The following is a 230,686-nucleotide window of genomic DNA, read 5'->3' as shown; positions in this document are numbered from 1 at the left end:
ACGCGGCAATGCCGCCGCCCACGACAAGCAGGATCTTGGGACTGGTCGTTGCTTCCTCCCGATCGGATTCGATGCGCTGGTGCAGCACGCGTGCCCGCCCTTCAATAGCCCAGGCAAGCGCCATCGCAAATGATGGTTAAATTAGGCTTTAGTGCCGCCCCTTAATGCGGTGGCCAGATCGGCGAGTGCGCGGGGGACGAAGGCAAACCCGGCAAACAGCGCGGGCAGGGTGAGCTGGACCCAGTAGAAGTTCTCCGGCCGGGCAAACAGCGCCACCATGGTCAGGAACCCGGCAAACCAGAGCGTGGCGAACAGGCCCAGTCGTCCGCCAAGGCCGAGCCAGCCGAGCAGCGGCAGGATCGCCAGCGGGGCGGCGAGCCAGGTCGGCAGGAACAGCAGCGCGGTGAGGCTGGCGATGGCGTAGAGCGGCAGGCTGTAACCCGCGAAGGCGGCCCAACCCTGCGATGCGGCATCTTCGGGCAGCCGCTGCGCCTCGACGCCGAGGTAATGCAGGTACATGCCCACGGCGAACACCAGCAGCAGCGCGGCAATCCCCGCCGCTTCCTTCCAGCGCTGATCGACCAGCGCAAAGGCCAACCATAGCAGAACGAACGGCAGCGCCAGTTCGCGCACGGCCAGCGCCAGCCCCGCGACCAGCAGCGCGGGCCACCAGCGCGCCGGATCGTACAGCGCCAGCGCCAGAGTCAGCAGCAGGCCCGCTAGCAGTTCGTGGATCAGCCCAGCCTCGGGCGTAATCGCCGCCGCACCGCCAAGCAGCAGCAACACGCCTGCGGCGATGCGTTCTGCGGGTTGGGCCAGGGCTCTCAGGCGGTGGATAAACAACAGGATGGCGGAGAGCAGCAGGCCCATCGCCAGCCAGTTTGCGCCTTGCAGTCCGATAATGGCGTGCAGTGTCGCCAGTGTCGGCAAGCGCACGGTGACGAAGGGGCGGGTGGGGTAATTGCCAGCGCGTTGCTCGGCCATCGCTGCGGGGTAATAGCCCTCGCCTGCAGTGACCCGTTCGGAAATGCGCCGGTAGAGCGCGAGGTCGCCTCCGTCCTCGTCGTCGAGCTCAGTCGCATCGGCAGTCTCAGCCGGTGCCGCTTCCTGCGCCACGGGGCCAACCGATACCGCCGCCCACGCCATTGCTCCCGCCAGCAGCGCCAGCAGCACCAGCGCCCCCCAGCGCGGCAGGCGGGCAAGCGGGCGGTCGGGAAAGGCTATCCCGCTCAATAGTCGCGCACCGATCGCCACAGCCCTGCCAGCGCGCGTGGGACGAAGGCATAGCCGACGAACCACACCGGCATCACCAGCAGCGCCCAGTAGAAATTGTTGTCGCGCCCGGCGATCATGAACAGCACCCCGTAGCCAAGGCAAAGCAGGAACCCGGTCACACCGAACCAGCTGCGCCAGCCTGCCCAGCCGAGTAGCGGCAGCAAGGCCAGCGGCGCCGCGAGCCAGCCGGGGAGCAGGTACAGCGGGCTGGAAAGGACAATGTTCGAAGTCCAGCCACCCAGCCCGCGCAGCGCCAGCCAGCTGGGTGAGGGTGGATCGCTCGGCAGCACATGCTGCGCCACGGCAGACAGGTGGAAAGCCAGTGCCAGCCCGAACAGCAGCACCGCCCCCAGCCAGGCCGCCGCCTCGCCGCGATTGCCGCGCGTCCAAGCCATCGCCGCCATCAGCAGCACGAAGGGCAGCGCCAGTTCGCGCACAAACAGCGCCAGCGCGCCCGCGATCACGGCAAAAATCCAGCGTTCCGGGCGATAGAGGCCGAGCGAAAGCGCGATCAGCATTCCCGTCCAGACTTCGTGCAGCACCAGGTATTGCGGCTTGAACCCGGTCGCCGCGCCGATCACCAGCAGCAGCAGGATGAACCGCAGCCGCCCCTGCGTGCCCGGCACGTCGCGCAGCCGGTAATGCCAGCTCACCAGCGTGGCCACGGCCAGCAGTGCTGCCAGCGCTATCATTCCCCAGTGGCCGAGCGCGGCAGTAACCCAGGCCAGCGTCGGCAAGCGCACAGCCAGGCCCGGACGGACGGGGAAATTGCGCGCCCGCTGTTCCTCCACCGCCGCCGCATGGTAATTCTCGCCCGCCGCCACCCGCTCGGCGATGGCATCGTAGAGTTGCAGGTCGGTATCGCGCGCGGGTTCTTCGCTCGCCGCAGGCTGGGCTTCAGCCGGGGCAGCGTCAGCAGCCGGTGCAGTCTCGGCAAAGGGATCGCCCGAAGTCCGCTCGGTCAGCGCGGCACCTACCAGCAGCGCGGCGACCAGCGCCAGCACCAGCATCGCCGCACCGGGAGCCCAGTGCGCGAAACGGTCCCAGGTTCTGGGTCGCGATCTTAGCCGAGCCACCCCAGTACACTCCCCCCATAGACCAGCGCTCCCCCCAGCAGCGCCGCCACGACATAACCGAACCAGCCATTACCCTGCCGCGCGCGCCGTTCCCAGACAAGCTCGACATGCGGCAGCGGTGCCGGTTCTGGTGCACCGCCGCGCGGCGGATACTGTGCCTCGATGCGGCGGACCAGTTCGGGGATCCGGAGCAGCGTTGCCCCATCCTCGCGGATGCGATCGGCCAGCGCAGCTTCCGGCCCCAGTTCGTCGCGGATCCAGCTGCGCACGTAGGGCGCGGACACTTCCCACATGTTGATTGCCGGATCGAGCTGGGTGGCGATCCCTTCGACCATCACCATCGTCTTTTGCAACAGCAGCAGGTGCGGCTGGGTCTGCATGTCGAAATCGCGAGTAATGGCGAACAGCCCGTCGAGCATCTGGCCGACGCTCAATTCGCTCACCGGCTTGCCGCGCATCGGTTCCCCCACGGCGCGCAGGGCGGTGGCGAATTCGTCCACCGAGTGGAAGCTGGGCACATACTGCGCTTCGAAATGGATTTCCGCCACCCGCCGGTAATTGCCGGTGATGAGGCCGTAGAGGATTTCCGCCAGCCATTGCCGCGCGCGCCGGTCGATCCGGCCCATGATGCCGAAATCGATGGCGACGATGGTGCCGTCTGCTTTCACGAACAGGTTGCCCTGATGCATATCGGCATGGAAGAAGCCGCCGCTGATCGCCTGGGTGAGGAAAGCCAGCACCAGTCGCCGCGCCAGTTCGGGCAGGTCGTGCCCGGCTTCCACCAGCGCCTGCCGGTCGGATATCTTGACGCCTTCGATCCACTCGATCGTCAGCACCCTGCCGTTTGTGCGGTCCCAGTCGATTTCCGGAATGCGATAGCCTTCGATCCCGCGCATCGCTTCGGCCAGTTCGGATGCAGAGGCCGCTTCGCGCCGCAGGTCGAGCTCGCTGTTGGTCCAGCGCTTGAAGTTGGCGATGGTCAGGCGTGGGCGCAGCCGGGTCGCTTCGCCACCCAGCGCCTCCAGATGCGCAGCGGCCCATTCGTAGGTGGCGATATCGCGGGCGAATTTCTCGCGGATGCCGGGGCGCAGCACCTTGATCGCGACTTCGCGTCCTTCGATTGTGCGTGCCTTGTGTACCTGCGCTATGCTGGCGGCACCGACGGGCACCGGGTCGACTTCGGCAAACAGTTCTTCCAGCGGCCGTTCGAAGCTGCGCTCGATCTGCTCGCGGATTGAGGTGAAGGAAACCGGCGGGAGGCTGTCCTGCAGGCTGAGCAGGTTGTGCGCGGCATCCTCGCCCACCAGATCAGGGCGGGTGGCGAGCGTCTGCCCCAGCTTGATGGCCGCGGGGCCGATGGCGCGGAAGGCCCCAGCATAGTCGGGCTCCTTCGGCTGAATGGTGCCGAAGCGGGCAATCCGCACCAGCCGCCGTACTGGTGGCGGGGTGTTGGGATCGCGTTCGATCCCGCGCAGCGCGCCGTGACGTGCCAAGGTGCGGCCCCAGCTGAGCAGCCGGAAAATATGCGTTGAAGGGCGAGTCACCCTAGACCTTCCACCCCGAATGGATGTTCACCGCGCCGCCGAGGATCTTCTCCACCCTGGTCCGCACGAACCCGGCCTGCCGGATCATCGCTTCGAACTCGGCGGGCTTGGGAAAGCGGCGGATGCTTTCGGCGAGGTAGCGATAGCTGTCCTCGTCATTGGCAATCGCCTTGCCGATCTTCGGCATCAACCGGTGCGAATAGAGATCGTAGACTTCCTTGAATCCGCCCCATTCGGTGGTGCTGAATTCCATGCAGTAAAACCGCCCGCCATATTTCAGCACCCGGTGCGCTTCGCGCAGGGCCTTGTCGATATAGGTCACGTTGCGGATGCCGAAGACGATTGTGTAGGCGTCGAACTGGCGATCGGGATAGGACAGCGTTTCGGCGTTCTGGCACGACCACGAGAGGCCATCTATCCCGCGCTGCATCGCCCGCTCGATCCCGACATCGAGCATATCCTGGTTGATATCGGCCACCACCACTTCGGCGCCGCGCGCGGCCATCCGGAAGGCGATGTCGCCGGTGCCGCCCGCCATGTCGAGAATCGCCTCGCCCGGCTGCGGTTTCACCCGCCGGACGAACTGATCCTTCCACAACCGGTGCATCCCGCCCGACATGGCGTCGTTCATGATGTCGTATTTGCTCGCCACGCTGGAGAAGACCCCGCCGACGCGGGCGGTCTTTTCTTCCGGGGCAACCTGTTCGTATCCGAAGGAAACCTGTTCGCTCATGGGCTGGGCCTTAGCTGGACATCACGGGGGGTTCCAGCGAAAGCCGCAGCGGTTGGGCGGTTTCACGCAGCGGCAGGCGGCGCGAACATGTTGGGTGCGAGATGGGCGAGGAAGTCCTGCTTGCCGAGGCTCACGCCCGCGCCGCGCAGGATCGCATAGACCATGCTGGCGTGGAAATAGAGATTGGGCAGGACGAACCCGCTGACATAAGTCGGCCCGTCGAACCGCATTCCGCCGCCACTGGGGAAAGTGACGACGATCTCGCCGCCATAGCCCGCTTCTACCGCTGCCGGATCGACCCCTTGCAGGAAGGTGATGGTCCGGTCGCAGCGGTCCTTCAATTCGGCAAAGCTCGTCTCTGTATCGGGCATGGCAGGAGCATCGCTGCCCGACAGCCGCGCCGCCGCGCCCTTGGCGATGTCCGAGGCGATCTGCACCTGCCGCGCCAGCGCATACATATCGGGCGCCAACCGCGCTTCGAGCAGCTCGGCTTCCGGCTTCTGCTCTGCTGCCTTGTCGAGCCACAGCTTGATATTGCCGAGCATGGTGATGCAGGGCGGAATGCAGGCTTCATGGGGCGTGATCGACAAGGCAGGTCTCCTGATGCGGGCGGATCGAGTAGCGCAGGTAGGACCGTTGGCGAGCGTGGACAAGCCGCATCGCGCGGACTAACCGGCACCCATGCCGGAACTTCCCGAAGTCGAAACAACCGTGCGCGGCCTCGCGCGTCTGCTCGATGGCGAGCGGATCGAGCGGGTTGTGCTCAACCGGGCGGATATGCGGTTTCCCTTTCCCCTGGGGCTGGTGCAGTCGCTGACCGGCGCGCGCGTGACCTCGCTGGGACGGCGGGCCAAGTACGGGCTGATCCATACCGATCGCGCCAGCACGATGATCTTCCATCTGGGTATGAGCGGGCGCTGGCGGATCGATCCGGGTGCGGACGAGAAGCACGATCATCTGGTGCTGGAGACGGCGCAGCACCGCTTCGCGCTCAACGATCCGCGCCGCTTCGGCTATGTCGATCTGGTCGACACGGGGTCGCTAGATCGCTGGCCCGCCTTTGCCGCGATGGGGCCCGAACCGCTGGGCGATGATCTGACGGTCGACCACCTGCGGGAAGCCACCAAGGGCCGCAAGCAGGCGATCAAGCAATTGCTGCTCGATCAGAACGTGGTTGCGGGCTTGGGCAATATCTATGTCTGCGAAGCGCTGTTTCGCGCCGGCATCGATCCGCGCAAGGCGGGCGGCAAGGTGACGCGGCCTGCGCTCACCCGGCTGCTCCCGGCGATCCGCGAAGTGCTGGAGGAATCGATCCGCGATGGCGGCTCCTCTTTGCGCGATTATGCGCGGCCCGATGGCGAACTGGGCTATTTCGCCACCCGGTTTCGCGTATACGGGCGCGAGGGAGAGGCCTGTCTGCACGGGGATGGTGGGCTAATCCGCCGGATCGTGCAGGGAGGGCGTAGCACCTGGTTCTGTCCCGCTTGCCAGAGGTAGCAACGGGGCCAGAAAGACTTGGGGCGAAAATGTTGACCTGCGCGCCCTTGCCCCCTATGTGGCGCGCTTTCCGGTGCCCTGGCGCCGACCTTACCGATTCTCAAGAGACGCAAGACCGGCCGTTAACGGGCGGCTGAAAGACAGGAACGAATATGGCCAATACGCCGCAAGCTAAGAAGCGCATCCGCCGCAACGACAAGCGCTCCGAAATCAACGGGGCCCGCAAGAGCCGCATCCGTGGTTTCGTCAAGAAGGTCGAGCTGGCCGTCGTCGATGGCGATCGCGCCGCCGCCGAAGCCGCGCTGAAGGTTGCGCAGCCAGAACTGGCGAAGGGCGTTGCCAAGGGCGTGTTCCACAAGAACACCGCCGCCCGCAAGATGAGCCGCCTTTCGAAGCGAATCGCGGCGCTCTGATTCGGCGTTGCGGTGCCTGCGATACGCAGGCTGCCGAGGCAATTTTGAGAACGAAATCGGAACGGGGCCGGTGGTGAAACCACCGGCCCCTTTCGCTTGGGCGATACATGGCATTGTGCAGGTGCAGCAAATGGAGGGAATCCCGCGATTCGCAGGACTGTCACAAAACTATCATTTAAATTCAAATATTTGAACGCAAGCCTGCGGCCTAGGGCCGAGTCAAGCGGCTAAATTTTAATAAATTCGTCACCCCGCTATTGCCCCCCCGGCCAAAGCCTTCATAAACGTATTTCGGGTCGGCGATGATCTCCATTTCCGGCGTTGCAACTTAGCTATCGAAACGAAAGTTCCGGCACCCCTGCCTGCGGGTTCCGGGCGGGGAAGATTTTGCTTTGATAGCCAGCATGACGGGGCGCAGGCGGTGAGGATGGGGTTCAAGGTATGATCCGGATGGGACCGCAAGGCGGCCGCAATCCTGCGGGCGCGGCCAATATGGCAGAGGACAGTATGGAAGATCGCGAAGCAGTAGACCTGGCCGCCGATTGGGCAGATATCAGCCAGGGCCTGCGCAAGGATCTCGGGCACCAGTTGTTCACCCAATGGATCAAGCCGATCCAGCTGGGCAAACTGGACAAGGAATCGGGCACGCTCGATCTGTTCATGCCTACCGAATTTTCCGCCAACTGGGTGAAGGAACGCTATCACGACCGGCTATCGCTGGCGTGGAAGATTGCCTCGTCCGAAGTGCGCCACGTGTCGATCAAGGTGCACCCCGGCCGCCGCAAGATCGCTGAATTCGACCTGCGCGGGCAGGACGGCTTCGGCCACCGCGCCGCCAACGATGCTACGCTGGCGATGGAGTCGATCGGTGACGATGGCTTCACCAGTTCGGTCGGGCTCGATCCGACGCAGACCTTCGCCTCCTTCGTCACCGGCAGCACCAATGTGCTAGCGAAGAACGCGGCGGAACGGATGTCCAAGGCCGAAAAGCCGCAGTTCAGCCCGCTCTACCTCAAGGCCGCGACCGGGCAGGGCAAGACCCACCTGATGCACGCCATCGGCCATTCCTATCTGCAGGCCTTCCCCCGCGCGCGGATTTTCTACTGCTCGGCAGAACGCTTCATGGTCGAATTCGTCCAGGCGCTGAAATCGAACGAGATGATCGAGTTCAAGGGCCGCCTGCGTGCATTCGACCTGCTGCTGGTGGACGATATCCAGTTCATCATCGGCAAGGCGGCGGCGCAGGAGGAACTGCTCTACACCATCGATGCACTGCTCGCCGAAGGCAAGCGGCTGGTCTTCGCTGCCGACCGCGCGCCGCAGGCATTGGACGGAGTCGAACCGCGGCTGCTCAGCCGCCTGTCGATGGGGCTGGTGGCCGACATCCAGCCCGCCGATATCGAGCTGCGCCGAGCGATTCTCGAAAGCAAGCTGACCCGCTTCGCCCCGCTGGACGTACCGAGCGACGTGATCGATTTCCTCGCCCGTACCGTCAGCCGCAATGTCCGCGAACTGGTCGGCGGATTGAACAAGCTGATCGCCTATGCGCAGCTGACCGGGCAGGAAGTTTCGCTCCAGCTTGCCGAGGAGCAGTTGACCGATATCCTTTCGGCCAATCGCCGCCGCATCACCATCGACGAAATCCAGCGCACGGTGTGCCAGTTCTACCGCATCGACCGCTCTGAAATGAGCAGCAAGCGCCGCGCCCGCGCTGTGGTGCGGCCGCGACAGGTGGCGATGTACCTCGCCAAGGTGCTGACTCCGCGCTCCTACCCTGAAATCGGGCGCAAGTTCGGTGGCCGCGATCACTCGACGGTGATCCACGCGGTGCGGCTGATCGAGGACTTGCGCACGCGCGATGCCGACATGGATGGCGATGTACGGAGTTTGCTGCGGCAGCTGGAGAGCTAGTTCTCTTTTGAGGCCGCCTCCGCGGCCTCGTCCTCGCTAGACGCGCGGCCGAGCCGCGCCCGCTGCGGGCGGCCGTTCGGCCTTGCGGTCCTTCGGACCGATCATGCCCTGTCTAACCTATCGACAGCCAATCCCGAGCCTGCCAACAGGCTTGCCATGAGCTTATCCCCTGACAGACTGGACCGTTTCGCGCGCCACATCGTGCTGCCCGAAGTCGGTGGAGCGGGGCAGGCGACACTGGTGGCAAGCCACGTCGCGATTATCGGGCTGGGCGGGATCGGCGCGCCGGTGCTGCAATATCTCGCGGGTGCCGGGGTCGGGCGGCTGACGCTGGTTGATGACGGGCAGGTCGAGGCGAGCAATCTCCAGCGGCAGACGATCTACACCACCCGCGATCTGGGCCACGGCAAGGCGACTTCTGCGCGCCGCTGGCTGGCCAATTTCGACGACGCGCTGGAGGTTTCGATTTCCGACCGGCGGATCGGGCCTGGCAACGCCGCCCAAATGATCGCGGGCGCGGGCTTGGTGATCGACGGGACGGACAATTTCGCCACCCGGCTGGTGGTTTCGGATGCCTGCGTGGCGAGCGGCATTCCCTTGCTCAGCGCCGCCGTGGGTCGTTTCCAGGGGCAGGTCGCGGCCTTTGCGGGCCATCTCTCCGATCAGCCGTGCTACCGCTGCTTCGTCGGAGATGCCTTCGATGCCGAGGACTGCGATACCTGCGCCGAGGACGGGATCTTGGGCGCGATGGTCGGCTGGGTCGGCACCTTCGCGGCGATGCAGGCGGTGCGCTTGCTCATCGCCCAGAGCGGCTTTGGCCAAATGGGCGATCCGCAATGGGGCAAGCTGCACCTGCTCGACGGACTGAAGCCGGCTATGCGGACCATTCGCATCGCCAAAGACTCGGGCTGTTCGGCCTGCGCTCCATCAGAAGGTTGAAACCATGGCCCGCAAGCATTCCAAGCACGGTCCCTACGATTACGAGGCGGAGGACGACGCTCCTCCCGCCGAAGTTCCGCCGTGCTGGCTCTGCGGGCGGCCGACCGGCAAGACGGTGGTCTGGCACCATCCGATCCCCAAGAGCCGGGGCGGGCGCGATACGGTGCCGATGCATCCGATTTGCCAGAACATGCTGATCACCAATTTCACCAATTCCGAACTGCAACGCCACGGGATGGATGCCGAAGGCCTGCTGGCCGATCCGACAGTGCGCAAATTCGTCGACTGGGTGGCCAAGAAAGACCCCGATTTCAACGCGCCGCTGGCGAAGAAGGGGCGGTGAGGGCGACTAGCCCAGCATCTCCTCGACCCACTCCGGCACCAGCGCGCTCGCCGGGCCGAGCCGTGTCTCATCGAACATCGCGCTGCCCAGGCTCCGCTCCAGATTGAGCTCCAGCGCCCGCGCCCCAACCCGCCGCGCCTCCTGCACGAAACCAGCAGCGGGATAGACCGCGCCCGAGGTGCCCACGGAAACGAACAGGTCCGCCGTCGCGATGGCGCGATAGATCTCCCCCATCCGGTAGGGCATCTCGCCGAACCAGACGATGTCGGGCCGCAGCGCCGATTGGCCGCAGGCCGGGCATGGTGGTCCGTCACGGAGGGTGCCGGTCCAGCGGTGGCGGGCGTTGCACAATCCGCACCATGCGGACAGCGCCTCGCCGTGCATGTGCAGCACCCTGTTCGCCCCGCCCCGCTCGTGCAGGTCGTCAATGTTCTGGGTGACGATCAGCAGTTCGCCGGAAAACTCGCTGTCCAGCCGCCCTAGGGCAAAATGCGCCGCGTTGGGCTGTGCCGCCTGCACATCGGCGCGCCGCGCGTCGTAGAACCGCTGCACCAGATCGGGATCGCGGGCGAAACCCTCCGGTGTGGCGACTTCGGTGACGGGGTGATCTTCCCACAGTCCATCGTCGGCGCGAAAGGTGCGCAGGCCTGATTCGGCGCTGATCCCCGCCCCGGTCAGGATCACGATGTTGCGTGGGGAAGTCATGGCGGGCATGAAGCACAGGGCACGGAGGAAGCGCAATGGCGAGAATAGGGATTATCGGCAGCGCAGGGCGCATGGGCGCGGCGCTGCAAGCGGCCATTGTGGCGGCGGGGCACGAGTGCTCGGGCGGCGCGGACAAGGGCGATTCGGTGGCCAACCTCGCCGATGCCAGCGATGCGCTGGTCGATTTTTCGGCCCCGCCTGCACTGAAGGACAATCTCCACGCCGCCATCGGCGCAGGCATTCCCATCCTGATCGGCACCACGGGGCTGGAGGCGCTGCACCATACCGCGATCGACGATGCCGCACGCGCGATTCCGGTGTTGCAAACAGGCAATACCTCGCTCGGCGTTACGCTGCTGGCGCATCTGGTGCAGGAAGCGGCGGCGCGGCTGGGGCCGGACTGGGATGTGGAGGTGGTGGAAATGCACCACCGGATGAAAGTCGATGCCCCCTCCGGCACCGCGCTGCTGCTGGGCGAGGCAGCCGCGGTCGGGCGCGGGATCGATCTGGCCGAACATTCGGAGCGTGGACGCGACGGGCACACCGGGCGGCGGGCCGAAGGCGCCATCGGCTTTGCCTCCCTGCGCGGCGGAACCGTGGCAGGCGAGCACTCGGTGATCCTTGCCGGAGACGAGGAACGGATCACCCTCTCCCACAGCGCCGAGAACCGCATGATCTTCGCACGCGGGGCGGTGAAGGGCGCGGTCTGGCTGGTCGGACGCCCGCCGGGGCGGTACACGATGCGCGATGTGCTGGGGATCGACTGAGGGGAAGATCGTGGTCGCAGGCAGGGCGGAAGCCGAAACGCAGCAATGGATCGCCACGCTCAGCGCCGACGAGCTGGCGCTGGCGCGCGACTATACCATGGGCAACCACTGGCTGATCCTTGCCGGACTACTGGTCTCCGCGCTGGTCACCTGGCTGATCGTCCGCAGCGGCTTGCTGGACCGGCTGGCGGGCAAGCTCGCCAAGCGCGGGTTCTTCCTGCGCACGCTGGCGGTGGCGGCGGTGTTCCTGCTGCTGCTGTCCCTGCTCAGCCTGCCATTCGCGCTTTACGAGGAATGGTGGCGCGAGACGCAATATGGCCGGACCAGCCAGCCGCTCGGTGATTTCCTGCTGCAGGATGCCATGAGCACGGTGATCTTTCTGCTGTTCGGCGGCCTGTTCCTGACCGGAGTCTACGCGCTGATCCGCAAGACAGGTCGCTGGTGGTGGGCCTGGGGCGGAGCGCTGGTGGCGGGCGCGGTGGCCTTCCTGCTGCTGCTCTCACCGGTGCTGATCGAGCCGCTGTTCAACGATTACCGGCCGATCCCCGAAGGTGAGGTGCGTACCGCTGTGCTCGAACTGGCTGCCGATGCCGGGGTGCCCGAGGACCGGGTGTTCCTCTATGACGGCTCCAGGCAATCGAACAATTTCACTGCCAATGTCTCGGGCGTGGGTGGGAATGCCCGGATCGCCATATCCGACGTGGCGATGGACGAGGCCTCGCTCGACGAGGTGAAGACCGTGACCGGGCACGAAATCGGCCACTATGTGCTCGGCCATGTCTGGCGCACGGTGGCGGTGCTGAGCCTGCTGGCGGTGGCCCTGTTCTGGCTGACCGCGCGGCTCTATCCGTGGTTCGCTGGCCGCTTCGGCACCGACGCGCCACTGGAAGACCCGCGCGGGCTGCCGGTATTCGCGTTCGTCCTGGGCCTGCTGTTCACGCTGGCGCAGCCGATCACCAAGATGATGACGCGGATGGGCGAGAGCGAGGCGGATGCCTATTCGCTGGCGCATGTCGGCCTGCCCGATGCGCTGGCGGGCGCACTGATCGAGACCGCCGAATACCGCTATCCGCTGGCTGGGCCGGTGGAAGAGGCGCTGTTCTACACCCACCCGACAGTCGAGCGCCGGATTCGCACGGCGATGGAATGGAAAGCGGCGAGCGGGGGCGGCGCGGTCGAGTGACGAAAGACCAGATTTTCGAATTCTTCCGCCGCCTCGCCGAAGACAATCCCGCGCCCGAGACCGAGCTGGAATACGGCAATGCCTTCCAGCTTGTGGTGGCGGTCGCGCTATCGGCGCAGGCGACCGATGTCGGGGTGAACAAGGCGACGAGAGCCCTGTTTCAACAGGTCCAGACGCCTGCACAAATGGTGCAACTGGGCCTCGACGGGTTGATCGCGCACATCAAGACCATCGGCCTGTTCAATTCCAAGGCGAAGAACGTGATCGCGCTCTCGCAATTATTGATCGACGAATTTGGCGGCGAGGTTCCGGCCACGCGCGAGGAACTGGTGCGGCTGCCCGGGGTGGGGCGCAAGACCGCCAATGTGGTGCTCAATTGCTGGTTCGGGCAGGAGACCTTCGCGGTCGATACGCATATCTTCCGGGTCGGCAATCGGACCGGCCTGGCGAGCGGCAAGACTCCCGAAGCTGTGGAGGCCAAGCTGGAGAAGCGGGTGCCTGCGCCCTTCCGGCTCGGCGCGCATCACTGGCTGATCCTGCATGGCCGTTATGTCTGCAAGGCGCGGACGCCGGAGTGCTGGCGGTGCCGGGTGGTGGACCTGTGCTCTTACCGCAAGAAAGTGCTCAAGCCGCCGAAGGGCCGTCAGTCGGCGAACCAGTAGCAGGTGGCGCGCATTTCCAGGCTCACCCTCGGCGGCGCATCGGCGGGGGCGAGCGGATTGTCGAAGGCGCCGTGCGGCATCAGTTGTGCGCGGGCGGGATCGCTTTCGGAGGTCTTGAACACCAGTACTTCGCCGGGGTGCATATGGCTGAACCAGAACCAGCGGTGTGCCGGATTGTGCGCCAGCAGGTAATTGGCAAAGCCCCACTCGGGCGAGCCGTCGAGCGGATCGAAGATCGCCCGGCAGGGCAGCAGGTCACCCTCGGCAAGCGAGGTCCAGTCGCACAGGCCCAGCGGCACGTCCTGCGGCGGATCGCTGAGTACGCGCCAGACATTGTACTGCGCGCTGCGGGCAATGGTCCCTTCCGGCGCGGAGCGGGCGCGGGCCTCGGCAGCATCCTCGCGCGCCATATCGACGTGGACGAAGCGGGCGGGATGCGAGTTGTCGTGGCGGGCGTTGGCTCCCGCTTTCTCGGAAAAGCGCAGGATCGCGCCGGGAGTCATCACCACCCGATCGCAGCCGGTGACGGCGGTGAGCAGTTCGACGATCTCAGCCGGATGATCCCGCCGCACCGCATCAAGATCGGTCAGGTCAGCCAGTGCGCTGCGATGTTCGACCAGCTGGAACCCCTCGACATCGAGCGAGCAGTGCCGCCCGCGCGCATCGGCAATTTCCACCTCCACTCGCGCGAGCGGGACGAAGTCTTTCTCGTGCGCGTTGGCGTAGAAGTAGGGTTCGCGCGCGGTCCGCTCGGAATAGCCGACCCGGGCGCGAACCGTCGCCATCAGGCGGGTGCGAAGTCCTCGGTGTCGATCGTCGGCAGGATCGCCGCGTGATAGCGGTGCCCGGCCACGGTCTGCTGGTTCACGATCCGCCCGGCTTCGGCGAGCACCTCGTCGCTCACCTCCAGCGACAGCGAGGCCATGTTGTCCTCCAGATGCGCCATGGAGGTGGTGCCGGGAATGACGTGGCAGACCTCGCTCTGCGCCAGCACCCAGCGCAAGGAAAGCTGCGCAGGAGTCAGGCCATTGGCGCGCGCCAGTTCCGCCAACTGGTCGATCAGCGCCAAATTATGCGGCCAGTTCTCCGCATTGAAGCGCGGCATCTTGGTGCGCAGGTCGCTGTCCTCCAGCGTGGCCGGTTCGCGCAGTTCCCCGCACAGCGCCCCGCGCCCGACCGGGCTGAACGCCACCAGCGGAATTCCCAGTTCGTCGCAAGTCGCCAGCACGCCCAGTTCGACATTGCGCGTCCATAGCGAAAATTCGGTCTGCACCGCGCCCATGGGATGCACCTGGTGCGCCTCGCGGATATGCGCCGAAGACCATTCGGATACGCCATAGGCCCCGATCTTGCCCGCTTCCACCGCGCAGGCCAGCGCGCCCACGCATTCGGCGACGGGCACCTTGGGATCGAAGCGGTGCATGTAGTAAAGATCGATATGGTCGGTCTGGAGCAGTTCGAGGCTGGTCTCGATTGCGGAGGCAATCGCCTCCGGGCTGCAATCGACCCCGCGCTTTGGCCCGTCGACAGTAATGCCGCACTTGCTCGCGAGGAAAAATTCGCTGCGCCGCCCCTTCAGCGTCTCACCGATCAGCTTCTCGTTTTCGCCCGCGCCATAAATCCGCGCGGTATCGAGGTGATCGCATCCCAGGTCGAGCGCGCGGTGCAGCAGCCTGGCGGCCTCATCTGGTGGTGGCGGGGCGCCATAGGCCCAGCTGACATTCATGCAGCCCAGCCCGACGGGATTGAGCGCCCTGCCGTTGATGCTGCGCGGTCCCACCGCCATCAGGACCAGCCGTCCTGTGCTTCGAGACTCTGCGCCAGTTCGCCGATCACGCGGTAGCAATCGAGCACTTGCGCAACGCTCGAATTCGGCTCGCGCCCCTCGCGGATCGCGGCGATGAATTCGCGGTCCTGCAATTCGATGCCGTTGTTGCTCACCGCCACCCCGGTCAGGTCGATCTGCTCCTCCTTGCCGGTGAACAGGTCGTCATAGCGTGCCAGATAAGTCGCCGTATCGCCGATGTAGCGGAAGAAGGTGCCCAGCGGGCCATCGTTGTTGAACGACAGCGAGAGGGTGCAGATCGCCCCGCTTTCACTCTTCAACTGGATCGACATATCCATCGCGATGCCAAGGCCCGGATGCTTCGGCCCCTGGATCGCGTTGGCGGCAACGATCTTGCCCGCCTGGTAGGCGAACAGGTCGATGGTGTGCGCGGCGTGGTGCCAGAGCAGGTGATCGGTCCAGCTGCGCGGCTCGCCCTTGGCGTTCATGTTCGAACGGCGGAAAAAATAGGTCTGCACATCCATCTGCTGGACGTTGAATTCGCCGCCGGTGATCTTGTTGTGCACGAACTGGTGGCTCGGATTGAAGCGGCGGGTGTGGCCGACCATGCAGACGAGGCCGGTTTCCGCCTGCTTGTCCATGACGGCCTGCGCATCGGGCCAGCTATCCGACAGCGGGATTTCCACTTCGACGTGCTTGCCCGCATCCATCGCCTTGATCGCCTGCTCGGCGTGCATTTGCGTGGGAGTGCAGAGGATCACCGCGTCCACGTCATCGCGCGCGAGCGCGGCGTCGTAATCGGTGGTGGCAAAGCCGACGCCGTATTTGTCGGCCATCGCCTGCGTCTTGTCGAGCGTGCGGCCGACCAGCGCGGTGACTTCCACGCCGTCGATATTCTTGAGGCCATCGAGGTGCTTTTCACCGAATGCGCCGCCACCGGCGAGTGCGATTTTCATGTTTAACTCCTCAAATCCCCCTCCCGCTGGCGAGAGGGGTTAGGGGTGGGAATGAAACGGGGTGCGGCCTGTTGGACAGGCCCACCCCCGGCCCCTCCCGCAAGCGGGAGGGGAGTTTGAGTTACGCCGCCGCCATCGAGTGGCCGCTCAGCACCCGACGCGGGTCCAGCGGTTCGCCTGCCGTCTCTTCCGGCTGGAGGATGAGCGCACCCAGCGCGGTGTTCGAGGCCGGGATGTGGTAGAAATTGTACAGGTCACGCACCTTCTCCGGCAGCGCGCCGCGCATGATCAGCCACATCACCAGCTCGATGCCTTCGGAACCAGCCTCGCGCAGGTAGTCGATGTGCGGCTTTTTGCTCAGCGCTTCAGGATCGTTGATCAACTGGTCGATGAAATCGAGATCGAATTCCTTGTTGATGAGGCCGGCACGTGGCCCCTGCAACTGATGGCTCATCCCGCCGGTGCCCCAGACGTGGACGTTGAGATCTTCGGGGAAGCTCTCCACCGCCGCGCGGATGCTGTCACCGAGCGCAAAGCAGCGCGCGCCCGAGGGCGGCGGGTAGGTGACGACATTGACCGGGAAGGGAATGACCTTGCACGGCCAGGCATCCGGCTCGCCAAACATCATGCTGAGAGGGATGGTGCAGCCGTGATCGACATCCATCTGGTTGAAGATGCACATATCGAAATCGTCGAGGATCAGGCTCTGGGCGATGTGCCAAGCGAGATCGGGATGGCCGATAACATCGGGCACCGGGCGCGGGCCCCAGCCTTCATCGGCAGGCTTGAACACTTCGCCGCAGCCGATCGCGAAAGTCGGGATGATGTTCATGTCGAAGGCGGAGGCGTGATCGTTGTACACCAGCACCACCACGTCGGGCATATTCTCCGGCCTGGCGATCCATTCCTTGATCGCCTTGTAGCCGTTGAACACCGGGCCCCAGTAATCGTCCCCGGTCTTGCCGGTCTGTATCGCTGCGCCGAGCGCGGGGATGTGGCTGGAGGTGATACCTGTGGTTACGCGGGCCATGTCAATAGGCTCCCTTCTTCGATCTTACACCTTCGGGCGAACGGCCGCCCGCGAGCATCATCTGGGCATATTCTTCCTGGGTCATCCCGGTCATCGAACCGGCGGCCTGCTGGAAGCTCTGCCCATCGGTGGAAAACAGCTTGGCGAGATAGTAGACGTTGCCGCCCTCGTCGATCATCGCGTTGTAATCGCGCGCCAGCACTGCGGCCTTGGCCGCATCGGTGAGGTTCCATTCGTCGAGATAGGCGGCGTTGTCGGCCTTGAACCGTTCGCGGTTTTCTTCCTTCATCAGGCTCATCGCGAACTGGTTCAGCCAGTATCCCTTGCGCGCCCGCTGCGCGGTGAAGACGCGGGTGCCGGGGATATCCTCGAACTCGGCGAGATATTCGTGGATGTTGATCCGTTCTTTTTTCGGCTGGGTCATTTCAGGTTTCCTTGGCGTCTTGCCATTCGTAAGTCAGCGGCGCCTCGCGGAAAGCGAAGCGGTCGATATGTTCCTCGATTACCGCGCGCATGCGTTGATTTTCATCAAGGTCGGCGGTGGTGAGGGTGATGCCGATGCCGCCTGCATGAGCGGTCATTACGCAATTGGTGTGCTCGCTGAAGGGGAAAATGCCCATGCCGTCGCCCTCGTCGTAACTGGTGGCCAGCTTGTGGCCCCAGTGGCTGACGAGCTGCTGGATATAGCGTTCGGGCTTTTCGCAGGGCGCGAATCCGGTGGCGGTGGCGCTCATAATCCGCGGGCCTTCAGGATCGTATCGAGCCGCGGATAGACGATCCGGGCATTGCCTTCGAATATCATGTGCTTCTCCTGCTCGGAGATGTCGAGCGCGTCGATATAGCGTTTGGTATCGTCGAAATAATGGCCTGTCTGCGGATCGATCCCGCGCACCGCGCCGACCATCTCGCTGCCGAACAGGATGTTCTTGTTGGCGATCACGTCTGCCAGCAGGTCGATCCCCGGCTGGTGATAGACGCAGGTATCGAAGAACACGTTGTTCATCAGGTGCTGCTCGATATCGGGCTGCTTGAGCATGTCCGCGAGGCCACGATAGCGTCCCCAGTGATAGGGCACCGCGCCGCCGCCGTGGGGAATGATGAGCTTCAGGTCGGGATAACGGCTGAACAGGTCGCCTTCGAGCAATTGCATGAAGGCGACGGTATCGGCGGCGAGATAATAGCCGCCGGTGGCGTGCATTGCCGGGTTGCAGCTGCCCGAAACGTGGATCATCGCGGGCACCTGCAACTCGCACATCGCCTCATAGATGGGGAACCAGTACGGATCGGTCAGCGGCGGGTGAGTGAAGTGGCCGCCGCCGGGATCGGGATTGAGATTGCAGACGACGAAGCCCAGTTCCTCGACGCAGCGGCGCAGTTCGCGCACGCTTTCGGTGAGGTCCGACTTGGGGCTCTGCGGCAGCATGCAGCCGCCGATGAAGGTATCGGGGAACAGCTGGGTGACGCGGTAGATCAGATCGTTGCAGCGCCGCGCCCATTCGCTCGCCACCGCCTGGTCGCCGACATGCGGGGCCATCGCGCTGGCGCGGGGGGAGAAAATCGTAAAATCGGCGCCGCGTTCCTGCACCAGCTTCAACTGGTTGTCCTCGATCGTGCGGACGATCTCCTCGTCGGAGATTTCCGGATAGGGAGGGCAGAGGGTGCCGTTCTTGAACGCCGCCTTCTGCTCCTCGCGCCACATGTCGTGGCCCTTGGGCAGGACAGTGTAGTGGCCGTGGCAGTCGATGATGAGGCTCATCGGTCGGGTCTCTCCTTGAAGTCCGGATTCGCCCGGATCGCCGCCAGCTTAGCAGAAAGCGTGGCGGGCGGGGGCGCAAGTTGCAATTGGCCGAGCGCTTGCTGGCGCTGTGTAGTCTGCTCGCTCATCAGCGGGGCAATGCGGAGGTCGCGGAGCATGGCGCTGGCTTCGGCCATTTCGGCGGCACGGCGCTGGCCGTGGACCAGCATCCGGTCGAGATTGTACTCGCCGCGCTCGGCCCAGCTTTGCGGCTTCTCGCTGGCATCGAGGCTGGCGAGCACTTCGTCGAGCACGCCCGCTGCGCTGGCCGCGAGCACCATTTCGGCGGTGAGCGCTTCGAGCCCCTTGACCATGACCGAACGGCACAGCTTGATTGCGCTGGCGCGGCCGACTTCCTCGCCGACCACGCGGACATTGGTGAAACCTAACGCAGTGAGCATCTGCTGCGCCGCTTCAGCCTGCGCGCCAGCCAGCAACAGCGGCACTGCCAGTCCTTTGTCGACCGGAGCCATTACCGCGACATCGACGTAAGCGCCGCCCACCGCCTCCACTGCCTCGGCAGCAGCACGCTTGGTGCGGGGAGCGACCGAATTCATATCGAGGAACAGCGCGCCCTCGGGCGGCAGCGCGGCATAGTCCCGCGCTGCCGCCAGCGCCGCATCGGCGGTGACCAGGCTGAGCACGCAATCCGAACCAGCGAGAGCGGCAGCAGCATCCCCGCCAGCTTCCACACCGCACTCCGCCATCGCGAGCCGCCGCGCTTCCAGCACATCCCAGCCTCGCGCGTGTCCGTGCCACGCTCCAGCGCGGGCAAAGCTCTCCCCCGCCTCGCCGAAGCCGATCAGTGCCACACGGGGGGCAGAAATTTGCGATTCTGTCTTGGTCATCACTCTCGACGCAATGCCCTATCAATTGTAAGTGGTGCTTACAAGTTTGGAGCCAAGTGTGCCTGGCCAGCTTGACGCAGTGCGGAGCCGCGTTCAGGCGGGGCGGCAAGGGACAAGAGGAGAGAATCGCGCATGGGTGTCGTCGTCCAGAATATCGAACGGGCCGATCCCGAAGTGGTGGAGGCTCTGGGTAAGTGCGGGGTCGCCACGGTGCACGAATCGCAGGGCCGCACCGGGCTGCTGGCCAGCTATATGCGGCCCATTTACGCGGGCGCGCGCATCGGTGCTTCGGCGATCACCATCTCGGTGCCGCCCGGCGACAACTACATGGTCCACGCCGCGATCGAGCAGTGCCGCGAGGGCGACATTCTGGTGATCGCGCCGACCAGTCCTTGCGAAGACGGCTATTTCGGCGACCTGCTCGCCACCAGCGCACAGGCGCGCGGAGTGCGCGGGCTGATCATCGACGCAGGGATTCGCGACGTGCGCGACTTGACCGAAATGCAGTTCCCGGTCTGGGCCAAGCGGGTCTTCGCGCAGGGGACGATCAAGGCCAGCCTCGGCAGCGTGAACATCGACGTGGTCTGCGCCAGTGCCTTCATCCGCCCTGGCGACGTGATCGTCGCCGATGACGACGGGGTCTGCGTGGTCCGCCGTGAAGATGCCGAGACGGTGCTCCAGACGGCGCAGGCTCGCGAGGCGAACGAGGAAAGCAAGCGCCAGCGGCTGGCAGCCGGCGAATTGGGGCTGGATATGTACGGCTTCCGCCAGAAGCTCACGGACATGGGGCTGAAATGGGTTTGAGCGCGACAGTCCCCCTCCCGCTTGCGGGAGGGGTTAGGGGTGGGCGCGAGCGCAGCGATCGACGCGATTACAGGCCCACCCCCGGCCCCTCCCGCAAGCGGGAGGGGAGAAGGAAGATCGTATGAACCAATCCCAGGTCATGTGGATGCGCGGGGGGACGTCGAAGGGCGGGTACTTCCTCGCAGCCGATCTTCCCACCGATCCCGACGAACGCGCCACATTCCTGCTCGGGGTGATGGGCAGCCCCGATCCGCGCCAGATCGACGGGATGGGCGGCGCCGATCCGCTCACCAGCAAGGTGGCGGTGGTGCAGAAGTCGGCGCGGCCCGGCATCGATGTCGATTACCTGTTCCTGCAGGTGTTCGTCGATCAGGCGATCGTGTCCGACGCGCAGAACTGCGGCAATATCCTTGCCGGTGTCGGCCCCTTTGCCATCGAACGCCACCTGGTCGAGCCGACCGGCGATGTGACGCAGGTCACCATCTACATGGAAAACACCGGCCAGATCGCCGTGGCCAGCGTCGAAACCCCGCTCGACGAAATCGGGCGGCGGCATGTCAATTATTTCGGCACGGCGCGGATCGACGGGGTGCCGGGCAGCCATGCGCCGATCCCGATCGATTTCCGCGATACCGCAGGATCGAGCTGCGGCGCGCTGCTGCCCACCGGCAATGCCTTCGACGTGATCGAATGGGTGCGCTGCACCCTGATCGACAACGGCATGCCGTGCGTGGTGTTCAAGGCCGAGGATGTCGGCGCGAGCGGGTACGAGACCCGCGAGGAACTGGAGAGCGAGGCCTTCGCGCCGATCCGTGCGAAGATCGAAGCAATCCGTCTGGCGGCAGGCCCGCTGATGAACCTTGGCGATGTCAGCGCGAAATCGGTGCCGAAGATGACGCTGGTCGCTCCGCCGCAGCATGGGGGTGCGCTGACCACGCGGGTGTTTATTCCGCATCGTGCGCACGCCAGCATTGGTGTGCTGGGCGCGGTAACGGCGGCGACGGCCTGCCTTGTCGAAGGCTCGCCCGCTGCCGAAGTGGCCTCGGTGCCGGAAGGCGATGTGAAGACGCTCAGCATCGAGCATCCCAGCGGTGAAATGACCTGCGTGATGACTCTCGATGCATCGGGGCAGGTCGAAAGCGCCGCGCTGCTGCGCACCGCGCGTAAGCTGATGGATGGCACTGTATATGTTTGATCGAACCTCGGCGCGTGGCCTTCGACAAGCTCAGGCTGAGCGGGATTTTTCCAAGGCCCTAGTCCCATCTCCGCTCATGCTGAGCCTGTCGAAGCACGCAGTGCAACCGGAGTCCAAATGACCAACCGCATCACGTCCTGGCACCCCGCCCCCAGCAAACCGCGCTTCACTCCGCCCCCCGGCGCGGTCGATGCGCATTGCCATGTGTTCGGGCCGATGGCGCAGTTCCCCTTCAGCGCGAAAGCCAAGTACCTTCCCGAAGACGCCGGGCCGGACATTCTGTTCGCCCTGCGCGACCATCTCGGCTTCGAAAAGAACGTGATCGTGCAGGCAAGTTGCCACGGGACGGACAATGGTGCCACGCTCTATGCCATTGCCAAGTCGTGCGGGAAAGCGCGCGGGGTGGCGGTGGTCGATCCGGCGATTTCGGAGGAGGAACTGGCCGCGCTGCACGAAGGCGGGATCCGCAGCATCCGCTTCAATTTCCTCAAGCGGCTGGTGGACAATGCGCCCAAGGACAAGTTCCTCGAAGTCGCTGCGCGGCTGCCCGCCGGTTGGCACGTGGTGATCTATTTCGAAGCCGATATCCTCGAGGAAATGCGCCCCTTCATCGATGCCATTCCGGTGCCGGTACTGGTCGATCACATGGGCCGCCCGGATGTGACGCAGGGGCCGGACGGGCCGGACATGCGCGCGTTCCGCCGCTTGCTCGAAAGCCGCGACGACATCTGGTTCAAGCCCACCTGCCCGGACCGGCTCGACGCGATCAAGGAAGGCGGCAGAGGCGACCCGTGGGACAATTTCGCGGCGGCCGTCGCCCCGCTGGTGGCCGACTATCCGGATCGCTGCGTCTGGGGCACCGACTGGCCGCATCCCAATATGCAGGACGAAGTGCCCGATGACGGGCATCTGGTCGACATGATCCCGCGCATCGCGCCGACAGAAGAATTGCAATCGAAGCTCTTGGTCGAAAATCCGAATCGCCTATACTGGTCGGATTAGGGCTGGCGTATGATCGGCCGTGGACGGAGAGAGAGATGGCCGAGCGGCGCCTCGACAAGGCATTGTGTGACTGGTTTGCGGATGAGCAAGTGTTCGACACAACCATCGGCGACCTGCTCCGCCAGCAGGCGGTCGAAAGCTCCTCTGCCGACGCGCTGATCGAAGGTCTGCCCGACGGTACGAGCGGACGGCGCTGGACCTATGCAGCATTGCTTGCGGATACCGAACGGCTGGCCTTGGGGCTGGCGGCGCGGTTCCAGCCCGGAGAGAAAATCGCGGTCTGGGGGCCGAACCTGCCCGAATGGGTGCTGCTCGAATATGCCTGTGCGCTCGCCGGGCTGACGCTGGTAACGGTCAATCCCGCATACCAGAGGCGTGAGCTTGCCTATGTGCTGCAACAGTCGCGCGCAGCGGGCCTGTTTTTGGTGCGGGAATTCCGCGGCAATCAAATGGCGGCCATTGCCGCCGAAGTCGCGCCGAACTGCCCCGCGCTGCGCGAAATTGTGGACATGCAGGAGCACGCCGCGCTGTTCACCGATCCATCCGGGACGCTGCCGCAGGTCGATACGAACGATCCGGCGCAGATCCAGTACACCAGTGGCACCACAGGCTTCCCGAAGGGTGTCGTCCTGTCGCATCGCAACCTCACCAACAATGCCCGGCTGTTCGTGCAGGCAGGCGGGTTGGGGGACAACCAGTCCACGCTGGGGCTGACACCGTTATTCCATACGATGGGCTGCTCGATGGGCGTGCTCGGCGCGCTGCAATCGGGCTCGTCCTACTGCCCGCTGTTTGCATTCGATCCCAATGCGGCGCTGGACCTGATCGAGCGGGAAAAGGTGACCTGGACGATTTGCGTGCCGACCATGGCGGTGGCGATGGTGGCCGCGCAAAAAGCGCGCCCGCGCGATCTCACTTCACTGAAGCTCATCGGCATGGGTGGGGCAATGGTCGCGCCGGAACTCGCGCGGGCGGTGCAAGGCGTGCTCGGCGCGAAGGCCTTGGTAGCTTACGGCCAGACCGAAAGCAGTCCGTTGATCACCAGCGCCCGCCCGTCCGACACGATCGAGGACGTATCGACCACCATCGGTCAGCCCGCCTTGGGCTGCGAAGTGGGCATTTTCGATCCGCTGACGGGTGACGTGCTGCCCTGCGACACGGTGGGCGAAATCCGAGCTCGCAGTTACGCCACGATGCTCGGTTACAACGACAATCCCGAAGCCACGGCCGAGGCGGTGGACGCACAAGGCTGGCTGCATACCGGCGACCTCGGGACGATGGACGATCGCGGCTATGTGAAGATTACCGGCCGGGTGAAGGACATGATCATTCGCGGCGGGGAGAACCTTTTCCCGGCGGAAATCGAGAACGTGCTGCTCGAAGTGCCCGGCGTGGCCGAGTGCGCGGTGGTGGGCGTACCCGACGATGTGCTGGGCGAAGCCGTGGCGGCATTCGTGCGGATGGAGGACGGCGCTGCGTTCGATCCCGATGCGCTGCGCGCGCATTGCCGGTCACAGATCGCGCCGCAGAAATGCCCTGCCTACTGGCAGCAGGTGGAAAGCTGGCCTTTGACCGGTTCGGGCAAGATCCAGAAGTTCAAGCTAAGGGACGAATGGGTGGCGGCGCGGGTGGCGGAGAAGGCGGCCTCCTAGCAGGAGCTAATCGTCCTTGTCTGGCTTCCGGCCCCGCCTTCGCCAGCGCCGCCAGAACCAGCCTCCGCCCAGTGCGCCGCCGCCCATGAACAACCCGGCGGTGCCGAAGGTCGCCAGCGCACTCCCGATCGCGCCGAACAGCGCCATCAGGATCTGCACGAAGAATTGCAGGATCGTCTGGATGCTCTCTCCCCTTTCAATTCGGAGAATGAATGGGGAAGGCGGGCGTTCCAGCCGTCGCCTTTATCCCTCCATCACCATCCGCACGAAATCCACCGTCTGCCGCGTGGCAGCAGCAAATTCGGTGGCGGTGGCCTGGAAGGCGCCGAACTGGGCGAATTCGTTCGGCTTCATGCCTTCGAATTCATAGGCCTGGCGGAAGCTGGGGAGCTTCATAAGTTTTTCCACGCTGGCCGGGTTCGGCTCGCGTTCGATGGCCTTGGGATCGAAGGGAGCCAGTTCGTCCTCCACTTCCATCAATTGCAGGATGTAGCTCGGCGGGCAGGTGTAGACCATGTCCGAGCCGGCGAAATCCTGCACGTGGCGGCTGACGGTTTTCCCGTCCTTGTCCTTTTCCACCCGCATCGAACATTGCAGCATCTTGGACGGGTGGCCGGTGTTCTTGCCCTGCCAGTAGGCGCGCTTGAGCACGGCTTCCTCGCCATCGCGGATCTCGTCGAGAGACAGTTCGATGCCGCGCGCCTTGGCCTGCACTTTCCAGTCGCCCTTTTCGCCGAGGCGGCTGGACATGTGGGTGATGACCGAGCGCCACTTCGAGAGGTCCACGCCTGCCGCTTGCGCGCGTTGCAGACCTGCGGTCACTGCCGCGCGGCAGCGGGTGTATTGCGCCACGGCAAAGCTGGTGGTGTTGTTGGTGGAAATGCCGCGCGCGGTCAGTTCCTCCAGCACTTCGTAGCCTTCCTTGGAGCCGGGCAGCTTGACCATCACGTTGTCGCCCATCGCGGCGATCGTCAGGCCCTGCGCCAGCATCGCCTCGCCGTCGGTGACGAAGCGCGGATCGACCTGGCCCGAGAGCATGCCGTACTTGTAGCCCGACTTCTCGAACACCGGGCGGATCGCATCGGCGCCGCGCTTCACCAGTTCGAGGTACATCTTCCAGTACACGCCTTCGACATCGAGCGCGCGGTCCGACGCGGCGATGTCCTTGACCAGCTGGGTCCAGCCCGCCGGATCGAGCTGCACCGCCTGCAAGGACAGCGGCGGATTGGTGGTGACACCGCGAAAGCCCATCTCGCCCGACTGCTTGATGGTCGCGTTGTCATAGAGGCGGGTGAGCTGTTCTTCCCACTCGGCGCGCTTGGCTTCGGGCGCCTTGGCCAGCGATTCGGCCTTCCAGCTCGGATAGACCAGCGGCGAACTGTCCCACCAGATCTCGGCTTCGGGATTGGTGGCGGCGAGTTTTTCGAGGATGTGCTGGGTCATGGGGGCGTGCTCCTTTGCGCTGGCGCTCTAGGCGCGGAGCGTGGACATAGTCAATTGACGGCGGGATGGCCTTGCAGCTTCTCCGTTGAAACTTCGCCCGCGCTTGCGCAAGAGGTAGCGCTAACGGGAACGGGAAGGATTTTTCATGAGCGGCAAGCCCCGCATTGTCTGCGTCGGCGAAGGCATGGCCGAACTGTTCCGCGCGCCGGGCGGCGGGGCGGACGACTGGCAGATGGCGCATGGCGGGGACATGCTTGATGTCGGCGTGCACTTGGCGCGACTCGGCTGCGATGTGGCGTTCCTGAGCAGCCTTGGCGCGGATCGCTTCAGCCTGGCGGCGCGCGCTGCGTGGGAAGGCGAGGGGCTCGATTGCAGTCTGGTGTCAGAACACCCTGCGCGCAACATCGGGCTCTATGCGATCCATACCGATGCTGCGGGGGAACGCAGCTTCACCTATTGGCGCGAGACGGCTGCGGCGCGGCATATGTTTGCGCCCGAACTCTTCGCGCCGATCCGGGCGGCGGCGGAGCGGGCGGACCTGCTGGTGTTCTCGTTGATCAGTCTGGCCATCCTTGACGAGGCGGGGCGCGGCGAATTGCTGGCGCTGGCCCAGCATGTGCGCGGCAAGGGCGGGCGAGTGATGTTCGATGGCAATTACCGCCCGCGCCTCTGGGCCTCGCGCGAGGAAGCGCTGGACTGGCGCAATGCCGGAGCCGCGAGCGCGACGATGGGCCTGCCGACGCTGGAGGACGAGGCCTCGCTCGCCGGACTGGGCGATGCGCAGGCGGTTTACGAAAGCTGGATGGAAGCGAGCGAAGGCAAGGCGGAAGTCGTCGTCAAGCTGGGCGCGGACGGGTGCCGCCTGCCCGATGGCACCATTGTCCCGCCCCCGGCGCGGCTCGATCCGGTCGATACCAGCGGCGCGGGTGATGCCTTCGATGCGGGCTATCTGTCGGCGCGGCTGGCTGGCGACGAACCGGCGCAGGCAGCGCTGGCGGGCCATGCGCTCGGCGGCTGGATTGTGATGCGGCGGGGGGCGATCCCGCCAGTCGATGATGCCGCGCCCTATGCAGGGCTGCGCCGATAAAGCGCATTGCAATTCTCTATTACTCTGACAAATAGGTGTCGGGTCATGAGAGGAAGAGCGATGCGGGCGATTGGGGTTTCAGCGGCGATAGCATTCGCCTTGGGCGCAGTTCCGGTGGCGGCAGCGGAGGCTGAGCGCGGCGACGCGGGGCAACTGGCGGATGGCACCCGGATCGAGGCCGTCACCCTGTCGAATGACGCCGGGGTCAGCGCCCGGATCATAACCTACGGCGCTACCTTGCAGGCCTTCGAAGCGCCGGACCGCGAGGGCAACGTGGCCGACATCACCCTCGGCTACGACGACACCGCCGATTACGAGCGCTTCCCCAATTACTTCGGCGTCACCGTGGGCCGCTTTGCCAACCGTATTGCCGGCGCGACCTTCACGCTGGACGGCGAGACTTATACTCTTCCCGCCAACGATGATCCCAATTCGCTCCACGGCGGTGCAATCGGGTTCGACAAGCGGGTCTGGCGGATCGTCTCCGTGGAAAGCGGCCCGGTCGCCTCGGTGACGATGGCGCTGACCAGCGCGGACGGCGATCAGGGCTATCCCGGCAACATGGAGGTGCGCGTCACCTACACGCTCGACGATGTGGGCGATTTGGGCATCGTGTTCGAAGCGACCAGCGACGCGCCCACGGTGGTCAACATGACCAACCACGCGCTGTTCAATCTCGCCGGGGACGAGGCTGAGCGTGGCGCGATGAGGCATTACCTGATGATCCCCGCACGCCGTTACACTCCGGTCGATGAAGCGCTGATCCCCACCGGGGAACTGCGCGCCGTGGCAGGCAGCCAGTTCGATTTCACCGGCTGGCGGCTGATCGAGGAAGGACTGCGCGATGGCAGCGACGAGCAGATCGTGCGCGGACGCGGCTACGATCACAATTTCGCGCTCGACAAGGGCGTGACGCAAGTGCCCGAGCTGGCAGCGCGGCTGGTCGATACCGTGAGCGGGCGGATGCTCGAAGTGCTCAGCACCGAACCGGGTATCCAGTTTTACACCGGCAATTTCCTTGATGGCACCGTGCTGGGCCGGAGCGGGCGGATTTACCGGATGGGCGACGGGATCGCGCTCGAACCGCAGCGCTTCCCCGACGCGCCCAATCAGCCGCAATTCGTCTCGGCGCGGCTCGATCCGGGCCAGACCTACCGTCATGAAATGATCTATCGGGTGAGCCTGGCCCCGACATCGGAGAACGGCCAATGATCGCGCGCTCCCTTGCCGCCGCTCTGGCGCTCGCCGCCGCTCCCGCTGCTCTGGCGCAGGATGTGGTCGTCACCATCGGTACCGAAGCCGAGGGTCCCCACCTCAGCCGCCACCTGTTCGGCCAGTTCGCCGAGCATCTGGGCGAAGGCATTTACGAAGGCGTGTGGGTGGGGGAGGACAGCGCAATCCCCAACGTGCGCGGGATCCGCACCGACGTAGTCGAGGCGCTGCGCGAAATCCGGGTACCTAATGTCCGCTATCCCGGCGGCTGCTTTGCCGACGAATACCACTGGCGCGATGGCATAGGGCCGAACCGGCGGGTCACGGTCAACGCCAACTGGGGCGGGGCGCTGGAGCCGAACACCTTCGGCACCGACGAATTCTACGATTTCATCGAGCAGATCGGTTCCGAAGCCTTCATTTCGGTCAATGTCGGATCGGGGACGATTCAGGAATCCGCCGACTGGATGGCCTATCTCACTGCCGACCAGCAGAGCACCGCCGGGCAGGAACGCGCGGCCAACGGGCACCCCGATCAATACGAAGTGCGCTTCCTCGGCCTCGGCAACGAAAGCTGGGGGTGCGGCGGCAACATGCGGCCCGAACACTATGTCGATCTGATGAAACGCCACGCGCGCTTCAACCGCAACTATAACGCGAACCAGACTGGCGAACGGGCGATGGAGCGCGTCGCGGTGGGGCCGAGCGACGGCGATACCCGCTATACCGAAGCGGTGATGGAAGCCTGGGCGGGGCGCGACTGGAGCTGGTCGATCGAAGGCCTCTCGATGCACAATTACACCGTCCCGCAATGGCCACCCTCGCTGCCCAGCACCGATTTCGGCGAGGACGATTACGCACTCATCCTGCAGACCACGCTGCTGATCGACGAGCGCATTGCCGCGCATTCGGCGATCATGGATCGCTACGATCCGGAACGCGAAGTGGCGCTGGTGGTGGACGAATGGGGCGTGTGGCTGGCCGAGGATCCCGGCACGCGGGAGGGCTTTTTGCAGCAGCAGAACTCGCTGCGAGACGGCATTCTGGCGGCACTCAACTTCAACATTTTCGCCCGCCACGGGCAGCGCGTTCGCGCGGCCAATATCGCGCAGATGGTCAATGTCTTGCAGGCGATGATCCTGACCGACGGCCCGCAGATGGTGCGCACGCCGACCTACTGGGTGCACAAGCTCTACCTGCCGATGCAGGACGCGACTTTGGTGCCGGTGGAGTTTGCGGCGGGCGAGTACCGGCATGGCGAGATCACTCTGCCGGGGGTCGATGCGGTTGCCTTCCGGGATACTGACGGCAGGCTGCACGTTGCGCTGGTGAATCTCGATCCGCATGTCGCGCGGGAAGTGGCGCTCGATCTGGGATCGGTGCAGGTGCAGAGCGCGCGCGGCGAAGTGCTGACCGGGCCGAATGTCAATTCGCTCAACACCTTTGCCGCGCCCGATGTGGTGGTGCCGGTGGCGATTGCGGGCAGGGTAGATGGTTCGCGGGTGACGGTGGACCTGCCGCCGAAGTCGGTGGCGGTGCTGGCGCTGGAGTAGTCTGCCTGCCTATTCGTGGAAGGGCGCGACTTCGCGGCGCTCGCCCTGGAGTAGAGCAGACTCGACCAGTTCGAGTGGGGCGAGATCGACTTCGCTTTCCACGCTGCCGATCAGCTCGGCAAAGCGTGCGTAAAGTGAGGGGTATTCGCCATCGGAAGCGGTCCGGATGCCCTCGGGCGTCACCAGCACGCTGCCGCCCTTTTGCAGCAGCAGCGTTCCGGCATCGGTCTCGATGCGGATGTCCCAGGTTTGCGGGCCGGTTTGCAGGAAATCCATTTCCAGCGCGATGGGGGTGGCGGCGGTATCGGTCATCGCCAGCCTTCCCGCGATAGGCGCGGCGCAATTGGCGGGCACTTCCAGCAGGGCTGACTCTACCCGCAACGGTCCGGGGACAAGCGCGGTCAGGATCGACAGCGCATTGATCGCCGGATCGAACACCCCGAAGCCGCATTCCTCGAAAATCCACTTCTGCCCCGGATGCCACACCCGCACATCCTCGCGCCAGTCGATGGCGACCGAACGGATGGTCCGCCCCGCCAGCCATTTGCGCGCCGGGGCGACGCCAGCGGCGTGCTGCGAATGCCAGGCGGTGTAGAGCGTGACGCCTCCACGCGCGGCCAGGTCGCGCAACTCTTCCGCTTCCTCCACCGTGGCGCAGGGCGGCTTCTCGAGCATCACGTGCAGCCCTGCCTTCAGCGCCTCGCGTGCCAGCTTCTGGCGCACGCGCGGCGGGGTGCAGACAACTACCGCATCAACCTTGCAGCCACTGGCGAGCAGGTCTGCAAGATTGGTAAAGTGGGGCGGGCTTCCCGTTTCCTCTGCCGCAGGATCGACCGTTGCGGCCAGCACGAACCGGTCGCTGGCGGCGATAGCGGGCAGGTGCTGGTCGTGCGCAATCTTGCCCAGCCCGATAACGGCGACCGCAATCGGCATTTGGCTCACAGAACCGCAACGCTGGTCGGGGCGAGCGAGGGCGCGATCACCCTCAGCGCATTGCGCAAAGGCAGCGCGAACGGCGGCGCGGCAATTTCAAACACGTCACCATCCTGTGTCACGAACCCATCGGCAAAGCTGGCGGTGGAGGTGCCGAAGAAATGCACATGCACATCACCCGGCCTCCGGAACTGCGCGTACTTGAAGTGATGGTGCTCAAGATTGGCGATCGAATGGGCCATGTTGTCCTCGCCGGTGAGGAACGGCTTTTCCCACACGGTCGCACCAGCCCGCTCGATCCGCACATGGCCGCGTACATCGCGCGGCAGGCCGCCGGTGAGCAATTCCGGGCCAAGCGCCGCTTGCCGCAGCTTGGAATGGGCGAGCCAGAGATAGTTGTGCCGCTCGGTCACATGGTCGGAGAACTCGTTGGCAAGGCAGAAGCCCAGCCTGTGCGGGGTGCCGTGCGCGCCGATGATGTAGAGCCCGGCAATCTCCGGCTCCTCCCCGCCATCGACGGCATACCCTGGCTGATCGAGCGGCGCACCTGTGGCGACCAGATGCGCCCCGTCGCCCTTGTAGAACCACTCGGGCTGCTGGCCGATCGCGCCCTCGGCAGGCTTGCCGCCTTCGAGACCTTCGAGAAACATCCTCATCGAATCGGTCGCCTGCCCGCTCGCCGCCAACTGGTGCATCTGGTCGCGCCCCTCGGCGCTCCCGAGGTGGGTCAGTCCGGTGCCGCAGAGGAACAGGTGCGCCGGATCGGGATGATCGACCGGCGGGAGGACACGCCCCTCGGCCAGCGCCTGCGCCACATCCACCACATCCCCCAGCCCCGCCGAATGCGCCTGCGCTTCCAGCGATTGCCCTGCGGCGATGGCTGCGAGCGCTAGTTCGCGGGTGGACTCGATGCCGTTCACTGTCCGGTGACCGTCTTCCGTTGCGGCCAGCACCTGACGCTCGCCCGCAGGCGAGCGGATTTGAATGAAGATCATTGGGCACTTCCTTGTGCAACAGCAGCGACCAGATCGCGGGCGCGGCGCGTAAGTTCTTCGATGGGCCGTCCCGGCGCGAACAGGCTGCCGCCCACGCCCACACCCTCGGCTCCGGCGGCGATCCACTGGGCGGCGTTGTCCGCATCGACTCCGCCAACTGCCCAGATACCCGTTCCCTGCGGCAGCACGCTGGCCAGTGCGCCGATGTGTGACAGAGCAACACTACCTGCCGGGAACAGCTTCAGCCGCCGGGCGCCGGCGTTTACCGCCGCAAAGGCCTCGCTCGGCGAAAACACGCCCGGCAGAACCTCTATACCGTGCGCCAGTCCGCGCGCAATCACTGCGGGATCGCAATTTGGTGCGACCAGCAGGGTGCCGCCCGCCGCGTGCAACATATCGGCCAGTTCAAGCGAAGTAATCGTGCCCCCACCAATCGCGCAGTCCTGCCCGAATTCGCGCGCGAGCACGGCAACGCTGTCCTGCCAGTCGGGCGAATTGCTCGGAACTTCCAGCATTCGCACCCCGGCATCGACCAGTGCCCGGCCCACACCCAACGCCTCGGCGGGAACCAGCCCGCGCAGGATCGCGATAATCGGCGGCGCGCCTGCTACCAGCAGCGAATCCAGATCAGCCATCCGCGCAATCTCCACAATTTGACTCTGCCCAAGGCTTTGCGAATAAGCCGGGGGGAAAGCCAGCACCGGCAATCAGGGGAGCCCGATGAGCAACGCCACGCCCAGTCCCGCAAGATTGCCGCGCGAGGTCGTGCGCCAGAAGCGCGATTCGGGCAGGCGGCTGCACGGCGCGGTGGCGAACCTGCTTGGCACCGCCATCGTTTCGGGGCGCATCGCGGTGGGCGAGAAGCTGACCGGTGAAGTCGCCAATGCCGAAGCGCTCGACGTATCGCGCAGCGCCTATCGCGAAGCGGTGCAGGTGCTGGCGGCCAAGGGGCTGGTGGCGAGCAGGCCGAAGGACGGCACAAGGGTGCTGCCGCGCCACCAGTGGAACCTGCTCGATCCGATGGTGCTCGCCTGGGCCTTTGCCGAGGAGCCGGATGTGTCCTTCGTGCGCGACCTGTTTGAATTGCGCGCGGTGGTGGAACCGGCCGTGGCGCGGATGGCGGCGGAGCGGCGCACGGCGGAACATGTCGCCACGATGCGCGCCTGCCTCGAGACCATGGAGCGGGAGACGCTGGAGAACGAGCGCGGGCAGGCCGCGGACAAGGCCTTCCACGCCACGCTGATTGCCGCCACGGGCAACGAAGCGATGATGTCGCTGGCGGCTTCGATTGGCGCGGCAGTCGCCTTCACCACCATCTACAAGAGCCGCACTGCAGGCCTTTCGCGCGATCCGGTGCCCGATCACCAGCGGGTGCTCGATGCCGTGGCAGCCGGAGACGCGGACGGCGCAGCCGGGGCGATGACCGATCTGATCGAACTTGCGCACCGCGACACGCGGACCGCGATCGAGGATCATGCTAGGGGCTGACATCGGCACCGCCGTGCAGCAGCGCCGCATTGCCCCAGGTGACCGGCAGCGGTAGCGCGCCTTCGCTTTCGGGACGCACCACCAGCTCGACCACTTCCGCACCGCCAAGGTCTGCCGCCAATGGCCGGGCCACCATGCCCTGCGCGAGCCATTCGGACTGCGCCAGCAATTCGCCATCGCCATAAATCTCGAATCTTGCCCGCTGCCCGTCCACCGGCGCGGACTCGTCGATCCCGACCTCGGCCGTCAGCCGCGAAAACCCGTTGGCGCGCAGTTCCAGTCGCGATCCTGCCAGCACGCCAATGCCGCTGGTGAATTCGCGCCCCGCAATCCGCTGCGCCTCGCCAAAGGGGGTGCTGTCCGCCCGCGCGCCGCCCCAGCCGGTGTAACGCGGGCGCTCGCCCGAACCGTTGGTGTTCTGCCACGGCACGATTGCGCGGTGGATCAGCGGATCGGGTTGCGGGTGGAGCACGCCGTCCTCGGCGACATGGATCCGACCGGGAAGTTCGGAAAGGTAGAAACCGTCCGCCAGCTGCCGCTCCCCGCTCGCGTCGAACACCCGCGTTTCATGCGGCGCGAGGGTGAGGCGGTGCTGGCCGGTGAAGGCGAGCGTGTCGCCGCTCCACAGATCGCCGAGCGTGATTTCGCTGTCCCCCGCCAGCTTGAGGTGCTGCGCGGTCAGCGTCACCTCCAGCGGCATGGCAGTGCGGTTGAACAGGGCCACGGCCTTGCTCCCGTCACTCAATGTCTTGACGAAAATCTGCACGTCCTGGCTGTCGAAAGCCAGCACCGCTTGGTTGCCCGCCGGGTCCTGGTTGATCGCCACCAGCCGGGGATGGCCGAGCAGGGCAATTTGCTCGTCGGTCGCGCGGCGCAGGTCGTAACCGATGATCAGCGGCGCCGAGAGCATCGCCCAGAGCGCGAAGTGCGAACGCGCTTCCACCATGTGCGCGGAATCGAAATCGCCCGAGCCGATGAACAGCATGTCCGGATCGTTCCAGTTGCCCGGCTGCGCGTAGAGTTCGCGGCGGGCGGCGCTATCGAGATTGTGCAGCATCCGCCCCCAGGTCGGCGCAATATCCTCGCTGGTGCGTGACAGGTTGCCGTAGCGGCCGAACCAGCTGCGCACGTCCGCCGCACCCCAGATGCACAGCGAATAGGTGAAATCGCCATCGGGATTGTGCCGCTCCAGCGCCGCGCCCACTTCGCCAAACAGCGCCTGCACGGCGGCGATGTCGGTGCGGCTGTGGGCATCGAAATCGATCAGCGGGTCGAACATGCGGTAGGTGCCCGCCTGCACATTGGGATTGCCCGCGCCCATGCCGCGAATGCCGCAGCCGTCCACCTTGATGTAATCGAAGCCCCATTCGCCGAAATAGAGCGCGATGTCCTGATCGATGTGATCGTAGAGTCCGACTTCGCGCTCTTCCATGGAGCCTTGCGGATTGTTCGCCGCGCCGTGGCCGAAGGTCTGGCCGCACGAATTGCGCCCGATATCCGAATAGATCCCCGCGCGCAGGCCCATCGCGTGGAGGCGGTCGGTCAGCGGGCGGAAGCTGGTGCTGCCGTCCGGCATCGCGGCAGAGGGGAAAGTGGCGGTGCGAATGATCATCCGGCCCGTCGCTGCATCGCGCCGCAGCCACCAGCCGTCATCGATATTGATCGAGCGATAGCCCGCCGCCGCCAGTCCGCGATCAAGGATGATCTGCGCCGATGCGAGCACCTTTTCCTCGTCCACATCGTGATAGAAGGCGTTCCAGCTGTTCCACCCCATCGGCGGCGTGGGGGCATTGCCGCCTTCGTAGGCAGTCCATTCGCCGGTCGGTTCGAGCGCCAGTTCGCGTGGCGCGCTATCAGTCTGGGCGATGGCGGGCTGCGCGGCGAGGGCCAGCAGCGCCAGCGAAAGTGAGAGCGCGCGCATCATTGCTCTGCGCCAAATTCGAGATGCTGGCCGAAGAACGGCAGCACATGGTCCTGCATCCGGAAGCCGAGGCGGTTGGTGTGATCGCCTGCGTAGATTTCGAATTGGTGCACTATGCCGTAGCGGTCGAGCGCCGTGTGGAGCGCCTGCGCGTCGGCAATCAGGAAATCCGCGTCGCCCACATCCAGCGCGATGGCGGCATAGCTTTGCAGATCGTCGATGTGCTGGTCGATGAAGGCCAGTGGGGCGTTTGCGGTCAGCTTCGCCACGATGTCGGGCCGTGCCACGCCCGCTTCGTCGAACGGGAAATCGAGGAACAGCGGCGGGTTGTCTGGATTGGGCGCGAGCGCCGCCGAGGAGGCCAGCAACCCGCGCACTTCGTTCGGCAGGTCGGCGAGGTCTTCCACCGCGTCGATGGCATAGAGCCGCTCGACCAGTTCGGGCGCGGGAATGCTCGCCCCGCGCGGGGTGAGACCGCCGGGGCTCATCACGTAGAGCGCGCCGAAAGCGTCGGCATGGCGCAGCCCGATTCGGGTCGCGCCGTAGCCGCCCATCGAATGGCCGACCAGCCCGCGGCTTTCGCGCCGGGCGATGGTGCGGTAGTTGGCGTCTATGTGCGCGACCAGCTCGCTGGCGATAAATTCCTCGAAATTGCCGACTGTCTGGCCAGAAGCGTAGAACGATCCGAGATGGCGGGTCTTGCTGCTCGGCAGCACCACGATCATTTCCGGCACGCCGCTGGCGAAAGCGCCCTCGGCGGTCTGCGGCATATGGATTTCGCCCATCCACTGGCGCGCATCGATCCAGAAGCCGTGCAGCGCATAGACGACGGGATAGCGCCGCTCCGGCTCGCGGTCGTAGCTCGGCGGGAGCAGGACGAAGACTTCGCGCTCCGCCGAATTGCCTTCGAGGTTGCCGGCGATGAAGTCCGAATGGACCGAGATTGTCTCGACCCGAACCGGCTCGGCACCTGCTATCACGGCGGGCCGGTCGGTCGCCACCTGCGCGGCGGCGGGCGCGGCCAGCGCCGCCAGCGCTACAATGGCCAACGTGAATATCTGACGCATCCGCTCTGCTCCCCTCAATGATTGTCGCGCGGCAATCCCCGCGTCTGGGCAATCCGCTGATAGGCCTCGCTGCCTTCGAGAATTGCCCCGGCATCGAGCTGGCCCACCAGCCGCCGCTGGATTTCCTGCCACGGGGTCTGCGAAGGCGGATAGGCAAAGCCGCCCGCTGCATCGAGCGCACTTCGCCGCCGCTCCAGCTCGTCCGCACCCACCAGCAAGTTCACTTCACCGCGCGCCAGGTCGATCCGCAGCCGGTCCCCCGTCTGCACCAGCGCCAGCGGGCCGCCCACCGCCGCTTCGGGCGAAGCGTTGAGGATCGAAGGGCTTGCCGAGGTGCCCGATTGCCGCCCGTCACCGATGCACGGCAGCGCGTGGACGCCTTCGCTGAGCAGGTAGGCAGGCGCTCGCATGTTCACCACTTCCGCCGCGCCGGGATAGCCGACCGGCCCCGCGCCGCGCATGATCAGCATGTGCCGGTCGGTAATTCCCATTGCGGGATCGTCGATCCGGCGGTGGTAATCCTCCGGCCCATCGAACACCACCACCGGGCCTTCGAAAGCTTCGGGATCATCGGGATCGGAGAGATAGCGGTTGCGGAATTCCTCTCCGATAACGCTGGTCTTCATGATCGCCGCGTCGAACAGGTTGCCCGAGAGGACGATGAAGCCCGCATCCTGCACCAGCGGTTCGGCCATCGTGCGGATCACGCGCGGGTCTTCGATCTGGGCACTGCGGCAGTTCTCGCCGATGGTGCGCCCGTTCACCGTGCTCGCGTCTTCGTGGATCAGCCCGGCGCGCATCAGTTCGGCCACTACCGCCGGAACTCCGCCCGCGCGGTAGTAGTCCTCGCCCAGATATTCGCCCGCGGGCTGGAGATTGACGAGCAGCGGCACGCGGTGGCCGTGTTCCTGCCAGTCTGTCAGGTCCAGCTCGACTCCCAGATGCCGCGCCAGAGCCGCGAGGTGGATCGGCGCATTGGTCGATCCGCCGATGGCCGAGTTGACGACGATGGCGTTAAGGAAGCTTTCGCGGGTCATCACGTCGGAGGGCTTCAGGTCCTCTGCCACCATTTCGACAATCCGCTTGCCGGTAAGGTAGGCCACTTCCTGCCGGTCCCGGTAGGGCGCCGGGATCGCGGCGCTGCCGGGCAGCATCATGCCCAACGCTTCGGCCAGCGAATTCATCGTTGTGGCCGTGCCCATCGTGTTGCAATAACCGGTGGACGGCGCGCTGCTCGCGACCAGCCTGATGAACCCTTCGTCGTCGATCTCGCCCGCGGCGAGCAGTTCGCGCGCTTTCCAGACGATGGTGCCCGATCCGGTCCGCTCGCCCTTGTGCCATCCGTTAAGCATCGGCCCGACTGACAGGGCGATGGCGGGAATGTTCACCGTTGCCGCTGCCATCAGGCAGGCGGGCGTGGTCTTGTCGCAACCGGTGGTGAGCACCACGCCGTCGAGCGGATAGCCGTAGAGCAGTTCGACCAGCGCCAGATAGGCGAGATTGCGATCGAGCCCCGCCGTGGGCCGCTTGCCGGTTTCCTGGATCGGATGGACGGGAAATTCTAGCGCGATCCCGCCTGCTTCGCGAATCCCTTCGCGCACTCGCTCGGCCAGCACCAGATGGTGGCGGTTGCAGGGGGATAGGTCGCTGCCGGTCTGGGCAATGCCGATGATCGGCTTGTCGCCGCGCAATTCGGCCAGACTGAGGCCGAAGTTGAGGTACCGCTCGAGATAGAGCGCGGTCATGTCCACGTTCTCGGAATTGTCGAACCAGGCGCGGCTGCGCAATTTGCCAGTCATGATTTGCCATTCATGAAATGTCTTCCCTCCGCAGCGTGGCTTGACGCTGACCTTCGGCTCCAATACTCCGACAAATAGCGAGAACGCAAGCCGCGTCGGGGAGGGATTTGAGGATGGCCGTGATGCCGCAATCGGGTGCAACTGCTGCGGGAAGCGCGGCAGGTTTCAACTACAAGCCCGCGCTGGCGCTGCTGGCCACGCTGTTCTTCATGTGGGGGTTCATCACCGTCATCAACGGCACGCTGCTGCCGCACCTGCGCAGCGTGTTCGAACTGAGCTACACCCAGACCACCCTGATCGAGAGCGTGTGGTTCATCGCCTACGGGGTGATGGGGATGCCGAGCGCCTTCCTGATCGAGCGGATCGGATACAAGAAGGCAATCATCGTCGGGCTGGTGGTCATGGCGCTCGGCGCACTGTGCATGGTGCCCGCGGCGCAGCTTCCGTCCTATGGCGTCACCCTGTTCGCCCTGTTCGTGATCGCCAGCGGGATCACGCTGCTGCAGGTCGCAGCCAACCCCTATGTCGCGGTGATCGGCCCTGCCGAAAGCAGCGAGAGCCGCCTGACGCTGGTGCAGGCGTTCAATTCGCTCGGCACATTCCTGGCGCCCTATTTCGGCGGCTACCTGATCCTCAGCCGCACGATCGGCGGGACTTCGCTCGAAGGAACCGAGCTGACCCAGGCGCAGCGGCTGGCGGATGCGCAGGCCACCGAACTGCCCTATATCATGGTGGCGGTGGTGCTGGTGATCATCGCGGTGGTCATCTGGCGCTCGAAGCTGCCTGCACTGGGCTCCGCCACCAACCGGGTGGCGCGCGAAGAGCGCAAGAAGCTTTCGCTGTGGAACCACCGCAACCTCGTGTTCGGTGTTCCGGCGATCTTCATTTACCTGATTGCCGAAATCGGGGTTGCAAACCTGTTCATCAACTTCGCCGTGCTGCCCGAAATCGCTGCCATCACACCCGCCGAGGCAGCACAATACCTGGCCCTGATGTGGGGCGGGATGATGGTCGGACGGTTTGCAGGCAGCTACATCTTGGGCCGCTTCCCGGCGGACAAGACGCTGGCGGCCTTCGCGCTGTTCGCGCTGATCGTGATGGTGGGCGCGTCCACATTGCAGGGGCCGATCGCGATGTGGTGCCTCATTCTGGTCGGTCTCGGCCACTCGATCATGTTTCCGGCGATCTTCGCGATGGGCATCAAGGGGCTGGGACCGCTGACCGAAGAAGGCTCTGGCCTCCTCATCACCGCGATTGCCGGCGGCGCGCTGGTGTTCGTCCAGGGAATGCTGGCAGACGCCTACGGCTTACAGAACAGCTTCTGGCTGACGGTCGCCTGCGAAGTCTATATCATCTGGTATGCTCTGTCGGGTTCGAAACCGAAGGTGCTTCAGAACGACAGTTCGACAGCCTCGCCCGAATAGGAGATAGCGCGGACAGCGGGGCGCTCGAACACCGGCCCGCCGCTTTCGCCATTATGCAACACCACCGACACGGCGCGCTCTAGCGCCATGCCGGGGAAGCTGCCTTCGCGCGTGCCGATGGTCAGGGTGCGGGTGGCCTCGTCCCAGCTGAGCGGTATCCGCACGAACTCCCCGCGCGTGTAGCCCATGTCGGTGCCCTGATCCTCGTAGAGGGTGAACTCGCCGTCCACTCCGGCAAAGACATGGATCGTCAGTGGCCCCTGCGGGTTCTCCCCGGTCCATTGCACATCGGGTCCAGTGGGCACGATGGCTCCGGCGCGAACGAACAGCGGCATCCGCTCGCGCGGTGCGGTGACGGCGATCTCCTGGCCACCCTGCACGCGCGCGCCGGTGGCAGCATCGAACCAGTCGGCCACGGCGGGGAGGTAAACCTGCCGCTCGCGCGCCTCGAACTCGGTAACGGGCGTGACCAGAAGGGAGGGGCCGAACAGGTACTGGTCGTCGATATCCCAAACGCGCCGGTCGGCTTCGAAATCCATCACCAGCGGGCGCATTATCGTGCCATGGTCGTAGTAAGTGCCCGCCGCCACGGTGTAGATATAGGGCATCAGCTGGTAGCGCAGGCGGTGATAGTGGGTGAGGCTTTCGAGCATCGCCGGATCGTCGGCGGCGATGATCGGGGTTTCGCGCTGCGGGAATTCCCCGTGGCTGCGGAACAGCGGGCTGAAGGTGCCGAACTGGAACCAGCGGGTGTAAAGCTCCCGCCATTCAGGCAGGTGCGCCGGGTCCTGCTGGCTGTAGCGGTTTTCGAGCGCGAAGCCGCCGATGTCGTGCGTCCAGTGCGGCACGCCCGCGACCGAGAGGTTCAACCCGGCGCTGATCTGGTCCCGCAGGTCGTCCCACCGCGCGGCAACATCGCCGGACCAGAGCGCGGCTGAAGCGCGCTGCACCCCGCCGAAACCGCTACGGGTGAGGATGAAGGGCCGGGTATCGGGCTGCGCCGCGCGCAGGCCTTCGGCCACGCCTTCGGCATGGGGGAGCGGGTACGAATTGAAGATCGCCACGCCGGGCACGCCGGTGGCGGGGCTGGTCATCTGGAACTGCCGTTCTTCCACCGAGAGATTGGAATGCCAGTCCGGCTCGGTCGCATCCATCCACCAGGCATCCACCCCCAATGGCAGCAGCGTCTCACGCATCTGCCGCCAGTAGATGTCCCGCGCCTCCTGCGTGTAGGGATCGTAGAAGGTGTTGGCATAGCCCGGCCCCACCCAGTCGCGCTGCTGGGCGTCGAGCGGGCGCTGGTAGAGGTAGCCCTCCGCCGCCAGTTCCTGCGCATGCGCGGTATCGGGATAGAACTTGGGCCAGACCGAAATCATGAACCGCGCGTCCATATCGTGGACCGCCTCCACCATCGCGGCGGGATCGGGGAAGCGCGCGGGATCGAAGCAGTGGCAGCCCCACTGGTTTTCGGGCCAGTAGAACCAGTCCTGCACGATGTTGTCGATCGGGATCTGCGCCTCGCGATACTGGCGCAGCACACCGAGCAACTGGTCCTGCGTTTCGTAGCGCTGGCGCGATTGCCAGAAGCCGAAGGCCCAGCGTGGCATCATCGGCGCCGCCCCCGTCAGGCGGCGGTATCCGGCGATGGCTGCGTCCATCGTCGGCGCGGGGACGACATAGTAATCGATCGCGCGCCCCGCCTCGCTGGCGAAGCTGACCGAGTGGCGGTCTTCTTCCGGCAGCGGGTCGGCGTGTTCGAGCGCGATATAGCCCTGGTTCGGCTCCCAGTCGATTTGCAGGCTTACTGGCTCGCCCGCGGTCAGTTCGAGTTCGAAATTGTGATACCAGGGGTTCCAGTTCTGCCGCCAGCGGCTGAGCACTTCCGCGCCATCGGCAGTGACAGTAACATAGCTGGAGGAATAGAGCCGGAACTTGTGCGTGCCGCTGAGCTCGGGGGTGAAGCTGCCGGTCCAGACGACGCGCTGCGACTGCACGGCGTTACCCTGCGTGTTCTGACCCGTTGTGGCGGCTTCTACTGCCGCCGTTGCCTCGGCAGGCCAGCGCGCCTGATCGCGGATGTACTGATAGTTAATCGTCGGCTCGGCCTGCGTGACGACCAATTCCTCGCCGAGATAGTACTGCGCTTGCCAGTCGAGAGCGAGTTGTGCGTACGGCTCCGGATCGCCGACGCGGGTGATCGAATTGTTGTCCCAAAGCAGCCCGAAGCCGCGCGTCGAAACCAGATAGGGCACCGCAATCGCCATATTGTGCTGCGCGAGTTCGACATCCTCGCCGTTGTAATTCATCTGGCCATTCTGGTGCTGGCCGAGGCCGTAAAGCCCCTCGTCGGTGCTGCGATTGAACTGGGCGCGGGTGGCGAACCATTGCTGGCCTTCGATTTCCACCGGGTCGATCTGGCGGGCGGCGGCGTGTTCGTCGAGCAGCAGGGTGCCGCTGGCGTCAAAGACCATCAGCCGCCCGTCGGAGAGCTGGACCCTTGCCGTGCCGCCGCTGGACGTGAGGCTGGCCCATTCGGCATCTGCGGCAAAAGTGGGTGCGCCGTCCGGGGCGGCGATCACCATCAGGCTTTGCGCCGCGTCGTCGACGTCGCCCGCCACCGTCACCCGGAAGGTGCCGTCGGCATAGGCGAGCACGCGCACTTCCTCGCCCGCATCGGTGGTGACCAGCATTCCGTGCGGGACTTGCTCGACTTCTCCGGCAAGGGCGGGAGCGGCCAGCGCCAGCAGGCTGGTGCCAAGGATGAGACGCAGTTTCATTGGTAAGTCCCCATTTCCACGCGGAGCCAGACGGGCTGATCTCCGAAATTGAAGCCGTAATCGACCTGGTCGCCGTTCCAGCGGCGGCGCATCACCCATTCGCCGTCGACGAACGTGCCTTCCTGTGCCTCGATCACTTGCGTCGCTTCGCCCGGCTCTGGCGCGGCGAGCGCGAAGCGGACGCGGACGTTGTTGCCGGTGACAAGGAAAGTGTCGTCATCCAACTGCGCAACCAGCGCGCCCCCGGTCGGCACATCCGCCAAGGGGTGCGGATCGGAGTCGAGGAAGGTCCAGTCGTCCTCCCCGAACTGCCAGCGGGCATATTGCGCGCTCACTTTCCAGCGGCCCATGACCTGCTGCTGGTCCGCGCCGTCACTGCCGCGCGCGGTGCCCCAGGTCGGGTGATCGATGGCAATCCGCGCCCAGTCGCGCGCCGAACCGGAAAGCAGCCGATAGGGTGCGGCAAAGGCTTCTAAAGTCGGCTCGTCGAGCACCTTCGCACCGAGCGGGTAATTGGAATAGCCCGACATATCCATGCCGAACGGGCTGAACAGCACTCCGCCGCGCCCCAGCGTCGGCCAGACGAACCGCGCATATTCTGCGGCATTGCCGATTTCGGGCACCAGCAGCGGCCATCCGTCTGCCGCATAGTGATCGAGGAAGGCGGCGACGGCAGCGGGATCGCGGTTGTAGATGTCGGGGCCATAGGCATCTACGCTGGGCGCGGCGACGCGCCAGATCGGCAACGCGTTCCAGTTCGGCCCGCCCGATGGGCCGACATCGCCGTGTTCGTCGGTAAAGGCATTGCCCAGCGCGGCGTTGACGAGGATCGGCAGCTCCCACTCGGCCAATCCCGCCTGCGCCACTGTCTCGATGTAGCTTGCCATGTGCCAGCTCATGAAGAACTGCTCGGCGCGCGAGCCGAAGGCGGCGCTCCACGGCTGGCGAGGGATGTTGAGTGCTAAGGCCAGCTCCTCCGGTATCGGCGCATCGAACAGCGCGGCGGCTTCGGGCGCATGATCGCGCGCCAGCCGGTAGCTGCCGCTTTCGTTCTCGACCTGCACCATGATGACGGTGTGCTGCGGATCGTTACGCGCCAGATGCCGCATCACCTGCGCAAAGGCGCGGGCATCGGCCTCGCGCGTTTCGGCCGAATGCGGAGACAGTGCATAGTGAGCAGCGCCATCGGGGTGGCGCATCCGGGGGAATCGCACGCCATCGCGCTTCACCCATGCGGGCACATAGGCGGGCGAGGTATTCTTGAACGCACCGTACCACAGCAGCACCAGCCGCGTGTCGTGGTCGCGCGCCTGCTCCAGCAGCGAATCGAGGAAAGTCAGGTCGAACTGGCCCTCCACAGGCTCGACCTGTTCCCACGCCACCGGGATCAGCAGCGTGTTCGCATGTAGCCGTTCGATCACCGGCCAGACGGTCTCGAGCATGGCGGGATAGTTCGAACTGTTGTTCGCCTGCACCCCCAGCGCGAGGAAGGGTTCGCCATCGACGATCAGCGCCGGATGCGCGAGGCCTTCCACGAAATGCGGAGCCTGCGCCACCGCCTGCGCAGGGGCCAGCAGTGCCCAGACAGCGGCAGCAAAAGCGATGAAAAGCCGCAATTTCCTCTCCTATGTTTGCGCTACCATGACAAAGCTGCGATGCATTGCAAGTCGCTTTTGGAATCGGGAGAGATCATGCGGCGAAGGGAGATGATGGCCGGAGCTGCGGCACTGCTTGCCGGTGCGCCTGCGGCCCTGCGCGCGCAGATGGCGCTGGCCAGCGGTCCGGTGCAGCCGACTGCCGAGAGCCTGCGTGAAGCCTTCACCGTTCCCGACTGGTACCGCGATGCCAAGCTCGGCCTCTGGGCACACTGGGGCCCCCAATGCGCGCCCGAAGCGGGCGACTGGTACGGCCGGCATCTCTATCTGGAGGATCACGAGCAGGCCGCACACCACCGCCAGCTCTACGGCCACCCGGCGGATCGCGGCTTTATCGATGTGATCGCCAACTGGCGGGCGGAGAACTGGGACCCGGACGCGGTGTTCGGTGCCTACCGCGACGCAGGCGCTAGGTTTCTGGTGGCAATGGCCTGCCACCACGACAATTTCGACCTGTTTCCGAGCACTCATCAATGGAACGCCACCCGCATCGGGCCGATGCGCGATCTGGTCGGTGGCTGGGCACAGGCGGCACGGCGGCTTGGCCTGCCGTTCGGGGTCAGCAACCACGCCAGCCATGCGTGGCACTGGTGGCAGACCGCCTATGGCTATGACACGAGTGGCCCGCGCGCGGGCGAGCGTTACGATGCCTTCCGCCTGACTGCTGCAGACGGGCGCGGCACGGCATGGGAGGGGCTCGATCCGCAGGCGCTCTACACCGGGCCACGGATGGTGCCGCCTGCCGGTCTCGACAGTCCCGCCGCGATGCGGAGTTGGCACGATGCGAACAGCGGGCAATGGCTGGAGAGCGAACCGCCCGGCGATCCCGGCTATGCGCTGCACTGGCTGGCGCGGCAGATGCAGCTGGTCGAACGCTACCAGCCCGATTTCCTCTATCAGGACAGCCATTACCTGCCCTTCGGTGCAATCGGGCACATGGCGGCGGCGCATTTCTACAACCAGGCAATTGCCCGCACCGGCTATTTCAGCGGGGTGATGAGCGCGGGCTTCCGCCCCGGCGAAGGCACGCTGCACAATCACGAACGCTCTGCCGCGACGCAAATCCTTCCTGAACCGTGGCAGACCGCTACTTGCATCGGTGACTGGCACTACAACCGCGGTCGCTACCGGGACCGCTCTTATGTCGATGCGCGCGGGGTGATCCGGCAACTGGCCGACGTGGTGGCGAAAAACGGTACGCTGCTGCTTTCGGTGCCGGTGCGCGGGGATGGCACGCTGGACGGCGTCGAGCAGGCAATTCTCGGCGATCTTGGCCGCTGGATGGCGCGGGAGGGCGAAGCGGCGATCTACGGCTCGCGTCCGTGGCGAAGCTTTGGGCAGGATGAAGGCGGCGGGGTGCGCTTTACCGTGAAGAATGGCGCGCTGTTTGCGTTGCTGCTCGATCCTGTGGCGGGACCGCTGGCGCTGCGAGATATCGGCACAGCGGCGGGTACGCGGGTGGAGCGGGTGCAACTCGTCGCGGGTGGCGATTGCCCATACGATCAGGCCACTGATAGCCTAGCCATCACCCTGCCCGCCGACATTCATAGGTATACTGTCCCCGTAATTCGGATCGATCTCAGTCAGCTTCCCGTTTGACCACCGGAGTATTGCCCATGCACCGCCTGTTTGCCTTGTTCGCCGCCTGCCTGCTCGCGGCCTGCGCTACGGTTCCGCCCGCGCAAATGGAAGCCCCGACCAACTCACCCGTCGCCCGACACGGGGCGCTGTCGGTGGCGGGCAACCGGATTGCCGACCAACACGGCGAACCGGTAACGCTGCGCGGGATGAGCCTGTTCTGGTCGCAGTGGGAGCCGGAATACTATTCGCGCGAGACGGTCGACTGGCTGGTGCAGGACTGGGGCGTCACCGTGATCCGCGCCGCCATCGCCGTGCACGAGCGGGACAGCGCGCTAACCCATTACGACCGGGAAATGGCCAAGGCGCGCACGGTGATCGACGCGGCAGTGGCGAACGGCATTTATGTTATCATCGACTGGCACGCGCACACCGCGCATCCCGATGAAGCCGAACGGTTCCTGACCGAAATCGCCCGCGACTACGGGCACCTGCCCAATGTCATCTACGAGCCGTTCAACGAACCGCTGCGCGACAATGTCGAATGGTCGCGCGATGTGCGGCCCTATCACATGCAGGTGGTCGGTGCGATCCGCGCGGTCGATCCGGACAATCTGGTGATCGCCGGAACGCCGAGCTGGAGCCAGAACGTCGACGAAGCCGCGCGCAATCCGCTGCCTTTCTCCAACGTCGCCTATACCCTGCATTACTACGCCGCCACTCACGGGGCGGAACTGCGCGCACGCGGCGATGCGGCGCTGGCTTCGGGTGCGGCATTGTTCATTACCGAATTCGGCACGGTGGAAGCGACGGGCAACGGGCCGATCGATTACGCCGAAAGCGAAGCCTGGTGGGACTGGGCCGAGGCCAATGGCGTGGGCTGGATCAACTGGTCGATCGCCGACAAGGACGAAACCAGCGCCGCACTGGTGCCGGGTACCGGGCCATCGGGCTGGCAGGATGATGATCTGACCGAAAGCGGTCGCCTGCTGCGCGAACGGCTGCGGGCGGCGGCAGCGGCGGAGGGCTATCGGTGAGGGCGCTGGCGGGTGCCGTGGCGCTGCTGCTGACGGGTTGCGAAACGGCCCCCACGCCGCCGCCATTGCTCGATCTGGCGGATCATTTCACCCCCGCGCCGCCTGCCGTGCCGCGCGTGGGGCCAAGGCTCGATCTGGGCAAATGCGTCAACCTTTCCAATATGCTCGACGCGCCGCGCGAAGGCGATTGGGGCCGCGCGTTCGAGGATGCCGATGTGGAGCGGATCGCCGATGCGGGCTTCACCGCTATCCGCCTGCCCGCGCGTTTTTCCGCACATGCGCTGGAGGGGCCGCCCTACACCATCGATCCCGTGTTCATGGAGCGGGTGGCGCATATTGTGGACCTCGCCACCGCGCGCGGGCTTTCGGTGATTATCGACCTCCACCATTACGAGGAGATCGTAGAAGACCCGGCGGGCCACACCGCGCGGCTCGCGGGGCTGTGGCGGCAGATCGGCGAACGCTTTGCCGATGCTCCCGCGAGTGTCAGTTTCGAACTGGTCAACGAGCCGCACAATCGGTTCAACGCGGAAAACCTGCTGCAAACCATCGAGCCTGCGCTGGCAGAAGTCCGGCGGACCAATCCCACCCGTATCGTGGTCATCGACGGGCCGGAATGGGCAGGGCTGGATGCCATGCTCACCAGTCCCTTCCCGGACGATCCCTATGCCGTGCCGACCTTCCACTACTATTCGCCGGTCAACTTCGGTTTTCCCGAAGCCGACTGGCTCGATCCGCCCAGCCGCGACTGGTTCGGCAGTGCAGAGGATCTGGCGCTGATCGAAGCCGACCTGCAGAAAGTGCGCGATTACATGGCCCGCACCGGGCGGGTGCCGTTTGTCGGCGAATATGGTGCCTGGGTGACGCGCCCGCTGGCTGCACGGGAGGACTATTACGAAGTGCTGAGCGAAGCCTTCGCCTCGATCGGCGTCGATAGCTGCGCCTGGGGCTACACCAACACCTTCGAGCTGTGGGACAGCGCCAGCGGCCAGTGGCACGGCGAGATCGTGCGCCGGATATCCGCGCCGGTGAGGGAGTAGCTACCCGGTAGCAAACGCCTCCGCGTGGGCTTCCACCAGCGCCAGCATCTCCGCGTCGCTGTCGAAATTGCCGTACCAGCCCTGTGGCTCGTGCATCGGATCGCCCATGTAGGCGTTGTCGCCGTTCTGGTAGCGGAAGTCCGCGTGCCGTGCCCGTGCCTCGCCGTTCCACGCCCAGAAATTGGTCCCCGCCACCGGGCCGCCATTGCCCGATGCATGGGCTTCGGCGGCGGCATAAATCGTGCGGTAGTAGCGTTCGCGGAAGGTTGTCGGCACGTTTGGCGCATAGAGTTCGCCATCGCGCGGGAACCCGAATTCCTCGATTGTGAGCGGCTTGCCCGCCGCATTGGCCAGCGCGATGTGGCTGGTGAGATAGTCCTCCACCAGCACCCGCCCGGCTGGCCAGGTGCCTTCGAGATCCTTGCCGTCGACCCAGCCCCAGTTGAGCGGCCAGATATGTGCGGTGAGATAGTCGATGTTCTGGTGCGCCCGCTCCACCACGTCGGCGCGGCCATTGGCCCCTTGCGTCCCTTCGTGGCCCAGCGAAACGAGGTGGTTCGGATCGACCTCGCGGATGATAGCGGCGGTGGTGTCGATCCAGTCGTAGTAATGCGGCAGCGCGGCTTCGATCCCTTCCTCGGTCCCGCCGGGGCGCGGTTCGTTGGCGTGTTGCCAGGCCATTATCGCGGGATCTTCGGCATAGGGAATGCCGGTGACGGAATTCACCCGCCCGACCATCATCCGCACGTAATCATAATAGCCATCCTTCGCCTGCGCGTTGGAATAGAATGCGCTGACGGCATCGGGGAAAGCGGGCCAGGGATGGGCGGGATCGTTCATGTCCGTCCACTGCCCTGTGGCCCAGGCCAGCCGGTTCATCATTCCGCCGGACCATTCCCAGAAGTTCGTCAGGCACAGCACCGCCACCATCCCGCGCCTGCCGATCTCGGCCATCGCGAAATCGAGCCCTTCGAGCAGTTCGCGGTTCACACTGCCATCGGCGCGCACGAAACCCGGCTGGATCGAATTGCGCACCGGCCCTTCCTCGCCGCTCGCCATGATCCGCAGGTTGGTGATGCCGTGCGCGCGCATCCGGTCGAGTTCGCGCATCAACCGCGCGCGATCGCCATAGGCGGCGTCGGCCCCCAACCACGCGAGGTACCAGGCATTCGCTCCGACAAAGCGATAGGGTCGGCCATTGCGCACCAGCGATCGCCCATCGGTGGAGATGAAACCTGTTACCTGCTGTACGCCCGCCCCGGTGGCGCATCCCGCCAGTGCCATTCCGGCCAGCGCGCCGCCCCCTGCCTGCAACACCTGCCTGCGGCTTGCCTTCGATCCGGTCATGGCCTGCTCCCTCTCGCTTTTGCCCAAGTCTAGGCAGCCTTGGCGGAGTTTGGGAAGGGCCATTCTGTCAACCTTGTCAGAAAACCCCCCGTCGCTCGCCTTCACCTCCCCTTGCAGCCTTGCGGGCAATGCCGCATGGGGCGGGTGGGGAAAAATGAACAAGCGCGCCACCATCATGGACATCGCCGAACAGGCAGGCGTCTCGGCCAAGACGGTGTCGCGCGTGCTCAACAACGAGCCCTATGTCCGCCCCGACCTGCGCGAGCGGGTGAAGGCCGTTGCGGCCAGGCTCGATTACCAGCCCAACATGAACGCGCAGGCGCTGATTTCGCGGCGGAGTTTCCTGATCGGGCTCACCTATGAGCGGCCCAGCCCCAGCTACGTGGTGGACCTTCAACGCGGCGCTCTCGATCGTCTCGAAAGCGAGCGGTACCGGCTGGTGGTTCTGCCCTTTGCCGAAGCCCGCAGCGATGCCGCCGGGCTGATCGCGCTGCTGCGCAGTTCGATGGTGGATGGCGTGCTGCTCGCCCCGCCCAGTTGCGACATTCCCGAAGTGCTCGACAGCCTCGACGCGGCGGGGATCCGCTATGCCCGGATCACGCCCTCGACCATGCCGGGACGCGGCGCCTGCGCCATGCTGGACGAGCGCGAGGCCGCGCGCGCGGTGGCGCAGTACCTGATCGATCTGGGGCATCGCCGCTTCGGGATCGTGCTCGGCCACCAGAGCCACGGCGCGACGCAGGCGCGACTGGCAGGCTATCGCGATGCGCTCGATGCCGCCGGGATCGATGCCGGATCGGTGGCATTGGAGCAGGGTGATTTCACTTACGCCAGTGGCCAGCGCGCAGCGCGCGCGCTACTGGAGAGGACGGACAGGCCAAGCGCAATCCTGGCCCAGAACGACGATATGGCAGCAGCCGTGCTGACCACCGCGCGCGAACTGGACATCGTGGTGCCGGACGAGCTTTCGGTTGCCGGGTTCGACGATGCCGAAATTGCGCGGCTATGCTGGCCGCAGCTGACCACCGTCGAACAGCCCGTAGCGTCTATCGCTGCAGATGCTACCGACCAGTTGTTGCACTTGCTTGGAGGGAAAAGCGAAACGGTCCCGCTTGTCCATCCCTACCGTTTGCACCTGCGCGGCTCCACCGCTGCTCCACACAACTAGCAGCTAGTCGCGCAAACCGCGCGCTCCAGCCCGATTCTCACGCCGTTTGGCGGTGCATCGTAGGCACGCCTCGATGCACTATCTTGACAGCCTTGTCAGAGTAATGGTAGCTATACCACCAAGCCGCACAAAAGCGGTCATAGAGGAGGCGCGACTCGCAGGGGTTGGCGCGGCAAGGGAGGATTTGTCTTGAGGAACATCCGTAAACCGTCCGTAATCCGTCATTCGATCTCGATCCTCGCTCTGGCAGCTGGAATTGGGAGCGCTACCACGGTCTTCGCGCAGGATGCTGATCCCGCTGCTGAGGAGCCCGACAATTCGATCGTGGTCACCGGCGTGCGGGCCTCGCTCGACCGCGCGATTGACCTGAAGCGCAACAGTTCCGGCGTGGTGGACGGCATCTCTGCCGAGGATATCGGCCGCTTCCCCGATACAAACCTCGCCGAGTCGCTGCAGCGCATCACCGGTGTGTCGATCGACCGTGTGAACGGCGAAGGTTCGCGCGTCACCGTGCGCGGCTTCGGCCCCGGCTTCAACCTCGTCACGCTCAACGGGCGCACGCTGCCGACGGCCAGCATTGCCTCGGTCGGGCAGGACCAGAACGGCGACTTCGTTTCCGGCACCACCCGCAGCTTCGATTTCGCCAATCTCGCGTCCGAAGGCGTCTCCCGACTGGAAGTGTACAAGACCGCGCGCGCCGGCATCCCCGGTGGCGGCATCGGCGCGGCGATCAACATCGTTACCCGTCGTCCGCTTGATGCAGCCGCAGGCCTGTCCGGCTCGATCGGCGTCAAGGCCGCCTATGACGAAGCCGATACCTATGATCTCGATCGCATCACGCCGGAAGTGTCCGGCCTGCTCAACTGGAGCAATGAAGCGGGCACCTTCGGCATTGGTCTGTTCGGCAGTTTCCAACGCCGCAACAACTCGGCCGTGTCGGAATCGGCGAACGACTGGAACATCCTGACTTACGGCGATTTCGCATCGTCCACCACCTTCCGCCGCGCGGACGGCAATACCGTAGTCCAGAATGCGCCGAGCGATCCGGACACGCTGATCGCGATCCCCAATGATACCCGCTATCACTATTCGGAATTCTCGCGCGAGCGGATCAACGGCCAACTGACGCTGCAATTTGCCCCGTCGGACCGGCTGGAGATCACGGCTGACGCGACCTATTATCGCAACCAGGCCGAAGAGCAGCGGGTCGACCAGACAACCTGGTACAACCGTCCCTTCGATGCGATCACTTTCGACGGCAATCCCGATGTCGCCACCGCGATCTTCATCGACGATGTGATCACCGCGCCCAAGGACGGCGGCTTCGAGCAGCAATATCGCGCCACCGAGGACGAGCTCTATTCGCTTGGCCTCAATGTCGCGTACGAGCTGACCGACAATTTCACGCTCGAGTTCGACGGTCACCATTCGGAAGCCAATGCGCGGCCGAACAATCCCAACGGCCACACCTCCACCTTGTTCGCTTTTGCGCAGAAGTCGATCGTCGATCAGGGGCTGAACATCGTTGACGGGTTCCCGCAGCAGTTCATCGAATTCGATGACGGCAACGGCAACAACAACGGCATTCTCGACATTCCCGATCTCGGCACGCAGGTCGCGCGCAGCCAGACTGCCTACCAGTCGCAGACAGTCGATGAAGCGCGGCTCGATGCCCATTGGGATGTGGGTGACGACGATCGTGTGTCGTTCGGTGCCAGCTACCGCGGAGCTTCGATGAGCAGCCGCACCATCAGCACCTACAACGCGCTGGGTGACTGGGGCGTGGGCAATATCGGAGATATCGCTGCGCAGGCCGGCGATCTGGTCGAGCCGTTCTGCCTCGTCTGCCAGTGGCAGGATTTCGACACCGGCATCGCCGCCGGCGATCCGCTCTCCACCGCTTTCCGCGGCGATGCGACGGCGCTGTTCAACGCCTTCGTCAATAACCCGACGATCAACGGCACGTCCGATAACCAGGTCGAGGAAGACATCCTGGCGGTCTATGCCGAAGTCGATCTCAATACCGAACTGATGGGCCGCCCGGTGAACATCCTTGCCGGTGTCCGCTATGAACACACCAATTCGGAATCGGTGACGCTGCAGGGGATTCCGCAGGAAATCGTCTGGACGCAGAACAACGACTTCGTTGCCAATCTTTCGCCCACGCCCGAAGCGGTGAGCGGGGACAACAGCTACGAACACATCCTCCCGGCGCTCGATTTCTCGATCGAACTGACCGACGATGTGGTTGGCCGCGTCTCCTTCGGTCGCACGATTGCCCGGCCAGATTTCGGATCGCTGTTCGCCTCGACCAATCCCGGCAACCCGAACCGGCCGACTGCGCTTGGCGGGGTGCCCGGCGGCAACCGCGGCAACCCGCAACTGGTGCCGCTGGTGTCGGACAACTTCGATGTCAGCGCCGAGTGGTACTTTGCCCCGTCGAGCTATGTCTCGGTCGGCTTCTTCGACAAGCGGGTGCAGAATTTCGTCGGCACCGGACAGACGACGCAGCCGCTGTTCGGCCTCCGCAACCCGAGTTCCGGCGAACCCGGCACGGTTTCGGGTCAGGCGCTCGAATATCTACAGAACAACGCCTTCGACGTTTCGGATGACAACCTGTTCGTGCTGTCCGCCTTGATCGACAACTTCGGCTTTGCCGATGGTGTGGCACAGTTCCTCGCCGCGCCAAGGCAGGCTGGATCCAATGCGCTCAGCCAGACCTATATCGACAACATCAACATCCTCTATGACCTCGAAGCCGGGCCGAACGATCCGCTGTTCCAGTTCCAGACCCAGCAGCCGGTCAATTCCGAAGACGCGCATATCTACGGCTTCGAAATCGCCGGGCAGTACTTCCTCGGCGATACCGGGATCGGCGTGGCCGCGGCCTATACGCTGGTGCGCGGCGATGTCGGGTTCGATATCACCGCCCCGACGAATGCCGACCAGTTCGCGCTGCTTGGCCTGTCGGATACCGCCAATGCCTCGCTGATCTACGAGAACTACGGGATCTCGGCGCGGCTAACGTACAATTGGCGCGACACTTTCCTCACCAACAACAGCCGGGGATCGTCGCGCAATCCGGTGTTCGTCGACACCTATGACCAGGTCGATCTGAACGTGTCTTACGACATTACCGATAACATCGTCGTGTCGTTCGAAGCGATCAACCTGACCGGTTCCAACGTGAAGACATATGCCCGCACCGAGAACCAGCCGTGGTTCATCGTCGAAGGTCGGCCGCGCTACTATGTCGGAGCGCGGATGCGGTTCTGACCGTTTTCACAAGCTTCTCCCGGGAGCCGCGATCTCGTCTGGAGGTCGCGGCTTTCGTGGCGAGGGGCGTCTCTTCTTTTGCCCCTCACAGTAATGTAGCGTGACCACCATGACCCGCTTTGCACCGCTCGATAACGTTGCCCATGCCGATCTGCGCCTGAAGCCCGGACACGGGCAGCGCTTCGGCGACTGCGTGAACCAGGTGCCGGTGTTTCCGTCAGAGTTCGCCGCTGTCCAGCGCGATTGCCCGATCCTGTTCCATGCGGGCGAGGGCGGACTTGCGGCGGTTGCGATCCTTGGATTGGAGCGGGACAGCAATCTGTTCGTCTCCGATGGGCGCTGGGACGCGCGCTATGTTCCAGCGCTAACGCGGACCGGGCCGTTCCGGCTGGGCGGCGGGGTGGACGGCGACCTGGCGGTGCTGGTCGATCTGGACCATCCGCGTATAGCCGACGCCGAGGATGCGGAGGCGCTACCGCTGTTTCGCGAACACGGCGGCCATGCGCCTGCGCTCGAAAGCGCGATTGCCGCGCTGCGCACCGTTCACGCGGGGCTGGCGCAGATGGCACAGATGGCCGAACAGTTCGCCGAATCGGGCGTGATCGAACCCGCCAATCTCACCGTCACGCGCGCGAATGGCCAGCAGGTGCGGTTCGATGGCTATCTCGCCGTGGCGGAAGACCGGCTGGCGGCCTTGTCCGGCGAACAATTGGAGCGATTGAACGCTGCCGGATTACTCGGCCCTGCTTTTCAAGCAGCCGCATCCATAGCGAATTTCAATACCCTGCTGGCGCGCGACGCGCTGCGCGCGGCCTGATGGTCATCGCGGTAGAACAGCAGGACGGTCGGTTGCCTAGCGGCGCGGGGTGGGAAGCCACTGTAGCCGAAGCCAAGCCCCTGCTGTTCAAAGGCGCGGCTAGCAACTGGGAACTGGTCGAAGCAGGGCGCAAATCGGCCAAGTCTGCCGCCGACCTCCTGCGCCGCTACAGCAACGGCGGTCCCGTCACCGTCTATCGCGGCGATGCCGCGATGCGGGGGCGGTTTCACTACAACGATGCGCTCGACGGCTTCAACTTCACCGGCACCCGCGAACCGCTGGCGCAGGTGCTGGATGACCTGCTGGCAGGTAGCGATCCGGTCTATGTCGGGTCGACCGATATCGGCCTTTATTTCCCCGGCTTCACCGCTGCCAACGGCTTCGATCTGGCGGCAATCCACCCGATGTTGGTGGAACAACCCGGCCTCGCCAGCCTGTGGATCGGCAATCGCACCACGGCTTCGGCGCATTACGACTACTCGCACAACATCGCCGTCTGTGCCGTCGGGCAGCGGCGGTTCACGCTGTTTCCGCCCGATCAGGTGGCCAATCTCTATCCCGGCCCGCTGGAGCCGACGCCCGCCGGGCAGGTCGTCTCGATGGTCGATCTCGCCGCGCCCGATCTCGACCGCTTCCCGCGCTTTGCCGAAGCGCTGGAAAATGCGCAGGTGGCGGAGATGGAACCGGGCGACGTGCTGATCTATCCGGCGATGTGGTGGCACTGCGTCGAGGCGCTGGCACCGTTCAACGTGCTGGTAAACTACTGGTGGAACAGCGTTCCGGCGCACATCGACAGCCCGCAGACCACCCTTCTGCATGGCCTCCTCTCCCTGCGCGAAAGGCCCGAGCAGGAGCGGCAGGCGTGGCGGGCGCTGTTCGATTATTACCTGTTCGGCGATCCCGACCTGCCGCGCGCGCACCTGCCGGAGCATGCGCAAGGGCCGCTCGCCCCGCTCGATCCCGGCGCAGCGCGGCGATTGCGGGCGCAGGTCCTGCGGAAGCTCCAGCGGTGAGCGTGGACCAGCCGGTCAGGGTGGTAATCGCAGGCGGCGGCACCGCCGGCTGGATCGCCGCCGCCGCGATCCAGCGCCAACTCGGCTCGCTGGTGCAGGTGACGCTGGTGGAAAGCGATGCCATCGGCACCGTCGGTGTGGGCGAAGCGACCATCCCAACCGCGCGCTCGTTCCACCAGCTGTTGCGGATCGACGAAGCCGCCTTCATGCGCGCCACCGGGGCGACCTTCAAACTGGGTATCCGTTTCGACGACTGGGGCCAGCTGGGCGACAGCTACATCCATTCGTTTGGCTCCGTGCCGATGAAGACCTGGGTGGCCGAATTCCAGCATTTCTGGCTCGAAGCGCGCGCGCGCGGCTTTGCCGAGCCGGTGGGCGCATACTGCCTGGAACACGAGGCGGCGCTGGCGGGCAAGCTGGCACTCGAGGGCGAGGCGGCGACCAACTACGCCTATCATCTCGATGCCGGGCGCTATGCCGCGTTCCTGCGCCAGATTGCCGAGGCCGAAGGTGCGGTGCGCATTGAGGGAAAGATCGCCTCGGTAGAACGTCACGGCGAAAGCGGCGATGTCTCGGCGCTGCTGCTCGACAGCGGTGAGCGGTTGGAAGGCGATCTGTTCATCGACTGCACCGGCTTTCGCGCGCTGCTGATCGAAGGCGAGTTGCAGGAGGGTTTCGAGGACTGGAGCCACTGGCTGCCGATGGACGGCGCTTTCGCCGTGCAGACCCGGCAGGCGGGCGATCCGGTGCCCTATACCCGCGCGATTGCGCACGGCGCAGGGTGGCAGTGGCGCATCCCCTTGCAACACCGCATGGGCAACGGCTGCGTCTTCACCAGCCGGCATATGGAACCCGACGCGGCGCGCGAACTGTTGCTCGGAAGCGTCGAGGGCGAACTGCTGACCGAGCCGCGGCTGGTCCGCTTCACCACCGGCAAGCGGCGGCGGGTTTGGGAGCGCAACGTGGTCGCACTTGGGCTGTCCTCCGGCTTTGTCGAGCCGCTCGAATCGACCAGCATCCACCTGTTCATGGCGGGGGTAACGCGGCTGATCCAGCAATTCCCCTTCGGCCCCGCGAGCCACGCGCAACGCGCCCGCTACAACCGCATGGCCGATGCCGAGATCGACAGGGTGCGCGATTTCGTCATCCTGCATTACAAGCTGACCCAGCGGACCGACACGCCGTTCTGGCGCGACATGGCGGCGATGGCGGTGCCCGATACCTTGCAGGAGCGGATCGACCTTTTCGCCGAAAGCGCGGAAGCGTGGCAGGCGGCGGACGACCTGTTCCGGGTGGATAGCTGGGCGCAGGTGATGCTCGGCCAGAACCTGCAACCCGCTGGCTGGCACCGCCTCGCAAGGCTGGTGAGCGATGAAAAACTGCGCGCGTCGCTCGACGGCCTGCGCCAGCGGATCGCCGCACAACTGGCCACGATGGCGAGCCACCGGGAAGTGATCGACAGCTATTGCCGGACCGAGAGGGATTGACCTCTTCGACCACTTATGACAGCGATGTCAGTCAAGGAATTCCGCCATTGTGATCGTTCACTCAAGGCGGACGGAAAATGGAGAGGGTTATGAGGTTCAAACCGGCTTTTGCTTGCCTGCCCGCGCTGGCGCTGGCCGCTTGCGCAACGGTTCCGCCAGGCGATACCGCCAGCACTGCCGCGCTGCCCGCCAGTGGAGCCGGAGTCGCCAATCCGGAGATCTGGCCTGCCTACGAATATCCTGTCACGGTCAATCCGGAACACGAAGCGCGGATCGCGCAGCTGCTCGCCAGCATGACACTGGAAGAGAAGATCGGCCAGCTGGTGCAGGCGGACCTGTGCTGCGTCACGCCGGAGGATATGCGCGAGTATCACCTCGGTTCGATCCTCGTCGGCGGCAATTCCGGCCCCAACGGCAACGACTTCTCCCCCGCGCCCGACTGGCTGGCGGCGGCGGATGCGTTTTACAATGCCTCTGTCGATACGAGCGACGGCGGCGTGGGCATTCCGATGCTTTGGGGCACCGATGCGGTGCACGGCCATTCGAACATCATCGGCGCGACTATTTTCCCGCACAATATCGGGCTGGGAGCCGCGCACAATCCGGCCCTGATCGAACAGATCGGCCGCGTCACTGCCACCGAAATCCGCGTGACCGGGCAGGAATGGACCTTCGCGCCTACCGTGGCCGTGCCGCAGGATTTCCGGTGGGGCCGCGCCTATGAAGGCTATTCGTCGGACCCCGAACTCGTCGCCAGCTATGTCGGCGCGCTGTTGCAGGGCTTGCAGGGTAATCCGGACAATACCGACCTGCTTTCCGGCCCCTATGTGCTCGCTTCGACCAAGCATTTCCTTGCCGATGGCGGCACCGACAACGGCGTCGACCAGGGCGATTCGTCGATCAGCGAGGAAGACCTGCGCGACATTCACGGCGCGCCCTACGGTCCGGCGATCGAAGGCGGCGTGGCGACGGTGATGGCCAGCTTCTCCAGCTGGCAGGGCGTGAAGATGACCGGCAACGAGTCGCTGCTTACTGGCGTGCTGAAGGACCGGATGGATTTCGGCGGCTTCGTCGTTTCCGACTGGAACGCCCACGGGCAAGTCGCGGGTTGCACCAACGAAAGCTGCCCGCAGGCGCTGCTGGCGGGGATCGACATGTACATGGCGCCCGATACCTGGCGCGATGTTTATGCAGACCTGCTCGCGCGCACCCGAAGCGGCGAAGTGCCGATGGCGCGGGTGGACGATGCGGTGGCGCGGATCCTGCGGGTCAAGCTACGGCTCGGCCTGTTCGATCATGGCGCACCGAGCACGCGGCCATTGGCGGGGCAATACGAATTGCTCGGCGCGCCAGAGCACCGCGAAGTGGCGCGCGAGGCCGTGCGCCAGTCGCTGGTGCTGCTGAAGAACCAGTCCACCCTGCCGATCGCGGCGGGCAGCCGCCTGCTGGTGGCGGGCGAGGGCGCGGACGATATCGGCCGCCAGTCAGGCGGCTGGACGATCACTTGGCAGGGTACCGGGCTGACCGACGAGCATTTCCCCGGCGCGACCTCGATCTGGGACGGTTTGTCTGCAGCGATGACCGAAGGCGGCGGGTCGGCGGAGCTGTCGCCCGACGGCAGCTTCACCCGGCGGCCAGACGTGGCGGTGGTGGTGTTCGGCGAAACGCCCTACGCCGAATTCCAGGGAGACCGGGCCACGCTGCAGCTCGATGAGGCGCTCACCGGCCCGTGGCAAACGATGCAGCGGCTGCGCGAGCAGGGCATTCCGGTGGTGGCGGTGATGATTACCGGGCGGCCGCTCTATGTGAACCCGGCTTTTAACGATGCCGATGCTTTCGTGGTGGCATGGCTCCCCGGCAGCGAAGGCGGCGGGATTGCCGATGTGCTGGTGGGCGATGCGGCGGGCAATCCGCGACACGAGTTCACCGGGCGCCTGCCGACCGACTGGCCCATGACAGCGCGGATGGAGGACGGCGCGCTGTTCCGCTTCGGCGACGGGCTCAGCTATGCCTCGCCGCAAGTGGCGTGGACGCCGCTGCCGGAGAACACCAATGTTGCGGCAGGTGGCGACGAGCGGACCTGGTTTGCTGCTGGCGTTCCGGCGGCGAGCTGGTCGCTGAACGTCGGCGATCCGGCACAGCCGAGCAGCCAGACGCGGATCACTACCGTGCCGGTCGAAGTGCTCGGCGGGCGGGTGGATATCTCGGCGGTCAACCACGTGGTGCAGGAAGGCGCGCGGCGGTTCGAACTGAGCGGCCCCGGCGCTACCACGATCACGCTGGGCACCTTCGAACCGGTCGATCTCAGCCGCGAGACCAATGCCGATATCCTGCTGCTGTTCACAATGAACGCGACGGACCTGCCGGATAACGCCGCGATCGGGATGCGCGATGCTGCGGGCAATCTGGGCACGCGCGCGCTGGGCATTGCCGAAGGGCAGGGTTTCGTGCGCTACGGCATTCCGCTCAAATGCTTCCGCGATCAAGGCGTGGACGTGACGCAGATGCAGACGCCTTTCGTGCTTTCCGGCACCGGGGCGGGTGATGTGAGCCTGGCCGAAGTGCGTCTGGGCATGGACGCCGAGCAGGTGCTGGCTTGCGAATGATGCGGCTGTTTGCCGTGCTGGCGGCCAGTGCCTTCGGACTGGGGTCGCTGGCGGCCTGCGCGCAGGAAACGGTGCAAGTCGAAGTGCCGGGGGGCACGGTGCGCGGCACAGTCGAGCCGGACAGCCTGGTGTTTCGCGGCATTCCCTTCGCCGCCGCGCCCACGGGCGATCTGCGCTGGCAGCCGCCGCAGCCGGTCACCGACTGGCAGGGCGTGCGCGACGGCATGGAAAATGCGCCTGCCTGCCCGCAATACTCCGAAGGCTGGAACGCGGCGCAGGCGGCGGACTGGGACGAGGATTGCCTGACGCTCGATGTCCGCACGCCCTCGCTCGAAGGCGTGCGCCCGGTGATGGTGTGGATCCATGGCGGTTCGAACCGCTCCGGCGCATCGGGCGGCCCGGCGGATTCGGACCTGACGCGGCAGGGCGTGGTGGTGGTCGGCATCCAGTACCGGCTCGGCGTGCTCGGCTTCCTCGCCCATCCGGAACTGAGCGAGGAGCAGGGAGGGTTCAGCGGCAATTACGGACTGATGGACCAGATCGCCGCCTTGCGCTGGGTGCGCGACAACATCCATCGCTTCGGCGGCGATCCTTCGCAGGTGACCTTGTTCGGCGAAAGCGCAGGTTCGCAGGACGTTTCGCTGATGCTCGCCGCGCCCGCCGCGCAAGGCCTGTTCGGCGCGGCAATCCTGCAAAGCGGGACGCCGGGGTTCGGTCAGTCCTTCCGCACACTGGCGGAGGCGGAGGAAGTCGGCGCGCAATTCGGCAGCGTGGCGACCTTGCGCGGCATGTCGGCGCAGGCAATTCTCGACGCGACACCCGCCTACGAAGAGACTAGCGGCGGCGCGATCACGCCGTTCCTGCGCACCGTGATCGACGGGAGGGTGCTGCCCGCCGCGCCCGACGTGTTGCTGGCGGGGCGCGAACCGCTGCCGGTCATCATCGGCACCGACCGGGTGGAATTCTCCGCCCCCGATGACGAGGCGACGGTAAGCGGCATGGCGCGCCAGTATTTCGGCGATGAAGCAGAGGAAATGCTCGCGCTCTACCGCGCCGAGCAGGTCGAGCCGCGCCGCGGCGGGATCGGCACGCGGATCATTTCGGACGTGCTGTTCCATTGCCCCGCGGACCAGCTTGCGGACCTGCTCACGCGGAGCGGCTGGCCCGTCTGGCGCTACGAATTCGATATCGGCGAAGACGGCGGGCTGACACGGCACGCCTATGAAATCGGCTGGGTGTTCGAACGCCTGCCGATCGGGTCGCAAGCCTTCATGCAGGACTACTGGGCGGCGCTAGCCGTATCAGGCGACCCCAATGGCGTGGCCGGTATTGCCGAAGCGCGCCCCGGCTGGGAGCCGTGGCAGATCGAGAATTCCCGGCAACTGCTCATCACCCAAACTAAAACCGCGATGGAAAGCGCACGCCCGCGTGCCGCGATCTGCGCCCGATTGGAGGCTTACTGATGTCGCTGAGAACCCTGCTTGCCACCTGCTGCAGTGCAAGCCTGCTGCTCGCCCCGCTGCCCGCCGCCGCGCAGGCTTCTCCGGCGGAGCCGCTGCCGGTCGGCACCTGCATCAATCTCGGCAATCACCTCGAATCGCCGCAGGAGAACGACTGGGGCGCGCATCGGCTTGGCCCGGCGGATTTCACCCGCATCCGTGCTGCCGGGTTCACCACCGTGCGGCTGCCGGTGCGCTGGGCGAACAAGACCGGGGACGGGCCGGACTACACCATCGATCCGGCGTGGCTGGCGCGGGTGAGCGAGCTGGTCGACGCCGCGCTCGCCGCCGATCTCAACGTCATGCTCAACAGCCACAATTTCGAGGAGCTGCACGCCGATCCGGCTGGCAATGCGGCGAAGCTGGCAGCGATCTGGCGGCAGGTGGGCGCGCATTTCGCCGATCGTTCGGACCGGCTTTGGTTTGAACCCGAGAACGAGCCGCACGGGGCGTTCACTAACGAAAACCTCGTCGCCACGCTGGCCCCCGCACTGGCGGAAATCCGCGCCACCAATCCCACCCGCGCAGTGATTATCGGCGGCGGCAACTGGAGCGGCATCGATTCGCTGGCAACGCTCGAACTGCCCGACGATCCCAACGTCCACCCGACTTTTCATTACTACGAGCCGTTCGATTACACCCACCAGGGCGCGACCTGGGCGGGGCAGGTTCCCGAAGCGGGCACCCGTCCCTACGGCACTCCCGCCGATGCCGAACGGCTGGCAAGCGATGTCGCCAAGCTTGAAGCCTATGTCGCCCGCACCGGGCTGACCCCGTTCATGGGCGAGACGGGCGCATTCGACGGCGGTTCCGCGCTCGACCAGCGGATCGCCTACCACACTGCCGTTCGCGAGGCCTTCGCCCCAACCGGCATCGGCATGTGCGCCTGGGCCTATGCCAACACCTTCCCGTTCTGGGATGCGGAGACCGGGCAATGGCTGCCCGGCCTGCGCGCGGCTTTCGGGCTGCCCGAAGACTAGTCGCCGCTTACTGCGTAGGGCCCGGCCACCACTCCGGTGAACAGGTTGCTGCGCACCGAGGCCATGTGGGAAACGTCCACATCCTCGGCCAGCACGCGCCATGTGCCGCTGCCGGGGGCACGGTAGCTGAAGTCGGCATTGCCATTGTCGAAAGCGATCCGCAGTTCGACCTCGCCCGCAGCATAGGGCACCGATTGCACCACTTCGCCGCCGGTAGCCATCCCCGCACCATCGCGGCGCAATACGGCCAGCACCGGGCCTTGCTCCGTGCCCATCAGCCCTACGCTGACGAACGCGACTTCGCTCGCTACCGCCGCCAGCCCGGCAAAGTCGCCCTCTGCTTGCGGTGCGAAGGAAAAGCGGGTGGTGAAGCTCGCCGCGTGATGGCGCAGCCGCTGCCCGGCAAAGCTCGGCATCGCGCCTTCGCCCAGATCGGTGCCGGACGGGGCCAGCATCAGCGCGCCGCCTTCCAGTGCCATGTTCTGTACATCGGGCACGTTGCGGATCCGCAGCCATTCCGGCCCAAGCCTTGCAGCGGTGAAATCATCGCGCCAGCTATCGAAATCGGCCCCCGGTGACGGGGCCAATGCCGGGCGCGGGGCGGTCAACGGCACGGGTTCTCCACTGTCGAGCATGATCGGCCAGCCATCGCGCCATTCCACCGGCAGCAGGAATGTCTCGCGCCCCAGCAGCGTATCCTGCCCGGCATAGGGCCGGGTAGCGAGGAATACCCCCCACCAGCTGCCATCGTCCAGCTCGACAAAATCGGCATGGCCGGTGGCTTCCACCCGGTCGGGGCGATTCGCCGGCATATCGCGCTGGGTCAGGATCGGATTGACCGGGCCGGACTCGTAAGGACCGTCGATGTCGCGGCTGCGATAGATCGTCTGGGAATGCTGGTCTGCCGTGCCGCCTTCTGCCGCCAGCAGGTAGTGCCAGTCCCCTACCTTGTAGATGTGCGGCCCTTCGGCCCAGATCGGGTTGTCCGCCGGGTTCACCCCGCCGTCCACCAGCAGCGTGGGCTCGCCGACCAGTTGCTGGGTCGCCAGATCGAATTCGCGCAGCCAGATCGCGCGGTGGCCCTCGTAACGCGGCTCCCCCACCGGGGCATCGTTGTAGGTAATCCAGCCGCGCCCTTCGGCGTCGACATAGAGCGAGGGATCGATACCCTCAAACGCCAGCCAGACCGGATCGGACCACGGCCCGGCGGGATCGCTGGCGGTGACCATGAAGTTGCCCTCGCATCGCACGCAGGTGTTGAAAATGTAGAAGATGCCGTCGTGATGCGTGATCGCCGGGGCATAGAGCGCGTCGCCGGTGAGCGACATTCCGGTGAAATCGACCATGCCGGGGCGGTCGATCGCATTGCCGATCTGCCGCCAGTTCACCAGATCGCGGCTGTGCATGATCGGCAGGCCGGGGAACCAGGCAAAGGTGGAAGTGACGAGATAGAAATCGTCCCCCACTTTCACGATCGAGGGATCGGGGTGGAAACCCGGCAGGACGGGATTCGCGAACTGGCCTGCGGGGACTGCCTGGGCCTCGCCTTCGTAAGCGACATATTCGAACCGTGCGGTCGGCCCGGCCCAGGCAGGAACTGCCAGCGCCAGCGCGGCCAATCCGGCGGCTGCAAAACCTATTCCTTCACGCATACGAAATTTCCTCTCCGTGGATTCGGCCACTTGCCCTGTGGCGTTCTGCCTCATATGGTAGCGCTATCAGGCCTTAAGACAAGAGGCGGGGCAAGAGGAAAACAATGTCCGTAGAATTGCAGGGCCTGCTGCCCGCCGATTACCGGGATGGCAGCTTTATCGGGCGTGCTCTGGCGCCCGAAGGGCCGTGCGTGATTGCCGTGCGCGAGGGCGAATTGTTCGACCTGACGCAGGACGTGGCGACCGTTTCGGGCGCGATTGCGCGTCGCAGCTTTGCGGGCGGACGGTCGCTCGGCCCGGTGGAGAACGGCCTCCCGGAAGGCTGGAGCCTGCTCACTCCCATCGACTTGCAGGCCGTGAAAGCCAGCGGCGTGACCTTTGCGATTTCCGCCATCGAGCGGGTGATCGAAGAGCGCGCGCGCGGCGATTCGGCGCGGGCTGCCGAAATTCGCGCCTCGCTCGAAGAGAAAGTCGGCACGATCCGCGAAGTCGTGCCCGGCAGTGCCGAGGCCATGCGGCTGAAAGACCTGCTGATCGAACAAGGCATGTGGTCGCAATACCTCGAAGTCGCCATCGGCCCCGATGCGGAGATTTTCTCCAAGTCGCCGGTGCTCTCCACCGTGGGTGCGGGGGCAATGGTCGGGGTGCGTTCGGATTCGAGCTGGAACAACCCGGAGCCCGAAGTGGTGCTGGTCTGCGATGCGCACGGCGAGGTTGTTGGCGCAACGCTGGGCAACGATGTGAACCTGCGCGATTTCGAAGGCCGCAGCGCGCTGCTGCTGTCGAAAGCGAAGGACAACAACGCCAGTTGCGCGATCGGCCCGTTCATCCGCCTGTTCGACGATGGCTTTACCATCGACGATGTGCGGCAGGCCAATGTCGATCTGCATATCCTCGGGCCGGAGGGCTACGTGCTCGAAGGGAGCAACGACATGCGCCAGATTTCCCGCGATCCGCTCGATCTGGTGGAACAATGCCTGTCCGAACATCATTACCCCGACGGGTTCGTGCTGTTCTGCGGCACGCTGTTTGCCCCGGTGCAGGATCGCGATGCGCCGGGTGCGGGCTTTACCCACAAGGTGGGCGACGTGGTGACGATTTCCTCGCGGCGGCTGGGCAAGCTCACCAATACCGTCACCACCAGCCGCGACGCGCCGCCCTGGACGATGGGCATCGGCGCTTTCATTCGCAACCTCGCTTCGCGCGGGCTTATCGACAGGATCTGATTACCGTGACTTCCACTCTTTCCCACTACATCGGCGGTGCCTTCACCGGCGCGGCCGACACGCTCGAAAGCATCAACCCTTCGGACACCGCCGAGATCGTCGCCCGCTTCCCGCAGGGCGATGCGGCCCATGTCGAAGCTGCCGTTTCTGCGGCGCAGGACGCGCAGAAGGGCTGGGCCGATGCCAGCCCCGAAGTGCGCGCCGACCTGCTGGAGAAGATTGCCCAGGCCCTGTTCGCCCGCTCCGCCGAGATCGGCGAATTGCTGGCGCGCGAGGAAGGCAAGCTGCGCGGCGAAGGCGTGGGCGAAACGCTGCGCGCCGCACGCATCTTCCGCTATTTCGCGGGCGAGGCGCTGCGCCGTCATGGGCTGACGCTCGAATCGACACGCCCCGGCCTCGATGTTGCCACCTATCGCGAGGCGGTCGGGCCGGTCGGCCTGATTACCCCGTGGAACTTCCCCATCGCCATTCCCGCGTGGAAGGCCGCCCCCGCGCTTGCCTTCGGCAACACCGTGGTGATCGCGCCGTCGAACGAGACGCCCGCGGTGGCGCATATGCTTGCCGAGATTATCCACGAAGCCGGAGTGCCCGCTGGCGTGTTCAACATGGTGCTGGGCGGCGGCGATGCAGGGGCCGCGCTGGTGGAGCATGACGGAATTGTCGCGATCAGCTTTACCGGCAGCCAGGCGACCGGCGCCAAGGTGCTCGCCGGTGCTGCGGCCAAGCAGAAGCGCGTGCAGCTGGAAATGGGTGGCAAGAACCCGCTGGTGGTCTGCGCCGATGCCGATCTCGACAAGGCGGTCTCGATCGCCGCCGATGGCGGGTTCTTCCAGACCGGCCAGCGCTGCACCGCATCGAGCCGGGTGATCGTCGAGGATGCCATTCACGATGCTTTCGTCGAAAAGCTGGCCGCCAAGGCGCAATCGCTCAAGGTTGGCGGCGCGCTGGCCGAAGGCACGCAGGTCGGCCCCGCCAATTCGGCGCGGCAGCTCGAACAGAACTTCCGTTATGTCGGCATCGCCTGCGACGAAGGCGGGCGGCTGGTAGCGGGCGGCGAGCAGGCGCTTGCCGAGACCCAGGGCCATTTCATGCAGCCGACCGTGATCGCCGATACCGCGCCGGAGATGCGGATCAACAACGAGGAAGTGTTCGGCCCGGTCGTCTCGACCGTGCGGGTCAAGGATTATGACGAAGCGCTGGCAGTAGCCAATCGCGGCACCTTCGGGCTGTCGGCAGGGATCGTCACCACCAGCCTGTCGAAGGCGCGCGACTTCCGCAAGAACATCAAGGCGGGCATGGTGATGGTCAACCTGCCCACCGCGGGGGTCGATTACCACGTGCCCTTCGGCGGTACGCGCGGTTCCAGCTATGGCGGGCGCGAGCAGGGCTTTGCCGCTGTCGAATTCTACACACAGATAAAAACGGTTTATACGGGAGACTGAGTTCACATGAGCGGAGGGGAGCTGCGACCGGAGGGGTCGCGCGCAATCTACCCGTCGCTGGCCGGCCGCAAGGTCATCGTCAGCGGCGGCGGATCGGGTATCGGCGAAGGGATTGTCGAGGCATTCGCGCGGCAGGGCAGCGCGGTGGCCTTTGTCGACGTGCAGGAAGACATGAGCGAGGCGTTGATCGCGCGCTTGCAGGACGCGGCGATCCCGCCGCATTTCGTCCATTGCGACATCACCGATTGCGAGGATTACGGCCACAAGATCGGCAAGATGATCGAACGGCTGGGTGGCTGCGACGTGCTGATCAACAACGCCGCCAACGATGATCGGCATAAGGTGCTGGATGTCACGCCTGCCTATTGGGACGAGCGGATGGCGGTGAACCTGAAGCACCAGTTCTTCGCCGCGAAGGCCGCCGTGCCCGCGATGCGCGCGGCGGGCGGTGGCGCGATCATCAACATGGGTTCGATCAGCTGGCACCTGGGGCTGGAGGACCTGACGATCTACCAGACCGCCAAGGCCGCCATCGAGGGGCTGACCCGCAGCCTGGCGCGCGAACTGGGGCGGGACAATATCCGCGTCAACACCATCATTCCCGGCAATGTACAGACACCCCGGCAAATGAAATGGTACACGCCCGAAGGCGAGGCGGAAATTGTTGCCGCGCAATGCCTGGACGGGCGGATCATGCCGGTCGATATTGCTGCAATGGCGCTTTTCCTGGCGTCGGACGATGCGCGCTATTGCACCGCGCACAATTACTGGGTGGATGCCGGATGGAGATAAGGCCAGAAGTTCGTTCGCTGCTGCAGGCGCAGAGCCGCCTTGGCGAAGGCGTGTTCTGGGACGCGGAGCGCGACGTGGTCTGGTTCGTCGATATCAAGGGCCATCACCTGTGGCACTACGATCCGGTGACCGGCAGCAATGCCCGCGCCGAGGCGCCCGGCCAGATCGGCTGGGGCTTGCCTGCCGAAGGTGGCCTGCTGCTGTGCGGCTTGCAGGACGGGCTCTATACCTTCGATCCCGCAACGCAGCTTTTCGAACGGCTGATGGAGGTGCCGGGCGAACCCGCGCACAACCGCTTGAACGATGCCTGCACCGATCCGTGGGGGCGGGTATGGTTCGGATCGATGGACGATAGCGAGAACGCGGCTTCGGGCCGGTTCTACGTGTTCGATCGCGGCGAGATTCGCGCGGCCGGGCCATCGGGCATCACCATCACAAATGGCCCTGCGATCAGTCCGCAGGGGGACCGGATCTATTTCACCGACACCAGTTCGCAGAAGATCATGGTGGCGGACCTGACCCGTGACGGGGTGGGCGAAGCGCGGCCCTTCGTCGATACCGCGACGCATTTCCCCAATGCCTATCCCGATGGGCCGATCGTCGATGCCGAGGATCACGTGTGGACCGGGCTCTATCTCGGCGCGCGGGTGGCGCGGTTCAGCCCCGACGGCGAACTGGTGGGCACATGGGTCATGCCCGCGCGCGACATCACCAAGATGGCGCTGGGCGGCGCTGACCTGCGCACGGCTTTTGTCACTACGGCGACCAAGAACATGGAGCCGGGCGATTACGCTGAATTCCCGGCATCGGGCGATCTGCTGGCTTTCGAAGCGCCGGTGGCGGGAGTGCCGCAGGCGCGGGTGAAACTGGGATGAGCCTGCGGGCGGGCCTGTGGGCCATAGGTGTGTTGCTATTTGCCAGCACCCCCGCCGTTGCCGAGCCCGAACTCGCCCCGGTGTGGAGCGACGGCGCGGTGATCCAGCGCGACCGGGACGTGACCGTGCAGGGCTACGCTTCGCCGGGTGCGCAGATCATCGGCACGCTGGGCGAGGATCGCGCGGATGCTCGCGCAGATGCCGAGGGCGTGTTCGTCCTGCGATTCCCGGCCCGCCCCGCCAGTGCCGAACCCGTGGCGCTCAGCGTCACCGACGCCAGCGGCACTGTGGATGTGTCGGATCTACTCGTCGGCGATGTCTATCTGTGCTCCGGCCAGTCGAACATGGCCTTCACCGTCGCCGCTGGTCTCAACGGCTACAACAATATCCAGGCCAGCAACGATCCGCTGTTGCGGATGCTGACCGTGCCGCTCACCACCTCCGCCGTGCCCACGCGCGACTTCGGCGGCGAAGTGGCGTGGCAATCGGCTTCGCCTGAAACTACCGGAGGGTTCTCCGCCGCCTGCTATTACATGCTGCGTGATCTGCGCGCCGAACTCGGCATTCCGATGGGCGCGATCCATTCGAGCTGGGGCGGCTCGCAGATCCGCGCCTGGCTGACCCCTGCGGGCGGCGCGGCGCTCTATGGCGAGGAGGCGATGGGGCTGCTTTCGAGCTACGCCGACGATCCTTTGACTGCGGTCGCCGCTTTCGCGCCCGAGTGGCAGGACTGGTATCGCGAAGCCAGCAGCGGCAGCACGCCGTGGAGCGAGCCCGACAGCCTCGACTGGCAGTCTGTCCCGCAAATCGGCCCTTGGACCGCATGGGGCGAGGGCGCACCGCCGCCGGTCGGCAATGTCTGGTTCCGCCGCACGATTGAACTCACCGCCGCGCAGGCGGCAGCGGGCGCTGTGCTCAATATAGGCATTATCGACGATCTCGATGGGACGTTCGTCAACGGCCATCCGGTCGGCATCAGCCATGGCTGGAGCACCGAGCGGGAGTACACTGTGCCAGCCCGCTTCCTGCGCGCAGGGGCGAACGAGATCGTCTTCGCCGCTAGCAACAGCTGGGGCGCGGGCGGGATGCAGAGCGGCGCGGATCGGCTTTCGCTAACCGTGGCAGGCGAGCGCATCGCACTCGGCGAAGGGTGGCGTCACGCCGCCAGCCCGGTCACGCAGATGCCGCCGCGCGCGCCGTGGGATGCCAATGCCGGGATCGGGGTGATGCACAACCGCATGGTTGCGCCCATCGGCCAGCTCAGCCTTGCAGGCGCGGCATGGTATCAGGGCGAAAGCGACGTCGGCATTCCCGGCTACGGAGATCGACTGCGCGAGCTGTTCGCCGGATGGCGCGCGCAGTTCGGGCCCGACATACGGATGCTGGTGGTGCAACTGGCGAACTATGGCGAACCGAGCAGCGTGCCCGTCGCCAGCGGTTGGGCGGAGCTGCGCGAAGTGGAGCGGCAGGCGGTGCTCGCCGATCCGAATGCGGCGATCGTCACCGCGATCGATCTGGGCGAATGGAGCGACATCCACCCGACCAACAAGGTGCTGCTCGGCCAGCGGCTGGCACTGGCGGCGCTGGGCGAAGCACTGCCGCAACCGGTGTCTGCCGAGCGGATTGACGGCTACGTGCGGGTTGATTTCTCCGGCGTCGAAGGCGCGCTCGAAAGCTGGAGTGGCCCTCCGCTGGCTTTCGAACTGTGCGGCGAAACACAGGAAAGCTGCCGCTTTGCCGCCGGCTTTGTTCGTGGCAACGCAGTGCTGCTCCCGCTCGACGATCTGCCCGTCACCCGCGTTCGCCATGGCTGGGCCGATGCCCCGGTGGTCAACACCTTCGACGCCCGCAACATCGCCCTACCGGGATTCGAGCTGGCGGTTAGCGAATGACGGTGCAGCTTTTTGCGGGGGAGTGGCACGCCGAAGTGCGGCCGGAAATCGGCGGGGTCCTCTCGGCGCTGCGGTTCAATGGTGTGGATGTGCTGCGCCCGATGCCTGCAGACGCGACTGACCCGCTCCAAAGCGCCTCTTTCGCGTTGGTGCCTTATTGCAACCGCATCGCCGATGGCACGTTTCGCTGGTGCGAGCAGATGATCGAAATGCCTCGCAATTTCCCGCCAGAACAGCACAGCCTTCACGGTCTCGGCTGGCAGGTGCCGTGGGAAGTGGCGCGCGCGGACAGCTTCCGCTGTACGCTGGTGCATCGCCATTCCGGTTCTGACGCCAGTTGGCCGTGGGCCTATCGCGCGGAGCAACGTATCCGGCTGGGCGCGCAGGGGTGCAAGGTCACGCTCGACGTGACCAATTTTGCTGACACGCCCATGCCCACAGGTCTCGGCTTCCACCCCTATTTCCGCCGCAACCCTGAGACCCGGCTGCGCTTCGCCAGCGAGGGCATGATGGTGGTGGATGCCGGGCTGATCCCCACCGGAGAGCGGGTGCCGTCCAAAACGCTGGCGGACTGGGGCGCGGGGACTGCGCTGCCCGAGGTGCTGGTCGATCACTGCTTCGTTCACTGGGCGGGCAAGGTGCGGATCGAGGATGCGCTGGGCACGATTACCCTGAGTGCGCGCGGTGCGCCGAACCTGCACGTCTATTCCCCCACCGATGACTCCGCGCTGTGCTGCGAGCCGGTGACGCACACCCCAGATGCGCCGAACCAGTCGCCGGGCGAAATGATCGTGCTGCCGCCGGGATGCACCGCCAGCGTCGAAATGGAAATTTCCGCGATGGCTGCCTGATTCAAGGTCAGTGATTGTGCCGGGGCAGCTTGCGGCTGGTCCCGCGATACTTGAGCGCGAATTCCATCACTCCGCCTTCGCCAAGCTGGCCGGTCTTCTCGCGGTAGAGTTCTTCCCACGGCGTCTGGCTCGGCGGCACCGGCGGGGCAGGGTCCTCCGCCTTGCGCCGCGCGATTTCAGCCTCATCCACCAGCGCATTGCAGGTCCGGGCGTTCAGATCGACGCGGATTACGTCCCCCGTTCGCAGCCATGACAGCCCCCCGCCCACCGCGCTTTCGGGCGAGACGTTGAGGATCGAAGGGCTGTCGCTGGTGCCCGATTGCCGCCCGTCACCCAGCGTCGGCAGCCATTGCTTGCCCGCGCGGATCATCCGTTCGGGCGGCTGCATATTGACGACCTCGGCGCTCCCCGGCCAGCCGATCACGCCCGAACCGCGAATGACCAGAATGCAATCCTCGTCGATCGCGAGCTCCGGATCGTCGATGCGGTGGTGGTAGTCGTCCGAGCCGTCGAACACGATCGCGCGGGCCTCGAACACGCCCTCGTTGCCCGGCTGCGAGAGATAGCGTTGGCGGAATTCGGCCGAGATCACCGAAGTTTTCATGATCGCGAAATCGAACAGGTTGCCCGACAGCACGAGGAACCCGGCGCTGTCCATCAGCGGATCGGCGAAGGGGCGGATCATCTCTCGGTCGCCGCTTTCGCGCAGTGCGAGGTTCTCGGCCAGTGTGGTGCCGGTGCAGGTGCGCACCCCGCCGTGCAGCTTGCCCGCCTGCAACAGTTCCCACATCGCCGCCGGGACTCCGCCCGCGCGGTGGAACCGTTCGCCCAGATACTTGCCCGCCGGCTGCATGTTGACCAGCAGCGGCAGGTCGTAGCCGTGATCCTGCCAGACGCTGGCTTCCAGTTCGACCCCGGCATGGCGCGCCATCGCGGTGATGTGCGGCTGCGCATTGGAGGAGCCGCCGATCACGCTGACCGTGGCAATCGCATTGAGGAAAGCCTCGCGCGTCAGGATATCCGAAGGCTTGAGGTCCTCCAGCACCATTTCCACGATGCGCCGCCCGGTGCGGTAGGCCATCTGCCCGCGCTCGCGATAGGGCGCAGGGATCGCTGCACAGCCGGTAAGCGACAGGCCGAGCGCTTCGGCCACGGCGTTCATCGTGCTCGCCGTGCCCATCGAATTGCAGTGGCCGGCGCTGGGCGCACTGTCGGTGGCGCGTTCGAGGAACTCCGCCTCGTCGATCTCGCCTGCTGCCAGCTTGCGGCGGCTGCGCCAGATCACGGTGCCGGAGCCCACCAGTTCGCCCTCGTGCCAGCCGTCGAGCATCGGCCCGCCGGAGAGGACGATGGCGGGAATATCCACCGTGCTCGCGGCCATGATCTGGCTCGGCGTGGTCTTGTCGCAGCCGGTGGTGAGCACCACGCCGTCGATCGGGTAGCCGTTGAGCAGTTCGACCAGCCCGAGATAGAGCAGGTTGCGATCGAGCGCAGCTGTCGGTCGGCGACAGTTTTCGAAAATCGGATGGACGGGGAACTCGATGGGGATCCCGCCCGCATCGCGAATGCCATCGCGCGTGCGCTTGGCAAGATCGAGGTGGATGCGGTTGCAGGGGGAAAGATCGCTGCCCGACTGGGCAATACCGATGATCGGCTTGCCGCTCTGCAATTCTTCGGGCGTCACCCCGTAATTCATGAACCGCTCCAGATAGAGCGCGGTCATGTCCATGCGATCGGGATTGGCGAACCAGTCCCGGCTGCGCAGCTTTCGGGCCTTGGATCTCTTGGGCGAGTCGCTCACTTGCGCTTTTCCGCCACCAGGCTGGGCGCGGCGTCGGACGCGCGGCGGATCAACTGGTAGGGCATGAACTTGGTTTCCTGCACCACCTTCTCTCCCTGCTTCTTAGCGCGCAGCAGCCGCGCGGCGGTGGAGACGGCCCAGGCGGTCATTTCGCGGATCGGCTGGCGGATGGTGGTCAGTTCGGGCCAGATCGAGCTGGCTAGATCGGTGTCGTCGAAACCGCAGACGGTGATGTCGCTGGGCACGTCGAGATGGCGACGATGGGCGACGGCCACGGTGGCGGCGGCCATGTCGTCGTTCGAGGCGAAAATCGCGGTGGGGCGCGGATCGACCGCCAGCAGCCGTTCCGCCGCGTCCATGCCCGAACGATAGGTAAACCGCCCCTGCACGATCAGCCGGTCGTCCGTCTCCAGCCCGGCATTCTCCATTGCTGCGCGATAACCGTTCAGCCGCCGCGATGCCGCTACCTGTTCGGGGTTGCCGATGATGAAGCCGATCCGCTTGTGCCCCAGCCCGATGATGTGGCTCGTCATATCATAGGCGGCCTGGTAATCGTCGATCAGCACTTCGGCGCCGGTGCCGCTGGCGACACCCGGACCCACGGCCACCACGATCCCGCCGTTCTGCACGATCAGGTCGAGCACGCTCTGGTCGTCGCACAAAGGCGGGGGCAGGATGAAGCCGCGGATTCCGGCCTCCACCAGCTTGCCGATCAGCTGCTTGCCGTCGTCCCCCTCTTCCTCGTTTACGCCCTGGACGATCAGCTGGGTATCGTTGCGGTTGGCTTCCTCGAGCGATCCCATCAGGAATTCGGCGAGGTAGGAACTGGAGGGATTGTCGAACAGCAGCGCGATCCGCAGCTGCTCGCCGCCAGCCAGACTTCGCGCGGCGCGGTTGGGGCTGTAGTTAAGCTTTTCGATGGCGGCGAGCACGGCATCGCGGGTGCTGCCGCGCACGCTGGCTTCATTGTTGATGACGCGGCTGACCGTCATCGGCGAGCATTGCGCTTCGCGCGCCACATCGCTGATCGTCGGCTGGCCGGACTGCCGCCCTTTGGCTTTGCGCGTATTCACTGTCTTTTCGAGACCCCTGCTTTCAGCCGGCGTTCTGGCGCTATGCCGCGCCGGGGGCAAGGGCTTTGCTTGCGCTACCATTTCAGTTGCGGCCCATTTCAGTTTCCGGGGGCTTCGGGGAAAGCGAGCGCCTGGTAGTGTTCGAGTGAATGCGCAGGCGGGCGAGTGCCCGAGGGCAGCGGCAGGCCGTTGAGCGATTGCCAGTAGGCGATGGAGGCATCGCGCCACCAGCTCGCTTCCTGCGCCTGAATGGTCAGGTTCTCGCTCACCGCGCGGTGGCGTTGCGGATCGACGTAATCCGAAAGCTCGGCCCAGGTTGACCGCATCGCTTCGGCGGCGGCGACACCGCGGTCATAGCGGGCAATCAGTTCCTCCCACAGCGGTCTGCCCGATGGCATCGGGTGATCCCAGCCGACGCGGCGGAACCACAGCAGGTAGGCTGGATCGATCTCGCGCGGATCGCTCCACTGCGCAGCTACCGAAGGCGCATATTGCGCCAGCGCATCGCTGCCGCTCGCGGTCCGGTCGAAGCCGATCCCCTGCGCATCGGCGCGGTGGTAATAGCACGGGTTCCACTCGGGGCGGGCGAGGTCGCAAACCCACGGCGCGGGGCCATAGTGGTGGCCGGTGCCCATCAGGTGCGCAAGGCCGAGCGGGGTCATGTAATCGACCACCGCCTCGCGGCTGCCCATCATCATTGGTACCACCGCTTCGACGAATTCCGGCTCGCGGCTGAACGTCTGCGCCGACCATTCGCGCGCGATCTGCTCGCTGGTCAGGGTCGGGTCCCACGCCAGCCGCCCGAAGGCATACCAGTTGGCCTGATCGAAGTCCGATCCCGACCAGTTGCGGTCCGAACCGATATTGGCGACACCCGCCATGCCCACCGGTGCGATCACGTCTGCCACGCTCCCGCCGCGCCCGGTATCCGCGTCGAGCACTTCCTCCCACATCGGCGCGAGGTAGGCGAGGTGGCTGGCAAAGCCGAGGTATTCCTTGGTGATCTGCGCTTCGAGCATCAGCCGGGTGTTGGGCATCGCTCCGAACATCGGGTGGAACGGCTCGCGCGGCTGGAAATCGATCGGGCCGTTCTTCACCTGCACGATCACATTGCTGGCGAACTGCCCGTCGAGCGGCACGAATTCGGCGTAGGCCTGCGCGGCGCGGTCGGTCTCGTCCTCGGCCGAATAGACGAAAGCGCGCCAGATCACCGTGCCCCGGTCGCCGACTGCTGCGGCCATCATGTTCGCGCCGTCGGCATGGGTGCGGCCATAGTCCTGCGGGCCGGGCTGACCTTCGGAATTGGCCTTGACCAGGAAGCCGCCGAAATCGGGAATCGCAGCGTAGATTTCGTCCGCTTTGGCCTGCCACCATGCTGCCACCGCCGGATCGAGCGGATCGGCCGTCGCCAGCCCGCCGATATCGCGCGGGGCCGAAAAGCGCGCGGAGAGATAGACGCGGATGCCATAGGGCCGCCACGCATCGGCAAGCCGCGCCAGCCGGGCGATATAGCGCGGCTCCAGCATCATGGCGCTGGCGTTGACGTTGTTCACGACCACCCCGTTGATGCCGATCGAGGCATTGGCGCGGGCGTAGTCGATCATCCGCTGGTCCAGCCGTTCGGGCAGGTGCCACCAGTCGAAGATCGACCGCCCGGCATAGCCGCGCTCGACATGGCCATCGGGATTGTCCCAGTGGTTGAGCAGCCGCAGCGACATGGCGGGGGCGGTGAACTGATCGACGCCTTCGAGGGTCCCGGTTTCTTGCAGGTGCCGCAGCATGGCGAAAGTGCCGTAGAGTAGGCCGAGGTCGTCATTCGCCGCAATCACGAGCCTGCTATCGTCCTGCCTGCGGATCGAGAACGCACCGGGAGCTGCGCCCTCCATATCGGCGATACTGCGCTCCCACATCGGATACAGCCTGTCTGCCAGTGCCAGGGTGAGGCGCGGATGGGGAGATACTTCGCTACCGGTCATCGTTCGTGCGGCGCGTCCAAGTTCCTGCAAGGCTGCTTCGACTCGCGGTGTATGATCCGCCAGAAGATGCACGCCTCTCCCGACATAGGGTCGCGCCGCATCGGCTTGGGCTTCCTCCAGCGGCGCGTAGCGCAGCCACAGGTTATACCCGTCCTCGGCCGCCGCGGGCACTCCCGCCGCAGCCAGCACAAACGCGATCAGTGCCGCGCAGAAGCGATTGACAAGCTCTCTTCCTCTCATCATGGTAGCGCTATCACAGAGCGCCGCACAGTCAAGTATGCGGCTGCATGGGAGGATGGAATGACGGGTCGCTTTTCGACCGCGCTGCTGTTGGCAGGCGCTGCTTTTACCACTGTATTCGCTCCTCTGGCCGCTCCGGTAGCGGCGCAGGACGTGCCCGCCATCGAGAGGCCGATGGCCGATGCACCCTACTGGGATGCCGCGCTTCCTGTCGAGGCGCGCGTGGCGGACCTCCTGTCGCGGATGACGCTGGAAGAGAAGATCGCCCAGATCATCAGCGTCTGGGACACCAAGGGCGATATCCAGAACGCCGATCACACCTTCGCGCCCGAACTGGCGGCGCAGGTCTATCCGCACGGCATCGGCCAGATCGCTCGTCCCAGCGACACCAGCGGACCTTCTTCCCCGCGCGAAGTGCGTCGCCGCTCGATTGAGGAGTCTGTGCAATATGTCATCGACGCGCAGCGCTGGGCGATGGAGGAAACCCGGCTGGGCATTCCGATCCTTTTCCACGAAGAGTCGCTGCACGGCTTTGCCGCGCGCGATGCCACCGCCTTTCCGCAATCGATCGGCCTTGCCAGCACATGGAATCCGGACCTCGTGCGGGAGATCAACGATCTCATCGCCGCCGAGGTGCGGGCGCGCGGCGTCCACCTCGTACTCTCCCCCGTGGTGGACGTCGCGCGAGACCCGCGCTGGGGACGGATCGAGGAGACTTTCGGTGAGGACCCGTTCCTCGTCGGCGAACTGGGTGTCGCTTCGGTCGAGGGGCTCAGCGGCCCCGGCACCGACGGACGGATCGGCGATGGGCAGGTGCTCGCCACGCTCAAGCACATGACCGGCCACGGCCAGCCCGAAAGCGGCACCAATGTCGGCCCGGCGCAGATCTCCGAACGAACCTTACGCGAAATGTTCTTCCCCCCGTTCGAGCAGGTGGTGCGGCGCACCAACATCGGCGCGGTGATGGCGAGCTATAACGAGATCGACGGGATTCCCAGCCACTCGAACTCATGGCTGCTCAACGACGTTCTGCGCGGCGAATGGGGCTTCGATGGTGCGGTGGTGAGCGATTACTACGCCATCGAGGACATGGCGCGGCTGCACCGGATCGTGCCCGACTATGCGGCGGCGGGCGAACTGGCGCTGCGCTCCGGCGTGGACGTGGACCTGCCGCAGGGCGACGGGTTCGAGAACCTGGCGCAAAGCGTTGCCGCCGGGCGGGTGTCGATGGCGGCGATCGATCAAGCCGTATCACGCTTCCTGACGCTGAAGTTTGAAGCCGGACTGTTCGACGATCCGTGGCCTGACATGGAAGAGGCCCTGCGCTCCAATACCGAGGAAGGTGTGGCGCTGGCCCGCCGGGCGGCGGAGCAATCGCTGGTGCTGTTGCAGAACGATGGCACCCTGCCGCTCGCCATGCCCGCAGGTGGTGCGGATCGCCCGACCATCGCGGTGATCGGCCCCAACGCCGATGTTGCGCGGCTGGGCGGCTACTACGGCGAACCGCGCGCCACCGTCTCACCGCTCGAAGGGATCCGCGCGCTGGTGGGCGATCGGGCCGAGATCGTGCATTCGCAAGGCGTCGTCATTACCGAAAACGACGACTGGTGGGCGGATGAAGTCACGCTGGGCGATCCGGCAGAAAACCGCCGCCGCATCGCCGCCGCTGTCGAAGTGGCGCGCAATGCCGACACCATCGTGCTGTTCATCGGCGATACCGAACAGACCAGCCGCGAAGGCTGGGCACCCACGCACCTGGGCGATCGCACCAGTCTCGACCTCGTCGGCGAGCAGAACGAACTGCTCGATGCGCTGGCCGCACTGGGCAAGCCGATCGTCACCGTGCTGGTGAACGGCCGCCCGCCGAGCTACCCGAACGTGGCCGAACGGTCCAATGCGGTGCTCGAAACCTGGTACGCCGGCGAGCAGCAGGGCCACGCGATTGCCGATGCGCTGTTCGGGCGGGTCAATCCGGGCGGGCGCTTGCCGGTGACGGTGGCGCGCAATGTCGGGCAGGTACCCAACTTCTACAACTACAAGCCGAGCGCGCGGCGCGGCTACCTGTTTGACGAAGTGACGCCGCTCTACCCGTTCGGCCACGGGCTCAGCTACACCACTTTCGAATACGGTACGCCCACGCTGTCCGCCGCCAGCATTGCCGCAGGGCAGGGCGTGACGGTGCGGGTGCCCGTAACCAACTCCGGGGCGATGGCGGGCGATGAAGTGGTGCAGGTCTACCTGCGCGACGTGATCAGCTCGGTCACTCGCCCGGTCAAGGAACTGGTCGGGTTCGAACGGGTGACCATTGCTCCGGGCGAAACGGTGATGGTCGACATTGCGATCCGGCCCGAAGCCTTCATGCTGTGGAACCGCGACATGGAGCGGGTTGTCGAGCCGGGTGAGTTCACGATCATGGTCGGCCCCAGTTCGGTCGACCTGACCGAACTGACGCTGACGGTAGCCGAATGAACCGGCGCGGTGCCCTGAAGCTGCTGGGGGGCGGCAGTCTCTCGGCACTCGCGATTGCGCAGGCCCCGCTGGCCTTCGCGCAAGCCAGCGCGCCGCTCTACAAGGATGCCGCGGCACCCATCCCCGCGCGCGTGGCGGACCTGATGGCGCGGATGACATTGGTGGAAAAGGTCCAGCAGATCCGCACCGCCTGGCAGGGCAAGGGCGAGATGATCGACGATCTCGCCTTCAATCCCGCCAAGGCCAGCGCCGCCTTCCCCCATGGTATTGGCCATGTCACCCGACCGAGCGACAAGCGGGGGGTTCCCGGCATCACCGGCGCTTCGGGCGGTACGGCGGCGCGCTGGCGCACGCCCGCACAGACGGTCGAATTCATCAACGCGCTGCAACGCTGGGCGCTGGAGGATACCCGCCTCGGCATCCCGGTGCTGCTGCACGAGGAATCGCTGCACGGCTACATGGCCACCGAAGCGACGATGTTCCCGCAGGCGATTGCCTTGGCGGGGACGTTCGACACCGACCTGATGCGCCGGGTGCAGGCGCAGATCGCCGCCGAGGTGCGTGCGCGCGGGGTGCCGCTGGTGCTTTCCCCGGTGGTCGATATCGTCCGCGATCCACGCTGGGGCCGGATCGAGGAGACCTGGGGCGAGGATCCCTATCTGGTCGGCGAAATGGGCGTTGCCGCCGTCGAAGGCCTGCAAGGGCCGGGCAAGTTCGAACGGCTGGCGGACGGTAAGGTTTTCGCCACGCTCAAGCACATGACCGGGCACGGCCAGCCCGAAGCGGGCAACAACATCAGCCCGGCACAAATCAGCGAGCGCGAATTGCGCGAAAACTTCTTCCCGCCGTTCCGCGAGATCGTCCGCCGCACTTCGGTCGGCGCAGTGATGCCGAGCTACAACGAGATCGACGGGGTGCCGAGCCACGGCAACACCTGGCTGCTGGGCGACGTGCTGCGCGGCGAATGGGGCTTCGACGGCGCGGTGGTGAGCGATTACGGCGGCGTCCACGAACTCACCACCCTGCACCATGTCGCCGCCGATCTGGAGGAGGCCGCGCACCAGGCGCTGCTCGCCGGGGTGGACAGCGAACTGCCCGAAGGCATGGCCTTTGCCACGCTTGTCCATGCGGTGGAGGCAGGGCGGATTCCGCAGGCGCTGGTGGATACCGCCTGCGCACGGATGCTGACGCTGAAGTTTCGCGCCGGGCTGTTCGAGAATCCCTATGGCGATGCCGAGCTGGCCGCCCGCGTCACCGGCAATGCCGAGGCCCGCGCACTGGCGCTGGAAGCGGCGCGCAAGAGCATGTGCCTGCTCGTCAACCGCAACAATACCCTGCCGCTGGACGAGACCAGTATGGGCCGCGTCGCGGTGATCGGGCCGAACCATGCCATTGCGCGGCTGGGGGGCTATTCGAGCGTTCCGCAGCAGACCGTGAGCCTCATCGAAGGGCTGCGGCAAGTCGCACCTGAGGCCGATTTCGTCACCGCGCAGGGCGTATTCATCACCAACAGCGAGGACCGCTCGCAAAGCCAGATCGTGCTGGCCGACCGCGACGAGAACCTGCGCCTGATCGCTGAAGCGGTGGAAGTGGCGCGCGGTGCCGATGCCATCATCCTCGCCATCGGCGATACCGAGCAGACCAGCCGCGAAGGCTTTGCCGCGAACCACCTGGGGGACCGGACGACTATCGACCTGGTCGGCGAACAGAACGAATTGTTCGACGCCCTGCGCGCACTCGGCAAGCCGCTGGTGGTGGCTGCGATCAATGGCCGCCCGCCAAGCTGGCCCAATATCGCGCAGCACGCCGATGCAGTGCTCGAATGCTGGTATCCGGGGCAGGAGGGCGGTGTGGCGATGGCCGAGACGCTGCTCGGCCGCAACAATCCCGGTGCGAAACTGCCCGTCACCGTGGCGCGCAATTCCGGGCAGGTGCCGATCTATTACAACTACAAGCCCAGCGCCTTGCGCGGCTGGCTGTTCGAGGACCGGACTCCGCTGTTCCCCTTCGGCCACGGGCTGAGCTACACCAGCTTTGCCATTTCGGAACCGCGCCTATCCGCTACGCGGATCGCCGCTGATGCCCCGGTGGACGTGCGCTGCACCGTCACCAACACCGGCGCGCTGGAAGGCGATGACGTGGTCCAGCTCTACATCAGTCGCACGAACGTTTCGGTGACGCAGCCAGTGCTGCTGCTCAAGGAATTCGCCCGCGTCTCGCTGGCACCGGGCGAAAGCCGCGAGCTTACTTTCACGCTGACGCCGGAAAAGCTCGCCTTCTTCAACCGGGACATGGTGGAAATGAACGAGCCGGGGCCGGTGACCGTGCATCTGGGTTCCTCCTCTGCCGCCGAAGCGCTCAAAAGCGCGGAACTGACCGTCCTGTGAGTACCGCCGGGGGGGCAGACGCGAACCGCATCACGCAGACCGGCGGGCGCTATCGCTGGGCGATCTGCGCGCTGCTGTTCGCGGTCATCACGATCAATTACATCGACCGGCAGGTCATCGGCGTATTGAAGCCGGTCATCGAAGACGACATGGGCTGGTCCGAAGTCGATTACGGCAACATCGTCACCGCCTTTCAGGCGAGTTACGGACTGGGCCTGCTGTTCGTCGGCCGCTGGCTCGACAAGGTCGGCACCCGCAAGGGCATGGCGATTGCCATCGCGCTGTGGAGCATCGCCGCCTGCTTCCACGCGGGCGCGCGCACCGTGTTGCACTTCATCCTCGCCCGCGTGGCGCTGGGGATTGCCGAGAGCGCGGCCTATCCTGGCGCGGTGAAATCGGTGGCCGAATGGTTTCCCCGGCGCGAGCGCGCACTCGGAGTCGGGTTCCTCAATGCCGGGGCCAATGTCGGGGTGCTGATGACCCCGATCGTCGGGATCATGGTCGCGGGGATGTACGGCTGGCGCGCGGCGTTCCTGATAACCGGCGCGCTCGGCTTCGTGGTGCTGATCGCCTGGTTGCTGATGTACCGCCAGCCGGAGGATCACCCCAGGGTTGGCGCGCAGGAACTGGCCTATATCGAACAGGACGGCGAGGACGCGAAGGGAGCGCCACTGCGGTGGCGCGAGGCGATCCGCCAGCGGCAGGCGTGGTATTTCATCTGCGGCAAATTCTTTACCGACCCGGTCTGGTACCTGTTCCTGTTCTGGCTGCCCGATTTCCTGGCCCGCACGCGCGGGATGGAGCTGTTCCCGACCGGCGACAGCGGCATTCTGGCGACCATTGGCCCGGCGCTGATCGGGGTTTACCTGCTGGCCGATGTCGGCTCGATCTTCGGCGGTTGGCTGTCAGGCCATTTCATCAAGCGCGGCTGGACCGTCAACCGCGCGCGCAAGACCACGCTGCTGCTGGCGGCGCTCTGCGCAGTGCCGCTGATGTTTGTCACTTCGATCGACAACACCTTCGTGGTCGTGCTGTTGATCGGGCTGGGCACGGCGGGGCATCAGGCCTTCAGCTCAAACATCTTTGCGATGATCAGCGATCTCTATCCACGCCGCGCAGTGGCGACGATTGCCGGGATGGGCGGGCTGGCCGGATCGGTGGGCGGCATCCTGATCGCGCAGGCGACCGGCTGGACGCTGGAGCTGACCGGCTCTTACCTGCCGATCGTGATCTACGCAGGGCTGGGCTACCTGATCGCCTTTGCTGCCATTCAATTGCTGGTACCAAAGATGGAACCAGCCAAGCTTTCCCAACCTGTAAATGCTGGAGAATGAAGTGAGCCTTATCGACGGCCCGAAAAGCGGATGGTCGCGCCGCGAGACCCTCGCCGGGATGATTGCCCTTGGGGCTAGCGCCTGCGCGGGGGACGGAACGGCCAATCCGCCACCCACTGCAGGGCCGGTGCCTTCGCCGACTGGGGGGACAAGCGCGATTCCCGTACCCTCGCTCGATACTTTGGCGCGGCGATCGGGCCGCAAGTTTGGCAGTTCGGTGGGCTCCATCGCGCGAACCACGGACGCGGCCTCGGTGCAAAACCCGCAGTACACGCGCATCCTCAGCGGCGAGGGCAGCGTGGTGGTGGCCGAGAACGAGATGAAGTGGCAGGCGCTGCGGCCCGATCCGGCCAGCTACGATTTCGAGCGCTTCGATGCGATCGTCGCCTGGGCGCAGGCGAATAACCAGGCGGTGCGCGGCCATACCCTGCTGTGGCACCGCCCGCGCTGGTTTCCCGAATGGCTCAACAATTACGATTACGGCGCCAATCCCGTTCAGGAGGCCGAGCGGCTGCTGACAGAGCACATCCGCACTGTCACCGCGCGCTATCGCGGGGTCATCCATAGCTACGACGTCGTCAACGAAGCCATCGATCACGATACCAATGGCACCATCGAAACCAGCATGAGCCGGGCAATGGGCAGTCCGGAGGCGGTGCTCGATCTCGCCTTCCACACCGCGCGCGAAGCGGTGCCGGGCGTACAACTGGTCTACAACGACTACATGAGCTGGGAACCTGCGCACCGGGCGCATTGCCGCGATGTGCTGCGGCTGCTCGAAGGATTCCGCGCGCGCAATGTCCCGGTCGATGCGCTCGGCATCCAGTCGCATATCGAGATGTTCGCCATCGATCCGGCCACCGGGGTCGGCCCCTATGCCGAGCGTGAGTGGCGGGCGTTCCTCGATGAAGTGGTGGCTATGGGCTACGATCTGGTGATCACCGAGTTCGACGTGAAGGACAAGGCGCTCCCCGCCGATATTGCCACGCGCGATGCCGCCGTGGCCGATTACACCCGGCGCTATTTCGATGTGATGCTGGAATACCCGCAGCTCGGCGACATCATGGCCTGGGGTATGGTCGACAAGTTCAGCTGGCTGCAGGGCTTCGCTCCGCGCGATGACGGACAGGAAGTGCGCTGCTGTCCCTACGATTCCGCTTACCGCGCCAAGCCGCTACGCACGGCGCTGGCGGAAAGTTTTGCCCAGGCTGCGGCCTGAACCTCTCGCTGATCGGGAACTGAAAGAGGGGCGGTGCCGCGAGGTGCCGCCCCTTTTTCATTGCCTCATTTCTTGCCAGCAGTGCGCAAAGAAGAACCGCCGCCCCCTCTTCTGGGAGCGGCGGCCTTTTGCCGGATCCGGCGCCACGGGGGAGTTAGAACGTGGCGCGGATGCCGAAGCTGAAGCGGCGGTCGTTGATGAAGTAGGACCGCGGACCGATCAGGCCATCTGCGGTGAACTGCTGCTGCGTCTGCGTCACTTCGTTGAGCAGGTTGGTGCCCTGGATCGCCAGTTTCACGTTGTCCGTTAGCGAAAGGAAGATCGACGCATCGAGCTGCCCGGTCGCCGCATTGTAGACCGGATAGTAGGGGAAGATCACGTCCCGGCTGGTGAGCAGGAAGCGTGAGCGCCAGTTGTACGCCGCGCGGGCTGCGAACGGACCCATCTCATAGAACACCGTCGCATTGACGTTGTGGCGCGAGAGCTGTTCGAGCGGCAGGTTCCCCGGCCGGACGTTGCCCTCCTGCCCCGGCGCTTCGATCCCGCCGATCTCGGCGTTCGGAATGCCCTGGCTGTCGATGTAGGTGTAGTTGCCGGCAAAACCCAGCCCCGCCAGCGGACCCGGCAGGAAGTCGTAGGTCTGCTGGTAGGCCAGCTCGAACCCGCGAACCTCGCCCCGTTCTTCGGTGTAATTGGCCGGACCGCGAACGGCGACGTCGAACGTCTGCCCGTTGTTTGTGAGTGTCCGCGTGGTAACCGAGTCGTAGAAGAAGTTGTCGATCGACTTGTAGAAGCCGTTCAACGTGAGCGAGCCGACCGTATCGAAATACCATTCGAACGAAAGGTCAAGCTGGTCTGCCGTTGCCGGAAGCAGGAACGGGTTGCCTGCGTTCGCCTGGAAGCGGAAGCCCGAAGTGCGATCGGCACCAACGGTAACGAAGTTGCGGCCGTAGCGGAAATCGGGCCGGGCCATTGTCCGCGAGGCGGAGAAGCGGACCTGCATTTCCTCGTTGAGCTCGAGTCGCAGATTCAGGCTCGGCAACCAGTTCTGATACTCGTTGATCGCCGTGTTTTCGACAAACGCGTTGTTGGCGAATGCCTGGGCATTGGCATAGCCTTGCGGACCGAGATCGCACTCCGCAGGCAGGTTGGGGACCACCGGCGGTGTGCCCGGAGGCGCGCCATCGGGCACACTCGGCGTAGCATCGCACGCGGTGGCAAACGGATCCCCGCCGCCGATCGTCGTGGCTTCGGGGAACGCAATCGACCCGTCTGATTCGAGCGCCGTGTCGACAAACCGAACACCGATATTGCCGCTGATCGTGGGATAATCGGCGTAATCGGCATTGCCAAATGACAGCATGGCATATCCGGCAAAGGTGCGTTCAGATACAACCTGGATATCCGAAGGGAGGAACGGCGTCCCGGCGATCACGCCGTCGCGCTGGGCGAGCGGACGCCAGCCCTGCGGTTGGGAAAGCGGGACGCCGTTGCCATCGACCTCACCGCAGCTGTTGGTACAGCCCACCTGTCCGTTGCGGAAATAGTCTTCGACGCCCTGGAAGAAGGCAGCCGAATTCTCATATTGGCCGATCAGATCGCCGGCGAAGTAATTTCCGCCTACTGGACCCGGGGTGGCGCCGCGGAAGAAATTCGGGAATTCGAAAAATTCGGTGGCGTATTGGCCTTCGGGATACTCGTCGAAGAATACTGCGCTACCGCTGTTCTGCGCCCAAACCTCGGACAGACGACCCCAGTTGTAGGTTGTCGAACGCACGGTCTGGTCACGGTCGGCATAGCGCCCGCCAACCTTGAAGCGGCGCAGGAAACTGTCGTCGTTGAACGAATACTGCGCATCGCCGCGGAAAGCATATTCCGCGCCGTCGCTGGCTTCGATGTGATCCATCGCCGAGCGCCAGAAGGTGTAGCGGTTCGACGTGAAATACTCCGCATCGGTCAGCCCGTCCATTTCGTTCGGCCCAGCCCAGGTGGCGCGGGTGTTCTGCGGCTTGGTCGGGATGACGATCGGGAGATTCCCCGAAATGTCCAGTTGGGTGTCGGCAAAAGTCGAACCCATCACGGAGAAATCGAGATTGTCAGTGCTGGCTTCGGTGTACTGGGCATCGACATTGAATGCCCAGCGCTCATTCGGCGTATAGCGGAAGTTGAAGCCGAAATCCTGATTGGTGGTTTCCTGCAGAACCTGGCGACGGCTCAGCGATTGCTGCACCCCGCCGGTGGAAACCCGGCCACCGCCGTTGCCACTGTCACCGCCGGTGCGCCAGCCGGTGCCGGGCAGGACGATGTAGCCGCTTTCGAAGACGTTATCTTCGTCCACCTGATAGGTCGTGCCGTTGGCGGGGAAAGTGTTGTACTCGGCAAGGTCAGGGCCCGATTCGAACGTGTGCTCGCCCCAGGCATTGGAAGAATCGGCGCGGAACCACTGCAATGTGGCTACCATGGTCTCGTCCGGGCTCTCCCACTGCGCGGCCGCCGTGTAGCCATAGCGCTGGCGATCATAATCCTGCGTACGGAATTGCCCGCCGATCGGGGCATAGAGTTCATCGAATCCTGGAACCGGCGTTCTTACCACATTGCCCGAGCCATTCGCTCCGGCAACAGTTTCGCCGTCACGTGCCTGGAAGTTGGTGACCTGGATGCCGTCCGAACGGCTGAGAACCTGCGAATAGCTGACTGCCGCGAGCAGGCCGAAGCGCCCGGCATCGGTATCCCAGGTGTTGCTGATCAGCGCCGAACCCTGAGGGGAGAATTCCTCGATCAGGTCCGAATAGTTCACTTCCAGCGTGCCGCCCATATAGAGGCCGTTGTTGTCGAACGGAACGCGGGTATTGAGATTGACCGTCCCGGCAAGGCCGCCTTCGATCATTTCCGCTGTCACATTCTTGGCGACCACGACCGAGCCGAGCAGTTCGGCGGGCACGTCGGCAAAGCCAAGCTGGCGACCGCCGTTGGCCGAAAAGGCATCGCGGCCGTTGAATTCGCCGCGCACGAAGTTGAGGCCGCGGATAACCACACCCGCGCCTTCGACCGAGAAGTGATCCGGATCGTTCGAACCGGCAAAGCGGTTGATCGACACCCCGGGGATGCGCTGCAGCGCTTCGGTCACCGAGCGATCGGGAAGCGCGCCGATATCTTCGGACGTGATCGCATCGACAATGGTATCCGAATCGCGCTTGATGTTCTGCGAATTGGCCAGCTGGGCGCGAAAACCGCTGACGACGATCTCGTTCTCAGGATCGGTTTCCTGCACGGCAGTTTCTTCGCCCCCCGCAGTGTCCTGCGCATAGGCAGTGCCCGCAGCAAGCAGCGTACCGACAACGGCCAGCGAGGAGCCGGTGCGCAAGGTCCGGCGCAACCAGCCGGAACGCGCAGAATCGCCGATGTGATTTGTAAACGTAGTCCAGGCCACGCTGGTACCTCCCCATGTTAGCGCTACCAAATTTTTGGCTAGCGATTTCTTTTCAGAACTGCGTGTGTAGGCAGACAACGCAATCAAGGCAATGGGGTATAGATGCGGCATTGCGGAAAAGGGCCGCGAAGGGTTACATAATCGCAACAGGTGTGGCGTCTCCCTGCGTCAGCCCCATCCAAGCCGCTGCGCGGTAGCGGTAACCGGAAGAGTGAATCTATGGATCGGATCGTGATTGTCGGTGGCGGAACCGCAGGGTGGATGACCGCCGCAGCGTGTTCGCGGTTCCTTGCCGATGGCAAGCGAACGATCACGCTGGTCGAATCGGATGCCATCGGCACTGTCGGCGTGGGGGAGGCAACGATTCCGCCGATCATCAATTTCAACCGGATGCTCGACATCGACGAGAACGAGTTCCTGGGCGCGACGAACGGCACGTTCAAGCTGGGGATCGAATTCGTCAACTGGGGGCGGCAGGGGGATCGTTATTTCCATCCCTTCGGCACCTACGGCGAGGACCTGCACGGGATCCCGTTCCACCAGTTATGGCTGCGCGAGCAGCAGCGCGGCACCCCTGGAAACATTGCCGACTATTGCATCAGTGCCGCAGCCGCCCAGGCTCGCCGGTTCGGGCGGCCGGTGCGCGATCGCCAGTCGCCATTGGCCAAGCTGTTCTATGCCTTCCAGTTCGATGCCGGGCTCTATGCCCTGTTCCTGCGCAAAATCGCCGAGCGGCAAGGCGTGGTGCGCCGCGAGGGGCGGATCGTGCATGTTCACCGTGATGGCGAGAGCGGGGACATTACGGCTGTCGAGCTGGAAGGCGGGCAGCGGATCGAAGGCGACCTGTTTGTCGATTGCTCAGGGTTTGCCGGGCTGCTGATCGACAAGCAGTTGCAGGTCGGCTGGCAGGACTGGAGCCACTGGCTGCCGATGGACCGGGCGATTGCCGTGCCCACGGCTAATGTAGGCACGCCCGATCCCTTCACCCGCTCAACCGCGCATGGTGCGGGATGGCAATGGCGCATCCCGCTGCAGCACCGCACCGGTAACGGCCATGTCTTCTCCAGCCGCTTCATGGAAGAGGACGAGGCGCGTTCGATCCTGCTGGCCAATCTCGAAGGCGAGCCGCTGGCCGAACCGCGCACGCTGCGCTTCGCCACCGGACGGCGCGAACAGGCCTGGTCGCACAATGTGATCGCCATCGGGCTTTCCTCGGGCTTCCTCGAACCGCTCGAATCTACTAGCATCCACCTGATCCAGAACGGCATCCAGCGGCTGCTGGCGCTGTTCCCCGGCCAGGCGGTCAGTCCGCTGGAGCGCGACGAATACAATCGCGGCATGGGCGGGCTGTTCGATGACGTGCGCGACTTTATCATCCTGCATTACAAGGCCACGCAGCGCGATGACACCGAGTTCTGGCGCTATGTCCGCAGTATGGACGTGCCCGAAAGCCTGTCTCGCAAGCTGGAACTGTGGCGGCTGCACGCACGGATTTTCCGCGAGGATGCGGAACTGTTCAACGTGACGAGTTGGGTGGCGGTGCTGCTGGGGCAGAATGTGCCGCCCGATGCTTACGATCCGATTGTCGATTCGCTCGATGAAGCGCGGGTTTCGGCGGCGATGCGGCAAATGCGCGAAGCCAACCTGCGCGCCGCCGCCAGCCTGCCGACACAGGAGGAATTCCTCCGCCGCGCCGGAGCCTGGGCAGGTTCGGAAGCCGCGCCGATGATGGCGGCCGCGCGATGAGCGGCGAAACCCTGCGCAAGGTCGTGATCGTCGGCGGTGGCACGGCGGGCTGGATGGCGGCTACGGCGCTTTCGAAGGTGCTGGGCGCCATGCCCGGCCTGAGCTTCGAACTGGTCGAAAGCGAGAACATCGGCACCGTCGGCGTGGGCGAGGCGACGATCCCGCAGATACTGGTGTTCAACCGGATGCTCGGGCTGGACGAGGACGAATTCGTCCGCGAGACCCACGCGACCTACAAGCTGGGGATCGAATTCGTCGACTGGACCCGGCTCGGCCATGCCTATGTCCACCCGTTCGGCTTTTACGGGCTGGATATGCTGGGGGTGGAATTTCACCATTTCTGGCTGCGGGCGAAGGAACTGGGGGAAGACCTGCCGCTCGATCCCTATTCGATCTCGGCCATGGCGGCAAAATCGGCGAAGTTCGACCGGCCGAGCAATGCGATCCCCAATTCGCCGCTCGCCAAGCTCGGCTATGCCTTCCAGTTCGATGCCGCCCGCTACGCCCGCTTCCTGCGCCGCCGCGCCGAAGCGCAGGGCGTGGTGCGGACCGAGGGCAAGGTGGTCGAGGTTTTGCAGGACGGCGAGAGCGGCTTCGTCACCGGGATATTGCTGGAGGACGGCAGCACGGTGGAGGGCGACCTGTTCATCGATTGCTCGGGCTTCCGCGCCTTGCTGATCGGACAGGCGTTGGGGGTGGGCTTTACCGACTGGAGCAAGTGGCTGCCGTGTGACCGGGCTCTGGCGATCCCTTGCGAGCTGGGTGGCAAGAACGAACCGCTCACCCGCTCCACCGCGCGCCCCGCCGGCTGGCAATGGCGCATCCCGCTGCAACACCGGATCGGCAACGGCCACGTCTATTCGAGCGCGCACATGGAGGAACAGGCGGCGCTCGACCTGTTGCTCGCCAATCTCGACGGCAAGCCGCTCGCCGAACCCAACCGCCTGCGCTTTCAGGCCGGGCACCGGGTCAAGGCCTGGGAGAAGAACGTGGTGGCGCTGGGGCTGGCGGGAGGATTCCTCGAACCGCTGGAGTCGACATCGATCCATCTGGTCCAGCAGGGCATCGCCCGCTTACTGACGCTGTTCCCGACCCGCGACTGCGGCGAGGCCGAACGGGCGCGGTTCAATCAATTGTGCACGCAGGACTACGTCGATATTCGCGACTTCCTGGTGCTGCATTACACCGCGACCGAGCGGGACGATTCCGAATTCTGGAACTATTGCCGCCATCTGGAGCCGCCCGACGGGCTCGCGGAAAAGCTGGAAATGTTCCGTTCCTCCGGGAGAATTTTCCGCGAACACAACGAGTTGTTCACCGAGACGAGCTGGCTTTCGGTGATGGCGGGGCAGGGCGTGGAAGCGGGCGGCTATCACCCCGCAGCGCAGATGATGCCCGATGCCGAAGTGCTGCGGCGGCTGGCGCATATCCGCCAGGTGATCGGCAACACGGTGGCGCAGATGCCTGAACAAACGGAGTTTTTCCAGCGCCACGGCAGCGCGATCCCCGCTGCGGCGTTGGTCACCGCATGACCCAGCTTCCCTCGCCGCCGCCGATTGCGAAACGGGAAAATGTCACCTCGGAACAGTTCCACGGAGAAGTCCGCAAGGGCGGCAAGCCCCTGGTTTTTCGTGGCTTGGTGGCCGACTGGCCGCTTGTCGCGGCGGGAAAGCGGGGCGATGGTGAACTGGTCACCTACCTCAAGAGCTGCGCCGCCACCCGCCCCGTCGAAGCGCTGACCGCACCTGCCGAAGAGGGAGGGCGATTCTTCTACAATGCCCGCCTAACGGGCTTCAATTTCGAGCGGTGCGAAGTGACACTGGGCGCCTTTCTCGATGAATTGCTTGGAGTTTCCGGGCAGTCCGATCCGCCTGCCATGGCGGTCCAGTCCGAGATCATCCCCGAAGTCCTGCCCCGTCTCGCGCAGGAAAACCGCCTCGACTGGCTACCGCAGGTCGCCCCGCGAATGTGGATCGGCAACCGCATCCGCGTCGCTCCGCATTACGACCTGATGGAAAATGTCGCCTGCTGCGTCGCTGGACGGCGGCGGTTTACGCTGTTTCCGCCCGAAGAGGTGGCCAATCTCTACCCTGGCCCGTTCGAACTGACGCCCGCCGGGACGCCTGTAAGTATGGTTGACATGACCGCACCCGATCTCGCCACATATCCCCGTTTTTCAGAGGCATGGGCGCAGGCGCAGGTGGCTGAACTGGCACCCGGAGACGCGCTCTATATCCCCTATGGCTGGTGGCACGGAGTGCAGTCGCTCGAACCGGTCAGCGCGCTGGTGAACTACTGGTGGAGCGATGCCGATCCGGCGCTGGCGGGGGCTTACGATGGGCTGCTCCACGCAATCGCCGCCTTCCGCCACTTGCCGCCAGAACAGCGCGAAGTCTGGCAGCATATGGTCGATCACTATGTCTTCGAAAAGAATGGCCCCCCGGCGGAGCACCTGCCGCCGCACGCGCGCGGATTGCTGGGGGACGGCAGCCCGGCGCTGTTCGCACGGCTGCGGCAGATGCTGCGGCAAGTGGTCCGCTAGCGGACGGGTTTGACCACGCTCGCCAGCCATTGCTGGTAGGGCGGGGTGGCCTGCAATGCCGCCTGAGCCTTGGCGGCGAGAATGCGTTCGGCCTGCGGATTGGGCGGCGGGCTGACGGCAGGCGCGCCGCGCGGAATGCCCACGGCAGCGAACAGCGCTGCGCGCTCCTGCTCGGTGATCGGCCATTCCTCGAAGAAAGGCGAGCGGCCCCGACGGGTGAACTGGTCGAGGGCCAGTTCCAGTTCGGGCGAGTGTGACAGCGGGTCGAACAGGGCCGCGGCACGCGGGGCCGCATAGTGCGCGGCGACAAGATCGCGTGCGCCGTCGGCGAGCAGGTTTGCGCGGCGGTTGAATTCGGCGCGCTCTCCCTCGGCGATGTCGAGTCCGGGCAGAAGTTCGAGCAGCAGGTCGAGCTGGCGCAGCGCGCAGTCGAGATTGAGATTGCCAAGCGGCTCGAACAGCGCGGCAGCATCGCCAAGCGCTACGACATTGCCGATCCAGCTTTCCTTGGCGCGACCCGGGACAAAGCCCACCGCCCGCGCGACCGGAGCCCCACCCAGCGCGGCCATTACTTGCGTTTCGCCAGCGCCTTCGGTCAGCCCCAGAACCCGATGCAAGCCGTCCCGTCCGGTACTCTCGATCAACCAACCGGCGGGAGTCAGCGTGACCCGATCCTCCAGCGCCAGCACCGGTTGCCCCGGAGCGGCGCAAAGCACTTGCCGCACCGGCAGGAAAGCGGACCAGTCGATCCGCGCGGCCCCCGGCATTTGCGCAAGCAGCGCCGCGGCAGGCCCGGTGCAATCGACAAACAGGTCCGCCGCGATCTCGCCCTGTCCGTCGAGCGCCAGCGCCAGCGCCAGCGCATCGCCGGACTCGTCCAGCCGTAGTGCGCCCGTCCGCGCCATCCGGTGCTGCACGCCCACGGCCTGCGCTTGCGCAATCACCAGATCGCGCAAGGCCGGGGCATTCCAGCGCAGCGCATATTCGACCCCGGGCAAGGGATTTCCGGGCGGATTGGCAGGATCAAACTGCTCGGCGGCGAACCGTCCCGCCTGTGCCAGCACCTCGGCAAGCGAAGCGGGCGGGGCATCGGTACTGGCCCCGCGCCGTCCGCCACCCCAGTCACGAACGAAGGCGCTGGCGAGCGCCGGATCGGTGGCCGAGCCATAGGCGACCACCGCCTGCGCACCCTCGCCGCTCCAGTCGGCATAGCGCGTAACCAACCGGTGACTGCCGCCGCAGCGGCTGAGGATATCCGCCTCGGCCATGCCGAACTTTTCCAGCAGCCGCACCCCATGCGGCGATGCACTGCTGGCATGGTCAGCGAATGCAGCGGGTTCTGCCGGCGTAACCACCACCGTCACCTGCGTCGCAGGCAAGGCGCGGCGCAGGGCCACGGCGGCCAGCACCGCCACCAGCCCGCCGCCCGCGACGACGACGCTGCGCGGCAAGGCGCGCGCTTCGCTCATGCGGGAGTCAAATCGGGCTGTGGAGCCAGCCGGGCGGCTTCGCGGATCAAATATTCGCGGTGTCCGGGCATCGCCGCCACTTCCTCGGCCACGGCCCCTGCGAAGCGGTCCATCGCCCGCGACACCTGCGCCGGATCGGGCAATTGCACGCGCGGATCGTGCGCTTGCGGCACCACGCCTTGCCCCAGATAAACGGCGATCCAGCTGGCATCGTAGAACAGCCCGTCGGCATATTTTGCGATCCGCCCGGTGCGCCGCCACAGTTCCAGCTTGTCCGCCAGGCTATCGGGCACCTGATAGGTGCGCACATGGTTCCAGAATTCGGAATCGTTGCGGGTCGTCGCATTGTAATGCAGGATCAGGAAGTCCCGCACCCGATCGTATTCCATGTCCACCAGCCGGTTGAATTCGTCACGGTCGCGCGGATCGATCGAGCCGCCATGCGTCTCGGCTGGGAACAGTTCGACCAGATAGGTAATCGCCATCTGCGCGAGGTAGATCGAGGTGGATTCAAGCGGTTCGAGGAAACCCGAAGCCAGACCCACCGCAATCACGTTCTTCTGCCAACTGCGCTTGCGCCGCCCGGCGCGGAACCGCAGCACGCGCGGATCGGCGAGCGGTTCGCCCTCTACCGCGCCGAGGATGGCAGCGCAGGCTTCATCCTCCGAAACGAAAGCGCTGGAAAAGACATAACCGTTGCCGATCCGGTGCTGCAACGGAATGCGCCAGCGCCACCCGGCGGGCATGGCGGTGGCGATGGTATAGGGCGCGATCTCATCCGAGACATGGGTGCAGGGCAGGGCGGCGGCGCGATCGCAGGGGAGCCAGTGGGACCAGTCCTCCCACTCCTCGCCCAGCGCATCACCCAGCAACAACGAGCGGAAGCCCGAGCAATCGACGAACAGGTCGCCCGCAATCCGCCGCCCGTCTTCGAGCACCAGTTCGGTGACATTGCCGCTCAGCGGATCGCGCTCCACCTGCGTTACCCGGCCCTCGGTGCGGGTAACGCCGAGGCCCAGCCCGAATTCGCGCATGAACGGGCCGAACAGCGTCGCGTCGAACTGGTAAGCGTAGCCGTAGGTGCCCGAGAGCGCGTTGTCCGTGGTCGGCGGGCGGAAGCGATTGGCGCGCGCAGCCATGACGCCGAGCGAGTAATTGCCGATCTCGTCCGCCAGCCCGTGGCGCTGCATTTCCAGCCAGTAGTGGTGGAACGGCACACCTGCCAGTTCCTCCCCGAAGCTGCCGAAGGGGTGGATATAGCTCTCCCCGATCCGCCCGAAATCGCGGAAGTCGATCCCCAGCTTGTAGGTGGCATGGGTGGCGGCCATGAAGCGCGTCTCGTCGATCCCCAGCCGTTCGACGAAGCCACGGATATGCGGCAGCGTCGCCTCGCCTACGCCGACGATGCCGATATCCTCGCTCTCGACCAGTTCGACGCGCACCTTGGAGCCGAGCAGCTTGGCGAGTGCCGCCGCGCTCATCCACCCGGCGGTTCCTCCGCCAAGCACCACCACGCGCGTCTGCCTGTCCCTCGCTTCACCCATGCCCCGTCCTTAAAGGAACGGCCGGGGCAGACCAAGCCGCCCCGGCCGCACTGTGACCCGAAAGCTTGCTCAGCCTTCCATTTCCTCCAGTTCCTTGCCCTTCGTCTCGTTGATGAGGCTCTTGACGAGGAAGAAGCTGATGAAGGCGGCCACGGTGTAGAGCGCGTAAGTCCCTGCGAGCGACCAACTCGCCATCGCGGGGAAGCTCTGCACCACCAGATAATTCGCGCCCCACTGTGCGAGCCCCGCCACCGCCAGCGCGCTGCCGCGAATCTGGTTGGGGAACATCTCGCCCAGCATCACCCACATCACGGGGCCCCAGCTGAAGTTGAAGAAGATGACGTAGAGATTGGCTGCGACCAGTGCGATGTATCCGGCGTTCTCGGTGAGAATGAGGTTGCCCGCCGCATCGGTGTCTGCACCACTGAACACCCAGGTCATTGCGGCCAGCGTCACCCCCATGCCCAGCGAGCCGATCATCAGCAGCGGCTTGCGCCCAACCTTGTCGATGATCGCCAGCGCCAGCAGCACGGCTGCGATGGAGACCACACCCGAGATGATGTTGCGCTCCAGCGCGACCTCTTCCGATACCCCGGCCAGCCGCCACAGCGTTTCACCGTAGTAGAAAATGATGTTGATGCCGACAAACTGCTGGAAAGTCGCCAGCATGATCCCGGCCCAGACGATCGGCCGCAGCCCGGTGCCGGGGGCGGTGACATCGCGCAGGCGCGGGCGGTGATCGTCGGAGAAAGTGGCGCGGATTTCGGCGACCTTGCGCGTCGCTTCTTCCGGTCCGAACAGCCGGGTCAGCACGGTATGGGCCTCGGCATCCTTGCGTCGCGACACGAGGTAGCGCGGGCTTTCGGGGATGAACAGCAAGGCCACGAGGAACACCACCGCCGGGATCGCCTGCGCGAGATACATCCAGCGCCACGCAGCAATACCACCGATCTGGCCGAGCGAACTACCCGCGCTCTGGGCGAGGAAGTAATTGACCACGAAGGCGGCGGTGAGGCCGGAAATGATCATCACCTGCTGCACCGTCGTCAGTCGCCCGCGAATGTTCGCCGGGGCCACTTCGGAAATATAGAGGGGGGAAAGCACCGAGGCCGCGCCCACGGCCATGCCGCCGGCAAAGCGGAACACCACGAACAGCGTGTGGCTGTCGGTCATGCCCTGCACCAGCGCACCTACGACGAACAGGATTGCGGCCATGATCATCACCGCGCGCCGACCTACGGCATCGGCGAGGCGACCGGCGAAGAAGGCCCCGAAAGCGCAGCCGATCAGCAGCGAACCGACGGTGAAGCCCAGCGAGGCATCGCTAAGTCCGAACTCCGCGATCAACCCCCCCTGCGTGCCGTTCACCGCGCCGCTGTCATAGCCGAACAGCAGTCCGCCGATGGTGGCGACGGCCACGATGGCGGAAATCAGCGCCATGTTCACGCTGGTGCGTGGTACCTCAGTCATTGCGATCATCCCTCCGAACAGGGCCGCTTGTGACGCGGCTCCCAGATTATGGTAGCGCTACCTATGCCGCAGTTGCCGGGGCGGGGCAAGGCGCGAATTGCCCGACCTGCATATCGACCTTGATCCAGCTTTCCTGAGCAGTCTCATCCGGCCTTTCCCTGCTGAATTGCGCCACGATCGATGCTACAGTGTTGGGCAAGAGGCGAAAGGATAAAGGGATGCTCCGCAGGTTCGTCGTTACCGTTCTTGCAGGGTTGGCGTCGTCGCTGTTCGCCGCGCCTGCCTTGGCACAGGTCAACCAGGATGAGCCGCTGCCCCGCTTCGAGGACCGGTTGTGCCCCGGCGTGACCGGGCTGGAGCTGGAACAGGCTGAACTGATGGTCGGCCGTATCCGGTCAAATGCCACGCGCTTTGGCTTGCAACTGGCCGATGAAGCCAGCTGCGAACCCAACCTGCTGATCGGCTTCGTCGAAAGCGGACAGGATTATCTGGCGCAACTGGTGGCTGATCGCGGCCATCTCTTCGCGCGCATGAACCGCGCCGATCGCGACACGCTGTTGGCGCAGCGCGGCCCGGTGACGGTGTGGCACCAGATCCAGCAACGGACCCGCGATGGCTTGCACGTGGGCACCCGCGAGAACATGACCGACCTGCCGCGCGCGGGCATGTGGCAGGCGCATTCGCGCATCTATGTCCCGGTGCGCAACGACATCACCTATGCACTGGTGCTGTTCGACCGCGCCGAAGTGAGCGGACTGACCGTGGCGCAACTGGCCGATCTGGCGAGCCTGCGCGGCTTTGCCACCGCCTTTCCGGACGAGGCGGGAGCGGAGCAGGCGTCGCTGCTCACCTTGTTCGCCGATCCCGCCAGCCGCGCGCCGCGCCTGACGGCCTTCGACGAGGCATGGCTCGAACGGCTTTACAGTGGCATTCCCAATATGCCTGCCTCGGTGCGGTTGCGGGGTGTCCAAAGCCGATAGGAACATATGGTCGCATGGCGACCGCAAGGCCGAACGGCCGCCCGCAGATGCCCGGAGCGTAGCGGAGGATCAGCATCGAGGACGTCGGCGCGGAGGCGCCGACGCAAGACAATCAGATCACCGACCTTTTCTCGCCAAAGCGGCCATGCTTGCGATAGCGGATCATCCAGCGATCGAGGAACAGCGACAGCGGCTTGGGCGCAATGCCCATATCGGTGAGTTGCGGCGTCCCTGTGCTGGCCGTGCTTCCCATCGCCAGCATTGCCAGCTGATCGGCATTGATCGGAGTCAGCGGCATGGCGGCAAACAGCTTCGCCAGCGGATCGGGCATGGCGAAGAAGGTGCGCTTGCGGTTCTGCGCTGCCGCGATCATTTCGTGGATCTGCATCATCGACAGCGCTTCCGGCCCTGCCGCCTCATAGATTTTGGCGCCATAAGTGCCGGGGTCTTCCAGCGCAGTAGCAATCGCAGCGGCGACATCGTCCACCCACACCAGCTGAAACTTTGATCCGGCTCCGAACACTGGCATCACCGGCATCATCTGCACCATGCCTGCGAACATCGGCACCAGCCCGGATTCCTCGCCGAACACCACAGATGGGCGAATCACCGTGGCGCGCGGGAAGGCAGCAAGCACCTGCCGCTCACCGTCCGCCTTGGTCCGGTAATAGGCTGTCTGGGCTTCGGCATCGGCGCCGATGGCAGACACATAGACAAAGCTGCCCGCACCGCCCGCAGCGGCCACCTGCGCCGCATGGCCCGGTCCATCGGCCTGGAGCATCTGCTGGTTGCCGTCGAACGCACCGATCAGCCAGGCCACCGCGTCCGACCCCGCCACGCAGGCCGCAATGCTGCGCTTGTCCAACGCATTGCAGCGGGCGAACTGGAGCTGACCGAGATTGGCGAGCGGCTTCAGCCGGAACGCCTTTTCCGGCTCCCGCGCCGCAATCCGCACCCGCGCGCCGCGTTCGAGCAGGTCCTGCGCCAGATGCGAACCGATAAAGCCGCTGCCACCGATCAGGGTGACAAGCTTGCCGTCGAGGGGGGATGTGCTGGCCATATAAACCTTCTTCGCTGGTTTGCCGGCGGACCGGCGTCACAAAGCCATTGGCACAGGCGAGGGCAGGCGGGCAATGGCAAGCGTGCAAGTCTCGCTGCGGAATCCGTCACACCAAAGCGAAACCCGCGTTGACTCGCCAGCCCGCCTGTCCTATCGGCCCGCCCCTACCCGCAGTCGGCCTTCGCTGACCGAACTGCTCCGGTGCCCAGATGGCGGAATTGGTAGACGCACCAGCTTCAGGTGCTGGCGCTCGCAAGGGCGTGGAGGTTCGAGTCCTCTTCTGGGCACCATTTGTTCTCAAAGCATTGAAATCCATTGAAAATTGCCGCCCAGGGTGGGCCTGGGCCTGCCAAGCCGTTCAACCAATCTCTGTACCCTCAAGGCCATTGCTCGGTTATCGGTGGAGGTGCGCGGAGATTACGGCGCGGTCTGCCATTGATGGCTGCCACATGGAAGGGAGCAACCCGCAATTGCTGAAAAGAGCCACTGTCGGCTCGGCCTCCCGCGCTGCGGTGGCGAGCTTTTCTGCGAGTGGATCATCGACAGCGCCATTTGCGCCGCGCAAATGGCATATCCACGCAGCCAAGCCTTGCAGGATCGCCGGACATGCCTGCCCGTCCCGCTGGTTCGCCGCCAGCGTTTCGAGCCAGCGTTGCGGCAACTTCTGGCTGCCGTCCATTGCGATCTGAACCAATCGGTGGTTGATATCTGGGTTGGCGAAGCGAGCCAGCAGTGCATCGGCGTAGGCGACAAGGTCCTGCCCTGCGCTCGTCGCGATGGTGGGTGCGGCCTCATCGCGCATCAGCCTTAGGGTAAGGGCACGCAGGGAAGGATCGGCGACCGCTTCGTGGACGAAGGTGTGGCCGGCCTGGAGGCCGCAATAGGCCAGCAGCGAATGCGCGCCGTTGAGCATCCGCAGTTTGGCGCTTTCATAGGGCGCGACATCGGCGACCACCTGCGCGCCGTAATCCTCCCAATGCGGGCGAGGCCCGGCGAAATTGTCTTCGACCACCCACTGGCTGAATTCTTCCGTGAACACCGCGCCTTCATCGCGCAGTCCAAGCTGCGCTATGAGGGTGGTGAGGTCAGCAGGGGTGGTGGCGGGGACGATGCGATCGACCATCGAATTGGGCGTGCGGCATTCTGCGGCGAACCAGCCTGCAAGGTCCGGCGCGGAATATTCCAGCCATTCTCCGAATAGCCGGCTTAGAACCCTGCCATTGCCCGACAGGTTGTCGCAGCTCAGCAATGTCAGGCCTCCAAGTCCGGCGGCCCGGCGCCGGTGGAGGGCATCGGTCACTATCGGGTAAAAGCCCGCCGCGGCTGCCTCGAAGTCAAGGTCTCCGTCCGTCGTCCGACAATAGCCCTTTTCGGTCACGGTGAAGCTGATGACGTGGCAGTCCGGTGAGGCGATTCGCGCGACAATCGCGTCTTGCCCGTCGCCCGCAATCAGTACCTCGCGCACTGAACCGATGACGCGCGTTGTGCGTCCCCGAGATGATCGTTCGGTCAGCGTGAACATCCCGTCCTGGGGATTGAGCTGATCGGCAACAGAACCCGAGCGCAGCGAAACGCCGGTTATCATCCAGTCACGCTCGCCTGCGTTCATTGCCGCATCGGTGTACCACGCCTGATGCGCGCGGTGGAACGCGCCGATGCCGAAATGAACTATGCCGACTGACTGTGTGTCGCGATCATAGTCACCGGTTTGCACTTCCCGGCCAATCCAGGGCAGCGTTTTCTGTGACAGCCTCAAAGCTTGTAAGCCTGCTTGGCCAGATTGTAGGCCAGATCCTGGGCCACCTCGACGGCTTCCCATTCCTCCATCCGGTGTTCGACCACCAGCCGGGCAAGGAAGCCGCAGTCCATCCGCCGGGCCATATCGTGGCGCGCGGGTATTGAGAGGAACGCACGGGTATCGTCGTTGAAGCCGACTGTGTTGGAGAATCCCGCCGTCTCGGTGGTCATCTCGCGGAAGCGGCGCATCCCTTCGGGACTGTCGTTGAACCACCAGGCCGGGCCCAGCTTCATCGCCGGATAATGACCCGCCAGCGGCGCGAGTTCGCGGGCATAGCTGGTCTCGTCCAGCGTGAATACGATGAAGGTGAAGGCGGGAACGTTGCCATATCTGTTCAGCAGCGGGCGCAGCGCGTGGACATATTCGCAGGGCAGCGGAATGTCCGCCCCCTTGTCGCGCCCGAATCGTTCGAACAGCTTCGCGTTGTGGTTTCGACAGACGCCGGGGTGCAACTGCATCACCAGCCCGTCATCCACGCTCATCCCGGCCATTTCGGTGAGCATCTGCGCGCGGAACAGTTCGGCGTCCTGCGGCGAGACATTGGCCTGCGTCACCCGCGCAAACAGCGCCTCGGCCTCGGCAGGCGCGAGATCGGCTGTGCGGGCGGTGGGGTGGCCGTGATCGGTCGAGGTCGCGCCCATCGCGGCGAAATAGGCACGGCGCTGGCGGTGCGCGGCGAGATAGCCGCGCCAGGTGAAGCAGTCCTCTCCCGTCAGTTCGGCCAGTGCCCCGAGGTTATCGCGAAAGCCTTCAAATTCGGGATCGACCACAGGGTCGGGTCGATAAGCGGTAATCACGCGCCCGCTCCAGCCGCTTTCGCGAATTGTCCGGTGATGGCGCAGGTCGTCGAGCGGGGCCTCGGTGGTGGCGATCACTTCGATGTTGTATCTTTCGAACAGCGCGCGCGGACGGAAGGCGTCGGTCGCCAGTTTATCGCCAATGGTATCGAAATAGAGATCGGCGGTCGCCCCCTCGAGCGCCACGTCGATCCCGAACCCTTCGGCAAACACCCAGTCGAGCCACATACGCGACGGGGTGCCGCGAAACAGGCGGTAGCGTTCGGCAAACAGCCGCCAGCCCTCGCGCGGGTCGGTAGCGGGATTGCCGATGCCGAGGTCTTCCAGCATCACCCCCTGCGAATAGAGCATCCGAAACAGGTAGTGATCGGGCTTCAGCAGCAGGTCAGTTGCATTGGTGAAAGACGCGTTGCTGGCCCACCACTCGGGATCTGTATGCCCGTGCGGGCTGATGATCGGCAGATCCTTCACCGTGGCATAGATCGTTCGCGCGAGATCGCGGGTCGCCGGATCGGCGGGGAACAGGCGGTCCGGATGAAGGATCAGGGGCTTGGTCATCTGCGCACGAGTGCTTAAGGGCCATTTGCCCGTTTGCACAGGGGAAGAGATGCCATGAAAATCACCGCCGCCAGACTAATCACTACCTGTCCGGGGCGCAATTTCGTGACGCTCAAGATCGAGACCGATCAGGGCGTCTACGGTATTGGCGATGCAACGCTCAACGGGCGCGAGCTATCGGTGGTGTCCTATCTCGAAGATCACGTGATCCCCTGCCTGATCGGCATGGATGCGAGCCGGATCGAAGACGTTTGGCAGTATCTCTATCGCGGTGCCTATTGGCGGCGCGGACCTGTCACCATGCGCGCGATCGCGGCGGTCGATGTGGCGCTGTGGGACATCAAGGCCAAGTGCGCCGGGATGCCGCTCTACCAGTTACTCGGCGGCAAGAGCCGTGACCGGGTGATGGTCTATGGCCATGCCAATGGAAGCGACATTGGCCAGACGGTGGAAGCCGTGGGTGCCTATATCGACATGGGCTACAAGGCGATCCGCGCGCAGACCGGCATTCCGGGCGTCAAGGATGTGTACGGAGTGGGGCGCGGAACGCTGCATTACGAACCCGCCGATGCCGACCTGCCCAGCGTCACCGGCTGGGACACCCGCAGGGCGCTGAACACCATCCCAAAACTGTTCGAGAGGCTGCGCGAGACCTACGGTTTCGACCATCACCTGCTGCACGACGGGCACCATCGTTACACCCCGCAAGAAGCGGCGAACCTCGGCAAGATGCTGGAGCCTTATCAGTTGTTCTGGCTGGAAGACTGCACCCCGGCGGAAAATCAGGAAGCCTTTAAGCTGGTGCGCCAGCACACCACGACGCCGCTGGCAGTGGGGGAGATTTTCAACACCATCTGGGACTGCAAGGATCTGATCCAGAACCAGCTGATCGATTACATCCGCTGCACCATCGTCGGTGCGGGCGGGGTGACGCACCTGCGCCGGATCGCCGATCTTGCCAGCCTCTATCAGGTCCGCACCGGCTGCCACGGCGCCACCGACCTGTCGCCCGTCACCATGGGAACGGCACTGCATTTCGATACCTGGGTGCCCAATTTCGGCATCCAGGAGTATATGCGCCATACCGAGGCGACCGATGCGGTTTTCCCGCACGATTATCGTTTTGAAAACGGCTTCATGATCTGTGGCGAAACACCGGGGCACGGCGTTGATATCGACGAGGAGCTCGCGGCCAAATACCCCTATGACCGCGCTTTCCTTCCCGTCGCGCGGCTGGACGACGGTACGATGTGGAACTGGTGACCGGAGATCGAACGATTAAGAATACCGCCACCACGGGACCGCCCGGATCCGTCCAATACCAGCGGCGCAGGCGGTGCCTTCAACGGCGGTTGCCTCGTAGCTTGCCTGCAGGGAGCAATCCGGGGTGACGCAGCGCGGACGGGAAATGAACTGGGACTGGTGCGCAATGAGGCGCGCAGTGATTCCGCTCCTCGACGACCGGGATGATCCCTCGCAGTGGCAAGTGCTTTGACAGGGAAGAAGTGAACCCTCGGTGATCGGTTGCGATGCGATCGGGTTGCATCACGGTTGGGCCCACCATGGACTGTCGCGGTCAGACGAAGCTGTAGGGATCGATATCCACCCCCACCCGCACTCCCGGCGGGTGTTGGACCTGCGCCAGCCACTGCCGGATCACCTTCTGCAACTCCGCACTCCGCCGCGCATTCAACAGCAGCCGATAGCGATAGCGCCCGCGTAGCAGCGACAGCGGCGCGGGGGCGGGGCCGAGGATCATCACGTCGTCGAGCCGCGGCCTTGTATCGCCGATGCGGTTCGCGGCCATCCGTGCCTCGGCATCGTCCTCGCTGGACACGATGATCGCCGCCCAGCGCCCGAACGGCGGGGCGCCCGCGTGGCGGCGGGCATCGGTCTCGGCGGCGTAGAAGGCGTCGCGATCGCCCGCTTCGAGCGCGGCGATCACCGCCGCGTCGGGATGGCGGGTCTGGATCAGCACTTCGCCCGGCTTGGCCCCGCGCCCTGCGCGCCCGGCCACCTGGGCGACCTGCTGGTAGGTCCGCTCGGCGGCGCGCAGATCGCCCCCTTCGAGCCCGAGGTCGGCGTCGATCACGCCCACCAGCGTCAATTCGGGGAAGTGGAAGCCCTTGGTCACCAGTTGTGTGCCGACGATCACGTCGATGGCTCCGCCTTCGGCCATGGCCACGAATTCGGCGGCTTTCTCGGGTGTGTTGATCGTGTCCGATGTCACCAGCGCCACCCGCGCTTCGGGCAGCATTTCCGCCACCTCGTCGGCAATCCGCTCGACGCCGGGGCCGCAGGCGACGAGGCAATCTGGCTCGCCGCATTCGGGGCAATTGGCGGGCGGAGTGGTCTCATGCCCGCAGTGGTGGCAGGCGAGGCGGCGGCTGAGGCGGTGCTCGACCAGCCAGGCGCTGCAATTGGGGCACTGGAAGCGGAACCCGCAATGGCGGCACAAGGTCAGCGGCGCATAGCCGCGCCGGTTGAGGAACAGCAGCGATTGCTCGCCCCGTTCCAGCCGCTCGACCATCGCCGCGCGCAGCGGCGGGGATATCCACGCGCCGCGTTCGGGCTGGTCCTGCGTCAGGTCGACCAGCCGGATCACGGGCATCTGCGCCCCGCCGAACCGCGCGGGGAGCACCAGCTTTTCGTAAACGCCGGTGTCCGCCATGTGCAGGCTTTCGAGCGCCGGGGTAGCGCTGGCGAGCACCACCGGCAGCCGTTCGAAATGCGCGCGCATTACCGCAACGTCGCGGGCGTTGTAGCGGACCCCGTCTTCCTGCTTGAAGCTCACCTCGTGCGCTTCATCGACAACGATCAGCCCCAGCCGCACAAAGGGCAGAAACAGCGCCGAGCGCGCGCCGACCACCACCTGCGCCTCACCGCTGGCAATCGCGCGCCAGGCGCGGCGGCGTTCGGTGCTCTTGAGGCTGGAGTGCCAGATGACGGGAGCCGCGCCGAAGCGGGTCTCGAAGCGCTTGAGGAAGGCCTCGGTCAGCGCGATTTCGGGCAGCAGCACCAGCACTTGCCGCCGGGCCTTCAGCGCCGCTGCCACGGCTTCGAAATAGGTTTCGGTCTTGCCCGAACCCGTCACGCCGTCGAGCAGGATCGGGGCGAATTTCTCCACCTCCACCGCCGCCACCAGTCGCGCCGCCACAGCCCGCTGGTCAGCGCTCAGTTCTGGTTGGGAGAAATCGTGACTGGCGCGTGGATAGGGGCGGTCGACATCGACTTCGACGGGTTCGAGCACGCCCTGATTGACCAGCCCGCGCAATACCCCTTCGGAAACGCCGGCTATCCCCGCCAGTTCGCGGATCGTCGCCTGCTCTCCCTCCAGCGCGCCCAAGGCGTGTTCGCGCTGCGGGGTCATCCGTTCGGGCATCCCGCCCGACAGGCGGTATTCGGTCATGGTGGCCGGGCCACGCAGCGCGCCGCCGCTGGCGATCACCATCCGCGCCACTGCCGCCAACGGAGCGATGTAATAGTCCGCAGTCCATTCGATCAGCCGCCGTAGCGCCCCGTGGATCGGGGGTACGTCGAGCACAGAGTGCAAAGGCCGCAGCTTCGCTTCATCGACGGGTGCACCGGGCAGGCGGTCTGGCTCCCACACGATCCCGATCACTTGCCGGGGGCCAAGTGGAGCCACGACAACGGAACCAAATTCCACCGTCATGCCTTCTGGCACACGGTAGTCGAGCGGACCGAGCGCGGCGTTCATCACCAGTAGTCGGGCGCGGGTTATTGGCATCGACCTTATATGGCCGCTGGGTTATCCACGCGGCAAGGAGAGGAGTCGCATTATGACCGAAATCGCCGATTTTACGAGCAATCGCCGCCGTTTCATCGCCGGACTGGGCGCGAGCGGGGCATTGCTTGCTCTGCCTGCTTGCGAAAGCATGGGCGGTTACAGTCTGGTCGATGCGGTGCGCCGCTTGCTCTACCTCTCCAGCGAACGGGCCTTTGCGCGACTGGTCGCTCCGGGCGGGTTCTGGGACGAGCAGGTGGCCGCGATCGGCTTGCAGAACCTCCTTGGCGCGCGCGGCGGGGTGGTCTCGACCATTCTGACTTCGGCGCTGTTCCGCGACCGGTTGCAGGACGCCTTCGCCGATATCGCCATCCAGGGGGCGGAGCGGGCCGCGCCTATCGTGACCGATGCCGTGCGGGTGATCGGCATCCAGAACGCCGTGGCGCTCATCAATGGCGGGCCGACCGCTGCAACCGGCTTCCTGCGCGATTCGATGGGGACGACGCTGATCGAAGCGATGGTGCCCGAACTGGGGCAGGCGATGCGCATCGCGCAGGAGCCGCTGGTCGGCGAACTGCTCGCGGGCCTCACGGGGATCGACGTGTCTGGCGTGGCGCAAAACATCAGCCGCAGTGTCGACAATGCGATCTGGCGCGAAATGGGCGTGGAGGAAAGCGCGATCCGCGCCAACCCGCGCTCCACCAACGATCCGCTGCTGATCGGCGTTCTCGGCGCGGGAGGAGCGTTTTGAACGCCCGCATCGCCTTCGCCCTGCTGGCGGGTCTCGCCGCCAGCGGTTGCACCACCATGGTCGAAGCGGAGCGGCCACCCATCGGCGTGCAACTCTATACCGTGCGGGAAGACATGGCGCGCGATCCCATCGCCACCTTGCAGCGCATCGCTGCGATGGGGTTCGACGAGGTGGAATTTGCGCGCACCTTCGGCGACCGTTCGGCCGAGATGTGCCGCGAAACCACCCGGCTGGGGCTGGACGTGGCGGCGGTCCACGTCGGCTGGGAATTGCTGCGCGACGATCCCGCCCGCGCGCTGGCGGAAGCCAAGGCGATGTGCACCGACACGCTGATCCTCGCCTATCTGCCGGTCGAGGAGCGCACCACGCTGGAGCAGTGGCGTGGCTGGATCGCGCGGCTCAACGCAATCGCCCCCTTGGCCGAGGCGGAGGGCATCCAGCTTGCCTACCACGCGCACGACTTCGAATTCGCCACGATCGACGGCGTGCGCCCGATCGACCTGATGCTGCGCGATTTCGATCCGCGCATCGGCTTTGAACTCGATACCTACTGGGTGCAACTTGGCGGAGAGGATCCGCTGGAATTCTTCCGCCGGCACCGGGACCGGATCACCCATTTCCACATGAAGGACATGGGCCAGGGCGGGGCAATGGCCGATGTCGGCGCGGGAAGCATCGATTTCGCTGCACTGGTGGAGGAATTCGGCGAAGACCGTGCCTACTGGCTGATCGAACGCGACGACGCTCCCGATCCCTGGGCCAGCCTTGCCGCCAGTCTCGCGGCGATGCGCGCGCTCACCGCCGCCACAGACTGATTCCGGCAACCCTTCCGCGATAGGGATTGCCTCTCTATAGGCTCGGCCATGGCCGACGAATCCCCTCTCGATCGCTTCAAACTTGCGCTGACCGGCGCGGCGCGGGCGATTGCGCGCGATGCCGAAGTGGAAGTGGGCTTCACCGCCGATGCCGCTTCCGAAGCGGGCAAGGCGGCGCGGGTGCCGATGCCGTCGCGCAACGTCACTGCTGCCGAGGCGGAGGAAGCGCGCGGCTTCGCCGATGCCTTTGCGCTGCGGCTGCGTCATCACGATCCCGCCCTGCACGCCGTGGCGCGGCCCGGCGATGCCGAGGCGCGGGCCTGTTATGACGCAATCGAGCGGGTGCGTTACGAAGCCATCGGCGAGACCGAATATCTCGGGATGCGTGGCAATCTGGCAGCCATCCAGGACCGGCGGCTGGCGGGCAGTGCCATCGCCCGCGCCGAAGTGGCCGAGGATGTCCCGCTGCCCACCGCGCTCGCCCTGTTGCTGCGCGAACAACTCACCGGCCAGCCGATCCCGAACGTGGCGCGCGAGGGCGTGGAACTGGTGCGCGAATTCGTCGAAAGCCGCACCGGCGACGATTTCGAGCAGCTTGCCGATCTGCTCCACGATCAGTCCGCCTTCCAGAAGCTTTCCATCGCCATGCTGCGGCACCTCGACATGGTGCCCGCCGAACTCGACCCTGACGAAGGCTTTGATGATGCCGACGGCGACGAGTCCGAGGGCAAGGACGACAAGCCCGACGACAAGGAAGGCGACGAAGGCGCCAGCGACCAGCCCGAAGTCCGCGCCGAGGGCGCGCAGGGCGAGGAAGGCGAAGGCGAGGAGCAGGACGACGCCACCGGCGACGAGAACCTCGCCGAAGGCGAACCGGGCGACGACGGCGAGGAAATGATGCTCCCCCAGCGCCGCAATGCGCCGTGGCAGGACATCCCCGATAGCTTCGACTACCGCCCCTATACCAGCGAGTTCGACGAGATCGTCGAAGCCACCGACCTGTGCGATTTCGAGGAGCTGGACCGGCTGCGGGCCTATCTCGACAGCCAGCTGGCGGGATTGCAGAGTGTGGTAACCCGGCTCGCCAACCGGCTTCAGCGGCGGCTGATGGCGCAGCAGAACCGCAGCTGGGATTTCGACCAGGAAGAAGGCCTGCTCGATGCCGCACGGCTGGCGCGGGTGATCGTCAGCCCCGGCACTTCGCTCAGCTACAAGGTTGAGCAGGAGCAGGAGTTCAAGGATACCGTCGTCACCCTGCTGATCGACAATTCGGGTTCGATGCGCGGACGGCCAATCTCGATTGCCGCGATCAGCGCCGATATCCTTGCCCGCACGCTGGAACGCTGCGGAGTGAAGGTGGAAATCCTCGGCTTCACCACCCGGGCGTGGAAGGGCGGGCAAAGCCGCGAGCGCTGGCTTTCGGACGGTCGCCCCGCCAATCCCGGCCGCCTCAACGACCTGCGCCACATCATCTACAAGAAGGCCGATGAACCGATGCGCCGGGCGCGCCGCTCGCTCGGCCTGATGATGCGCGAAGGGCTGCTGAAGGAGAACATCGACGGCGAGGCGTTGCTCTGGGCGCACGAGCGGCTATTGGGTCGCACGGAAGACCGCCGCATCCTGATGGTGATTTCCGACGGCGCGCCGGTAGACGATTCGACCTTGAGCGTGAATTCCGCAGGCTATCTCGAGAGCCACCTGCGCAAGGTGATCGAATGGATCGAAAAGGCGTCACCCGTGCAACTGGTCGCCATCGGCATCGGCCATGACGTGACCCGCTATTACAAACGCGCAGTGACGATCATGGATGTGGAGCAACTGGGCGGGACGATTATCGAGCAGCTCGCGGGGTTATTCGAGGGGGAGTGATTTGCGTGGAAACAGTGACCCTCTGGCGGCCTACAGGCCCGAACGAACTCAAGCTGGTTGAAGAATCCGACTGGAAGGAATGGCCGCCGCGCCTTCCAGAGCAGCCGATTTTCTGTCCGGTTACGACAGAGGAGTACGCGATAAAGATCGCTCGCGACTGGAACGTGCCGAGCAGCGGCTCGGGATTTGTGACGCGCTTCGAAGTGCGGAAAGACTTTCTGGACAGGTACGAACGTCAGCTTGCTGGGGGCAGGGCGCACGAGGAGTACTGGATACCTGCCGAGGACTTGCCCGGTTTCAACGCGGCGATCGTGGGGAAAATCGAGGTCGTCAGGACGTTCCCCGAAAAATAAGAAAGATCGCCACCCTCCCGCCAACCTCCTTTCCCTCACACTTGGCTAGGTGCGGATCGTATGATAAAGTATGATCCATGAGCAAACTCGAACGCATGACTGTCACTCTCCCGGAAGAGATGGCGGCCAAACTTCGCGAAGCCGTTGCCAACGGTGAGTATGTAACCACCAGCGAAATCGTCCGCGAAGCGCTGCGCGAATGGAGCGATCTTCAGGAACGGCGGCTGGCATCGCTAACGCATTTGCGCGCTATGGTTCAGGAAGGCCTTGCCAGCGAATTGCTCGACGGGCGGAGCGCGCTCGCCGAACTGCGTGAGAAATATCGCGTCCCGCCGGAATGAGCGGACTTCCTTTTCGAATCCGCCAGGCCGCAATCGACGATCTTGATTCGATTGGTGCATTTATCCGTCAGGACAATCCACTTCGGGCTGAAACCTTTATCATCGAGATTATCGACCGGATCGAGACGATTGCGGTTCGACCACGCAGCTTTCGTTCACGCGACGATCTGTGGCCCGGCCTGCGGTCGGCTCTGTATGGCAAATACCTGGTCCTGTTCGTTATTGCGGACGGCACAGTGGAAGTGGTGCGTGTCGTCCACGGATCGCGTGATCTCGACGCGCTGTTCTGAGCCGCCCATTGCCAGTTTTCCGCGGCCCGCCTAAGCCTCCCGCCCCATGACCGACCTCAAGCTGTTCAACTCGCTCACCCGCCAGATCGAGCCGTTCGTCCCCGTTCATGCGGGCGAGGCACGCGTGTATACCTGCGGGCCGACGGTCTACAATTACCCGCACATCGGCAACATGCGCGCCTATGTCTTCGCCGACGTGCTGGGACGGACCCTGAGCTGGAAGGGTTACAAGCTCACCCACGTCATCAACATCACCGATGTCGGCCACCTGACCGACGATGCCGATGCGGGCGAGGACAAGCTGGAGAAGGCGGCGGCCGAACGCGCCCAATCGATCTGGGACATCGCCCGGCACTACACCGAGGCCTATTGGGCGGACGTCAGGGCGCTCAATATCCGCCAGCCTGCGCACTGGTCCATCGCCACCGACTACATCGCCGAAATGATCGCCTTTGCCGAAGGGATCGCGGACAAGCACTGCTACGAGCTGGAGGGCGGGCTGTACTTCGATACCTCCACCGTGCCCGATTACGGACGACTGGCCCGTGCGGTGACAGACGAGGGTGAGGGCCGGATCGAAAGCGTCCAAGGCAAGCGCCACGCCGCCGATTTCGCGATCTGGCGGCGGACGCCTCCGGGCGAGACCCGGCAGATGGAATGGGATTCACCATGGGGCCGGGGCGCTCCCGGCTGGCATCTCGAATGTTCGGTGATGGGCGAGAAGCTGCTCGGCTTCCCCTTCGATATCCATACCGGCGGGATCGACCACCGCGAGATCCACCACCCGAACGAAATCGCCCAGAACCAGGCGCGCACCTGCTCGGACCACTCCGGCGCGCGCATGTGGATGCACAACAATTTCCTGGTCGAACGCTCGGGCAAGATGAGCAAGTCGTCGGGAGAATTCCTGCGGCTGCAATTGCTGATCGACAAGGGCTATCACCCGCTGGCTTACCGGCTGATGTGCCTGCAGGCGCACTATCGCAGCGAGCTTGAGTTCTCCTGGGAGGGGCTTGGTGCTGCGCTGACACGGTTGAAGCGCATGGTGATGGCGGTCGATGCCCTGCGTGCTTCGCTCGATCAAGTTCCGCCCGCACCGGAACATGGCTGGACCTATCACGACCTGCGCGTCGAAGCCGGCGGCACGCTGATGCCGGTGATCGCCCGCTTCGATGCAGCGATTGCGGACGATCTCAATACCCCGCTGGCGTTGACCGTGCTCGAGGAACTGCTGGCGATGAAAAAGGTCGATCCGGTCCACAAGGCGGAAGCCGTGGCAGCGATGGACTCGGTGCTGGGGCTGGGGCTGTTTGCGCTGGAGCGGGCGGACCTGCGGCTGCGGCCGAAGGCGGCGACCGTGGGCGAGGCGGAGATCGAAAAGGCTCTCGCTCGCCGGAAGGAAGCAAGGGTCGCAAAGGACTTCGCCACAAGCGATGCCCTGCGCGACGAGCTTGCGGCGCAAGGCGTCGAGGTGATGGACGGCGATCCGCTCGGCTGGGAGTGGAAACTCTGATCAGGGCCCTCCTCCCCGCCGGGGCGCGGGCCGATCTCGAAGGCCGCCTGCCCGAATGGCTCGACACGACCTGGTGGGCTGACGAAGCCCAACTCCTCGAACTCGCCCCCCATGCCGAAATCGGCTGGTTCGACATGCACGTGAAGGCCCCCGCACTCGCAGCCATCGCCCGTGCCGACAAGCTGCGGTGGCTTTCCAGCGCCTACGCCGGAGTGGACTGGATGCCGCTCGCCGCACTGGCCGAGCGGGGCGTGGCGCTCTCCTGCGGCTCCGGGCTGGCGGCGGGGCAGGTGGCGGAATTCGCGGTGATGGCGATGCTCGCCCACTCGCGTGGTTATCGCGACATCGTCCGCGCGCAGGATCGCCACGAATGGCTGGCCGCACCGCCCTCCGCCGGGGCGCTGGCTGGCACGAGCGCGCTCATCATCGGCTATGGCGCGATCGGGCAGGCAATTGCGGCAATGCTCGCGCCCTTTGGCGTTGCCACCACGCCGGTGCGCAGCAGGGCGGGCGATGGCGCGCTCGGCCCGGATGAGTGGCGCGACCGGCTCGGCCTCTTCGACTGGATCGTGCTCACCCTCCCCAATACGTCCGAAAGTGCGGGAATGCTCGGCGCGGCGGAATTCGCGGCCATGAAAGCCGAAGCCGTGCTGGTAAATTTCGGCCGCGCCGAAGTGCTCGATCAGCCCGCGCTGGTCGCCGCTTTGCAATCGGAAAGACTAGGCGGCGCGATCCTCGACCTGACCGATCCCGAGCCGCTGCCGCCCGATCACCCGCTGTGGACCTGCGCCAACACGCAGATCACCATGCACCTGTCCGGCATTCCAAACCAAGCCAGCCGCCGCCGCGCCGCCGACCGGTTCCTGCGCAATTGCGCGCTGTTCCGTGCAGGCGAACCGCTGGAAGCACAGGTCGATCTCCTGCGCGGCTACTGATCACCCCTCCTCCAGCACCAGCACTTCGCACACCACCGACAGCCGGGGCGGATCGAGCACCGAGGCCACTTCCACCACCGCCGCATCCGCCACCAGCTGGCCGGGAATGGCGAATTCGTGCTCCGGCAGGAACGCGATGAAACACTCGCCCGCTTCCACCGCCTCCGCGCCGTCGAAAGCCAGTTCCACCCGGTGCCGCGCCCCGGCAAAGGTGATGCTGGCCCAGCTTTTCTCGCTGTGTGCTACGATCCGCCCGTGACCCTGCGCCAGCGCGATCAGAGCCTCGGCCAGCCTCTCGCGGGTGCCCTTGCGTTTGCGCGGGGCCCTGGCGGTGATGGACGGCGGCACGACTTTAGGATCAATTCGCATTGCTGTTCTCGCGATAAATGTTCATGAAATGTTCCACCTTCTTTTCCGTCTCAGGCCGGGGAAGGCGGCCGTTGCGCAGATCGAGCACGAAACGGGGATCGTGCGCGGCGAGTCGGCCGAACTTGGTCGCCGGCATGCGCGTATGGCGGAGGAAGACTTCGATCTTGCGGATGAGCATGGGTGAAAATCCCCTTGGCGTGCGGTTGACCTGACGAGCCAGCGACTCGATGGCCATAAAACAGCGCGGCAAATCCTACTTGTCTAGGAAAAATACATGGCGTAGGAAGAATCCGTTCACCATGAGGGGATCGGGCGATGGGCTCACGCGAAAAACTGGTGCAGACAGCGCGGGCGAGGGGCAGCAGCCTGGCGGCCCTGTCGCGGATGATTGGGCGTAATGGCACCTATCTTCAGCAATATGTTACCAAAGGTAGTCCGCGCAAGCTTGAGGAGGAGGACCGGCGCAGGCTGGCGCAATTTCTCGGGCTGGAAGAATCGGATCTCGGTGGATCGCAGGAAAAATCCTATGGTTCGGCAACGAGTCGCGACTGGATCGAGGTTCCCCGGCTCGATGTCGATGCCTCCGCGGGGCCGGGGGCGAGCGGGCCGGGCGAACTGGCGTTCGATTCCTTCGCCTTCTCACGCCGCTGGCTTGCCGAACACGGGCTCGACGGGGCGCGCCTCTCCGCCATCCGCGTGGTTGGCGATTCGATGGAGCCGCTGCTTCGCGAAGGCGACGAAGTGCTGGTGGATTGCCGCGCGCAGCCGTTCCGTGACGGTGTCCACGTCGTCCGGCTGGACGACAGCCTGCTGGTCAAGCGCGTCGCCAGCCAAGGTGCAGGCCGCTTCGCCCTGCTCTCGCAGAACCTCGCCTATCCGCCGATCCAGGTGGGCGCGGAGGAGTTCGAGGTGATCGGCCGAGTGGTCTGGAAAAGCGGGCGGGTTTAGGCCGTTCCTTCCGGCGTTTTGCCCTGTTTGCTTGCCCTGCCGCTTCTCAGCGAGCGCCGCGAGAGGAGGGCCTTTTGATCTCGTCGGAACCATCAGAGCGACCTTCCGTTGAAAATCCATAGCCGCTGAGGGGCCATCCAAGCAGGGGCAGTAAAGGAGAAACACCGTGAAGAAACTACTGACCATACTTGCTCTTGGTGGAGGAATTGTTTTCCTCCCTGCTTGCAACACCGTTGATGGAGCTGTCGAGGACGTCGAATCGGTCGGCGATTGCGTCGATGGCGAAGAAGGAAACTGCTGAACCACCAGTTTCGCAGATCGACCAGGATAAGGCGCCGCCGTCAGTGGCGCCTTTCCTGCGTTAGAGGCGTCGAGGCCAAACGGGCATGTATTGGGAACAACGCGCAGCTGTGCTACGCTGAAAGCATGAAGTGCCGCCTCTGCAAATGGTTGTGTGATCGCTATTGCCCGCCTGAGATGCGGCCCAATGCCTTTAGCGAGTATTCTACTAGCTGGGAGCGTGACAACTCAAACGACTGGGACCTCTGGCAAAGGGATGGTGAAGCCATTCATCGGCAATCTGAGATTGCTGCCAGCTATTTGGCTAACGATAGGGGTAAGGCATTCGCGATCTACACGTCGATGGCTGATGCTGGTTCAGCATGGGCGATGCGTCTCGTCGCAGACTATTTTGAACACGGGGTCGGGGTCCAGAAGGACTTGAGAATGGCCGAGAGCTACTATTCGCGAGCATTGCTTGCTGGCTCAAATTCCGCCTATGTCGATTTTGCCGCACTCCATTATCGGCAAGGCAACGACGAGAAGTGGAATGCTATTCTTGAGCAGGGTGTTGCGGCCGGATACGCGCCTGCGGCCTATTGGTTGGTCTTGTTTCGTTATCAGCGCAATCCTTCCCGAGCCATGGCGCGGTCTTTGCGTTCTACACTGGAATTGGCGGCCAAGGCTGGCCATCCAGAAGCGCGACTGATGCTGTCGCGGTGGAAGGGGCGTCGCGTGTTCGGCTTCCGAGAAATTCGCCAAGGGTTTCGGGAATACCTGACTCTCATGGATGACGCGGAAAAGAAGCAGAGGCGCATACAAACGGACGAAAAGATCACCAAAGCAGCAGCTTGAACCCCGTGTGCGTCCCCACAAATCCCAGCCGCTCATAAAATCGGTGCGCCGCATCCCGCGTCCGGTAGCTGGTAAGCTGCACCACGCCGCAGCCGCGTTCCTTGCAGCGCGCGATCGCCCAGCGCATCATTGCCTCGCCGATCCCGTGCCCGCGTGAGGCCGCCAGGACCCGGACATTCTCGATCTGGCCACGCCAAGCACCTTTGCGCGATACGCCGGGGATGAAGCTCAGCTGGAAGCTGCCGACCGGCGCTCCGGCATGCCCGACGATGTAGAGCGTGTGGTTGGGATCGGCGGCAATCGCGCGCAGGCCTTCCAGCGCCTGTTCAGCGTGATCGGGCCGCAGCGGATCGCGCGCCGCGCCGATTTCGTCTTCCGCTGCCAGCGCGTCGAGAAAAGGCAGGTCGGCCTCGGTCGCCGCGCGATAGGTGAGCTGGTCCATCGGCAAAGCTCTACGCTTGCAAGCCGCGCCCGTCACCGCCATTTGCCATTCCATGACGCAAAGCTCCCCCATTCGCGCCGCCATCGTGCCCGTCACCCCGTTCCAGCAGAACTGCTCGCTGGTCTGGTGCACCAGGACGATGCGCGGGGCGCTGGTCGATCCGGGCGGGGAACTGGACAAGCTGAAGGATGCAGTGGCGCGGGCCGGGGTGACGCTGGAGAAAATCCTCCTCACCCACGGTCACGCCGACCACTGCGGGCAGGCAGGAATGCTGGCGGCGGAGCTGAACCTGCCGATCGAAGGACCGCACGCGGACGACATCTTCTGGATCGCCAAGCTGGAGGATGACGGTCCCCGCTTCGGCATGCATTGCGAAGTGTTCGAGCCGACCCGCTGGCTGGCGGATGGCGACACGGTGACCGTTGGCGAGCTGGAGCTCGAAGTGATCCACTGCCCCGGCCACACTCCCGGCCACGTGGTGTTCTTCCACCGCGAGGCGAAATTCGCCTTTGTGGGCGACGTGCTGTTCGCAGGCTCCATCGGCCGCACCGATTTCCCGATGGGCAACCACCAGGACCTGCTCGACGCGATCACGCAGAAGCTCTGGCCGCTCGGCGACGACGTCACCTTCGTCCCCGGCCACGGCCCGACGAGCACCTTCGGTCGCGAGCGCGCGAGCAATCCGTTTGTGGGCGACGCGGCGATTTCTGGCGCGTAATCAGCCGAACTGCTGGTAAACCGCAACCAGTGCCATTCCCGATAGCACGATCAGCGTCAGCATCGTCAGCAACGTCCCGATCATGCGGCCCCAGTGTTCCCCCTCGGCATCCATGCCCAGCGGGTGAAGTACCCGGCCGATCAGGAACGAAAGCGCGGTCAGGCCGAGCAGCCAGCCGTCATGCCCAGTCAGGTCGAGCACGATAATCATCGCCAGCGCAAAGGGGGCATATTCGGTGAAATTGGACTGCGCGCGCATCCGGCGGAGCAGCAGGACATTGCCGCCATCACCGTGCATCACCTTTTCCTTCATCCGCACCCTGCCGCAGCGAATCCCCAGCCAGAGCGCGATGAGGCCCGAAACTGCAGTGCTGATCAGGCTGATATGCATGTCTTCCAAGTGACTTCCCCTCGCTTTGCCCGATGCTGCTCTAGGCAGGACTGCGAGTGCTTGCAACGCGGCAAAAACCCGCTATAGCGCCGCCCTCCGCCGCACAAGAGGGTTCCCTCTCCGCCGCGCTTGCGCGGGGGTTGGGTATCGCCTAGTGCGGCATCCGAGCAGATTTTGAACGAATTCAAGGATCAGGTGCCGCCATGGCCGTCCCTAAAAGAAAAGTTTCGCCGCATCGCCGGGGCAATCGCCGGTCGCATGATTCGCTGAAGGTGGAAGCCTTCCACGAATGCTCGAACTGCGGCGAACTGAAGCGTCCGCACATGCTGTGCAACGCCTGCGGCCATTACAACGGCCGCATGGTGATCGAGCCCAAGGCTTAAGTCTCCGGCCTGAATAAGGAATTTCGCACATGAGTCTTCCGCGTATCGCCGTTGATGCGATGGGCGGGGATGAAGGCGTGCGCGTGATGGTCGAAGGCGCGGCGCTGGCGCGGCGTCGGCATGACAAGTTCCGCTTTCTCCTTGTAGGCGACCAGCCCCGCATCGAAGCGGTATTGGCCAACCACCCGAACATGCGCTCCGCTTCCGAGATCCTCCACTGCGAAGGCGTGGTGGCGGGCGACGAGAAGCCCAGCCGCGCGATCCGCCGCGCCAAGACCACCAGCATGGGCCTCGCCATCGAAGCGGTGAAAAGCGGCGATTGCGGCGCGGCCGTGAGCGCGGGGAACACCGGCGCGTTGATGGCGATGGGCAAGCTCGCCCTGCGCACCATGCCGGGGATCGATCGCCCTGCGCTCGCCGGGCTGATGCCGACGCTGGGCGACAACGACGTGGTGATGCTCGATCTGGGGGCCAACACCGATTGCGACGCCCGCAACCTGATCCAGTTCGCGATCATGGGCGCGGCCTATGCGCGGATCGTCACCGGCAAGGCATCGCCGCGCGTGCGGTTGCTCAACATCGGCACCGAAAGCATCAAGGGCACCGACAACCTGCGCGAAGCCAGCCAGCAGCTTGCCGACGCGACCGGGCTGGCGATGCAGTTCGACGGCTTTATCGAAGCCGACAAGATCAACCGCGGCGAAGTGGACGTGGTGGTGACCGACGGCTTTTCGGGCAATATCGCGCTGAAGGCAATCGAAGGTTCGGCGCGGTTCGTCACCGACCTGCTCAAGACGGCCTTCACCAGTTCGCTGCGGTCCAAGATCGGCTTCCTCGTCAGCCGCCCGGCGACCGAGCTGCTGCGCCACCATCTCGATCCGAACAACCACAACGGCGGGGTCTTTCTCGGCCTCAACGGAGTGATCGTGAAATCGCATGGCAGTGCCAATGCCAAGGGCGTGGCCAATGCCGTCGATGTCTGCGCGCGGCTGCTGGAGGATGACATCACCCAGCGGATCACCGCCGATCTCGCGGAAATCGGCGCGGGGATGAGCAACGGGGCAGGAGCTGCCAAGTGATTCGTTCGGTCGTCATCGGTTCCGGCTCGGCCCTGCCCGCACGCTGTGTCTCCAACGCCGAACTGGCGGAGCAGGTGGACACCAGCGACGAATGGATCCGCGAACGCACCGGCATTACCCAGCGCTACATCGCGGGTGACGGCGAGACGACGGGATCGCTTGCCACCGATGCTGCGCGCGCGGCCTTGGCCGATGCGGGGTGCAAGATTGCCGATGTCGACCTGATCGTGCTCGCCACCGCGACACCGGACCGGACCTTTCCCGCCACCGCTACCACGGTGCAGGCGAACCTGGGCGGGCGCGGCTTCCCGGTCTTCGACGTTGCGGCGGTCTGTTCGGGCTTCCTCTATGCGCTGGGCACGGCGGATGCGATGATCCGCACCGGCATGGCCAAGCGCGCCATCGTGATCGGCGCGGAGACGTTCAGCCGCATTCTTGACTGGGATGATCGCGGCACCTGCGTGCTGTTCGGCGACGGCGCGGGGGCCTTCGTGATCGAGGCGCAGGAGGTCGACGAGGACGGCCCCGGCGTGATCGCCACCCGCCTCCATGCGGAAGGCGCACATTGCGACCTGCTCTATGTCGATGGCGGGCCCTCCACCACCGGCGAAGTCGGCAAGGTTAGGATGAAGGGGCGCGAGGTTTTCCGCCATGCCGTTGTCAATCTTGCCGAGGTGCTCGGCGAAGTGCTCGCCGATGCAGGCATGACGCCCGCGGATATCGACTGGGTGGTGCCGCACCAGGCAAATGCCCGCATTCTCGATGCCACCGCGCGCAAGCTCGGCCTGTCGATGGACCAGGTGGTGGTGACGGTGGACCGCCACGCCAATACGTCTGCCGCCAGCGTTCCGCTTGCCTATGACGTGGCGAAGAAAGACGGGCGCATCAAACCGGGCGATCTGGTGATGCTCGAAGCGATGGGCGGCGGCTTCACCTGGGGCGCCTGCTTGCTGCGGGCGTAGTTTGCGCAGGGGATTTTTCCCTGAATTCAGGCGTCGTCATCCTTGCCAACGCAGGCCCGCTTGTTCATAACCTTCGGGGGTCGGACAAAACAGGGAAGGGGAACGCGATGGATGCAATGCGATCCGTAGGGACTTTGACAAGGGCCGATCTGGCCGAAACCATCAATCACAAGATGGGCTTTTCGCGCGCCGAGAGCCTCGATCTGGTTGAAGCAATTTTGGCCAAGATGTGCAGCGCCATGGCCGATGGCGAGAACGTCAAGATTTCCGGCTTCGGCAGCTTCGTGCTGCGCGACAAGAAGGAACGCATCGGTCGCAATCCCAAGACCGGAGTGGAAGTGCCGATCACGCCACGCCGGGTGATGACCTTCCGTGCCAGCCACAAGCTGAAAGAAAAGATCGCCAAGGCTTCATGACCGCAAATGCCTCCTCTGCCGGGCCGCTGTTCGACGACGGCAAGGCCGATGGGGCAATGCGCACCATCGGGGAGGTTTCCGCGGCCTTCGGGATCAAGCCGCATGTTCTGCGCTACTGGGAAGCGCAGTTTCCCTCGCTGACGCCACTGAAGCGCAGCGGCGGGCGGCGGCTCTACCGAGCGGAGGATGTGGCGATGGTCGAGGCGATCGACCGGCTGGTCAACCGCGAGGGATATACCTTGAAAGGGGCGAAGAAGGCGTTGCAGGCTGGCCCTTCTGCGGCGGTCGAAGCGCCCGCGCCAATGCAGCGACCGGCCGACGATTCGCCTCCCGAAATCACCACGCAGTTGCGTGCTATCCGCGACCGGCTGGCCGCCGCACTGAACTAACTTTCCGGCCCGAGCGCCGGGTCGAGATCCCGCGGGCGAGCGAAATGCACCAGCTTGCCGCATTCCGGAGCGAGATCGGCCCAGCTTTCAATATCGAGTTCGAATACCGCATAGGCGGCGGTGGGATATTTCTGCATGATCTCGTTGAACAGCGCCGTCTCGGCATCGGCCGGGACAAGCTCCATCGCCAGTTCCTGCAGGCCCGGATTGTGCGCCGCCAGCAGGACTGCGCCGCACTCGTCATCGAGGGTCCGCAGCAGCGCCATCAGCGTGGCGGCATCGGCAAGATAGGCGTCTTCCTCGAATCGTGTCGGCAGGCTTAGCCCGCTGGCTTCCAATGTACGCTTGACCCGTTCGGCAGGGCTCGCGAGCACCATGTTCCACTTCGCCCCGCTTTCCCTGATATGCGCACCCATCAGCGCGGCGCCCTTGCGCCCGCGCGCATTCAGCCCGCGATCAAAATCGCGTAAGGACATATCGTCCCAGTCGGACTTGGCGTGGCGCAGCAGGCCGAGACGTTTCAAAGGCCGATGTCCTCTTGCGGTTGCGGGGATTGCCGTTCCACCGGCGCAGACGAAACACCGCCCGCCAGCCGTTGTAAAGCCTCATCCAGCGTCACCCGCAACACTTTCACTCCCGGCGGAAAGGCCGACAGCAAGCGGGAGGGGAATGCAGGCGAGAGGACGATGAAATGCCCGCGATCGTCGCGGCTGCGGATCAGCCGCCCGAATGCCTGTGCCAGCCTGCCGCGAATAATCCGGTCGTCATAGGCCGATCCCCCGCCAGCGGCGCGCCGCGCCCGATGGAGGATGCTCGGCTTGGGCCAGGGCACCTGCTCCATCACCACGCAGCGCAAGCTTTCGCCCGGCACATCCACCCCATCGCGCAGGGCATCGGTGCCCAGCAGGCTGGAGCGCGGATCGTCACGAAAAATATCCACCAGAGTGCCGGTGTCGATCGGATCGACATGCTGAGCGTAAAGCGCCAGCCCTGCGCGCGCCAGCCGGTCGGCAATCCGTCCGTGGACCGCGCGCAGCCGCCGGATCGCGGTGAACAGCCCCAGCACGCCGCCGCCGCTGGCCTCGATAATCCGCGCATAGGCTCCCGCCAGTCCGGCGAGGTCGCCCTTGCGCACATCGGTGACGATCAGCACTTCGGCATTGCTGGCGTAATCGAATGGGCTTTCCGCCTGCGTCACACGCGGCTGGACGTCGATGTGCCGCGCGCCCGAACGCGCAATCGCCTCGGCCCAGTCGCGCCCGCTTTCGGTGCGGTCTGTCAGGGTCGCGCTGGTGAGCATCACCCCGTGCGCGCCTTCGAGCACGGTGCGCGCGAAGGGCTTCATCGGATCGAGGAAGCGGCGGTGCAGGCCGATATCGAATTCGCGCGAATCGTTGCGCTCCACCGCCAACCAATCGACGAATTCGGGATCGGTCGGGCCGCCCAGCCGGTTGAGCAGAGATTCCCAGGCCGCCAGCGTATCGATCCGCCAGCCGAGCGAGAAGCGCGCGCCTTCGATCCGCGCGCGGCCCTGCCCGTCGAGCCAGTCGGGCGGGTCCTCCAGCATCGCTTCCAGCCGCACGCCGAGCTTGATGAGCGGCAGGCGGATCGCCGTCAGTGCCAGAGCGGCCGTCTGAGCGCGTTCGACAAAGGCACCGTCCAGCCCCGCTGCCTCGGTCTCGATCCCGTAGCCCGCATCTGCTGCGCCGCTTTCATCGCGGGCGTAGGTCACCGCCCGCACGGCTGATAGTAGCGTTTCGATTTCGCCCGAGGGGGCGTTCTCACCCAGCCGCCCCAGCCAGCCTTCGCCCGGCAATGCCGATGCCGCATCACGCGCCGCCTCGATCGCCGCACCGCCAGCGTCGTCATAGCTGGCGACGTCCGCCAGCCGCGCCGACAGCCCGCGCCGCCGGCCCTTGGAACCGCGATCGGGGCCGGTGATCCAGCGGCGCAGTTCAACTGCCTCGTTACCCGTCAGCGCGGCAGCAAAGGTGCTGTCGGCGGCATCGAACACATGGTGGCCTTCGTCGAAGATGATCCGCGTCGGCCTTTGCGCATGGTCCCGCCCGCGCGCGGCATTGACCATCACCAGCGCATGGTTGGCGATCACCAGATCGGCCTGCGCGCTCGCGCGGGCGCTGCGTTCGATGAAGCATTTGCGGTAATGCGGGCAGCCTGCGTAGATGCACTCGCCGCGCTGGTCGGTCAGGCTGCGGATCGCGCGGGCGCGGAACAGGGTGCCGAGCCAGCCGGGCAAGTCTCCCCCGATCATGTCGCCGTCGCGGCTGTAGGCGGCCCAGCGCGCCACCAGTTGCGCGAGGATCGCCGCGCGCCCGCCGAAACCGCCTTGCAGCGCGTCTTCCAGATTGAGCAGGCACAGGTAATTCTCGCGTCCCTTGCGCACCACTACGGGCTGCGAGCCATCGGGGCGTGCTTCGGGCCATGCACGGCGGCTTTCGGCGCGCAGCTGGCGCTGGAGATTCTTGGTGAAAGTGCTGACCCAGACGGTGCCCTGCGCCGCCGTCGCCCAGAGCGAGGCGGGGGCGAGATAGCCCAAGGTCTTGCCGATCCCGGTGCCCGCTTCGGCCAGCAGCACGTGCGGGCGGGCCTTCCGTTCGCGGGGGGCGAAAATGCTGCCGGTGGCGCTGGAATAGAGCCGCTGTCCCTCGCGCGCCTCCGCGCCTTCGCCGGTCAGCCGCGCCAGTTGCCCGTGGATGGCTTCTTCCTCGATCAGCACGTGGCCGGGTTGCGGGCGTTCGGGGCTCTCGGACCATTCGGGCAGGCGCGAAAACAGCCACTTCTCGGCCTTTTCCGGGCGGGCAATGTGCGGAGCGATCACCTGCGCCCAGGGCCAGCGCAGCTTGGCCAGCGATTGCAGCACGCTCCATGCGCCTTCGCGTTCCGGCCAGTCCGCTGCTTCGCACCGCGCCAGCAGCATGCCCGCAGCCATTTGCAGGAACGCGGGCACGTCCGCGCCGTCTTCCGGCTCGGCCAGTCCCAGCGCATGAGCCATGCCCTTGGGCGTCGGCACGCAGAATCGCGCGGGATGGACGAAGGCGAACAGTTCGAGCAGGTCGAGCCCCGAGAGGTCGGGATAGCCCAGCCGCGTCGCCACCAAAGGGGCATTGAGCAGCAGGTGCGGCGTGTCCGCAGCGGCCATCACCGCTTCGCCCTTCGATACGCCGCGCGTGGCGCCATCGGCCGCGCGCAACCAGCTGCCCGAATGGCTGGCATGGAGGGCGGGCAGCGGCACCGGTTGGGGGAGGGGACTGGGCATCGGGCGCACTATTGCGGTTGAGAACGAAAAGTAAACGGCGGAAACGGTCCCGCCGAAATTGCGTCAGCGGTAGCGAAGGTTATGCCCCCGGAAAGAGGGAGCGATGGAATGGCGAAATAGCGCCGGACCTTTGATAACACCGATCGCCGGGAACGCAGGCTGAGGGCTTTACGCGGCGGAGCGGGTTGAAATCGCGGCAGGAGCCGTGCCGATGAACAGGCGTTCAGGCAATCGCGCGCATCGTTGCGCTATAGCCATCCCGCCATGTCCAGTATCTACCGATGTCGCCTGCCCATACTGCTGGTCGCCCTGTCCGCAGTGCCCGCGGCTGTTTCGGCGCAGGATCAGCCGATCACCGTCCAGCAAATGCCCACGATACCCGACGATTTCTCCCTTCCGCCGGGCAGGGGGGAGGCAACCCCGACGCCCGCGCAGGCTTCGCCTGTGGTCCAGCCTATTCCAGAGGAGACGCCGCAGGAAGCTGCGGCTCCGGTGCGGGAGCGGTCTCAGCCGTCCGCACCAGCAAGTAATCCCACCTCGGCGCCGCGGACTGTTGCGCCCTCGGAAGCGCGACGTCCGTCTGCGAACGTGGTGCCGCCACCTGCAAGCCAAGCCACTCCCGACGCCACTGACGGAGAAGTGGCAGCGCCGCCTGCGGAGCCCGTGTCTGTCGAGCCGAGGCCACTTCCCGAAGCGGAATCGGTCGAAGTAGACCAATCGGGCGGTTTCAATTGGGCGCTGGTGGGGCTGCTCATTGCGGTTGCGGCGCTGCTGGCGCTCGTTCTGTTTCTCCGGCGGCAGAAGGTTCACACCGTGCCTGTGCAGGTCGAGCCGATGTCTCCGGCAGCCCTGCCGGTCGCCGAACCCGTCGCTCCCGAATCGGAGCCCGCGCCGCCGCCTGCACCACCGTCGCCCGCCAACGGCGATGGATTGGTTCACGCGCGCGTGCCCCAAAGCGGGTTCGTCACCACCAACCTTGCGGCCAAGCGCCGCGTGCAGGAGGCTGCCCCGCCGGTCCAGCCGAAGCGCGTCATCCGGCCCCCGGCAGTGACGACGCGGATCTCGTTCGACGGGTTCTAGCTGCGCGGTCGGCAGACCCAGTTCGCCGGATCATTGGCGTCACCGCTGCCCTCGTAATACGCCACCGATGGCCAGGCGCAGTGCGGGCGGGTGAGCGAGCCATCGGCCTTTCCGCCGATCAGCCGCTCGGGCGCGAGGCCGCTCTCCATCCAGTCGCTCATCGCGCCTAGGTAGTCGATCATGTCCGCGCCGGGGCCACCCGCACAGTGGCCCATGCCGGGTACGGTGAAATAGCGGAACTGCTCGCCCGATTCGGGGTTCTGCGCCGCCACTGCGCGGGCATAGTCTTCGGATAGGACTGGCGAGGGGCCGGCGTCGTTCTCGCCGTGCCACAGCATCAGCCGCCCGCCGCGTTCGAAGAAGGCGGAGAGGTCCGGCTCCTTCGCCTCGTACATGGCGGCGAAGGGTGAATTGCGCACGGTAAGGTAGTTGGCATCGGTAAAGGCAGTCCAGTCCACCGCGCTTGCGCCAAAAATCACCGGCTGCAACCCCATCAGCCCGCCGCCGCGCGTGGGGTCGGCATTCTGCCCGCTGCCGTCGGTGCGGTTGAAGAAGCCCCACGATGCCTCACCCCCAGGGCGCATCGGGTGCATCGCCCAGGAGCCGTCCGACGCGCGGATGCCGCTGTAGATGGTGGTGAGCGCGGTGACCTGCTGCGGGCTGAGGCAGCCCTCGCTCTGCCCTGGCTGGCATTGGAGCGTGCGCGGCTGGAACTGGCACTGGTCGGGCGCATTGATGATGCCGTCTTCCAACCCATCATCCGCGTCGCACTGGGCGAGCGAGGCATCCTGCACCAGTTGCAGGTCCGCTTGCGAGAAACCTGCGCCCGGCACGGCGAAGGTCTGGTTGCGCAGCACCGCGCTGGTCTGCACTTGCAGCGTATAGACCGGCGCACCGATGATCGCCGCGTCGTAATCCGCCGGATAGCGCTGCACTTCCATCAGCCCCATCCGCCCGCCGGTGGAACAGCCCGAATAGACCGCCTCCTCGTGCGGACGACCGTAGAAACTGGCGGCCACGGCCTTGCCCGTTTCGGTCATCGTATGGATCGCGCGGTGGCTGAAATCCTCGGCCTGTATTGGATTGATCGTCCATTCGTTGCCCCAGGCATTGGTGCTGGTGTGGCCGCCGTTGGTCTGCATGGTGGCAAAGCCTTGCATGAGGCCGTCGCGTGCGCCCATCAGGGTGGTGTTGCCCAGCCACGCCCCGCCGCCGATGCCGAGCACGCGACCGTTCCAGTCTGCGGGCAGGCGATAGACCACGCCGATGTTCGATCCCTCGACGGGGTGCAGCGTGGCGCTGACTTCGCAGAAGGCAGGCAGGCCATCGGTGGCAGCGATCCACTGCGCGGTGGCGGGCGATCCGTCGACCCGGGTGATTGCGGCGCAACCAGCGGCATTGGCCGTCGCCGGGCCGCTAGCCCGGTCTGGCGCTGTGGAGCAGGAGGCCAGCGCCATTATAGCGATAGCGGTCAGGCTGGCGGTAGCAGTGATGTTGCGCATTGTGCTTCTCTCCTCATTCCCGAGCGGAGAACTGCCACAGCAGGGAGCGCCTGCCAACGCTTTCGTTGACTAAGTCTGCAATCCGTTCCGGGCTGCGGGGTCGACGTCTGTCGTCTGTTCCAGCCGCAACGGCTTGGGGAACATGTTGGTCACGATGGGGAAAGGAATTTCGATTCCCGCGGCATCCAGCCCCTTCTTGATCGCCTTGATTGCTTCGCTCTTGGTTTCCCGCAGGTCGCGGGATGCGGACTGGGCATACCACTGCACGAGAAAATCGATCGAGCTGCCGCCGAAAGCCTGCGCGTAAACCACGACCGGGCGCTCCTTCACGATCGCATCGACCGTTTCCATCGCCTCGGCAATCGTCCGTTGCGCCAGCTCCAGATCGGCATCGTAGGAAACGCCGACGATCACATCGTTGCGGCGGATTTCCTGATCGGTGAGGATCTGCACCGGGTTCTTGAACAGCATCGCATTGGGCATGATCGTCAGCTCGTTGGAGAGCTGGCGAATATAGGTTTCGCGCAGGGTGATCCGTTCGACCTTGCCCAACACACCCTCGACTTCGATCAGGTCACCGATCCGCATCTTCTCGCGCAGCATGATGAGCACTCCGGCGAGGAAGTTTTCGAAGATGTCCTGAAATGCAAAGCCGATCGCCAGCGCGCCTATGCCGAGGCCCGCTATCAGTCCTGCGGGGGTGAAGCCGGGGATAGCCACGATCAGCGCCAGCATGATGCCTGCGATCCAGATCACCAGCTTGGTGAGCGTGTGGATCAGCTGGCGCAGGTCTTCGCGCAGGGTCGTCCTGCCGATCAGTGCTTCGGCGATCTTCCCGGCAAATTTTGCCACCAGCCAAGTCAATACGAGGACGATCACGGCAATCGCCAGATTGGGTAGTGCCGCGATCAGGCCCGCCCACATTGAATTGACCTGCTCGCGCAGGATGGTGACATATTGCAAGGGAACCCCCGGTTGTGACGTTTACAACTGAACGCAGGGAGGGCGGCGGTGTTCCACCAGCCGCCCCAGGTCCAGCCTTGGTGCTCCAGAGGTTTCCTTCACCAAGCCTGTCAGAAGATGAAATCGGCCGCCTGCAATTCCAGGTTTTGCATGACGCGGATTGCGTAATCACCGGCGCCATCCCCGTCATAATCGATGTGAACGAAAGTCAGTCCGCCGACATTCTCGTAACGCACTTCGGAGCCGGTGCCGCTGAACCCGGCCTCTCCAACGAAGGTGAATTCCGTTGTCGGCGTTAGTGCCGACAAGTCGATCACATCGGAATCGGCTTGTGAAAAATCGGTAATGATATCGTAGAGTGTCGAGCCGCCCCCACCGGAAAAATCGGCAACAGAGCTGAAGGTAAAGGTATCCGCGCCTGCACCCCCGGTCATGATGTCGGCACCTTCGCCGCCAACGATTTCATCATCGCCGTCCCCACCGTTGAGGACATCTCGCCCGGCTTCTCCAAACAGAACGTCGGCATCCGCGCCACCGTTCAGGGTATCGACACCATCGCCGCCGTAAAGCCGATCGAAGCCGTCGCCGCCGTCAAGGAGGTCGTTACCTGCTTCGCCGTAAAGGGCATCGTTGCCCGCGTCGCCGTTCAGCGTGTCGGAGCCTCGCCCGCCGAACAGGCTGTCGTTATCTGCCCCGCCGTGAAGTGTATCGGAACCGCCGTCGCCGTTCAGCGTATCGTCGCCGTCATCGCCAAACAGGATGTCGGCACCGTTGAAGCCTGTCAGCGTGTCATTCCCCGCGCCGCCGCGCAGAGTGTTGGCAAGACCATTGCCGACAATCCGGTTTGCCTCCGCATTCCCTGTGCCGTCGGTCGCAGCGCCCCACAGGCGCAGGTTTTCGACATTGTCGGTGAGCGTGTAATTGATTGTCGAGAAGACCTGGTCGGTACCTTCGCCCGGCAGTTCGATCACTATATCCCCGGCATCATAGACCAGGTAGGTATCGTTGCCCGTTCCCCCTGACATATTGTCGCTTCCCGGACCGCCGTTCAGCCGGTCATTGCCGGCACCGCCCGCCAGCGTGTCGTTGCCAAGGCGTCCCGACAGGACGTTGTCATTGCCATCGCCGTTGATGGTATCGTTCTGGTTGCCGCCGATGACGGTCGAGGCAAACGCATTGGCGCTCAGGGAAAGTGCGTCGATTTCACCGAGCTGGATCGAAAACGCTTCGCTGCCCAGTTCGGTGCCGATAGGGTAGGTCCCATCGTATCCCATCACCGCGCGACCGGTCATGTCTGGCAATGCGAAGGTTGTCCTGCCATCACCGCCGTAAGTCGTGCCGATCAGCGAGAAGAGGGCGCTGTTCTCGGAAATCGACAACAATTGCCCGGTCATCCGAATAGCATTGTTGAAGTCGGTATAGCCGCCCGCAAAATAGAACATTTCCGACATTGTCGGCTCTTCGCCATCGAAGTCGCGGTCAAACGATGGATAGAGGCCTTGTGTGGTGATGAAGTGGTGCAGGACCAGCGATGGCCCCATGTTGCTGACAGGGATGCCGGATCCACCCAGCTCGCCGGGGAGGTTGGCTTGGGAAAGGGTGGTGACATCTCCCCCGATCTGTTCTCCCAGCGTGAAGCCTGATCCCGAACCGATCGGAGTACGACCGCGCAGGTCCGGCAGGGCGAATGTGGTTACTCCGTCACCGCCGTATGTGGTGCCGATGACGGCGAACAAGGCACTATATTCTGAAATCTGCAAAAGCCGACCGTCTGCGAACATTGTCGAGTTCGGCGCGAAATTCCCGGCAAACTGGGACACAACCCCGATCGTCTGCGGCGAGATTCCGCTTCCCGGGAAGATGCCTTCGACATTGATGATCCAGCTTGTCGCCAGCACCTGTTCCTGATTGTCGAAACCCAGGCCCTGACCCCCGGCCGTCAGCGGCAGCACCGAAGCGTCAAGCGGAATAGTGTTACTGCCCACGCGATCGCCGACGAAATAATTGCCCAGAAAGGAAAATCCCTGACCGACGCCGAGCCTGTCACCGAAGTCCGGCAATCCGAATGTGGTGCGGCCATCCCCGCCATAGTATGTGCCGAGAATCGAAAACAGGGCTGTGTTCTGGGAAATCGCAAGCAATCGCCCGTCTGTTTCGGAGGGGATCAACTGGTTGGCCGCAGCATAGGTGCGAACGTAACCGATGCTGGCATTGGGAAAGCCCCCGTCCCGGGTGGGATAAATGCCGTACAGCTGGATCGCCTTGTGAAAAACCGTCGATGGTTGAAGGTTGGACTCAGACATTGCTTTTTTCCCCGGTCGAATGGCCTTTACATATTCGCGTTACACCTGTTTTCGCGATTGCCAAGCGGATATGCGGCGCAAGCCACAGCGCAACTTTCGGCTAAACGCGGCCTTGACTGCGTCGCCAATCTTCCTGCGCCAGTTCCTGGTCTGGTTTCGTCGGGCTGACGTCGCGACGGGCCTTCGCTCTTGCAACATGCACATCCTTGCGCAAAGGCCGCAGCCATGTTCGACCCTGCGCTGATCGCTGCCGCCCGTGTTTCCAAGTCCTGGCCGTTTCAGGAGGCGCAGCGGCTTGCCAAGCGTTACCCCCAGGGCAAAGCCGCCAAGGATGGTTCGCCCCTGCCGGTGCTGTTCGAGACCGGCTACGGCCCTAGCGGCCTGCCGCATATCGGCACTTTCCAGGAAGTGCTGCGCACCACGCTGGTGCGCAAAGCCTACGAGATCGTCGCCAGCACCGACGGCGCTCCCGCGCCGACGCGGCTGGTTGCCTTCTCGGACGACATGGACGGCCTGCGCAAGGTACCCGACAACGTCCCCAACAAGGCGCTGCTCGAAGCCAATCTTCACAAGCCGCTGAGCCGCATTCCCGATCCGTTCGAGAAGTACGAGAGCTTCGCCGCGCACAACAATGCCATGCTGCGTGAATTCCTCGATCGCTTCGGGTTCGACTACGAATTCGTCGCCGCTTCGGATCGCTACAATTCGGGCGCGTTCGATGATGCGCTGCGGCAGGTGCTGCGCTGTAACCAGGCGATTCTCGACATCATGCTGCCGACCCTGCGCGAGGAACGCCGGCAGACCTATTCGCCCGTCCTCCCGATCAGCCCGACCACCGGCCATGTATTGCAAGTACCTGTCGAAGTGGTCGATGCCGAAGCGGGCCTGATCCGCTTCACGGATACCGACGGTAGCACGGTCGAACAGAGCGCGCTGCGGGGGCAGGCCAAGCTGCAATGGAAAGTGGACTGGGCGATGCGCTGGTACGCGCTCGGCGTCGACTACGAAATGTACGGCAAGGACCTGACCGACAGCGGCGTGCAATCGGGCAAGATCGTCAGCGTGCTCGGCGGGCGGAAGCCCGAGGGGCTGATCTACGAGCTGTTCCTCGATGAGAACGGCGAGAAGATTTCCAAGTCCAAGGGCAACGGCCTGACCATCGAGCAATGGCTCGACTATGGGTCAGAGGAAAGCCTCGGCTTCTACATCTTCCCCAATCCCAAGAGCGCGAAGCAATTACACGTCGGTGTGATCCCCCGGGCGGTGGACGAATACTGGCAGTTCCGCGCCGCGATCCCGACGCAGGACGTGGACAAGCAGCTCGGCAATCCGGCGTGGAACCTGCTGCGGGTGAAGGACGCCAGCGGTTCGCAACCGCCCGTGGGGGCGGGGGAGAGCCTGCCGGTCACCTATGGCCTGCTGCTCAACCTCGTCGGAGTGCTGGGAGCCGAAGCGGACCGGGCGCAGGTGTGGTCCTACCTCGGCAACTACGTTGCCGATGCGCGGCCGGAGGCACATCCGGCGCTCGATGTGCTGGTCGGCAAGGCGCTGGCCTACAACCGCGATTTCGTCGCCCCGACGCTGGTGAAGCGCGCTCCGTTGGCGAACGAAGCGGCAGCATTGCGGGCGCTCGATGCGCGACTGGCGCAGGTCGATCCGCACATGGCGGCGGAAGACTTGCAGACCATCGTCTACGAAGTGGGCAAGGACGAGGCCTTCGGTTTCGAGTCCCTGCGCGACTGGTTCCGCGCGCAATACGAAACGCTGCTGGGTTCCGCCCAAGGGCCGCGCATGGGCAGCTTCATCGCGCTTTACGGGGTGGAGAACAGCCGCAAGCTGATCGCCGAGGCTTTGGCGAGATAAGCCTTCCTCGTCATTGCGAGGAGCCGAAGGCGACGCGGCAATCCATCTCCTGCGGTTTGCTGTAAATGCAGGGTCTGTAGATGGATTGCTTCGCTTCGCTCGCAATGACGAAGCCGGGAATCAATACCAGCGCTTGGTCCGATACCAGCGGGTGATAATGTATTTGCACCCCGCCACCACCGGGCGGCCCGCGTGCATCGTCAGCGGATTGGTAATCCCGTTCCGGTCGGCATTGTTCCATGCCAGCAGCACACCGGGCTTGGGCTCTAGCGAAAGGCCAATCTCGGTAAAATCGGTCGTGCCGCCTGCCTCGACGTGGTTGAGGAACACCATGGTGGTGTAGCTACGTTGCCCGCCGCGATGCATTTCCAGGTCCCAGTAGGTGGTGCCGGGATGGAACCAGTCGTGGTGCGGCTGGAATTCCTGCCCCGGCATGTACCGCTGGCCCTGGATCGTCTCGCCGAAGTCGGGGTCGATATCGAGCAGGTCGTCGATCCGGCGGCTGATCTTCCTGACGAAGGGATCGGCGGGATCGACATCGCCCGAATAGCTGGTGCGGTAGCCATCCGAATAGTCGAGTTCGAACACCCGGCTCGGCTTGGCGGTGGCGTCGATCAGTTCCATCATCTTCGCGCATTCGGCGGGCGACATGAAATCGCCCACCGCGAACAGCTCCACATCATCGCTCGGCACCTTGTAGGCGGCGGGATTGGCGGCGAGGCGGGCGCGCACGCGATCCCCCACTTTCCTGAGGCCCGCCTGATCGGCGTTGGGCGGATATTTGCTGGCTGCCTTGCTGGTCATCTCAAGGCCTGCTTTTCCATTGCTTTCGCCCGGAGGCAAGAGCACGTTTGCGCCGGGATCGGACATTGCGCGGACTGGGGAGCGGGAAGCATGGGTGAGACGAAGCGATATTCCGGAGTGGCGATGCTGCTCCACTGGCTGATCGCGATTGCGGTGATCGTCAACTGGCGGCTGGCCGAGGCGGCAGATCACACCGATGTCCGCGCCGACGCCGAGGCCTATATGGGCAACCACATGGCGATCGGGATCACCATCCTGGTCCTCACTCTGGTGCGGCTGGCCTGGCGCCTCGGCCACCCGGCGCCGCCGCTTCCTGCCGATTATGTCACATGGGAAAGGCTGCTTGCCCGCACGGTGCATTTCATCTTCTACGCGCTGCTGATCGGCTTGCCGCTGGGCGGCTGGCTCGCCTCGTCATTTTATGGGCAGGGCGTGGACGTGTTCGGCCTGTTCACCCTGCCTGCCCTGCCGGTGGCCGAAAGTCCCAATATCGGCGAGGAGATCTTCGATCTCCACGGCACCGGCGGGGAAGCGATGCTGATCCTGATCGGGCTGCACGTGCTCGGTGCGATCAAGCACATGGTGATCGACAAGGACGGCAACCTGTGGCGGATGCTGCCGTTCGGCACGCCCAAGGCCTAGCTGGAAATGCGAAACCCCCCGCCCTTGCGGGACGGGGGGCCATCACCGGCCACTCGCTCCGGCAATTCTAGCTCTTGGCCATGTCGCTGTCGTTACCAGAAGAAGTCGTAGATCACGTCCACCACTTCGCCGGTGTAGGTATCCACCAGCAGCACGTCGTCGTAATAGCGGACCCAGCGGTAGGGGCCGTAAACGTCGGGCAGGCGATACTGCCACGGATCGTTGATCCAGTAACGGCTGCCGAAGAACAGGCTGTCCACGTAGAAGCCGATGTTCAGGCGGCGGTAGCTGTAGTTCCGGTACGGCGAGTAATAGCTGCCAAGCCGGAAAATCGTGCGGTTGCTGGCGCGGTGCCGGTTCCAGTCATAACGGTTGTCGCGCCGCCAGTTGTTGCGATCCCAGCGGCGGTGATCCCGCCGCGCTTCCTGCCGACCTTCGCGATAGCCATCCCGATAGGAACCATTGCGATCCCGCTGGCGATAGTCCCGGCGATCCCGGTCCCGGTCACCCCAGTTGCGATCCCGGTCGCCTTGGCTCCGGTCGCGATCACGATCGCCCCAGTTGCGCTGGTCGCGGTCGCCCCGACGCTGGTCGCGGCTTTCGCCCCGGCGTTGATCGCGGTCGCCCCAGTTGCGGTTGCCGCCATTGTTATTCCAGTCGCGCTGGCCGCGATCCCGGTTTCCGGTATCTCGCTGGCCGCGATTGCCGCGATTGGTATCGCGATCGCGGTCCCCACCGCGCCGGTCCTGCCGCTGGCTGCCGCCGTAATCGCGGTTCTGCCGCGCGGTTGCACCGTAATTTGCCGGGCGTTGCGGAGTGGCAGCACGCGGAGCCGGAGCAGCACGGGCAGGCTGGACCCGCTCCGCATCTACCCGGGCACTGGCGCCCCGGCGGTCGCTTTGCGCGGCATCGCGCGAAGGCCGGTCACGGAACTGTTCGCCGCGATTGCGAGGCTGCGGAGCAGCGCGCTCCTGACCGCCACGATCATTGTTGCGAGCACGTGCCTGTCCGCCGCCGTTGCCCCGGCTCTGGCGGGCATCACGATTGCCCCCCCCGCCCCGGCGCTCACCACGCTGCTGCCGGTCCTGCCGCTGCGTTTCGGCAGCGGAATCGGCACTCGCGGCACTGGCCAGCGCGGGAAAAGCCGGCACCGCCATCGCGGCTGCCAGCGCGGCCATACCGCAGGACTTCAGGAATTTTGCGAGTTGCATTGCAACATCTCCGTATATGCTGACCAATTCCGCCCGAGTGCTGCGGCGCTGATGATTGTCGAAAAACTACCCCATTCAATGTCGCTATTTGTATCGAGTCGCGATGAGCAGTAACTGAACCGCTCTGGTTGCTCATTGTTCATATTGAAAGCAGTCTGGATGAACGCGACGGAACTGGCCGAAATCCGCGAGGACATCGCCCGGCATATCGCCGAGGGTGCGCGGAACCGCCGCTCGGCCATGCACACCCCGGTGATCGCCACCGCCGATGCCGATGCGCGGGTGATGGTGCTGCGCGGTTTCGATGCGGAAAGCTGGACGCTGCGCTTCCACACCGATGCCCGCTCGCCCAAGGCCATGCTGATCGGGGAGTGCGCGCCGGTCGGCGTGCTGTTCTACGATCCGGCGGCGAAGCTGCAAATCCGCGCGCGCGGGACGGGGCGGATCGAACTGGCAGGGCCGACTGCCGATGCCGCGTGGGAAGAGAGCACGCCCTTCGCAAGGCGCTGCTACATGGGGGAAGGGCCGGGGACATTGTCCGACGGCCCGACATCGGGCCTGCCCGACTGGATCGAAGGGCTGAAGCCGGATGAGGAGCAGCTCGCCCCGGCGCGGGCGAATTTCGCCGTGCTGCTGGTGGCGCTGGAGCAGGTCGACTGGTTCAGCCTCAGCAACGACGGCCACCGCCGCGCGGTTCTCGATCTGGTTGGCGGGGAGGCACACTGGGTGACGCCATAGGGTGTCCCCTGCCCTTGCCTGGCCGATGGCAATTGGCCCTACACTTCGTCACCCGGGGTCAGCCGCATGATGACCCGGCGAAGGGTGCGATAGAGCACCGTCACCGTGGCGGCGATCAACCCCACCATCACCACGGTTGCGGCAAACAAGCCGTCGTAAAGATAGGGATACCAGTCGGGCGGCAGCTTCTCGAACTCGCCAACGGGCAGCGTATAGGCGAGCAGCACGAACAGCCCGACCATCAGTGCGGCGGTGGCCAGCCGGGCAATCAGATCGACGCTGCGGTAGGTCTCGTCATCGAAATCCTCGTCCATCTTGCGCAGCATCCCGATCAGGGTGAGCATCAGCGCCAGCGTGGTGACCGAAGCGGTGACGATGGCCGAGCCCAGGTACAGCCCTGCGCGGCTCAGCGCCTCGATCAACTGCGTCGCCTCGGCACTCGAATAGACCGTCCCGATCGCCTCGCGCGCAGCATAGCCCAGTGCGCAGACGATCAGGAAAACGGCCATCGGCCAGATGCGGTTTCGCTTGGTGCCGGGATGTGCCATGCGGGATGAACGCGCGGGAGGGCCGGGGTTTCCGGATGGCTTCTTCGGGGGTGACCTCCGGACATCAAAGGTCAAACATCGTTCTACCTAGTCAGCTTCTTGTAGGCCACCCGCGTAGGCCGATCCGCCGCATCGCCGAGTCTGCGCCGCTTGTCTTCCTCGTACGCTTCGAAGTTGCCCTCGAACCATTCGACGTGGCTATCCCCCTCGAAGGCGAGGATATGCGTCGCCAGCCGATCGAGAAAGAAGCGGTCGTGTGAAATCACCACCGCGCAGCCCGCGAAGTTCTCGATCGCTTCTTCCAGCGCGCCCAGCGTTTCCACGTCGAGATCGTTGGTAGGTTCGTCGAGCAGCAGCACGTTGCCGCCCTGCTTGAGCATCTTGGCCATGTGCACGCGGTTGCGTTCACCGCCGGACAGCTTGCCGACGTTCTTCTGCTGGTCCGAACCCTTGAAATTGAACGCCCCGACATAGGCGCGGGTGGAGGTTTCGTGCTTGTTGACGGTCATGTAATCGAGCCCGTCGGAGATTTCCTCCCACACGTTCTTCTTCGGATCGAGGTGGTCACGGCTCTGGTCCACGAACCCCAGCCGCACCGTTTCGCCGATCTCCACCGTGCCGGAGTCCGGTTGTTCCTTGCCGGTCAGGATCTTGAACAGCGTGGACTTGCCCGCGCCGTTCGGCCCGATCACGCCGACAATGCCGCCGGGGGGCAGCATGAAGGACAGGTCTTCGAACAGCAGTTTGTCGCCATATGCCTTCGAAATCCCCTTGGCCTCGATCACCTTGCCGCCCAGCCGTTCGGGCACCTGGATCACGATCTGCGCCTTGCCCGGCTTGCGGCCGGATTGCGCGTCCTGCAATTCCTCGAACTTGCGCACGCGCGCCTTGCTCTTGGTCTGGCGCGCGGCCGGGGTCTGGCGGATCCACTCGAGTTCGCGCTGAAGCGCCTTCTGCTTGCCCGATTCCTCGCGGTTTTCCTGCTCCATCCGCTTCGCCTTCTTCTCCAGGTAAGTGGAGTAGTTGCCTTCGTAGGGATAGTAGGTCCCGCGATCGAGTTCGAGGATCCAGCCCACCACGTTATCGAGGAAGTAGCGATCGTGGGTGATCATCAGCACCGCGCCGGCATATTCCTTGAGGTGGTTTTCGAGCCACTGCACGGACTCGGCATCGAGATGGTTGGTCGGTTCGTCGAGCAGCAGGATATCGGGCTTCTGGATCAGCAGCCGGGTCAGCGCGACGCGGCGCTTTTCACCGCCGGAAAGTGACTTGACCGATGAATCCGAGGGCGGGCAGCGCAGCGCTTCCATCGCAATCTCAAGCTGGTTGTCGAGCGTCCAGCCGTCCACCGCATCGATCTTCGCCTGCAGGTCACCCATTTCGGTGCCGAGCGCGTCGAAATCGGCATCGGGTTCGCACATCAGCGCGGAAATCTCGTTGAACCGTTCGACCAGTTGCGCCGTTTCGCGCGCGCCTTCCTTGACGTTCTCGAGCACGGTCTTGGTCGGATCGAGCTCGGGCTCCTGTTCCAGATAGCCGACGGTGATGTTCTCGCCCGGCCATGCCTCGCCGGTGTAATCGGTGTCGATCCCGGCCATGATCTTGATGAGGGTGGACTTGCCGACGCCGTTCGGCCCGACAATGCCGATCTTCGCCCCGCGATAGAATTGCAGGTTGATATTGCTCAGCACCGGCTTGGGGGCGCCGGGGAAGGTCTTGGTCATGCCTTTCATGACATAGGCGTATTGGGCGGCCATCGGTCGGTCCTTCGTCGGGAATGCGTGTGGGAAGTGGTTGCGCGCGCAGATAGGGGCTGCGGGGCTTGCGGGCAAGCCGCGAGATGGAACCACTGCCGCGCACGGTCCGTTGCAGGGCCATGCTGCTCGAAGATCAATGGCCCGATGTGCTGCTGCGCGGTTTCGTGCTGGCGGCGGTGGCGCTGCTGTGGGTGGTTATGCTGGTACGGGTGGTGGGGCTGCGCTCGCTGTCCAAGATGACGAGCTTCGATTTCGTGATGACGATCGCGCAGGGTTCGCTGGTGGCGGGCGCTTCGCAGGCGAACGACTGGCAGGGATTCGCCCAGCCTATGGTGGCGATGGCAGGGCTGTTTGTCATGCAATGGGCGATGGCGAAGGTGCGCAAGATTTCCGATACTGTCGAAGCGGTGATGCAGAACGAGCCGGTGGTGTTGATGCGCGACGGGGTGATCATCCATTCCGCGCTGGAGCGCACCCGCGTGGCGGAAGGCGACCTGCGCGCGAAGTTGCGCGAGGCGAATGTCCTTCACCTGCAAAATGTGCGCGCGGTGGTGCTGGAGACCACGGGCGACATTTCGGTGCTCCACGGCGAGGGGCTGGAAGAGGCGCTGCTGGAAGGCGTGCAGAGAACCGACACCGGGCCGCCTGCAAAAGCATAACCGGAACCAAGTCCGGTATTGGGAATGTCCGCCATCGTCGCCAAATGCGCCCGATGCGGATTGCCATCATCGGGGCCGGAATGGCCGGACTTGCCTGCGGAACCCGATTGGTGAACCGCGGACACAACGTCACCCTGTTCGACAAGGGCCGCGGCCCCGGCGGGCGGATGGCGACGCGACGGGCGGAAGTGCACGGCACGACGCTGCATTTCGATCACGGGGCGCAGTATTTCACCGTCACCGATCCGCGCTTTGCCGAGCAGGTGAGCGCCTGGGAAGTGACGGGCGTGGTAGCGCGCTGGCCCGCGGCGGGCGAAGGCGCCTGGGTCGGCACTCCCGGCATGAATGCGCCGGTCCGGGCGCTGGCGCAGGCGTTGGAAGTGCGCTTCGGCGTGCGGGTGGAAGCGCTGGAGCGCGACGAGCGCGGGTGGCGGCTGGCGGGCGAGGACCTGCCTCGCGCGCGCTTCGATGCCGTGCTGGTGGCAGTGCCCGCCGAGCAGGTTGCCGCACTGGTCGCTCCTCACGCTGCTGCCTTTGCTGCTCAGGCCGAAGCTACTGTGAGCGAGCCATGCTGGACGCTCATGCTGGCCTTCGACGGCGCGGTCGATCACGCCGACACCCTGCGCAACGCCGGAGCCATCGGCTGGGCCGCGCGCAATTCCGCCAAGCCGGGGCGAGGGCGAGGTGAATGCTGGGTGGTGCAGGCCAGCCCATCGTGGAGCCGCGAATATCTGGAAGCCGAGCGCGATACCGTGATCGCCTTGCTGGTCGAACACTTCCGCCAGCAGGTAGGCGGCGCGCTGCCCGCAATTGTCCACGCCGATGCGCACCGCTGGCGCTATGCCCTGTGCGCCATCGCCGAAGGGGAAGGCGCGTTGTGGGATGCGGAACAGCGCATCGGGCTCTGCGGCGACTGGCTGGTTGGGCCGCGCGTCGAAGGCGCTTGGCTGTCCGGCATGACGCTGGCGGACATGGTGGAGGCGAATGGCTGATCTCACTGTCTGGTACGACGGCGCCTGCCCGCTGTGCCGCCGCGAGATCGCTTTCCTGCGGCGGCTGGACCGGCGCAGGGCGATCGGCTTCGTCGATGTCAGCGAGGGGCAGCCGGAGAATTGCCCGGTCTCGCAGGCGGACCTGCTCGCCCGCTTCCACGCCCGCGAGGGCACGCACGTGCTATCCGGCGCGGCGGCCTTCGCGGCGATGTACCGCAAGATCCCACTGCTGCGCCCGATTGGCGAACTGGCGCGGCTGCCGCTGTTCGACCGGCTGTTCGAAGCGGCCTACCGCACTTTTCTGGGCTTTCGTCCGCGATTGCAGCGATGGGCGGCCCGGCTTGGCTGAGCACCGCCCGCCTAATTTGCATGGCGGGATATGCGTCATTGCGGTTTGCCCCCGGCGCAGGGTAAGCCCTGCACCATGAGCTTCCCCGTCATCTTCGCTGTCGCCTGGGCCGTCATCCTCGGGCTGGGAGGCGGGCTGCTGACCAAGATCGGCCAATGGTACCGCGATCTCGCCAAGCCGAGCTGGCAACCGCCTGACTGGCTGTTTGGCCCGGCATGGACTCTGATCCTCGGCCTCGCCGCCTGGGCCTTCGTGTTGAGCTGGGATGCGGCAGAAGCGGCGGGGGAGACCAGCTTCCTGATCGCGCTCTACCTCGTCAACGGCGTGCTGCACTTTCTCTGGTCGCCGATGTTCTTCACCCTGAAACGCCCCGACTGGGCGCTGGTAGAAGTGCCGTTCCTGTGGCTCTCGATCCTTGCGCTGACGATATTCCTGCGCGAATACTCGGTGCTCGCAAGCTGGCTGATCGTGCCCTACCTCGTCTGGGTCAGCTTCGCGACGCTGCTTAATTGGAAAATCGTGCAGTTGAACAAGCCGTTCGGGCGCTGACAACGCGGGGTTCGCTGCGCTTTTGAAGGGGAATCCCCGGCGCCGGAACAAAGCCGCCAACTTTTTCGGAAACTCCCGGCCATTTATCCATTGGGAACCCATTGGACGAAAATGGAAGGAGACTCCGATGAACAGAATTATCCTGAGCAGCTTCGTTTCGGCGGCCGCTCTGAGCGTCGCAGCTTGCGAGTCCGAAGAGGAAGAACCTGTCCCCGTCGAGGATGTCGACACGATGGGCACCACCGAGCCGATGATGGAAGATGGTTATCCCGTCGCAGGCGATCTCAGCGCGGAACAGCAGGCCGCCTATGACGCGATGGACCGGCAAGCCACCAGCGATGAATACGACGCCAACCGTGAGGCCATGATGGCCGAAAGCGGCAATTCGGCCGGAACGGACACCGGCACCTCGTCGGGTTCGACAGGCAATGGCGGAAACGACAACATGGCGTCGTCCGGCAATTCGAGCACTTCGGGCATTCCACCGCGCAGCCAGATGGATTTCGCATGGCTCGATCGAAACAGCGATGGCCAGCTTTCCGTGGCCGAATATGCGATCTGGGCCATCCCGACCGATCCGACCCAGCCGGAACCCAACGACGAAACCCGGCCGTATCTGACACAGGACGAAATCAACACCGCAGGTCAGACGTTCTTCTATTTTGACGATGACGGGGACACCTACCTTTCCCAAGCCGAGTTCACGCAGGCGCGTAACTCCTCGCGTACTCCGGGTTAGGCCCCGCTGGTCAACTGCACTGCGAACGGGGCGGCTGGCGCAAGCTTGCCGCCCTTTCCTACAGTGTCTCACCCATGCCACAGGGTTTCGGCTCTTTGACATCGACGAATTAGCAATCCCGTCGGGCGGGCAAGCACTACTGGAAAGCAGCGATCTTGGTGTCACTTTAGTGTCAACTTTCGCTGCCGATGAACGCCCCGGCCGTTCCGGCTCCGGCCCGCCACCTGTAACGATCGTGCCTCCACACGAAATAAATTGACATTTACGCTGCGCTGCACCACATGGCCGCAATCGAGGCGCGCGCCAGCGTGAAGCGGTGGAACAGATAAATCCCACCCCGGCAGCCCTTCGGTCTTTTCCAAGAGACTTCCCTTTTCACGCGGGTCGTTTTGACACCCGCGCCGCGCGAGCTGTGACTCTGCGCGCCGCATATATTGCGAGTTACACAGACAACATGACTATTACTTTCGACCAGCTCGGTCTTTCGCAGCCTGTTTTGCAGGCGCTCGACATGAAGGGCTACAATACCCCTACGCCGATCCAGGCGCAGGCGATCCCCGCCGTGCTCGACGGGCGCGACCTGCTCGGCATCGCGCAGACCGGCACCGGCAAGACTGCCGCCTTCATGCTCCCCAGCATCGATAACCTGCGCAAGGCCGCCAAGCAGACACCTTTCAAGTCCTGCCGCATGCTGGTGCTCGCGCCGACGCGCGAACTGGCCGGGCAGATTGCCGACTCTGCCCGTGACTACGGTGCGCTGGCGGGGCTCAAGGTTTCGTCCATCGTTGGCGGCACTTCGGTCAACAAGGATCGCAACAAGCTGCACAAGGGCTGCGACATCCTCGTCGCCACGCCGGGCCGCCTGCTCGACCTGATCGACCAGAAGGCCTTCAACTTGTCGGGCGTCGAGATCCTCGTGCTCGACGAAGCCGACCAGATGCTAGATCTCGGCTTCATCCACGCGCTGCGCCGCATCAGCGAGCTGGTGCCTGACACCCGGCAGACGCTGTTCTTCAGCGCCACCATGCCCAAGACGATCAAGGAACTGGTGGGCAAGTACTGTCGCAATCCGGTCACCGTCTCGGTCACTCCTGCGGCCACTACGGCAGAGCGTATCGACCAGTACCTGTTCATGGTGCAGCAGGACGAAAAGCCCGCGCTGCTTGAAATGATCCTGCTCGAACAGCACAAGGTGCCGGGCAAGTTCGAACGGGTGCTGATCTTCACCCGCACCAAGCACGGCGCGGACCGGCTGGTGAAGCGTCTGGCGCAGGCGAACATCCCGTCGAACGCCATCCACGGCAACAAGAGCCAGCCGCAGCGGGTGCGTGCGCTCGATGAATTCAAGCGTGCCAAGACCCCGATCCTGATCGCCACCGACGTGGCGGCGCGCGGGATCGATATTCCCGGCGTGAGCCACGTGATCAATTACGAGCTGCCCAACGTGGCCGAACAATATGTCCACCGCATCGGCCGCACCGCGCGTGCCGGGGCGGAAGGGATCGCGATTGCCTTCTGCGCCGAGGACGAGCGTGCTTACCTGAAGGATATCTGCAAGGTGACCGATGCCGAGTTCGACCGTCTGCCGCTGCCGGAGAATTTCCGCGCCGTGGTGGAAGGCGTCGGCCCGACCAAGCCTGCGCCCAAGACCCAGCAGCAGCGGGTCCGCCCGCAGCCGCGCGGTGCTTCGGTAGAACGCCACGGCGGCGGCCAGCGCAAGCCCAACCGTGCCGGTCACGGTGGCCAGGGTCGCAGTGATGGCGGTCGCAGTGAAGGTGCGCGCGCAGAAGGCGGGCGTGGCCAAGGTTCGGGCGGACGCGGACGGCCTTCGGGCAACCGCTCGCGCGGCGGCGGCTCGGGCGGTCGCGGCTAACCTTTAGCCGACAGATCAAGAGGAAGGCGGGAGCGCTGCTTTGGCACGCTTCCGCCTTTTTCGTTTCATCCCGGTCCTAGGCAAATATTAAGTATCGCACCCCAAGTGTCGCTCCCATGATCAGGACCAAGACGACGCTGGTGGTTGGCGCAGGTGCAAGCTGCGAACTGCAATTCCCCGATGGCCGCGAATTGCTGGCGCGGATTGCTGCCGGGTTCGATTTCCAGCGGCTCGGCAGCGGGCTCGAAAGCGCCGATATTGCCGCGATGGATGCGCTTATCGGGGCGATTGCCAAGAAGGCGCGGGTGAAGAAGGAGGCGCTGCTCGAAGCCGGGCAGACGATCCGCTCCGCTGCGCGGATATCGTCCTCCATCGATGCCATTCTCGAACAGCACGGCGACAACCCGATGGTGCTGGCGGTGGGCAAGCTGGCCATCGCGCACTACACGCTGGCTTCCGAAGCTGCCTCGCCCTTAGAGGCGGAACCGCGCGATCCGGGCGACTTGCCGGTGCGAGGGCAGGAGAACTGGCTGTTCCAGATCTCGCGCGCTGTGGTCAACGGGGTCCCGCGTGCCGAAGCCGAACGCTGCTTCGACAACCTCTCGATCCTCTGCTTCAACTACGACCGCTCCATCGAGCATTACCTTCCCTGGGCGCTGCACATGGCCTTCGGGATGAGCCTGACCGACGCCCGCGCGCTGGTGGCGGAAAAGCTGCGCGTGATCCATGTCTATGGCACACCGGGTAAGCTGGAATGGCGGGCGGGCAAGCTGCCGGTGGCCGATTGGGGCGCTACCGAAGTGGATGATCTCGCCGCTGTTGTGGAGCAGATCCACACCGCTTCCGAACGCACTGGGGAGCGCGGGTTCAAACGTGCGATGGTAAGCGAATTGCTGCAGGCCAAGCGGATCGCCTTCCTCGGCTTCGGTTTCGATCCGATGAATTGCGCCATGCTGTTCGAAGTGCCGCTGGAACAGGGGCCGGACGTGCTCGTCACCATGCCGGGCGCGACCTCTACCGAACGCGCAGCCGTGCAGCGGCTGCTAAAGCGGCAGGCTGGGATCAGGGACGAGAGCCTTGTCACCATCGAAGACCTCCGCGCCTGGCAATTGCTGCGCGACTACGCGCCCTTCATCGAAAGCTAGGAAGCGTTCGGAAACCGGCGGCGGTTGCCCCGCGAACAGCGATGCACCATAGCGCGGGCAAACCCGCCAGGAGCCCTTCGCATGTCCGACACCTACGATTTCGACCTCTTTACCATCGGTGCCGGATCGGGGGGCGTGCGTGCCAGCCGGGTGTCCGCCGCGCATGGAGCAAGAGTGGCGATTGCCGAGGAATACCGGGTGGGCGGCACCTGCGTAATCCGCGGCTGCGTGCCCAAGAAGATGCTCGTTTATGGCGCGCATTTCGCCGAGGACCTGGAGGACTGCAAACGGTTCGGCTGGGAAATCGAAGGCAAGCGCTTCAACTGGCAGACCTTGCGCGACAACGTGCTGGCCGATGTCGACCGGCTCGAAAGCGCTTACACCGACACGCTGGAGAACGCCAAGGTCACGATCTTCCACGAACGCGCGCAGATCACCGGGCCGCATGAAATCACTCTTGCAAGCGGCAAGGTGGTGACGGCAAGATATATCCTGATCGCCACCGGAGCACGGCCGTTCATGCCCGAATGCAAGGGGGTGGAACACGCCATCACGTCCAACGAGGCGTTCCACCTCGACGCATTGCCCAAGCGCATGATCATCGCCGGCGGCGGCTACATCGCCAATGAATTCGCAGGGATCTTCAACGAATTCGGCACCAAGGTGACGCTGGTCAATCGCGGCGATACGCTGCTGCGCGGCTATGACGAAGCGGTGCGCGACCGGCTGCTGCAAATCTCGATCACCAAGGGTATCAAATTCAAGTTCAACACGATCTTCGAATATATCGAGAAGTGCGATGACGGGCGCTACAAGGTCAAACTTTCCGACTGCGAAGAGGAGATCGTCGACTGCGTGATGTTCGCGGTCGGCCGCCGTCCGAATATCGAAGGACTGGGGCTGGAGTCGGCAGGAGTCGAACTGGGCGAGCGCGGCGAGATAAAGGTTGACCGTTTCAGCAAAACCAGCGTCGAGCACATCTACGCCGTGGGTGACGTGACCGACCGGGTGCAACTGACCCCGGTAGCGATCCGCGAAGGGCAGGCCTTCGCCGATTCCGTGTTCGGTGGTAGCGATCCGGTGGCGGTCGATTATTCGTGCATCCCCAGCGCCGTGTTCAGTCATCCGCCGATTGCCGCTGTCGGCATGACAGAGGGCGAGGCGAAGAACAAGCTGGGCGCGGTTAAGGTCTACCTGTCCGATTTCCGCCCGATGAAGAACGTGCTGGCGGGGCGCAACGAACGATCCTTGTTCAAGATGATCTGCAATGCGGAGGATGGAAAGATCGTCGGCATCCACATGATCGCGCCCGAAGCCGCCGAAATGATGCAGGCCGCCGCGATTGCGGTGAAGGCGGGGCTGACCAAGGCCGACTTCGATGCCACGGTGGCGATCCATCCGACGATGGCGGAAGAGCTGGTGCTGATGCGCTGAACGGCTGACTAAGCCCTGGTTCAGCGGAGCTGCGTTATCGCCTTGGCATGACGCGCTTTTCCCTCCGTCTGGCAGCCTTGCCATTGCTTGCGCTGGCCGCTTGCGGGGCAGGGGATGGCGCGCCGACCGGCTCCGATCCGCCGGGCGAATATGCCACCCAACTTGAAGTGCCGAGTCCCGATTATGCTGCGCTGATTGCGAATGCACCGGCCATCGAACAGGCGGAGGCTTTCCGCGAACCGACTGCTTCGCCACCTGCCAATGCCAGGCAACTGGGGGCCTTGTGGCTTGCCCGGTTGGAGGAACGCGGGGCGCTGATGGGGCACGGGCTGGCGGGCAAGGAGCCGGACGCACCGGTACAGAGCATCGATACCTTGCTCACGGCAGAGGAGTTCGATGCCTGGGTGGCGGAGAACGGCTGGACCGTGCCGCCGCACTTGCACTGGTACTTCCAGCAGCCGCTGATCGCCCCGCGCGTGAGCGAGACTGCGCAAGGCGGAATTCGCACCTGGCCTGCGTCCGAAGCCCGAACCGGCTGGCAACTTGAAGCCGCCTTCGTCGGGCGCATTTATCTGCGCGACGGGTGCTTCTTCATGCGGTCCGACGTGGTCGATGCGCCGGATAAACTGGCCTGGTTCCACGCCGAAACCGGGCTCGATGTGGATGCCGAGGGCTACTACACCCTTGTCAACCGCGTGAACAGCCAGCCCGTTGCGCGGCTGGGTGAAGTGATGACCTGGGCAGGGCCGAACCGGCTGGATCAGGACGCGCCTCAGATCATCGCGCTACGCCAAGTCTGCGGCGATTACACTGTTGAAGGCGTCGGCAATCCCGAAGCCAACGAGCGCATGTTCGTCACCTATCCGCACCTGCGCCAGCCCCCCGACGCCATTCCGCCGCCGGGGATCGAATGAGCGGAGTGATCCACACCATCGGCTATGCGCGGGCGACTCAGGATGCGCTGGTGAGTGCACTCGTCGCGGCGCGGATCGAACTGCTTGCCGATGTCCGCGCCCTGCCGCTTTCGCGAAGGGCGGGTTTTTCCAAGACCTCGCTGAAAGCTGCGGTAGAGGCAGCAGGTATGTCCTACCGCCACTTCCGTGATCTCGGGACGCCCAAGGAGGGGCGCGATGCGGCCCGCAGGGGCGACTACGTTACGTTGCAGCAGGTCTTTGCGGGCCAGTTGGAATTGCCCGAAGCCATGGCGCAAATGGCGGAACTGACCACGCTGGCGCGCGAGCGCCGCACCTGTCTGCTCTGCTATTGCGAGGAGCCCGACCATTGCCACCGCGCGCTGCTCGTCGATGCAGCTTTCGAGGACTGGAAGCGTATCGACCTGCACCCCGGCGAACTGCCGGGTTGAACCGGCAGCGGCTTGGGCGCACAAGCGGCAAAAATCCGGAAAGGGTCGCCGATGAAATCTCCTGCACGCTATCTCCTTGCGCTTGCTGCGCTAATCTTGCCCGCAAGCGTGGCGGCGCATGATCCTGTCTCGGCCGAATGGGCCGTGGCGATCCACGGCGGCGCCGGCACGCTGGAACGATCCGCGATGACTCCCGAACGGGAAGCCGAATATACCGCGTCGCTGCAAGCCGCGCTCGATGCGGGTGCGGCGGTGTTGCGCGATGGCGGCACTTCCGAAGACGCGGTGATCGCGGTCATCACTCTGCTTGAGGACAATCCGCTGTTCAACGCCGGGCGCGGCGCGGTGCTGACATGGGACGGCGGCATTTCGCTCGACGCCTCGCTGATGCTGGGAGAAAGCCGCGCTGCAGGCGCAGTTGCAGGGCTGACCACCGTGCGCCACCCGATCCTGCTGGCGCAGGCGGTGATGGACGACGGGCGGCACGTTTTCCTGAGCGGCAACGGAGCGGAAGAATTCGCCGATGGCACTTCGCTGGAGCGGGTCGAAAGCGACTGGTTCATCACCGTACCGCGTGCCGAGGCGCTTGAACGCTACCGCTCGCGCGAACTGACTGCGCTGGATGACGAACACCGTTTCGGTACTGTTGGGGCAGTGGCACGCGATGTGCACGGCAACCTGGCCGCAGGAACTTCCACCGGCGGGATGACGGGCAAGCGCTGGGACCGGATCGGCGATGCCCCGGTGATCGGCGCGGGCACCTATGCCGACAACCGCGCCTGCGCCGTCTCCGCTACAGGAGCTGGCGAGTACTTCATCCGCGCTGCGGTCGCCAATTCGATCTGCCGCCTGATGCAGTTGGCGGGCATGGGCCCACGCGAGGCCGCAGACAACGTGATGGCCGAAGTCGCCGAACTTGGCGGCGATGGCGGAGTGATCGTGATTGCGCCTTCGGGCGAAACCGCCTTCAGCTTCAACACCAGCGGCATGTATCGCGGCCGCGCGGACAGCACCGGCCTGAACGAAGTCGGGATTTTCGCGGACTAGCCCGCTTGGAGCTGCTCACCCATAAAAACCGCAATATCCGCCATCGCCACTTCGCGATCAAGGAACGCCTCACCGATTCCGCGCAGCAATACGAAGGGCAGGGTGCCTGCATCCATCTTCTTGTCGTGCAGCATATGCGCTGCGAGCACTTCGCCGCTGCAATTGAGGCCCAGGGTGGAAATTTCCACCGGCAGGCCGGAAGCCGCGATGGCGTCGGCCATCCTCGCGGCATCGCCGACCGAAATGTACCCTCGCCGCGCCGAATAGCGCGCCGCCAGCACCATGCCGAGTGCTACCGCCTCGCCATGTAGCAGCCGCTCCGAATAGCCGGTCTGCGCTTCGAGCGCGTGGCCGAAGGTATGGCCCAGATTGAGCAGCGCCCGCGCGCCGGTGGTCTCGCGCTCGTCCTCCGCCACGATCCGCGCCTTGGACTTGACGCTTTCGCTCACCGCATGGGTCAGCGCCGCATCGTCCTGCGCGAGCACCGCGCCGCCGTTGGCCTCGCACCAGGCGAAGAATTCCGCATCGCCGAGAATCCCGTACTTGATCACTTCGGCATAGCCGCAGCGCATTTCCCGTTCCGGCAGGGTGGCGAGCACGTCCATGTCCGCCAGCACCAGCGAGGGCTGGTGGAAGGCACCGACAAGGTTCTTGCCCGCCGCCACGTTGATCGCAGTCTTGCCGCCGACGCTGGAATCGACTTGCGCCAGCAAGGTTGTCGGCACCTGCACAAAGCCGCAGCCGCGCTTCAGCATCGAGGCGGCAAAGCCGGTGAGATCGCCGATCACCCCGCCGCCGAGCGCGACAATATGATCCCCGCGCTCGACCTCTTCGGCGAGCAGGAATTCGACTGTATGCGCCAGCCCCTCCCAGCTTTTCGCCCCTTCACCCGGCGGATGGACCAGCCAGCGCGCTTCCTTGCCCGCATCGGCAAGCGCGACAGTCACTGCATCGCCCCACAGGCGGTGGACATTGGCATCGGTGACAATCGGCACCTGCGCCTTCCGCAGCAGCTGCCCACATTGCGCGGGCAGATCGCCCAGCAATCCGCGCGCCACCCGCACCTCATAACTGCGCCCGGCCAGCGCCACGTCGATCACAGCCATTGGTCGAGCGCCTCCAGTATCCGGTTCACCGCCACGGAATGCGGCCCCGTATCGCTTTGCACATGGATCGGGGCCTGGGCATAGAATTGTTTGCGCTCGGCCTTCATCGCGGTCACTTTCTCGCGGATATCGCCGTTGCGGAGCAGCGGGCGGCGTTTGTTGCGGCCCACACGGTCCACCAGCGTATCCACCGATGCGTCAAGCCACACCGCAACGCCCTTTTCAAGGATCAGCGCCCGCGTTTCCGGATGGACGAAGGCCCCGCCGCCGGTCGCGATTACGCAGCCCGATCCGCTTTCTTCCATCAGCCGCGCGATCACCCGCCGCTCGCCATCGCGAAAGTGATCCTCGCCGAACCGGTCGAACACTTCGGCGATGGTCATGTTGGCGGCTTCGACGATTTCGTCGTCGGCATCGGTGAAGTCCATCGCCAGCGTGTTCGCAAGCTTGCGGCCGATGGTGGACTTGCCCACGCCCATCATCCCCACCAGCACCACTGGCCCGCGCAACCGCGCGCGGATCGAGCGGATCGTCGCATCATCGGGAAGATTGCTGCCAATCGTCATTGCCGCACGGCCTATAGATAGGCTAACCGCGCTGGCAAGACCGTGCCCGGACTTGTCCGGGGCGGGAACAAGGAACGGGAAGCTGCCGACACGTGCCCAATCGCCGGACAATTCTCTTCGCTCTCGCGGGGATGGCGCTGCTGGTGCTGCTGGTCGCCTGGTGGGACGGGGGGCGCGAGGAGCAGCGCCTGATCGTCGAGCCGCTGGACCTGCCGGAGAGAGATTCTTGAAGCGAATAGCCTTGCTGCTGGGCGGTGCCACGCTCGCCCTTTCTTCCACCCTCGCACTGGCGACCGGGCCGGAAAACCTGCTGCCGCCCGCTTTCCGGGATCCTCCGCCGCGCGCCACGCCGACGCCTTCGCCTGCTCCGACGCCCACGCCGCGGGCGACCCAGAATACCCCCACGGCACCGTCCGGTGGATCGGTCTCGACCCCGGTTGTGCAGGACATTCCCGCGGCTGGAACGTCATCCGCCACCACCACCGGCGGGACCAACTTGCCGTCGAATTTCCCATCCCTGCGCGAACTCGAGGCGATGGAAGAGGACGAGATCAACGAAGCGCTCGGCCTGCGCCCGCGCTTCGATATCCCCGCCGCCGCCCGCCGGTCGATGGAGGGTGTCGGCGTGCTGTCGATTGCCGAGGGCGGTTTCCCGGTGCATTCGCTGGCCCGCCAGCCCGCTGCGCTGGTGCGCGCCGCGCTATCCGCCAGCGATGGCCCGCTGGTCTCGCGCTGGGGGCATATCCTGCTGCGCCGCGCTCTTGCCAGTCGATTGGATGCGCCTGCCGGAATGAACCCGGCGGAATTCGCCGCACTGCGCGCCCGCGCTCTGGGCGGGATGGGTGAAGCGGCGGTTGCTCGTGCGCTGGTTCAGGATGTCGATCCGGGCAATTACAACCGCGCGCTGACCGATGCCGCGTTCGATTCCTATCTCGCAACCGGCGACGTGCTTGGCATGTGTCCTGTCGCCCGGCTCCAGCGCGATCTGCGCGAGGATGGTGAGTGGGAAATGGTGCTGGCCATGTGTGCCGCTTTCGACGGGGAGGCGCGCAGCGCCGAACGCACGCTCGACCGGGCGCTGGGTACCGGGCTCGCGCCGGAGATCGACGTGCGGCTGGCGCAGCGATATGCAGGCGCCGCCGGTGATGGCGGGCGCGCGGTGAACATCGAATGGGACGGGGTGGACGAACTCACCCCGTGGCGCTTTGCACTCGCCCGCGCGCTGGGGGTGGACCTTCCCGAAAGCCTGCGCGAAGAAGCGGCGTCGCGTTATGATCTGGCCGAAGTGAACATTCCCGCCGCGCCGCTGCTGGACCGGGTGAATGCCGCCGATCGTGCAGGCGCGCGCGGCGTGCTGTCTTCGGCGGCGATGGTCGATCTCTATTCGCAGCTCTGGGCCAGCGATGCCTATGATGCCGAGGCGAAGGCCAGCGCCGTGGTGCTGCGCAATGCCTACACTGCGCGGGAAGTAGCCGATCGCGTGGCGGCAATGCGGCAGCTGTGGGGCGAGGATGACGGCGCCGGCTTTGGCCGTAGCGTACTCACCGCCCATGCCGCCGCGCGTGTTCCGGCAAGCGAGAATTGGCTGGATGATGCGCCCGCGCTGATCGCATCGATGCTGGCTGCCGGGCTTGATCGTAACGCCATGCTGTGGGGCAGCGTCGTCCCTGAAGGCAGCGAAGGTTGGGCATTGCTGGCACTGGCGCAACCAAACCGTACTACAGCGGTCAGTTCAGGCGCAGTGAACGAATTTCTTGGCGAGGATGCCAGCCCCGGATCGCGCAAATCGGCTTTTCTGGTGGCAGGGCTGGCGGGGCTCGGACGGCTGGAAGACGGTGCTTTCGCCAATTTTGCCGACGACCTCGATGTGAATTACACCCGTTCCAGCCCGTGGAGTGAAGCGATCAGCCGCGCTGCGCAGGTCGATAATGCCACACTGGTGGCGCTGCTGGCGGGGCTCGGGATGCAGGGCACGAGCTGGGACCAGATGACCGCGCGCCAGCTCTATTTCATCGTCGCATCGCTCAACCGCGTCGGTCTTTCTGCGGAGGCGCGGATGATCGCCGCGGAGGCGGTTGCGCGCGGATGATGGGCGGGCGTTGATGTCTGGCGCCATCGACAGCTTCCTTGCCATGCTCGCCGCAGAACGCGGCGCAGCGGTGAACACCTTACTGGCCTACCGCCGCGATCTCGAAGGTAGCGAGGAAGCGGTGGGCGAATTGCTCGCGGCGGACCGCGAAAAGCTGGAACGATTGAATCGCGCCTGGGCAAACCTTGCCCCGTCGAGCGTCGCCCGCAAGGTTTCCGCGCTACGGCAGTTCTATGGCTTTTGCGTCGATGAAGGCCTGCGCGACGACGACCCTTCCGCCGCCCTGCCTCGCCCGCAAGCGCGCCGACCCTTGCCGAAGATCCTGTCGCACGCCGAGGTGGAGCGCCTGTTCACCACCGTTGAGGACGAGGCAGCGGGGGATCACCCGCCAGCTGTGCGAATGCTGGTGCTGCTCGAACTGCTCTACGGTTCCGGACTGCGGGCGACCGAACTGGTTGCGCTTGCGCTCAGCGCAGTGCCGCGCGATGCGCCGTTCCTGACGATTACCGGAAAGGGCGGGCAGCAGCGGATGGTGCCCGTTTCGCGCCGCGCGCAGGCGGCTCTGTCGCGCTGGATGGCGGTGCGGCCCGCCGCCGCTTCCCCATTGTTGTTTCCTTCGGGCAAAGCGCATCTCAGCCGTATCCGCCTGTATCAGCTGGTGAAAGCTCTGGCAGCGCGTGCGGATATCGATCCCGCCAAGGTCAGCCCGCACGTGCTGCGTCATGCCTTCGCCACCCATCTGCTCGAAGGCGGGGCGGACCTGCGCGTGCTGCAAACGCTGCTCGGCCACGCCGACATCGCCACCACGCAGATCTACACCCACGTCGATTCAGCGCGGCTGGTGGCACTGGTGAACGAGCGGCACCCTCTTGCAGCCAAGGGCGCGCGGGGGTAGCGGCTCCGGCATGGCCACATTCCTCGAATTCGAAAAGCCGGTTGCCGAACTGGAAGCCAAGATCGCCGATCTGCGCGCGGCAGCGGGTGAAGACGGCGCGGTGGATATTTCCGCCGAGCTGGCGCGGCTGGAAGCGAAGAGCGCCAAGCTGCTCGAATCCACCTATGCCGCGCTTACCCCGTGGCAGAAGACGCAGGTCGCCCGGCATCCCGGTCGCCCGCATTTTCACGACTATGTGCGGCTTGGGTTCGATCACTTCCTGCCGCTGGGCGGGGATCGCCTGTACGGTGACGATCAGGCGATCATGGGCGGGCTGGCCACGCTGAAGGGCCGCAAGTGCGTGCTGATCGGGCATGAGAAGGGCCACGACACCGAAAGCCGGATCAAGCACAATTTCGGCATGGGCAAGCCCGAAGGCTATCGCAAGGCGATCCGGCTGATGGAGCTGGCAGACCGGTTCGGCCTGCCGGTGGTGACGCTGGTGGATACGTCTGGCGCTTTCCCCGGCATCGAGGCGGAAGAACGCGGGCAGGCCGAGGCCATCGCCCGTTCGACCGAAGCCTGCCTCGCGCTTGGCGTGCCGATGGTCGCGGCGATCGTCGGCGAAGGCGGCAGCGGCGGTGCGGTAGCGCTGGCGAGCGCCGAGCGGGTGCTGATGTTCGAACACGCGGTCTATTCAGTAATATCGCCCGAAGGCTGCGCCTCGATCTTGTGGCGCACGGCCGAAAAGGCTCCGCAGGCTGCCGAAGCGATGAAGCTGACCGCGCAGGACCTGATCGGGGTGAAAGTTATCGACCGGATCGTATCCGAACCTGTCGGTGGTGCGCATCGCAATGCCAAAGCAGCAGTTGCCAGCCTGGTGACTGCGATCGATGAGGAACTGGAAGCGCTTTCCCCGCTTTCGCGCGATGAATTGCGCCGCCAGCGAGAGGACCGGTTTCTCGCGATCGGGCGCGATCTCGCCCGCTAGATTGCGTGTCAAATGGTGTAACGGGAACATCGCCGCCTTGCGGGGGTTCTTGCATTCGACCGCTTACGGGTGCGAGACACCCGAAAAATCTTGGAGGAGATAACCCCTTGTCGCACCCAGCCCTGTTCTCGCGTCGCCTCAAATCGCTTTCGCTGGCCGGTATCGCCGGACTGGCGCTATCCGCCTGTGCCACTGTCCCGGGTGCCAATGTCGCCGCCGGTTCGCCCATTACTGCAGAAGAAGCGCAGCTCGGCGCGCAGTATCACGAGCAGTTCGTGGCCGAATTCGGTGGCGAGATGACCGGGCCACAGGCCCAATACGTGGAACAGATCGGCCAGAACATCGCGGTGCAATCGGGATTGGCGAACAGCCGGGAGGCTTTCAACGTCACGCTCCTCAATTCCAGCGTCAACAATGCCTTCGCGGTGCCCGGCGGCTACGTCTATGCGACGCGGCAGTTGGTGAACCTGATGAACAACGAGGCCGAACTGGCCGCCGTGCTAGGGCATGAAGTAGGCCACGTTGCCGCGCGGCATTCGGCGCGTCGGCAGGCAGCGGCGCAGCGCAACCAGCTCGGCGGAGTGGGCATCGCCATCCTCTCGCAGATCCTGCTGGGTAACAGCTCGCTCGGCAACACGATCGCTCAGGGCGCGCTGCAAGGTTCGCAAGCGCTGACGCTCAGCTATTCGCGCAACCAGGAACTGGAAGCCGATGCGCTGGGTGTCCAGTATCTCAATTCCGCCGGGTATGAGCCGCGCGCGATGGCCACGCTGTTGCAGAGCCTCGCCGCGCAGAACCAGCTCGATGCGCAACTGCAGGGGCGCGATAACGCTACGATTCCCGAATGGGCATCGACCCATCCCGATCCCGCCAGCCGGGTGCAGAACGCGGTGCAGCTTGCCGGAAGCGGCACGGGTGTAACCAATCGCGACACCTTCCTCAGTCGGATCGACGGGATGATTTATGGCGATGATCCCGAACAGGGCGTGATCGAAGGGCGGCAGTTCATACACCCGATCCTGCGCTTTTCCTTCACTGCGCCGCAGGGTTTCTACATGGTCAATGGAACGCGGGCAGTGTCGATCAATGGCGATGCGGGCCGGGCGCAGCTTACGACTGCGGCATACAACAACAATCTTGAAGCCTATGTCCGCTCGGTGTTCCAGACGATCGGTGGGCAACAGCAGCAGCTTGCCCCGGCCAGCGTCCAGCGCACCACGGTCAATGGACTGCCTGCGGCCTATGGAACCGCCACGGTAAACAATGGCCAGAGCCAGGTCGACGTGACCGTATTTGCCTACGACTTTGGTAACGGCCAGGCTTTTCACTTCCAGTCGATAACTCCGGCGGGGCAGGCGGGGACATTCAACACGCTCTACAATTCAATGCAGCGGATTAGTGCGGCGGAAGCCGGCAGCGTTGTGCCACGCCGGATCGACATCGTAACGGCCGCGCGCACAGATACGGTAGCCACGCTGGCGCGGCGGATGGCCTATACCGACGGGCAGGAAGCACGCTTCCGGGTCTTGAACGGCCTGTTCGGGAACGATCAGGTAGTGCCCGGGCGTCAGTACAAGATCGTCACCCGGTAACGCTTTTCCTTCGCGGGCAAAAAGAAAGGGCGGCAGGTTTCCCTGCCGCCCCGCTTTTCCACCCGAAGGTGAAATTCTTACTGGTTCGCGTCGTTCGCGGAGTCCAGCTCGGTCTTCACGTTGTTGAACGTGGTCGACAGTTCGTTGCCGAGGCTCTGCATCGCGGTGATGGCGGCAACGGCGATGAGGGCGGCGATCAGGCCATACTCGATGGCGGTGGCGCCCTGCTCGTCACGGATCATGTTCTTGAAGAAGGTCATTTGTAGTCTCCTGGTTTAGTCTTCGGTACCCGGCTCAACCGGGTGTGCCGATTGAACTTCCCCGGAAATACGGGGCATTCGTTGAGAAAATCCTAATCAGTTCGGAGAAACTGCATCATCGACTTTGGTTTCGATGTTCAGCCACATGTCCACTGTGGATGTGGCAAGCCCCTGCAAGGCGGTGATCATGGCAATTACGATCAACGCCGCGATGAGACCGTATTCCACGGCCGTCGCACCTTGTTCATCGTACAGAAGCTGCTGAAGCAATGTTTTCGCAGACACAGGATTGTCCCTTTACTATTCAAGCGCGACAACCTGCGATTTCCCACCAAATCGTTAACAGCCTCTTGCGGTGAAAGCTTAACGTGACAAATATTCCGACATGGATGCCTGTCGTGGCCCTGGCCCTGTTCGATGCGGAGGGGAGCATCCTGTTGCAACGGCGCCAGGCCGGAAAGCACCATGGCGGGCTGTGGGAATTCCCCGGCGGAAAGGTGGAAGACGGCGAAAAACCTAGGGATTCACTGGTCCGGGAGATTGCCGAAGAGCTAGCGATCCCGCTCGATCCGGACAGCCTGCGCTGTGCTTTTTTTGCCGAAGAGGCAGGCGAACGGCACGTTGTCCTGTTTCTTTACACCTCCTTCCAGCAAGGGCTGGAGCCAGAGGGGCTGGATGGGCAGGAGTGGGGCTGGTTCACTCCGGAAGAAGCAGAAGAACTGGCGCTGGCACCGATGGACCGGGTGCTGCTGTCGCAAATCGCGCAAAGCCCCCGTTAGGCCTTGCCAAGCCATTGAGCCCCCCTTATGTGGCCCCCTTCCAGCGCGCCCGTAGCTCAGCTGGATAGAGCACCAGACTACGAATCTGGGGGCCGGAGGTTCGAATCCTTCCGGGCGCGCCAAAAAAGGCCATCCCTGAAAAGGGGTGGCCTTTTTTGGTTTGTCTCATGAAGATCGAACCTTGTTCGGAGTCGGAACATGCGCAGCATGTGGAGACGGGCGAAGCCGCACAGCGGCGAAGCAACCCTTCCGGCCAACAGGATCGGACGCTGTCGCTGCGATTTTCACCCGGATACCTGCTTTCGTCCCTTTCCCTGCTGCTGCTGGAACCAGCGCTTGGATTGCGCCGTTGAGCCTGCAACTAACATATGTAGGAGCAAGTTCATGGCCGAAGACATTTTCGCCCGCCTCAAGCAAGATCACGACAAACACCGCGCGCTGTTGGACAAACTGGCGCAAACCAGCGGCGATAGCGAAGAGCGGCGCGAACTGTTCGAGGAATTCACGCGCGAAGTGAAGGGGCACGCCTCCGCCGAGGAGCAGGCGCTCTACTCCACGATGCTGCGCAAGCCCGAAACGACCGACGAGACGCGCCATTCGGTGGCCGAGCATCACGAACTGGAAGAACTGCTCAACGATCTCGCGGCGACCGAGATTTCCTCCGCCGGATGGATGGAGAAGTTCGAGACGCTCGAGCACGATTACCGGCATCATATCGAGGAAGAGGAAGACGATCACTTTCCCGATTTCGAGAAGCTCTTGACCGAGGAAGACCGGCAGCACATGCGCAGCGTGTTCGAACAGCGCAAAAAGGCCGAGAAGGCCGATGCCGAAGTGACCCCCGAAAAGATGGAAGACGCCAAAGAATAGTATGGAAGCACCGGCGGGGCAGGCCGGCGGGGAGCCCGCGCCGGATCGCATATCGCGGCTGGAGGAAGGCGTTTCCCCCGGAGTGTGGCGCTATGCCAGGGTGGATCGGGCGCGGGTACTGATCGATGCCGATGACTATTTCCGCGCGATGCAGCAGGCTATGCTCAACGCGCGGCACCGGATATTCCTGATCGGCTGGGATTTCGATACGCGGATCCATCTTCCGGAAGGGAGACGGTGGTACAAGCGAAGCGTCGATTCCTCGTTCCCGCGGCGACTTGGCGGGTTCTTCTCCTGGCTGATCCGCCACCGCCCGCAGTTGGAGATCCGCATCCTCAAGTGGAGTTTCGGGCTGTTCAAGTTCGTCGTGCGCGGATCGATGTGGCTGGATCTGCTGCGCTGGTTCCAGCTCAAGCGAATCGATTTCAAGTTCGACAACGCGCATCCGGTGGGGTGCAGCCATCACCAGAAGATTGCCGTGCTCGACAACTCGCTCGCCGTCTGCGGCGGGATCGACATGACGGTGCGGCGTTGGGACACCCGCGATCACATCGAGGACGATCCGCGCAGGAAGACTCCCAATGGTGCCGGGTATGGCCCGTGGCACGATGTCTCGATGATGATGGAAGGCCCCATCGCCAATGCGCTCGACGATCTGGGGCGCGACCGCTGGATATGCGCAGGTGGTAAGCCGCTGAAGCCGATCGAAGCGCCGGCTGAAAGCCTCTGGCCCGAGGGCGTGGAAGCCGACTTCGAGAATGTCGAAATCGGCATTGCTCGCACCCGCGCGCCGCATCGCGACTGGGACGGGGTGCGCGAGATCGAGCATCTGTTCGTCGAACATATCCGCCGGGCGAAGGAGCACATCTACGCCGAAAGCCAGTACTTCGCCTCCCGCGCGATTGCTGAGGCTATCATCGCCAAGCTGAGCGAGCCCGATCCGCCCGAAATCGTCATCATCCATCCGGCAAATGCCGATGGCTGGCTGGAACAGCAGGCGATGGACCATGCCCGGGCAGAACTGGTGCGGGCGATCCATGCGGCCGATACCCAGCGCCGCTTTTCACTGTGGATGCCGTTTACCGGCGAAACGCCGATCTACGTCCACGCCAAGGTGACGATCATCGACGATGAAGTGCTGCGCGTCGGTTCGGCCAACATGAACAATCGTTCGATGGGGCTGGACAGCGAATGCGACGTGTTTGTCGACGCTGTGCGCGAGGGCAACGGCCATGCCGCACCGGCGATCCGGCGCATCCGGCATTCGCTGCTCGCCGAACATTGCGGTATCGACGAAAGCGAAGTGGCCGAGCAGCTCGAACTGCACGGCTCGATGGCGGCGGTGATCGATCACTCGCTCCACGAAGGCGGGCGCAACCTGCACCGCTATCATCCACCTGAACTGAATGGCGTCGAGGAATCGCTCGCCAGCAGCGGCTTGCTCGATCCCGAAAGTCCGGAGGAACTGTTCGAGCCGTTTGCAAAGCGCGGGCTTTTCCGCAAGGGAAGTCGCCTGCAACGAATGCGCAAACGCTGGAAAAGGACGAACGGTAGATGAGCAGTCTGGTCGGACCGGACGAGGACGATCCGCGCGGCAAACCGCCCGTGCCGGACGAAGTGCAGGAGGCGATCCGCACCCTGATCCGCTGGGCTGGGGACGATCCCGCGCGCGAAGGGCTGCTAGACACGCCAGCACGCGTGGCGCGGGCGTGGAAGGAATATTGCCAGGGCTACGGTGAAGACCCGGCCAGCCATCTCGAACGCCAGTTCGAGGAAGTTGGTGGCTACGACGAAATCGTGCTGCTGAAGGACATTCCGTTCCAGTCGCATTGCGAACACCATATGGCGCCGATCATCGGCAAGGCCGCCATCGCCTATCTGCCGACCCATTCGGTGGTCGGCATTTCCAAGCTGGCGCGGGTGCTCCACGCCTATGCGCGGCGATTGCAGATCCAGGAACGGCTGACCACCGAAGTGGCCAATTGCATCTGGGACAATCTCCAGCCCCGCGGCGTAGCTGTAGTGATCGAAGCAAGTCACGCCTGCATGACGGCACGCGGCGTCCGCACCCCGGGTGTGAACATGGTCACCAGCAAGGTGATGGGCACTTTCCGCAGCGATCACCGCTCGCGCTTGGAAGTGCTTAATCTGATGGGCTACTGAGCGCGCGCCGCACCGGCTCCGACAGGAATTGAAAGGTTTACGATGAGTGCTTTGCATGTCCGGGGCGGGCAGAAGCTGATGGGGCGGATAGAGCCGTCGGCGAACAAGAACGCCGTTTTGCCGGTGCTCTGCGCCACGTTGCTGTCCGATGCGCCGATCATGCTGCGCAACGTGCCCGAAATCACCGACGTCACCCGCATCCACGCCTTCTTCAGCGATCTCGGCAGCACGGTGCACTGGGACAAGGCGGCGCAGACGCTGGCGATCGATCACTCGACCATTCCCGCAGCCGCGAAAGCCAAGCTGCCACAAGCGATGCGCGCCAGCATCATGATGATCCCCGGCCTGCTGATGCGGCTGGGCGAAGCGCGGCTGGAGCATGAGGTGAAGGGCTGCACGCTGGGCGCGCGCGAGATCGATCCGCACGTCCAGGTGTTCAAGGCCTTCGGCGCGGAAACCAGCTACGAAGGCAAGGACATCGTCTTCCGCAACACCCACAAGGCCGAAGGCACGCGGATGTGGCTGGAATATGCCAGCGTCACCACCACCGAGAATTTCATCATCTCCGCGCTGACGGCGAATGGCACCAGCCAGATCGTCAACGCCGCCTGCGAACCGCACGTGCAGGAAATGTGCACTTTCCTCGAACTGATGGGCGCGACGATCCGGGGCAAGGGCACCTCGATGGTCTCGGTGGACGGGTGCAAGGAGTTCCACCCGGTCGATTACACTTTCGTCGAGGATTTCCACGAAATCGCGACCTTCATGGCGCTGGCGGCGGTGACCGGCGGGGATATTTCGGTGCGCAACACCCGGCCCGAAGACTTCATGCTGATCGACCGCACATTCGAAAAGTTCGGTGCCCACGTCGAGCACAAGGACGGCTGGTCCCGGCTCAATGCGCCCGAAGAACTGGTGGTGCAGCAGAACTTCACCAGCCACCTCACCACAAAGGTGGAAGCCGCGCCGTGGCCCTATATCCCGGCAGACCTGTTGCCGATTTTCATTGCGCTGGGCGTCAAGGCGCGCGGGCAGACGATGTTCTGGAACAAGGTCTACGAAGGCGGGCTGACCTGGCATACCGAACTCAGCCTGTTCGGCGCGCACACGCTGCTGTGCGATCCGCACCGGCTGATCACCTTCGGCGGCAGCAAGCTGGTGCCGTCGACAGTCACCAGCCCCTACATCATCCGGGTCGCCATCGCGATGCTGATGGTGGCGGCGAGCATCGATGGGGAGAGCACCATTCTGGACGCTGACCCAATCCGCCGCGCGCATCCCAATTTCGTGCCAAACATCGATTCGCTCGGCGTGGACGTGCGCTGGGAGGATTGAGCGGCTGAAGCGACCGCTGCCGTATCAGGGCGCGATAAACGGCCTCAGGAAGTCTGCTATCACTGTATCCGGGAGCGAGGCGTAGCCATCGACACTGTCAGAATCGCCATCAAAGCTCATCAGCATTGGGCAGTTGGTTCCTGTCGCGTCTGCGGTCGATGTGGCGAGAACATTGCCCGATTGCGCTTCCCTGACCGATAATTCGTAAGTCGCGGTGTGCCAGCGAACCTGGTTCTGCGTAGCATTGCCGTCATCCTCGTAGCCGTCGCAGATTTTCACCGGGGTTGCTGCGGTGCGTCTGGCGCAAAGGACGAGATCGACGGCGGCCAGGGCATTGGTATCGGGAGAGAACAGCACGGTCCAGTCAGCCGGCAGCGAACTCGACTGGTCGAGGAAATCGTCGCGGTAGGTAGCGAAATATAACGCCTTGTGGGAACCCGCCGCCGGATCGTAGGCTGTTGCTGCAGAAACCGTAGCACCAGAACAAACGCCCTGAAAGTCATCGGGAAACAGCAAGCTGGCGGGGGTGGCTGTACTCTCAGTGCCATCATCAACCGTGCCGCCCGGATCTTCTCCGCAAGAACCGAGAATGGTGATCGCAACTGCCGTTATCGCAAGTGCGCAAACCCTTTGCCTGGTGTTGCCCATGCCGCCCCCCTTATGCCCCTGTCTGGAGCAACAGATGCTCCTTCGCGGCGCTTGTCAATGGCTGCTGAGGAGTGGTCTAGTGTTGCGCATATTCACCGAGACAAAAAAGGGCGCCGCAACGGGCGCCCTTTTCGGATTCATGGATTTGAGCGATTACAGTTGACCGAGCAGGTGATCCGCGCTCGAAACGCCGAATTCGCCGGGGCCTTCGACGTTCATCTCGGTCACCACGCCGTCATCGACGATCATCGAATAGCGGTTCGAACGGGTGCCCATCCCATAGCCGGAGAAATCCGTATCCAGTCCCAGCGCCTTGGCGAAATCGGCATTGCCGTCTGCCAGCATGGTGATTTCGCCAGCCTGGTTGGCATCCTTCCAGGCGTTCATCACGAAGGCATCGTTCACCGAAACGCAGGCGATTTCGTCCACGCCCTTGGCCTTCAGGTCGGCAGCCTTTTCGACAAAGCCGGGGAGGTGCTTGGCCGAGCAGGTCGGGGTGAAAGCACCCGGCACCGCGAACAGCGCCACTTTCTTGCCGGCGAAGAAATCGCCCGAGGCAATCTTTTCCGGGCCGTCCGGAGTGGCCTTTACCAGCCCGACATCGGGCAGCTTGTCGCCTTTGGAAATCGTCATTGTCGTGATTCTCCGCTTCGAATGTGTCGCCCCCAGATAGGCCACCAACGCGACTAGGCAAGGTTGGTTGCGCAATTGTGGCACTGGCAGAACCAATCCCGGCATAAGGGCGGGGGTTTACGTGCGGACGATCCCCGCCTATGGGCGCGCTCACTTGCGTTGCATGGAGCCCCGGCGACGCTTCACCCGAACTTTGCAGGAGAAGTGCCGTGGCCGATGCCGCTTTCACCGATTATATCGTCAAGGATATCGCGCTCGCCGATTATGGCCGCGCGGAAATCAACATCGCCGAAACCGAAATGCCCGGCCTGATGGCCACGCGCGAAGAATTCGGCGCGTCGCAGCCGCTCAAGGGTGCGCGCATCACCGGCTCGCTGCACATGACGATCCAGACCGCCGTGCTGATCGAGACGCTGACCGCGCTGGGTGCCGAAGTGCGCTGGGCCACATGCAACATCTTCTCGACGCAGGATCATGCTGCCGCCGCAATGGCCGCAAAGAACATCCCGGTGTTTGCCGTGAAGGGCGAAAGCCTTGCCGAATACTGGGACTATGTCGGCAGCATTTTCGATTGGGAAAAGGAGGGAGACGGCACCACCGCCAACCTGATCCTCGACGATGGTGGCGATGCAACCATGTTTGCGCTGTGGGGCGCCCGGATCGAAGCGGGTGAAGAAATGCCCGAGCCGACCAATGCCGAAGAAGTCGAAATGCAGCGCGCGCTCAAGGCGTTCCTGAAGAAGAAGCCGGGCTATCTCACCGCCACGGTGAAGAACCTGAAGGGCGTTTCGGAAGAAACCACCACCGGCGTCCACCGCCTGTATCAGCTCGCCAAGAAGGGCAAGTTGCCGTTCCCCGCGATCAACGTCAACGATAGCGTCACCAAGTCGAAGTTCGACAACCTCTATGGTTGCCGCGAATCGCTGGTCGATGCGATCCGCCGTGCGACCGACGTGATGCTTTCGGGCAAGGTCGCCTGCGTCGCCGGGTTCGGCGATGTCGGCAAGGGTTCGGCGCAGTCGCTCCGCAATGGCGGCGCGCGGGTACTGGTCACCGAAATCGATCCGATCTGCGCGCTGCAGGCAGCGATGGACGGGTTCGAAGTGACGACGATGGAAGACGCGGTGACCCGCGCCGATATCTTCGTCACCACTACCGGCAACGAAGATGTCATCACCGCCGATCACATGAAGGCGATGAAGCCGATGGCGATCGTGTGCAACATCGGCCACTTCGATAGCGAAATCCAGATTTCGGCGCTCGACAACTACCAGTGGACCGAGCTGAAGCCCGGCACCGACCTGGTGAAGTTCCCCGCCGAAGACGGCCAGCCGGCCAAGGAAATCATCGTGCTCGCCAAGGGCCGTCTGGTGAACCTGGCCTGCGCCACCGGCCACCCCAGCTTCGTGATGAGCTGCTCGTTCACCAACCAGGTGATGGCGCAGCTGGAACTGTGGAACAACGCTTCGGGCTACGAGAACGACGTCTACGTGCTGCCCAAGCACCTCGACGAAAAGGTCGCCGCGCTGCACCTCGACAAGCTGGGTGTGAAGCTGACCAAGCTGTCGCAGGAACAGGCCGATTACATCGGTGTGCCGGTGAACGGTCCGTTCAAGCCGGAACATTACCGCTATTGATGCCGAACCTCTCCCCTCCCGCTTGCGGGAGGGGAGTATCTAGCGCATCCCCATTGCATCGCGCCTCCCGTCCTCATAGCTGACGGGAAATGGAAATGACGCCCACCGCGCTGGCCCTGCTCGGCCTTTTGCTGGCTGCCTGGACGGCGGGCGCGATCTGGCAGGTGGTGACTTCGCTGCGGCGGGCGCGGGCAGCGCGCACCGCCCGTTCGGCGATGCGTCGTCTCTCGCGGATGATCGACGATTCGCCAGCCGTGCCGCTACTGGTGCGCGCCGATGGCAAGATCGAAGGGCCGGACCGGCTGGCTGCATGGCTGGGGCTGGATCGCCTGCCGGGGTTCCTCAGCGAACTCGACCGGGGCGAGGTGGGGCTGACCGCCGACGATTTCGACCAATTGAACGAAGCGGTGCGGCGAACGCAGAAAACCGCTTCCCCGTTCCGCATGGTGATTACCCCGCGCGGCTCGGAAAAGAGCCTCGCCGTGCGCGGCCAGCTCGCTAACGCGGCAATTGCCAGCGGCGGCGCGGTGCTGGTGTGGTGGTTCGACTTTTCCGAAAGTCAGGGCGAACTGGCGCGACTGCGCTCCGAAACCGCGCGCGCCCGCAACGATTTTGCCGCGCTGGTCGGGCTGATCGAAGCCGCACCGATGCCGATGTGGTTCCGCGCGAGCGATTCTACCCTGCAACTGGTCAATTCCGCCTATGTCGAAGCCGTCGGCGCGAAGAGCGCTGCCGAAGTGGTCGAAAGGCAGGTGGAGCTGATCGAAACGGTGGACGGACTCACCGCCGCACAGATCGCCAAGCAGGCGCAGGACCGCAGCCTGCCGATTGAACGAATTGTGCAGGCTACAGTGGGTAACCAGCGCCGAACCTTGCGGGTCAGCGACCTGCCGCTGGGCACCGAAGGCGTGGGCGGATACGCGGTCGATATCGAGGAACTGGAAGAGCAGACCCGCGCCCTGCGCGCCTTCCGCGCGGCGCAAAGGTCGATGCTTGATCAGCTTTCGATCGGCGTGGCGCTGTTCGACGAGGAAAAGCGCCTCACCTTCGCCAACCAGCCGTTCCAGCGGATATTCGCGGTGCCCGCCTCGGCACAGGTCGATCCGCCGCTGTTCGAGCGGTTCCTCGATATGGCGCGCGACAAGTCGTGGCTGCCCGAAGTGCGCGATTTCCCTGTCTGGCGGCGCGAGCTGGCGGGGTGGTTCCAGGCCGGTGCCGCGGTGGAGGACGCCTGGACGCTCCCCGACAGCACGCACCTGCGGATCGTCGGCCAGCCGATGCCTGATGGCGGGCTGGTGCTGGTGGCGGAGGATCGCTCCGAGCAGCTGGCGCTGTCCGCGACCCGCGACACCCTGCTGCGCACCCGTACCGCGACGTTCGACTCGCTGTTCGAATCGCTGGCTGTTTTTGCGCCGGACGGGCGGATGCAATTGTGGAACCGAAGCTTCCCGGCGATCTGGGGCCTGCCCGAAGAATGGTTCGACGCGCATCCGCATGTCGATAACCTGCTCGACCGGATTTCGAACCGCCTTGCCCGCCCGGCACAGCGCAAGGCCATCGGTGAAGTGGTGCGCGCCGCCACGCTCGACCGGCAGCAGCGCGGCGGGCGCGTGGTGCTGTCTGACGGGCGGACGCTGGAATTCGCCGGTGTTCCCTTGCCCGACGGCAACGGCCTGCTGACGGTGATGGACGTTACCGATTCGACCAAGGCGGAGCAAGCCCTGCGCGAACGCGCATCCGCGCTCGAAGAAGCCGACGCGATGAAGACCCGCTTCCTCGCCAACATGTCCTATGAATTCCGCACCCCGCTCACCTCGATCGGCGGGTTCGCTGAACTGCTGCAATCTGGCGTTGCGGGGGAACTGTCCGCTCAGGGGAAGGACTATGTTGATGCAATCCTATCCTCTGTGGAGCGGCTTTCGACGCAGATCGAATCGGTGCTCGACCTGACGCAGAGCGAGGCGGGGCTGCTGCCGATTGCGACCGAAGAAGTGGACCTGCTTGCGTTCACCACGCAAGTGGTGCGCAGCCGCGAGGAAGCGATCGAAGGCAAGAAGCTGACGGTCGACCTGCGCGGCGACAAGAGCGCGGGGAGCGTCTCTGCGGACCGGCGGCAACTGGGCCGCGCGATGGGCAACCTGCTCGACAACGCCATTTCTGCCACGCCCGAAGGCGGGCGGATCCTGGTGGCACTCAACCGCCGCAAATCCGGCGCCCGGATCGTGATTTCGGACAGTGGCGAGGGCATGAAACCGAGCGAACTGGCGCGGGCGATGGACGGTTACCGGCTCGAAGGCAGCAATGGTCGTGATGGCAAGCGCGGGCTCGGCCTGCCCCTGGCGCGGCAACTGATCGAAGCGCACGGTGGACGACTGGAAATCCAGTCGGAAAAGGGCGCGGGGACCACGGCCACGGTGCTGCTGCCTTGAGCATCGACTTGCCGGATCTTTCCGCGATGCAGGGCTTCGGCGAGCGGATCGCCGCAAAGCTCCGCCCCGGAGACGTGATCGCACTCCACGGCGGGCTGGGCGCGGGAAAGACAACGCTCGCCCGTGCCATCCTCCGCGCGCTTGGCCACGACGGCGAGGTGCCTTCCCCCACTTTCACCCTGATCGAGAGCTACGAGCAGCTAAACCCGCCAGTCGTCCACGCCGATTTCTACCGTTTGGAGCACCGCTCCGAAGTCGAACAGCTCGGCCTCGACGACTACCGCGAAGGCGCGGCGCTGATCGCGGAATGGCCGGACAACGCGGGTGGTTTCGCGCAGGAGCCGCAATGCCTCACGATCCGGCTCGAAATTGCGGATGCCGGGCGTTTGGCGATTGTCGAAGCGGGGGCGGACTGGCTAGGGCGGATGCCATGAGCAGCGAATTGCCCGCAGGGCTGGATGAGTTTCTGGGACAGGCGGGCTGGGGCGGGGCGGATGTCTCACCGCTCCCCGGCGATGCCAGTTTCCGCCGCTATTTCCGCATCCGCCGGGGCGAAGACCGGGCGATGCTGATGGACGCGCCGCCCCCGCACGAAGATCCGCGCCCGTTCCTCCACGTCGGCAAGTGGCTGTCGGCAAACGGTCTGCGCGCACCCGCGCTCTACGCCGAGGATGCCGCGCGCGGGCTGGTGCTGATCGAGGATTTCGGTGACGACCGGATGCGCGACTGGCTCGACGACAATCCGGGTGGGGAGCGGCAGGCCTATGCCTCCGCCATCGGCGCGCTGGTCGAACTGCACCATTGCCCGCCGGGGCCGTTCGATCCCTATTCGATGGACGTTTACCTGCGCGAAGTGGCACTGTTTCCCGAATGGTTCTGCCCGCTGGCGGGACTGGAGGTGGATGTGGCCGGGTACGAAGCCGCGTGGCGCGAGGCACTCGGCCCGCTGCTCCTGCGCCAGCAACCCGGTGTTACGGTGCTGCGCGATTATCACGCTGAGAACATCATGCTGCTGCCGGATGGCAAGCAAGGGCTGATCGATTTCCAGGACGCGCTGGTGGGTCACGCGGGTTACGATCTGGTCTCGCTGTTGCAGGACGCACGGCGCGATGTTTCGTTGGAGCTGGAAGGCGAGATGCTCGATCTCTACCGCTCGCAGGCGAATACGGACGATTATTTCCCCGCCGATTACGCCCGCCTTGGCGCGCAGCGCAATGCCAAGATTGTCGGCATTTTCGCGCGGCTGTGGAAGCGCGACGGCAAGCCGCGCTACCTGCCGATGATCCCGCGTGTGTGGGCAGCGATGGAGCGCGATCTGGCGCATCCGGCGCTCGAACCCGTAGCGCGCTGGTTCGATGCCAATGTGCCCGATAGCGTCCGCGCTGCGCAGGGTGGGGACTTGCTCGCGTGAACCAGCTCGCGTCCGACACCGCGATGGTGCTCGCCGCCGGGATGGGCAAACGGATGCGCCCGCTCACCGCCAGCCAGCCCAAGCCGATGGTGCGGGTGGCAGGCAAGCCGCTGATCGACCATGCGCTGGACCGGCTGGCCGATGCGGGCATAGCCCGCGCAGTGGTGAATGTGCATTACATGCCGGAGAACCTCGAAGCGCACCTGAAGGAGCGCACCGCTCCGCAGGTAGTGATTTCGGACGAGCGCGAGCTGCTGCTCGAAACCGGCGGCGGGCTGGTGAAAGCCGCGCCGCACCTGCCCGATCCCTTCTTCTGCCTGAACTCGGACAACATATGGCTCGACGGCCCGCAGAACTGTTTCGCCGATCTCTCCGCCCTCTGGGATGCCGAACGGATGGACGCATTGCTGCTGCTCGTTCCGCACAAGTCGGCATTCAACTTCCGCGGGCTGGGCGATTTCGGCATGGATGCGGCAGGCCGCGTGACTCGGCGCCCGGAGGGTCGGCTGGCGCCATTCATTTTCAGCGGCATCCAGCTGGCGAGCAAGCGGCTGCTGCGCGATGCGCCCGACGGGCCGTTCTCCACCAACGTGCTGTGGAGCCGCGCGATCGAGGAAGGGCGGCTGTTCGGGGTGCCCTTCACCGGCAAGTGGTTCGAGGTCGGCACGCCCGAGGCGATCAGGCCGACTGAAGAAGCGCTGCGGGATGTCTGAGGCGGGCAGGCCGCAAGTCTACTCCATCGCCGCGCATCGCGGCTTTGCCGATGCGCTGGTGGCGGGGCTGGTGCCGCGTTATGCCGAACCCAATTTCGGACTGGCGCGGCTGACGCTGCTGCTGCCTTCCGCCCGCGCTGCGCGCACCCTGTCCGAAGCTTTCGTACGCCATGCCGGGGCTACCGGCACCCCCGGCCTGCTGATGCCGCGCATGGTGATGGTGGGCGATCTCGATCTCGACGAGGCGCTGGGGCCGCTGTTCGATTCGCTGGGCGCGGGCGCGGCGATCCCGCCCGCTGCCGATCCGGTGCGACGCTGGCTGAAGCTGGCGCAATTCGTCGGCGAGGCGGGCGCACGGCTCGGTCGCAAGGAAATGCCCGCCAACGCCCGCCTGCGGCTGGCGCGCGACATTGGCACCACCATTGACCGCTTGCAAGTCGAGGAAATCGACGTCGAGGAGCTGTGGCAGGACCGCGTGCTCGACGCGCTCGAAGCCAATGCCGAACACTGGCGCGAGAACACCAAGCTGTTCTACGCGGTCGCGAAGATGTGGCAGGACGAACTGGCCGGGCGCGGCGAGATCGACGCCGCCCAGCGCCGCAATCGCCTGTTCCACGAAGCGGCGAAGCGGATGCGCGCCAGTCCGCCCGCGACGCCTTATGTCGCTGCCGGGGTCACCAGCGCCGCGCCCGCGCTGGCGCACCTGCTGCGCACAGTATCGGAACTGCCGCAGGGCGCAGTGGTCCTGCCCGATCTCGACCTGTCGATGGACCATGCGGTGTGGGAAGAGCTCGGCGGCGCGGGCGATCCTGCAGCCGAAACCCCGTTCGGCCGCAGCGATGCCGTCACCCATCCGCAGTATCACCTGAAGCTGCTGCTCAACCGCATGGGCGTCGCGCGGGGCGAAGTGCAGCCGTGGCACCGCGCGGGGCTCGCCAAGGGACCGCCGGAACGCAGCCACGCTATTTCGAGCCTGTTCCTCCCGCCCGAGGCGAGCAAGGCCTGGGTCGATCTGCCCGCTGGCAAGCGGCGGATGGCCGGAGTGCGGCTGGTCGAGACCGCCAATCCCGAGGAGGAGGCGCAGGCCATCGCGCTGCTGGTGCGCGAGGCGCTGGAAGTGCCCGAGAAGCGCGTTGCGGTGGTCACGCCCGATCGCGGGCTGGCGGGGCGGGTGGCGCAGCATCTGCGACGCTGGAATGTCATGGCCGACGATTCGGCGGGCAAGCCCTTGCCGCAGACGGCGGCGGGGCGGGTGCTGCTCCTGCTCGCCGAAGTAGCAGCGGAACATGCCGCGCCGGTGCCGCTGGTGGCGCTGCTGCAACATCCGCTGGTCATGGCGGGCGAAGGGCGGGCGGACTGGCTCGACGCGGCGCGGGCGTTCGAACTGGAACTGCGCGGGCCGAGGCTGGAACCCGGACTTGCGCCGCTGCGCCCGGTGGCGGCGGAAGCCAAGGTTGAGGAATGGTTCGCCGGGGTCGAGGAACTGCTCGCTCCGCTGCTGGAGCCCCTCACATCGCGCGGTCTGGGCGACTGGCTCGACCTGCTCGCTGCCGCTGGCGAAGCGCTGTGCGGCGTGGACCTGTGGGCGCGCGAGGACGGGCGGGCGCTGGCGGCCTTCGTCGAGGAATTGCGGTTGCACGCGCGCGATGTGCCGATTGCGCTCGAACCCGCAGACCTGCCCGCTGCGCTGCGCGATGCGATGGACCGGGTGGCGGTACGCCCGCCCTATGGCGGCCATCCGCGCGTGGCGATTTACGGCCTGCTCGAAGCGCGGATGACCCGCGCCGATCTGGTGATCTGCGCCGGACTGAACGAAGGCACCTGGCCGCCGGTGCCCGCCGCCGACCCGCTGCTCGCCCCCGCCGTGTTGCGCGCGCTTGGGGTGCCGGGGGCGGATTTCCGCATCGGCCTTGCCGCGCACGATCTCGCCGGGGCGCTGGGTGCGCCCGAAGTGGTGCTGAGCCGTGCAAGGCGCGAAATGTCCGGCCCCGCCATCGCCTCGCGCTTCCTCTTGCGGGTGCGCGCGCTGCTCGGCGGCGATCTCGTGGAGAAGCACGAGGACAAGGGGCTGCCCGAACTGGCGCGCGCGCTCGACGACGGGCGTGGCCACAACACCGCGCCGCATCCGCAACCGCGCCCGGTGCCGAGCGCCGAACAGCGCCCGAAAGCGATCAGCGTGACTGCGCTCGACCGGTTGCGGAGCGATCCCTACGAATTCTACGCGGGCAAGATCCTCCGCCTGCCCGAACTCGAACTGCTCGATGCCGATCCCGGCCCCGCGTGGCAGGGCACGCTGGCCCATGCAATCCTCGAAGACTGGCACGCGGGGAAGGGCACTCTGGCAGAGCTTGCCGACCATCACTTGCGCGACCTCTCGGCCCACCCGCTGCTGCGTGCGTTGTGGCGACCGCGCCTGCTGGCGGGCTTGCAATGGGTGGAAAGCGCGCTGGCGGATCAGCCGGGGCGGGTGCCGGTGAAGTGGGAGGAATGGGGAGAGATCGTGGTCGATGGCGTGCGGATATTCGGCAAGGCGGACCGGATCGACCGCCTGCCCGACGGCACGCTGGCGGTGGTCGACTACAAGACCGGGCGCGCGCCGAGCAAGGCCGAGGTGGAGGCAGGCTATGCGCTGCAACTAGGCACCATCGGCCTGATCCTGCACTATGGCACCTTCGACGGACTCTCGGGCGCGGCCAGCCGCTTCGAATACTGGCGGCTGGGCAAGAGCAAGGAATCCGACACCGGCTTTGGCGAAGCAGTCTCGCCGCTCAAGTTGACCGAACGGCAGAAGGGCATCGAACCGGAGAATTTCCTCCCCGAAACCGAACGCCACCTGCACGAAGCGCTGGCGAAGTGGATACTGGGCAACGAGCCGTTTGTGGCGGGGATCAATCCCGATGCGCCCGGCTATTCTACCTATGACCAGCTGATGCGCCTGCAGGAATGGCAAAGCCGGGGGGACGCGGCGTGAGCGGCAAGGTCTTCCCCCTGCAGGACAACCAGCGCGATGCGGTGGAGCCTGCCGACAGCGTCTGGCTCTCCGCCAGCGCGGGCACCGGCAAGACGCAGGTACTCTCCGCCCGCGTGCTGCGGCTGCTGCTGACCGAAGGCGTCACGCCTGACCAGATCCTCTGCCTCACCTTCACCAAGGCGGGCGCGGCCGAAATGGCGACGCGGGTGAACGAAGTGCTGGCGAACTGGGTGCGGATGAAGCCCGAGGAGCTGGCTGCCGATCTTCATGCCATTGGCGCGGCGATGGACCAGGCCACCGTGGCCCGCGCCCGCACGCTGTTCGCCAGCGTACTCGATTGCCCCGGCGGGGGCTTGCGGATCGATACTATCCACGCCTTCGCGCAGTGGCTGCTGGCGGCCTTCCCGGAGGAAGCAGGGCTGGTCCCCGGCACCCGCCCGATGGAGGACCGTGACCGCGAACTGCTCGCAGGCGGGGTGCTGCGCGAACTGGTGCTGGAATGGGAAGCGGGCGATCCGGCGGCAGTGGCGGCGCTCGAAATGCTGTCGCTGCGAATGGGGCATGACGGCGCAAGGGGCTGGCTGATGCGCTGTGCGCTGGCGCGCGATGCGTGGTTCGGTGCTGCCGCGTGGCAGCCGCCGATGCAGACCCGCGTCAAGGCGCTGCTCGGTCTGCCTGCGGATGCCGACGCCGCCTCGCTCGGTGCGCTGTGCGAGGATGGCGGTTACGGCGTGGGGCTGATCCGGCAAGTGATGTGGGCCTATCACACATGGGGCACCGCCAGCGCGGAAAAATACGCCACCGTTATCGGCGACTGGCTGCTGGGCGGCGCGCAGGAGCGGTTCACCACCTGCTGCGCGCTGCTGGGCGAACTGTTCAACGACAAGGGCCTGCTCAAGTACCAGTCCAGCCTCGAAAAGAAGGTCGATGGCCTCGCCGCCCTTGCCGAAGAAGCGCGCTGCTGGCTCGAAAGTGTGGCGGAGCAGGCCATGCTGCTCGAACTGGTAGCGCTGGTCACACCTGCGCTCGAAGTCGGGCGCAAGTTCGCGCTGGCGTGGGACGAGGCCAAGGCGCGCGAGGGGCTGGTCGATTTCGACGATCTGATCCGGCAGGCCGCGCTGCTGCTCCAGCGCTCCGACATGGCGGCGTGGATCCGCTACAAGCTCGATCGCCGCTTCGATCACGTGCTGGTGGATGAAGCGCAGGATACCAATGCCGAACAGTGGGCGATCATCGACGCGCTGACCGACGATTTCTTCGCCGGAATGGGGCAGAAGGACGATCGCTTGCGGACGATCTTCGTGGTCGGCGATTACAAGCAGGCGATTTTCGGATTCCAGGGCACCAGCCCGGAGAATTTCAACCGCGCGTTCAAGAAGTACTGGGCGCGGTTGCGCGAGCGGCGCGAGGCGGCGACGCAACTGCGCTCAAATGTGTCGCTGCGCGATTTGCAGGATCTTGGGCTGGGCCGCTCGTACCGCACCGCGCAAAGCGTGCTCACTTTCGTCGATGCCGCGATCAATTCCATCGGCCATCAAGCGCTGGGGCTGGAGCGCGCACCCGATCCGCACGTGGGCGACAATCGCCCCGGTCTTGTCACGCTGTGGAAGCCCGTCCCCGGCAGGCCCGACGATGCTGACGAGGAGGAGGACGGCCCCGAGCTGCGCATATCCGAACCCGAACGGCGGATGGCCGATGCCATTGCCGCGCAGGTGAAGCACTGGCTCGACACCGGGTTTGCACTGCAAAAGGGCACCCGGCGCAATGCCCGCGAAGGCGATATCATGGTGCTGGTGCGCAAGCGTCGCGAACTGGCCGGGCTGATCGTCGCCCGGCTGCACGCGGCGGGGGTGAAAGTGGCGGGCGTGGACCGGCTGCGGCTGGGCGCGCCGCTGGCGGTGAAGGACCTGATGGCCGCGCTGCGCTTCGCCGCGCAGCCGCGCGATGACCTGTCGCTCGCGTGCCTGCTGGTTTCGCCGATATTCGGCTGGTCGCAGGAGGACCTGCTCGAACACGGTTTTCGCCCCAAAGAGCGCGGACTGTGGGATCACCTGCGCCGGAGCAGCCATCCGCACGCCGTGGTCGCCACCGATATGCTGCGCGATCTGCTTGCCCGCACCGATTTCGAACCGCCGCAGGCGCTGCTGCACTGGATGCTGGTCGGCCCGTGGCAGGCGCGCGGCAAGCTGGTGGCGCGACTGGGGCGCGAAGCGAACGATCCGATCGACGAACTGCTCGGCGCGGCGCTGCAATTCGCGGCGGTAAACACCCCCAGTTTGCAGGGCTTCATTCGCTGGTTCGATGCCGGTGACGGCGAGTTGAAGCGCGAGAACGAAGGCAGCGGCGATCTGGTGCGGGTGATGACCGTCCACGGCTCCAAGGGTTTGCAGGCGCCCATCGTCATCCTCGCCGATGCCTGCGGCGATCCCGATGCCTCGCGCACCTCCGGGCTCGATCTTGAGGAGCTGGTGCCGGGGAGCGACAAGGGCCTGAAACTGCCGCTGCCGCCGCTGTCCAAGCCCGAACGCGTCGGTCGGATTGCTGCGGCGGAGGAAAAGGCCAAAGCCGCCGAACGGCAGGAACACTGGCGGCTGCTCTATGTCGCCATGACCCGCGCGGAAGAAGCGCTGTTCATCGGCGGAGCGCTCAACAAGCGCGAGAAGGAACCGAAGCCCGACAGCTGGTATGCGCGGCTGGAGCCGTTGTTCGGCGGCGAATGGCTGGAAGATCCGTTCTGGGGCGCGCGCGCCGAACTGGGCGAGCGGGCCGAGCCTGTTCCCGAACGGCAGCAGGCCCAGTTCATGCTCACGGCCTTGCCAGGCTGGGCCACGCGGCCCGTTGGCGAGGAGCCGCGCCCTCCGCGTCCGCTCGCACCGTCTGCCAGCGCCGACGAGCAAGGCGCGGACCCGCCTTTGCCAGCAGCGCTGGCCGCCGTGGCCGCGCGGCGCGGGGTACTGATCCACGCGCTGCTCGAACGGCTGCCCGATGCGCCGCCCGAAATGCGGGCGAGCGGCGGGCGGGCCTGGCTCGAACGGCATGGGCCGGAACTGGCGGCGGAGGAGCGCGAGGACATGCTCACCCGCGCGCTGGCGGTGCTCGATGAACCGGGCTGGCGCGACCTGTTCGGGCCCGATGCGCTGGCCGAAGTTCCACTGGCGGCGACCGTGGGCGAGCAGGTGATCGCAGGGACAGCGGACCGCCTGCTGGTTAATGCCGAACGCGTTCTGGTCGCCGATTTCAAGACGGCGCGCCGCCCGCCGTCCACGCTGGAGCAAGTCCCACCATCGACGCTGCGGCAGATGAGCGCCTATGCCGCCGCGCTGGCGGTGATCTATCCGGGGCGGGTGATCGAGGCGGTGGTGCTTTACACCCAGACGCCGCAGCTTATCGCCATTCCCGCCGACGTGCTCGCCGCGCACCACCCACAGCCCAAACTGCAACTGGGGACGGGATAAAGGAAAGCTATCGCGCCTCGCGCATTGCCAGTCTACGAACCATGCCCACATAGGGCGCAAGCAATTTCAGGAGATTTTCGTCATGGCCACCAAGACCGTAACCGATGCCAGTTTCCAGGCCGATGTGCTCGATTCCGACAAGCCCGTGCTGGTCGATTTCTGGGCCGACTGGTGCGGCCCGTGCAAGATGATCGCGCCTGCGCTCGAAGAGATTTCGGACGAACTGGCCGACAAGGTGACCATCGCCAAGATGGACATCATGGAAAACCCCGAAGTGCCGGGCAAGATGGGCGTCCAGTCGATCCCGTTCCTCGTGCTGTTCAAGAACGGCCAGCCGGTTGCCCAGCAGATGGGTGCCGCGCCGAAGAACGCGCTGAAGGGCTGGCTGGAAGGGCAGCTTTAGGCTTTTGACTCCCCCTCCCGCTTGCGGGAGGGGTCAGGGGTGGGGGCGAGCGCAGCGAGCCACGCCGTAACAGGCCCACCCCCGGCCCCTCCCGCAAGCGGGAGGGGAGTTAAAGCGCGCCCAGCCGCCCCGCCAGCTCATCCCAAAGCGCAGGCGAAGCCGCGCCGAGCAGCCCGCCATGGGCATCGCCATCCACACGGTACGGCGAGCCATCGGGCCGCGCGGCCTTGCCGCCGGCTTCGTTCAGCCACAGCACGCCCGCTGCATGGTCCCACGCCAGCGTGCGTTCGAAGATCGACACGTCGTTCACGCCCAGCGCCAGCCGGGGATATTGCTCGGCAGCGCAATAGGGAATGTCGGCGAGTCGATAGTGCGGGGCGATCCGCGCCTTCACCGCCTCCCGCTTGGCCGGGTCCATGAACAGCAGCGAGATCGCGGCGACGGGCAGTTCCTCGCCGGTCGGCTGCGCGATCACCCTTTCGTCACCGATAAACGCACCCTTGCCGCGATGCGCCACGCACAGGCGCTGCGTCAAGCAATCGTAAATCCACCCGGTATGCGCCTCTCCGCCTGAAGCCATTGCCACCAGAATGCCGAACGGCGGCTTGCCAGCTGCGAAATTGCGCGTCCCGTCGAGCGGGTCCACAATCCAGCAATCGCCCTTCAGACCATCGAGCGTGGCAGGATCGGCATGGGCGCTCTCTTCGCCAACAAACGCGAGGCCCGGCACGATCCGCTCGAGCCCGTCGTGCAGCATGGCTTCGGCTTCGCGGTCGGCGACGGTGACGGGATCGTTGCCGCCTTTGTCCTCCACCTCGCCCTCGCGCAGCCGCTGGTAGCGGGGCAGGATCGCCCTTTCGCTCACCTCGCGCAGCAGGTTCTCGACCGCGCGATGGAAGGCCATGATGTCGCTCACGAACGATAGTCCGCGTTGATGCTGATGTAGCCGTGCGTCAGGTCGCAGGTCCACACCGTGGCGCGTCCCTCGCCAAGGCCGAGATCGACCGCAATGTCGATTTCCAGCCCCGCCAGATGCGCGGCGACCGGAGCCTCGTCGTAGCCCTCCACCGGCAGGCCATCGCGCGCGGTCCAGACGCCGCCGAAAGCGATCGAGAGCTTGTCGCGGTCTGCGGGTTCGCCCGCCTTGCCCACCGCCATCACCACCCGGCCCCAGTTCGCATCACCCCCGGCAATCGCGGTCTTGACCAGCGGCGAGTTGGCAATGGCGAGGCCGACGCGGCGCGCGCTCTCGTCGCTCTCCGCACCCGAAACGCTCACCGCGATGAACTTGCTCGCCCCTTCGCCGTCACGCACCACCAGATGCGCCAACTGGCGGCAGACATCTTGAAGCGCCGCCATGAAGGCATCCGCTCCCGGATCGTCAAAGCTTCCCAGCGGCGCATTGCCCGCCTTGCCGGTGGCGAAGGCCAGCACGGTGTCGCTGGTCGAGGTGTCGCTGTCTACGGTGATGCAATTGAACGTCGCATCGCTGGCGGCTGAAAGGCACTGTTGCAGGAAAGCCGGTTCCACCAAGGCATCGGTGAACACGTAGCCGAGCATGGTCGCCATGTCGGGCGCGATCATGCCGCTGCCCTTGACGATCCCGTTCAGCGTCACGCGTATGCCGCCCACCACCGCCGCAGCCGTCACCCCCTTGGCAAAGGTATCGGTGGTGCCAATCGTGTTTGCGGCTTCCTCCCAGCTGCACGGCTCCGCTTCCAGCACCGCGGCCACCCCGGCCTGAGCCTTGTCCTTTGGCAAGGGCACGCCGATCACCCCGGTGGAGGAAACCAGCACGTCCGACGGCGCGCAATCGAGGTGATGCGCCACTTGCGCCATGATTTGCTCCACCGCTTCGCGCCCGCGATAGCCGGTAAAGGCGTTGGAATTGCCCGCGTTGACGATCAAAGCCCGCGCCCGCCCGAGCAGCACCTGCTCACGGCCCATTTCCACTTCGGTCGAACAGCAGACATTGCGCGTGAACACGCCGGCCAGTGCGGTGCCCTCGGCCAGTTCGGCATAGGTCAGGTCCGCGCGTTCGAGGTTATTGGCCCAACGCTTGTACCCGGCCCGCGCGACGCGCAGCGTTACGCCCGCAATCGGCGGCATGGCGGGGAAGGGCAGGGCGAGGGGCGAGGTGGCGATGTCCATGCGCTGCCTCATAGTGGCCCGTAAAGCGGGCGACAACGCGGCAATTTCATTGGACATTCATGCCTTGCGGATAGACTTCGCGGTAACAATCGCTATCTGTTGACCTCAATGCTTCGCCAATTGCTCACTCTGCTTGCCGTCATTTCGGGCTTCACGCTCGCGGCGGAACCTGTCGCTGCGGCGCAGGGTGCGGTGATGAGTGTGGCGGCGGCGGACCAGCAGGCGGAGTGCCCGCCGGTGGTCAGCGCGCCGATGCAGCTGGCGCAGGCACGCCAGGCGAGCCTTGCCCAGCGGGCGATTCCCTGCCCCCGGCGGCCCATCATCGTCGTCGTCCCCCCGGTCCAGATCCAGGCAGACCGCGCGCACGAATAGCGCCGCAAACCCCTTATATCGCCCGATTTTCTCCAGCCGCGCCCCAGTCCGCGCGGCCATTCTTCCCATATATCCGACAGGAATCCCGCCATGTGGCAAGGTATCGCCAAATCGCTTTTCGGCTCGTCCAACGATCGTTACGTCAAATCGCTCGACAAGATCGTCGCCCGGATCAACGCGCTCGAAGAGCAGCTAGCCGACTTCTCCGATGATGAACTTAAGGCGCAGACCGCCAAGTTCCGCATCAAGCTGGCCGAAGGGCAGACGCTCGACGATATCATGCCCGAAGCCTTTGCCACGGTGCGCGAGGCTTCCAAGCGCGTACTCGGGATGCGGCACTTCGATGTGCAAATGGTCGGCGGGATCGTGCTCCATCGCGGCGAGATCGCCGAAATGAAGACGGGCGAGGGCAAGACACTGGTCGCCACACTCGCCACCTACTTGAACGCCATCGAAGGCAAGGGTGTCCACGTCGTCACCGTCAACGATTACCTCGCCCGGCGCGATGCCGAGTGGATGGGCCGCCTGCACGGATTTCTTGGCCTCACCGTGGGCGTGATCGTGCCCAACCTGCCCGAATCCGCCCGTCGCGCCGCCTATGCTGCCGACATCACCTATTCGACCAACAACGAACTGGGCTTCGATTACCTGCGCGACAACATGAAGCAGGACCGCGCCCAGATGGTCCAGCGGCCCTTCAATTTCGCGATTGTCGACGAGGTGGACTCGATCCTGATCGACGAGGCGCGCACCCCGCTGATCATTTCCGGCCCCACCGAAGACAAGAGCGATCTCTACGTCGCGCTGGACGATCTGGTGAAGCAGCTGGTGCAGGACCAGCAGGCGCTCGAACGCGAGAACGGCGGCCCGATGGCCGAGGGTGAGGGCTATTTCACCAAGGATGAGAAGAGCCGTAACGTCTCGCTGACCGAGCAGGGCACCGAGGAAATGGAACAACGCCTGATCGCGGCGGGCCTGCTGCAATCGGACAACCTCTACGATGTCGAGAACACCCAGGTCGTCCACCACATGGACCAGGCACTGCGCGCGGTGGTGATGTTCAAGAAGGACACCGACTACATCGTCAAGGACGACAAGGTCGTCATCATCGACGAATTCACCGGCCGCATGATGGATGGCCGCCGCTGGTCGAACGGCCTGCACCAGGCGGTGGAAGCCAAGGAAGGCGTGAAAATCGAGCCCGAGAACCAGACGATGGCCTCGATCACTTTCCAGAACTACTTCCGCATGTATCCCAAGCTTAGCGGCATGACCGGCACCGCCGCCACCGAGGCGAGCGAGTTCTGGGATATCTACAAGTTGAACGTCGTCGAAATCCCCACCAACGTGCCGGTGAGCCGCGTGGACGAGGAGGACGAGTTCTACAAGAACACGCTCGACAAATTCCAGGCCATCGCCAAGGCCATCGCCGAAAAGAGCGAAAGTGGACAGCCCACGCTGGTGGGTACGGTCTCGATCGAGAAAAGCGAACTGCTGAGCAAGTTCCTCGATCAGGAAGGCGTCAAGCACGCGGTGCTCAACGCCCGGATGCACGAGCAGGAAGCGCATATCGTGGCGCAGGCGGGGCGCATCGGTGCGGTGACGATCGCCACCAACATGGCCGGTCGTGGCACCGACATCCAGCTTGGCGGCAATGTCGAATTCCGCATCGAGGATGAATTGAGCGAGATGGAGGACGGACCCGAGAAGGACGCCGCCATCGAGAAGATCAAGGCCGAAGTGGCGGAAGAAAAGGCGCGCGTGCTGGCAGCGGGCGGGCTGTTCGTGCTCGGTACCGAACGCCACGAAAGCCGCCGCATCGACAACCAGCTGCGCGGTCGTTCGGGCCGTCAGGGCGATCCGGGCCTGTCACGCTTCTACCTTTGCCTGGAAGACGATCTGCTGCGCATTTTCGGGCCGGACACGCTGTTCGCCAAGATGATGAACGCCAATCTGGAAGATGGCGAGGCGATCGGTTCCAAGTGGCTGAGCAAGGCCATCGAGACCGCGCAGAAGAAGGTGGAAGCGCGCAATTACGAAATGCGCAAGCAGGTCGTCCAGTACGATGACGTGATGAACGACCAGCGCAAGGTGATCTACGAGCAGCGCGCCGAAATCATGGATTCCGCGAGCGTGGACGATGTGGTGGACGACATGCGCCGCGATGCGATCAACGGCATCGTGTTTGCCGCCTGCCCGCCGGGTTCCTACCCCGAACAGTGGGATATCGAGGCGCTGCGGGAAAAGGCCACAAGCGTGCTCGGTCTCGACGTGCCGTTCGATGAATGGATGCAGGAAGAGCAGGTCGAGCCCGAACTGATCGAGGAGCGGTTGCAGGATCTTTCCGAGCAGCGGATGGCAGCACGCACCGCCGATATTCCGGAAGACAGCTGGCGGCGGGTCGAGAAGAGCATTCTGCTCGAACGGCTGGATTACCACTGGAAGGAACACCTCGCCACGCTCGATGCGCTAAGGCAGGTGGTGTTCCTGCGCGCCTATGCCCAGAAGCAGCCGCTCAATGAATACAAGCGCGAAGCCTTCGGCCTTTTCGAAACGATGCTGGAAAGCGTGCGCGAGGATGTTACCAAGGTGCTGCTGACGGCGGAATTCCGCGCAGCCGCCCCGCCGCCGCCTCGCGCGCTTCCTGACCTCCCCGATTTCCTTACCGGACACATCGATCCCTTTACCGGCGAGGACAATTCGAACGATGGCGACGGATCGGCAGCCCGCGCGCCGCTGTTCGGTACGCTGGCCGCCTCACCCGTGGCCTCCACCGGCTCAGGCGGGTCGCAGACTGCCGATCCTTATGCAGGGATGAACGTAAGCCGAAACGCGCCGTGCCCCTGCGGATCGGGCAGCAAGTACAAGCACTGCCACGGCGCACAGGCGTAGCGGCTGGTAGGCGATACATCGGCGCGCGCTGCCCAGGGCGGCGCGCGCTACCGGAATGTGTGAAAGAAAATGGCTCCGAGTAGGATTCGAACCATTTTCATCTATCCTTATGACTTAAAACGATAAAAATGGTGAAATGATAACACGCAAACTTATCTTTCCCCCATTCATTCCCCCACTGGAACTGGATAGGCGGCGCTAGTTGGTTCAAATGCCACCCAGCGGCCTTGGGCATGGGTTACAATGAATCTGCATTTATAGGGTATCTTAGATCTATAATTTGTTCTGGTTGATTATAAGCCGGAGGTGTTCCTTCCTCTTCTTTACCTCGTCATGAACTAATCTAATTTGCGCATCTCTAATGATCCATTTAAGTTTCATATTTTCATCAGGCCAGACGCTCTTTTCAGAATCTTTGATCACGTAATTTTGAATGTTATTTCGTTTAGCCTCGTCAATGAATCGAAATTTGTCTCCAAATTTCATGCCAGTATTCTGTATGAAGTAGTCTATCTCATAGCGCCTTCGATCTGTCGTGAATTCCTCTTCTATGGCCCAAGCTTGCTTGTGATTCTCTGGCTGAGAAAGCAATCTTGGTAATTTGGCTTTCTCCAGCATATCGAGCTCAATTTTAGCCTCCTTTGCAACCATTAGTCCTCTTATAAAAGTCAAAGGTGTCTCGATATTTTGTCGACATTGCTCGAATTTTTCATGGCTAACAAAATATTTTTTACCAGATGATTGCACAACTTCGACGGCCAACACACGAATTTGCTCCTCAGACATGCTTGGTGGCGCGATTTGGTCGTGGCCATAAGGCGTTTCATTAGCGGGCAGGGGTTTGAAGTAACGTGACATGACCCCCAGCTTTCCTCCAGCTGGGATTAGAGCCGAGCCGCTTTGTTGCGCATGAGCGCGGTTGAAGCAATGGGCTGCGTAGCGGAGCCCGTAGGGCGTAGCGGAGCAGGCCATTGCTTATCCAGTTCAGCGGCGAACGCCGCCGGGGTTGCGTATCCAAGGGATGAGTGCGGTCTCTCCCGGTTGTAGTCATCCACCCAGGCGGCGATCTCGACACGGGCATGGACCATGCTCATGAACAGCGTCTCGTTCAGCAGCTCGTCGCGCATGCGGCCATTGAAGCTCTCGACATAGCCGTTCTGCATTGGCCGTCCCGGCGCGATGTAATGCCACTCGACGCCGATCTCGCCGCACCATGCGAGCACGGCGTTGCTGGTAAGCTCGGTGCCATTGTCGCTGACGATCATCCCCGGCTTGCCTCGCTTTGCGATCAGCTCGGTCAACTCGCGCACGACACGGCGGCCGGAGATCGACGTGTCCGGCACCGCTGCCAGGCACTCCCGGGTCACGTCATCGACTACGTTGAGCACGCGGAACCTTCGGCCCGAGGCCATCTGGTCATGCACGAAGTCGAGGCTCCAGCGCTGGTTCGGCAGTGCCAGCACCGGAGCCGGTGCCCTCGTGCCGACAGCACGCCTGCGGCTGCGTCGCCGCCTGACTGCCAGCCCTTCCTCCTGGTAGATGCGTTGGGTCTTCTTGCGGTTGATCATCACGCCCTCCCGGCGCAGCAGGATGTGCAGACGGCGATAGCCGAACCGGCGACGCTGGTTGGCCAGCTCGCGCAGCTTCTCACGCAGACCGGCATCATCGTCCCGGGTGGAACGGTAGCGCACGCTCTTGCGATCAGCATCGATGACACGGCACGCCCGCCGTTCGCTCATCCCGTGGCAGGCACGGAGATGAGCTACAGCTTCCCGCATGGCGGCGGGCGTCAGAACTTTTTTGCCAGGAGATCCTTCAACGCCACGTTGTCCAGCATCGTGTCGGCCAGCAGCCGCTTGAGCTTCGCGTTCTCGCTCTCAAGCTCCCTCAGCCGCCGGGCCTCGGAAACCTCCAGTCCGCCATACTTCGACTTCCAGTTGTAGATCGTCGCTTCCGATATACCGAGCCGCCGGGCCAGATCAGCGGTCTTCGCGCCCGCCTCCGCCTCCTTCAGCACCCCGATAATCTGCTCTTCTGTAAACCTCGTTCTCTTCATCTCGTCCGTCCTTCTGTCAGGGCCGGACTCTAATCGAGACTGGAGGAAAATCAGGGGGTCATGTCAGCAGCTATCGCCCTGATTGAGACAAAAGCGGCCTTTCAGCAAACGACCCAATGCTGACATCGCGACTAGAGCGCGTCCGTTGTCCTGCGGATACACAAGCTGCCAAGCTTCCCATTCGCATCGAACAGCCACGAGGTCTCTACTGAGGTGGTGAGCAGTCCATACTCTGCGACGATGATCTTTCGGCTAACGCCGCCTTGATGTTCGCACCCTTCGGATAAGTGGTGTGGTTCGCCTTTGAGAAAGGATCGATCATCGCGATTTGATATTAGCCAGTCGCGATTTTCGGCCTCTGCTTCTAAATCGCCAACAGTAGAACCGAGAGGAACAATCTCCAGCAGCCTGCCTTTCGTGGCTTCGTCGCCGCCCCAAACCAAAGGCGGGCCGCAACTAGACAGCGAGAGTGCGAGGACAGCGACAGCCAAGTTGCGCGACATTCGACCAGTCTACCAGCACAAGAATGCCTAGCGCAATCGAACGACCGCTTTCCACCCTCATTCCAGACATTGCGGCACCGCTCAGCATTACCCGAAACCGAACATGGTTGCTATCGCCCGGATTCAGACAAAAGCAGCCTGCCAACAAACGACCCTTAGCGGAAAATCCCCTTAGCCAGTAGAGGATCGCGTTGATACCACAGCGCTAGATAAGGAGAAACGATTCAGACCTCATCATTAATTTCACTCGCCTGCCTGATCAACAAACGACCGATCTAGCCGTCTAAAGCCATAAACTTTTTCGATGAAAAGAGTCCGCCTAGAATTGTTAAGTTCATGAACAGTTTCAAGATATCCCTCAGAATGAACTTCTATCGGAAAATTGTCTTGCACTTGGCTTATCATTATCAATTCCCTCAATCTTCTATTCACTTCGATATCATTATCTAGCAGTGATAAATTCAAATCTAGCGTAACGTTGCTACAATCGGGAACCTGAATGAAGGCCCCATGAAAGCTAGATATCAAGAATAGATTATTTAATTCGTATCTCAGCATATTTTGAGATGCGATTTGTTCGCAAAAGCGCATCCTATCTTGCACCTCGTCGGTTATACACGAAGAAGTAATCAACATATAGAACGGAAAAATAACTAAAGTTGTCAATTTCTGCATAGATCACCAGATGAGTGTTTGGAATTTCGCTACAATTCTGTGAATGGAGCGGTATTGGAGCTTCCTATACGCCAGCAAATGCTACTCGAAGGCGCAGCATCTCACAAATCAAACATTTGTGTTGGAACTGTCCGCAACCCACCCTCTTTCCGGCCATGAGCGGGACTTGTGAGCGGCACCAGAACCTGCCTGGCAGCTTCGATGGGCTTTTCGCCAGGAGCGGAAATTCTCCAACCGACCCGAGTCCAGACATTCGACTGATGTAGCTTCAGATATTTGACTGATGTAACGCTAGACTACAGCCTCGCACCCTGTTCACTTTGCACCACGATTTTGGCGCAGGGGAAGTTGTAAAGGTCCACTGATTCTCGAAGATTTTGTCCATCCGCCGAGTTGGCGTGAAACCGGGCGCTGGGGGGCCGAAGCTTTTGGCTTCGACCCCCGCTCCCGGTCCACGGGAGGAACCCTTAGTCAGACGCTTTGGTTTACCAAGCGGCCTGGAACCCCGCTCGCGCGCCGATCTCGCCTTCTTCAAAGCCCACTCCGACCCCGCCGGTAACATAGGCGTTTTCGCTCACGCGAGCGGCGACGCTGGCCGAACCGGCGACCCGGTTGTTGAAGTAACCGAAACCGCCCGCCACGCCGAAGCTGTCGCTAGGCATGAGGACCGGCGATTCCATCGCCAGCGCCAGTGCCACACCCTCATTTGCCTCACGCAGCCCTTGGGCATTAGCATTGGCAAGATCGAACAAGGTCGCGGTCTGCCCCTGCAATGCCCCGATCGCTGCCGAATTGGCGGCGATATTGGCAGTATTGGCAGAAATCAGTCCGGAATTGACATTGATCGACGAGGTGTTGGCCGCCACCTGTTCGGTGGTAGCGAAGCTCGCCGATCGACCCAGCGTGCCGCTGCCGTCAGCGGTCAGCACGAAGACCGGGCCGACCTGAGAGGCGGTGCTGGTATCCAGCCCCGCGATCACCACCTGCCCGTCATTGGCAGCCACCGCGCCATTGCCGATAGCGACCGAGTTGACCCCGGAGGCAACCGACTGGTTGCCCAGCGCGATGGCTCCCGCACCTGAGGCATTGGCAGCTTCACCTACCGCGACTGAACGCACGCCGCCAGCATCTGCGAGATGGCCCAGCGCTGTCGCGCGTTCACCATCAGCAACCGAGCGCCAACCGTATGCCGTAGCGCCCGGACCCATGGCAACGCTCTCACCACCAACGGCAGTAGTCGAATTGCCCATTGCAAAAGAAGTGTCGCCGATCGCGAGTGCATCCACTCCGTTGGCGACAGATTCGTTCCCTATCGCGGTAGCGAAATCGGTCTGCGCGTCGGCGTTCTCGCCCACCGCAATCGAGCGAACGCCTTGCGCCGTGGCAAGATGGCCGAGTGCGGTGGCACGTTCGGAGTTGGCTTCGGCACGCCAGCCAAACGCTGTTGCTCCCGGACCGGTGGCGATACTTTCGCCACCAACCGCAGTGGTTGAATTCCCCATCGCCATTGCGGTGTCACCCAGCGCCAGCGCGTCAATGCCGTTGGCAATCGATTCATTGCCGATTGCGGTGGAGAAGTCGGACTGGGCATCGGCGTTCTCGCCCACTGCCAACGAGCGGACGCCCTGTGCAGTGGCGAGGTGGCCCAGCGCCGTCGCACGTTCAGCGGTCGCTTCCGCACGCCAGCCGATTGCGGTGGTGCCAGGTCCGGTGGCATCGGCCTCGCCACCGACCGCTGTGGTCGAGGGGCCGGTGGCATTGGCATCTTCACCGCAGGCCAACGCATCTTCGCCCAGCGCCGTGGCGTTGGCAGTGGTATCGACCAGCAGCAGATCGTTGTTGAGCACGCATTCGTAGCCGCCATCAAACGGGATTTCCTGCGCCGCTGCGGGAGTGGTAGCGAGGCCAATGGCGGCAGTGCCGCTCAGTAAAGTGATGGCCAAACGGTTTGCAATTCTATGGGACATGTTTGTTTCCTCTCGCATGTGTGGACCAGGCCACGACAAGCGAAGGCGTCGGAATTCGAAGAAATCCAGCGCAGGATAATGCCCCCTGCGATGCTTCCCCAAGCTCGGCAACCCCGGTTGCGTGGCACCTCCCGATGCGGGAGGCACAAGACATACGAACCGGACCCAATTTTGGATGCAGTGGAATAAAGAATTATTTTTCAGTGAGTAGCGGGAACCAAATTCGAGGAAAGTGGATCAAACCTGCGTCAGGCCGCCTATAATCAGGATGTCCGTAGTTGGAGCCGCGTGGGGAGCGCTGACTGCATCTTCATAGGTTACCGCGAGCGATGCCCCGGCCACCAAGGCCGCGCGCTCGGCGTCGGTCAGATCGCGCGCAAACGTCCCGCTGGCGGGTATCAAGCCGAGCGACTGCGGAGCGCCGCCTTCAGGCACCACCCACAATTCTGTCGCCTGCCCTTCCGCTGGTGCGAAGCCGCCGATGTTGAGTGACAATTGCCCGGTCTGCCCGTCAACCAGACCTGCCAGCGTCAGAGCCCCGTCCTCGCTCGCCAGTTGCGCCACCAGCCGTTCCCCAGCGACCGGAGCGGCAGTTTCGACCGGAGCCACCGGAGGCTGTCCGGCAGGCTGGACGAACACGAAAGTCAGCGCCGCAGCGGCCGCTGCCGAGATCGCCATGCCCAGACCGAGACTCCAGCCGGGCAGGCCTCTGGTCGAGGGACGGACGCGCGGGTCTTCCATCGCGCCACCCCCTTCGCGGTCGCTGAACAACCGGCGTTCGATGGCGGGCCAGACCTGCTCAGAGGGGTCGAATTCGCCTGCCGCTTCGGCCATGCAGCCAAGCCGATGCCGCCACCATTCCACCCGTGCCGCAAATTCCCGGTCCGACAGGTAGCGGCGCTGCGCAATTGCCAGGTCCGCGCCTTCGAGCACGCCCAGCGCATATTCACCCGCCATGATGTCGGGGCCAAAGAGATTGGTGTCGATCGGGTCAGCCATCGCCAAGGCACCCCCTCAGACTGGCAAGACCGCGACGAATCCAGCTTTTCATCGTCCCCAGCGGAACTTCCAGTTTCTCCGAAAGCTCGCTGTGGGTGTAGCCGCGGAAGAAGGCGAGGCGGATGCAGCGACGGTGATCGTCCTGCAAACCCTTCAGGCAATGCTCCAGCCGCTCGCTATCCTGCGCCTCGCACAGCATGGCTTCGGCGAGGGGTGCATCGTCTGCCACTTCGGGCAGGAATTCGACAGAGACTTCGCTGCGCCTGCCACTTCGGCGCACGGCATCGATGGCACTGTTGCGGGCGATGGCGCAGAGCCAGGTGATAGGGCTGGCGCGGGTGGCATCGAACCGCCCGGCGCGGTCCCACACTTTGAGATAGACTTCCTGCAGCACGTCTTCGGCCGCTTCACGATCGCGCACGATGTGCAGAATAACGCCCATCAGCTTGGCCGAGGTCAGATCGTACACGCGGCGCAGCGCGTGGCGTTCCCCGTCGGCGACCAGAACCAGCGCCGTCTCCAGCTCGGCCCTGCGTTCGGAGAGGGAAAGATTGGCCGTATCGCCCATGGCGGGGTCAGGTAACACCGATTGGCGACAGTGAGAAGACCAACATTCTCAACATCCTGCTTCGACCCGTCCGAGCCTACCTACTTCTGCCTGCCCCCTTAGCCAAAGAATTCTTCGCTACCTGCATCCACTCGCTACTCGCGGACGTAGCTCTCCCTGATGGCCGCTCCAGGCCGTCCGTACGTGGCGGTCGCTCCGTCGCAATCTGGGAGAAAACGCATGAGTACCTCCGTCAAGCTGGTTGCGGGAAGCGGGGGCATCATGCTTGCCGCTGCCGCAGCGCTGTGGGCACCGGGCATCGGCCTGATCGCCGCCGACCACCTCGATCCGCCGCAACGCACCGACCCATCGGTCGACCAGACCCCCGACCGGGCGGCGGATATCGCCGATTTCTACGCCTGGCACACTGACGACAAAATCAATTTCGTGCTGACGTTTAGCGGACCTCAAGCGACCGATCAGCCAGCCACTTACGACCCCGACGTGCTCTATTCGATCAACATCTCCAACGCCGGGGCCGCCACCTCTGCCGAACAGCGGATCGATATCCGCTTTGGGCGCGGAGCCGGGGCCAACCAGTTCGGCGTCCAGGTGAACGATGTGCCGGGCACCGGTGGACCGATCGAAGGCTCGGTTGAAAGCAATATCACGCAGGAAGGCGTGATGGTACGTGCCGGGCTGTTCGACGATCCGTTCTTCTTCGACCTCCAAGGTTTCCGTCAGACCCGCGATACGGGGGCGCTGAGCTTCAGTTCTACCCGCGATTTCTTTGCCGGGCAGAACCTGACCGCCGTGGTGATCAGCATCCCGCGTGATCGCATCGAGAACGGCACCAATCCCATCAACGCATGGGCCACCAGCGCCCGTTTCGGAGGGCAGTTGTGATGACCCCTGTTCGCACTCACTTGCGGCGCAGCGCCGCCATGATCGCTCCCCTAGCGCTTGTCTTAGGCTTGGGCGCCTGCGGCGGCGACGACAATGACGACATGGGCAGTATCCCAACTCCCACGCCGACCATGACCCCTACCCCCACGCCAACGCCAACTCCGAGCAGTGCCGGGTTCAACGTCACGCCGTGCCTGCAGCAGGACATTCCCGGCACCGGCCTGACCGTGGCGGGCGCAGTTGTGCCTGATACCCTCAAGCTCAATCTGGCGGCGGCCTCAGGGTTTCCCAACGGGCGCAGACTGCCCGATCCGGTGATCGACGTGACGCTGGCGGTGATCTTCCTCGATCTCGATACCCAAAGTCCGGGGATCCTTGCCGGATTGCCACTCAATCCTGCGGCAAACGACAAGAGCTTCGGCAGTGGCTTTCCCTTCCTGGCCGCGCCGCATGGTTCGCCGCCGCTGGCTTCCAGCAACGGATCGAGCTTCACCTTCCGCACCAACACCCGCAACCAGTACGTGCGGGTGGACCGAATGGGTATGCCCGCCGTGGCGACCGCGCTGATCGGCACCAATATGAAGGTGGCCTACAACGACGCCAACCCATCGGACGATGCCGCTGGTACCTTCGTGCCGGAACTGGCAGCGCAACTGACCGGGCTGACCAATGCACTTGCGGACGATCTTGTAAGGGCGGGGCTGACCCCCTGCGCCGTTCCCGCCTGACAGGCTCTCCCCGGGGTATCGGCGGGCCCGCCTTCGGGTAGCCCGCCGATATCTTTCCTTCACGATCTGCGACGCGGAGATTGCCCATGCGCACGACCCTGAGACTTCTGATGCTGCCGCTCGGCGCGGTGTTGCTGCTGGGCGGAATCGAATTCTTCGGCAGCGAGAACGGCGGCGCGCCCGTCGCGGCGGCATCATTGCCCAAACCGGGCTTCGGCCCGGCAAACTTCGCCGAGGCGCAGCGCGATGTAGCAGCGCAGCTTTCGCTGGCACGCGAGCGCGCGGCGCGCCGCCCGGACGATTGGCTGGTGCAGGCCTCGCTAGCGCGGGCGCTTATGGCGCAATCTTCGCTCACCGGCGGCTATGCGATGCTGGAGGAAGCGCAGCGCGTTGCAGCATTGGCGAACGACTTGGCACCCGAGCAAAGCGGGCATATGCTGGTGGCCGCCTATACGGCCATGGGTGCACACCGGCTGGACGCCGTGAAGGAAGCACTTGACCGCTTCGCCTTGAAAGTCGTTCCTGCCGCCGCTGACGAACAGGCAGAGGTCCTCGGCCTGCGCGGAGACTTGGCATTCTACCAAGGTGACCTGCAAGCCGCGACACGCCTTTACGCCGAGGCGCGCATTCTCAATCCGAGCCCCGGAACCGTCTATCGCCAGGCCTTGCTGGCCAAGGCACGCGGGGAATTCGAACGGGCCGAGGGGTTGTTTCGCGAAGCACTGGCAGCCGACGCCAGCCCGACGCCGCGCACCGTGGCCGATATTGCGGTTCAGCTCGGCGCGCTGGATCAGGCGCAGGGCGATTATTCCGCTGCACGCGCGCATTTTATCGAGGCGGACCGGCTGTTTCCCGGCTTCTGGCTGTACGAATCCCATGTGGCGCAGGTGGACTATCTCACGGGGCGCGAGAGCGAAGCGCTGGTGCGGCTCGAAGCCATGTTGGCGCAGGGCGAACAACCCGTTGAAGTCACCGAACTCTATGCGCTGCTGCTGCAAAGCGAGGGTCGCGACGCCGAAAGCAGGCGCTGGTCGGCGCGCGCCACAGCGATCTGGGACGAGCGGCTGGAGGCAATGCCCGAAGCGGCATACGGCCATGCAATCGAACATCATTTCAAGTTTGGCTCCGCAGACCGGGCGCTCGAATTGGCGCGGCGCAATTTGGCCGAACGGCCCTATGGCGAAGCGCGACTGCTGCTGGCCGAGGCTTTGCTGGCAACGGGCGATCCCGCAGGAGCCTTGGCGCAAATGCGTCGGGCCAGGCGCGATGGCTGGCTGAGCGCTCCCCACTTACGCGCCGAGGTCAACGCGCTCGAAGCACTTGGCCGCAGAGACGAAGCGCGTGCAGTGCGCAGCGATGCCGAGGCGATCAATCCGCATGTCTTCGATCCGGTGTCCGAATTCGTGTGGTTTTCGCATGGGTAAGCAAATGCGCGGCTGGGGATTGTTCTTGCATGGCCGTGAGCTTCAACTGGAAAGTCAATTTATCGATCCGAGGTTGCCCTTCAGCTATCCACCCTCATTTGCGACATTCCCGGTGATCCAGCGCCCTCCCGATACCGGACTGGCAGTTCCCTGCGGTGGCTATCAAAACCAGACTTTCTGGTAGCGACCCCAAAGATGTTATTGTCAGCCAGGGGATATCCTGACTACCCGAGCAGCTTTGTACCACCTCATCATAAGCGATTGACGGGGCTTGACGCAGTGAACTAGCCACACTGGATGGCCGGGTTTCTCCCGTCCCTAGCATTTGATACCAACACTATAGCATTCGGGTCGCACCGTATTTCCATGTCCCTTAGCGGGCAGGCGTAGCGTGCGTCTTTCCGGCGGGGATTTATTCCACTGGAGGACTACCGATGCTTACTACCAATCGCACCCTGTTCGCCGCAACCCTGCTCGCCGGAACCGCGGCAGTCACGCTGTTGCTCGCACCACAAGAAGCCATGGCCGACGATTGCCTGCTCGATACCAACAATGACGGCAATGCCGACAGCAATGTCGATACCGATCTTGGTGCGGATTCGGGCGGTTTGAATACCCGCCTTGCTTGCGGCTCTAATGCCGGGGCCACCGGCCCCAACTCCACCAGCATCGGCGCGAACTCAGACGCGACCGGTTCCTCATCTGTCGCCCTCGGCTCCGGTGCGCAGGCGACTGCTGACAACACCACCAGCATCGGGTCATTTTCAGACGCAACCGTGTTGAATGCCAGTGCCTTTGGCTATTTCGCACAAGCTGTCGGGTCTCAAGCCACCAGCATCGGGGGCAGTTCGAGCGCGGTGGATTTCGGCACCGCAGTAGGATACCTGGCCCAGACGACCGGCTTCGATGGCACCAGCATCGGGGTTGAGTCTACAGCGGCCGTAGCCTCAGTCGCCGTTGGATCGCGCGCCGATGCGACGGGATCGAATTCCGTCAGTATCGGGGCCGCCTCAAACGCAACCGGGGGAAGCGCAATTGCATTGGGAAACGTGGCCAATGCAACGGGGTCATCGTCGACGGCCATCGGTCGTAGCGCCAGCTCTACGGCTTCTGGGTCGACCAGCATTGGAGCCTTTGCTGTCGCCAATCAGATCTGGGCCACGGCACTGGGTTTAGAAGCATTTGCATCCGGGGAGAATTCAACTGCGCTTGGCGCGTTTTCCGACGCAAGTATGGCAGGAGCCATCGCTATCGGCGGGGATGGCGGGGATGGCGATGCTTTGGGCGCGCAAGCGACCGGCACTTCTGCCATCGCCATCGGCGCAGATGCCGTGGCTTCCGCCACCGATGCCTTTGCTGCCGGGGCGGGCAGCGCGGCAGGTGGCGTCCGCTCCATCGTGATCGGCAGCAATGCCGCCTCCAGTTCGGCAGACGCGATAGCCATTGGCGCGCAGACATCTGCCGGCACGCGCGGTATCGCAATCGGTCTGGCAAGCACGGCCAACCCCACCGGGGCGATCGCCATCGGCGGCGAAGGCATTCTGACCGACGGCATCGGCGCGCGGGCGACCGGCCTTGCCTCCACTGCCATCGGGGCGGATAGTCTGGCCAGCGGCACGGCCTCCGTCTCGCTGGGCTTCAATGCGCAGTCATCGGGAACCGCCGCCGCCGCGCTCACCGCCAATTCCAGCGCACAGGGGGATTACACGGTGGCCATTGGCGGTTTTGCCACCGCCAACCAGGCAGGCGCCATTGCAATCGGCGGTGACGGGGCGGATGATCTGGCGCTGGGCGCACAGGCCACCGGGGCGCAATCCATCGCCCTTGGCGTCGATGCCGAGGCACTGGCAGAGGACGCCACCGCGATCGGGCGCGATACGCTCGTTTCGGGACTGCGCAGCGTGGCGCTGGGCAATGCGGTGGAAGTGACCAACAACAATGCCACTGCCGTCGGCGCCTCTGCCGGGGCCACCGGCCTGTCCGGCTCGGCCTTTGGCGCGCTGGCGCGGGCCGATGCCCAGAATGCGACGGCCGTTGGCCGTTCGACCGATGTCACCGGCATCAGCGGCACGGCGGTGGGCTTTTCTTCCACCGTTTCCGGCACCCGCGGCACGGCGGTGGGTGCAGGCGCCAGTGCCTCCGCCACCCGCGGCACCGCGGTAGGCGACAGCGCGGTGGCGGACCAGGTCCAATCGACCGCAGTGGGCTACCTCGCCAATACCACCGCCGCCAACCAGGTGATGATCGGCGGGGCCGGGTCGAGCGTTGCCATCGGCGACATCATGGCTTCGGACGCTGTGCAGGTGGGCGAGGAACAGGTCGTCACCATCGACAGCGCCGGAACGCTGGGTGTCTCGAACGTGGCCAGCGCAGCTAGCGTCGCCAATGTCCGGGTCAGCGTCGATTACCTCGCCGCGGTGACAGATGCGCAGTTCTCGGCGCTGTCGGGCCGTGTCGGCGGACTGGAAAGCGGGCTTGTTGCCACCAATTTCCGGCTGGACGAGATGAATGAGCAATTGAGCGGCGGGATTGCGGCGGCAATGGCGATGGGGGCGGCGAATATCGTGCCCGGCAGCAACATCTCGGTTTCTCTCCACGCGGCGAACTACGGCGGTGAGCAGGGCTTTGCCGGATCGCTGGCGGGCCGCGTGGGGGAGATGGTCTACGTCTCGGCGGGTGTCAGCGGCAATACCGGCGGCGACGACTGGGGGGCCCGGGTTGGGGTTGATTTCGGATTCTAAGATTGCACTGTTGGGAAACGGACTTCGGGGCGAAGGCTACATGTCCGTTTCCCACCCTCATTCCAGACATAGCGCCACCACTCAGCATTACCCGAAACCGGACATGGCAGCTATCGTAAGATCGAGACCAAAAGCTGCCTTTCTGCAAACGACCCCGTTTCTGACATTCTCAAGCAAGTGCGCCCACTTGCTCTTGAACAGGGTTTTCCTTAATCGCCGCTGATGAGAAAGAGGGCGGAGCCGAGAGCATCCATTGTCGGTGAGCGTGCGCTCTACTTCTGGGCGGGCTGCGCTGCGATCAGCATTGGGGTGCTGCTGCATTTGCCGATGCTGGCAATGGCGCACGAGATGGGCAACCATCTCGCCGGGATGCCGATGGATATGGGTATGCACGCGGGTATGGCGCTGATTGCCGTCGGTGCCGCGCTGGCCTGCTTCGGTGCTCTACCGAAGAAGCGCGCCCCTCATGGCGATCACGCCGGGACAAGTTTCGAAGCCCCCGATTCTACGCCGCTCAACCGCTGGCACGCTGCGACCCTGCTGGTGCTGACTCTTGGCCTCATCATCGACGTGATGAAGCCCGCAACGCTTGGGTTCGTGCTGCCAGGAATGGCGACGGAATACGGCATCGACCGCTCACAGGTGGCGCTGCTGCCGCTGGTCGCCCTGACCGGGACGACAATCGGTTCGTTTCTATGGGGCTGGCTCGCGGATATCTACGGTCGCCGGGTATCTATCCTTCTTTCCACGATCCTGTTCGTTTCCACATCGATTTGCGGCGCGATGCCGGAATTCGCGTGGAACCTGCTGATGTGCTTCCTGATGGGTATTTCGGCAGGCGGTATGTTGCCGGTGATTTATACCCTGCTGGCTGAAGTGATGCCACCGCGGCACCGCAGCTGGGTGCTGGTATTGGTAGGCGGGACGGGACTGGTCGGCGGCTATCTGGCAGCCAGCGGTGCGGCCTATGTGCTGGAACCGATCTTCGGGTGGCGGGCGCTGTGGTTGCAGGGCTTTCCCAGCGGCTTGTTGCTACTCGCGCTTGCGCGGTTCATCCCGGAAACGCCGCGCTTTCTGGCAGAGCGAGGCAGGACGGTGGAACTAGCGGAAATGCAACGCAAGTTCGGTCTCCAGCCCAAGCCCCGGCCCGTCCAGCCGCCCACCGATGCCCCGTCCCCCGCAGGACATCGCCAGATCACCGTGGCGCTCACCATCACTGCACTTTGTTGGAGCTTCGTCAATTTCGGCCTGCTGTTATGGCTACCGTCAGACTTGCAAACGCGCGGTTACAGCGCAGAGATCGCAAGCGGCATTCTCGCCAAGTCCTCGCTCTTGGCTTTCCCGACCATCCTGCTCGCGGCTTTCTTCTACGCTTGGCACAGCAGCAAGTGGACACTCGTCGGCACGGTCAGCCTGACGCTCATTGGCTTGCTCGGTGCTTTGCTGCCCGCCGAACTGTTGAGCTGGGAGCCGATGCTGGTGTCGGTCATCGCTATCCTGATCGTGGGCACGAATGGAACTATTGCTGTGTTGCTGCCCTATACGGCAGAGAACTACCCGCTCGGCACGCGCGGAAGGGCAACAGGATTGGTGGCGGGGAGCAGCAAGTTCGGCGGGGTGGCGGTGCAAGTCGCCGCCTTGGCGGGATTTGCGCCAACGCTGGTAGGGGCGGCATTGGCTCTGCTGCTGCCTACAGCAGCATCGGCAGGCATGATCGCATGGGCCGGGCGCGAGACACAGGGCCGCAGCTTGCGCGAACTTGAAGCCGAGTAAGCGATTTCTGCATCGTGACCGCTTTCCACCCTCATTGTCGCCATTCGCATTCGCGCTGATTTTCCCCAGAAGCCGTCATTCGGATAAGGACAGATGATTTGCGAACATCGAACGGCATAACCCCGTAAAAACTGAGTGATGTGGGGAAGAGTGTGGGGAGGTTGGGGCCGGTCTTGGCGCAAAGACCTGATAATTAGTAATAATTTTCAGGAAAATGGCTCCCCGAGTAGGATTCGAACCTACGGCCAAGTGATTAACAGTCACCTACTCTACCGCTGAGCTATCGGGGAGCAGCCCCCCAAGCGGTATGGAGGGGGGCAGGAGTGCGCCTATATTGGCGGTGTCGGGCTTTGACAAGCCCTCGATTCAACCAATCCGTCTTGCTGCTATTTCAAGTAATGAACTGTTCCGCCACGATCCGTTCGTCCAGCGCGTGGCCGGGATCGAACAGCAGGGTCATTTCCATGTCACGGGCGATTTCCACGTGGACTTCGGCCACGTCGCGCACTTCCTTCTGGTCCGCCACCACGGCCACCGGACGCTTGGCGGGTTCGTGCACGCGGAAGGAGACGCGGCTGCTTTCGGGCAGGATCGCGCCCGGCCAGCGCCGCGGGCGGAACGGGCTGATCGGGGTGAGCGCCAGCAGCCGCGAATCGAGCGGCAGGATCGGTCCGTTGGCGGAAAGGTTGTAGGCGGTGGAGCCCACCGGCGTGCTCAGCAATACGCCATCGCCTGCCAGTTCGGATATCCGCACGCGGTTGTTGACTGAAATCTCGATCTTGGCGGTCTGCCGGGTTTCACGCAGCAGGCTGACTTCGTTGATCGCGCAGGACGTGACGCGCGCGCCGGTCTGCGTCACCGCTTCCATTCGCAGCGGGGCGACGGTGTGCGGCTTGGCCTTTGCCACCCGCTGGGCGAGGCTTCCGGCGCGCGGATAGCGGTTCATCAGGAAGCCGACGGTGCCAAGGTTCAGGCCGAACACCGGCAGCATCCGGCCGCTATCAAGCATTCCGTGCAGCGTATCGAGCATGAAGCCATCACCGCCGACCACCACGACGATATCGGCTTCTTCCAGCGCTACGAACTGGGTGTGATCACGCATCGCCAGCGCGGCGGCTTCCGCCTTTTCGGTCGCCGAATGGAGCAGGGCGAGGCGCTTTTCGCCCCCGCTTTCGCCGCCATTTGATATCGCCTCTCCCATGGGCGGCAACCCTATGGAGACGCGTCCCGATTTGCAACGCGCCATTCCGCGGGGGTTCCATTCCCGCACCGATCCGGCATGGCCGCAGCACCATGTCGATCCCAGCCCAGACCATCGATCGCCGCGCCCGCAACGATCGCCGCGCCAGTGAACCGCATCCGATCATCGAGGATCTGGCAGAGGCGCTGACGGCGGATGGGGTAGACCTGCTGTTCCAGTCGCAGTGGCGCAGCGCGGACGCAGCGCTGGCGGGGGCCGAAGCGCTGGTGCGCTGGGAGCATCCCGACCACGGCTCGCTGGCAGGCGATGCGCTGGTGGCAATTGCGCAGAGCGGCGGAATCGCACGGCGGCTTTCGCGCCACATTGCACGCGCGGCGATGCGCGCGGCGCTGGGCTGGCCTGCGCAGATGCGGCTGTCGCTCAACGTCACGGCGATGGACCTGTTCGACCGCAGCTTTGGCGAAGGGCTGCTGGCCATGCTGGAGGAGACCGGCTTTCCGGCGGAGCGGCTGACGCTCGAGATTACCGAACAGGCGCTGGTGGCGGACCTCGACCGTTCTGCCGAACGGCTGGAAATGCTGGCGCAGGCGGGCATCCGCATCGCGCTCGACGATTTCGGCGCGGGTTTCTGCAACTTCCGCTATCTCAAGGTTCTGCCGCTGCACGCGCTGAAGCTCGACCGTTCGATGATCGAAGGCGTGGCTGAGGAAGGGCGCGATCTGGCGGTGCTGCGCGGGATCATCGCGATGGCCAAGGCGCTCGATTTGCAGGTGATCGCCGAGGGGATCGAGACCGAGGCGCAGCGCGCCGCGATAGTCCGCGAAGGCTGCCACGTATGGCAGGGCTACCTTGGTGGCAGGCCTGTGGCGGCGGCGCAGTTCCTCAGGGAAACCGAGACCGCCGTTTGACCTTTGCTATTCGGCGGCAGGCGGAGTGGCCGCCTTCACGTGCACATCGAACCAGTCTATCATTTCTGCCAGCGTGTGCAGCACCGACTCGCGTCCTCGATAGCCGTGGCTTTCGTACGGCAGCATCACCAGCCGCGCGGTGCCGCCGGTGCCCCGGATCGCAGCGAACATCCGCTCAGACTGTTCGGGGAAGGTGCCCGAATTGTTGTCGTTGGTGCCGTGTATCAGCAGCATCGGCTCGTTGATCCGGTTGGCGGCCATGAAGGGCGACAATTCGTAATAGGTTTCCGGCGTTTCCCAGAACACCCGCCGCTCGGACTGGAAGCCGAACGGGGTCAGCGTGCGGTTGTAGGCCCCGGACCGGGCAATTCCGGCGCGGAAGATATCGCTCTGTGCCAGCAGGTGCGCGGTCATGAAGGCGCCGTAGCTGTGCCCGCCCACGCCGACGCGGTAGCCATCGCCAAAGCCGCGTTCGACCGAGAAATCGACCGCCGCCTGGGCGCTGGAAACGACCTGCTCGATAAAGCTGTCGTTCACCGTCTCGGGGTCAGCACCGATCACCGGCATCGCCGCATTGTCCAGCACGGCATAGCCCTGGGTCAGGAAGAACAGGTGCGAATAGCTGCCGATGCGGGTGAAGCGATAAGGGGAATCTCGGTTCTGCGAAGCGGTGGCGGCGTTGTTGAATTCCTGCGGGTAGGCCCAGACGACCAGCGGAAGCTGCTGCCCAGGCTGGTAATCGGGCGGCAGGTAGAGCGTGGCGGTCAGTTCGGTACCGTCGGCACGGGTATAGGTGACCAATTCGCGGCTGATGCCGGTCAGTTCCGGATGCGGATCGGGGAATTGCGTCAGCGCGGTCACGCTGTCGTCCCGGCGCAGGCGGAAATTCCCCGGATCGGTGGGGCTTTCGTAGGACGTGATGAAGGCCGAGCCGCTGTCATCCAGCACGTCCACCACCCGCTCCAGCTCTTCGCCTGAATTGCGCCAGATCTCCTGCACCTCCAGCGTGGCCAGATCGAAGCGGCGCAGGAACGGGCGCAGACCTTCCGGTGTGGCGCCCGCACCGGAGAGCAGCAGAGCACCGTCGCTGTGGCGCGCGACGTTGAAGCCCGCCGGGGTGGTCACCGAAACCGGCGAGCCGGGATCGGCATAGGCGTCCTGTGCATTGCGCAGGCTGAGCACCCGCGTTGCATCGCTTCCGGTCACATCCACCAGCGACAGGCGGATTTCGCGGCTGTCACGGTCGTAATCGTAGGCGATCACGTCGTCGGTATCCTCGATCCCCATGAAGCCGGAGAAACGATCTTCGAACCGTGCCACTTCGCGCGGCGTGCCGTCGAACGGCGCGGGCAGGGCGAACATCGCGTCGCGAACATCGGCCTCGATACGCGGATCGCCGCCGTCCTGCGCTTCGGCCCACATCACCAGCGCGGGTTCGGTCGGGTGCCAGATGATGCTGCGGCGGCCCGTCGGCACGCCCTGCACCGGCAGGTTGTCCGCCAGCGGCTGCTGCGCGATGGTAGCGACATGGGCTCCGGTGGCATCGGTGACGACCGAGGTGAGCGGGAAATCGCTGTAGGGCACCTGATAGCTGAACGGGCGTTCGAGCCATTCCATCAACATGTATTCGCCATCGGGAGAAGCTGCGGCGTAAGTGTAGAGGCGTGGTTCGCCCAGGACTTCGCGTTCCCCGCTGTCGAGCGCAATAGCGACCGGCTGGCTGGTGCCGAGCCAGGCGAACAGCGCCTCGTCATGCGGGTTTTCGAGCAGGTCCTGATAGGTGCGCGTCTGCGCTTCCTCGCCGCCCGCAGCGTTCTGGATTGCCGGGCCTGCCGGGGTCAGCGATTCCTCGGGCATCGGCCCACGGTTCTCGGGAATCACCAACGCCAGCAACCGACCATCGGGCAGCCAGCGCGGCCCCTGGAAGATCGGATTGATCCCGCGCTCCATCACGGTGGTCGTGGTGCCGCTGGCGGTATCGAGCACCATCAGCGCCATTCCGTCGGCATGGGTATTGGTGAAAGCCACGCGGGTACCATCGGGAGACCAGCTGACATCGGAAATATCTGCTTCGGGCGGAAGGGCCACGCGGCGTTCGGCATTGCCCGCCAGATCGCGCAGGCTCATCCCCACGAATGTGCGCGGGCCGTGGCTGTCGTTGATCGCCACGTCGAGCCGCAGCCCGGCGAGCTTTTCCATCGGCCGCGCCAGTTCTGCGACCGGCGGCAGGCTCTCGCGTTCGAGCAGCAGCAGCGTTTCGCCATCGGGAGAGACCGAGACGGTGGGCGACGGCGCGCGCAGCACAATGTCCGCCACATCTGCGGGCGGCAGGCGATAGCCCTCCTCCTGCGCGGCAGCGGGAGCAGCAAGCGGCGCGGCGAGGGCAAGGCCGAGGGCGGTGGAAAGCAGGTAACGCATGACGGGAATATCCTCCTGTTGCCGCGCACTAAACCGTGCTGCGCCAACAATGGCAACCCGGCATTCGGTCGCTATGCCGCCTTCTTCGCCGCCCGCTTCACAATTGCGCCCAAGCCCTTGGTCAACTGGAACAGCCCGTTCAACCGGCTTTCCGGATCGCCCCAAGCGCGGTTGATGACGAGCTTCATATCCGGGCGCAGTTTGGCCGTCTCCCCAAGCCGTTCGACATAGGCGAGCAGCCCGGCGGGATCGGGGAAGTCGTCCTGGTGGAAAGTCACCAGCGTGCCCCGCGCGCCGACATCTATCTTGGCAATGTTCGCGCCTATGGCCTGCTGCTTGATCGCGATAAGGCGGATCAGGTTCTTGGTCGGCTGCGGCAATTCTCCGAAGCGGTCGATCATTTCGGCGGCCATGCCTTCCACTTCCGCCGGGTCCTGCGCGTCGTTGAGGCGGCGATAGAGCGCCATTCGCACCGCGAGATCGGGGACATATTCCTCGGGGATCATAATCGGCGCATCGACGGTGATCTGCGGGGAAAGGGTGTTGCGCTCGCTCGGCAGTCCGGCATCGCCCGCCTTGGCGGCGAGGATCGCGTCCTCCAGCATCGACTGGTAAAGTTCGAAGCCGACTTCGCGGATATGCCCGCTCTGCTCGTCCCCCAGCAGGTTGCCCGCGCCGCGAATGTCGAGATCGTGGCTCGCAAGCTGGAAGCCCGCACCAAGGCTGTCGAGATCGCCCAATACCTTGAGCCGTTTCTCCGCCACTTCGGAAAGCTGCGTGTCGGGCGGGGTGGTGAGATAAGCGTAGGCGCGGGTTTTCGCGCGGCCCACGCGCCCGCGCAACTGGTAAAGCTGGGCAAGGCCGAAACGGTCGGCGCGGTGGATGATCATCGTATTGGCGGTGGGCAGGTCGAGCCCGCTTTCGATGATGGTGGTGGAGAGCAGCACTTCGTACTTGCCTTCGTAAAAGGCGCTCATCCGCTCCTCGATCTCGCCCGCGCTCATCTGCCCGTGCGCGGAGACGGCCTTCACTTCGGGCACCGTGTCGTGCAGCCAACGCTCGACCTGCTCCATGTCCGAAATGCGCGGCACGACGATGAAGCTCTGTCCGCCGCGGTGGTGTTCGCGCAGCAGCGCCTCGCGCACCACCATGTCGTCCCACTCCATCACATAGGTGCGCACCGCCAGCCGGTCGACCGGCGGAGTCTTGATGGTGCTGAGTTCGCGCAGGCCGGACATCGCCATTTGCAGCGTGCGCGGGATCGGCGTGGCGGTGAGCGTGAGCACGTGCACGTCGGCGCGCAATTGCTTGAGCTTTTCCTTGTGGGTGACGCCGAAGCGCTGCTCCTCGTCCACGATCACCAGCCCGAGGTTCTTGAACTGGGTGGTCTTGCTGAGGATGGCGTGGGTGCCGATGACGATATCCATGTCGCCGCTCGCCAACCGTTCGCGGGTGTCCTTCATCTCGGCGGCGGGGACGAGGCGGCTGAGGCGACCGACATTCAGCGGGAAACCGGCGAAGCGATCGGTGAAGTTCTGGAAATGCTGCCGCGCCAGCAATGTGGTCGGGGCGACCATCGCTACCTGCTGCCCGGCCATCGCCGCGACGAAGGCCGCGCGCAGCGCCACCTCGGTCTTGCCGAAGCCGACATCGCCGCAGACCAGCCGGTCCATCGGCCGCCCGCTTTCCAGATCGCGCAGCACATCGGCGATGGCCATTTCCTGGTCCTCGGTCTCTTCGTACTGGAAGCGGTCGAGGAACTGGCCGTAGCTGCTTTCGTCCGCCGCCAGCACCGGGGCGTGGCGCAGCGCGCGGGCGGCGGCGACTTTCATCAGCTCGCCCGCGATGGCGGTGATGCGCTCCTTCAACCTGGCGCGGCGGCGCTGCCATGCCTCGCCACCGAGCTTGTCGAGCGGGACGCTTTCTTCCGACGAGCCGTAGCGGCTGAGCACTTCGATGTTCTCGACCGGGATATACAGCTTGTCCCCGCCGGCATATTCCAGCCGCACGCAATCGTGCTGGCTCTTGCCGACAGTGATCGGCTCGAGTCCGATATATTTGCCGATCCCGTGATCGAGATGAACCACCAGGTCGCCCCGCGCCAGCGCCTGCAATTCGGCGAGGAAGGCATCGGCATCCTTCTTGCGCTTCTTGCGGCGCACCAGGCGGTCGCCCAGCAGGTCCTGCTCGGTAATCAGTTCCAGCTCGTCATTGGCGAAGCCGGTGTCGAGCGGCAGGACCATCGCGGTGGTCTTGCCCTTGGCGGAAGCCCCCAGCGCTTCCTGCCAGCTCTCCACCACCTGCACCGGTGTGCCTGCCTCGCCAATGATCGAGGCGATGCGGCTGAGCGAACCTTTGGTATAAGCCGCGAGCAGCGGGCGCTTGCCTGATTTGCCCAGACTGGCGAGGTGCTTTGCTGCCGCGTCATAGACGTTGGCGCCCTGCGAGCGTTCGGGCGTGAAATCGCGGGCGGAGCGGAAGCCGAAATCGACCACCTTGGGGCTTGCCGGTTCGGCGAAGATCGAGGCGCGGTGGATCGGCCATGCGGCCAGCGCCTGCCGGAATTCGTCATCCGTCAGGTAGAGTTCAGCGGGATCGAGCGGACGATAGCTGCCCTTGCGCTGCCCGGCGGTTTCGCTGCGTTGGCGGCGGTAATCGGCAATATCGCCGAGCCGCTCCTCGGCCGCCGAAAGCGCTCCTGAATCAATGACAACCGTGTCGTCCTTGCCAAGATGGTCGAACAGCGTGGCCAGCCGTTCCTCAAACAGCGGCAGCCAGTGTTCCATCCCCGCCAGCCGCCGGCCATCGCTCACCGCTTCGTAGAGCGGATCCTGCGTGGCGTGAGCGCCGAACTTCTCGCGATAGCCGCTGCGGAATCGCTTGATGCTGTCCTCGTCGAGCAGGGCCTCGCTGGCGGGGAGCAGCAAGTGCTCGTCGATAACCTGCGTGGTGCGCTGGGTGGCGGGATCGAACAGGCGGAGGGATTCGAGTTCATCCCCGAAGAAATCGAGCCGCAGCCCCGCATCGAGCCCGCTGGGGAAAATATCGACGATCGAGCCGCGCATGGCGAATTCGCCCGTGTCCACCACCGTATCGACGCGGCTGTAGCCCTGCCGCCGCAGCAGCGCGACGAGGCTCTGGTGGCCGATCTCGGTCCCGACCCGGAAATCGCGCACCGCCTCGCGGATACGGAACGGGGTGAGGACGCGCTGGAGCAGGGCATTGACCGTGGTGACGACCAGCTGCTTGCCCGATGGCTTGCCCTGCAACTGGTGCAAGGCCGCCAATCGCTGCGCGCTGACCGACATCGCCGGGCTGGCGCGATCGTAAGGCAGGCAGTCCCAGGCGGGAAATTCGATCACCTGCAATTCGGGCGCGAAGAATTGCGCCGCATCGACCGTGGCCCGCATCGCCGCGTCGTCCGCCGCGACGAACACCGCGCGCGCCTTCGCCGCCCGCGCCAGATCGGCCAGCACCAGCGGCTGCGCCCCGCGCGGGAGGGCGGCGAGGGTGAGCGGATCGGCAGCTTTGAGGATGAGCGAGAGATCGGGCATGGTTTTCCGCAACGGCAAAACCCGGCGCGCCGTTCCGGCTGCCGGTGATGATTGTGGCGGTGCCCTAGCGATACGGACTGCCGTTGTCTCCCCCGCCCCTTGGCCGTAGGGAGAAAACATGCAGAAACTCACTCATCTGGCGCTGTTCTGGCTGCGCAATCCCGATTCGGCGGAAGACCGCGCGGCTCTGGCAGCGGGGCTGGAGACATTGCGCGCGATCCCGCAGGTGCGTTCGCTGGAGGTAGGCACTCCCGCCGATACGGCGCAGCGCGATGTCGTGGATGCCACGTGGAGCCTGTCCGAACTGATGACTTTCGACAGTCTCGCCGACGAGGACACATACCAGACCCACCCGATCCATCTGGCCTTTATTGCGGCCTGCGAACACCTGTGGGAACGGGTGCTGGTCTACGATCTGACGACCTGATCAGCGCGGAATATCGACGTAATCGAGCCGCTGCATCCGCGCCATCAGCGGGCCGGCATAGACGGGCGGAACCGGCTGCGCGCCGAGGGCCCAGGCCATGACATCGACATCGTCTTCGTCCAGCAGGGCTTCGAACCATACAAGGCTCTCCTCGTCCCATTCGGCGTGGAAGGTGTCGAAAAAACAGCCGAACATGTAGTCGGCTTCCCGCGTGCCGCGATGCCAGGCGCGGAACTTGGCCCTTGCCAGTCTTGGCGCGAGGCGGGTGGGGAGATCGGGGGAGGGCATGTGCGGGCCTCCTACCGATGCTTGCTGCAATCGGCTAGAGCCTTCCGATGCGCCCCGAAGCTCTCAACCCGCTGTTCGCCGAGATCGAAAGCCTCGACGGAGTCGGCCCCAAGCTGAAGAAGCCGCTCGAACGGCTCGGCCTCGCGCGGGTGCGGGACGTGCTCTATCACCTGCCCGATCGCTTCGTGCTGCGCCGTGCGGTGCGCGATCTGGATGATGCGCAGGTCGGCGAGCAGGTGGTGGTGGCGCTTACCCCGGTCGAGCACCGCGCGCCGCGCAACCCCGGCAGAGGCCCCTATCGGGTGCTGGCGCAGGACGCGAAGGGCAATATCTGTGCGCTGACCTATTTCGGGCGCGCGAGTTTCTCGGCAAAGAAGGCGCTGCCGGTGGGCGAGCTGCGCTGGGTGGCGGGGCGGCTCGACCAGTACGACCAGATGCTCCAGATCGTCCATCCGGACCACATCTCCGACGAAAGCGGCGAAGCGATGGGGCGGATGGTGGAGCCGGTGTACCGGCTGGCCGAGGGGCTGACCCAGCCGAGGATCGGATCGCTGGTCACGCAATCGCTCGACCGTGTGCCCGCGCTGTCCGAATGGATCCAGCCCTCGGTGCTTGCACGCGAAGGCTGGCTCGACTGGCGCGACGCGCTCAGCCTCGCGCACCGAGGCGAGAATGCCAAGGCGCGTGACCGGCTCGCCTACGACGAACTGTTCGCCAATGCGTTGGCCTTGATGCTGGTGCGGCAATCGAACCGCGCGCGGCGGGGCCAGCCGCTGCAAGGCGACGGATCGCTGCGCGGCAAGCTGCAAATGCCGTTCCCGCTCACCGGCGCGCAGACGCGTTCGATTGCCGAAATCGCGCATGACATGGCGCAGGCCAGCCCGATGTTGCGGCTGCTCCAGGGCGATGTCGGCGCGGGCAAGACGGTGGTGGCGCTGGAGGCGATGCTGGTGGCGGTGGAGGCAGGCGCGCAAGCCGCGCTGCTCGCGCCGACCGAACTGCTGGCCCGCCAGCACTACGAAACGCTGCGCAAGCTGGCCGCCCCCACCGGCGTCGAGATCGCGCTGCTGACGGGGCGGGACAAGGGCCGCGCGCGCGAGAGCATTCTGATGGGCCTGCTCGACGGCTCCATCGACATCGTTATCGGCACCCATGCGATCTTCCAGCAGACGGTGAACTATCGCAATCTGGGCCTCGTGGTGATCGACGAACAGCACCGCTTCGGCGTTTCGCAGCGGTTGTTGCTCACGCAGAAAGGCCGCGTCACCCCGCACACGCTGGCGATGACCGCCACCCCGATCCCGCGCACGCTGGTGCTGGCGCAATATGGCGAGATGGAAGTCAGCCGCCTCGACGAAATGCCCCCCGGCCGGCAGGCGATCGACACCCGCGTGCTGCCGCTCGACCGGCTGGAGGAGATCGCCGCTGCCGTCGGTCGCCATGTCGAAAGCGGACAGCAGGCCTACTGGGTCTGCCCGATGGTGCGCGGTACCGAGAGCGAGACCGACGATCTGGCAGCGGCAGAGGCGCGCTATGCGGCGCTGAAGGCACGGTTCGGCGATGATGTGGTGCTGGTCCACGGCCAGCTCGCGCCCGAGCTGAAGGACGCGGGCATGGCGCGCTTCGCCAGCGGCGGGGCCAAGCTGCTGGTGGCGACCACGGTGATCGAAGTCGGGGTGGACGTACCCAATGCCACGCTGATGGTGATCGAACAGGCCGAACGCTTCGGCCTCGCGCAATTGCACCAGCTGCGCGGGCGGGTGGGGCGGGGGAGCGCCAAGAGCACCTGCCTGCTGCTGCGCGGCGGGGAGCTTTCGGAAACGGGCAAGAAGCGGCTCGAACTGATGAAGACCTCGCAGGACGGCTTCGAACTGGCCGAGGAAGACCTACGCCTGCGCGGCGGCGGCGAACTGCTCGGCACGCGGCAGAGTGGCGAGGAGGGGTTCTCGATAGCCTCGCTGGAACAGGTCGCGCGGCTGATCGGCATGGCCTCCGACGATGCAAAGCTGCTCGTCGAGAACGAGGGTGGCCTGGACGGCTCGCCGAGGGGGGAAGCGGCGCGGCTGGTGCTCTATCTGCTGGAGCGGGACTGGGGTGTGCAGACTTTGCGGGGTGGGTAGACATCCCCTGTCGATTGCCTAGTCTCGTCCGAAACTACTTATTGGAGTCCCCCGACATGACCCGCCGCTTCCTCGCCGCCTCCGCCCTCGCGCTCACGCTCGCCTTCGCGCAGTCCGCGCTCGCCCAGTCCGCCGAGGAAGATTTCGCGACCTTGCGCGAGGAAGTGTGGCAGTGGACGCTCGACAATTCGCCCAACCTCGCCACTTCGATCGGCGACCGGCGCGGGGACGGGCTGCTGGGGGACGCCTCGCTTGCCGGGTATGACGCGCAGGTGGAGCAGACGCGGGCGTTCCTCGCGCGGCTGGAAGCCATCGACGCGGGCGACCTGCCCGAACCCCTGCGGATCGACTACGCGATCATGGCGCGGGACTTCCGCGATACGCTGGAGGCGGCTACGTTCGATCACAGCCGTTACATCGTCTTCACCAATCGCGGCGGGCCGCAGGGGGCGATTGCGGGGCTGCCTTATGGTTCGCCGCTGTTCACCGCGCAGGATTATGAGAGCTATCTCGGGCGGCTGGAAGCCTTTCCCGAATATGTTGCCCACATCATTGACCGCAGCGAGACCGCCATCGAACTCGGCCTCACCCAGCCGTGCGAGCCGATGCAGGGTTACGAAAATTCGATCACCGGCCTGATCGCCGCCAGCCCGGAGGAATCGGTGTGGTGGAGCGCCTTCGCCACCCGCCCGGCAACGATTTCCGAAGCCGACTGGGGGGCCTTGCAAGCGCGCGGGCGCAGCGCGATCAGCGAAGGGGCGTTCGCGGGCCTGCGCAGCTTTGCCGATTTCTATACGCAGGACTATGCCCCCGCCTGCCGCGCCGACGCCGCGCCGGGGGTTGGCGGCACGCCCAATGGGCAGGACTACTACGCCTACCGCGTGCGCAGCTTCACCACCACCGACATGACGCCGCAGCAGGTCCACGATCTCGGCCTCAGCGAAGTCGCGCGGATCCGGGCGGAAATGGAAGCAGTGGCGGCGGAAGCCGGGTTCGCCAGCCGCGAGGCGTTTATCGAGCACCTGCGCACCGATCCGCAGTATTACCCCACCGATGCGGAGAGCTACCTGCAATATACCGCCGCACTGGCGAAGGAGATCGACGGGTGGATGCCGCGCTTGTTCGGCCGCCTGCCGCGCCTGCCTTATACGGTGCAGCCGATCCCCGCCGCCAATGCTCCCGGCAATACCACTGCCTATTACGAAAGCGGATCGGTGGCGACCGGGCAGCCAGGCATCTATCGCCTCAACCTGACCGAGCTGGACCAGCGGCCTCTGTGGGAACTGCCCGCGCTCGGCGTGCATGAGGCCGTGCCGGGGCATCACCACCAGATCGCACTACAACAGGAACTCGATGTCCATCCGCTGCGGCAGAACGGCACCTTCTTCACCGTGTTCGTCGAGGGCTGGGGGCTCTATTCGGAGCGGCTCGGCATCGAGATGGGGCTGTACGATACGCCCGCCAAGCAGATGGGGCGGCTGAGTTACGAGATGTGGCGGGCAAACCGGCTGGTGGTCGATACCGGCCTCCACGCGCTTGGCTGGACCCGGCAGCAGGCGGTCGATTACATGCTGGACAACACCGCGCTGTCCGAAGGCAATATCAACGCCGAGGTCAACCGCTATATCACCTGGCCGGGACAGGCGCTGGCCTACAAGCTGGGCGAACTGAAAATCCGTGAACTGCGGACGCGGGCGGAGGCGGCGCTGGGAGAGCGGTTCGACCTGCGCGCCTTCCACGATACGGTGCTGGAAAACGGCTCGGTGCCGTTGGATGTGCTCGAAGCGCATGTGGACGGGTGGATCGCGGCGCAACTGGCGGAGTGATTTCCTACAGGCGGGAAAAGTGTCAGAACGACGGAATGCAATTCCAACAGCCAGTCCGCCGCCCGTCCCAGGATTTGCCAATGAATTCAGTGGCTGTTTTTCCTCCCAGAACAGTGCTCCATGTGCTCCATAATTACCCGTCGATACGGGCCGAGGAAGGGCGGGGAGAGCCCTGTTCTTCATTGCAGCGAAAGGCTGGCCGCCCTAGAGGAAGCGCCAGCCAAGCAGGAACGACTTTCCAGTGATCCTTTCCCCTTTCGAATGGTCCATCGCCAAGCGCTACATGCTGCCGGGCCGCAGCGAGGCCGTGATTGCGCTGGTGGCGGGGATTTCCATCACCGTCGTCATGCTCTCGGTCGCCATGCTGGTGATCGTGATGAGCGTGATGAACGGCTTCCGCGCCGAGCTGCTCGATAGGATCACCAACCTGAACGGCCATGCCGTGGTGCAGAGCTTCGGCGGAAGGCTGGAGAACTGGGAAGGGCTGCTTGAGGACATCGAGGCGACTCCCGGCGTAGTCAGCGCCAGCCCGCTGATCGAACAGCCGCTGCTCGCCAGTTTCAACGGGCGGGCCGAAGCGATCTTCGTGCGTGGCAACACGATGGAAGACATCGGCCAGATGAACCAGCACCTGCTGGCGGGCGATCTGGCCAGCTTGCAGGACGGCGAGCGCAATGTCGCCATTGGTGCGCGGTTACAGGAAAACCTAGGCTTGCGGCTCGGCGATACGCTGACGATCATCAACCCGCAGGGCCGCACCACCCCGTTCGGCACCGTGCCCCGGCAGGTCGGCTATACCGTCACAGCCGTGTTCGAAGTGGGGGTCTATGAATTCGACAAGCGGTTCGTGGTCATGCCGATCCCGGTCGCGCAGACGCTGCTGATGACCGGCGATTCGATCGGCATGATCGAAGTGCAGACCGAGGATGCCGACCGGGTGGAGGAAATCCTCGCTCCGGTGCAGGCGCAACTGCAGGGCACCGCGCAGATCGCAACCTGGCAGACCATGAACTCTTCGCTGTTCGAGGCCTTGCAGGTGGAAAGGGTGGCGATGTTCTTCGCCCTGTCGATCATCGTGTTGGTGGCGGCGTTCAACATCCTCTCCTCGCTCGTTATGCTGGTGCGAAGCAAGACCCGCGACATCGCCATCATCCGCACGATGGGGGCAACGCGGCGCAGCCTGATGAAGATCTTCGTCACCACCGGCTCGGTAATCGGGGTCCTCGGCACCTGTGCGGGGCTGGCTTTGGGCTTCCTGGTGCTGTTCTTCCGCAACGGGATTGTCACCGGATTGAGCACTGCTTTCGGGTTGGAAGTGTGGAACCCCGAAGTGCGGTTCCTCACTGAGTTGCCGTCCAAGACCGACCCGACGGAGATCCTGATGATCGCGGGCATGGCGATGGGGCTGAGCTTCCTCGCCACGCTCTACCCGGCCTATCGCGCCTCCAACACCGATCCGGTCGAGGTGCTCCGCTATGAATGATGATACCTACACCCCGGTTGTCCGGCTGACCAACCTTGCCCGCAGCTTCGAGCAGGGCGGAGTGCGGATCGACGTGCTGAACGGAGTGAACCTTACCATTGCGCCGGGCGAGATCGTTGCGCTGCTCGGCCCCTCGGGTTCGGGCAAATCGACGATGTTGCAGGCGGTAGGGCTGCTTGAGGGGGGGTTCTCGGGCAAGATCGAGATCGCCGGGCAGGATGCCAGTGCGCTCAACTCTGCCGAGCGGACCACGTTGCGGCGCGATCATCTGGGTTTCGTGTACCAGTTCCACCACCTGCTGCCTGATTTCACTGCCGTCGAGAACGTGGTGCTACCGCAATTGCTGGTAGGCAAGACCCGCGCCGAGGCTACGGTGCGGGCGCAGCAATTGCTCGGCGCGCTGGGGCTGGAACACCGGCTCGATCACCGGCCCAGCAAGCTGTCGGGCGGGGAGCAGCAGCGGGTTGCCGTCGCCCGTGCGCTCGCGAACAAGCCGCAACTGGTGCTGGCGGACGAGCCCACCGGCAATCTCGACGAGAAGACCTCCGAACGGGTGCTCGGTGAATTTCTCGAACTGGTGCGCGGGCAGGGCAGTGCCGCGCTGGTGGCGACGCACAACGAGCGGCTGGCTGCGCGGATGGACCGTCTGGTCCGCCTTCACGAAGGCCGGATCGAATAGAAACCCGATGGCGGGCTGGTGCGTTGGCAAGGCAAAGGAGATTGCCATGACCGACCATCCCAGCACCTATCGCGCCGAGGACACCCACCGCCCCGGCGTCCAATGGGACGACCGCGCCACGCTTCACCGCACTGGAGATGGTGACGGCGTTTTCGATGCCGCGAAGGGCTTGCGGCGGGGGACATTCGCCGAATTGATCGGACAGATGATGGCGATGCCGCCGGAAAACCGCGCCGAGTACTACATCGAGAAAGCCGGAGACCGCGATTATCACGCCGAGGAGATCGCCGAACTGGCGGGTCGGAGCGACTATCCGGGAGGGTAATGCGAGGGACGGGTGCGGCTACCAGCCATTTGCCGGGTAACCTTTCGCCGCGGTTCAGCGTAATACACCGCGCAAGGAGAATACCCGCATGATCGAAGCCCTGTCCGACTGGTTCTTCTCGCTGGGCGAGAACTACGGGGTGAATCCGTGGATTTTCGGCGCGATCTATGTCGGCGCGATCCCGTTCTTCCTCGCCAGCGTCGGCTGGATCGTGAAGAACGCGCGGGCGGGAAAGAGCACCGTCTTGCCGACGATGCTGGCCGGATTCTGCTTCGTCTCAGCCTATCTCTACCTTGCCGTGGTTGGGCGCAATATCCCGGCCTGGGTGTGGATTTTCCTCGCCGTGCTGGTGGTTTACGGCGCGGTATCGCAGGTGCGGCAGACGCGACGCAAGATCGCGGCTGCCGCTGCGGAGACGGAATAGGCGCAGCGCGCTATTCGCTCTTGTTGCTGTCCACAGTGATGGTCACTTCCTCACCGTCCGGTCCGGTGATGGTCATGGTGCCGTCACCGTTGCTTTCCATGCTCCCGGCTTCGCCCATGTCGATATCGATCGCGCCGCTGCCCATTCCGGCGTTGGCCATCAGCATCGGGCCGGTTATGGCCGTCACCAATACGCCGATAATGATCTGCGCCACGATGGCCGCAACGATGGTCACCACCGTATAGCCGACCGCTTTGTCTTCGGGCACGCCCATTACCGGACCTGAGCCCTTGTAGAGGAGGTACAGGCTGTAAAGGCCGAGGATACCGAGAATACTCAGCGCCGGAAGTAGGCCGAAAATCCCTGCCAGCCATGCGGCGGTCCAGCTGTAGGCGACCAAGCGGAAGGCTGCCGGAAAATCATCCCGCCCGCCGAACTTGGGGCTGAGGAAGTTGGCAGCAAAGGCGACGATAAATAGCCCCACCAGCGATAGCACGAAGCTGGTAATAGCAATGGTCAGCCCGGTCATCAGGCCGATACTGATGCTGATGCCGAACCCGCCGAGGCCAAACACCTGGCCACCAATGAAGCTGGCAATCGGTGAAATCAGAGCCAGCGGCAGAGCATAGCGCAGGAACACGTCTTTGGGTTGATCGCGTTCGGTAGCGATCTGCGCCCATTCGGTGGTTGGATTGAGCAGGATTCCCTTGGCGCGCGAAACAAGCGCAGTCGAATCGATATTACCTGACAGTTTTTCCACTTTCGTTTCCCCCTGAAAACCCTGGTATCCAAAAGTCAGTATACACCAATCCGGCGGTTTGGCGAACAGCTTCCCGATTTCCCCCATGCTGGGGGATCGCGGGCTTGATTGGAGCAGCGCGCGCCTGCACATTCGCGCCATGTCCCATGCTCCCTTCGTCCCACTGCGCGTCGTCTCCAGTTATTCGATGCTCGAAGGGGCGATCGATCCCAAGGCGATTGCCAAACTGGCGAAGGAGCGCGGCTTTCCCGCGATTGCCATCTGCGATCGCAACGGGCTCTATGCTGCCTCGATGTTCGCGGGCGCGGCGCTGGGGGAAGGCGTGCAGCCGATTATCGGCACCTTGCTGGGGGTGCTGCGCGAAGAGGGCGAGCAGGTCGATTACCTGCCGCTCTACGCGCAGGATGAAGCGGGGTGGCACAACCTGTGCCATCTGGTGTCCGCAGCACACCTGGATCGCCCGCTGGAACTTGAGCCGCATGTCACACTTGGCCAGCTGCAGGGTCACACTGACGGCCTAATCGCGCTGACCGGGGCAAGCGAGGGGGCGATCACGCGGTTGCTGGCGGACGGCAAGGAACGCCGCGCGCACGAACTGGCGCAGCAATTGGCGGCGCTGTTTCCGGGGCGGCTCTATGTCGAACTGGCGCGGCGTGGCGAAGTGCTGGAGGAAGCGGCGGAGGCGGGGCTGCTCGATCTCGCCTATGCGCAGAACCTGCCGCTGGTGGCGACCAACCCCGCCAACTTCGCCGAACCGCACATGCATAGCGCGCACGATGCCATGCTGTGCATCGCCAGCGGCGGGCAGATCGACAGTGCCGACCGGCTGACCTCCAACCCGCAGGCCTGGGTCAAGAGCGCCGCCGCGATGGAGGAGCTGTTCGCCGACCTGCCCGAAGCCACGGCCAACACGCTGGTGATCGCGCAGCGCTGCGCCTTCGCCCCGCCGCGCCGCAAGCCGATCCTGCCGAGCCTCGCGGGCGACCTCGAAGGCGAGGCGCGGATGCTGGAGGAGGACGCGAAGGCAGGGCTGGCGGCGCGGCTGGAAAAGTACCCGGCGCTCACCGACGAAGAGCTGAAGGTCTATGTGGACCGGCTCGAGTTCGAAGTCGGGGTTATCCGCGGGATGGGCTTTCCCGGCTACTTCCTCATCGTGGCCGACTTCATCAAGTGGGCCAAGGGCGAGGGAATTCCGGTCGGGCCGGGGCGCGGTTCGGGTGCGGGCTCGCTAGTGGCCTGGGCGCTCACCATCACCGATCTCGATCCGATCCGGCTGGGGCTGCTGTTCGAACGCTTCCTCAATCCCGAGCGCGTTTCCATGCCCGACTTCGATATCGACTTCTGCGAAACGCGGCGTGGCGAAGTGATCCGCTACGTCCAGCAGCGTTACGGGCACGACAAGGTCGCGCAGATCATCACCTTCGGCAAGATGAAGGCGCGCGCCGTGCTACGCGATACCGGGCGCATTTTGCAGATGCCCTATATGCAGGTGGACCGGCTGACCAAGCTGGTGCCCAACCATCCCACCGATCCGTGGACGCTGCCGCGCACGCTGAACGGCGTGGCCGAATTCCGCAGCGCCTACGAAAACGACAACGAGGTCAAGCGGCTGGTCGATCTGGCGATGAAGCTGGAAGGCTTCCCGCGCAATTCCTCAACCCATGCGGCGGGCGTGGTGATCGGCGACCGGCCGCTCTCGCAACTGGTGCCGCTCTATCGCGATCCGCGCTCGGATATGCCGGTGACCCAGTTCGACATGAAATATGTCGAGGATTCGGGGCTGGTGAAGTTCGACTTTCTCGGCCTGAAAACGCTCTCGGTGCTGCGTAAGGCGGTGGAACTGCTGGCGCGGCGGGAGATCACGGTCGATCTCGACACCTTGGCCTGGGACGATCCGGCGGTTTACGAGCTGATGAAGCGCGGCGACACTGTGGGCGTGTTCCAGCTCGAATCCGAAGGGATGCGGCGCACGCTGACGGCGGTGAAGCCGTCGCGGTTCGAGGACATTATCGCGCTCGTCTCGCTCTACCGCCCCGGCCCGATGGACAATATCCCGCTGTTCGGGCGGCGCAAGGCGGGGGAGGAGCCGATCCAGTTCCCGCATCCCAAGCTGGAAGGAATCCTCGCCGAAACCTACGGTATTTTCGTCTATCAGGAACAGGTGATGCAGGCCGCGCAGATCCTCGCGGGCTATTCGCTCGGCGATGCCGACCTGCTGCGCCGCGCGATGGGCAAGAAGGTGCAGGCGGAAATGGACGCCCAGCGTCAGCGCTTCATCGACGGTTGCGCGGAAGTGTCCGCCATTCCCGCGAACGAGGCGAACACGCTGTTCGACCTGATCGACAAGTTCGCCGGATACGGCTTCAACAAGTCTCACGCCGCCGCTTACGCCTTGCTCAGCTACCAGACCGCGTGGCTGAAGACCCATTACCCCGAGGAATTCTACGCCGCGTCGATGTGCTTCGACATGCACCAGTCGGAAAAGCTGGCGGTGTTCGTGGACGATGCGCGGCGCAACGGGATTGCGCTGCTGCCGCCCTGTATCAATGCCTCCGAAGCCGAGTTCTGTGTCGATCAGACCGAGCATGGCTGGGCGGTGCGATATGCCTTGGCGGGCATCCGCAATGTCGGCGAGAAGGCGATGGAGCAGGTTGTGGCGGAGCGGCTGGCGCATGGTCCGTTCGAGAATCTCGACGATGCGTTCCGGCGGTTTCCGGCGGGGACGATGAACCGTAAGCAACTCGAAGGGCTGGCAGGTGCAGGGGCGTTCGACGGGCTGGAACCCAATCGTGCGAAGGTGCTGGCGAATGCCGACATGCTGCTGGCCGTGGCCGAGGCCGCCAATCGCGAGAAGGCGAGCGGGCAGGCGGGGCTGTTCGGCGGGGAGGACCATGCCGAGCCCTCGCTTAAGCTGGTCGAAGCCGAGGCCTGGCCGCGCACCAGGCAGATGGAAATGGAGCGCGAGACCTTCGGCTTCTATTTCGCCGCGCATCCGGTGGAGGAATTCCGCATGATCGCCTCGGCCAACGGCGCGCGTTCTTATGCCGCGATCATGGAAGGCGGGGTCGAAGGCGGGCGGCAGCCGGCGGTGATGGCGGCGCTGGTGGAAAGCGTGAACAAGGGCCGCACCAAGCGCGGGGCGGCCTTCATCCGCGCCGACTTTTCCGACAGCTCGGGCCAGTTCAGTGCCGCGTGTTTTGAGGAGGGGCTGGTCGACAGCTTCGTGCAATGGGCGGCGGAAGGCATCTGCGTGCTGCTCAATGTCGAGCTGGATTCGCCCAATCCGGACGATCCACCGCGCGTCACCGTGCGCGGGGCGCGGCCCCTGGCCGACGTGACCAGCGCGGCGCGATTGCAGCTAACCCTTGATGTCCATGATCTCGCCGGATTGGCTTCCTTGCAGGAGGTGCTCACGATAGGGCGGGCAGGGCACGGCGAAGTGCTGGTGCGGCTGTGCATCGGCGAAGCGCACGAGCCCGAAGTGCTGCTGGGCCGCGACTTTGCGCTGGGTAGCGATGTGCTGGAGCGGCTGACCGAGATGCAGGGCCTGGGCAACGTGCGGCTCACCCCGATCAAGGGTGTCGGGCATTTGCGGCTGGTGGCTTGAAGGGACGGTAAATGTCCGATTCTAGTGAGGAGCTGACCGAAAAGGAGAAGGAAGCGCTGCGGCTGCTGCTGGCGGGGCATGATGCCAAATCGAGCGCCACCGAGCTCGATATCTCGGTGCACACGGTCAACGATCGCCTCCGCAACGCACGCCGCAAGATGGGTGTGTCGAGCAGCCGCGAGGCCGCAAGAATCTTGGGGGAGATTGAGGGGAACGGACCCCAAAACCATGCGCGCAATGCTTTCAGGATATCACAGCCGCTCACTGAGGGCGACAATACAGACCTCACGCAAACACGCCGTGCCGCCGTTTCTCGGACGGCATGGCTATCAGGAGGAATGCTCATCATGTCGATCTTCATAGCCGCAGCAGTCATCGGGCTGGTTTACGCTGGGAACCCGCCTGCTTCGCCGTCAGCTACTGGTACCGAACCCGCCATGCAGGCCGACGCACCAGAGGCCGAATCGATGGAACGTGCGCGCAGGTTCCTGGCGCTTGTCGATGCAGGTCAGTGGGAAGACAGTTGGCAAGCCGCCGGGCCCTTTTTCCAGTCGCAGGCGAGCGCTGCGGAATGGGAAGCAATCGTCGAGCCGGTTCGTGCTCCTCTCGGCACCGTAAATTCACGCGAAGTCGCGACAGTGCAACGCGCTTCCACCCTGCCGGGGGTTCCTGAAGGCGAATACGAAGTTCTGCAATTCTCCACCGACTTCGCGGAGCGGAACAGAGAATCGGTCGAGACCGTCATCATGTTGCAAGGTGATTCGGGTTGGGAAGTGGTCGGCTACTTCATTCGGTAAAGCGGATCGTCTCCGCAAACACAAAGGGCCGGGAGATTGCTCTCCCGGCCCTTCGTTTGTGTGCCGTTGTGGCAGGTTAGGGCTCAGTTGCCCGAACGCCCTTAGTTACCGGAGCCGGGGCCGTAGGTAACTTCCACGCGGCGGTTCTGCAGTTCGCGGACACCGTCGGCAGTGGCGACGCGGGGCATCGATTCGCCGAAGGCTTCGCTGCTGATCCGCGCGGCAGGAATGCCACGACCGGTGAGGTAGTCACGCACCGCAGCGTTACGACGCTCGGACAGGCCGACGTTGTAGGTGGCTGCACCCGAACGGTCAGCGTGGCCTGCCAGCATGACGCGGGCGGTGCCGCAGTCGCGATAGGCAGTGGTGGCCGAGTTGAGCACGGTAGCCGCTTCCGGCGTGATCGCCGACTGATCCCAGTCGAAGAACACGATGTAAGGCCCGGTGTTGCACTGCGCCTGCGGCGGCGGAGGCGGCGGGGGCGGAGGAGGCGGAGGCGGCGGAGGCGGCGGGGGCGGAGGAGGCGGGGGAGGCGGAGGAGGCGGAGCCACATCGCCACCCAGCATGAACCGCAGGCCCAGCGAACCGATATGCTGCGTGGTGTCCACGCTGAACTGGCCCGGGATCAGTCGGTTGTCAATGTCGGCTTCGTCGAACAGGCCGCGATACTTGTATTCCGCGAACAGCTCCACACGATCCGAAAGTTCGCCCGAGACACCGGCGATGCCCTGATAGGCAAAGGTGGTGTCTGCATCGTTGGCAATCAGCACGCCCGACGGGGCATAGTCCACGTCGATCACATAGATACCGGCACCGGCACCGATGTATGGTTTCACCGAACCCAGATCGAAATCATACAGGATGTTGAGGAAACCGCCGTAGCTTTCCACGTCGCCGCGGGCATCGGCCAGCGCTTCACCGACGGAAAGACCGGTCGGCGCACCGCGCGTCAGGATATTGGCGTCGGGATCTTCGATCAGCGTGCCACCCAGCACGAAATCGCGATGATATTCGAGATCGTAAGTGACATAGCTGCCGTCGAGTTCGATGCGCAGTCCGTTGTCGAAAGCATAGCCAATCTGAGCGTTGGCGTTCCAGCCGAGATCCGCGTTGGTTTCGAACGAATAGCCGGTGCCGGCGGGAATCGCGGGTCGCGAATTGTTCGAAGTAGGCATCGCGGGGATTTCAGATTCGATGACGCCCGTGTTGTCAGCATTTTCTGCCGTGGCGACACCGCCGCTAATGGCGATATAGGGGTCCGCCTGAGCGACCCCCGGAATGGCAAGCGCCGCAACGGACGCGGAAAGTAGTAGTTTTCTCATTTTATTCCCTTCAGATCACGCGGGCACCATCCACCCCGCAACATCATTCGCAATCCCTCTAATGCCGCAAGGTTCCGCAACTGCGAAGTAAAATTTTACGGCACGGCCGTAGTGTTGCAGAAATACGCCACCTGCTGGAGAAGGCAAATGTCGTCAAAATGCAGAGATGCCGGTGATCGCGCGGCCTAGGATAAGTGCATGGACATCATGCGTGCCCTCGTAGGTGTTCACCGTTTCCAGGTTAGCCATGTGACGCATGACTTGATATTCCTCGGAGATTCCGTTGCCACCATGCATGTCGCGCGCGGCGCGGGCGATGGCGAGTGCCTTGCCGACGTTGTTGCGCTTCACCACGCTGATCATTTCCGGCGCGAAACGACCATCGTCGATCAGTCGTCCGACTCGCAGCGAGGCTTGCAGGCCTAACGCGATCTCGCTCACCATGTCGGCCAGTTTGAGCTGGTAAAGTTGTTTGCTCGCCAGCGGCACACCGAACTGGCGTCGGTCGAGTCCGTATTGGCGGGCTGCATGGTAGCAGAATTCGGCTGCACCCATACTTCCCCATGAAATCCCGTAGCGTGCGCGGTTGAGGCAACCGAACGGACCCTTGATGCCTTCGACATTGGGTAACAGCGCATCGGCCGGCAACTTCACCTCATCCATCTGGATCATTCCGGTGGTGCTGGCCCGCAGCGACAGCTTGCCGCCGATCTTCGGTGCGCTGAGGCCCGCCATGCCCTTCTCCAGCACGAAGCCACGAACCTTGCCGCCGTGCGCCTCGCTCTTTGCCCAGACCACGAAAACATCGGCAAACGGTGCGTTGGAAATCCACGTTTTCGAGCCGGAGATCGAATAACCTTCGCCATCCCGCTTCGCCACGGTGCGCATCCCGGCCGGGTCCGATCCGGCGTCGGGCTCGGTCAGGCCGAAGCAGCCGATCAACCGGCCACTCGCGAGGCCAGGGAGGTACTTGGCCCGCTGGTCGTCCGAACCGTAGGCGTGGATAGGATACATAACCAAGCTCGACTGCACGCTCGCCATCGAGCGGTAGCCGCTATCCACTCGCTCGATTTCGCGCGCCACCAGCCCGTAAGCGACATAGCTGGCTCCCGCGCCGCCGAATTCTTCGGGGATGGTCACGCCGAGCAGGCCTGCCTTGCCCATCAGCGGGAACAGTTCGGGCGCGTCCAATTCGTTGGCATAGGCTTCGATCACGCGCGGTTGCAGCACGGATTGCGCAAACCCGTGTGCGGCATCGCGCACCATGCGCTCATCTTCCGTCAGCTGGTCATCGAGCGCGAAGGGATCGGCCCAATCAAAAGGCACCATAGCGGCCATGAACTAGTCTCCTTTGAAACCGCCCCTAGTTTCTTGCATAAGGCGCGGCAAGGAGTGTTGTTTGCCCTAGCGTGCGCGGCCCCGCACGTTCTCGATCATCTCAATCAGGATAGCAGGCGGGCACGGCTTGGACGCTGCCAATGCACCGGGATAGCGCGAGGCAATGTCGGCGCTGGTGCAATGCCCGGAATGGAAGATGATCGGCACTCCAGAAGCGACCAGGGCATCGGCAAGCGGGAAGACTTCTCCGCTGGCGGTCATCACGTCGAGAATGGCGAGATCGGGCAGTTCCTCGGCGATGGCGATCATCGCGTGGTCCTTGTCCGCAAATGGTCCGGTTACGCGGAAACCGAGATCACGCACGGTTTCACTGAGGTCGAGCGCGATGATGAATTCGTCCTCCACCACCAGAATGCTTTGCTTATCCTGTCTTACTTGGGCTGCCATTATGGTTTCCGATGTCCGCCGCCTGTCCAGTCCGCGTGACATACTACGAAAGGGAGGACTTTACGGTTCCGGGAAAAGTAGCCTCGGTGTTCATACCTTGCCGAAACGTGCTTCATATCCGGTCAGGTCCTCGGCCGCGAGCAGGCGCGCCTGTTCGACCCAGTCATCGCGCCGAATTCGGCCTTCGAACCGACCGAGCCGGGCGTCGATCCGGTCGATCGCGGCATCATCCCATGCCGCGATCTGGGCGAAGCTGGTGACGCCCTGATCGTGGAGGATGGCGACGAGTTTGGGGCCGACGCCCTTGATACGACTGAGATCGTCAGTCCCCGAGACTGCGACCTCCTGCGGCACTTCGTGCATTGCCTCTCGGGCGGGAATAGCAGCACCTGCTTCCGCGTCCGCACCGGCGGTGGCAGCGGCTACGCCCTGCGTGTTCGCCGAGCCGGAAACCGGACCCGGTGATGCTGCACTGGCCATGGTCTCCTGATCCTCGGTGCTGTGCACCAGATTGGCAGATGCGCGCTTGTCGAGATCGTCTTTTCGCGCCGCCGGGGCAGCATCGATTAGCGCCTGATTGCGACGGGCGGAAACATCGTCCTGCCGGTCTTCCCGTTCCACCCTCGTGCGGCGGGTGGCGTGGAACAGCCAGAAAGCCAGCAGCACGGCGATCACCAGCGCGATGAGGATGTAGAGGAGATTGTCCTGCATCATTTCGGGCATCTGTTCAGCTTCTCTCTTGTGTGTCGGGATAATCGGCGAAGGTTGGCCTTGTTCCAGTTCAGCCAGTAACCGGAGCGCCAAAACGGCTCAAGAGACCCGCTGCTGATCCCCACCGCTCTCCACGCCACCTTTCTTCCCCATCCGGAACAGCACGCGATCCTCCGGCCCGAAGCCGCGCGTCCATATGATCCAGCCGTAGACTGCAACGATGGCAGGGACGCCGAGCGCCAGTTCCATCCATTCGGGCAGGCGGATGGCCACTTGGCCCACCAGCACTGCGGCTGCCGATGCCCAGACCAGCGCCCAGCGCCAGTTGTTGATCGAATGGCCCAGAATGCGGCTGAGCATCTTCGCCTTGATCACCGAAGCCACTCCCAGCGCCAGCATCAGCGCAGCCGCAGCCGCAGCGGCGCGGTACACATCGGCGCGTTCGGGGCTGGCAAATTCGATCCGGTCAATCACCAGCATCGCGCCAACGGTAAGCAAAGCCTGCAAGGCAATGGTGCCGATCGAGACATACAGATTGCGCAGACGCGCAACATAGATCAACGCCGCTTCGGATACGACCGCCGTGGCCGCCACAACCTCCGCCGCGAGCAGGAAAGCCAGCGCAGCAGTGCCAGGGACGAATTCGCCGCCGCTACCCAGCAGCCCCATCAGCGCTTCGCCCGGAATGCCCAGCGCAAGGCCGATCCCCGCCTGCGCGGCGACGATCCAGAAGCCGACCTGGCACACTTGCCGGGCGATGGCCGCGTAGTCCCTTTCCTTGAGCTTGGCAGTGATGACCGGGCCGAGGATCGGTTCGAAACTGGTCTTCAACTTCTGCGGCAGGCTCGCCACTTGCTGCGCCATGTAATAGATGCCCACGGCCACCGACCCGGCGAATATGCCGAGGATCAGCAGGTCCACCCGCCGCGTGCCCCATTCGAGCGCATCGGTCATGGCGAGAGGCGCGGCGCGCATCACCATCCGCCCGATCCGCGAAGGGTTCGGCACCCAGCCGCGCGGCACGCCATAGCAGCGGAAGAACGGCACCAGCGCGGTGGCAAGGCCAGCATAGATCGAGGCAAGGTAGGCCATCGCCAGCCCCGCACCGCCGATGCCGGGGACGAACCAGAACGCACCCGCAAGGATCGAGATCGTCCACGGCTCCACCACCGCGCGAGCGCGGACGGTGGTGGCGATATCGTAGCGATAGGCCTGCGCTGCGAGCACGATCTCGGTCAGCGCATAGCCTGGAATCGCGAGCACGATCCAGCGATCCAGCTCGTGGCTCATGCCGTTGGGGAACAGTGGTGCGGGGAAAGCGAACAGCAGCCCTGCCATGACCGCCGAGAGCACAAGTGCCACCAGCATCGAATCGGCGATCAGGCAGGTCTGGCCGCCGTGCTTCTCGTCCGCCTCACCGCCTTCGGCGAGCCGCTGCGCCAGCCCGCGCTTTTCGCCGATCGAGCAGACCAGCGCGGTCAGTTCGACGATCAGCAGCGCATAGGCATAGATACCCACCGCTTCGGCACCGTAGAGCTGGCCAGCGATGAACAGGAATGGCAGGCGGGCGAGCAGCCGCAGCAGGAAGCCGAGCAGGTTGGTCCGCCCGCCCTTGGCGAGCGCTTCGATATCCTCGCCGGATTTCTCGCCAGATTTCTCTGGGTCCTGCACCGTTTGGCTCAACGCGGCAGGCCTTCGGCCTTGAGCGGGCGGGCGAGCAGGTCGGCGACCACTCGCCGCGCGGGCCGCCCTTCGAGAAGGTCGTTGACCGCTTCGGTGATCGGCATCTGCACGCCGTGCCTGTGCGCCAGCTGGCGCAGCACCGGCGCGGTATGCGCGCCTTCGGCGACGGTGCGCTTGTCGGCCAGGGCTTCGGCGGCGCTCATCCCTTCGCCCAGTGCCTTGCCGAGCGAGAAATTGCGGCTGGAGGTGGAGGAGCAGGTCAGCACCAGATCGCCAAGTCCGCACAGACCGGTGAGCGTTTCCGCCTGCCCGCCCAGCGCCACCCCAAAGCGCAGCATTTCCGCAAAGCCGCGGGTGATGAGGGCATTGCGGGCGTTCTGGCCCAGGCCCAGCCCGTCGACCACGCCGCAGGCGATGGCGAGCACGTTCTTCACCGCGCCGCCGACTTCGGCACCGATCACGTCGTCCGAATAGTAGGGGCGGAAATTGGCGCGGGCGATGGCCGGGGCCAGCCGCTCCCACTGCGCCTCGCCGCCACCGCAGGCGAGGGTGACGGCGCAGGGCAGCCCGGCGGCGACTTCGTGCGCAAAGGTGGGGCCGGAAAGGACCGCGATGTCGCTTGCGGGCGCGGCATCGTGCGCGACAACATGCATCATCCGCCCGGTGCTCGCCTCGATTCCCTTTGAACACAGGACGAGATCGCGCGGATATTGCGGCAGTTTTGCGAGCGTGCTGGCAGTGTGCTGCGCCGGGGTGACGATCAGCAGGACGTCGCACTTGGCCATGCTGACGAAATCGCCCGTCGCTTCGATGCTCGGCGCAAGTTCGGCGGAGGGCAGGTAAAGCACGTTGCGGCGGGTCGCGTTGATCGCGTCCGCCAGCCCATCCTCCAGCGCCCAAAGCAGAACGGCGCGTCCGTCGCTCGCCAGTGCCTGCGCCAGTGCGGTCCCCCACGCCCCTGCGCCGACCACCCCTATCGCCGCCTGACTCATGCTTTCACTCCTGCCCCGCGCGCGGGCGCGGCATCGGGATCGAGCGGCCAGCGCGGCCGCGCCTTGTAATCGAGCGGATCGGGGGCGAAACCTGCCATCAGCCGTTCGATCCCGGCCCAGGCGATCATCGCTGCGTTATCGGTGCACAGCGCCATCGGGGGCGCGGTGAAGGGCAGGGCGAATTCGTCTGCCAGTTGCTCCAGGCCGTTGCGGATCGTCTGGTTGGCGGCAACTCCGCCTGCGACGACCAACGCGGTGACGGGCTGCATCTCGCGCAGTGCCTTGCGGGTGCGGTCAAGAATGCAATCGAGTGCGGCTTGCTGGAAGCTGGCAGCGATATCGGCGTCGGCATGTTGCCCCGATTCATGCGCCCGCAAAACCGCGCTCTTGAGCCCGGCAAAACTGAAATGCGGTTCCTTGCTGCCCTTGAGCGGGCGGGGCAGGGGCACCGCCGCCGGATCGCCATCCTTCGCCAGCCGCTCCACCGCCGGACCGCCGGGATAGCCGAGGCCGAGGATCTTCGCGCTCTTGTCGAACGCCTCCCCCAAAGCATCATCGATAGTCGTCGAAAGACGCTGATAACGACCCACGCCTTCCACCCGCAGGATCTGGCAATGCCCTCCACTCACCAGCAGCAGCGCATAGGGGAATTGCAATGCCGGATCGGCCAGCCGGGGGGAGAGCGCATGGCCTTCAAGGTGATTGATTGCCAGCATTGGCTTGTCGCTCGCCATTGCCAGTGCCTTGGCCGTGACCAAGCCAACGATTACCCCGCCGATCAGTCCCGGCCCGGCCGTTGCCGCCACCGCATCGCAATCGGCCAGCGTCACGCCCGCCTCGCGCAGCACTCGCTCTACCAGCGGGGCGAGCCGTTCGGCATGGGCGCGCGCAGCGATTTCCGGCACCACGCCGCCATAAGGCGCGTGTTCGGCTTCCTGGCTGGCGATGGCCTGCGCCAGAATCACGCGATCACCCGCCACCAGCGCGGCGGCGGTCTCGTCGCAGGAGCTTTCTATGCCGAGGACCAGCGTCATCCCGCTTTCCCTTAGCGAAAGGGGCCGCTAGGGCAAGCAAACCGATGTCAGACGCTCCGCATATCAAGCTCGGAACCCGCCAGTCGCCCTTGGCGATGGTGCAGGCAGAAGAAACCCGATCCCGCCTCTGCGCGGCCCATGGCTGGCCGCCCGAAGCGGTCGAACTGGTGCCGGTGGTGGCGAGCGGCGACAAGGTCCTCGATCGCCCGCTGGCGGAGATCGGCGGCAAGGCGCTGTGGACCAAGGAACTCGACGCATGGCTTGCCGAAGGGCGGATCGATGCTTCGGTGCATTCGCTCAAGGACGTGGAAACGCTCCGGCCCGAAGCCTTCATGCTCGGCGCAATCCTGCCGCGCGAGGACAAGCGTGACCGGCTGATCGGCGCGTCCAGCATTGCCGACCTGCCGCAGGGCGCGGTGGTGGGGACAAGCGCTCCGCGCCGGGCAGCGCAATTGCTCAACCTGCGGCCCGATTGCCGGGTGGTGTTGTTCCGCGGCAACGTCGCCACACGACTGGGAAAGCTGGCGGCGGGCGAAGCGCAGGCGACGTTCCTCGCGGCTGCCGGGCTGGAGCGGCTGGGGCAGCACGACGTGGGCCAGGCGCTGGACAGCGCCAACTGGCTTCCCGCGCCCTCGCAGGGGGCCATCGCCATCGAATGCCGCGCCGACGATGCGCGGGTGCGTGAACTGCTCGCCCCACTCGACCATGCGCCGAGCCGCGCCGAAGTGCTGGCTGAACGCGCGCTGCTGCTGGCGCTGGGCGGGAACTGCCATTCGTCGATTGCCGTGCTGTGCGATTGCATAGGCGATGAGCTGGCGATGCGCGTGGCTCTCTTCAGCCCTGACGGGCGCGAGCGGATCGAGGGCAAGGTGCGCTTCGTAGTGGGTGACGAACAGGCTCCGGCAAACCTGGCCGCCGATCTCCTCGCCCGCGCCCCCGCCGCCATCGCCGAAGCCTTCGACCCGCCAGAACACCCACCCGCATGATTGTCGCCATCCGACCCGAACCCGGCCTGCAATCGACGCTGCTACTGGGGGAGGAAATGGGCCTCGCCATCACCGCCATGCCGCTGTTCGAAGTCTCGCCATTGCCGTGGGAGGCGCCCGATCCGGCGCAGTTCGACGCGTTGCTGCTCGGCAGCGCCAATGCCGTGCGCCACGGCGGGCCGACGCTGGCCGCGTACCGCCACCTGCCCGCCTATGCCGTGGGGGAAACCACCGCCGAAGTCGCCCGCGCTGCCGGGTTCACCGTCGCGTTTGCCGGATCGGGCGGGTTGCAGGCGCTGTCCGATACTATCGACGACAAGGCCCGTTTCCTGCGGCTTGCGGGAACTGAACATGTCCCCCTCGTTCTGGCCGAACGTATCAGCGTGACCACCGTAGTCGTCTACGACGTCCGCGCAATGCCGATCTCCGCTGACGATGCGGAAAAGCTGGGCGCGGGCAGCCCGCTGGTCCTGCTCCACTCCGCCGCCGCCGCGCGGCACTTTGCCGACGAATGCGAGCGCTGCGGCCTCGACAAGGCGACCATCGCGCTCGCCTGCATCGGTTCGCGTGTCGCGGCAGCGGCGGGGCCGGGCTGGCGCGACAGCCAATGCCCGCCCAAACCCAACGACAGCGCACTGTTGGCCTTGGCGCGCGACATGTGCCAATAGGTACCATCGACAGTCAGAAGGACCCTATGGATCAGGGATACGATTTTCGACCGGCGGAAGCGGAGCGGCCAAAGTCCTCGCTGCGCCCGGTACTTATCGCAGTGGGCGCGGCCTTCCTGCTCGGCGCACTGGCGATGTGGATGTTAAGCGGGAACGATACGCTGGCGGGCCTGTTCGAAATCCGCACTGAATCCGAAGAGGCGTCGACGACTGGTGAGCCTCCCTTGCTTGCAGAAGAGCTGACTCCTGCACCCACGCCGAGTGCCTCGGAAGTGGCAGTAGAAGCGCGCGAAACGGCTGAGCAGGTTGATCGAGTGGTGGTGCAGCAAGGCGGGCTCGACAGCCGGATTGCCGCGATGGAGCAGCGGCTGACCCGGCTGGACCTGCAATCGCAGGCGGCCGCCGGAAACGCCGCGCGCGCCGAAGCACTGCTGATCGCCTTTGCCAGTCGCCGCGCCATCGAACGTGGATCGCCGCTTGGCTATCTGGCGGACCAATTACGCCTGCGGTTCGGCGAGGATCGCCCCAATGCCGTGCAGACGATCATCGACGCGGCGCAGGATCCGGTGACGCTCGACCAGTTGCTTGCGCAACTCGAAGGGCTGGAACCGCAACTGAACGATGCGCCTGCAGGCGAAGGCGTGTTCACCCGCATCGGCCGGGAACTGTCCGAACTGTTCATCGTCCGGCGGGAGGATACCGCCTCGCCGGTGGCTGACAGGCGGCTCGCTCGCGCAAGGCAATTCCTCGAAAGCGGACGGATCGAAGCGGCGGTGTCCGAAGTGCGCCAACTCCCCAATGCCGCCGTGGCACAAGACTGGATGGAAGACGCCGAACGCTTCGCCGCAGCGCAGCGCGCGCTCGAAACGCTGGAAACCGCCGCAGTGCTCGATTCTCGCGAACTGCGTGACGGCACCGGCGCGCCCGTGGAACAGCGCAGCCCGGCGGGCAATTCGCGAGAGTAAGTTTTGGCTTAGCCCCTAAGCAATTCGGGTAACTGCCCGCTCATGCCGCGTGCTTCGTCCATGAACCAGCGCTTCATCACCGGCAGCCGCTGTACGCCCGCCATGCCCAGCCGCCGCACCGCGCTGGCCGCCTTGCCGGGAATTCCGAACAGCCGGGTTAGCGTATCGGTCGCGCCCATCACCATCAGCGTATCAAGCGCGCGCCATTTCTCGTAGCGCGCCAGCATCTGAGCGTCGCCGGGATCGAGGCCGAGCCGCGCGCCTTCCGCCAGCACTTCCACCAGCGCACCGACATCGCGCAGGCCAAGGTTCAGTCCCTGGCCCGCTATCGGGTGCATCCCGTGCGCGGCATCGCCCACCAGCGCCAGCCGGTGCTCGACGATCTTGGCGGTGTGCTGGAAGCCGAGTGGATAGGAGGAGCGCCCGCCGGTCATTTCGATTGCCCCGAAAATGCCCTGCATCCGCTTTTCGACTTCATGCTGGAACGCGCGGGGGCCGAGCGCCAGCACGCCGGCGGCATCCTTCTCGTCCACAGTCCAGACCAGCGCAGAACGGTGGCGGCCTTGTTCGTCGTCCAACAGTGGCAGGAGGGCGAAAGGACCATCGGCGAAGAAGATTTCCCACGCCACGCCGTTGTGCGGCTTTTCATGGTTCAGCCCGGCGATGATCGCGCGGTGGCGGTAATCCCACTGCGCCATCGTGAAACCTGCATCGTCGCGCGTAGGCGAGCCGCGCCCTTCGGCGCCGACCAGCAGGCTGGCTTCGAGCACGGTGCCATCGGCCAGCGTTGCCGAAACCCCGTGCTCGCCGCGCTGGCGATCAACCACCTGCGCATTGGCGTGCCAGGCGATCAGCGGCTCGTCCTTCGCCGCATCGAAAAGCGCGAGGCGTAAGGTGCGGTTGGCGAACATCCGGCCCAGCGTGCCTTCATGCGGCTCGGGCTGGAAATCAATCCGGCCCGGCTTCATCGCGTCGGTGACGGCGATGCTTTCAATCGGGCAGCCATGCGGTTGGAGCGTATCGGCGAGGCCGATGTTGCGGAACAGGTTCCAGCTGGCGGTGGAGATCGCCGAAGCGCGGCCGTCAAAGCCTTCCGCCGTCAGTTCCGCCGGGTCCGCGCGGTCGACCACGTGAGAGGAAATGCCCTTGCGCGCCGCTGCCAGTGCCAGCGTCATGCCGACGAGTCCGCCGCCAAGGATCAGGAGTTCGCGCTTGTCCGCCATCGCGCTCGCTCCTAGATCGCTTCACACCATGCAGGCAAGCCTATCCTTCCGCCCATGTTGGCGACGGTATCTTATCGCAATGCTCGCCGTGCTGGCGAGCCTGTGGGCGTTTCCGGCACAGGCGCAACAGCGCAATTACATTGCTGCCGATCTGGTCGCGGAAACCGCTCCGGTGGCGGGCGAGACGCTGACAGTGGCGCTGCGCTTCCGCCCGCAGGAGGGGTGGCACGGATACTGGTCCAATCCCGGCGAAGCGGGGTTGGGGATGGAACTGGACTGGAACCTGCCTGCGGGCTGGGAAGCGGGTGAACCGCTCTACCCGGTGCCCGAACGGCTGATCCTGTTCGACATCGTCAACCACGCCTATGAACGCGATTACACGGTGCTGGTGCCGATCGACGTGCCCCAAGGCGCGGCGGTGGCCAACCTCGCGCCGATCACTCTCGACGCGCGCTGGCTCGCCTGTTCGGACGAACTGTGCGTGCCTGAAGGTGCCACGCTGACGCTGCGCTTCCCGCAGGCGAGCGATGCCATGCGCGCCGATTTCGACAGCGCACGCGCTGCGATCCCGCCGCTGATCGACCGGGCGGGAAGTTTTGCCTTCACGCAGGACAGCTTACGGCTGGCGATTCCCTTGCCCGCCGCGCTGGACCTTGCCGATCCGCATGTCTTCATCGCGCAGACCGAAGTGGTCGATTACGGCGCGGCGCAGGTCTTCTATCGTGATGGCGACCTGCTGGTGGCGGAGATTCCGCTCGGCGGCCTGGGTGGCAGGCCGGGCGAGATATCGGGCATCCTCGCGTTTGGCGCAGAAGGCGAGGGGGTGCGCTTCACCGTCGCACCGGGGGATGTGCCGAGTGGCGGCACGCGGCTGGTGCCTACCGCCGCTGTCGAAACACCGCTGGGGCTGCTGCTGGGCGGAGCGCTGCTGGGCGGATTGTTGCTCAACCTGATGCCCTGCGTCTTCCCGATCCTTAGCCTGAAAGCGCTGACCCTGGCGCGCGCGGGCGAAAGCGAGGCGCAGGCCCGGCGTGAGGGGCTCGCCTATACCGTCGGGGTCGTGCTCGCCTGTGTGGCACTGGGCGCGGCGATGCTGGCGCTGCGCGCGGCGGGCGAGCAGGTGGGTTGGGCCTTCCAGTTGCAGCAACCCTTGGTGGTCGCCGCGCTGCTGGTGCTGGCCGTCCTGATTACCGCCAATCTGGCGGGGCTGTTCGAATTGCCCTCGCTCCCGATCCGCACCGGCGGGCGCGGCAGCGCCTTTGCCACCGGACTGCTGGCGGCAGTGGTGGCGACGCCCTGCACCGGGCCGTTCATGGCCGCCGCTCTGGGTGCCGCGCTGCTGCTTCCCGCGCCGCAAGCGCTGCTGCTGTTCGCGGTGCTGGGGCTGGGACTGGCGCTGCCGTTTCTCCTTCTGGGTTATGTGCCTGCCTTGCGTTCTCGTCTGCCGAAGCCGGGGGCGTGGATGGAGACTTTCCCGCGCTGGATGGCGGTGCCGATGGGGCTGACTGCGCTGGCGCTGCTGTGGCTGGCGTGGCGGCTGGGCGGGATGCACTTCGCTTTCGCTGCTCTGGCATTGGCGCTTCTGGCAATTGTTGCGCTGGTAGCGTTCCGGCGGGGGAACAGGTTGGTCGGCGGCATAGGCATTGCCGTGGCGCTCTATTTTGCGGCTTCGCTTCCTTTCCGGGCGGAGGAGCCATCCATCTCTGCCGCCGATAGCCTGCTCGATCCCGTGCCCTACTCTGAAGCCGCACTCACCGAGGCGCGGGCCTCAGGCTCGCCGGTGTTCGTCTGGTTCACCGCCGACTGGTGCGTTACCTGCAAGGTCAACGAAAGCGTGGCAATCGAGCGCGAGGCGACGCGCGCGGCGTTTGAAAATACTGGCGTGGTGGCGATGCGCGGCGACTGGACCCGCGCCGATCCGGCGATTTCGCGCTATCTTGAACATTGGGGCGCGGCGGGGGTGCCGCTCTACGTGTGGTACCCGGCGGGAAGAGGCGAGGGCGAGCAATTGCCGCAGGTGCTGACCCCCGACATGCTTGTCGAGAAGGCGGGAGGCTAGGGTTCGACGCTGGCGGTAGGTTCTGTAGTCGGCACGCGCCCGCCCGCGCGGCACCAGGCGACGAATTCGCCCGGTATCCGGCTCCCCGCAATCTCCAGCATCCCGCGCCCCGGCAAGGTTGCCGTAAGGTCGCGCGTGCCCTCGAAGATATCGAGCTGCGGGTCGGCGGCGGGTACATGGGCTTCCCAGCGCCACTCGTTGCCCTCCGTCGTGCGATGCAGTGTCGCATCGGCGAGGAAGCGGCTGATCATGCCGTTGCCGACAAACGGGAATAGCGCCGACTCCCCCGGAAACGCTTCGGCATGACGGATGATGGTGAAGCCGATGGGCGTTTCGTCGAGCTCGCAAGCCAGCGTGAGCCACGGCGCTTCCCCGGCCTCCGCAAAATGGATCGCCTGCCCATCCTCCGCCACCTGCCACCCTGCGCGCGAGGTATCGGGCGAAAGTTCGGCTTGCGGGAGATTCGGACCGGTGTCTTCCAGCACGATGGTTTGCGGTTCGGGCGCCGGAGGGGCCTGCTCCCCGCAAGCCGCGAGCAAGGCCGTGGCGGCAATCGCGCCTGATGCGAATTTCCTGGTCACCCGAGGCGCTTGCCCCGAGTCAGCTTCGGGAGCAAGTTCGACTGTCTCATTCCCGGTCCTGCCCCGGCCTACTTACCCATCTTCCGCTGCACCCGCCCGTAGCGCATCTTGCGCGTTCCTGGCTTGCCCTCGTTGCTTCGTCCCACCATCGGCGCCTTCTTCTCTGCGTCCGGGATCCCCAGTTCGTCCGCCTCCAGCTTGCGGATCTCGTCGCGCAGGCGCCCGGCTTCCTCGAATTCAAGGTCAGCAGCCGCATTGCGCATCTTCTTTTCGAGGTCCTGAATGTAGGCGCGCAGGTTGTGGCCGACGAGGTTGTTGCGCCCGTCGTCGGTCTCGATTTCCACCAGCACCCCGTCGCGCGAGGCAGTGTGGGCGACGATGTCCTGGATTCCGCGCTTGATCGTGGTCGGGGTGATGCCGTGCGCTTCGTTGTAGGCGCGCTGCCGGTCGCGGCGGCGGCCAGTCTCTGCCATTGCTCTTTCCATCGAACCCGTGATCCGGTCGGCGTACAAGATCACCCGCCCGTCCACGTTGCGCGCGGCGCGGCCGATGGTCTGGATCAGCGAGGTTTCGCTGCGCAGGAAGCCTTCCTTGTCGGCATCGAGGATACACACCAGCCCGCACTCGGGAATGTCCAGCCCCTCGCGCAGCAGGTTGATGCCGATCAGCACGTCATAGACGCCCATCCGCAGATCACGGATCAGCTCGATGCGTTCGAGCGTCTCGACGTCCGAATGCATGTAGCGCACGCGCACGCCCTGTTCGTGCATGAACTCGGTCAGGTCCTCCGCCATCCGTTTGGTCAGAGTAGTGACGAGCGTGCGATAGCCCTGCGCGGCCACGGCCTTGCACTCGGCGATGCAGTCCTGCACCTGATCCTCGACCGGCTTGATCTCCACCGGCGGATCGATCAGCCCGGTGGGGCGGATCACCTGTTCGGCGAAGACCCCGCCGGTCTGGTCCATTTCCCAGCTTCCCGGCGTAGCGGAAACGGCTACGGTCTGCGGACGCATCGCGTCCCACTCGTTGAACCGCAGCGGGCGGTTGTCGATACAGCTCGGCAGGCGGAAACCGTATTCGGCGAGCGTCAGCTTGCGGCGATGGTCCCCGCGGGCCATCGCGCCGATCTGCGGCACCGTCTGGTGGCTTTCGTCGACGAACAGCAGCGCGTTTTCGGGCAGGTATTCGAACAGCGTGGGCGGCGGCTCACCCGGCAGTCGGCCCGTGAGGAAGCGCGAATAGTTCTCGATCCCATTGCACGATCCCGTGGCGGCGATCATCTCGAGATCGAAGTTGGTCCGCTGCTCCAGCCGCTGGGCTTCGAGCAGGCGACCCTCGGCGTGCAGTTCCTTGAGCCGTTCCTCCAGCTCGAACTTGATGGCTGCGCTGGCCTGCTTCATCGTCGGGCCGGGCGTGACGTAGTGGCTGTTGGCATAGACGCGCACCTTGCCGAGGCTAGTGCCCTTCTTGCCGGTCAGCGGATCGAATTCGGCAATTTCCTCGATCTCGTCGCCGAAAAAACTGATCCGCCAGGCGGTGTCTTCGAGATGGCTGGGATGCAGTTCGAGATTGTCCCCCCGCACCCGGAAGCAACCGCGCGCGAAGGCGGTGTCGTTGCGCTTGTATTGCAGCGCCACCAGTTTGCGGATCAATTCGCGCTGGTCGACCGTATCGCCCGCCTTGAGGTCGAAGATCATCGCCGAGTAGGTTTCGACAGAACCGATACCGTAGAGGCACGAGACCGAGGCGACGATCAGCACGTCGTCGCGCTCCAGCAGCGAACGGGTGGCCGAATGGCGCATCCGGTCGATCGCCTCGTTCACGCTCGACTCTTTCTCGATGTAGGTGTCCGAGCGGGGGACGTAGGCTTCGGGCTGGTAATAGTCGTAATAGCTGACGAAATACTCGACCGCGTTCTCCGGGAAGAAGCTCTTGAATTCGCCGTAAAGCTGCGCGGCGAGGATCTTGTTGGGCGCGAGGACGAGCGCGGGGCGCTGCAATTCCTCGATCATCTTGGCCATGGTGAAGGTCTTGCCGCTGCCGGTTACGCCGAGCAGCACCTGCGTTTGCTCGCCCTCACGCGCGGCGGCGACCAGTTCGGCAATCGCGGTCGGCTGGTCGCCCGCCGGTTCGTATTCGGACACCAGCTTGAACGGCCTGCCCGGCTCGGCCTTTTCCGGGCGCGCGGGCTTGTGCGGGACGAATTCGCCCGTTGTATCGGGCTCTTCCAGGCCCCTGCGGATTACGAGTTCTGCCATTCGCGGGGATATGGGGCGGGATACAGCTTTCGGCAAATCTTTACCGACCTGATGCAACATTCGCCGGATCAGAGGGAAAAATCATGTCGCGTGATGTAGTTACCGTCTTGTTGTTCCTCGGGCCGCTGGGAGCTTGCGCCGGGGACAATCCCGATAACAGGCCGCAGTACGGCCGGTGGGAATTGGTGCGCACGCTCGACAGCGTGACGATCGATGGCGTGGCCTTTGCGCCCGATCAATTGCCTGCCAGCTTCCGCGAGATGGAGGGCACTGTCTCGATTTGCGGGGAGCCGACTTATACGGATCGCGCGTGGCAGGCAGAGGACGTCCGCGAACGGACCAAGGGCATGTGCGAACTTGAAATCTATAGCAATACATCGACCAACGCTTCCCTCGAAGGGTCGTGCACTCTTTCGACTGCGGACGTGGAATACACTCCCCTAATGCGAGGAAATTCCACCTTCGACGAAACTTCGACGCGAGATGTCATCGTCATGGAGGGCAGCCTCGCCGTGGAAGGCGACCCCGCTCCGCATACGCTAAAGGCCATCGCGGTGCAGGAAGGGCGTCGCACCGGCGATTGCTGATTACAGAGCTGAAGAACACCGCACTTGTTCCCCGTGCCCGGATAGTTCACCATCCCGCCGAATCCGACCAGAGGGGGAACCTGCCTTGCGTATCTCGACACTAATCGCCGCCGCTTCGATCTTTGCCCTGACCGCCTGCGGTGATTCCGGCACTGTCGAGGACCCAGGCGATCCCGATCAGGTCGCCGCTGCAATGGCAGACATCGCCAAGCCGCAGCCGGGCGAATACACGACCACCGGCGAACTTATCGACTTCGAAATCTCCGGCGCCAGCGAGGAAGAGCAGGCGATGATGCGCGGCTTTATGGAAATGGGCGCGGCGCAGACGCAAACCATCTGCATCACAGAGGAGCAGGCCGATGCCGGATTCGAGGAATTCCTCGGCGCGATGCAGGAAAATTCGGATGAATGTACCTTCACCAATTTCTCCGTTGACGGCGACACGCTCGATGCGACGATGAATTGCGATGACGGCGCGGGCAGCACCGGCACTATCGAATTCGGCGGGACTATCGCAGAAACCAGCCAGGACATGACGGTGACGATGAATATGACCAATGCCACCGAGGGGCAGACGATGCGGATGGTGCTGCGCAACCAGACCGAGCGCGTTGGTGAGTGTTCGGCGACGACCGGGGCCGGGTGACGGACCGGTTCTTTGGCGGATTAGAGGTTTTGCGGCGGCCTGCTCCACATTGGGACGCGGCCGCGAAACCCTGCTGTAGTGGGCTGCCTCCGATTGGCAGGCCATTCCGGCGAGTATAGGATTACCCTCGATCCGGTGGCTGTACCGTCACCCATGTTGAACGAGGATAGTCCTATGCGCCCAGCCACCCTGCGCCCTCTGTTGGTCCTGCCGCTGCTTGCCGTTCTCGCGCTGTCTGCTTGCTCCGATGAGGCTGACGAGGCACTGACCGACGAGGCGCTGTCGGCGGACGAAGTGGCAGCGGTGATCGATGACAACGGGGCCATGCCACAGCCTGGCGAATACTCGACGCAGGTCTCGCTGATCGAATTCGACGCGCCCGGGCTGCAAGATGCAACGATTGCGGAAGCCCGCGCCGAATTCGAAGCTGGCGCGGCGCAGCCCCATCTGTATTGCATCGGCGAGGATGTCACGCGCGAGGCGTGGCTGTCCGAAATGGTGGAGGCGGAATGTACGCTCTCGCGATTTACGGCGAACGGCAACGAAATGTCCGGGGCGATGGCCTGCACCGCCGAGGAAGGGTTGAATGGCCGCGTCGAAATGGAAGGCCGCACGGCGGAGCAGGGCGCGAACCTGACCATGACCTACACCCTGCCCACCGCAGCGGGCGAAGGCACGGTGCGTATGAACGTGGTGTCCGACCGCATCGGCGACTGCGCGACCGCTTCCTGATAAACGGAGCCGCGCGGTGAAGCGCGCGGGTTTGTTGGCGGTGCCGCTTGGCGTGGCGCTGGTGCTGCCAGTGTTGCCGCTGAGCGGGCAGGATCCCGGACCAGCCGTCCAGATCGATCCCCGCGTGACTGATGAGAGCTTTCCCTGGCCCGATTTCATCGAAGCCACGCCGGTGCCCGGTCGCTATCGGCTCACCGCGATTGTCGAAAATTTCGGATTGGCGGGTCTGGAAGTCGGCAAGGAGGTTCCACCGATGGATGAAACCACGCAGGCACCCGATATCAGCTACATCTGCCTTGCTGGTGATGTAGAGCGGGTTGACTGGCTTGCCGAGCTTCGCAGCGAGGGAGAGTGCAC

The 230,686-nt window shown here is 64.6% G+C and carries 198 protein-coding genes, 3 tRNA genes and 4 pseudogenes (2 of these 205 cut by a window edge); 120 read left to right on the top strand and 85 right to left on the bottom strand.

Going from position 1 to position 230,686, the window contains the following annotated elements:
• The 6 genes from JY451_03885 to JY451_03860 all read right to left on the bottom strand — a co-directional run.
• Positions 1-124 carry the 5' end (the start) of a bifunctional phosphopantothenoylcysteine decarboxylase/phosphopantothenate synthase gene (locus JY451_03885; GenBank protein ID QZH75743.1) on the bottom strand. The gene continues 1,625 nt to the left of window position 1, outside the view, so only the first 124 of its 1,749 coding nucleotides appear in the window; it begins with the start codon at positions 122-124; its stop codon lies off the left edge, out of view.
• A gap of 17 nt (positions 125-141) precedes the next feature.
• On the bottom strand, positions 142-1,233 hold the full coding sequence (locus tag JY451_03880; GenBank protein QZH75742.1) for a hypothetical protein: 1,092 nt from the start codon (positions 1,231-1,233) through the stop codon (positions 142-144).
• Positions 1,230-2,351, bottom strand: a complete 1,122-nt coding sequence (locus JY451_03875) for a hypothetical protein (protein ID QZH75741.1) — start codon at positions 2,349-2,351, stop codon at positions 1,230-1,232. Before JY451_03875 ends, JY451_03880 begins: the two co-directional genes overlap by 4 nt.
• A complete protein-coding gene (gene ubiB, locus JY451_03870) occupies positions 2,339-3,895 on the bottom strand; it encodes a 2-polyprenylphenol 6-hydroxylase (protein QZH75740.1) in 1,557 nt (518 codons plus the stop codon). Before ubiB ends, JY451_03875 begins: the two co-directional genes overlap by 13 nt.
• Position 3,896: 1 nt before the next feature.
• Positions 3,897-4,628 carry a class I SAM-dependent methyltransferase gene (locus JY451_03865; protein QZH75739.1) on the bottom strand — a complete coding sequence of 244 codons (732 nt, stop codon included), beginning with the start codon at positions 4,626-4,628 and terminating at the stop codon, positions 3,897-3,899.
• A 62-nt stretch (positions 4,629-4,690) separates the two neighbouring features.
• Complete coding sequence (locus tag JY451_03860) at positions 4,691-5,218, bottom strand: DUF1993 domain-containing protein (protein ID QZH75738.1); 528 nt, start codon at positions 5,216-5,218, stop codon at positions 4,691-4,693.
• A 91-nt stretch (positions 5,219-5,309) separates the two neighbouring features.
• Here JY451_03860 and mutM point away from each other — a divergent pair, with 91 nt between their 5' ends.
• The 5 genes from mutM to JY451_03835 all read left to right on the top strand — a co-directional run bounded on the left by mutM (position 5,310) and on the right by JY451_03835 (position 9,731).
• Complete coding sequence (mutM, locus tag JY451_03855) at positions 5,310-6,125, top strand: bifunctional DNA-formamidopyrimidine glycosylase/DNA-(apurinic or apyrimidinic site) lyase (GenBank protein QZH75737.1); 816 nt, start codon at positions 5,310-5,312, stop codon at positions 6,123-6,125.
• Between the two features lie 152 nt (positions 6,126-6,277).
• On the top strand, positions 6,278-6,538 hold the full coding sequence (gene rpsT, locus JY451_03850) for a 30S ribosomal protein S20 (GenBank protein ID QZH75736.1): 261 nt from the start codon (positions 6,278-6,280) through the stop codon (positions 6,536-6,538).
• Between the two features lie 450 nt (positions 6,539-6,988).
• Complete coding sequence (dnaA, locus tag JY451_03845) at positions 6,989-8,449, top strand: chromosomal replication initiator protein DnaA (protein ID QZH76544.1); 1,461 nt, start codon at positions 6,989-6,991, stop codon at positions 8,447-8,449.
• A 156-nt stretch (positions 8,450-8,605) separates the two neighbouring features.
• A complete protein-coding gene (locus JY451_03840; GenBank protein QZH75735.1) occupies positions 8,606-9,388 on the top strand; it encodes a HesA/MoeB/ThiF family protein in 783 nt (260 codons plus the stop codon).
• A gap of 4 nt (positions 9,389-9,392) precedes the next feature.
• A complete protein-coding gene (locus tag JY451_03835) occupies positions 9,393-9,731 on the top strand; it encodes a hypothetical protein (protein QZH75734.1) in 339 nt (112 codons plus the stop codon).
• 6 nt (positions 9,732-9,737) lie between these two features.
• Here JY451_03835 and JY451_03830 read toward each other — a convergent pair whose 3' ends face one another.
• The gene (locus tag JY451_03830; protein ID QZH75733.1) at positions 9,738-10,436 is read right to left on the bottom strand and encodes an NAD-dependent deacylase; all 699 of its coding nucleotides are present in this window, start codon (positions 10,434-10,436) and stop codon (positions 9,738-9,740) included.
• A 35-nt stretch (positions 10,437-10,471) separates the two neighbouring features.
• Here JY451_03830 and JY451_03825 point away from each other — a divergent pair, with 35 nt between their 5' ends.
• From JY451_03825 to nth, 3 genes are read left to right on the top strand one after another with little or no spacing between them, the layout of a single operon-like run.
• The gene (locus tag JY451_03825; protein QZH75732.1) at positions 10,472-11,203 is read left to right on the top strand and encodes a 4-hydroxy-tetrahydrodipicolinate reductase; all 732 of its coding nucleotides are present in this window, start codon (positions 10,472-10,474) and stop codon (positions 11,201-11,203) included.
• Complete coding sequence (locus tag JY451_03820) at positions 11,184-12,386, top strand: M48 family metallopeptidase (GenBank protein ID QZH75731.1); 1,203 nt, start codon at positions 11,184-11,186, stop codon at positions 12,384-12,386. The genes JY451_03825 and JY451_03820 overlap by 20 nt, the downstream gene beginning before the upstream one ends.
• Entirely contained in the window at positions 12,383-13,048 is a 666-nt protein-coding gene (nth, locus tag JY451_03815) for an endonuclease III (GenBank protein ID QZH75730.1), read from the top strand. Before JY451_03820 ends, nth begins: the two co-directional genes overlap by 4 nt.
• On the opposite strand, the gene JY451_03810 is transcribed toward nth, so the two are convergent.
• The 8 genes from JY451_03810 to JY451_03775 form a co-directional block, all read right to left on the bottom strand.
• Positions 13,030-13,833, bottom strand: a complete 804-nt coding sequence (locus tag JY451_03810) for a hypothetical protein (GenBank protein QZH75729.1) — start codon at positions 13,831-13,833, stop codon at positions 13,030-13,032. The genes nth and JY451_03810 overlap by 19 nt on opposite strands.
• Positions 13,833-14,834, bottom strand: a complete 1,002-nt coding sequence (locus tag JY451_03805) for an aldo/keto reductase (GenBank protein QZH75728.1) — start codon at positions 14,832-14,834, stop codon at positions 13,833-13,835. The genes JY451_03810 and JY451_03805 overlap by 1 nt, the downstream gene beginning before the upstream one ends.
• On the bottom strand, positions 14,834-15,790 hold the full coding sequence (locus JY451_03800; protein QZH75727.1) for a Gfo/Idh/MocA family oxidoreductase: 957 nt from the start codon (positions 15,788-15,790) through the stop codon (positions 14,834-14,836). The genes JY451_03805 and JY451_03800 overlap by 1 nt, the downstream gene beginning before the upstream one ends.
• Positions 15,791-15,911: 121 nt before the next feature.
• Entirely contained in the window at positions 15,912-16,820 is a 909-nt protein-coding gene (locus JY451_03795; GenBank protein QZH75726.1) for a protocatechuate 3,4-dioxygenase, read from the bottom strand.
• Position 16,821: 1 nt separating this feature from the next.
• Positions 16,822-17,244 carry a protocatechuate 4,5-dioxygenase subunit alpha gene (gene ligA, locus JY451_03790; protein ID QZH75725.1) on the bottom strand — a complete coding sequence of 141 codons (423 nt, stop codon included), beginning with the start codon at positions 17,242-17,244 and terminating at the stop codon, positions 16,822-16,824.
• 1 nt (position 17,245) lies between these two features.
• Positions 17,246-17,554, bottom strand: coding sequence for a DUF2218 domain-containing protein (locus JY451_03785; protein QZH75724.1), 309 nt, complete (start codon positions 17,552-17,554; stop codon positions 17,246-17,248).
• Positions 17,551-18,576 (bottom strand): amidohydrolase, encoded by a 1,026-nt coding sequence (locus JY451_03780; GenBank protein QZH75723.1) that lies wholly within the window; start codon positions 18,574-18,576, stop codon positions 17,551-17,553. Before JY451_03780 ends, JY451_03785 begins: the two co-directional genes overlap by 4 nt.
• Positions 18,573-19,463, bottom strand: coding sequence for an NAD(P)-dependent oxidoreductase (locus tag JY451_03775; protein ID QZH75722.1), 891 nt, complete (start codon positions 19,461-19,463; stop codon positions 18,573-18,575). The genes JY451_03780 and JY451_03775 overlap by 4 nt, the downstream gene beginning before the upstream one ends.
• A gap of 132 nt (positions 19,464-19,595) precedes the next feature.
• Here JY451_03775 and JY451_03770 point away from each other — a divergent pair, with 132 nt between their 5' ends.
• The 4 genes from JY451_03770 to JY451_03755 all read left to right on the top strand — a co-directional run bounded on the left by JY451_03770 (position 19,596) and on the right by JY451_03755 (position 24,116).
• Positions 19,596-20,267, top strand: a complete 672-nt coding sequence (locus JY451_03770) for a 4-carboxy-4-hydroxy-2-oxoadipate aldolase/oxaloacetate decarboxylase (GenBank protein ID QZH75721.1) — start codon at positions 19,596-19,598, stop codon at positions 20,265-20,267.
• A gap of 139 nt (positions 20,268-20,406) precedes the next feature.
• Complete coding sequence (locus tag JY451_03765; GenBank protein QZH76543.1) at positions 20,407-21,462, top strand: 4-oxalomesaconate tautomerase; 1,056 nt, start codon at positions 20,407-20,409, stop codon at positions 21,460-21,462.
• 117 nt (positions 21,463-21,579) lie between these two features.
• A complete protein-coding gene (locus tag JY451_03760; GenBank protein QZH75720.1) occupies positions 21,580-22,464 on the top strand; it encodes an amidohydrolase family protein in 885 nt (294 codons plus the stop codon).
• A gap of 35 nt (positions 22,465-22,499) precedes the next feature.
• Positions 22,500-24,116, top strand: a complete 1,617-nt coding sequence (locus JY451_03755) for an AMP-binding protein (protein QZH75719.1) — start codon at positions 22,500-22,502, stop codon at positions 24,114-24,116.
• 6 nt (positions 24,117-24,122) lie between these two features.
• On the opposite strand, the gene JY451_03750 is transcribed toward JY451_03755, so the two are convergent.
• Positions 24,123-24,275, bottom strand: coding sequence for a hypothetical protein (locus tag JY451_03750; protein QZH75718.1), 153 nt, complete (start codon positions 24,273-24,275; stop codon positions 24,123-24,125).
• Positions 24,276-24,359: 84 nt separating this feature from the next.
• Positions 24,360-25,559, bottom strand: a complete 1,200-nt coding sequence (locus JY451_03745) for a hypothetical protein (protein ID QZH75717.1) — start codon at positions 25,557-25,559, stop codon at positions 24,360-24,362.
• A gap of 145 nt (positions 25,560-25,704) precedes the next feature.
• Here JY451_03745 and JY451_03740 point away from each other — a divergent pair, with 145 nt between their 5' ends.
• The 3 genes from JY451_03740 to JY451_03730 are packed head-to-tail and all read left to right on the top strand — an operon-like array spanning position 25,705 to position 29,411.
• Entirely contained in the window at positions 25,705-26,646 is a 942-nt protein-coding gene (locus JY451_03740) for a sugar kinase (GenBank protein QZH75716.1), read from the top strand.
• 45 nt (positions 26,647-26,691) lie between these two features.
• The gene (locus JY451_03735) at positions 26,692-27,858 is read left to right on the top strand and encodes a galactose mutarotase (protein QZH75715.1); all 1,167 of its coding nucleotides are present in this window, start codon (positions 26,692-26,694) and stop codon (positions 27,856-27,858) included.
• Positions 27,855-29,411, top strand: a complete 1,557-nt coding sequence (locus JY451_03730) for an alpha-N-arabinofuranosidase (GenBank protein QZH75714.1) — start codon at positions 27,855-27,857, stop codon at positions 29,409-29,411. The genes JY451_03735 and JY451_03730 overlap by 4 nt, the downstream gene beginning before the upstream one ends.
• 9 nt (positions 29,412-29,420) lie before the next feature.
• Here JY451_03730 and JY451_03725 read toward each other — a convergent pair whose 3' ends face one another.
• Genes JY451_03725 through JY451_03715 form a run of 3 tightly spaced genes read right to left on the bottom strand, consistent with a single transcriptional unit; the run spans position 29,421 to position 31,974 of the window.
• Positions 29,421-30,344, bottom strand: coding sequence for a Gfo/Idh/MocA family oxidoreductase (locus JY451_03725; protein QZH75713.1), 924 nt, complete (start codon positions 30,342-30,344; stop codon positions 29,421-29,423).
• Positions 30,345-30,349: 5 nt separating this feature from the next.
• Positions 30,350-31,339: an FAH family protein gene (locus JY451_03720; GenBank protein QZH75712.1), complete on the bottom strand. Its 990-nt coding sequence runs from the start codon at positions 31,337-31,339 to the stop codon at positions 30,350-30,352.
• Positions 31,336-31,974: a 2-dehydro-3-deoxy-6-phosphogalactonate aldolase gene (locus JY451_03715; GenBank protein QZH75711.1), complete on the bottom strand. Its 639-nt coding sequence runs from the start codon at positions 31,972-31,974 to the stop codon at positions 31,336-31,338. The genes JY451_03720 and JY451_03715 overlap by 4 nt, the downstream gene beginning before the upstream one ends.
• Before the next feature lie 85 nt (positions 31,975-32,059).
• Between JY451_03715 and JY451_03710 the strand changes: the two genes are divergently transcribed.
• Positions 32,060-32,827, top strand: coding sequence for a FadR family transcriptional regulator (locus JY451_03710; protein ID QZH75710.1), 768 nt, complete (start codon positions 32,060-32,062; stop codon positions 32,825-32,827).
• Here JY451_03710 and JY451_03705 read toward each other — a convergent pair.
• The 3 genes from JY451_03705 to JY451_03695 are packed head-to-tail and all read right to left on the bottom strand — an operon-like array spanning position 32,817 to position 37,614.
• Positions 32,817-34,748, bottom strand: a complete 1,932-nt coding sequence (locus JY451_03705; GenBank protein QZH76542.1) for an NPCBM/NEW2 domain-containing protein — start codon at positions 34,746-34,748, stop codon at positions 32,817-32,819. The genes JY451_03710 and JY451_03705 overlap by 11 nt on opposite strands.
• Positions 34,748-35,815, bottom strand: coding sequence for an alpha/beta fold hydrolase (locus tag JY451_03700; protein QZH75709.1), 1,068 nt, complete (start codon positions 35,813-35,815; stop codon positions 34,748-34,750). Before JY451_03700 ends, JY451_03705 begins: the two co-directional genes overlap by 1 nt.
• Positions 35,816-35,829: 14 nt before the next feature.
• Positions 35,830-37,614: a dihydroxy-acid dehydratase family protein gene (locus JY451_03695; GenBank protein ID QZH75708.1), complete on the bottom strand. Its 1,785-nt coding sequence runs from the start codon at positions 37,612-37,614 to the stop codon at positions 35,830-35,832.
• A 122-nt stretch (positions 37,615-37,736) separates the two neighbouring features.
• On the opposite strand from JY451_03695, the gene JY451_03690 reads away from it, so the two are divergent.
• Positions 37,737-39,038 carry a sugar MFS transporter gene (locus JY451_03690; GenBank protein ID QZH76541.1) on the top strand — a complete coding sequence of 434 codons (1,302 nt, stop codon included), beginning with the start codon at positions 37,737-37,739 and terminating at the stop codon, positions 39,036-39,038.
• On the opposite strand, the gene JY451_03685 is transcribed toward JY451_03690, so the two are convergent.
• The gene (locus tag JY451_03685) at positions 39,005-41,815 is read right to left on the bottom strand and encodes a DUF5110 domain-containing protein (GenBank protein QZH75707.1); all 2,811 of its coding nucleotides are present in this window, start codon (positions 41,813-41,815) and stop codon (positions 39,005-39,007) included. The two genes, JY451_03690 and JY451_03685, sit on opposite strands and share 34 nt — an antisense overlap.
• A complete protein-coding gene (locus JY451_03680; protein QZH75706.1) occupies positions 41,812-43,431 on the bottom strand; it encodes a DUF5597 domain-containing protein in 1,620 nt (539 codons plus the stop codon). Before JY451_03680 ends, JY451_03685 begins: the two co-directional genes overlap by 4 nt.
• Before the next feature lie 93 nt (positions 43,432-43,524).
• Between JY451_03680 and JY451_03675 the strand changes: the two genes are divergently transcribed.
• The 3 genes from JY451_03675 (at position 43,525) to JY451_03665 (ending at position 47,125) form a co-directional block, all read left to right on the top strand.
• Positions 43,525-45,069: an alpha-L-fucosidase gene (locus tag JY451_03675; GenBank protein ID QZH76540.1), complete on the top strand. Its 1,545-nt coding sequence runs from the start codon at positions 43,525-43,527 to the stop codon at positions 45,067-45,069.
• A 17-nt stretch (positions 45,070-45,086) separates the two neighbouring features.
• Positions 45,087-46,085 carry a glycoside hydrolase family 5 protein gene (locus JY451_03670; protein QZH75705.1) on the top strand — a complete coding sequence of 333 codons (999 nt, stop codon included), beginning with the start codon at positions 45,087-45,089 and terminating at the stop codon, positions 46,083-46,085.
• A gap of 161 nt (positions 46,086-46,246) precedes the next feature.
• Complete coding sequence (locus tag JY451_03665; GenBank protein ID QZH76539.1) at positions 46,247-47,125, top strand: glycoside hydrolase family 5 protein; 879 nt, start codon at positions 46,247-46,249, stop codon at positions 47,123-47,125.
• Here JY451_03665 and JY451_03660 read toward each other — a convergent pair whose 3' ends face one another.
• Positions 47,126-48,472, bottom strand: a complete 1,347-nt coding sequence (locus JY451_03660) for a cellulase family glycosylhydrolase (protein ID QZH75704.1) — start codon at positions 48,470-48,472, stop codon at positions 47,126-47,128. It abuts the gene before it with no gap.
• A 154-nt stretch (positions 48,473-48,626) separates the two neighbouring features.
• On the opposite strand from JY451_03660, the gene JY451_03655 reads away from it, so the two are divergent.
• The 8 genes from JY451_03655 to JY451_03620 all read left to right on the top strand — a co-directional run bounded on the left by JY451_03655 (position 48,627) and on the right by JY451_03620 (position 61,318).
• A complete protein-coding gene (locus JY451_03655; protein ID QZH75703.1) occupies positions 48,627-49,640 on the top strand; it encodes a LacI family DNA-binding transcriptional regulator in 1,014 nt (337 codons plus the stop codon).
• A gap of 189 nt (positions 49,641-49,829) precedes the next feature.
• A complete protein-coding gene (locus JY451_03650) occupies positions 49,830-52,916 on the top strand; it encodes a TonB-dependent receptor (GenBank protein ID QZH75702.1) in 3,087 nt (1,028 codons plus the stop codon).
• Positions 52,917-53,016: 100 nt separating this feature from the next.
• Positions 53,017-53,733: a SapC family protein gene (locus JY451_03645; protein ID QZH75701.1), complete on the top strand. Its 717-nt coding sequence runs from the start codon at positions 53,017-53,019 to the stop codon at positions 53,731-53,733.
• Positions 53,733-54,746, top strand: coding sequence for a cupin-like domain-containing protein (locus JY451_03640; protein QZH75700.1), 1,014 nt, complete (start codon positions 53,733-53,735; stop codon positions 54,744-54,746). The genes JY451_03645 and JY451_03640 overlap by 1 nt, the downstream gene beginning before the upstream one ends.
• A complete protein-coding gene (locus JY451_03635) occupies positions 54,743-56,233 on the top strand; it encodes a tryptophan 7-halogenase (GenBank protein QZH75699.1) in 1,491 nt (496 codons plus the stop codon). The genes JY451_03640 and JY451_03635 overlap by 4 nt, the downstream gene beginning before the upstream one ends.
• A gap of 89 nt (positions 56,234-56,322) precedes the next feature.
• Entirely contained in the window at positions 56,323-58,839 is a 2,517-nt protein-coding gene (locus JY451_03630) for an exo 1,3/1,4-beta-D-glucan glucohydrolase (GenBank protein ID QZH75698.1), read from the top strand.
• Positions 58,836-60,302: a carboxylesterase family protein gene (locus JY451_03625; protein ID QZH75697.1), complete on the top strand. Its 1,467-nt coding sequence runs from the start codon at positions 58,836-58,838 to the stop codon at positions 60,300-60,302. Before JY451_03630 ends, JY451_03625 begins: the two co-directional genes overlap by 4 nt.
• Entirely contained in the window at positions 60,302-61,318 is a 1,017-nt protein-coding gene (locus JY451_03620) for a glycoside hydrolase family 5 protein (GenBank protein ID QZH75696.1), read from the top strand. The genes JY451_03625 and JY451_03620 overlap by 1 nt, the downstream gene beginning before the upstream one ends.
• Here the strand turns inward: JY451_03620 and JY451_03615 are convergent.
• Complete coding sequence (locus tag JY451_03615; protein ID QZH75695.1) at positions 61,315-62,970, bottom strand: glycoside hydrolase family 43 protein; 1,656 nt, start codon at positions 62,968-62,970, stop codon at positions 61,315-61,317. The genes JY451_03620 and JY451_03615 overlap by 4 nt on opposite strands.
• Before the next feature lie 104 nt (positions 62,971-63,074).
• Between JY451_03615 and JY451_03610 the strand changes: the two genes are divergently transcribed.
• From JY451_03610 to JY451_03585, 6 genes are read left to right on the top strand one after another with little or no spacing between them, the layout of a single operon-like run.
• Complete coding sequence (locus tag JY451_03610) at positions 63,075-64,196, top strand: fumarylacetoacetate hydrolase family protein (protein QZH75694.1); 1,122 nt, start codon at positions 63,075-63,077, stop codon at positions 64,194-64,196.
• Positions 64,197-64,225: 29 nt separating this feature from the next.
• Entirely contained in the window at positions 64,226-65,638 is a 1,413-nt protein-coding gene (locus JY451_03605; protein ID QZH76538.1) for an aldehyde dehydrogenase family protein, read from the top strand.
• 6 nt (positions 65,639-65,644) lie between these two features.
• Positions 65,645-66,430, top strand: a complete 786-nt coding sequence (locus JY451_03600; protein ID QZH75693.1) for an SDR family oxidoreductase — start codon at positions 65,645-65,647, stop codon at positions 66,428-66,430.
• Positions 66,421-67,305 carry an SMP-30/gluconolactonase/LRE family protein gene (locus tag JY451_03595; protein QZH75692.1) on the top strand — a complete coding sequence of 295 codons (885 nt, stop codon included), beginning with the start codon at positions 66,421-66,423 and terminating at the stop codon, positions 67,303-67,305. Before JY451_03600 ends, JY451_03595 begins: the two co-directional genes overlap by 10 nt.
• The gene (locus tag JY451_03590) at positions 67,302-69,197 is read left to right on the top strand and encodes a sialate O-acetylesterase (GenBank protein ID QZH75691.1); all 1,896 of its coding nucleotides are present in this window, start codon (positions 67,302-67,304) and stop codon (positions 69,195-69,197) included. The genes JY451_03595 and JY451_03590 overlap by 4 nt, the downstream gene beginning before the upstream one ends.
• Positions 69,194-70,048 (top strand): aldose 1-epimerase, encoded by an 855-nt coding sequence (locus tag JY451_03585; protein ID QZH75690.1) that lies wholly within the window; start codon positions 69,194-69,196, stop codon positions 70,046-70,048. Before JY451_03590 ends, JY451_03585 begins: the two co-directional genes overlap by 4 nt.
• Positions 70,049-70,055: 7 nt before the next feature.
• Here the strand turns inward: JY451_03585 and JY451_03580 are convergent, their stop codons facing one another.
• Genes JY451_03580 through JY451_03570 form a run of 3 tightly spaced genes read right to left on the bottom strand, consistent with a single transcriptional unit; the run spans position 70,056 to position 75,141 of the window.
• Complete coding sequence (locus tag JY451_03580; GenBank protein QZH75689.1) at positions 70,056-71,849, bottom strand: dihydroxy-acid dehydratase family protein; 1,794 nt, start codon at positions 71,847-71,849, stop codon at positions 70,056-70,058.
• Positions 71,846-73,003: a LacI family DNA-binding transcriptional regulator gene (locus JY451_03575; GenBank protein QZH75688.1), complete on the bottom strand. Its 1,158-nt coding sequence runs from the start codon at positions 73,001-73,003 to the stop codon at positions 71,846-71,848. Before JY451_03575 ends, JY451_03580 begins: the two co-directional genes overlap by 4 nt.
• A gap of 17 nt (positions 73,004-73,020) precedes the next feature.
• Entirely contained in the window at positions 73,021-75,141 is a 2,121-nt protein-coding gene (locus JY451_03570; protein ID QZH75687.1) for an alpha-glucuronidase, read from the bottom strand.
• A 57-nt stretch (positions 75,142-75,198) separates the two neighbouring features.
• On the opposite strand from JY451_03570, the gene JY451_03565 reads away from it, so the two are divergent.
• Genes JY451_03565 through JY451_03550 form a run of 4 tightly spaced genes read left to right on the top strand, consistent with a single transcriptional unit; the run spans position 75,199 to position 82,547 of the window.
• Positions 75,199-77,607 carry a glycoside hydrolase family 3 C-terminal domain-containing protein gene (locus tag JY451_03565; GenBank protein QZH75686.1) on the top strand — a complete coding sequence of 803 codons (2,409 nt, stop codon included), beginning with the start codon at positions 75,199-75,201 and terminating at the stop codon, positions 77,605-77,607.
• Positions 77,604-79,994 carry a glycoside hydrolase family 3 C-terminal domain-containing protein gene (locus JY451_03560; GenBank protein QZH75685.1) on the top strand — a complete coding sequence of 797 codons (2,391 nt, stop codon included), beginning with the start codon at positions 77,604-77,606 and terminating at the stop codon, positions 79,992-79,994. Before JY451_03565 ends, JY451_03560 begins: the two co-directional genes overlap by 4 nt.
• A gap of 29 nt (positions 79,995-80,023) precedes the next feature.
• Positions 80,024-81,328: an MFS transporter gene (locus tag JY451_03555; GenBank protein ID QZH76537.1), complete on the top strand. Its 1,305-nt coding sequence runs from the start codon at positions 80,024-80,026 to the stop codon at positions 81,326-81,328.
• Positions 81,315-82,547 (top strand): endo-1,4-beta-xylanase, encoded by a 1,233-nt coding sequence (locus JY451_03550; GenBank protein ID QZH75684.1) that lies wholly within the window; start codon positions 81,315-81,317, stop codon positions 82,545-82,547. Before JY451_03555 ends, JY451_03550 begins: the two co-directional genes overlap by 14 nt.
• Before the next feature lie 154 nt (positions 82,548-82,701).
• Here JY451_03550 and JY451_03545 read toward each other — a convergent pair whose 3' ends face one another.
• Complete coding sequence (locus JY451_03545) at positions 82,702-86,088, bottom strand: TonB-dependent receptor (GenBank protein QZH75683.1); 3,387 nt, start codon at positions 86,086-86,088, stop codon at positions 82,702-82,704.
• 108 nt (positions 86,089-86,196) lie between these two features.
• Between JY451_03545 and JY451_03540 the strand changes: the two genes are divergently transcribed.
• The 3 genes from JY451_03540 to JY451_03530 are packed head-to-tail and all read left to right on the top strand — an operon-like array spanning position 86,197 to position 90,265.
• Complete coding sequence (locus JY451_03540; GenBank protein QZH75682.1) at positions 86,197-87,723, top strand: tryptophan 7-halogenase; 1,527 nt, start codon at positions 86,197-86,199, stop codon at positions 87,721-87,723.
• Positions 87,720-89,255: a tryptophan 7-halogenase gene (locus JY451_03535; protein QZH75681.1), complete on the top strand. Its 1,536-nt coding sequence runs from the start codon at positions 87,720-87,722 to the stop codon at positions 89,253-89,255. The genes JY451_03540 and JY451_03535 overlap by 4 nt, the downstream gene beginning before the upstream one ends.
• Entirely contained in the window at positions 89,252-90,265 is a 1,014-nt protein-coding gene (locus tag JY451_03530; GenBank protein ID QZH75680.1) for a cupin-like domain-containing protein, read from the top strand. Before JY451_03535 ends, JY451_03530 begins: the two co-directional genes overlap by 4 nt.
• Here JY451_03530 and JY451_03525 read toward each other — a convergent pair.
• From JY451_03525 to JY451_03515, 3 genes are all read right to left on the bottom strand, one after another.
• On the bottom strand, positions 90,262-91,734 hold the full coding sequence (locus JY451_03525; GenBank protein ID QZH75679.1) for a tryptophan 7-halogenase: 1,473 nt from the start codon (positions 91,732-91,734) through the stop codon (positions 90,262-90,264). The two genes, JY451_03530 and JY451_03525, sit on opposite strands and share 4 nt — an antisense overlap.
• The gene (locus tag JY451_03520; protein ID QZH75678.1) at positions 91,731-93,278 is read right to left on the bottom strand and encodes a tryptophan 7-halogenase; all 1,548 of its coding nucleotides are present in this window, start codon (positions 93,276-93,278) and stop codon (positions 91,731-91,733) included. The genes JY451_03525 and JY451_03520 overlap by 4 nt, the downstream gene beginning before the upstream one ends.
• A 69-nt stretch (positions 93,279-93,347) precedes the next feature.
• Entirely contained in the window at positions 93,348-94,748 is a 1,401-nt protein-coding gene (locus JY451_03515; protein QZH75677.1) for a sugar porter family MFS transporter, read from the bottom strand.
• 218 nt (positions 94,749-94,966) lie between these two features.
• Between JY451_03515 and JY451_03510 the strand changes: the two genes are divergently transcribed.
• Positions 94,967-95,728, top strand: coding sequence for a hypothetical protein (locus tag JY451_03510; GenBank protein ID QZH75676.1), 762 nt, complete (start codon positions 94,967-94,969; stop codon positions 95,726-95,728).
• Positions 95,729-95,840: 112 nt separating this feature from the next.
• On the opposite strand, the gene JY451_03505 is transcribed toward JY451_03510, so the two are convergent.
• Positions 95,841-96,788 carry a complex I NDUFA9 subunit family protein gene (locus JY451_03505; protein QZH75675.1) on the bottom strand — a complete coding sequence of 316 codons (948 nt, stop codon included), beginning with the start codon at positions 96,786-96,788 and terminating at the stop codon, positions 95,841-95,843.
• 203 nt (positions 96,789-96,991) lie between these two features.
• On the opposite strand from JY451_03505, the gene JY451_03500 reads away from it, so the two are divergent.
• Positions 96,992-97,078, top strand: a tRNA-Leu gene (locus tag JY451_03500).
• A gap of 104 nt (positions 97,079-97,182) precedes the next feature.
• Here JY451_03500 and JY451_03495 read toward each other — a convergent pair.
• Together JY451_03495 and uxaC are read right to left on the bottom strand one after the other, a co-directional pair.
• Positions 97,183-98,607 carry a mannitol dehydrogenase family protein gene (locus JY451_03495; protein QZH75674.1) on the bottom strand — a complete coding sequence of 475 codons (1,425 nt, stop codon included), beginning with the start codon at positions 98,605-98,607 and terminating at the stop codon, positions 97,183-97,185.
• The gene (gene uxaC / locus JY451_03490; protein ID QZH75673.1) at positions 98,541-99,941 is read right to left on the bottom strand and encodes a glucuronate isomerase; all 1,401 of its coding nucleotides are present in this window, start codon (positions 99,939-99,941) and stop codon (positions 98,541-98,543) included. The genes JY451_03495 and uxaC overlap by 67 nt, the downstream gene beginning before the upstream one ends.
• A gap of 54 nt (positions 99,942-99,995) precedes the next feature.
• Here uxaC and JY451_03485 point away from each other — a divergent pair, with 54 nt between their 5' ends.
• A complete protein-coding gene (locus tag JY451_03485; GenBank protein QZH75672.1) occupies positions 99,996-101,204 on the top strand; it encodes a D-galactonate dehydratase family protein in 1,209 nt (402 codons plus the stop codon).
• A gap of 313 nt (positions 101,205-101,517) precedes the next feature.
• Here the strand turns inward: JY451_03485 and JY451_03480 are convergent, their stop codons facing one another.
• Entirely contained in the window at positions 101,518-103,683 is a 2,166-nt protein-coding gene (locus JY451_03480; protein QZH76536.1) for a primosomal protein N', read from the bottom strand.
• Between the two features lie 58 nt (positions 103,684-103,741).
• Between JY451_03480 and JY451_03475 the strand changes: the two genes are divergently transcribed.
• From JY451_03475 to JY451_03440, 8 genes are all read left to right on the top strand, one after another.
• Complete coding sequence (locus JY451_03475; protein ID QZH75671.1) at positions 103,742-104,437, top strand: DUF4197 domain-containing protein; 696 nt, start codon at positions 103,742-103,744, stop codon at positions 104,435-104,437.
• The gene (locus JY451_03470; GenBank protein QZH75670.1) at positions 104,434-105,252 is read left to right on the top strand and encodes a sugar phosphate isomerase/epimerase; all 819 of its coding nucleotides are present in this window, start codon (positions 104,434-104,436) and stop codon (positions 105,250-105,252) included. Before JY451_03475 ends, JY451_03470 begins: the two co-directional genes overlap by 4 nt.
• A gap of 48 nt (positions 105,253-105,300) precedes the next feature.
• The gene (cobT, locus tag JY451_03465; protein QZH75669.1) at positions 105,301-107,121 is read left to right on the top strand and encodes a cobaltochelatase subunit CobT; all 1,821 of its coding nucleotides are present in this window, start codon (positions 105,301-105,303) and stop codon (positions 107,119-107,121) included.
• A 53-nt stretch (positions 107,122-107,174) separates the two neighbouring features.
• Positions 107,175-107,474: a hypothetical protein gene (locus tag JY451_03460; protein ID QZH76535.1), complete on the top strand. Its 300-nt coding sequence runs from the start codon at positions 107,175-107,177 to the stop codon at positions 107,472-107,474.
• A gap of 77 nt (positions 107,475-107,551) precedes the next feature.
• Entirely contained in the window at positions 107,552-107,815 is a 264-nt protein-coding gene (locus tag JY451_03455) for a type II toxin-antitoxin system ParD family antitoxin (protein QZH75668.1), read from the top strand.
• Positions 107,812-108,105 (top strand): type II toxin-antitoxin system RelE/ParE family toxin, encoded by a 294-nt coding sequence (locus tag JY451_03450; GenBank protein ID QZH75667.1) that lies wholly within the window; start codon positions 107,812-107,814, stop codon positions 108,103-108,105. The genes JY451_03455 and JY451_03450 overlap by 4 nt, the downstream gene beginning before the upstream one ends.
• A 46-nt stretch (positions 108,106-108,151) precedes the next feature.
• A complete protein-coding gene (locus JY451_03445) occupies positions 108,152-109,618 on the top strand; it encodes a cysteine--tRNA ligase (GenBank protein QZH75666.1) in 1,467 nt (488 codons plus the stop codon).
• Complete coding sequence (locus JY451_03440) at positions 109,615-110,553, top strand: D-2-hydroxyacid dehydrogenase (GenBank protein QZH76534.1); 939 nt, start codon at positions 109,615-109,617, stop codon at positions 110,551-110,553. The genes JY451_03445 and JY451_03440 overlap by 4 nt, the downstream gene beginning before the upstream one ends.
• Here the strand turns inward: JY451_03440 and JY451_03435 are convergent, their stop codons facing one another.
• Both JY451_03435 and JY451_03430 read right to left on the bottom strand, forming a co-directional pair.
• Positions 110,554-110,922: a hypothetical protein gene (locus JY451_03435; protein QZH75665.1), complete on the bottom strand. Its 369-nt coding sequence runs from the start codon at positions 110,920-110,922 to the stop codon at positions 110,554-110,556.
• Entirely contained in the window at positions 110,912-111,100 is a 189-nt protein-coding gene (locus JY451_03430; GenBank protein ID QZH76533.1) for a hypothetical protein, read from the bottom strand. Before JY451_03430 ends, JY451_03435 begins: the two co-directional genes overlap by 11 nt.
• 137 nt (positions 111,101-111,237) lie before the next feature.
• On the opposite strand from JY451_03430, the gene JY451_03425 reads away from it, so the two are divergent.
• Complete coding sequence (locus JY451_03425) at positions 111,238-111,870, top strand: S24 family peptidase (protein QZH75664.1); 633 nt, start codon at positions 111,238-111,240, stop codon at positions 111,868-111,870.
• Between the two features lie 426 nt (positions 111,871-112,296).
• Positions 112,297-113,004 carry a sel1 repeat family protein gene (locus JY451_03420; protein ID QZH75663.1) on the top strand — a complete coding sequence of 236 codons (708 nt, stop codon included), beginning with the start codon at positions 112,297-112,299 and terminating at the stop codon, positions 113,002-113,004.
• Here JY451_03420 and JY451_03415 read toward each other — a convergent pair.
• On the bottom strand, positions 112,985-113,446 hold the full coding sequence (locus JY451_03415; protein ID QZH75662.1) for a GNAT family N-acetyltransferase: 462 nt from the start codon (positions 113,444-113,446) through the stop codon (positions 112,985-112,987). The two genes, JY451_03420 and JY451_03415, sit on opposite strands and share 20 nt — an antisense overlap.
• Positions 113,447-113,516: 70 nt before the next feature.
• Here JY451_03415 and JY451_03410 point away from each other — a divergent pair, with 70 nt between their 5' ends.
• Positions 113,517-114,164 (top strand): MBL fold metallo-hydrolase, encoded by a 648-nt coding sequence (locus JY451_03410; GenBank protein ID QZH76532.1) that lies wholly within the window; start codon positions 113,517-113,519, stop codon positions 114,162-114,164.
• Here JY451_03410 and JY451_03405 read toward each other — a convergent pair whose 3' ends face one another.
• The gene (locus JY451_03405; protein QZH75661.1) at positions 114,165-114,563 is read right to left on the bottom strand and encodes an MAPEG family protein; all 399 of its coding nucleotides are present in this window, start codon (positions 114,561-114,563) and stop codon (positions 114,165-114,167) included. It abuts the gene before it with no gap.
• A 194-nt stretch (positions 114,564-114,757) separates the two neighbouring features.
• On the opposite strand from JY451_03405, the gene rpmF reads away from it, so the two are divergent.
• The 5 genes from rpmF (at position 114,758) to JY451_03380 (ending at position 117,783) form a co-directional block, all read left to right on the top strand.
• Positions 114,758-114,937 carry a 50S ribosomal protein L32 gene (rpmF, locus tag JY451_03400; protein QZH75660.1) on the top strand — a complete coding sequence of 60 codons (180 nt, stop codon included), beginning with the start codon at positions 114,758-114,760 and terminating at the stop codon, positions 114,935-114,937.
• A gap of 29 nt (positions 114,938-114,966) precedes the next feature.
• On the top strand, positions 114,967-116,016 hold the full coding sequence (gene plsX, locus JY451_03395; GenBank protein ID QZH75659.1) for a phosphate acyltransferase PlsX: 1,050 nt from the start codon (positions 114,967-114,969) through the stop codon (positions 116,014-116,016).
• Positions 116,016-116,978 carry a ketoacyl-ACP synthase III gene (locus JY451_03390; GenBank protein ID QZH76531.1) on the top strand — a complete coding sequence of 321 codons (963 nt, stop codon included), beginning with the start codon at positions 116,016-116,018 and terminating at the stop codon, positions 116,976-116,978. Before plsX ends, JY451_03390 begins: the two co-directional genes overlap by 1 nt.
• Before the next feature lie 116 nt (positions 116,979-117,094).
• On the top strand, positions 117,095-117,394 hold the full coding sequence (locus JY451_03385) for an integration host factor subunit alpha (GenBank protein QZH76530.1): 300 nt from the start codon (positions 117,095-117,097) through the stop codon (positions 117,392-117,394).
• Positions 117,391-117,783: a MerR family transcriptional regulator gene (locus tag JY451_03380; GenBank protein ID QZH75658.1), complete on the top strand. Its 393-nt coding sequence runs from the start codon at positions 117,391-117,393 to the stop codon at positions 117,781-117,783. The genes JY451_03385 and JY451_03380 overlap by 4 nt, the downstream gene beginning before the upstream one ends.
• Here JY451_03380 and JY451_03375 read toward each other — a convergent pair.
• On the bottom strand, positions 117,780-118,307 hold the full coding sequence (locus JY451_03375) for a histidine phosphatase family protein (GenBank protein ID QZH75657.1): 528 nt from the start codon (positions 118,305-118,307) through the stop codon (positions 117,780-117,782). The two genes, JY451_03380 and JY451_03375, sit on opposite strands and share 4 nt — an antisense overlap.
• The gene (locus JY451_03370) at positions 118,304-121,060 is read right to left on the bottom strand and encodes an ATP-dependent DNA helicase (protein ID QZH75656.1); all 2,757 of its coding nucleotides are present in this window, start codon (positions 121,058-121,060) and stop codon (positions 118,304-118,306) included. The genes JY451_03375 and JY451_03370 overlap by 4 nt, the downstream gene beginning before the upstream one ends.
• 663 nt (positions 121,061-121,723) lie before the next feature.
• On the opposite strand from JY451_03370, the gene JY451_03365 reads away from it, so the two are divergent.
• Positions 121,724-122,140 carry a hypothetical protein gene (locus tag JY451_03365; protein ID QZH75655.1) on the top strand — a complete coding sequence of 139 codons (417 nt, stop codon included), beginning with the start codon at positions 121,724-121,726 and terminating at the stop codon, positions 122,138-122,140.
• Here JY451_03365 and JY451_03360 read toward each other — a convergent pair.
• From JY451_03360 to JY451_03330, 7 genes and pseudogenes are all read right to left on the bottom strand, one after another.
• Positions 122,137-123,642 carry a tannase/feruloyl esterase family alpha/beta hydrolase gene (locus JY451_03360; protein QZH75654.1) on the bottom strand — a complete coding sequence of 502 codons (1,506 nt, stop codon included), beginning with the start codon at positions 123,640-123,642 and terminating at the stop codon, positions 122,137-122,139. The genes JY451_03365 and JY451_03360 overlap by 4 nt on opposite strands.
• 69 nt (positions 123,643-123,711) lie before the next feature.
• Complete coding sequence (locus JY451_03355; GenBank protein QZH75653.1) at positions 123,712-124,605, bottom strand: mechanosensitive ion channel; 894 nt, start codon at positions 124,603-124,605, stop codon at positions 123,712-123,714.
• A 110-nt stretch (positions 124,606-124,715) separates the two neighbouring features.
• Complete coding sequence (locus tag JY451_03350) at positions 124,716-125,147, bottom strand: M10 family metallopeptidase C-terminal domain-containing protein (GenBank protein ID QZH76529.1); 432 nt, start codon at positions 125,145-125,147, stop codon at positions 124,716-124,718.
• A gap of 186 nt (positions 125,148-125,333) precedes the next feature.
• Positions 125,334-125,630: pseudogene (locus tag JY451_03345) on the bottom strand (glycoside hydrolase).
• 252 nt (positions 125,631-125,882) lie between these two features.
• Positions 125,883-126,056: pseudogene (locus JY451_03340) on the bottom strand (tail fiber protein).
• Positions 126,057-126,257: 201 nt separating this feature from the next.
• Positions 126,258-126,386, bottom strand: a pseudogene (locus JY451_03335) (tail fiber protein).
• Between the two features lie 270 nt (positions 126,387-126,656).
• Positions 126,657-126,908 (bottom strand): annotated as a pseudogene (locus JY451_03330) (tail fiber protein).
• 225 nt (positions 126,909-127,133) lie between these two features.
• Here JY451_03330 and JY451_03325 point away from each other — a divergent pair.
• Positions 127,134-128,771, top strand: a complete 1,638-nt coding sequence (locus JY451_03325; GenBank protein ID QZH75652.1) for a lysine--tRNA ligase — start codon at positions 127,134-127,136, stop codon at positions 128,769-128,771.
• Positions 128,772-128,891: 120 nt separating this feature from the next.
• On the opposite strand, the gene JY451_03320 is transcribed toward JY451_03325, so the two are convergent.
• Positions 128,892-129,575: a 2OG-Fe(II) oxygenase gene (locus JY451_03320; GenBank protein QZH75651.1), complete on the bottom strand. Its 684-nt coding sequence runs from the start codon at positions 129,573-129,575 to the stop codon at positions 128,892-128,894.
• A gap of 90 nt (positions 129,576-129,665) precedes the next feature.
• Between JY451_03320 and JY451_03315 the strand changes: the two genes are divergently transcribed.
• Complete coding sequence (locus tag JY451_03315) at positions 129,666-130,217, top strand: cytochrome b (GenBank protein QZH75650.1); 552 nt, start codon at positions 129,666-129,668, stop codon at positions 130,215-130,217.
• 92 nt (positions 130,218-130,309) lie between these two features.
• On the opposite strand, the gene JY451_03310 is transcribed toward JY451_03315, so the two are convergent.
• Positions 130,310-131,374, bottom strand: coding sequence for an RcnB family protein (locus JY451_03310; GenBank protein QZH76528.1), 1,065 nt, complete (start codon positions 131,372-131,374; stop codon positions 130,310-130,312).
• Positions 131,375-131,668: 294 nt separating this feature from the next.
• Between JY451_03310 and JY451_03305 the strand changes: the two genes are divergently transcribed.
• Positions 131,669-132,166, top strand: a complete 498-nt coding sequence (locus JY451_03305) for a flavin-binding protein (GenBank protein QZH76527.1) — start codon at positions 131,669-131,671, stop codon at positions 132,164-132,166.
• A 38-nt stretch (positions 132,167-132,204) separates the two neighbouring features.
• On the opposite strand, the gene JY451_03300 is transcribed toward JY451_03305, so the two are convergent.
• The gene (locus tag JY451_03300) at positions 132,205-132,714 is read right to left on the bottom strand and encodes a hypothetical protein (GenBank protein ID QZH75649.1); all 510 of its coding nucleotides are present in this window, start codon (positions 132,712-132,714) and stop codon (positions 132,205-132,207) included.
• 83 nt (positions 132,715-132,797) lie between these two features.
• Complete coding sequence (gene ettA, locus JY451_03295) at positions 132,798-134,471, bottom strand: energy-dependent translational throttle protein EttA (protein QZH75648.1); 1,674 nt, start codon at positions 134,469-134,471, stop codon at positions 132,798-132,800.
• A 119-nt stretch (positions 134,472-134,590) separates the two neighbouring features.
• On the opposite strand from ettA, the gene JY451_03290 reads away from it, so the two are divergent.
• From JY451_03290 to JY451_03240, 11 genes are all read left to right on the top strand, one after another.
• Positions 134,591-135,130, top strand: a complete 540-nt coding sequence (locus tag JY451_03290) for a DUF421 domain-containing protein (GenBank protein ID QZH75647.1) — start codon at positions 134,591-134,593, stop codon at positions 135,128-135,130.
• 53 nt (positions 135,131-135,183) lie between these two features.
• The gene (locus tag JY451_03285) at positions 135,184-136,122 is read left to right on the top strand and encodes an FAD-dependent oxidoreductase (GenBank protein ID QZH75646.1); all 939 of its coding nucleotides are present in this window, start codon (positions 135,184-135,186) and stop codon (positions 136,120-136,122) included.
• Positions 136,115-136,471 carry a DUF393 domain-containing protein gene (locus JY451_03280; protein QZH75645.1) on the top strand — a complete coding sequence of 119 codons (357 nt, stop codon included), beginning with the start codon at positions 136,115-136,117 and terminating at the stop codon, positions 136,469-136,471. The genes JY451_03285 and JY451_03280 overlap by 8 nt, the downstream gene beginning before the upstream one ends.
• A 75-nt stretch (positions 136,472-136,546) precedes the next feature.
• Entirely contained in the window at positions 136,547-137,020 is a 474-nt protein-coding gene (locus JY451_03275) for a tryptophan-rich sensory protein (protein QZH75644.1), read from the top strand.
• Between the two features lie 127 nt (positions 137,021-137,147).
• Positions 137,148-137,759, top strand: a complete 612-nt coding sequence (locus tag JY451_03270; GenBank protein QZH75643.1) for a hypothetical protein — start codon at positions 137,148-137,150, stop codon at positions 137,757-137,759.
• 454 nt (positions 137,760-138,213) lie between these two features.
• Entirely contained in the window at positions 138,214-139,632 is a 1,419-nt protein-coding gene (locus JY451_03265; GenBank protein ID QZH75642.1) for a DEAD/DEAH box helicase, read from the top strand.
• A gap of 116 nt (positions 139,633-139,748) precedes the next feature.
• On the top strand, positions 139,749-140,777 hold the full coding sequence (locus JY451_03260) for a hypothetical protein (GenBank protein ID QZH75641.1): 1,029 nt from the start codon (positions 139,749-139,751) through the stop codon (positions 140,775-140,777).
• 81 nt (positions 140,778-140,858) lie between these two features.
• Positions 140,859-142,211, top strand: coding sequence for a glutathione-disulfide reductase (gene gorA / locus JY451_03255; GenBank protein ID QZH75640.1), 1,353 nt, complete (start codon positions 140,859-140,861; stop codon positions 142,209-142,211).
• A 47-nt stretch (positions 142,212-142,258) separates the two neighbouring features.
• Positions 142,259-143,125 carry a hypothetical protein gene (locus JY451_03250; GenBank protein QZH75639.1) on the top strand — a complete coding sequence of 289 codons (867 nt, stop codon included), beginning with the start codon at positions 142,259-142,261 and terminating at the stop codon, positions 143,123-143,125.
• Entirely contained in the window at positions 143,122-143,574 is a 453-nt protein-coding gene (locus JY451_03245; GenBank protein ID QZH75638.1) for a DUF488 domain-containing protein, read from the top strand. The genes JY451_03250 and JY451_03245 overlap by 4 nt, the downstream gene beginning before the upstream one ends.
• 51 nt (positions 143,575-143,625) lie before the next feature.
• A complete protein-coding gene (locus JY451_03240; GenBank protein QZH75637.1) occupies positions 143,626-144,621 on the top strand; it encodes an isoaspartyl peptidase/L-asparaginase in 996 nt (331 codons plus the stop codon).
• Here the strand turns inward: JY451_03240 and JY451_03235 are convergent.
• The gene (locus tag JY451_03235) at positions 144,618-145,727 is read right to left on the bottom strand and encodes a 3-dehydroquinate synthase (protein ID QZH75636.1); all 1,110 of its coding nucleotides are present in this window, start codon (positions 145,725-145,727) and stop codon (positions 144,618-144,620) included. The genes JY451_03240 and JY451_03235 overlap by 4 nt on opposite strands.
• Positions 145,718-146,293, bottom strand: a complete 576-nt coding sequence (locus tag JY451_03230; protein ID QZH75635.1) for a shikimate kinase — start codon at positions 146,291-146,293, stop codon at positions 145,718-145,720. Before JY451_03230 ends, JY451_03235 begins: the two co-directional genes overlap by 10 nt.
• A 92-nt stretch (positions 146,294-146,385) precedes the next feature.
• On the opposite strand from JY451_03230, the gene JY451_03225 reads away from it, so the two are divergent.
• The 5 genes from JY451_03225 (at position 146,386) to JY451_03205 (ending at position 151,839) form a co-directional block, all read left to right on the top strand.
• Positions 146,386-146,523, top strand: a complete 138-nt coding sequence (locus tag JY451_03225) for a hypothetical protein (GenBank protein QZH75634.1) — start codon at positions 146,386-146,388, stop codon at positions 146,521-146,523.
• On the top strand, positions 146,520-148,382 hold the full coding sequence (locus tag JY451_03220) for a hypothetical protein (protein ID QZH75633.1): 1,863 nt from the start codon (positions 146,520-146,522) through the stop codon (positions 148,380-148,382). Before JY451_03225 ends, JY451_03220 begins: the two co-directional genes overlap by 4 nt.
• Positions 148,383-148,395: 13 nt before the next feature.
• Positions 148,396-149,277 carry a tyrosine recombinase gene (locus JY451_03215; GenBank protein QZH75632.1) on the top strand — a complete coding sequence of 294 codons (882 nt, stop codon included), beginning with the start codon at positions 148,396-148,398 and terminating at the stop codon, positions 149,275-149,277.
• Between the two features lie 10 nt (positions 149,278-149,287).
• Positions 149,288-150,247: an acetyl-CoA carboxylase carboxyltransferase subunit alpha gene (locus JY451_03210; protein ID QZH75631.1), complete on the top strand. Its 960-nt coding sequence runs from the start codon at positions 149,288-149,290 to the stop codon at positions 150,245-150,247.
• A gap of 122 nt (positions 150,248-150,369) precedes the next feature.
• A complete protein-coding gene (locus tag JY451_03205) occupies positions 150,370-151,839 on the top strand; it encodes a M48 family metalloprotease (protein ID QZH76526.1) in 1,470 nt (489 codons plus the stop codon).
• Between the two features lie 77 nt (positions 151,840-151,916).
• On the opposite strand, the gene JY451_03200 is transcribed toward JY451_03205, so the two are convergent.
• Positions 151,917-152,099, bottom strand: a complete 183-nt coding sequence (locus JY451_03200) for a Flp family type IVb pilin (protein ID QZH75630.1) — start codon at positions 152,097-152,099, stop codon at positions 151,917-151,919.
• A gap of 96 nt (positions 152,100-152,195) precedes the next feature.
• Positions 152,196-152,384 carry a Flp family type IVb pilin gene (locus JY451_03195; protein QZH75629.1) on the bottom strand — a complete coding sequence of 63 codons (189 nt, stop codon included), beginning with the start codon at positions 152,382-152,384 and terminating at the stop codon, positions 152,196-152,198.
• 104 nt (positions 152,385-152,488) lie between these two features.
• On the opposite strand from JY451_03195, the gene JY451_03190 reads away from it, so the two are divergent.
• The 7 genes from JY451_03190 to JY451_03160 all read left to right on the top strand — a co-directional run bounded on the left by JY451_03190 (position 152,489) and on the right by JY451_03160 (position 157,246).
• The gene (locus tag JY451_03190; GenBank protein ID QZH75628.1) at positions 152,489-152,878 is read left to right on the top strand and encodes an NUDIX domain-containing protein; all 390 of its coding nucleotides are present in this window, start codon (positions 152,489-152,491) and stop codon (positions 152,876-152,878) included.
• A 45-nt stretch (positions 152,879-152,923) separates the two neighbouring features.
• Positions 152,924-153,000, top strand: a tRNA-Arg gene (locus JY451_03185).
• A 45-nt stretch (positions 153,001-153,045) separates the two neighbouring features.
• Positions 153,046-153,231 (top strand): hypothetical protein, encoded by a 186-nt coding sequence (locus tag JY451_03180; protein ID QZH75627.1) that lies wholly within the window; start codon positions 153,046-153,048, stop codon positions 153,229-153,231.
• 31 nt (positions 153,232-153,262) lie between these two features.
• A complete protein-coding gene (locus tag JY451_03175) occupies positions 153,263-153,748 on the top strand; it encodes a hemerythrin domain-containing protein (GenBank protein QZH75626.1) in 486 nt (161 codons plus the stop codon).
• Position 153,749: 1 nt separating this feature from the next.
• Positions 153,750-155,306: a phospholipase gene (locus tag JY451_03170; GenBank protein ID QZH75625.1), complete on the top strand. Its 1,557-nt coding sequence runs from the start codon at positions 153,750-153,752 to the stop codon at positions 155,304-155,306.
• A complete protein-coding gene (gene folE, locus JY451_03165; GenBank protein QZH75624.1) occupies positions 155,303-155,911 on the top strand; it encodes a GTP cyclohydrolase I FolE in 609 nt (202 codons plus the stop codon). Before JY451_03170 ends, folE begins: the two co-directional genes overlap by 4 nt.
• Positions 155,912-155,953: 42 nt before the next feature.
• Positions 155,954-157,246 carry a UDP-N-acetylglucosamine 1-carboxyvinyltransferase gene (locus tag JY451_03160; GenBank protein ID QZH75623.1) on the top strand — a complete coding sequence of 431 codons (1,293 nt, stop codon included), beginning with the start codon at positions 155,954-155,956 and terminating at the stop codon, positions 157,244-157,246.
• A gap of 24 nt (positions 157,247-157,270) precedes the next feature.
• Here JY451_03160 and JY451_03155 read toward each other — a convergent pair whose 3' ends face one another.
• Both JY451_03155 and JY451_03150 read right to left on the bottom strand, forming a co-directional pair.
• Positions 157,271-157,894, bottom strand: coding sequence for a hypothetical protein (locus tag JY451_03155; GenBank protein QZH75622.1), 624 nt, complete (start codon positions 157,892-157,894; stop codon positions 157,271-157,273).
• A 153-nt stretch (positions 157,895-158,047) separates the two neighbouring features.
• Positions 158,048-158,527: a peroxiredoxin gene (locus tag JY451_03150; GenBank protein ID QZH75621.1), complete on the bottom strand. Its 480-nt coding sequence runs from the start codon at positions 158,525-158,527 to the stop codon at positions 158,048-158,050.
• A 140-nt stretch (positions 158,528-158,667) separates the two neighbouring features.
• Here JY451_03150 and JY451_03145 point away from each other — a divergent pair, with 140 nt between their 5' ends.
• From JY451_03145 to trxA, 8 genes are all read left to right on the top strand, one after another.
• Entirely contained in the window at positions 158,668-160,164 is a 1,497-nt protein-coding gene (locus JY451_03145; GenBank protein ID QZH75620.1) for an adenosylhomocysteinase, read from the top strand.
• 89 nt (positions 160,165-160,253) lie between these two features.
• On the top strand, positions 160,254-162,593 hold the full coding sequence (locus JY451_03140) for a PAS-domain containing protein (protein ID QZH75619.1): 2,340 nt from the start codon (positions 160,254-160,256) through the stop codon (positions 162,591-162,593).
• Entirely contained in the window at positions 162,590-163,027 is a 438-nt protein-coding gene (gene tsaE / locus JY451_03135; protein ID QZH75618.1) for a tRNA (adenosine(37)-N6)-threonylcarbamoyltransferase complex ATPase subunit type 1 TsaE, read from the top strand. Before JY451_03140 ends, tsaE begins: the two co-directional genes overlap by 4 nt.
• Positions 163,024-164,004, top strand: coding sequence for a phosphotransferase (locus JY451_03130; protein ID QZH75617.1), 981 nt, complete (start codon positions 163,024-163,026; stop codon positions 164,002-164,004). The genes tsaE and JY451_03130 overlap by 4 nt, the downstream gene beginning before the upstream one ends.
• A 23-nt stretch (positions 164,005-164,027) precedes the next feature.
• Complete coding sequence (locus JY451_03125; GenBank protein ID QZH76525.1) at positions 164,028-164,717, top strand: nucleotidyltransferase family protein; 690 nt, start codon at positions 164,028-164,030, stop codon at positions 164,715-164,717.
• Entirely contained in the window at positions 164,710-167,688 is a 2,979-nt protein-coding gene (locus JY451_03120; GenBank protein QZH75616.1) for a PD-(D/E)XK nuclease family protein, read from the top strand. Before JY451_03125 ends, JY451_03120 begins: the two co-directional genes overlap by 8 nt.
• A complete protein-coding gene (addA, locus tag JY451_03115) occupies positions 167,685-171,143 on the top strand; it encodes a double-strand break repair helicase AddA (GenBank protein QZH75615.1) in 3,459 nt (1,152 codons plus the stop codon). Before JY451_03120 ends, addA begins: the two co-directional genes overlap by 4 nt.
• An 82-nt stretch (positions 171,144-171,225) precedes the next feature.
• The gene (gene trxA / locus JY451_03110; protein QZH75614.1) at positions 171,226-171,546 is read left to right on the top strand and encodes a thioredoxin; all 321 of its coding nucleotides are present in this window, start codon (positions 171,226-171,228) and stop codon (positions 171,544-171,546) included.
• A 109-nt stretch (positions 171,547-171,655) separates the two neighbouring features.
• On the opposite strand, the gene JY451_03105 is transcribed toward trxA, so the two are convergent.
• Together JY451_03105 and argJ are read right to left on the bottom strand one after the other, a co-directional pair.
• The gene (locus JY451_03105; protein QZH76524.1) at positions 171,656-172,450 is read right to left on the bottom strand and encodes an inositol monophosphatase; all 795 of its coding nucleotides are present in this window, start codon (positions 172,448-172,450) and stop codon (positions 171,656-171,658) included.
• Positions 172,451-172,458: 8 nt separating this feature from the next.
• A complete protein-coding gene (gene argJ, locus JY451_03100; GenBank protein ID QZH76523.1) occupies positions 172,459-173,697 on the bottom strand; it encodes a bifunctional glutamate N-acetyltransferase/amino-acid acetyltransferase ArgJ in 1,239 nt (412 codons plus the stop codon).
• A gap of 99 nt (positions 173,698-173,796) precedes the next feature.
• Here argJ and JY451_03095 point away from each other — a divergent pair, with 99 nt between their 5' ends.
• Together JY451_03095 and secA are read left to right on the top strand one after the other, a co-directional pair.
• Entirely contained in the window at positions 173,797-174,069 is a 273-nt protein-coding gene (locus tag JY451_03095) for a hypothetical protein (protein QZH75613.1), read from the top strand.
• A 90-nt stretch (positions 174,070-174,159) separates the two neighbouring features.
• Positions 174,160-176,961 (top strand): preprotein translocase subunit SecA, encoded by a 2,802-nt coding sequence (gene secA, locus JY451_03090; protein ID QZH75612.1) that lies wholly within the window; start codon positions 174,160-174,162, stop codon positions 176,959-176,961.
• A 273-nt stretch (positions 176,962-177,234) separates the two neighbouring features.
• Here the strand turns inward: secA and JY451_03085 are convergent, their stop codons facing one another.
• From JY451_03085 to JY451_03060, 6 genes are all read right to left on the bottom strand, one after another.
• Entirely contained in the window at positions 177,235-177,819 is a 585-nt protein-coding gene (locus JY451_03085; GenBank protein QZH75611.1) for a hypothetical protein, read from the bottom strand.
• A 26-nt stretch (positions 177,820-177,845) separates the two neighbouring features.
• Positions 177,846-179,017 (bottom strand): IS3 family transposase gene (locus JY451_03080; protein ID QZH75610.1). Its coding sequence is split into 2 segments (ribosomal slippage): positions 177,846-178,765 and positions 178,765-179,017, totalling 1,173 coding nucleotides; the frame shifts between segments, so codons are not numbered across the junction.
• Between the two features lie 131 nt (positions 179,018-179,148).
• Positions 179,149-179,520 carry a hypothetical protein gene (locus tag JY451_03075; GenBank protein ID QZH75609.1) on the bottom strand — a complete coding sequence of 124 codons (372 nt, stop codon included), beginning with the start codon at positions 179,518-179,520 and terminating at the stop codon, positions 179,149-179,151.
• Between the two features lie 1,160 nt (positions 179,521-180,680).
• Positions 180,681-182,162 carry a hypothetical protein gene (locus JY451_03070; GenBank protein ID QZH75608.1) on the bottom strand — a complete coding sequence of 494 codons (1,482 nt, stop codon included), beginning with the start codon at positions 182,160-182,162 and terminating at the stop codon, positions 180,681-180,683.
• Between the two features lie 237 nt (positions 182,163-182,399).
• Positions 182,400-183,161 (bottom strand): anti-sigma factor, encoded by a 762-nt coding sequence (locus JY451_03065; protein ID QZH75607.1) that lies wholly within the window; start codon positions 183,159-183,161, stop codon positions 182,400-182,402.
• The gene (locus JY451_03060) at positions 183,154-183,729 is read right to left on the bottom strand and encodes a sigma-70 family RNA polymerase sigma factor (GenBank protein QZH75606.1); all 576 of its coding nucleotides are present in this window, start codon (positions 183,727-183,729) and stop codon (positions 183,154-183,156) included. The genes JY451_03065 and JY451_03060 overlap by 8 nt, the downstream gene beginning before the upstream one ends.
• A gap of 219 nt (positions 183,730-183,948) precedes the next feature.
• Between JY451_03060 and JY451_03055 the strand changes: the two genes are divergently transcribed.
• The 5 genes from JY451_03055 (at position 183,949) to JY451_03035 (ending at position 191,280) form a co-directional block, all read left to right on the top strand.
• Complete coding sequence (locus JY451_03055; GenBank protein QZH75605.1) at positions 183,949-184,614, top strand: DUF4331 family protein; 666 nt, start codon at positions 183,949-183,951, stop codon at positions 184,612-184,614.
• Positions 184,614-185,342 carry a DUF4331 family protein gene (locus JY451_03050; GenBank protein QZH75604.1) on the top strand — a complete coding sequence of 243 codons (729 nt, stop codon included), beginning with the start codon at positions 184,614-184,616 and terminating at the stop codon, positions 185,340-185,342. Before JY451_03055 ends, JY451_03050 begins: the two co-directional genes overlap by 1 nt.
• Positions 185,343-185,428: 86 nt before the next feature.
• On the top strand, positions 185,429-186,766 hold the full coding sequence (locus JY451_03045) for a hypothetical protein (GenBank protein QZH75603.1): 1,338 nt from the start codon (positions 185,429-185,431) through the stop codon (positions 186,764-186,766).
• Positions 186,767-187,200: 434 nt separating this feature from the next.
• The gene (locus tag JY451_03040; protein QZH75602.1) at positions 187,201-189,507 is read left to right on the top strand and encodes a hypothetical protein; all 2,307 of its coding nucleotides are present in this window, start codon (positions 187,201-187,203) and stop codon (positions 189,505-189,507) included.
• Positions 189,508-189,729: 222 nt separating this feature from the next.
• Positions 189,730-191,280, top strand: a complete 1,551-nt coding sequence (locus JY451_03035) for an MFS transporter (protein QZH75601.1) — start codon at positions 189,730-189,732, stop codon at positions 191,278-191,280.
• 215 nt (positions 191,281-191,495) lie between these two features.
• Here the strand turns inward: JY451_03035 and JY451_03030 are convergent.
• Both JY451_03030 and JY451_03025 read right to left on the bottom strand, forming a co-directional pair.
• Positions 191,496-191,570, bottom strand: a tRNA-Asn gene (locus JY451_03030).
• A 101-nt stretch (positions 191,571-191,671) separates the two neighbouring features.
• Positions 191,672-192,481: an NAD kinase gene (locus JY451_03025; protein ID QZH75600.1), complete on the bottom strand. Its 810-nt coding sequence runs from the start codon at positions 192,479-192,481 to the stop codon at positions 191,672-191,674.
• A gap of 92 nt (positions 192,482-192,573) precedes the next feature.
• Between JY451_03025 and JY451_03020 the strand changes: the two genes are divergently transcribed.
• A complete protein-coding gene (locus JY451_03020) occupies positions 192,574-193,389 on the top strand; it encodes an EAL domain-containing protein (protein ID QZH75599.1) in 816 nt (271 codons plus the stop codon).
• A gap of 6 nt (positions 193,390-193,395) precedes the next feature.
• Here the strand turns inward: JY451_03020 and JY451_03015 are convergent, their stop codons facing one another.
• Positions 193,396-195,807, bottom strand: a complete 2,412-nt coding sequence (locus JY451_03015; GenBank protein QZH75598.1) for a prolyl oligopeptidase family serine peptidase — start codon at positions 195,805-195,807, stop codon at positions 193,396-193,398.
• A 71-nt stretch (positions 195,808-195,878) separates the two neighbouring features.
• Positions 195,879-199,361 carry a transcription-repair coupling factor gene (mfd, locus tag JY451_03010; GenBank protein QZH75597.1) on the bottom strand — a complete coding sequence of 1,161 codons (3,483 nt, stop codon included), beginning with the start codon at positions 199,359-199,361 and terminating at the stop codon, positions 195,879-195,881.
• Positions 199,362-199,479: 118 nt separating this feature from the next.
• Between mfd and JY451_03005 the strand changes: the two genes are divergently transcribed.
• Positions 199,480-199,788: a Dabb family protein gene (locus JY451_03005; protein QZH75596.1), complete on the top strand. Its 309-nt coding sequence runs from the start codon at positions 199,480-199,482 to the stop codon at positions 199,786-199,788.
• Here the strand turns inward: JY451_03005 and JY451_03000 are convergent, their stop codons facing one another.
• Positions 199,789-200,076 carry a succinate dehydrogenase assembly factor 2 gene (locus JY451_03000; GenBank protein QZH75595.1) on the bottom strand — a complete coding sequence of 96 codons (288 nt, stop codon included), beginning with the start codon at positions 200,074-200,076 and terminating at the stop codon, positions 199,789-199,791.
• A 47-nt stretch (positions 200,077-200,123) separates the two neighbouring features.
• Here JY451_03000 and recG point away from each other — a divergent pair, with 47 nt between their 5' ends.
• The 6 genes from recG (at position 200,124) to JY451_02970 (ending at position 206,933) form a co-directional block, all read left to right on the top strand.
• A complete protein-coding gene (gene recG, locus JY451_02995; GenBank protein ID QZH75594.1) occupies positions 200,124-202,196 on the top strand; it encodes an ATP-dependent DNA helicase RecG in 2,073 nt (690 codons plus the stop codon).
• Positions 202,197-202,252: 56 nt separating this feature from the next.
• A complete protein-coding gene (locus tag JY451_02990; protein QZH75593.1) occupies positions 202,253-204,022 on the top strand; it encodes a DUF885 domain-containing protein in 1,770 nt (589 codons plus the stop codon).
• A 241-nt stretch (positions 204,023-204,263) separates the two neighbouring features.
• Positions 204,264-205,505, top strand: a complete 1,242-nt coding sequence (locus JY451_02985; GenBank protein QZH75592.1) for a lipoprotein-releasing ABC transporter permease subunit — start codon at positions 204,264-204,266, stop codon at positions 205,503-205,505.
• Entirely contained in the window at positions 205,498-206,184 is a 687-nt protein-coding gene (locus JY451_02980) for an ABC transporter ATP-binding protein (protein ID QZH75591.1), read from the top strand. Before JY451_02985 ends, JY451_02980 begins: the two co-directional genes overlap by 8 nt.
• A 46-nt stretch (positions 206,185-206,230) precedes the next feature.
• Complete coding sequence (locus JY451_02975; protein ID QZH75590.1) at positions 206,231-206,509, top strand: hypothetical protein; 279 nt, start codon at positions 206,231-206,233, stop codon at positions 206,507-206,509.
• 88 nt (positions 206,510-206,597) lie between these two features.
• Positions 206,598-206,933, top strand: a complete 336-nt coding sequence (locus JY451_02970; GenBank protein ID QZH75589.1) for a hypothetical protein — start codon at positions 206,598-206,600, stop codon at positions 206,931-206,933.
• Between the two features lie 10 nt (positions 206,934-206,943).
• Here JY451_02970 and JY451_02965 read toward each other — a convergent pair whose 3' ends face one another.
• Positions 206,944-207,693 (bottom strand): YIP1 family protein, encoded by a 750-nt coding sequence (locus tag JY451_02965; protein ID QZH75588.1) that lies wholly within the window; start codon positions 207,691-207,693, stop codon positions 206,944-206,946.
• Between the two features lie 139 nt (positions 207,694-207,832).
• Here JY451_02965 and dnaE point away from each other — a divergent pair, with 139 nt between their 5' ends.
• Together dnaE and JY451_02955 are read left to right on the top strand one after the other, a co-directional pair.
• A complete protein-coding gene (gene dnaE / locus JY451_02960; protein QZH75587.1) occupies positions 207,833-211,300 on the top strand; it encodes a DNA polymerase III subunit alpha in 3,468 nt (1,155 codons plus the stop codon).
• Positions 211,301-211,311: 11 nt separating this feature from the next.
• Complete coding sequence (locus JY451_02955; GenBank protein QZH75586.1) at positions 211,312-212,097, top strand: DUF4019 domain-containing protein; 786 nt, start codon at positions 211,312-211,314, stop codon at positions 212,095-212,097.
• A 101-nt stretch (positions 212,098-212,198) separates the two neighbouring features.
• On the opposite strand, the gene JY451_02950 is transcribed toward JY451_02955, so the two are convergent.
• The 7 genes from JY451_02950 to tsaD form a co-directional block, all read right to left on the bottom strand.
• The gene (locus JY451_02950; GenBank protein QZH75585.1) at positions 212,199-213,419 is read right to left on the bottom strand and encodes an OmpA family protein; all 1,221 of its coding nucleotides are present in this window, start codon (positions 213,417-213,419) and stop codon (positions 212,199-212,201) included.
• A gap of 153 nt (positions 213,420-213,572) precedes the next feature.
• The gene (locus tag JY451_02945; GenBank protein ID QZH76522.1) at positions 213,573-214,748 is read right to left on the bottom strand and encodes an acyl-CoA dehydrogenase; all 1,176 of its coding nucleotides are present in this window, start codon (positions 214,746-214,748) and stop codon (positions 213,573-213,575) included.
• Positions 214,749-214,823: 75 nt separating this feature from the next.
• Positions 214,824-215,168, bottom strand: coding sequence for a response regulator (locus JY451_02940; GenBank protein QZH76521.1), 345 nt, complete (start codon positions 215,166-215,168; stop codon positions 214,824-214,826).
• Positions 215,169-215,294: 126 nt separating this feature from the next.
• Entirely contained in the window at positions 215,295-215,927 is a 633-nt protein-coding gene (locus tag JY451_02935; protein QZH75584.1) for a hypothetical protein, read from the bottom strand.
• An 87-nt stretch (positions 215,928-216,014) separates the two neighbouring features.
• On the bottom strand, positions 216,015-217,544 hold the full coding sequence (locus JY451_02930; GenBank protein QZH76520.1) for an oligosaccharide flippase family protein: 1,530 nt from the start codon (positions 217,542-217,544) through the stop codon (positions 216,015-216,017).
• A 50-nt stretch (positions 217,545-217,594) separates the two neighbouring features.
• Positions 217,595-218,590: an NAD(P)-dependent glycerol-3-phosphate dehydrogenase gene (locus JY451_02925; protein QZH75583.1), complete on the bottom strand. Its 996-nt coding sequence runs from the start codon at positions 218,588-218,590 to the stop codon at positions 217,595-217,597.
• The gene (gene tsaD / locus JY451_02920) at positions 218,587-219,624 is read right to left on the bottom strand and encodes a tRNA (adenosine(37)-N6)-threonylcarbamoyltransferase complex transferase subunit TsaD (protein ID QZH75582.1); all 1,038 of its coding nucleotides are present in this window, start codon (positions 219,622-219,624) and stop codon (positions 218,587-218,589) included. Before tsaD ends, JY451_02925 begins: the two co-directional genes overlap by 4 nt.
• 44 nt (positions 219,625-219,668) lie before the next feature.
• Between tsaD and hemC the strand changes: the two genes are divergently transcribed.
• From hemC to JY451_02905, 3 genes are all read left to right on the top strand, one after another.
• Entirely contained in the window at positions 219,669-220,610 is a 942-nt protein-coding gene (gene hemC / locus JY451_02915; GenBank protein QZH75581.1) for a hydroxymethylbilane synthase, read from the top strand.
• Positions 220,607-221,278 carry a uroporphyrinogen-III synthase gene (locus JY451_02910; GenBank protein QZH75580.1) on the top strand — a complete coding sequence of 224 codons (672 nt, stop codon included), beginning with the start codon at positions 220,607-220,609 and terminating at the stop codon, positions 221,276-221,278. Before hemC ends, JY451_02910 begins: the two co-directional genes overlap by 4 nt.
• 80 nt (positions 221,279-221,358) lie before the next feature.
• On the top strand, positions 221,359-222,243 hold the full coding sequence (locus tag JY451_02905; GenBank protein QZH76519.1) for a hypothetical protein: 885 nt from the start codon (positions 221,359-221,361) through the stop codon (positions 222,241-222,243).
• An 8-nt stretch (positions 222,244-222,251) separates the two neighbouring features.
• On the opposite strand, the gene JY451_02900 is transcribed toward JY451_02905, so the two are convergent.
• Complete coding sequence (locus tag JY451_02900; protein ID QZH75579.1) at positions 222,252-223,466, bottom strand: FAD-dependent monooxygenase; 1,215 nt, start codon at positions 223,464-223,466, stop codon at positions 222,252-222,254.
• 28 nt (positions 223,467-223,494) lie between these two features.
• Between JY451_02900 and JY451_02895 the strand changes: the two genes are divergently transcribed.
• The gene (locus JY451_02895; GenBank protein QZH75578.1) at positions 223,495-225,525 is read left to right on the top strand and encodes a thioredoxin family protein; all 2,031 of its coding nucleotides are present in this window, start codon (positions 223,495-223,497) and stop codon (positions 225,523-225,525) included.
• Here JY451_02895 and JY451_02890 read toward each other — a convergent pair.
• Together JY451_02890 and uvrB are read right to left on the bottom strand one after the other, a co-directional pair.
• The gene (locus JY451_02890) at positions 225,522-226,106 is read right to left on the bottom strand and encodes a hypothetical protein (protein ID QZH75577.1); all 585 of its coding nucleotides are present in this window, start codon (positions 226,104-226,106) and stop codon (positions 225,522-225,524) included. The genes JY451_02895 and JY451_02890 overlap by 4 nt on opposite strands.
• A 68-nt stretch (positions 226,107-226,174) precedes the next feature.
• Positions 226,175-228,364, bottom strand: coding sequence for an excinuclease ABC subunit UvrB (uvrB, locus tag JY451_02885; GenBank protein QZH75576.1), 2,190 nt, complete (start codon positions 228,362-228,364; stop codon positions 226,175-226,177).
• An 83-nt stretch (positions 228,365-228,447) separates the two neighbouring features.
• Here uvrB and JY451_02880 point away from each other — a divergent pair, with 83 nt between their 5' ends.
• The 4 genes from JY451_02880 to JY451_02865 form a co-directional block, all read left to right on the top strand.
• The gene (locus JY451_02880) at positions 228,448-228,951 is read left to right on the top strand and encodes a hypothetical protein (protein ID QZH75575.1); all 504 of its coding nucleotides are present in this window, start codon (positions 228,448-228,450) and stop codon (positions 228,949-228,951) included.
• 85 nt (positions 228,952-229,036) lie between these two features.
• A complete protein-coding gene (locus JY451_02875) occupies positions 229,037-229,597 on the top strand; it encodes a DUF3617 domain-containing protein (protein ID QZH75574.1) in 561 nt (186 codons plus the stop codon).
• Between the two features lie 174 nt (positions 229,598-229,771).
• Complete coding sequence (locus JY451_02870; GenBank protein QZH75573.1) at positions 229,772-230,329, top strand: DUF3617 family protein; 558 nt, start codon at positions 229,772-229,774, stop codon at positions 230,327-230,329.
• A gap of 52 nt (positions 230,330-230,381) precedes the next feature.
• Positions 230,382-230,686, top strand: the 5' portion of a protein-coding gene (locus JY451_02865) for a DUF3617 family protein (protein ID QZH75572.1). 211 nt of this gene lie beyond the right edge of the window; only the first 305 of its 516 coding nucleotides appear in the window; the start codon lies at positions 230,382-230,384; its stop codon lies off the right edge, out of view.

Origin of the sequence: Erythrobacter sp. (assembly GCA_019739335.1) — a bacterium.
GTDB lineage: Bacteria > Pseudomonadota > Alphaproteobacteria > Sphingomonadales > Sphingomonadaceae > Alteraurantiacibacter.
The sequence above is the reverse complement of the archived record's forward strand: the minus strand, read 5'-3'. Positions and strand labels throughout refer to the sequence as shown.

Coding starts and splice junctions, on each gene's coding strand:
- JY451_03540 (QZH75682.1), top strand. CDS start 86,197: ATGGATCGGATCGTGATTGTCGGTGGCGGAACCGCAGGGTGGATGACC.
- JY451_03055 (QZH75605.1), top strand. CDS start 183,949: ATGAGTACCTCCGTCAAGCTGGTTGCGGGAAGCGGGGGCATCATGCTT.
- recG (QZH75594.1), top strand. CDS start 200,124: ATGCGCCCCGAAGCTCTCAACCCGCTGTTCGCCGAGATCGAAAGCCTC.
- JY451_03280 (QZH75645.1), top strand. CDS start 136,115: ATGGCTGATCTCACTGTCTGGTACGACGGCGCCTGCCCGCTGTGCCGC.
- JY451_03740 (QZH75716.1), top strand. CDS start 25,705: ATGAGCGGCAAGCCCCGCATTGTCTGCGTCGGCGAAGGCATGGCCGAA.
- JY451_03420 (QZH75663.1), top strand. CDS start 112,297: ATGAAGTGCCGCCTCTGCAAATGGTTGTGTGATCGCTATTGCCCGCCT.
- JY451_02975 (QZH75590.1), top strand. CDS start 206,231: ATGACCGACCATCCCAGCACCTATCGCGCCGAGGACACCCACCGCCCC.
- JY451_03300 (QZH75649.1), bottom strand. CDS start 132,714: ATGGCACATCCCGGCACCAAGCGAAACCGCATCTGGCCGATGGCCGTT.
- JY451_02955 (QZH75586.1), top strand. CDS start 211,312: ATGTCCGATTCTAGTGAGGAGCTGACCGAAAAGGAGAAGGAAGCGCTG.
- JY451_03805 (QZH75728.1), bottom strand. CDS start 14,834: ATGGCGGTGGGACCGCGCAGCATCAACGGCAGGGCGCTCAATCCCGTC.
- JY451_03310 (QZH76528.1), bottom strand. CDS start 131,374: ATGGCGGTGCCGGCTTTTCCCGCGCTGGCCAGTGCCGCGAGTGCCGAT.
- JY451_03745 (QZH75717.1), bottom strand. CDS start 25,559: ATGACCCAGCACATCCTCGAAAAACTCGCCGCCACCAATCCCGAAGCC.
- JY451_03840 (QZH75735.1), top strand. CDS start 8,606: ATGAGCTTATCCCCTGACAGACTGGACCGTTTCGCGCGCCACATCGTG.
- JY451_03020 (QZH75599.1), top strand. CDS start 192,574: ATGTCGATCCCAGCCCAGACCATCGATCGCCGCGCCCGCAACGATCGC.
- JY451_03770 (QZH75721.1), top strand. CDS start 19,596: ATGGGTGTCGTCGTCCAGAATATCGAACGGGCCGATCCCGAAGTGGTG.
- JY451_03325 (QZH75652.1), top strand. CDS start 127,134: ATGTTCGACCCTGCGCTGATCGCTGCCGCCCGTGTTTCCAAGTCCTGG.
- JY451_03215 (QZH75632.1), top strand. CDS start 148,396: ATGTCTGGCGCCATCGACAGCTTCCTTGCCATGCTCGCCGCAGAACGC.
- JY451_03315 (QZH75650.1), top strand. CDS start 129,666: ATGGGTGAGACGAAGCGATATTCCGGAGTGGCGATGCTGCTCCACTGG.
- JY451_03820 (QZH75731.1), top strand. CDS start 11,184: ATGTGCTGGGGATCGACTGAGGGGAAGATCGTGGTCGCAGGCAGGGCG.
- JY451_03445 (QZH75666.1), top strand. CDS start 108,152: ATGACCGACCTCAAGCTGTTCAACTCGCTCACCCGCCAGATCGAGCCG.
- plsX (QZH75659.1), top strand. CDS start 114,967: ATGAGTCTTCCGCGTATCGCCGTTGATGCGATGGGCGGGGATGAAGGC.
- JY451_02895 (QZH75578.1), top strand. CDS start 223,495: ATGCAGGCAAGCCTATCCTTCCGCCCATGTTGGCGACGGTATCTTATC.
- dnaE (QZH75587.1), top strand. CDS start 207,833: ATGTCCCATGCTCCCTTCGTCCCACTGCGCGTCGTCTCCAGTTATTCG.
- JY451_03475 (QZH75671.1), top strand. CDS start 103,742: ATGACCGAAATCGCCGATTTTACGAGCAATCGCCGCCGTTTCATCGCC.
- JY451_03245 (QZH75638.1), top strand. CDS start 143,122: ATGAGCGGAGTGATCCACACCATCGGCTATGCGCGGGCGACTCAGGAT.
- JY451_03830 (QZH75733.1), bottom strand. CDS start 10,436: ATGACTTCCCCACGCAACATCGTGATCCTGACCGGGGCGGGGATCAGC.
- JY451_03765 (QZH76543.1), top strand. CDS start 20,407: ATGTGGATGCGCGGGGGGACGTCGAAGGGCGGGTACTTCCTCGCAGCC.
- mfd (QZH75597.1), bottom strand. CDS start 199,361: ATGCCCGATCTCTCGCTCATCCTCAAAGCTGCCGATCCGCTCACCCTC.
- JY451_03715 (QZH75711.1), bottom strand. CDS start 31,974: ATGGCTGATCTGGATTCGCTGCTGGTAGCAGGCGCGCCGCCGATTATC.
- JY451_03835 (QZH75734.1), top strand. CDS start 9,393: ATGGCCCGCAAGCATTCCAAGCACGGTCCCTACGATTACGAGGCGGAG.
- JY451_03385 (QZH76530.1), top strand. CDS start 117,095: ATGCGATCCGTAGGGACTTTGACAAGGGCCGATCTGGCCGAAACCATC.
- JY451_03825 (QZH75732.1), top strand. CDS start 10,472: ATGGCGAGAATAGGGATTATCGGCAGCGCAGGGCGCATGGGCGCGGCG.
- JY451_02925 (QZH75583.1), bottom strand. CDS start 218,590: ATGAGTCAGGCGGCGATAGGGGTGGTCGGCGCAGGGGCGTGGGGGACC.
- JY451_03040 (QZH75602.1), top strand. CDS start 187,201: ATGCTTACTACCAATCGCACCCTGTTCGCCGCAACCCTGCTCGCCGGA.
- JY451_02950 (QZH75585.1), bottom strand. CDS start 213,419: ATGAGAAAACTACTACTTTCCGCGTCCGTTGCGGCGCTTGCCATTCCG.
- JY451_03145 (QZH75620.1), top strand. CDS start 158,668: ATGGGCGCGCTCACTTGCGTTGCATGGAGCCCCGGCGACGCTTCACCC.
- secA (QZH75612.1), top strand. CDS start 174,160: ATGTGGCAAGGTATCGCCAAATCGCTTTTCGGCTCGTCCAACGATCGT.
- JY451_03525 (QZH75679.1), bottom strand. CDS start 91,734: ATGAGCGAAGCGCGCGCCTTGCCGCGCAGCGTCGTCGTCGCGGGCGGC.
- JY451_03610 (QZH75694.1), top strand. CDS start 63,075: ATGTCCGTAGAATTGCAGGGCCTGCTGCCCGCCGATTACCGGGATGGC.
- JY451_03675 (QZH76540.1), top strand. CDS start 43,525: ATGGCCGGAGCTGCGGCACTGCTTGCCGGTGCGCCTGCGGCCCTGCGC.
- JY451_03710 (QZH75710.1), top strand. CDS start 32,060: ATGAGCAACGCCACGCCCAGTCCCGCAAGATTGCCGCGCGAGGTCGTG.
- JY451_03070 (QZH75608.1), bottom strand. CDS start 182,162: ATGTCCCATAGAATTGCAAACCGTTTGGCCATCACTTTACTGAGCGGC.
- JY451_03725 (QZH75713.1), bottom strand. CDS start 30,344: ATGCCGATTGCGGTCGCCGTTATCGGGCTGGGCAAGATTGCGCACGAC.
- JY451_03230 (QZH75635.1), bottom strand. CDS start 146,293: ATGACGATTGGCAGCAATCTTCCCGATGATGCGACGATCCGCTCGATC.
- JY451_03085 (QZH75611.1), bottom strand. CDS start 177,819: ATGTCACGTTACTTCAAACCCCTGCCCGCTAATGAAACGCCTTATGGC.
- gorA (QZH75640.1), top strand. CDS start 140,859: ATGTCCGACACCTACGATTTCGACCTCTTTACCATCGGTGCCGGATCG.
- cobT (QZH75669.1), top strand. CDS start 105,301: ATGGCCGACGAATCCCCTCTCGATCGCTTCAAACTTGCGCTGACCGGC.
- rpmF (QZH75660.1), top strand. CDS start 114,758: ATGGCCGTCCCTAAAAGAAAAGTTTCGCCGCATCGCCGGGGCAATCGC.
- JY451_03425 (QZH75664.1), top strand. CDS start 111,238: ATGGGCTCACGCGAAAAACTGGTGCAGACAGCGCGGGCGAGGGGCAGC.
- JY451_03190 (QZH75628.1), top strand. CDS start 152,489: ATGCCTGTCGTGGCCCTGGCCCTGTTCGATGCGGAGGGGAGCATCCTG.
- JY451_03075 (QZH75609.1), bottom strand. CDS start 179,520: ATGTCGCGCAACTTGGCTGTCGCTGTCCTCGCACTCTCGCTGTCTAGT.
- JY451_03210 (QZH75631.1), top strand. CDS start 149,288: ATGGCCACATTCCTCGAATTCGAAAAGCCGGTTGCCGAACTGGAAGCC.
- JY451_03775 (QZH75722.1), bottom strand. CDS start 19,463: ATGACCAAGACAGAATCGCAAATTTCTGCCCCCCGTGTGGCACTGATC.
- JY451_03800 (QZH75727.1), bottom strand. CDS start 15,790: ATGAAAATCGCACTCGCCGGTGGCGGCGCATTCGGTGAAAAGCACCTC.
- JY451_03265 (QZH75642.1), top strand. CDS start 138,214: ATGACTATTACTTTCGACCAGCTCGGTCTTTCGCAGCCTGTTTTGCAG.
- JY451_03290 (QZH75647.1), top strand. CDS start 134,591: ATGCTGCTCGAAGATCAATGGCCCGATGTGCTGCTGCGCGGTTTCGTG.
- JY451_03590 (QZH75691.1), top strand. CDS start 67,302: ATGAGCCTGCGGGCGGGCCTGTGGGCCATAGGTGTGTTGCTATTTGCC.
- JY451_03130 (QZH75617.1), top strand. CDS start 163,024: ATGAGCAGCGAATTGCCCGCAGGGCTGGATGAGTTTCTGGGACAGGCG.
- JY451_03560 (QZH75685.1), top strand. CDS start 77,604: ATGAACCGGCGCGGTGCCCTGAAGCTGCTGGGGGGCGGCAGTCTCTCG.
- JY451_03510 (QZH75676.1), top strand. CDS start 94,967: ATGCTCCGCAGGTTCGTCGTTACCGTTCTTGCAGGGTTGGCGTCGTCG.
- JY451_03530 (QZH75680.1), top strand. CDS start 89,252: ATGACCCAGCTTCCCTCGCCGCCGCCGATTGCGAAACGGGAAAATGTC.
- JY451_03160 (QZH75623.1), top strand. CDS start 155,954: ATGAGTGCTTTGCATGTCCGGGGCGGGCAGAAGCTGATGGGGCGGATA.
- JY451_03320 (QZH75651.1), bottom strand. CDS start 129,575: ATGACCAGCAAGGCAGCCAGCAAATATCCGCCCAACGCCGATCAGGCG.
- JY451_03585 (QZH75690.1), top strand. CDS start 69,194: ATGACGGTGCAGCTTTTTGCGGGGGAGTGGCACGCCGAAGTGCGGCCG.
- JY451_03695 (QZH75708.1), bottom strand. CDS start 37,614: ATGACTGGCAAATTGCGCAGCCGCGCCTGGTTCGACAATTCCGAGAAC.
- JY451_03370 (QZH75656.1), bottom strand. CDS start 121,060: ATGCCCAGTCCCCTCCCCCAACCGGTGCCGCTGCCCGCCCTCCATGCC.
- JY451_03630 (QZH75698.1), top strand. CDS start 56,323: ATGAGGTTCAAACCGGCTTTTGCTTGCCTGCCCGCGCTGGCGCTGGCC.
- JY451_02910 (QZH75580.1), top strand. CDS start 220,607: ATGATTGTCGCCATCCGACCCGAACCCGGCCTGCAATCGACGCTGCTA.
- JY451_02880 (QZH75575.1), top strand. CDS start 228,448: ATGTCGCGTGATGTAGTTACCGTCTTGTTGTTCCTCGGGCCGCTGGGA.
- JY451_03545 (QZH75683.1), bottom strand. CDS start 86,088: ATGCCGCATCTATACCCCATTGCCTTGATTGCGTTGTCTGCCTACACA.
- JY451_03250 (QZH75639.1), top strand. CDS start 142,259: ATGACGCGCTTTTCCCTCCGTCTGGCAGCCTTGCCATTGCTTGCGCTG.
- dnaA (QZH76544.1), top strand. CDS start 6,989: ATGGGACCGCAAGGCGGCCGCAATCCTGCGGGCGCGGCCAATATGGCA.
- JY451_03045 (QZH75603.1), top strand. CDS start 185,429: ATGCGCACGACCCTGAGACTTCTGATGCTGCCGCTCGGCGCGGTGTTG.
- JY451_03380 (QZH75658.1), top strand. CDS start 117,391: ATGACCGCAAATGCCTCCTCTGCCGGGCCGCTGTTCGACGACGGCAAG.
- JY451_03760 (QZH75720.1), top strand. CDS start 21,580: ATGACCAACCGCATCACGTCCTGGCACCCCGCCCCCAGCAAACCGCGC.
- JY451_03050 (QZH75604.1), top strand. CDS start 184,614: ATGACCCCTGTTCGCACTCACTTGCGGCGCAGCGCCGCCATGATCGCT.
- JY451_03670 (QZH75705.1), top strand. CDS start 45,087: ATGCACCGCCTGTTTGCCTTGTTCGCCGCCTGCCTGCTCGCGGCCTGC.
- JY451_03785 (QZH75724.1), bottom strand. CDS start 17,554: ATGAGCGCCACCGCCACCGGATTCGCGCCCTGCGAAAAGCCCGAACGC.
- JY451_03795 (QZH75726.1), bottom strand. CDS start 16,820: ATGGCCCGCGTAACCACAGGTATCACCTCCAGCCACATCCCCGCGCTC.
- JY451_02900 (QZH75579.1), bottom strand. CDS start 223,466: ATGGCGGACAAGCGCGAACTCCTGATCCTTGGCGGCGGACTCGTCGGC.
- argJ (QZH76523.1), bottom strand. CDS start 173,697: ATGGACATCGCCACCTCGCCCCTCGCCCTGCCCTTCCCCGCCATGCCG.
- folE (QZH75624.1), top strand. CDS start 155,303: ATGAGCAGTCTGGTCGGACCGGACGAGGACGATCCGCGCGGCAAACCG.
- JY451_03275 (QZH75644.1), top strand. CDS start 136,547: ATGAGCTTCCCCGTCATCTTCGCTGTCGCCTGGGCCGTCATCCTCGGG.
- JY451_03730 (QZH75714.1), top strand. CDS start 27,855: ATGATCGCGCGCTCCCTTGCCGCCGCTCTGGCGCTCGCCGCCGCTCCC.
- tsaD (QZH75582.1), bottom strand. CDS start 219,624: ATGACGCTGGTCCTCGGCATAGAAAGCTCCTGCGACGAGACCGCCGCC.
- uvrB (QZH75576.1), bottom strand. CDS start 228,364: ATGGCAGAACTCGTAATCCGCAGGGGCCTGGAAGAGCCCGATACAACG.
- JY451_03690 (QZH76541.1), top strand. CDS start 37,737: ATGCCGCAATCGGGTGCAACTGCTGCGGGAAGCGCGGCAGGTTTCAAC.
- rpsT (QZH75736.1), top strand. CDS start 6,278: ATGGCCAATACGCCGCAAGCTAAGAAGCGCATCCGCCGCAACGACAAG.
- JY451_03450 (QZH75667.1), top strand. CDS start 107,812: ATGAGCGGACTTCCTTTTCGAATCCGCCAGGCCGCAATCGACGATCTT.
- JY451_03415 (QZH75662.1), bottom strand. CDS start 113,446: ATGGACCAGCTCACCTATCGCGCGGCGACCGAGGCCGACCTGCCTTTT.
- JY451_03170 (QZH75625.1), top strand. CDS start 153,750: ATGGAAGCACCGGCGGGGCAGGCCGGCGGGGAGCCCGCGCCGGATCGC.
- JY451_03005 (QZH75596.1), top strand. CDS start 199,480: ATGCAGAAACTCACTCATCTGGCGCTGTTCTGGCTGCGCAATCCCGAT.
- JY451_03505 (QZH75675.1), bottom strand. CDS start 96,788: ATGGCCAGCACATCCCCCCTCGACGGCAAGCTTGTCACCCTGATCGGT.
- JY451_03155 (QZH75622.1), bottom strand. CDS start 157,894: ATGGGCAACACCAGGCAAAGGGTTTGCGCACTTGCGATAACGGCAGTT.
- JY451_03685 (QZH75707.1), bottom strand. CDS start 41,815: ATGAAACTGCGTCTCATCCTTGGCACCAGCCTGCTGGCGCTGGCCGCT.
- JY451_03455 (QZH75668.1), top strand. CDS start 107,552: ATGAGCAAACTCGAACGCATGACTGTCACTCTCCCGGAAGAGATGGCG.
- JY451_03430 (QZH76533.1), bottom strand. CDS start 111,100: ATGCTCATCCGCAAGATCGAAGTCTTCCTCCGCCATACGCGCATGCCG.
- uxaC (QZH75673.1), bottom strand. CDS start 99,941: ATGACCAAGCCCCTGATCCTTCATCCGGACCGCCTGTTCCCCGCCGAT.
- JY451_03240 (QZH75637.1), top strand. CDS start 143,626: ATGAAATCTCCTGCACGCTATCTCCTTGCGCTTGCTGCGCTAATCTTG.
- JY451_03285 (QZH75646.1), top strand. CDS start 135,184: ATGCGGATTGCCATCATCGGGGCCGGAATGGCCGGACTTGCCTGCGGA.
- ettA (QZH75648.1), bottom strand. CDS start 134,471: ATGGCCGCCCAATACGCCTATGTCATGAAAGGCATGACCAAGACCTTC.
- JY451_03120 (QZH75616.1), top strand. CDS start 164,710: ATGTCTGAGGCGGGCAGGCCGCAAGTCTACTCCATCGCCGCGCATCGC.
- JY451_03150 (QZH75621.1), bottom strand. CDS start 158,527: ATGACGATTTCCAAAGGCGACAAGCTGCCCGATGTCGGGCTGGTAAAG.
- hemC (QZH75581.1), top strand. CDS start 219,669: ATGTCAGACGCTCCGCATATCAAGCTCGGAACCCGCCAGTCGCCCTTG.
- JY451_03260 (QZH75641.1), top strand. CDS start 139,749: ATGATCAGGACCAAGACGACGCTGGTGGTTGGCGCAGGTGCAAGCTGC.
- JY451_03105 (QZH76524.1), bottom strand. CDS start 172,450: ATGGCCTTCCATCGCGCGGTCGAGAACCTGCTGCGCGAGGTGAGCGAA.
- JY451_03720 (QZH75712.1), bottom strand. CDS start 31,339: ATGATCTTCATTCAAATCCGCTCGCCTGCGGGCGAGCGTCAGGTGCTG.
- JY451_03565 (QZH75686.1), top strand. CDS start 75,199: ATGACGGGTCGCTTTTCGACCGCGCTGCTGTTGGCAGGCGCTGCTTTT.
- JY451_03000 (QZH75595.1), bottom strand. CDS start 200,076: ATGCCCTCCCCCGATCTCCCCACCCGCCTCGCGCCAAGACTGGCAAGG.
- JY451_03550 (QZH75684.1), top strand. CDS start 81,315: ATGCTGGAGAATGAAGTGAGCCTTATCGACGGCCCGAAAAGCGGATGG.
- JY451_03140 (QZH75619.1), top strand. CDS start 160,254: ATGGAAATGACGCCCACCGCGCTGGCCCTGCTCGGCCTTTTGCTGGCT.
- JY451_02990 (QZH75593.1), top strand. CDS start 202,253: ATGACCCGCCGCTTCCTCGCCGCCTCCGCCCTCGCGCTCACGCTCGCC.
- JY451_03700 (QZH75709.1), bottom strand. CDS start 35,815: ATGCGTCAGATATTCACGTTGGCCATTGTAGCGCTGGCGGCGCTGGCC.
- JY451_03600 (QZH75693.1), top strand. CDS start 65,645: ATGAGCGGAGGGGAGCTGCGACCGGAGGGGTCGCGCGCAATCTACCCG.
- JY451_03780 (QZH75723.1), bottom strand. CDS start 18,576: ATGAGCCTCATCATCGACTGCCACGGCCACTACACTGTCCTGCCCAAG.
- ligA (QZH75725.1), bottom strand. CDS start 17,244: ATGACCCAGCCGAAAAAAGAACGGATCAACATCCACGAATATCTCGCC.
- JY451_03620 (QZH75696.1), top strand. CDS start 60,302: ATGTCGCTGAGAACCCTGCTTGCCACCTGCTGCAGTGCAAGCCTGCTG.
- JY451_03360 (QZH75654.1), bottom strand. CDS start 123,642: ATGCGCAACATCACTGCTACCGCCAGCCTGACCGCTATCGCTATAATG.
- JY451_03615 (QZH75695.1), bottom strand. CDS start 62,970: ATGCGTGAAGGAATAGGTTTTGCAGCCGCCGGATTGGCCGCGCTGGCG.
- JY451_03125 (QZH76525.1), top strand. CDS start 164,028: ATGGTGCTCGCCGCCGGGATGGGCAAACGGATGCGCCCGCTCACCGCC.
- JY451_03270 (QZH75643.1), top strand. CDS start 137,148: ATGAACAGAATTATCCTGAGCAGCTTCGTTTCGGCGGCCGCTCTGAGC.
- JY451_02935 (QZH75584.1), bottom strand. CDS start 215,927: ATGCCCGAAATGATGCAGGACAATCTCCTCTACATCCTCATCGCGCTG.
- JY451_03060 (QZH75606.1), bottom strand. CDS start 183,729: ATGGGCGATACGGCCAATCTTTCCCTCTCCGAACGCAGGGCCGAGCTG.
- JY451_03535 (QZH75681.1), top strand. CDS start 87,720: ATGAGCGGCGAAACCCTGCGCAAGGTCGTGATCGTCGGCGGTGGCACG.
- JY451_02870 (QZH75573.1), top strand. CDS start 229,772: ATGCGCCCAGCCACCCTGCGCCCTCTGTTGGTCCTGCCGCTGCTTGCC.
- JY451_03015 (QZH75598.1), bottom strand. CDS start 195,807: ATGCGTTACCTGCTTTCCACCGCCCTCGGCCTTGCCCTCGCCGCGCCG.
- JY451_03665 (QZH76539.1), top strand. CDS start 46,247: ATGCTCGACGCGCCGCGCGAAGGCGATTGGGGCCGCGCGTTCGAGGAT.
- JY451_03435 (QZH75665.1), bottom strand. CDS start 110,922: ATGCGAATTGATCCTAAAGTCGTGCCGCCGTCCATCACCGCCAGGGCC.
- JY451_03640 (QZH75700.1), top strand. CDS start 53,733: ATGGTCATCGCGGTAGAACAGCAGGACGGTCGGTTGCCTAGCGGCGCG.
- JY451_03755 (QZH75719.1), top strand. CDS start 22,500: ATGGCCGAGCGGCGCCTCGACAAGGCATTGTGTGACTGGTTTGCGGAT.
- JY451_03660 (QZH75704.1), bottom strand. CDS start 48,472: ATGACCGGATCGAAGGCAAGCCGCAGGCAGGTGTTGCAGGCAGGGGGC.
- JY451_03865 (QZH75739.1), bottom strand. CDS start 4,628: ATGAGCGAACAGGTTTCCTTCGGATACGAACAGGTTGCCCCGGAAGAA.
- JY451_03735 (QZH75715.1), top strand. CDS start 26,692: ATGAGAGGAAGAGCGATGCGGGCGATTGGGGTTTCAGCGGCGATAGCA.
- JY451_03595 (QZH75692.1), top strand. CDS start 66,421: ATGGAGATAAGGCCAGAAGTTCGTTCGCTGCTGCAGGCGCAGAGCCGC.
- JY451_03810 (QZH75729.1), bottom strand. CDS start 13,833: ATGGCGACGGTTCGCGCCCGGGTCGGCTATTCCGAGCGGACCGCGCGC.
- JY451_03655 (QZH75703.1), top strand. CDS start 48,627: ATGAACAAGCGCGCCACCATCATGGACATCGCCGAACAGGCAGGCGTC.
- JY451_03035 (QZH75601.1), top strand. CDS start 189,730: ATGAGAAAGAGGGCGGAGCCGAGAGCATCCATTGTCGGTGAGCGTGCG.
- JY451_03625 (QZH75697.1), top strand. CDS start 58,836: ATGATGCGGCTGTTTGCCGTGCTGGCGGCCAGTGCCTTCGGACTGGGG.
- JY451_03705 (QZH76542.1), bottom strand. CDS start 34,748: ATGCGCGCGCTCTCACTTTCGCTGGCGCTGCTGGCCCTCGCCGCGCAG.
- JY451_03575 (QZH75688.1), bottom strand. CDS start 73,003: ATGGTAGCGCAAGCAAAGCCCTTGCCCCCGGCGCGGCATAGCGCCAGA.
- JY451_03570 (QZH75687.1), bottom strand. CDS start 75,141: ATGATGAGAGGAAGAGAGCTTGTCAATCGCTTCTGCGCGGCACTGATC.
- JY451_03235 (QZH75636.1), bottom strand. CDS start 145,727: ATGGCTGTGATCGACGTGGCGCTGGCCGGGCGCAGTTATGAGGTGCGG.
- JY451_03180 (QZH75627.1), top strand. CDS start 153,046: ATGAAGATCGAACCTTGTTCGGAGTCGGAACATGCGCAGCATGTGGAG.
- JY451_03520 (QZH75678.1), bottom strand. CDS start 93,278: ATGGGTGAAGCGAGGGACAGGCAGACGCGCGTGGTGGTGCTTGGCGGA.
- JY451_03495 (QZH75674.1), bottom strand. CDS start 98,607: ATGGGAAGCCGTCGAGGTGGCCCAGGATCTGGCCTACAATCTGGCCAA.
- JY451_02980 (QZH75591.1), top strand. CDS start 205,498: ATGAATGATGATACCTACACCCCGGTTGTCCGGCTGACCAACCTTGCC.
- JY451_03175 (QZH75626.1), top strand. CDS start 153,263: ATGGCCGAAGACATTTTCGCCCGCCTCAAGCAAGATCACGACAAACAC.
- JY451_02970 (QZH75589.1), top strand. CDS start 206,598: ATGATCGAAGCCCTGTCCGACTGGTTCTTCTCGCTGGGCGAGAACTAC.
- JY451_02945 (QZH76522.1), bottom strand. CDS start 214,748: ATGGTGCCTTTTGATTGGGCCGATCCCTTCGCGCTCGATGACCAGCTG.
- JY451_03025 (QZH75600.1), bottom strand. CDS start 192,481: ATGGGAGAGGCGATATCAAATGGCGGCGAAAGCGGGGGCGAAAAGCGC.
- mutM (QZH75737.1), top strand. CDS start 5,310: ATGCCGGAACTTCCCGAAGTCGAAACAACCGTGCGCGGCCTCGCGCGT.
- trxA (QZH75614.1), top strand. CDS start 171,226: ATGGCCACCAAGACCGTAACCGATGCCAGTTTCCAGGCCGATGTGCTC.
- JY451_03200 (QZH75630.1), bottom strand. CDS start 152,099: ATGACCTTCTTCAAGAACATGATCCGTGACGAGCAGGGCGCCACCGCC.
- JY451_03515 (QZH75677.1), bottom strand. CDS start 94,748: ATGACTGAGGTACCACGCACCAGCGTGAACATGGCGCTGATTTCCGCC.
- JY451_03305 (QZH76527.1), top strand. CDS start 131,669: ATGCACACCCCGGTGATCGCCACCGCCGATGCCGATGCGCGGGTGATG.
- JY451_03485 (QZH75672.1), top strand. CDS start 99,996: ATGAAAATCACCGCCGCCAGACTAATCACTACCTGTCCGGGGCGCAAT.
- JY451_03065 (QZH75607.1), bottom strand. CDS start 183,161: ATGGCTGACCCGATCGACACCAATCTCTTTGGCCCCGACATCATGGCG.